The sequence below is a fragment of the Orientia tsutsugamushi genome (assembly GCF_900327275.1).
GTDB lineage: Bacteria > Pseudomonadota > Alphaproteobacteria > Rickettsiales > Rickettsiaceae > Orientia > Orientia tsutsugamushi.
In genome coordinates, this window is sequence record NZ_LS398548.1 from 1,153,427 (window position 1) to 1,384,112 (window position 230,686).

Sequence of the window (230,686 nt, forward strand, 5' to 3'; positions counted from 1 at the left end):
ATTAAGATACATAAAAATATATGGCTATTGTTAATAACTCAGCTAAGGACAACTTCCCATCTATGTTCCTTTGATTACTACTTGGTATTAATCTCTTTCTCTCCCACTCTTGGTATATCTTGCAAAAATTGTCTATTAAATAGTATACTGTTATAATACATTTTTTCATGTTGGGTTATTCCTTGTTTATTTAAATTTTTTTTATAACTCAACATTCTCTCTTTGTATACCTCTTATTCTCTACATTTCATATTTCCACTGATCCTAATCTGGCGTTATAAGCTTGTTTTTCGTAAGCCATGATTCATATAAATAACTGTATATCATACTTACTAAAACATAGTTTCAAAATAAACATAACAAAAAATATTAGCATAATATAAAATTTTAACTTATATTAAACGTTGTTTTCATAAATTTATTGGAGAAAAGTGTAATGGCTGGCAGCTTAAACAGAGTAACATTAATAGGAAATCTTGGTCATGATCCAGAAATTAGAAAAACAAATGACGGTAAAGAGATAGCAGCATTTAGCTTAGCAACAACAGAAACATGGCGTGATAAGCATAGTAATGAAAAGAAGGAGAAAACAGAGTGGCATCGTATAGTAGTATTTAATGATGGCATAGTCAATATTATCAAAAGTTATGTTAAAAAAGGTAGTAAAGTGCTTATTGAAGGTAGTTTACAAACTAGAAAATGGCAAGATTCATCTGGACAAGAAAAATATACCACTGAAATAATATTACAAAATTATAATGCGAGTTTAATTTTGCTTGATTCAAAATCTTCTAGTGATGCATCATCTCTTCATACTAAAACACCAAGTGATACGCTGTCTGTTCAAAACAAAACACATGCAAATTTAAGTCAATCACTAGATGATGATGATTTACCATTTTAGCTTATAGAATATTTCAAATGAACTTTTGAGTATACTAGTTATTAGTAATAAACGTAATAAGCATTAATAAAAATAATTATGAATTATTCTGTATTTGTGGCACGAAAAAAAAATCTAGAGTTAGTGTTAATAAACTTACTTATAAGTTTATTATTATCGAGTTATATCAATACAAGCTATAATGCTCGTGTAAATAGAGCAAACAAAGTTGTTCAAAATACAGAAATGAAACATGATATAATAAAAACTAATAAGTTCTTACTTACAGTTTTTCATAAAATCACAAACCCAAATACAAACTTTGTGTTTTATATTGAAGGTGATGGCTTGATATATTATAATAACAGTATATCTAATAATCCGACACCATTACTTCCGTTGGTAATAGAGCTTGCTACTATTGATCCGCGACCAAATGTGGTTTATATAGCCAGGCCTTGCCAATATACTCCTCTATCACTGCAGAAAAATTGCGTAAAAGAATATTGGACTAACAAAAGGTTTGCCAAAGAAATTGTCGATGCTATCAATGAGGCTATTGTAAAAATTAGTAATAATCAACTATGTGATATTATTGGTTACTCTGGTGGTGGAGGACTAGCAGTATTAGTTGCAGCAATTAACCCTAATGTCAGGACAATTACAACTATAGCTGGTAATCTTGATCATATTGCATTTAATAATTTTCATAATAATCCTCACATGACAGATTCTCTTAATCCTATTGACTATGCTGAACAAGTTAAGTACATACCACAGCTTCATTTATCTGGCATAAAAGACAAGATAGTACCCCCATTTATTGCTGATAAGTTTGTACAACACATAAACTTTGCAAAAGTAATTAAGTTTGAATCCATTAGTCATGATAAGGGGTGGAAATCAATTTGGCAAAAATTTTGCATACGTCATGAAGCATATATAGCTAAACCATTATAAAACAGTTATATTATATACTTTTTGAAAAGCGAATCTAAGTTACAGTGACACTTCATTCTGCTTGATTTAGCTTGAAACTATTTTTTCTCAATAAGATTTAAATCAGGAAAATAAGGCTGCAAATACTCTAATATGTCCATCTTTTTCTATTATAGTCTTTAAAATGCTGACTTTTATAAAAACTTGCATTATCTATCACAACCACAGAATTATTAGGTAATGTTGGAATTAAATACTGTTCTATCTAACAGCTAGAGCAGAAATTTATCTACTAATGCTCCTATAATATTAATTTTCTTTTATGGATGCTAACCATAAACGCAGTAATATCTTATGCCTTTGCATATCCGTGAGTTCTAGGTGTGTTATTAACAAAACTGCTCTCATTTGTAAAGACAATAACTTTTCCTTTATCTTTATACCTTTTTATCTTATTCTGGAATTCTAATCTCTTTGCTTTTTTTGTGTTTGGATATTTTATATGCAAATTTAGAATAAGAAACAGTTAGAAAGAGATAATATACAAGTGTTATAATGGTCAATGTTCATGTTATTAAGTATAGTATTATGAACTAATACTTGTAGAAATATGAGCAATAAATAAACTGTTATTAATTAGAATTATATTTAAATATTGCATAATTATAATTGCATATTATCTCTTGTAGACCTTTTGCATTATGGTTTTCATGCTTTCCCTTATCCTAATCTGGCGTTAATAATCTTGAGAAAGTTGAAGCAAAAAAACTCGAAAAAAGACTTGTATTATATGTTATAGAAGACGTGTTGATAAAAACTCTAAATTGCTAATTATTTTAAATAAGTCTCATGGTAATTTTTCGATGAAACACTTATTTTACGATCAGGCTCTATCGCTGGAATTAATAACCACTTTTCTTCTTTTGTAATTGCAACCATTATCACAATTATATTAGCTGCAGCAAGTAATATAGTTACAGAAAGTAAGAATTTATTATATTTAACCAGCTCTTGTATAGCATTTTGCTTAAAGAGATGATTCATTATTTGCCAACTTTTTTGCCTAAAAGCCTTGGATATCCTAATGGTGCTAGCAATAAACCTTTAGCTACTAAGAGATGCTTATAATAACACAGTAGTCTTAAACATTGAAGATATGTTAAGGACATTTAGGCCTTAAAGAATGGCCTTCTCAATGTTCAGTATAGTATAAAACTTGTAGTGTGATATAAGGCATCTATATGATTTAATAGCAATAGCACACAACACATCAAAGTGGAAAATTTTATATGTTGTATATTCATTATTATTTTGCACTATTTTTCAGATTTAATACTTCTTGTATTGATAAATCCGTATATTCAGCAATTATCTCAACTGAGAATTTAGATTTCAATAATTTTATTGTAAAATCTTTTTTTGCTTCAGCTTTACCTTTAACCTCATCAAACTTTATGAATTCAGCTTTAGCACGTTCGAGTTTATAATCTTCAACTGCTTTATTATCTCATATACGCTTTAACTCTTGTTCATAGGTTAGTAGTTCTTCTTCGCTCAAATTAAACTGATCTAATGGCATACTATCTCTTCGTTTATTTCATCTTTACTATTCTTAATCTTTATTAGTAATCTTCAATGCAGCAATAAATGCTGATTGAGGTATTTCGACGTTACCAATGTTTCTCATGCGTTTTTTCCCAGCTTTTTGCTTTTCAAGTAATTTTCGTTTTCTAGTAATGTCGCCACCATAGCACTTCGCCAATACGTCTTTTCTTAAAGCCCTAATAGTTTCTCGCGCAATTATTCTGCTACCAATAGCTGCTTGAATTGCAATTTGAAATAAGTGAGCTGGAATTAAATCTTTAAGCCTTTTGCATAATTCTCGTCCTCTAAATTCTGCTTTAGAACGGTGTACAATTGTTGACAAGGCATCAACAGGATTTCCATTAACTAATATACTAAGCTTGATTAAGTCGCTTTGTTTATAGCCATTCATCTGCCAATCAAAACTTGCATATCCCTTAGAGTAAGATTTTAGTTTGTCATAAAAATCAAATACTATTTCATTTAGAGGCAACAGATATACTAGTTTAGCTCTGCCATTTACATAAGTTAGATCTACTTGCACTCCACGTTTTTCAGTGCATAAACCAAGAATAGCTCCCAAATATTGATCAGGTATAAAAATAGTTGCTTCCACCCATGGCTCACTCATGCTTTTAATCTTTTGCATTTCAGGTAAATCTGCTGGATTATGTACATCAATCACCTTTCCAGTATTTAAGTATACTTTATACATAACACTTGGTGCAGTAGTAATCATATCAAGATCAAATTCACGCTCTAAACGTTCTTGAATAATTTCTAGATGTAGCAATCCTAAAAAGCCGCAACGAAATCCAAATCCAAGAGCGCCAGAGCTTTCCTGTTCAAATTCAAAGCTAGCATCATTTAATCTTAATTTTTGCAAGGAATCTTTTAAATGGTTAAATTGTGAAGCATCAGAAGGATATAATCCACAAAATACAACTGGCAAATTAGGTTTAAACCCTGGCAATATTTGAGCACATGGCTTTTTATCATCAGTTATTGTATCACCAACTCTGCAGTCAGCAACCTGCTTAATTGCTGCAGTAACAAACCCTATTTCACCAGTATATAGTACACCTGAAATTTGTTTTTTAGGAGAAAAAAAGCCAACATTCTCAACTGTATAAACTGCATTATTAGAACACATTCTAATTCGCATACCTTTTTCAATTTTTCCATCTACTACCCTAACTAGTATAACAACTCCAAGATAAGAGTCATACCAGCTATCAATTAATAATGCCTTCAGTTGAGATTGAGAATCACCATTAGGTGATGGTAATTTAGTTACTATTGCTTGCAAAACATCCTTGATACCTAAACCAATTTTAGCAGAAATCATTAAAGCATCACTTGCATCAATACCAATAACATCTTCAATTTGTTGCTGAACTTGTTGAGGATTTGCTGCCGGTAAATCAATTTTATTGAGAACAATCAAAATTTTATGATTATTGTCTACTGCTTGATATAAATTAGCTAAAGTTTGCGCTTCAACTCCTTGACTAGCATCTACTACTAACAATGAACTCTCACAAGCTGCCAAAGACCTACTAACCTCATATGCAAAATCCACATGCCCAGGTGTATCCATTAAATTAAGATGATATACACAACCATCATCAGCCTTATAAACCAGCCTTACAGTTTGTGCTTTAATAGTAATACCTCTTTCTTTTTCTATATCCATTGAATCAAGTACTTGTTGGCACATTTCTCGTGCTTCCAAAGCATTACAATACTCTATTAATCTATCAGCTAGAGTAGATTTACCATGATCAATATGAGCAATAATTGCAAAATTTCTAATATTAGATTGCTGTTGCATTTTTTTTAGTGATCTTAATTATTATCTGTTTTAAGTGATTTTAACCACTATAGCTATAATATCAATATACATTCATACCATGTAATAAAAAAATCTTTAATTCCATTCTACTTCTTAATATAATTGCCTGAAATATATTACAATTATATAAATGCGAATAGAACTTAAAGATTACATAAAAGAAACCAACAAAATTCTAGAGTTAATTAGGAGGTCGCTTTGACCCAGAAAGCTTAAAGTCTCAACTAGCTAAGTTAGAACATGATGTAGAGGACCATTCATTATGGAATAATTATCAACATGCATCTTTAGTCTTAAAGGAAAAAAAAACTATAGAGAATAAGTTAGCAACCTATAATAAAATTGCTTCAGCATTTGATGATTATGTTGAATTGAGCAACATTGCTATCAAAGAAAACGATATTGAGTTTATTCATAATATAGAACAAGAATGGAAAAAACTACAGGAAGAAGCTAAAAAGCTACAGGTTGAGTGCTTATTTACTAGTGATGTTGATGTTAATGATTGTTTTCTTGATATTAATGCTGGAGCTGGAGGTACTGAAAGTAACGACTGGGCCTCAATGATGTTAAGAATGTATCTAAGATTTGCTGAAAGCATGAATTTTAAAACAGAGGTTGTTTATTTATTAGATGGTGAGGAAGCAGGTGTTAAATCAGCATCAGTTAAAATCTGTGGACATAATGCTTACGGATGGTTTAAAACAGAATCAGGAGTACATCGTCTTGTTAGAAATTCTCCTTTTAATGCTCTTGGTAAAAGAATGACCAGTTTTGCTAGTGCGTGGGTATACCCGGTGATTAATGATAATATTCAAGTAGTTATTGAGGATAAAGATATTAGAATCGATACTTATAGAGCTTCTGGAGCAGGAGGACAACATGTTAATACGACTGATTCAGCGATACGTATCACTCACTTTCCTACTAAAATTGTTGTACAATGTCAAAATGATCGATCTCAACACAAAAATAAAGCCGAAGCTATGAGAATGTTAAAAGCAAAAATTTATGAGCTAGAACAAAAAAAACAAAATGAAATCATTAATAACCATAATGCTGCTAAAACAGATAATAGTTGGGGATATCACATCAGATCTTATGTTCTGCAGCCATATCAACTAGTTAAAGATCTACGTACTAACGTTGAAACATCTGATACAAAACGTGTATTAGATGGTGATTTGGAGAAATTTATTTATGCTAGCTTAATACACCAGAATATTACATTCTAATTATAGAAGAACTAACAAAAACAGGAATTCTCTTGAGAGAGTTAGAATGTGCTATGAAGCATAGATAAACTAGGTGTTCAGCATTGTGTAAATTACAGTAATGTAATAGCATATGAGTGGAGATGTTATACCATGTGATAGATCCTTAAAAAAAATCAACCACAATGGCATATACTTCCTGTTTAAAAAGAAATCTGTAATCCTTATCTTAGCTATTTTTAATGTAGCTCTTATATCGAACTATAGTTAATATAAATCTCACAACTCTTGGAAAACTTGTTACAATAAATTTAATTTTGTGTACTTTTTTGTTGCATGATTAACAATCATTATAATATTCAGTTTGATTAAGCATGTGTCCTATTACACATGTGGTAATATCAGTATTTACTGTAGTACTATCAGCTTCGTAATTACAGTCTTTACACGATTCCGTCAAAATTGGATTATTGCTAAGAGTTGAGTTACTAATAATATTTGATATTCCTGTATGATTAGCTTCGTTATCAAAAATAATAAAATAATTTCCTTTTTTATCTACATATGTATTACAAGCAAATAATCTAAAATCTTTTGTGCAAACCTTTAATTCAAACATGTTATGAGATAAGTGTTTTATACCAGATTGGTTGATATTCGATGAAACAAATTCTTTTTCTAAAGCATTACGATAATACATCTTTTTTACAGAATCTAATTTTAGGTCTTTGGAGATAGCGCAATAATATGTCTTTCCATTCCATGTACACTTCTTGACATCTGAATCAAAGGTACAATAAGTATGTTTTTTAGTATGGCAATGAATGTGCTGATGCTTATCATGCCTTGTAAACAAATCAGGGTGCTTTTTATATACTTGCATTAATTTTGTATAAAACTCATCTGGTGTATACCGTCTATCAAATCCTGTCTTTACACATGAATTATCTATACTTTTATCTACTTCACTTACTTCATCTGTGTCCACATTATCTAAAAAATCTACTGCATCTCCTGATTTTGTCTCTACATTTTGCTCCAACTCATTTTTGGTAGTTACTTGATTCTTCTTATGAGAAGATGTAGTAGCATGGTCATTTAATGATTCTTTTTTCAGTGATATACCTTGATTATTCTTACGTTTATCAGCTGTGTTATATTTTTTAAGATTATTTGCAACTATTACATCTGATGAAGGTTTGTTTTTTATAGAAGAGTTATTAAGAAGATTTGTTATATCATCTTGCATACTGGATAATGAGTGATATTTTGCTAAATCAGCGCAAATTTGTAGAATGTTATTACATTGCTGATTATTGTAAGTTCGTTGAATTTCATTACATTCAGGATCATTATTACAGGTATCAAAATGTTGCCAAAATTTTATCAGAACCCTTAGAACTGGTTCTGATAAAATTCTACCTGCAATCATTAATTTTTGCTGGTCAATTTCAGCCTTTATATTATATACATGTTGTACTTCATTACTGTAATCAAACTTACTATCAAAATTCAATCTGTATTCTAAGTATATAATTTCTTTTGGGAGTGATTCTGGTAACTTTTCTATATATTTTTCAGCATTGTTTTTATCACCTTTCAATATAAAAGTTGAAATTTTTTTATATAAAATAGCTGTATTCAGTGTATTATATACACCTGTAGAAAATTTTTGTAGTTTATCTGAAAATTTTAAATATCTAGCCCAATTTTCTTCATCATTTAGTATATTATATTTCAATACTGTTGATACAAAAGCATACTTATCTCTTTCAGAGGTTTTGTTAATTTTAAAAACAGCATCAATAGCTTTTTCGCAATGAAATACTTCATTCTCAAAGGTCCTGTTTATATGTAATACTGCAATGTTATACCAATCTTCTTTTGCCTCAAAATAAGACAATATAACTTTAGTAAGGCTTTCTGTTTTGTGAGCAGGTAATATAAAATAATTTAGAACATCTTCAAGGAAAGTTATAACATAATTTTTTTTATCATCTTCATTACTGGATTGTAGGTGTATTTCACAATCGTTAATGAAGTTATTAATATCATTTTTATTACAAGAGTGAACAATCTTAAAAAGTTTAGTTAAAAATATCTCGTAATCATTAGGGCAAGAAGTACAATGTTTGAATTTATCTTTTACTTCAGCTTCTTTAAAATTATGATATTGTATGTCACTTTTTTTTTTGCGTGGTGGTTTTTTTAGTTTAATATTAGGATTTAATATCTTTTCAGCTGCAATATTGCCTAATGTTTGAGCTGTTTTTATAGCTTTTTGTATAGACTCTTGTGTTACTTTACAGTTATTTAATAACAGAGTTATACCATGTCCAAAATTTAATGTAACAAGGTTATCAAAAGCCTCATCAACATCTATTTTGTTACTGTAATTTTTTATAATGAAGGAAATGAATTCATCATCTCTATTTTCGCAACTATCTATTATCATACACTTTATAATTTTGGGGTTTTCAGTAATCATATCATCTATTATTGATGAAAATTGTTCTTGTAGCCATTGTATAGCAAATTTATACTTACCGAACTCTGTAATAAAGCCCACAAATAATTCAGTAATACATTCTGTATTTATTTTAATATTTTGCGATTCTATAATTTTTAAAGTTTCGATATCTTCAGTTTTCAATGCGCAAGCGAAGATTGATTCTAATACAGCACCTTTATATAGAGATTTCTTAATTTTATCGGAAAATGCAGCATTTATTTCAATTATTTGTTGTTCAGCAGCACTGTTATTTACTGTTTTTTCAGTTTTATTTTTAATATTAACAACTTTATTATGCTTTTTTTTCTTTGCTTTCATAAGCTTATTTCCTTATTAAATGTATAATATCGCATAATACTTAATTTATATTAATCTTTCAAGATGAAATGTGAATTTATATTAATATGCTTTTAATGAAGGATAGAAAATATATAGAAAAAAGATGCAGCATAACTCAAAATGATATAGTCATAGAATAACTAACCTAATGGCTTCAATAAAAAAATGCTTAAAAATAATACAGATAAAACTAGCAAAGAATTGGCAAGTTTATATCAGAAAGATTGCAAGTAGCATAATACTAAGAACGATCAAGAACTTTGGATCTAGCTATAAAAAAAGTTTTTATTATTCAAAAGAACAATATGTTAAGAAATGAATTCACAAAAACAATTAAGATAATACCAAAAGACAAGATAGCACTTATTGATGAGTCTGGAATGAAGATACTGCATACCGTAACTATGGAGGTAGCAGGCGCTATGGTAAAAAAGCTTATCAACATATACAAAGAGTAAGTATGATATAGCTAGGCCACTATAAAACAGTTATATGATATACTTTTTGAAAAGTATATCTAGATCATGGTGATAGCCAAACTATTGTAACTGTTTTATAGTAGTTTAGCTATAATTTCCGATAAGCTCAGATTACAACTCATTTTACCTTTGTATTTAGGATTTGAAGCATACATTTTTTTTATTCCTTTTTCAAAATACTTGCAAAAATCATTTATACCTAAATCATATCGAATGATTAGCTGCTAGAAACCTTGCTAGTTTAATCGCAGCATAAGTAAAAATTGCTGTTGCGCCTGCTCTTTTAATACATTGAATTGATTCTAATATTGCTTGATCAAAGTCCATGCAACCATTAAGAGCTGCATACTTTATCATAGAATATTCACCGCTAGTTTGATAAGCAAAAACTGGAATATTAAAATTATTTTTAACATTAGAAATTATATCTAAATATGTCATAGCAGGCTTAACTACTACCATATCTGCTCCTTCTTGAATATTAATTTCTACTGCTTTTAATGCTTCTCTAGTATTACGATAATCCATTTGATAAGTTTTTTTTGAGGATGGTCCAGAAGATAATTTTGCTCCTACTACATTACGAAATGGACCATAAAAATTTGATGCATATTTAACTGCATAAGATAAAATAATAGTATTACAATACCCTTTGCTATTTAAGGATCCTCGTATTGCCTTAACCCTACCATCCATCATATCGGATGGGGCAATTATATCAGCTCCAGCATCAGCTAACTTTAGTGATTGCTTGCATAACACTGCTAAAGTCCTATCATTATCTATATCAAAACAATCATCAGTTAGTAATCCGTCATGGCCATGTATAGTATAAGGATCCAGTGCAACATCAGCAATAATTCCTACTTTTCTAAAACGATTATTACTTTTTAATAATCTAATAGTTTGACAAATAAGGTTATTAGCATTACAAGCTTCTGCTGCATCATTACTTTTTTGTGCTGCAGAAATACTAGGAAACAATGCAACAGCTTTTATACCATAATCAATAGCTTCCTCAACTTTCTGCAAAGCTAAATCAGGTGAAACAATTTTAACGCTAGGCATAGTGTTAATTATTATTTCTTTATTCATACCATCAGTAATAAAAATCGGTAAAATTAAATCTGAAGACAAAATACTTGTCTCTGCAACTAAATCTCTTAGCCATTCATATTGTCTATTACGTCTTAATCTTACAAATTTGCAACTCAAGTAATCCATTAAAATAACATCCTTTTTAATAATTAATTAAATCATTCAATAATGCAAAGCAATATCTTAATCTTATTGCGTGGTTAAAACACTTTAAGTATACTGGAAAGTAAAACTTAACTCCTATGATAAGGTAAAGTATAATTATGAAATTATTTAAATTTAAGAATAAGTATTAAATGCTAGAACATTCTTCTCTAACTTCTCAAATCTCTATTATTTCAGCGTTTTTATCAGCAGATATAATCTGTAAAACAGTTATGGTTACGCTAATTATATCATCAATTTGGTCCTGGGCCATAATTTTTTATAAATACTATCATTTTAATAATATAAAAAAAGAAATAAATACATTTAATAAACTCCTGCAATCTAATCAACAAGTAGATGAGCTATATAGTAAAATCAACAAAAACAATGGTAATTCCATATCATCAATGTTAACAATAGTTTTGAATGAGTGCAAAAACGAACATAATGTAACTGCAGGTAATAACAGTAATTTGAAAGATAGACTTTTGTATACAATCGAGTTAACAAAAAATCAGATATCAGAGCAATTAGAAACCTACTTAATTGTTCTTGCGACAATTAGCTCCACAGCACCATTTATAGGGTTATTAGGCACTGTGTGGGGCATTATGCATAGCTTTCAAGCAATCGCAGCTACAAAAAATACCAGCATAGCAGTTGTAGCACCTGGTATAGCAGAAGCGTTACTTGCAACTGCTATCGGATTATTTGCAGCTATTCCAGCTGGAATATTTTATAATATATTAACTCATAAGTTATCATTGATAGAAAATAAATTAGAGAATTTTATTAGAAAATTTTATACTGTATTGTGTAAAACAATAGACAAAAAATAATCAATATGGACAACAATACAATAAATGCTATTAGCAATGTATTCGCTAAAAAGCGCTCTAAGAGAGCATTAATTAGCAATATAAATGTTACGCCTCTAGTAGATGTAATGTTAGTATTATTAATTGTATTTATGGTCACATCTCCAATGTTGACTTTAGGCGTTAATATTAATTTACCTAAAACTAGCGCAAGTCAACCATTATCAGAACAAAGCGAACCTTTAACTATTAGTATTGATAAAAGCAATAATATATATATATTTAAAACTAAAATCAGTAAAACACAATTAGTCAATAAGCTTAAAGCACTTACTAGAACTAAAGGAAAATTTAATACCAGAATTTTTATCAAAGCAGATCAAAATTTGCAGTATGGTGAAATAGCAAAACTACTTGCTGAAATTACAAGTGCAGGGTTTACAAAAGTAGCTTTAATTACAGATAACTGTAATGAACACAAGTAATAATTTTTATGTTTTCTTTCTTATATCATTTAGTTGCCACTTAATATTAAGTTATGTAGCAATATTTTTTACTTCACAACAACCTCAACTTCATAATAAAATAATCAGTCTTGAGCTTGTTCAAATGAATAAAGTAACCAATAAAACAACCAGCAATGCTCAAAAAGCAACCAATAACAAACAAACCACTTTTCAATTAAAACAAAACAATCTTCGCAAACCTAATATAAAGCATAATGCTAGAAATAATCTAACTAATTATAACTCAATTAGCAATAAGATAAAGCCTATTACTACTCCTGCTCCATCACCTACTTTACCTATAACTCCTAAAGTTACAGAGCCACCTTTAAAAATCGACTCTATCGAACAAAAAGCTAGTACTTCCAATGTTCCAGAAAAAATTGCTTCCGCTCCTCAAGCTACACCGAAAGTTATAGAGCCACCTTTACAAAGCTCACCTATCGAACATAAAACTAATGTTGCTACTACAACAGAAAGTAATGCTTCTACTACTCAGCTTATAATTCCTAAAGTTACAGAGCCGCCTTTACAAAGTAGTTCTATCGAACAAAAAGCTAGTACTTCCCATGTTCCAGAAAAAATTGCTTCCACTCCTCAAGCTATACCGAAAGTCATAGAGCCACCTTTACAAAACTCGCCTATAGAACATAAAACTAATGCTGCTACTACAACAGAAAGTAATGCTTCTACTACTCAGCATATAATTCCTAAAGTTATAGATCCACCTTTAAAAAGCAGTCATATCGAGGATAAAACTAGCGTTCCTCATACTACCGATACAAGTCATTCAATTACTCAAAAGAATAATCTTGCTACAAGCAATATCGCAGCTGAACAACAACATATAGCTAACAATCATGCTAGCAGACAAAATACTAATAATACTAATAATACTAATAATACTAATAGCACAAGTTATACAGACACAATTAAGTATCAAATTCAAGCGCATTGGAATCATACTATAGGATTTATACCAGGAATCAGTACAGTATTAATGGTAAACTTAACATTAGATGGCACAATTGAAAATATTACAGATATTAGTCATAACTGCCCTAATAATAATACTACAGTTTGCAATGTATTTATTCAAAATGTTAAACGAGCAATTTGGGCGGCAAGCCCATTTCAAAAGTTGCCAAAAGAAGAATACAATGCATGGCAACAACTTGTTCTTGAGTTTAATCCTGAAGATTAAGTATTTTCAATACTCTTGATATATTACTACATTGATATGTAATAGCAGGTTCTTTGCATACTAAAGAAGAAATTTTTTCCATTTTGATATTTCTATGTACTAAATTGTTCTTTAAGCAATTTATATTCTAGATCACTTTCAGCGTTAAAAAGTAATTTAACTTTCTGATCTTGAGCTTCTGTAATATTTACAGTAGTAACATTATAAATTTCTTGTAAATCAGCTGTAAAATACCCTGGCCTTGTTGTATAATCATGTATAGTAATATCGATACTGCTACGATTGTGTATTAATGCTCCATGCCATCCTTTTGGCCTAAACGGAGATATTGCAGTAATTGATAATAAATTTGCTGCCAATGGTAACACCATTCCTCCAGCTGCATAATTATATGCAGCGCTACCAACTGCTGTTGCTACTAATACACCGTCTCCAAATAAATTAAGTCGAAACACATTGTTAGTTTGAATATCTAGTTTAATTGCTTGAGAGCTATACCGTAAGATAGTACACTCATTAAAAGCAAAACAAATTTTTTCCTTAGTAGCATCGTTATAGGCCACTTTAGCTCGTAAAGGATGAATTGAAACTACTTTAGCAGAGCTAATTTGTTCTATTAAATCGTGCTTATTGTTATAGCTATTCATTAAAAAACCTAAATTTCCAACATTAATACCATAAAAGCCTACGTTTAGATGCAGAAAATTTTTTAAGGCATGTAAGAATACACCATCATCACCAATAACTATGATAGTATCAATACTATCACTGTAATTATCTTTATCACTTAATGGTAGAATACTATATTTTTGTTGTAATTCATTTGCTATCTGGGCAGACTTAGCTAAGTTAGAAGTAAAATATCTTATGTTTTTTACATTCATGAATGATGCTATTAAATTAAAGTTCTTCAACACTCCATTTAGCTCTTGGAACAAAATTACTACTAAATAAATTAGCGTTTAATCTTTCTATTCCTACCCAAGCTATCATTGCTGCATTATCAGTACACAAATTGCTAGGTGGAGCAACACCGCAATAGCCATATGTACTAGCTAAATTAAATATTTCTTGTCTCAGATATTGATTAGCTGCTACTCCTCCTGATATAACAAAATAATTCTTCCTATTAATTTTAAAATTATTGCTACAATAACTTTCAAACAATTTAATAGCATTAATACTACGGCACAGTAGAATCTGAACTACAGTGTATTGAAACGAAGCGCATATATCACAAATTACTTTTTCAGATAAAGATTCTATACTAAATATTAATTGCTTAACTGCTGTTTTTAATCCAGAAAATGATAGATCGCAGCCAGGTTTCTTTGTCATTGATAATGGTAAAGAATATTTGTGAGGATCACCTTTACTAGCTAATTTTTCAATGATTGGTCCTCCAGGATATCCAAGTTTTAATAGTCTAGCTGTTTTATCAAATGCTTCACCAACAGCATCATCAATAGTCTGTCCTAAAATCTTATATTTACCAACTCCCAATACTGCAATAAATTGGCAATGCCCTCCAGAAACAAGCAATAACAAATAAGGGAAACTAATGTCCTCGTTTAGCCGCACCGCTAGTATATGCCCTTCTAAATGGTTTACCGCAATGAAATCTTTGCCTAAAGCGCATGCAATTGCCTGCCCAAATACTGAGCCTACTATTATCCCCCCAATTAAGCCAGGCCCAGATGTAGCTGCAATTACATCAATATCTGTCAAATTAATTTTTGCTTGATTTAAAGTCTCTTTCATAGCATATTGCAAATTTTTCAGATGAGCCCTAGCTGCAATTTCAGGTACTACACCGCTATAAGGAAGATGTTCAGTATATTGAGAAATTACTACATTAGCAATTATCTCTCTATTACTATTAACTATAGCAATAGCTGTATCATCACAACTAGACTCAATACCAATAACATTCACAATAAACTTCTTATGTATGTTGATTATACAGTATTTCTATTTTTCAAGATTTCAGTTAGCTTTTCAATTATTTCTTCATATTTTACAGATTCCAAGATAGCTAACTCTCTTGCAAGTCTAGTTATTGCTGACTCATAAATTGTCCTTTCACTATAAGAGCGATCAACTTCAGCATTTTTATACAAGTCTCTAACTACTTCTGCAATAGAACAAAGATCTCCAGAATTAATCTTATTTTCATATTCTTGAGCACGGCGGCTCCACATCCTATTCCCTGGTTGAGATTGACTGCATAATATTTTATATATTTTATCAGTGTCAGTTTTATAACTAATCGCTCTTAACCCTGAAGCACTTTTACTATTTACTGGCACCTTTAAAGTCATTTTATCCATTGGAAAGGAAACAACATACACCCTTAACTCTTTTCCGCAAAATACTTGATTTTCAATACTAATTACCTCACCTACTCCATGAGATGGATAAACTACCTTATCTCCAATCTTAAATTGTTCCTGTTGTTGATGTTCCATACTTTCAGTATAATCTTTAAATTTTTTACATACCTTAAATTATAAACCTTGAAAGCTATAAAAAAACCTCATATAGCTTTTGAGTTACAACAAGTTAATAAAGTTTTTGTAAAACTAGCTTTAAACACAATTAAATATGCTACCAAGCGGTAATTATACCATATTTTATTTCTTACTTCAAGATACTTAATATACAAAAAATAAATACTATAATTCTTTTTACAAATGCTTATGAATTTTAGATAACAATTGTTGATGTTGTATAATTTCATCGCATGTAGGCTCTACAACTACTGTATTGTTAATGTTTGTAGCACAATTAGATATTATTATCTCTTTGTTATGTTTAGTATCATCAAGTAGAACTACCTGCATACCACGCATCATACGCCCATAAACTAAAGCAAGCAACTGAGCATCCTTTAAAGCTCCATGCAGAAGCCTATCTGAAGTATCAATACGAAATTTATAACATAGTGCGTCTAGATTCACCCTTTCTTTTGGAAAGCGCTTTCTGGCTAATGTTAAAGTATCTATTACACAAGTATTTGGAATAGCAGATTTACGAATTCTAAATAATTCAGAATTTAAGAACTGCATATCAAAATTTGCATTATGCATAATAAGCTGCGCTCCGTCAATAAATTGCAAAAACTCATCAACAATTTCTCGAAACTTAGGCTTATCAGAAAGAAAATCACGAGATAATCCATGTACTTTATATGCTTCTTTAGATATATCTCGCTCTGGATTTATATAGTAATGAAAAGTGTTGCGTATTTCTGTACAATCGCTATCTAACTCAACTGCACCTATTTCTATAATTCTATGTCCTTGCTTATGGTCAAGACCACTTGTTTCTGTATCTAATACTATCTTTCTTTGCATATTAACTACTGTTTATTGGTTTAAGTAGACTTATAATTTAAGTTTACTATTTGTGCAATACAAATATAACCATACTTAATCTTAGCTCAAGTTAAATATGCGCAGAACAATGAAAGGAGGAAGAATAAGAGTTACAGCGATAAATTAATATTAAAAAACAGAAAAATTATAAGAATAAAGAAGATATATATAAAGACAGACATACTACCATAAGAAACCATACAAACTGCTACACTTTCTATAGCAAAGACTTTTGTATAATAGAGAACTTTTTCAAATTATTCTGAATAAAAGAAGCACAAAAATACATGTTTAACTCTACACATCAGTATTAAATAAAGTAATGATTTTTATTTCAACTAGATTTTGTGCTACAATATTTTATATCAAACTTTGATTACGGTATGCTATTATATTACTGAAATCTACATAGTCTCTATTTCTATTTATGTAGTTAGATCTTCATTTTCAACTCTGCTCTTTCTATAGCAAGCTTATATACTCTTCATAGCACATTCAAGTAAAACTGCCTACACTGTTTGTTTACACTAAGCTAAAGAATTTTCTACTAAAAGTATGATATTGACAATACTAACATATTATATCACTAATTAATTATTAAGTTAGTTGTAGCTAAACAAATAAAGCTTTATACAAGCTAAGCACATTGATATAGTTAAGGTTTATTATGTGTCTTAATATTATTTATATACATACAATAACATGAGAAGGAGTAAGTTTTAAATGCCTGCATTGAATATAGACCTAATTTTAGTTGGATTATTCTTGATAGCTAATCTAGCTATCGGGTTATGGTATGGAAAAGAAGTAAAGTCTGTTAGAGATTATGCACTCGGCGGACAAAATTTTAGTACAGCATCACTTGCCTCAACTCTTATAGCTACCTTTATTGGTGGTAGTACTTTTAGCTTAGGATTATATGAGATATATGCACTTGGGATACTTGCAGTACTTCCTATTATTGGGCAAATACTAGGGTTACTTTGTTATCCTTATATCTTAATTCCAAGAATGCAGGAATTTTTTGGTAAGGTATCTGTAGCTGATGTAATGGGTGATCTATATGGTAAGCATATTAGAATCATAGGAGCTGCCTGTGTTATCATCAGGTCTGCAACAGGGATTGCTATGCAAATTAAAGTTTTTTCTACAATATTTAATCATTTTTTAGGAATAGATAGTGTATATGCAACCGTAATTAGCAGTATGGTAGTTATTATATATTCAGCATTTGGAGGCATTAGAGCTGTAGTATTTACTGATATTTTTCAGTCTTTAGCATTTGGAGCATTTATTCCAACTTTAGCAATACTGATTTGGGGAATGTTAGGTAGTTGGGAATCTATAGCAAATACTTTAACTACAAATCCTATATTTGATCCTAAAATATTGCTAGACTATCATAATATCAATACATTACAATATTATGGAATATTTTTTTATTGTTTTTTACCAGATACAAATCCAGCTATGTTTCATAGAATTTTAATTTCTCGTAATACAGTACAAGCATCTAAAGCTTTTAAAATTATGATCCCAATGCATTTGCTATTTTGCGTGTTTGTTGGATTTATAGGATTAATACTGCTATCATCACATCAAAACATAGAAACTAATAATTTAGTACCGTATATAATAGATAGCTATGCATATCCTGGATTTAAGGGATTAGTAGTAATTGGAATATCTGCAATGATTATGTCAACAGCAGACTCATATATTAATTCTGCCTCAGTTGTCTTTGTAAACGATTTGTGTAAACCCTTAGGATTATTTCAAACTAATGCAAAATTAGAGATTATAGCAGTTAGAATATTTTCCATATTTATTGGTATATTGGGATTATGTATGGCTCTTTCGCAAAAAAATTTGATAGGTATATTATTATTTGGAGCTAGTTTTTATAGCCCAATAATAGGAATACCAGTAATGTTTACAATTTTAGGATTTAGAACTACTACTAGAGTTATAGTATCAGGTATGATTGCTGGAATCTCAACTACATTTATTTGGAACAAATTTTTTAATGCAGCATTACCAATAGGTGATTTAATGCCAGCAACTATAGCAAATTTTGTTGTAATGATGATAATGCACTACTGTCTTAGGGAGCCAGGAGGGTGGGTTGGGCCTAGTGATCGCAGGCCACTAAATGTTCTTAAAGAAAAACGCAAGCAACAGATTAATTCTATTTCAAGCTTCTTTAAGTCTTTATATCATAGTTTTAGCTGGGATAATATTTGTGCTTACTGTAATAATGAAACATTTCGTGGGAAGCACTATTATATTGAGTACTCCGTTATTACAGCTGTATCGTTAATGGTTATGTCATTATGTGGACAAGTAGAGCATAATGTAGCTTCAGCTTGGTTGATTACAAAAGTGTCAGTTATACTTTCAGGGTTAGTGATGACTACAGCTTTGCTATATAATAATAAATGGAATGCAGATTTTCGAACTAAATATTTAGGGCTGATTTGGCATATTACGATATTTTATACTTTAGTATTTAGCAATACTCTATTAACTATGATTGGTGGTTCATCTCCAATATTACTAATGTGTTTTATATCTAACTTAGTTGTAGCAGGAATATTATTACAATGGCATACAGCTTTGTTTATGATATTGTTAGGTGTACCAGTTGGGGCAAGAGTATTTAACATATTAGCTAGTTGGCGAGGTTACTTAGCTGATTATAATGAAGTTGATAATAATTTAGGGATGTATGTCATATGGGCATTAGCATTATTGGGCGCTATACTATTGTTCATTAGATTAAGACAAAATCAATTTGTAGATAACACTAGATCTATGCTAGAGCTAAAAAATGATGTTGATGTTCTTAATCTGCGTTTAAATACTAAAAGCCAAAAAATGGAAATACTTCTTAATACTGAAAAACATATACTTAATAATTTAAGTCATGAAATAAAGTCACCATTATCAGTCGTCCGCACTACTATTAATTTACTAAGCAAATTTTTACCAAAATACTATAAGGACACTGAGATGATTCTCAAAGAAAAAGAAAGAGTATTAACTATGGTGACATTAGCAAATTCTGGTATCGAGAGATTAGTAGCATATAGCAATAATTTGTTTGATTTATCAAAATTTGCACAAGGGCAGATGATATTTGATATAGAGCTTAATAACTTTCAATTAATGCTAAAAGAAATAATTGCTGAGTGCAACAAAGTAAATGTAGCTGAAAAACATATAATTAGTTTAAACTATGTTCCTCAAGCTGAGACAATGTTTGAATTTGATCATACTAGAATTAAAACTGTGATGCTGAATCTTATTTCAAATGCGATTCAATATTCTCAGTCTGGTTTGATTCTAATTACAGTAAAGCCATATAGATCTGGAGTAGAAGTATCAATTGAAGATGAAGGAGTTGGAATACCAGAAAATGAGCTAGAAGCAATCTTTGTACCATTTGAGGAAAGTAGCAGAACTAAATCTAAGGCTTGTGGCCGTGGGTTAGGGTTAACACTTGCTAGAGAAATTATATTAGCACATCATGGTGAAATTTGGGCAGAAAATCGACCTAATAATAGAGGAAGCAAATTTACTTTTAGATTACCATTACGACAGCCAGAAGGCGGCTTCAATAAAGCTGTTTATAGTAAAAGTGAGGTTTTTGGTAAAATATATAAAGACAGAATAGCTAAATTATTAAAAGGATTTGGTTATGAATGCAACTCCATTAATTCTCTCAAGGAGCTTGAGAATCATATTAGAGTTAATAAAAGCATTTTAATAGTTGATGATGATCAAAATGTTTTGGATGCAATATCTTTAGATATATATGCTGAACAATATACTCCAGAACCAGTTAATAATGCTTTTGAAGCTGTTAAGTTGATTAAGGAAAATCCATTACAGTACTCTTTGGTATTACTTGATATGGTGATGCCTGAAAAAACCGGAGAGCAAGTTGTGCAGGAAATTTATACAGTAACAAAAATGTATGGTATTCCTATTATTATTATTTCAGGTTATAGCCAAACCTATGAAACTAAAAACCTGCTTTATTCTATGGGAGTAGTAGCCTTCATTGAAAAACCTTATACCTATAATGAGCTTCGTAATGTTATCAACCACTACCTTAAGCAAACAATTATTCCCCTTCCTTATTCTTATCTCCCTTAGATTACATTCATCTTTTATGTTAGCTATTAGAGTTCAGATAGGCTTTTTGAAAAGTATATATTACATCAATTCTACAAAGTTAGCAATTTGTCATAATAAACGTACTTCCAGCAATAGAGTTTTTAACAGATTTTCTAAAATTGGTAAGAGTAGTTATGGCTGGTTCTTAGGCTTTAAGCTTCATCTTATAATCAATAAGATGTGCTATAGGTAAAAATGCAAAGGTAGATCAAATATAAGGAAGAAGAAAAGTTAATTTTTATTAACTGTTACACTTTATAGAACCTACTATTAACTTGTGTTAACTTTTATTAATATTTTTAATCAAGCTTCAACTTTAACTATAAATATAATACAATATTTGTCAATATAACAAAAAAATTAAAGCAAAAGGTTGACAGAAAATTTAGGAAATTGGTAGCCAGTTTTTAATCTAGAGGTTAATCTAATGGTCGAAAAATATATGCAACCTGAGATTAAAAAGTGATTTTTAAGTTATATGTATTATGAACAAATTAGTATAAAAAATTTGCTATCAAATAAACAGTATAATAGACCTCTTTCGAAACTGGTTAAAGTAGTTCAAAATTATTGCTGACAAATATCGAAATAGATGTAAAAGATTCGGCCTTAGATTTAATTTGATCTTTGGCATTTATAATTTTGAACTACTTTAACCAGTTTCGAAAGAGATCTATTATAGAGAAATCTCATGCTACAATTGCGGCTGAAGGTGATTATGCAAAATCAAAAATTATGTTGGGCATTATCGAGGCCGTTGAAGTATATGGGTTTGAGCATTGATGAATGGGTAGTAGTGCTAGCTGGAGTAGCTCCAGGAATTGTACTAGTAAACAGCAGGCATGCTAAATTAGGCCTAGCATTTATGGTTGGAGGAATTGCTCTATGTTATTGCTTTAAGAAATTTAAGAAGGTATCAGAGAATTTTTTGCTAAAAAGTTTTTTAGTAGCTAAAGGTTTATTGCCAGCTCCATTAGGATATTCAAGATTGCTGGGCAAAAAAGTTGGCAAATAATGAATCATCTCTTTAAGCAAAATGCTATACAAGAGCTGGTTAAATATAATAAATTCTTACTTTCTGTAACTATATTGCTAGCTGCAGCTAATATAATTGCGATAATGGCTGCAATTACCAAAGAAGAAAAGTGGTTATTAATTCCAGCAATGGAGCCTGATCGTAAAATGACGGTTTCATCAAAAAATTACCATGAAACCTATTTAAAGAAATGGGCAATTTTTATGATGAAAGGCTTGTTGACTACTTCTCCAAATGAGGTAGAAAGGCAAATAGCTGACATGAAGCTGGAGCTAGCAATGCTTTTGATAAGCTAGCTAATTTTGCTATAAAACGAGCTGATTCCATGAGCCCAGTCATTGTTGTTGCCTCAGGTAGAGTCATAGATGTTGTATTTAAAAAAGGTTTTGACTTACGTGAGCACAAGAAGAAGCCACATAAATTAACTTATTCACAATCAACTAACAATGAAAAAGTTAATTTGCATAATAAATTTGACCAATCACAAAGGTTAGAGGAGCATTTATAATAGACCTCTTTCGAAACTGCTTAAGGTAGATCAAAATTATAAATGCCAGAGATAAAATTAAATCTAAGACCGAATCTTTTACGTCTATTTCGATATTTATCAGCAATAATTTTGAACTACTTTAACCAGTTTCGAAAGAGGTATAATTATGTTTTAATGTAGGTATATAATAGCTAAACCAGTATAAAACAGTTATGTTATATACTTTTTGAAAAGCGTGTCTAAGTTACAGTGATATTTCATTCTCCTTAATTTAGCTTGAAACTATTTTTTTCAATAGAATTTAAATCAGGAGAATAAGGAGGTAAATACTCTAATATATGTTTATCTTTTTCTATCATGATTTTTAAATGAGGACTTTTATGAAAACTTTGTATTATTGATCACAACTACAGAATTATTAGGTAATTTCTGAATTAAATCATGTTCTATGCAACAGTTTAAAATAGCAGTATTAACATTGCATTCAAAATTGATACGGTTGCAGAGATTTATCTACTAATGCTCTTGCAGCTAAGTCACTATAAAACAGTTATATGATTTACTTTTCAAAAGTATATCTAGCTCATAGTGATAGCCAAACTATTATAACTGTTTTATAGTAGTTTAGTTATATAAAATTAGTTCTCTTTGACTGATGCAAATCATAAACGCAGTAACATCTTAGTTATATTATAAATAAATACTACTTTCTATACTTTTTTAGCTATTGCTATATATTAAATTAATTAAGCATAAAATTAATAACTTTGAAAATAACATAACCTAACTTAATAATTAGTTTATGCAAATACTATACAATCATTTAGAGGCAATATTATGACAAAGTGGATTTATCGATTTTCAAGTACGTCTCCAAACTTACCTCATATTAATTCAGTATACCAATCCTGTAATATAATGAAAGATAATCTGCAAAATCTACTTGGTAACAAAGGTGTAACACTTGCTCAGATGTTTAGTCAAAAGCTACCTATACCGCATGGTTTTATTATATCAACTAAATTATATCGTTACTATCTGCAAAATAATGATTCTCTACCAAGTGATTTCATATCTGATTTAAAATCATCTATTCTAGATTTAGAACATCAAACTGGAAAAAATTTTGGTGATTATAATAATCCGCTATTAGTTGCAGTAAGGTCTAGTGCTGCAGTATCTATGCCTGGAATTATGAACACTATACTTAATCTAGGTATAAATGATATTATAGTTGAAGGGTTAAGTACTGTAACATGTAATAGAATTTTTGCATTAGATACTTACATGCGCTTTATTCAAACTTATGGACAAGTAGTTATGGGAGTATCACCTGCAGAATTTGAACTTGCTTTAAATCAGTTTAAAACATTAAATAATATTACTAGTCAAGAACAGCTAACTTCAGAACATTTACATAATCTAATTACAATTTTTAAGCAAATTATTCATAAAGAAACTAAACAAGAATTTCCACAAGATGTTAATATTCAATTACACCAAGCTATTCAAGCAGTATTAAAATCATGGATGAACCACCATGCTATTACATATAGAAAACTTAACAATATTTCAGGTAATATTGGAACTGCTATTATTGTACAGGCTATGGTTTTTGGTAATATGGGTAGTGATTCAGCAACAGGAGTAGTGTTTACTAGAAACCCCTTAACAGGTGATAATAAACTATATGGCGAATTTTTAATTAATGCTCAAGGAGATAACGTTGTATCTGGAGTTAGTATATCTCATTCCATATCAAGTGATAATAAGGATCAAAAATGCACCTTAAAGTATGCTATGCCTAAGATGTATGAAGAGTTATTACAGCATTGCAAACAATTGGAACAGCATTACTGTAATATTCAAGATATTGAATTTACTATAGAAAAGCAGAAATTATATATATTACAGACAAGATCTGCAAAATGCACAGCATTAGCAACTATTAAGGCACTAGTAGATATGGTTGCCTCTGGGTTAATAACCAAAAAAGAGGCGATAGCTAAAATCAATCCAATGTCACTCAATCAACTACTACACTCATATATTGATGAAAGTGAGAATTATAAAGTAATAACTCAAGGACTTCCATCTACACCAGGAGCTGTAACTGGAGTAATTGCATTATCAGTAGCTGCTGCTGAAAAATTATCTAATCAACATCATAAAGTGATTTTTATATGTTCAAATATTAGTCCTGAAGACATTAAAGCTATGCATATATCTTCTGGTATTTTAACTAGTGGTGGAAATACAACTTCTCATGCAGCAATTCTTAGCAGAGCATTAGGAAAGCCACATATTTGTGCTGCTAAAGATGTTATAATTGACCAACAGAACGGACTGATAAAAATAGGCGATATTAGTTTGTATCAAGGCAGTAAAATTACCATAGATGGTAACAGTGGTAAAGTATTTGTAGGAGACGTAAGATTACTACAGCCAGAGTTTTCTAAGGAATGTCAATTATTTATGGAGTGGGCTGATGAAATAAAAACAGTTGAGGTAAAGGCTAATGCAGATACTAGCGATGATGTAAAATTAGCACTGCGACTTGGGGCAACATCTATCGGTCTTTGCCGTACTGAGCATATGCTTCTTGAGGACAACAAAATTAGCTTAGTTCAGGAGACAATTATTGCTGATAATGATAAATGTAGATTGAATGCGCTTGAAAAATTGTTTTTGTTGCATAAAGCTGATTTTAAAGAGCTATTTGCTGCTACAATGCAAATCCCAATTAATATCAGGCTACTTGACGCACCATTACATGAATTTTTACCTACAACATTTACAACTGCATACAATAGAATCATAGATAATCTAAACATTTCTCAAGAAACGTTTAATGCAAGAGTTAACACGTTAAAGGAAGTCAATCCTATGTTGGGTCATAGAGGTTGTAGAATCGGTATAAGTTTTCCTGAAATTTATGAAATGCAGGTTCGAGCAATATTTGAAGCTGCAGCTGAAATATTACTTGAGTTAAAAGTTATGCCTAAAATTGAAGTTACTATACCATTAATTAGCCATAAAAAAGAGTTACAATTGTTAAAGCAAATAATTTATAAAATAGTAGAAAAAGTAGAACAGCAAAAATTACTTAAATATAGATGTAAGTTTGATTATACAATAGGAACTATGATTGAATTGCCTAGAGCCGCTCTTCAGGCATATGAACTGGCTCAGGAAGTGGATTTTTTCTGTTTTGGTACTAACGATTTAACGCAAACTACATATGGTATTTCAAGAGATGATTCTACATCTTTTATTAATCAATATATTGAAAATGATATTTTTGCAGCTGATCCTTTTGCAACTTTAGATTGCGAAGCTGTAGGTGAATTAATTCAAATAGCCATTGAACGTGGCAGAACTGCTAAAAAACATCTGAAAATAGGAATTTGTGGTGAACATGCTGCTGATTTAAATTCAGTAGAATTTTTTCATAAAGTTAAAGTAGATTCAATATCATGTTCGCCATATAAAATTCCAATTGCTAGATTAGCAGCAGCACAAGCAGCATTAAAAAATAATTAACTACGAGTTAGATATAAGAAATAATGTAAAATCTAGATAGAATAAATATTATAGCTCTTTTTATGCTTATAGCTTAATTCGAGAAGGTAGTTGCAATTGTAAATGTAAAAAGATAGAATCAAAAAAGTCCTTCTTAAAAAAGAAACAGAAATTTTGTTATGTTTAAAAACATAAGCAAGCAATGCAGAGAAGACATTAACCAAGTTTCGAAAGAGGTCTAATATATTTTTTCATGTTGGGTTATTTCTTTTTTATTTAAATTTTCTTTTTAACTCAACATTCTCTCCTTGTATACATTTTATTCACTACCTTGCATATCTTCCCTTATTCTGATCTGGCGTTATTAGAGTATAGTTAGAATAAGAATTGCAGTAATAGTATACAGAAGCGTGATAGAAGGAATAAAAAAAGAGAGTTACAAAAAAAGATAGGAGTGAGTATAAAGATCTCAAAAACAAATAAGGAATAAGTAATATAGCTTACATCTCTATATGACCTATTTTTTATATTGAACTCTGGTTAGTATAGTTACTGCTATGTAAAATAGTGGAGTACTTAATATAGTAAATAATAATTTAAAAGTATAGCTGTTAAATATTAAATTAAATGCTATCTGAATAGGTAGAATTTTAAATATACATAAAAATCCTACAACAATACACGTATCAATAAACAAAGAAATTGCAGTACTGATATTATTTCTGACTAATAAATATTTTCCCTTAGTCAGTGATTTCAATCCTAGATATATGTTTATATCAACAATTTGCGATGTATAACTAGCTAATAACGAACCAACAAAAGCTATATGATACATACTAAACATTTGATTAAAAAGATTATTATCAATTTTAGACCAGCTAGTTGCATTAAGTAAACTGAAAACCTTAATGATCACAGCAACTAATATATTCATTAATATTGCAATCCTAATGCAGTATCTTGCATGATTTTTTCCATAAAATTCAGCTATTATATCTGTAATTAGAAAGTTTATAGGATACAATATAGCTCCTACAGAAAGTTCAAAAATACGCAACCCGAAAAACGGCAAATAAACAAATTTTTGATAAACCATATTGTTAGTTATAACTAATACAGAAAATAGAACACATAATGCTATGTATAATTTATTCTGATCAGTTAATATTAATATATTCTTTTGATGCATTACTCTATAAATACTAGATTAGGATGATGAAAAGTATGAAAATTATAGCATAAAAGGTATATAAAGGGAAAATGTTGAATTACAAAAAAAATTTAAATAAAAATAAAATAACCCAACATGAAAAAATGTATTATAACAGTATACTATTTAATAGATAATTTTTGCAAGATATATCAAGAGTGGGAAAGAAAGAGATTAATATCAAGTAGTAATCAAAGGAACAAAGATGGAAAATTATCCTTAGCTGAGTTATTAAGAGCAGAAAAGGATATAATCATAAAAGTCTGCAAAGGTAATATTTCGTTATAACTTTTAATACATTACATAAAATACAACTTAATTCAGAACTATGTATTTAACATTTGCTGATCTAATATTTTTAGCAAATATGCCTGGTGTAATATCCATTCTTAATAACTGATTATTCTTTATAAGCTTTCTGTATTACATTTTTCATACTTTCCCTTATCCTAATCTGGCGTTACTATCCTTATTAATAAGCTGCTGTACTTTTTCAATATCACAATCTTTAATAGCGATATATAAAGCATATTTAGTCTTAGATTTAGATATCATATATTTAATCGCTTCATTCTTAATTATTTACTATATTAACTAGCATTAAGTCTGCAATTGTTAATACTGCTATTTTTAACTGTTAGAATAGAATAGGATTTAATTCAGAAATTATCTAATAATTCTATGGTTGTGATAGACAATGCAAGTTTTCATAAACGTCCTCATTTAAAACTATAATAGAAAAAGATAGACATATATTTAGAGTATTTACCTCAATGATTTAAATCTTATTGAAAAAATGGTTTCAAGCTAAATCAGGAAGAATCAAATATCACTGTGACGTAGACACATTTTAATAATATAACATAACTATTTTATACTATTTTAGCTATATAACCTCACATTGCACATTAATAATATTTATTGTAAATAAAAAATCATAATGTTATAATTAATAAGCTAATAAGCTATGGCAATAAGTTTTATTAAGAATAGAGGTAGTGGACCCGGGGGCAGTACTCGGCACCTCCACCAAGCTATGGAGTGGTTGTATCTTATGGGGGTGACAAAGTTTCGACACACCTAATAAAATAATAAATTTTGCTCGATATGATTCCGTCGTTTTAAGCAGTATTTATAAAAATTGTTTAAATGGGTCAAAAAAAGAAATGCAAATGATAACAAAAAGCATTCTACAGACGGTGATCTCCAAGGGCTTGCATTAGCAGCTTAAGGAAATCAGTGTACTGAGCGGTAATTTAGGGCTTACCGGGCAACAGAAAAGCCCTAATTAGTCTACTTAAAACACAAAAATATACTATTTCTTGTAATGTTAGCTAATCCATTAAGCCAGTTTTTGATTAAACCTATTATACCTCTAGAAGCGCTAGGTTATAATATCAGCATTACTAACTCAGCAGTAGCTATGATATTTGTTAGCATATCTGCTGGTTTGTTGTTGATTACAGCATTTGTTAATAGTAAACTTGTTCCTTCAAGATGGCAAGCTTTTGGAGAAATATTATATGAGTCAAACATAAAACTAGTACATAGCATTATAGGTCCACAAGGGAAAAAATTTTTTCCTTTGATACTTACATTGTTTCTTTTTATTAGTCTTGGCAACATTCTTGGAATGGTACCACATGCCTTTACATTTACTAGCCATATAATAGTTACATTCAGTTTAGCAATGATAGTATTTACTACTACTTTAGTTTATGGCATCTATAGACACAAGTTAGGATTTTTTTCGTTATTTTTACCAAAAAATATACCTCTTTGGTTAGCACCGATAATGGTCATAATTGAATTATGTGTTTTCATTTCTAAACCAATTAGTTTGTCTCTACGACTAACTGCAAATATGGTAGCAGGACATATATTACTAAAAATTATTGCTTGGTCTATTGTTAGTTTAACTTGGCTTTTTAAGCCATTACCTATAGCTTTAGTTGTTGTACTCATTGGATTTGAATTGTTTATTTCTATCCTACAAGCATATATTTTTACAATTTTATCTTGTGTCTATTTAAGAGATGTAGTAAATTTACATTGAAAATATAGTATGTAATACTATATTTAAATAACAAAATTATACAGGAGATTAATGCATGGACCCTATATCTTTTAAGTACATAGCTATAGCTTTCATGGCATTTGGCATGGCTGGAGCAGCATTAGGAGTTGCAAGCATATTTAATGCACTGATGAATTCTATAGCACGTAACCCTTCAGCTATTGAAGATTTACAGAAAGCTGCTTTAATTGGAGCTGGACTAGCTGAAGCTATGGGTTTGTTTTCATTTATTTTGGCAATATTATTAATGTTTACTTAAAAAGTATATGCCTCAATTAGATTATATCTTTTTTCCTACACAGCTATTTTGGTTAGTTATTACTTTTACTTTTTTATTATTAATGGTCAACTTTATAATTGTACCTTTGGCTGAAAGAATCTTTAGCAAAAGAAATGATCACATTTCTTCATACATCAAAAAAGCTGAGCAAACTAATATTCAAATACAACAAATTAATGAAGAAATTAGACGCATTGCTCATATATCTGAACTTGAAGCTGAAGAAATTATAAACCAGGCAAAGAAATCTACTGAAGAAATTTATAATCAAAGATTGATGAAACATTCTCAAAAAATTGATCAAAAAGTTACAGATTGTATTGCTGAAATTGAAAAAATGACAATAAATTTTCAAAATAGTTATAAAGAGCAAGTAATTAAATATTCACAAGATCTCATTAAAAAACTTACAAATCATGAAGCTAATATTGATCACTTGCATAAGTATTATAATAAATTAAATAAAAATAAAACAATTAATTAAGAGAGTATAAAAGTGCTACTTTGTTTTATTCTATTTATTATCATTTGCTATAGGCCTTTTAAGAACTTTTTAATAAATACTTTAGACTGTAAAATCAAAAATATAAGAAGCAAAATAGACCAATCAATCTCTATCAGTAATAATGCTGAAGAAATGCTTATTGAAGCTAAAAAAAAGTTAATAGAAGCAAAACATAGAAAAATAACTACAGTTACCCAAGCGCAAAAGATAGCTAATAACATTACTGAATCAAGACTAAACGAGTTAGAGATAAGAATCAAAGAATATGAATTGCAGGCTCATGAGAGAATTGAATACGAGAAATATAAAGCTAAAGAAAGAATATTTAGCCATTTTTTTGATTTTTCTAGTAATATTGCTTTAAAGTATATTAATAATACACTACAAAATCCTACAACAAATATGATAACAAGCATGATTGATAATAAGTATAAAAATCAAAATGCCAACCACTAAAAAATTAATATTCTTATCTAAATTAGATACTATAACTTATGCAAAATGAGTGATATTAATATAAAATTTATATGAGGAAAAAAAGCTTTTAAAATCAAAGTCAAAACCTATAGTTTAAATTAACAACTATTACAGCTATAATAGTAACTTATAGCATAAATCTTATTTCTTAGAGTTAGTTAAATATCTTTAAATGCTGAATATATATGACATAAATGGGTTATGTTTCTACATCTATGCCTATAATCTTAAAGTCTACGTATTTTGCAAGATATATCAAGAGTGCAAAAGAAAGAGATTAATACCAAGTAATAATCAAAGAAACAGAGATGGATAGTTATCCTTAGCTGAGTTATTAACAATAGTGATATATTTTTATTTATCTTCATGCAAGGATTTTAAAAATTATTATCTATATTACGCACGTTATAAGTATAAAGGATACTTTTGTTTACCAAGTTATAGTAGAATAATACAACTATGGCCTAGAATGTTGCTACCACTCACTAGCTGTATAATGCATTGTCTAGGAGATGAGACAGGTATATTATATGGTACTATTGCAGCAATCAGAGTAATTATCGATTCTATAAAGTTAGCAATTTATCATAACAAATATATTTCCAGCAATAGAGTTTGTAATAAAATTTCTAAAATTTGCAAGAGTAGTTATTGCTTGTTCTTATGCTTTAAGCTACATCTTGTAATTAATAATAAAGTTCAAACAAAAAAATTTAATAATGATGCTGAATGATTGAACAAATTAGTAACATACTTAAAAAGCAGAAAGGCTAATGGTCATGTTTATGAAGAAGAAAAGTTAGTTGTTAGTAACTTCTATATTTTATAGAACTTACTACTAACTTGTGTTAACTTTTATTAGACTTCTTTCGAAACTAGAGAATGATGTAGAATAGTGTTATAAAGATCTGATTTAAGGTAATAATAAAATTCGATCAGATTAAAGAGTTAAAGGATGAAAAATTTCGTCGATTAACAGGAGTAAGGAAGGGAACATTTTCAAAGATGGTGGATATTTTGAGGAAAGCTGATGATCTTAAGAAATCAAAAGGTGTGCGTAAAAATAAGCTTGATTTGGAGGAACAGTTGCTGATGGGCTTAGAATACCTTAGAGAATACCGCACTTATTTCCATATAGGCCAGAACTATGGGATTAGTGAAAGTTCAGCATATAAAGATGTAAAATGGGTAGAAGGCACCCTAGTAAAACACCAAAACTTTGCTCTTCCAGGTCGTAAAGCTATACTGAAGAGTGATATGAATTATGAAGTAGTCTTGATTGATGCTACTGAGAGTCCTATAGAAAGACATAAAAAAAATAAAAATTCTATTATTCATGAAAGAAGAAAAGGCATACACTAAAAACTCAAATAGTGGTAGACAAGAAACCCCACCAAGTAATATGTACAGATTTTTCTAACGGTAAAAAACATGACTTTAGATTATTTAAGGAATCCAAAATCCTTATCCATCCTAAGGTTCAAGCGATTACTGATACAGGATATCAAGGTATACAAAAAATTCACAATAATTCTGAATTACCGAAGAAGAAAAGCAAGAAAAATCCTTCAACTAAAAATGATAAAAAGAATAATCTTAGGTTAGCACGAGAAAAAGTTGTGAATGAAACCGTTATCGGTATGCTAAAACAGTTCAAAATTATTGCTGATAAATATCGAAATAGAAGTAAAAGATTCGGTCTTAGATTTAATTTGATCTTTGGCATTTATAATTTTGAACTACCTTAACTAGTTTCGAAAGATGTCTATTATAAAAAAGTTGAAGCAAAAGGTAGAAAATAAATAGACTAAAAATTTAGGAAATTGAGTACTAATTTTTAATTCAGATGTTAAACTGATAATTGAACTTAAAGAGGCTTGAGCTGTATGATGCCAAAGCATCATGTGTAGTTCTTATAAAACGTAGAAGTAGCAACATTTTCTTTGTTACAAGACACAGTTAAAAACTCATAATGTCTTTTTTGCGTAAGCTATGCTATTAAATCTAAGCTGATATCAAGTAGCGTTGTTACTCTTTTATTAAAATCTCTCTTTTGCCACTATGATTTGGAGGGCTAACAACTCCTTCTCGTTCCATTTTTTCAACTATTAATGCTGCTCTATTATACCCTATTCGTAAACATCTTTGAATATAACTTGTAGAAACTCTCTTATCTGTTTTGACAATCTGTACAGCTTGCTTATATAAACTTTCATCATCTGTTGATTCATCACCATTTGATGAAAAAGAAGTAATATTTATGTTATCATCTGATATCTCAGTAATATTATCAATATACTGTGGAGTTGCTTGAGCTCTTAAAAATTTAGCAACTTGTTCAACTTCACTATCATCTACAAAAGGAGCATGCACTCTTTTGATAGTAGTTCCATTACCCATATATAACATATCACCCATACCTAGTAACTGCTCAGCTCCCATTTCTCCTAAAATAGTTCTACTATCAATTTTTGATGTTACCTTAAAACTAATTCTACTTGGGAAATTTGCCTTTATTACTCCTGTAATAACATCCACCGAAGGCCGCTGAGTTGCCATAATAATATGAATTCCAGCAGCTCTTGCCATTTGTGCTAGCCTTTGTATTGATGATTCAATGTCTTTACCAGCTACTATCATTAAATCAGCCATTTCATCCACTATAATAACTATAAATGGCAACTTTTCTAATGGAATAGGTATTGATTCATATATAGGTTGCCCTGTTTCATGATCAAAACCAGTATGTAAAGTTTTAGCCAATGTTTGCTTTTTAGCAATTGCTTCCTCAATTCTGCTATTATAACCAGCAATATTTCTAACTCCCAAAGTAGACATTAATCTATATCTGTTTTCCATTTCTCTAACTCCCCATTTTAAAGCAATAATTGCTTTGCTAGGATCAGTTACTACAGGTGTAAGTAAATGAGGGATGCCTTCATACACTGATAACTCAAGCATTTTAGGATCAATCATAATAAATTTACACTCATTAGGAGTAAGACGATAGAGCAATGAAATAATCATAGCATTAATTGCTACTGATTTTCCAGAACCAGTTGTTCCAGCTACTAGTAAATGAGGCATTTTAGCTAAATCGATTATTTCTGGCTCCCCACTTAAATCTTTACCAAGGATAATTGGCAGAGATTTATCAGATTTTTGATATTCAGCTGACTCTATCAATTCTCTAATACTAAAAAACATTCTATGTAAATTAGGTAATTCAATTCCTAAAACATTTTTACCTGGAATGACTGATATTCTAGTAGACAAGGCACTTAAAGACCTAGCTATATCATCAGATAAACCAATAACACGTGAAGATTTAGTTCCAGCTGCTGGTTCAAATTCATATAATGTAACAACTGGTCCTTGATTAATGTTAAAAATATGCCCTTTAATTCCAAAATCATTCAATATTTTTAACAACTGTTTGGAATTATAAATCAACTTTTCTTCACTTTCTGGTGCTACATTACGGTTATCATATTGTCCTAGTAGATCAACTTCAGGCAAAACAATAGTTTGGTCAGTATTGCTCTTATGATTTATAGCAACATCATTATTTTTATTCCAACTAAAATTACTATCAGAGAACGGAGAAACACTAGGCATCACAGCGTTATCATCACCATCTTCTTCATCTTTTATTAGCAAATCATTATCATTATTGCATACAACCAACTGATGCTGCTGTAGCTGCACATCTGAATTATTATTACGAGTCAAATATTTTAAACTTATCAGTCCAACAAAAAAATTTTTTATATAAATAAAAGCATGTGTAGTGAGTGAGCGTATTAATGGTATAATATTTGATAATGGATAGTCTATAATAAACGATAGATTGACTATTAGAATTGCTATCATAATGCTGTTAATTCCTATAATAGTGCTATGGTTAAAGATTTTGACTAAATCATAGATACTGCTGCCGATAATTCCCTTATACTGAAAATCTAGGCTCTCAATATTACTTATAAAATAAGAACACTCCAATATTATTATTATGGCAGATAAAATCTTGAGTTTTAAATATCTTATTTCTTGCTGAAAATAATATTTCCTTCCTAATGCAAACAAAAATATTGGAAAAAAAAATGCTGTTGAGCCTAAAATAGCTATCAGCATTCTAGTAAAATTAGCTCCAGCATGCCCTAACAAGTTGTTTGGTGTAACATCAGTCGCGATATTAAATCCAGGATCATTACTATCATATGACAATAATACCAAGAAAATTAAGAAGGAAGTAATAAAGCAAAGCGCAGACTTGAATCTGCTATCCTCCAATATTATTTTCAAGATATTAAACATTACAATCTTCTCTTAAATCAATATCATTATAGGTAATATAAGAAACTTTAGATGTAATAACAGCTAGAAAGCAAACTCGATGCTACTTAACTATCTTTTTTCTTATTGTAACTTTGTTTTTTTATCATTATAAAATATTTCTTTATAGAAGGTAAGTTATAATCTCCATGATATGTTTCTCCTTGCTCTACAATTTTTTGTAGATAAAAATTCATTTGGTCTACCTTAGATTTATCAATATCACTGTTAGTATTACTAATTAAATTTAAAGTATGATTATTATAATCCTCATCTTCTTTATTATCTAAGTCAAGGCTAGATAATATCTCATGATACGCACGTTGCAACAGCAACTTTAATGAATAAATTTGTTTAAGTAAATACTTTATATCATGAGGCTTTGCAACCAATATTGCAATTATAACAACAACAATAATCTCACCAAAAGATAATCCCATTTTATGCCAAAATTAATATATTAAAATTTAACTTATACAAATTTTTTATGTTTATATTTAGGATTTTTAGTGTCATGACCACAAATTTTAGTCATATAATTGTGATAATCTTGATAATTACCTTCAAACCAAGTTGCATTACTGGATTGGTCAAATGCAATAATATGAGTTGCAATTCTATCTAAAAACCACCTATCATGTGTTACTACTATAACACAGCCAGCAAAGTCCAAAATAGCTTCTTCCAGCGCCCTTAAAGTTTCAACATCTAAATCATTAGATGGTTCGTCAAGAAGAATAACATTAGCACCCCATCTGAGTAATTTAGCCAGATGTACTCTATTACGTTCTCCACCAGATAACTGACCTACTTTTTTTTGTTGATCACTACCTCGAAAGTTAAACGCAGCACAATATGCTCTACTTTTAACAATTATATTACCAAGCTGCATTTCATCTAAACCGCCTGAAATCTCCTCCCATACTGTTTTGCTATCATCTAGGTGATCTCTAGATTGATCAACATAACCTAACTTAACTGTTGAACCTATTTTAATAGTTCCACTATCAGCTGTATCCTTACCAACAATCATATTTAATAAAGTTGATTTACCAGCCCCGTTTGATCCTATTATACCAACAATCGCTCCTGGCGGGATTTTAAAGCTAAAATCTTGTAGTAAGACTCTAGAATTAAAACTTTTAGATATATTATTTCCTTCAATAACTAAATCTCCAAGGCGTGGTCCATTTGGAATAATAATTTGCGCAGGGCCAACTTTTTTTTCATTTTGTTGATTAACTAGATCATTATAGGCTGTAATTCTAGCTTTGCTTTTAGATTGTCTAGCTTTAGGAGATTGATTTATCCACTCTAATTCTTTTTTAAGATACTTCCTTATATTGCTTTCTTCTTTTTCCTCAATAGCAAGTTTTTTTTCTTTAAGATCAAGCCATTGAGAATAATTGGATTGCCATGGCACACAAACTCCTCGATCTATTTCTAATATCCACTGCGCTACATTATCAAGAAAGTACCGATCATGAGTAATAGATACAACTGTGCCTTTATATGCTTTTAAATAGTTTTCAAGCCATGAAACTGATTCAGCATCAAGATGGTTAGTTGGCTCATCGAGTAATAATATATCAGGCTTTTCCAACAACAACTTACATAATGCTACCCTACGCTTTTCTCCACCAGAAATTTGATCGATTTTAGCATCTTTACTAGGACATCTTAACGCTTCCATAGCAATATCAATTTCACGATCCAAATTCCATGCATCAATAGCATCAATCTTTTCTTGTAATTCAGCTTGTTTTGCTAGCAAATCTGACATTTCATCATCTGTCATCTCTTCAGCAAATTTAGAGCTAATACTAGTAAATTGATTCAATAGATCTGTTTTTTCTTTTAAACCATCTGAAATATTTTCTCCAACATTTTTATTTAAATCTAACGGTGGTTCTTGAGCTAAATAGCCAATTTTAACTCCATTAGCCGCCCAAGCTTCACCATCAAATTCCTTATCAAGTCCTGCCATAATTTTTAACAGTGTAGACTTTCCAGCACCATTTGGACCTATTATACCAATCTTTGCACCAGGAATAAATGACAGCCAGGTTTCTTTTAAAATTGGCTTTCCATTAATTACCTTACTTAATCCTTTCATTACATAAACATACTGATAGGACATTATTACCTTTTATTTATTTAAATTCTTATAATTATGTTATCGCTATATTATAACTAAAAATAATCATATTGCTATAAATGGCAATATGATTATTTTTAGTTAAATTTTATGTTTCTCTAGGAAGATTGGTTTAAACATTCTCAAAGAGAAAAACCTTGTGCACCTGAACCTCCTCCTTTAGAGTTTTTTTCTTTATCAGAATGTGATGACTGCCGAAAATGATCAACTTTTGCAGCGAATGATTGTTGTTGCGATAGTTGCACAGATAGTGCAGCAGTACTATACTTATCAACAGCTTCTTCTACTAAGTTTTGTAGCTCATTAACAGCTGCTTTAGCTATACTTTTCACTTCTTCAGTAATTTCCTGCTTTACTTCTTCACCAAGAGTATTAAGCTTCTGCATATCTACAGTTCTAATAGCCTTTTGCGCAATTTCACTTAATTTATTCTTCAACTCAGACAATGCACTTTGAGCTGTTGCACTGGTTTCAGACATATACTCAGCCATCTTGTCTTGATTTAATAACTCATTATAATTTTCACACGCAGCTGTTGCAGCTTCTTCCATGCTGCTATGTTGTTCTAATTTGCTAGATACTAGATCATATAGAGCCTTTATGCACTTAAAGCAAGCAGAAACTACAGCTGAAACTATAGCAGCAACCAATACAGCCTTAGCAGATCCTCCTGGAGCAGCTAATACTTCTGGATGTTTTCGGCAAAATTTCTGACATTTTCCCAAGCAATGCACAGCTATTCCACCAACTGTGATTGCAGTATCTACTAAGCATCTTACTTGAGTAGATTCTCCTGTATTCCAAATACCATCTATATTATCATACCCATCTTTCATTGACTTGCATATATCTTGTAACAGTTCTTTGCTATCCTCAAGTAAATTATTTTTCATTAAACCTTCTACAGTTTGAATACCTTGCCCTAAAACTTGGCTTATGTTTTGCAAAAAAAGATTTTTCATATTATTTATCTTATTAACTTTAATAAACTTATAGAGACATAATATGTTATATTTTATTAAAGACAAATGAATTCAATGATACTATAGTATAAACTGCAACAATTTTTACGTTATATGTATATTTAAAACACACTTAATAAGTAACTCTGCGTGATTCATCCCATATTTTGCAGAAGTTATGCAAAATATCATATTTGATGAAAAGTATATAATCCAATTAACCTACTTAAAATTTACAAATTTTGATTGTATCAAAATCATTAAACGCACTCTATGAACCGTATATGATACTGTTGTTGAAATTACAGAATTGAATGATACTACGCATATCAAGTATCAAACCTTGGGCAGATTGGAGTAATATAGCTAAGCCACTATAAAACAGTTATGTTATATATTTTTCAAAAATGGTGTTCAAGTTACAGTAATATTTCATTCTGCTTGATTTAGCTTGAAACAATTTTTTCTCAATAGGATTTAAATCAGTAGAATAAGAAGGTAAATACTCTAATATATGCCCATCTTTTTCTATCCTAGTTTTTAAATGAGGACGTTTATGAAAACTTGCATTGTTGATCATAACTACAGAATCATTAGGTAATTTTTGAATTAAATCATGTTCTATCCAACAGTTAAAACGTCAATTTAGGATAATGAGTCAGGAGAAGAAGAAGAGATAAGATAAGGATTAAGTTTAAAGATAGAATAACTAGCAAGAGAAGCAATTATATGAACAAAGAAATTAAGAGGAGAACGGTGTCTAGTATGCTCTAAAAGCATATGTTTTTTTAGTACATTAAAGACAGACTCAATTAAAGAACGTTTATTTAATAACCGATTATCTTGTATGTCCAATAAATATGTTTTCATATCTTTACGAAGATTAATAAATAAACGTAGACCATTGGAGAACAGTTGATGAAATAACTCTTTAGATATGTAAGCTTTATCACTAAACAATTTACCAGATAAGCCTTTAGAAAAAACTGAAAATACAGATAGGTCGCTTTTATTGCTTTTAGTAATTTTAACTGACATTATTTCGCCTTTATTATTGATTATAAGATGAAGCTTAAAGCATAAGAACCAGCCATAACTACTCTTACCAATTTTAGAAATTTTGTTAAAAACTCTATTGCTGAAAATGTGTTTGTTATGACAAATTGCTAACTTTGTAGAATCGATATAATATATACCAGTCTCTTCTCCTTTCAGATAATGCATTAATACAGCTAGCGGTAGTAACATTCTAGGCCACAGTTGTATTATTCTACTATAGCTTGGTAAACAAAAGTATCTTTTATACTTATGACTCAAGTAATATAGATAATAATTTTTACAATCCTTTCATGAAGACAAATAAAAATATATCGCTATTGTTAATAACTCACTAAGGGCAACTTCCAATCTCTGTTCCTTTGATTACTACTTGGTATTAATCTCTTTCTCTCCCACTCTTGATATATCTTGCAAAAATTGTCTATTAAATAGTATACTGTTATAATACATTTTTTCATGTTGGGTTATTCCTTGTTTATTTAAATTTTTTTTTTATAACTCAACATTCTCTCTTTGTATACCTCTTATTCTCTACATTTCATATTTCCACTTATCCTAATCTGGCGTTTATAACGCACTTAATATAGATAATAATTTTTAAAATCTTAGCTGTGTCTCACTCTTCTCTGATATTCTCATTATATCAAACTTGTGTTATATATCGCTCTCATAATAAGATAATTTTCCTTGTATAGTAGGTTCTTCTTGAGCTTCCAAACCAGCATTCAAAGTATTACATACTTGAATGTTATCAACAGCTGGAGTGATATTATCATTAGAGTCATTGCTAACTTGCTTAGTTGCTTCTTTCATATGAGATTTATCAAGGCAAGGCATTTCTGATTCAACATCAGCATCACTTTTATTTGTAGTATTGCTGCTTCTATACTTTTTTTTAATCAAAAATGTTACTACTCCTAATGTTAATGTTAAAATAATTACAGTTGGTATACTTATCTTCCATAAATCACTATTATCTGTATTGTTGATTTGTTCAGCATCGTTATCTAGTACTCTGCCATCAATACAAACTTTGATTTCACCTGGGTTACATATATTTTCAAAAAAAATAGGTATATCTTTTTTAAATTGAATCCATAACTTTGAACTATATTCTATAATTTCACCTAGAAAGCTTGTTGCATTACTGCAGTCCAGTTCATTATAACTTCTTTTACATTCTCGATAAGAGTAAAAAGTTTTTTCTATGCTAATTTCTTTTGTAGTGCTAGTAAACACGCTATGACAAATGTTATTCATAGCTCTACCTTTATAAAAAATTTCATCAGTTTCTACGCAAAATTTCTGCTTTTCTATATTAGCTTCTGTAATATTTAAAAAGTCTTCCATAAAATAATTACCTTCTTTTATAATTAATGTATTTTATAAACTATAAACTTGTTGCAAGTATTACGATAAAATTAATGGTTAGTAAATTATTTTTTAAGTTATAGACATAATGACTAAAAAAAATTAATATCTTTGCAACAGTTCTTGATTTTTAAACACTGAATTTATAATAAGAAAAAGTTATAAAGAGATAATATAATCATTTGCAATGAGGTTTAAGCATATCAAGAAGCGATAATATTTGTATCTCGTGTTCTGGCCAACAAAGCAAATGTTGCTGTTTTCTTTGTCACATAAAGTAGAGTTGAATGAAAACGCAGTAGTTTAGTTATCTTCGTTTCCATCACCGACCACATCAAACTTAATGTATGGATTTCAAGTATTACACTTTCCTGATAACTTCATATCATTGCCTATAGCCTATCTGAAGTTATTGCTTTCAAAGATCTATAATATCGAATTTGGTAATCATTATATAATTCTATCTTCCCATATAACTTTCTTCTACTCCGCATTTTCCAGCAGAAGCCTTTTATTTGCTACATTTAATAATTTTCATTATCCTAAACTGGAGTTTTTAAGTATCTCAGTTAGTCTTTTCCAATTTATCTTACGTTTTCTTCCAATTCTATTAAACCAGTTATATTGCCAGTGTAATTTGGTTGATAAATGAACTTACTCGTCTTTCGTTATCGGATATACCATGATAGTTGATTCATCACCTAATAACTCTAATGACTTATGATAATATCTGTGTTTTGTCTTGCTAATTTAACTAACCACGCAAATATTTTCTCAGTTCTTTCAGTTTTTCGGTAAAACGATCTCTCCTTGTGCTATATTTTAGTCTCAATGTTGCGTCAAATCTTGATTTGCACCAATAGCAAGTCAATCCAAGAAAATTATAGCTTATAATCTTCTTGCCTTGTTTGGCTAAATTTGCAGCATGGTCTCTACCAGATTTTATCATTTGTAATTTAGTTCGTTGATATTTAGCACAACTTATTTAACCTTTTAGTCAAAACATCATAAAACCTTTTCACATCTGCTTTCATTTCAAAGACAAATACCATATCGTCGCAATACCTCACCGTTCCTGTTTGTAACATTAGGTTTTCTTTTTTACTGATTTTTGCAAACCAGCTATCTATAACATAATGCAGAGATACATTAGCCAAGATTAATGAAACAATTGAGCCTTGACGACAACCTTCTTTTTGTTAGTAACTATAGTACCATTTTCTATTATTGGTGTTCTATTCATATAGTTTAGCATACTTTTTATATCAAACTCTGATTTATTAGAGCCAACTTGAATTTATTAAGTTAGCTATTTGTTTACTTTTCCTGTTACCTTATCATATTTTACAATTCTCTTAATTGACTTTAGCAATTTTTACAGTTATACATTTAATATAAAACTTTAAACATAGATTAAGGGTTATTAAATATATGATATCAGATAAAATACGACAAGAAGCTTTTTGGTATGTGGAAGCAGGTAATAAGGAGGCTCTTCTAGAATTAACATCTTTGCATCCTGAATTAGTTGATATAAGATCTAAAGCAAATAATGATACACTACTCATAAGAGCGTTTAAGTATCTCAGAGAGGACATCATCCAAGCTCTATTGATTCGTGGAGCTGATATCAGTGCTAAAAATAAGAGTGGTATGCCTGCTACAATGTGGATTTATGCTACTGAACGTACTGATTTAACTACTGAGGAGTACGATAATACTGCATTACGTATATCAAAAAAATATCTTTCTCTAGAAAATGCTGAATCTTATTCAGATGAATACACTAATTTGCTACTTAACAGCACTAAAGCTAAGTTTCCAGTACATTGTAATAATGATGGATATGATCATACTACTATACTAACAAAAATTATACAGAGAAATTTAGTACAGTCTGCAGAATGGTTTATTAAAAACTTTCAACTTAATCAAAATGAGACAGCAGAAAGCCTTATAGCAGGTACCATCAGAATGTCTAGCGGTAACTTAACTAGTACTGAAGTAAGAAATGTAGAATTTTTACTAGAAAAACATTTGAATCTAATAGATGAAAACTCAAAGTGTGCTAATAATTTAGCAGAGATGCTTTTTCAAAAAAAATTCTATAAAGAATATTATCACCTTGATATGACTCATACTGAATTTCACAGGTTGCAAAGTGGTCAATCTATTGGACATTATGGAAGTAGGGTTTACCATGATATTCATGTATTAGTTGCAAAGATATTAATAAAATTTGGAATTGATTTACAAAAATATGAATCATACGTTAAAAATTTAGCATCTGTACATGATAGCCTTATTCCATTATTGTGCCGGCAAATCAATCCAGAAGATTATAAATCATACTTTGAAGGCCTACCTAATAATGTTAAGGAGCTATTGAAGTCGGAGCTTCCTGCTGAAGAGAATTCAGAACCTTATGATGTATTAGAAGTATTAGATAGCGATGATGAGTCAGACTATAATATTACAATAGATCCAGATGATGTATTTATTAATCACAGAATATATAGAAAAATACAAGATGCATTCATATTGGAATCTACTAAGAAAAAAATATTACAGCTTACTAAAGTTAGTAGTATTCTTTCTGCAATAAAACATGCTAAAGATTACGCAGATTTTCATATTTCATATGAAAATTTACCTATTACAATAGATGTAGTATTAAATAGAATCGATTATCTAAGAAAAAAAGATAATGTTCAAGAATTTGATAAACAGGAAATTGAAGCTTTATCAAACTTTATTAGTAATAAAATTATCTTATCTGTTACAACTGATGAAGAAGCTATAGATGTATGCAATAGCTTCATAGAATATTTTATGAATAAATGTAACAGCATAACACGTTTTGAAGAGTTTTTGAATGAAAATATGCTAGAAGATAAAGCTAATAAGGCTCTTAAATCTATACTCTATCAAACAACAGAAGATAGTTTTAAAACAAATGTTTCTAGCTTAGCAACTAAAATTGTAGAACTAACAGATGGAGTAGTGCTTCCATTGGACATTGATTTTTTAAGTTTAAATAATACTAATTCAAAAATAGTAAATATTGATTATGAAAAACAAAGCTTAATTAAAAATAACCTAAAATTGTTCAGTTATACGAATACATATCGCATTCCTAATGATGATAAATTACAAGAATTATCATCAGAGTATCGGAGTCCTAATATTACTGAGTATTACAAAAATCATCCAGAGGCATTTGAGCCAATGTCAATGTTGTTAGATATCGCTCATGATGAAGACAAGTTATCTAAGAAAGAGAAAGGATTTAGTAATGCATATGCAAATATAAAATCACAAACGGAAGAAATGTCAAGGTTGTTAGATATTGTCATTTATGGTGAAGACAAAAAAGCTAAAGAGGAGAGTTTAAATAAATTAAAGCAAGTAATGTCAGAATTAATAGAATTAAAACATGTAAATCTAGTTATTCATGATTCTGTTAATTTATGTATGAAATTAAAAAAATGTTTAAATATTACTCCGCTTGAGCTATTACTTAAAGAATATCAAGATAAGTATGCTTTATTATCTGAAGAGTATGACAATGTGATAAATTTTTGTAATGAGGAAGGCATTATCGGTAATGTAGAAATGGAGCTAAATAGTGTAGATTTATAAAAGACTTGTACAATAACTTGGCTTATAGTTTTATAAGAGGTATATTAAATTTATTAAATACAAAGTTTGATATAAGAAAGGTGTTGAAATATATGAAAGATAAGGATTATAGGATTTTTTGCTTTTATGGATAGTGTTAAACATTATTTTTTCTTGATAATGTGCTTTCTATTAAGTATAAAATCTTTACTAGAGTTAGCATAACAGTTATGCTTTTTTCTTTTTTGAATCTAGTAGTTTTTAATATGGATTTTTTATTCTTATCTTTTTTCTATTTTTTATATCGAACTCTGATTAATTATAGTTAGTAATTAGAAGTTCATTAACGAGACTTTGTTGTTCATTGATTGAGTATGTAACTCCAATATGAATGATAAAAAAAGTCTTTGTATAAATCTTTAATACAGGTGAAGATTTAATAATAAAAAGAGCGTATAAGGCATTAGATCAGTTTAATTGAAGCGAAGACGAACTAAAACCTATGAACAAGAGTTAAAGTGTATATGTGATAATAAAGCAGTTGAAGATTATAAACTCGAACGAGCTAAAGCTGAAGGCATAAAACTCGGTGAGGCTAAAGGGAAAGCCGAAGCAAAAAAAGAAAAGATTTTGCAATAAAATTACTGAAATCTGAATTATCAGTTGAGGTAATTGCTGAATATATGGATAAGAGATTGTATAAAAAATCAAAACAAATAAACTGTTTTATTGATGTTAGAGTTTTATTAAATCAGAAAACAAATTTAAATTTGAAATTGTTTTAATTTTGTATGCAATATTTCATTGATAAGCTCAGGATTTGCATTACCAGCAGTTTTCTTCATTACTTGGCCAACAAAAAATCCAAATAATCTGTCTTTACCATTTCTATAGGATACAACAGACTGATAATTATCCTTAAGTACATCATCAATAATATCAGCAATTTGATTAGGATCTGAAATTTGCTGTATATTTTTTTCTTGCATAATTATTTTTGGACTTTTTCCACTATCAAACATTTCTTTTAAGACTGTTTTTGCAATTTTGCTAGATATTGCTTTGGAACTAATCAACTGTATTAATTCAGAAAAGTGATTAGCAGTAATTTTACATTCGTTAATAGTAATACCATCTTTATTCATTAAGCCAAATAACTCACTTAATATCCAGTTAGCAGTTAATACAGGATTTGCAGTTTTAATAACTTCTTCAAAAAAGCAGGAAATATCCTTATCAGCTGCTAAAACTTGAGCATTATAATCACTAAGCTTGATTTCATTAACATATCTTGTAATTTTAGCATCTGGTAATTCGGGTAAACTACTAGCAATATTGTCAATTAATGACTGATCTAATATTATTGGAGGTAGGTCTGGATCAGGAAAATATCTATAATCTGTAGCATTTTCTTTAGATCTCATTGGAAATGTTTTGCCTAGTGTAGCATCAAATAGAAGACTTTCCTGTTTAATTGTGCCACCAGATTCTAATATGTTGACCTGCCTTTGACCTTCAAATTCTAGTGCTCTAACAATTGATTTAATTGAATTAAGGTTCTTAATTTCACATTTAGTTCCTAATTCACTATTTGGCTTTCTTACTGATATATTAGCATCACATCTTAGAGAACCTTTTTCCATGTCACCATTACAACTATCTAAATATCTCAATATTGCTCTAAGTTTTTTGATATATTCAGCTGCTTGCATAGGAGAAGAAATATCAGGCTCAGAAACTATCTCCATTAATGCTATACCACTTCGGTTAAGATCTATATAGCTATAAGTGTCCGATTGATCGTGGGTACTTTTTCCTGTATCTTGTTCTATATGCAACCTATTAATCTGAATGCGCTTAATATTACCATTTTCATCTAATATTTCTATCCAACCGCCTTGAGCAATTGGATGATAAAATTGCGAAATTTGATAACCTGCTGGTAAATCAGCATAAAAGTAGTTTTTACGGTCAAAAATAGATAATTTATTTATTTTCGCATTAATTCCTAGAGCAGTTTTTATAGCTTGATGCACACAAAATTCATTTAATACTGGTAAAGATCCTGGCATAGCTGCATCTAACAATTCGACCTGTGAGTTTGGAGAACTTCCAAATTCAGTTGAAGCGCTAGAAAATAACTTAGCATTGGATTTTATTTGGGCATGAATTTCAAGTCCTATAACATATTCCCATTTTTCAGTTTTGCCTTCTATAAATGTCATATTTAAAAACCTTTTGGAATAAATTTGAGATTGAGTGCTTTTTCAATAGCTGATGATATTTTAATAATATTATACTCATCTAAGCGAGAACCAATAACTTGCATACCTAATGGCAACTTGTTAGCTGAAAACCCAGCTGGTATTGAAATGCATGGCAACCCAGCTAAACTTGCTGGTATTGTCAATATATCATTTAAATACATAGTAACTGGATCATCTTGATTAGAATTAAGTGGAAAAGCTGCAGTAGGTGCAGATGGAATTAATATACAATCTACCTTATTAAAACTGTTTGTGAAGTCATTCACTATTAATCGTCTTACTTGTTGAGCTTTAATGTAATACGAATTGATATTTGTTGATGCAAGTGCATATGTACCCATCATAATTCTTCTTTTAACTTCAGCTCCAAATCCTTCTGATCTAGAAAGTTCATAAATTTCATTAATATTTGAATCTTTTCCCTCTACTCTTAACCCATATCTTACTCCATCGTATCTTGCTAAATTTGATGAAGCTTCAGCAGAAGACAGAACATAATATACTGGTAATGCATAATTAATATATGGCAAGCTAATAGATACAATTTCTACACCATGATCTTTTAACAAATTTATAGTGTTTTGCCACATTGTGATAATTTCACTACTTAAGCTCCTATTTTCCATTAAATCATAAGGTATACCTATTTTCATACCTTTAATAGGTTGATTAACAGCTGATCTTAGGTTAGGAACTTCTACATTTAAACTTGTTGAATCCTTTTCATCATAGCCCATCATGGTTTCTAGCATAATTGCTGCATCTTCAACTGTGCGAGTAATTATTCCAGCTTGATCTAGTGAGCATGAAAATGCAATCATACCCCATCTTGAGCATCGTCCATAACTCGGCTTTATACCAACAGTTCCAGTATAAGACGCTGGTTGCCTAACAGATCCTCCAGTATCACTACCTAATGCTGCCATTGCCATAAATGCTGAAACGGCAGCTGAAGATCCACCCGAAGAGCCACCAGGAGTCAAATCTACATCATCATTTTCAGCCTTCCAGGGATTAATTACATTGCCAAAATAACTATTAATGTTTGCTGATCCCATAGCAAACTCATCCATATTACCTTTTCCTAGCATAATGCCGCCAGCATTAATGATTTTACTATATACAGTAGCATCATAAACAGGAGTAAAGTTTTGTAGCATCTTTGATGCAGCAGTAGTTAATATTCCTTTAGTACAGAAAAGATCCTTAATAGAAACAGGAATACCTTCAATTGGCCTAGATTGATTAGTTTGAATTAAAAAATCAGATTTTTTAGCTGCCTGTAAAGCAAGTTCTGGTATCTCAGTAATATAAGCATTAATATACCTATACTTATCCATTTGGTTGATATGCGCAGTTACTAGATCAGTAGCAGTAAACTCTTTATTTTTTAGCCCGCTAACTGCTTGAGAAATTGTTAATTTTACTAGATTGTTCATTATTCTATTATCTTTGGTACAACAAAATATTTTGTGTTTTTAGCTATAGTTGCTGATGACTGTGGTACGTTAGATAATAACTGATCCACTGTAATATTCTGCTCAACTTGATCTTTTCGCATTCTGTTATTTTCTTCAAAATGCCTCATAGGTGGAACAGCCGTACAATCAATTTTTTCCAGCTTATTCATCATTTCCACTATACTGGATAGTTGCTTAACCATATGATTTAGTTCTTGTTCATTAAACCTCAACTTGCAGTAATTAGCAATTGATTGAACTTCATTTATAGATATCATAACTCACTAATTATACTATGGAATAATGGTAATATATCTAAACAATTCAGCTAAGTCAATGTTAGTAATTACGCGTTATTTGCTAATTTTTTTGTTGATATAATTTATGGATATTGACCATAATTATTGGGCTCTTATTAACTTCTTGTTTAATAATACGCCTTATACAGCTTTTTGTAACTTCTTCAATTTTATCTCGTTTAATTGATTTTTTAGAACTGTTATTAATTGATAATATTTGCTGAAGCTCTTGCTTGATTAATGTAGCAATAGAGTAATCAGGATCATGTTCATTTTTAGGATTAGGATCTAGAAGGCCAGGAAATGATAATATTGGCTCAATAGCTAAAATATTTCTATTGTTAAAAATCAAAGTAGCAATAACAATGCCATTTTCTTGCATTCTTCTACGCTTATAAAAAATATCAGAATTTGCTGAAAGTATATAATTACCATCTATTGCTAGATATTGCACTTTTATTTTTCCCAAAATTTTATGTGAGTCTGAGTTAATTTGTAGAATGGAACCATTTTCGAGTTCAACAACATTCTTAATTCCACAACTTTTGGCTAAATTAGCATGTTCATGTATATGTATTGGCTCGCCATGTACTGGTATACATATTTTAGGTCGCGTTAGCTTATACATAGCTTTCAGTTCTTCAATTGCAGGGTGCCCTGATACATGTACAAAATTATCTTTTTCAGTAATAACTTTAACTTGTGCTCTAGTTAACTGATTAAATAGTTTGTATATTCTTTTTTCATTACCAGGAATAATTTTTGATGAAAAGATAACTGTATCTTTAGCCTGTAGTTTAATATGTTGGTGACTTCCAGTTACTATCTTATTAACTGCTGCTAACGGCTCTCCTTGGCACCCTGTTGAGATAATCATTAATTTTTCACGTGGATATTTACTAAATTCTTTGATATCTAATAATTGCTCGTTCACATCATTCAGATAGCCACTATCTTGTGCAGCACGCATCATCCGTAGCAAACTTTTTCCTGCAAATATAACTTTACGGCCAGCATGCTTAGCAGCAACAATTAATGACTGCAATCTAGCTAAATTTGAAGCAAATGTTGTAGTAATTATTAATCCTGATGCACTGCCAATAATATCAATTAAACTTTTTTGCAGATTACCTTCTGATCCTGAAAAACCACTATAAAATACATTAGTAGAGTCGCATACTAGAGCTGTTATCCCTTCATCTCCGTATTTTTGCAGTAAAACTTTATCAGATTCTTTGCCAATAATAGGGTCATCATCGAATTTCCAGTCTCCAGTATGTAAAATAGTGCCAGCATCAGTTCTAATCATTAATGCTTGCATTTCTGGTGCGGAATGAGTTAGAGTTAACATCTCAATTGCAAATGGCCCAATATTAAATCTATGACCAGGAGTAATCTTATTAATAGTAACTTGACAAGTTGGATCATACTCTTTTAATCTGAGTGACAAAAAATTAGCTGTAAAGTTAGTAGTATAGATAGGACAATCCAGATCTTGAAGAAGATACTGAACTCCTCCTAAGTGATCTTCATGAGCATGTGTTAGTATCAACCCAGCTAATTTTTTTCCGCTAGCTTTGATGAAGCTTAGGTCTGTTATTAACATGTTAGCTCCAGGTGTAAAATCACTAGGAAAGCCTGCACCACAATCTACCATTATAAATTCTCCTTGGTAATGATAGATATTGACATTCATACCTATTTCGTTGCATCCACCAATTGGAATAAACACTAATTTATCTGTTTGAATTAATGAATTTATTGATTCATTATTACTTTGATCTAGATTATTTGACATTATAGAATTGAGTTTATTGAACTAAAAATAGGTAGTAATAATTTTTTTGTTAAGAACATTTTTGATTATAGCATTGAGAACAAATATTATTATCTAAAAATAATATATTATTAATATTCACTATATAATTACTATTCTTCTTCAACATTATTTAAGCTATAATTATTATCGTTAGACTTAAATTCTGCAAATATATATCCTCTCCCCCATACTGTCTCAATGAAGTTAATACCATTAGAAGCTTTTTCAAGTTTTCGACGCAGCTTGCATATAAATACATCAATAATTTTAATTTCTGGTTCATCTATACCACTATAAAGATGACTTAGGAACATTTCTTTAGTTAAAACAGTACCTTTCTTAATCGCTAAAAGCTCAAGGATTTTATATTCTTTATTAGTTAAATGTATAGGCATATTCTTTTGCTTATCCTTGTTATACATAGAAACAGACCTTGTATCAAGATTTATTGATAAATGCCCAACTCTAATTACCGCTTCTGAATGCCCTTTTGATCGACGTATAATAGCTTTTACTCTAGCAGATAGCTCATCAGAATCAAAAGGTTTAGTTATATAATCATCTGCACCAAATGATAAGCCCTTAATTTTATTATCAATTGTTGACAAACCAGATAAAATCAAAACAGGAGTTTGGATTTTTTGAGATCTTAAGCTTAGTAGAACCTCATATCCACTTATATCTGGTAACATTAAATCTAATATGATAAGAGAATAATCATATAATTTTGAGATCTCAATTCCATCTTTACCTAAATGAGCTTTATCAGCAATGATACCTTCATTAGCTAAAGATAGCTCAATAGATGATGCTTGTGCTGGATCATCTTCAATTAGTAGAACACGCATTTATTTTGCCTCATGAGTGTTATTGTAACATAATTCTAAAGATTAATTTTAACGTATAATCTCATGAACTTATCATAAAATCAAGTTATTTCTTTATAAGATAATCAAGAATTGCAGTTTAAATCAAAAAAACTACACCAAATTGTAAAATGTATTAATATTTACAAAGTACGACTTAAACTCTTAGCTATATTGAAGTTATGTTCTAGTTATTAAATTGAGAATTAATACTCAGTTTATACCATACTTACGCTGTATATGCTCTGATTTTTTTTAAGCATGAATACTTGCATTGATAAAAAACATAAACTCAACTATAGTTAAAATGAGGGGCATGAGTGAGATAATAACATTTAATAAATAAGATTTATATATTTTTTAAGCAAAAAACATTATCTATTGTACCGTTTATGCTATTTCTTACCTATTATAAAAAGCTTTAGTTGCAAATATTATGAATTTCACAGTTATATCAACAAACACCACTTTATAATCAACATCACTCTTCAATTAGCTCTTTACATTTAGGAAGAGTAAAACCTCTTTATTAAAATTCTGGAAACAATATAAAGATAGCAATAGAAAGCATGAAAAGTATAAATTATAGATTTTTTTCACTTATGTACATGTCTTCTTTGCTAAAAGCCTTTCCATTAACTAAAAAAATCTTTGCTACAGCTAAAAATTTTTATCATCAAAACTGAAAAACTCTAATGTTATTGCTAGAACAAATAAAGTAAATAATCAGACAAAGGTAGTGACTAAAATTTAACTTATTACACTAATTTTAAAGAAAATTAAGGTAATAGAATTGTCTTTAAAGGAGGTAATCCAGCCGCAGGTTCCCCTACGGCTACCTTGTTACGACTTTACCCCAGTCACCAGTTCTACCGTGGTTAGCTGCCTCTTACGTTAGCTCACCAACTTCAGGTACCACTGACTCCCATGGTGCGACGGGCAGTGTGTACAAGGCCCGAGAACGTATTCACCGCGGCATGCTGATCCGCGATTACTAGCGATTCCGACTTCATGCACTCGAGTTGCAGAGTGCAATCCGAACTGAGATACCTTTTAATGATTAGCTCCACGTCACCGTATCGCATCACTCTGTAGGTACCATTGTAGCACGCGTGTAGCCCAACTCATAAGGGCCATGATGACTTGACCTCATCCCCACCTTCCTCCGGCTTAGCACCGGCAGTTTTCCTATAGTTCCCGGCATTACCCGCTGGCAAATAAGAATAAGGGTTGCGCTCGTTGCGGGACTTAACCCAACATCTCACGACACGAGCTGACGACAGCCATGCAACACCTGTGTGTAGTCCAGCCAAACTGAAGAAAAATGTCTCCATTTTTCGCGACTACCATGTCAAGAGTTGGTAAGGTTTTTCGCGGATCATCGAATTAAACCGCATGCTCCACCGCTTGTGCGGGCCCCCGTCAATTCCTTTGAGTTTTAATCTTGCGACCGTACTCCCCAGGCGGAGTGCTTAATGCGTTAGCTACGAAACTGAAAGAAAAATCCCCCAATATCTAGCACTCATCGTTTACAGCGTGGACTACCAGGGTATCTAATCCTGTTTGCTCCCCACGCTTTCGCGCCTCAGCGTCAGTAATGGCCCAGATGACAGCTTTCGCCACTGGTGTTCCTTCTAATATCTAAGAATTTTACCTCTACACTAGAAATTCCATCATCCTCTACCATACTCTAGCCTAACAGTTTTAGAAGCAGTTCCAGGGTTAAGCCCCGGGATTTCACTCCTAACTTATTAAACCGCCTACGCGCCCTTTACGCCCAGTAATTCCGAACAACGCTAGCCCCCTCCGTCTTACCGCGGCTGCTGGCACGGAGTTAGCCGGGGCTTTTTCTGTAGGTACTGTCATTATCATCCCTACTAAAAGAGCTTTACAACCCTAAGGCCTTCATCACTCACGCGGCATTGCTGGATCAGGCTTTCGCCCATTGTCCAATATTCCCCACTGCTGCCCCCCGTAGGAGTCTGGGCCGTGTCTCAGTCCCAGTGTGGCTGTTCGTCCTCTCAGACCAGCTACAGATCACAGGCTTGGTAAGCCATTACCTTACCAACTACCTAATCTGCCGCGGGCTCATCCATCAGCGATAAATCTTTCCTCCTTGTAGAGGGCATACGGTATTAGCACTTATTTCTAAATGTTATTCCGTACTGATGGGCAGATTCCCACGTGTTACTCACCCGTTTGCCACTAATTAATGCTAAGCAAGCTCAGCATTAATTCGTTCGACTTGCATGTGTTAGGCATGCCGCCAGCGTTCGTTCTGAGCCAGGATCAAACTCTTAAGTTTGATACTTAAAGTTTAATCTGTCTCAACTTATTTATTATGTTTTGACGAGACATGAACTTAATTTCGCACTTTTTGCGAAAAATGTACTTGTCACTACCTTTGTCTAATTATTTACTTACAAAACAGCTATACTTTTTTCTAAAATTAATAGATTCAAAAGTATGTAGTTTAATTAAGCTTATTAATATGCTATACTCTTTAGATTGTCAACTACTATCTTTTAAATCATAATTTTAATTTTGCCACCAAAATTAAAATTATTGAAACTACTATAATAATGTAAACATAGCAATGATAAATTATTCAATATGCAGAAAGACTTTATAGAAACCAAAGTTTGATATAAGAGAATATGCTTTACTATTAGGAAGAGTAATAATTAGAGGAATAGTGCAAACCTAAAAAGTAAAAAATAAGCATAAAGGAATTGTTATAACTACCACATTTTTAATAAGAATATATGTTTAACACTATAATATGTATTAAGATCGATAACAATTGTCTTCCTACATCTTAGCCTATTCCTTATATCAAACTCAGGATATAAACCAGAGTTTGATATAAGGAAAAATGTTGGAATATATTTGAAATAAGGATTACAAGAATAGATTAATAGAAATATATGATAGAAGTAATAGAAAAAATATATGAGAAAGTATAAAGATCTCAAGAATAAAAAAGGAAAAGTTAATATGATTTCTCTGGTAGAGATTTTCTGGATAACAGATAATTTTTGCAAGTATTTTGAAGAAGGAATAAAAAAATATGTAATATCAAACCCTCCAACAAATATAAAAGGAGTTGTAATATGATCCTATCGGAAATCATTACGATAATGGTAACATGCAAATTAAAGATTTTTATTTATAATTGTATGTATCAAGATTATAAAAAGGAGTTTTCAAAGATAGTAAGCTATAACAGATTTATAGAGTTAATGCCTATGGTACTATTTTACAATCCATGTCAGAACAAGAAACAGAAAAAATATTACTTGGTATAATACATTGACTCAACAAAGCTTCCTGTATGTGATAATTTGAGAATTTATAAACATAAAACATTTCAAAGTATAGTACAAATTTGTAAGAGTTCTACAGGATGGTTTTTGAATAGGCCTCTTTTGAAACTGGTTAACGTAGTTCAAAATTATAAATGCCAGAGATCAAATTAAATCTAAGACCGAATCTTTTACGTCTATTTCGACATTTATCAGCAATAATTTTGAACTACGTTAACCAGTTTCGAAAGAGATCTATTTTAATATTTAAGACTAATGTGTTATTATAAGTCTTTCAGAGTGTTAAATTTCGAGTATAGCTACTAAATTGCTATATTTACGCGGTATAAAAACGTGGTTTTTGAAAGCAAAAACCGCTTGAACCACCTGCTATATCTGATATTTTTAAAGGTTAGAAATGGCGGAAAAATTGCGTAATTTTGCAAGCAATAATTGCAAAATTGCTAATAATAACAGTAGCAATAATGCAATAATATTTTATAACTTTATTGAAAATATCATTCCGCGTTCAAAAAGCAGATGAATAGTGCAACAGGACAATTCAAACAATGAGAATACAAAAGAAGAAGATTTAGAGCTAAATGACAAACCAAAAAGGCTGAATCTGCTGTTAGGTCTAATAGCAAGTTATCAGAATTAGCGAGTATTATTCGCTGAAAGCCAGTAATTGCCTTAACTTTTCTTTTATAAGCATCACACAATAATGCTTGTGTCGTATTTTTTATCTGAAAGTGGAAAAACGAAAGAATCTATAACTTTTACAGAAAATCGTGAGTCAGGAGAAGAGGTTTTTGGAGCAGAACAAGCTGTAGACTTGAGAGCAAAATGGACAGAGGAAATACTTAGTGAAGTCAAAACATTACAAGATAGATTAGAAAGTGTAATAGAGAGCAGATATTTAGAAACTACTACAAAAATTAATAATTTTAACCAAAAATTTGAGATATTTGAGAATCAGCATAAGCAAGGTCTATAATAATGATAGCAATGGGTTTAGTGCTGATGTTAATATCATATTTCAAATTCAAGCCATGATGACAAAACAAAGTAAGCTCCTGTAGTAGTAAAATCATTTGTAAATCTTAGGAGAGCTGGAGCTGAACCAAAAAAGAATGTTGAGCACTATGTTACTAGCGATAGTTCTGCTAGAGCTGCGCTGCTTACTGGAGTCGTCGTAGGTACAGTGGCTAACAGCCCTTCATCACAAGAACCAATCGTTCTGCAGCTAGTAGATACAGCTATTCTTTATAATGAATATAAAACTGATCAAATCAAAAAAGTGATTTTAATTGGATCTTTGTATGATAAAAATAAGTAAAATTGCAATAAAATAAAAGTTATAGCAATAGCACAAAAGAAAGCTAGCATATATTAAGCCTAAGGCTAATAGCGTGTGTTGTAGATAAGTAACTAGCTTTTTTAAACTGGACAGTATTCTTAGGCTAAAAAGCCTGTATTTACAAAGCTGGTTTTGAGGTATTAAGTTTAACATAAAATTTTGTGACTATAAATAGTATAATTGTAGGAATTAACGTTTTTAAAGAGATATTTGACTTAGCTGTGTTAACTAATAATAAAGCTCAAACAAGAAAATTTAATAATAATTCTGAATAGTTTAACAAATTAGTCACATGGTTAAAAAGCAGAGAAACTGGACATGTTTGTATGAAAGGTTTTGCAATGGGTAAACTTAGTCATACAAAAATAGATAAAGCAAACAACTGATAGCATATTTCTGCGAGGTACTGAAACCAGAAACTTAGTATCACTGCCAGTTCATATTTAAGAACTGCAGCAGCTAGTTAATCACATGAATGTTTTGAACATAAAACCTAAGAAACAAGCAGATTAGAAGAAACATCTAAAGCAATTGCTGATAACATTCACATTCATATTGAATTCCTTGAAAAACAAATTAGAGAAATGGTAATATTAAAAATAACAAAGATCTTCTTAATAAAGCTGCATTACTTACATCAATGCCATGTGTATGAGCAAAAACACAAGCTATAGTTCTTGCTTTTTTAGCAAATATTGAGAAATTTAGTTCTGCTAAACAAGTTGTAGCTTTTATAGGTCTTAATCCTAAAACATATGCATTTAAAGCATACTAGATACTGTTCTCTAATTAATTATTTCTTGGTTTATATAATTACTTCTCTTTCTTACGTTGATAGCAACTCACTTTTTTATAAAATTTGTTTTAGACTTCTATAAATCTTTACTTCTTAACAAAGGGCATATTATAGAAACTATTAATGGTCAGTTAAAACATCTTTTCTATATTGATTATACTCATCATAGATCTGTGATCTGTTATGAATTTTCACACTATAGTCATTTACAATGAGGTTTGAGAATAGCGAAAAGCGATAATAGATTCATAAAATTTACAAAATTGAGTAATTTGATTTCTAATACACAGCTTCATATTAGCCCAAAATTTTTCTATCGGATTTAAATCTAGAGAATAAGGTAGCAGAAAAATAACTTTACAACCAACAGATTATATTAACTATTTTATTGCTTTTTTCTATGCTCAAACCTCATTTTGGATAACTATAATGTCTTCTCTACATTTTTTGAAACATAAAAAATTTCTATTTCTTTTTCAAATGTATCTCTTTTTACTTCTTTTCAACTTTTATATCGTCGAAGTTTTTCAAAAAATTTAAAGAAAAAGATTTGGTGTACTTCAACCATTAACAATTGATAAACATTGATGATTGTATCAGGATTATTGCAGAAAGTGTCGATTCTGATTTGTTTTTTGCATTATAAAGTAATTATTTTGATATTTTTGTTGAGGTTATGTTTTTTAAATTGGAAAATTAAAAACAAATATGGTAAAATGATAAGATAAAAAACTAAAAATCAGCACGCGCAATAAAATTGCATGCATAAATGTTGTGAGAAGTTTAAAGACAAGTCATTGCTTGTAAATAACAAAAAGTTAATTGATCTGGGCTTATGATTAATTGAATCACTGCCTTATATAATTTGAAGCTTAAAGAATTGGTTTCTAAAGAAGTCTATATTACAAGTTAAAGTAACCTATTGTAGATGGAACAATATAAGGTTATCTATAAATTGTAATTTTTGTTAATGATAATTGATTTGGTGTACTGGTTTTAAGTTTCAGTTTTGCTAATTTAGCAATTCTTGATTGAATGGTTAATGATATGCGATTGGTTCAACAACAAAGTGATTTTCTAGAAAAAATGCGAGCTGCTAGCAAGATTGCAGCATCTACTTTAGAAATGATTGAAAAATATGTTCAGCCAGGAGTAACGAGTAATCTGTTAAATAAAATTTGCCACGATTACATTATATCGCATGGAGCAGTTCCAGCTCCTTTAGGATATAAAGGGTTTCCAAAATCAATATGTACATCAGTTAATCATGTAATCTGTCATGGTATACCTAATGATAAATTGTTGAAAAATGGAGACATACTAAATATTGATATATCTTTAAGTAAAGATGGCGTTTTTGCGGATACTTGTAAAATGTATTTTGTAGGTCAGCCATCAGTAATGGCAAAAAGGATAGTTCAATGTGCACAAGAATGTTTATATTATGGTATCAATCAGGTAAAGGCCAATGCAAGTATAAGAAATATTGGTAGAGTTATTCAGAATAATGCTAAAAAATATGGTTACTCCGTGGTAAGAGATTTTTGTGGACATGGTATTGGCAAAATGTTACATCAGGATCCACAAATTTTGCATTATGATGATGCAAGTTGTGAAGATCAATATATGAAAGTAGGTATGACGTTTACTATTGAACCTATGATTAATGTTGGTAAACCTTATGCAACAATTTTATCTGATGGCTGGACTGCAGTTACTAAAGATCGTTCTTTATCAGCACAATATGAACATACATTATTAGTAGCAGATGCTGGAGTTGAAATTTTGACTTTACGCAGTGATGAAGATCTTAGTTATATTAATAGTTTTACAAAAATATGACTTTATTTAACTAGTAAACATAGTATTAACCTATTATTATACTTAGACTAGATATATTACATTGATTCTACAAAGTTAGCAATTTGTTATAATAAACGTATTTTTAGTAATTGAGTAATTTGATTTCTAATCCACATCTTCATATTAGCTCAAAACTTTTCTATCAGATTTAAATCTGGAGAATAAGGAAGCAAAAAAATAACTTTATAACCCACAGATTCTATTAATTTTTATCGCTTTTTTTTATGCTCAAATCTCATTGTATAGCACGAACGTAGGAAATAGGAACATAATATGCTAATATGAAAAGAGTATAAAAAAAATAGATAAATAATGGCAAGAAGATACAGTTATGATTTAAGAATGAAGATATTCAAAGCGGTAGATAATGGAGTATGAATTGTTAAAGCATGTAAAATATTCAATATAAGTCGTAATGCGATATATAGATGGAAACATCTTAAAAGGGAAACAGAAGATATTAAAGCAAAACCTTATGGCCCAGCCAAAGGTTATAATGAAAAAATAGATCTCAAAGAATTTGAGGAGTTAATTATCAATCATCATGATAAAACAGCTAAAGAATTAAGTATTATACTAGGTAATAGATTACAAAGAACTAGAATAAATTATTATAGAAAACTACTAGGGTACATTTAATTGTTTAAGACTACTGTGCTGTTATAAGCCTTTCAGAGTGTTAAATTTTGAGTATAGCTACTAAATCGCTATATTTACGCGGTATAAAAACGTGGTTTTCGATAGCGAAAATTGCCTGAACCACCTGCTATATCTGACATTTTTGGAGGTTAGAAATGGCGCAAAATTTGCGTAATTTTGCAAGCAATAATTGCAAAATTGCTAATAATAACAGTAGCAATAATGCAACTGTCTTTTATCGTTTTATTGGAAATTTTGTTCCAGCAGAATGGAAAGATCTGATTGGAGATAATGCTAAAGCTTTAAGCAAAACATCTAAACAGCTTTTATCATTGATGGTATATAGACTACAAATCTATTACAACAAAGATATAGATGAATTACAGGAAAGTTATTACTTTTTTGAAAAGGAGTTAAACCTTCGTTACCGCAGAGTTAGGCAATGCTTGGTTGAATTAAGAAATGCAGGTTTTATTAAAGTTGAAAATAGAACAATAATTAAAGGCAATCTCAAGTTACGTAATGTTCTTTGTGTAAAACTTCTAAAAAATTTTCAGCGTTTCACTGAAAAAGAAAAAAAAGAAGAAAAAATTGTCCTTCTGCAACAAAAAAATTTTCACATCAATTTGCAAGAATTTGCAGGTGAACCTGCAAAAAATTGCAGCTACATATATAGATATAATAATAATAAAAAAAATAATAATAGATCTAGATCTACTGAAGATAAGTTAATAGAGAATGATCAAAATAAAAATGAAGATCAACAGCAAAATTTGAAGTTTAAATATACGGAATCTGATGATTTTATAGAAATTGAGTTAGTAGGAAATGAAAAAAAAGATCAACAGCAACAACAGAATTTGAATTTCTATGAGCTTAGTGATTTTAGCAATAAAAAGCCATCAAACAAGGATTATGAGCAAAATAGTGAGTTAGCAACTCCAGCTATTACTAAAGATTCAGAGGTTGAAAAGAATGAATGCTATCCCAAAAGAAAAAGACTAGCAGATTATTATCCACTAACACCAGAAGATGCAGTTATACTACAACGTATGTCTAGTAGAAGCTTCAACATATACTTCATAAATCAATTACTGTTGAAGTTATCAAATAAATATCCAAACCGTCATTTTGCAAATAAGACAGCAGTGCTAAACTATATGGCAAAAGCGTTAGCAAATGAATTACTAACTACTGAGCAGGCTAATAGCGGAAATTTTGGATTTAATGATGTAGGAAGATTTAAAGAACAGTATCTAGCAAACATTGAATCTAGTACAGATCGTAGTATGAAGGCTCAGTTGAAGCGTAAAATAGCTGGAGTCTTTGAAGCAGATATGGCTTATCAAATTTTGACATCTTGTGATTTTGGAGCAGCGGTTAAAAACAAATATTACATCAAGTTGATTAAGAATATTACACTGTCAGATCATATTAAATTCAAGATACTACAGGAGGTACAAGCTGTGTATGGCAACGATATTGAGCAGTTACAAGTTATACCATTTGACGAATCAAAACAAGTTACCAATAGCATAACTGAGTATCAAAAAACAACAGTTTTACAGCAACAAATAAGTGATGAAGATCACCTTTCAGAACTTAGTAAAGAGCTAGGCTCCAACTCAGTTTGGTACAAAGTACGAGAATCTTTAGTTACATGTTATGGTCAAGCTATCGATAAATCATGGTTTAGCAAATTAGAAGTTATAAATGAAGATAGTGTTAACAAAAAAATATTCATCAAAGCAAAAACAGAATTTGAAGATAGTTACATCAGAGAGAACTATCTGAAAGATCTTGAGTCCTCTTTTAAAGCTCAAGGATTTTCTTTCGAGTTAGTTAAGTTTAGTAATTTTAATAAAATTTAAAGGGTGATATGGAAAAAGATCTTGCAAAGATTGCTCCAAGTAATATTCAGGCAGAGCAAATGATACTTGTGGCAATTCTGATTAACAATCGTGCGCTATATAACATTAACGAATTTTTACTGCCGGAACATTTTTATGAACCATTACATGGCAAAATATACAAGTCAATTAATCTCATTATTAGTAAAGGAATTAGTGCTACTGTAATTTCGCTCAAAAATATGCTAGGCAATGAACTCGCATTTGAGAAAATAGGTGGAGTGGATTATCTAGCTAAACTTACAACTTTAGCATTAAGTATAGTTAATGTTAATGAGTACGGCAAAATAGTATATGACCTTGCGCTGCGGCGTTATTTAATTGAAATTGGAGAAAAAATAGTAACAAATGCATATTCTTCTACTTTAGCAGATTTAGCTATAACTCAGATCGAAACTGCTGAATCTCAATTATATGATCTAGGTGCAAGAGGAACTTTAAGTAAAGGATTTACAAAATTACAAACTTCAATTGAAGAATCATGGACATCAATTTCATCTGCTATTAAAAATAAAAACTCTATTAACGGTATTAGTAGTGGACTACTTGACCTTGATTCAAAGCTTGGAGGATTTAAAAATTCTGACCTAATAATATTAGCTGGCAGGCCATCAATGGGTAAAACTGCTTTAGGAGTTAACTTAGCAATAAATGCTTGTAAATATTTTCTTACTCAAAAAAATACTAAAGATAATGTAGTGCCATCAGTTGGATTCTTTTCTTTAGAAATGTCATCTCAGCAAATCTCAACTCGAATTCTTTCTATAGAATCCGAAATTAATAGCTCTGCATTATTTAACGGTAAAATAGGTGAACAAGATATTGATAAGTTAAAGACTGTACAAAATGAAATACAAAAGTGGAATTTTTTTATAGATGATGCTCCTGCAATCTCGATATCTGCAATTAGATCTCGAGCTCGTAGACTTAAACGTACACATAATTTAGCAATATTATTTGTTGATTATTTACAGCTAATAAAAATTGATAACAGAGTGAGTCAGTATAATCGAGTGCAGGAGATTTCTGAAATTACTCAGAGCTTAAAAGCTCTTGCTAAAGAGCTCAATATTTCAATAATTGCGTTATCTCAATTATCTAGAGCTGTAGAACAAAGGTCAGATAAAAAGCCTATTCTCTCAGATCTAAGAGAATCAGGCTCAATTGAACAGGACGCCGATATTGTAATGCTTATATATCGTGACGAATATTACTTGTCTAGATCAGAACCGAATCCAGGTACTCCAGAATACACAGAATGGGTTACAAAACAAAATAAATGTTATAACACTGCTGAAATAATTGTTGCTAAACACCGTAATGGGCCAGTTGGTACAGTGAAGTTGTACTATAATAGTAGGTATTCTAAATTTGGCAATATTGTTAAAAACTCTCAGCAATGTTAATAAACGCTAGATTATGCATAAGATGAAAAAATGCTTATTCAAAAAAAATTACAGCAAAATTTTACTCATTAACACCAGAGATATGTAACTCAAGATTGGTTTTTGGCATCGTGATAACTGAATTCAAAAAATTTATAATTTAATTTGCCTCTTTTCCAGTTTTTATCTGGGATTGGAGTATACAAAAAGTTTAAATTATGGTATAATTTATTAATAACCATTTGGAGGTGGCCAATGATAGATTTTTATAGTGAGAGCTTAATAAATAAGCTGTTCAGAACCAACATAAGATTTAACACCAAAATTGATCTTGATAAAGTTGAAAGAGCAATAAAATATGCTAAAAAATATCATGGTCAGCAAAAGAGAGATACTGGAGAACTCTACTACACACATCCATTGAAAGTAGCGTACATGGTATCAGACTACAGCTCTGAAACAGATACAATTATTACTGCAATACTACATGATACACTTGAAGACACAAAACTAACTAAAGAAAGAATAAGGTACGAATTTGGCGCTAATATTGCAGAACAGGTTTCAGACCTTACCAGAGTTAGGGATAATAAGAAAATCAGTGCTATGGAAATGATACAAATATTACGCAGCCAAAATAAAACAGAACTATTACTGATCAAGCTTTTTGATAGATTCCATAATATTACAACTATATTCATCAAACCTCCTCACAAAAGGCAAGAAATAATATTTGAAACTCAGCAAGAATTTATAGCTCTTGCTGAATACCTTAAACTACCAGAGATCGGAGAACGCTTAAGCGAATATTGTAAACTTCATGCTAGCTAATGAGTAAATAATTGAGAATGAAAGGATTAAATATATGATATTAAAATCTAAGACTAAGTATACCTTACATAGCGCTATTCAAGATGGTGATATTAAAAAAGTGAAGCAGCTTATTAATAAGGATATTACACTTGTCAATTCAAAATATAAAGATGGCACTACTGCTTTATCTGTTGCTTTGAAATATAAGAATCTACCTATTGCTAAGATTTTGTTGAACAATGAAGCTAACGTAAACGCACAAGATAATGATGGGCACACTGCTTTACATCTTGTTGTTGAAACAATTCAAGTATATTATGAATTTTTCGAAAAATATCCTACCTATTGCAATGATCATATAGCATTACTGCTAAAATATAATGCTGATGTAAATATCGAGAATAATCAAGGTAATACACCTTTATCCGATGCTGCTAAATGCAAATGTGTAGAACCTTTAGCAATTATGCTAAAACATAATTCTACTGGTATTAATAAAAAATATGATGAAGGAGAAACGCTACTACATATTGCTGTTCGTAATAAAATCATAGATATTATACAGCTTTTGATTGATTATGGAGCAGATATTGATGCAAAAGATGATAACGGCATGACTACTATAGATTATGCTGCTAAAAGCGGTAATGCAGATGTATTCAACTTTCTAATGGAACAATCAGTCCCATGGTATTAGGTTTCAACAGATAGCTAATATGTTAATATTAAAAAGAGAAGTTAATATGAATGTTTTGAAATTACTTTTACAACGGTGTTATGCTGTTATATTAGCATTCGTTGTATTATCTTCACCATCGATATGTACAGCGAATAATAATGTAAACTTCAATGCTTTCAAAGATAGTATTGATACTTCACAACAATTCTATATAAAATTTTCAACTGGTATTGCTACTAGCTACGATACATTAGAAGCTGGAATTGGTTATAGATTAGATCGGCACAGAATGGATGTAAGATTAGGATTTATGTGTCATCACAACTGTAGAGATAACTTTATTCAAGGAAATTATTATTACAATATAATTGAAGGTAACAAAGCATCAATTTTTGTTACAGGTGGCCTAGTATCAGCTTTCAATAGTGATAGCGGTACTGGTATAGACTTAGGAGTTGGTACAACAATAAACTTATCAAGAGATATATATTTAGACATTGAATGTAGCACAATTGCTAACTATAGACCACTTCCTATTCATATACGATTTGGATTGCGGGTTCACATTTAATAACTAGCAAGTTTTATAGTTAGTAATGATTAGCTCATTAACAGGATTGCGTTGTTCATTGATTGAGTATACAACTGTAACGGTATTGATATTAAAATCTTTGTATAAGTCTCTAATAAAGGCAGTATTATTATTTGAGATCATAATCTTAACACCTTTATTTGTTAATTCTTTGACAAAATCCCGTAATCTAATTTGATCTTTTTCATCAAATGGAAGTCTAGTATAGAACCGTTCTCCAGATTTATGATAAGGAGGATCAAAATAAACAAAATCATTTTGTTGAGGCTCTATAAATGAAAAATCTGTAGCATAAATTGATACACCATGTAGAAGGCGGCTGCATTGATTTATTCTAGATGCAATATGGAGTTTAATGTAGCATTCACCAGAAAATGTTTGAGCAGATTGTCCATTTTTGTAGACTCTATAAATTCCCCTAAAAGAATATTTATTAAGATATATAAATTTTGCGGTAATTTCATTCGGATTATTACTATATTTGTTTTTAACTTTATAATAATAATCCTTCGAATGATGTTTGTGATATAAACTCAGTAATCTATTGACCTCATTAGGATTATTTTTAACAGCATTATAGCTAGTAATTAAATCAAGATTGATGTCAGACAAAAAACATTGTTTAAAAAGATGCCTAACTTGAAAAAATAAAGCACCTCCACCAAGAAATGGTTCATAGTAATTATAGTGTGGACCTTGAGGAAGATGTTCTATTAATTTATTAACAATTCTTCGTTTACTACCAATCCAATGAAGGAAAGGCTTAGACTTATTAGCAACAGCTACTGACACATGAAGTTTAATTAATTTATGTTAGTTGAATCTCTATTGAGATTATACCAGAAAACAGCTTGTAGTGCTAGTAATAATAACGCTTACAAGGCTCTTTATGCATCCTTTTTGAATAAGATTTATTATAACCATAAGCAAGGAATGTGATAATTTCGCATCAACATTAGATTATTATGCAAAAATTTAGCCTGTAAATTAAAAGATTTTAATAGACTGGTAAAAAATATAATGCTACTCTATACCTTATATTATCTAGGTTTCAGAACTTTGATAATACTAAGCTGAAGATTAAATAGAATAAAGAGTTGAACTTTTTACTTTAATCTTCAGAAACCATTTTTTACATAAAAACAGTAGGGGAATTCTATGTCTCTTGGAAACGAAGGTCAACAGAAAAATAAAAGTATATTTAATAAAAATATACAGTCAAAACTGTTACTAAGACATCTAGCAGCTGGTGATAAAGAGCTTTTAAAACTTACACATCAAATTAAAACACTAAACTTAAATATAATAGATGTATTCAAACAGCTCAAAAGTGAGTCAGAAGATGTTAGAACACTTCAGTCCGAAATAATAGAAAATAAAAAATCAACATTAAGGGAAGCCATATGTCATATACCAATCAGCTTAGCTAACAGTTAGCTAAGCTTGCTATTTTAAATTTCTAAAAAAACAAAGTTAATAAACTTAACCATAGGAGAATAATATGGAAAATAACAATATATATTTGATTCAATATATTAGGCATATAGTAAATAACTGCAATAAAACAAAGCAGAATATAGTAGAACTAGTAGGATATAAGCAAGATGCAATAGCAAAAATAACAGATACGTTAGGCTCACTTGATGAACTAATAAATCATCTAAATGATAAAATTTGTGTATTTAGAAAAAACATAGAATCAAAGAATGTAGAACTAGAAAATTTTAGCCTACAAACCTTTGTAACGGATGCTGTTGCTAGACTAAAAGCAATTGCTGAAGATGATAGAATAGATCTAAAAAGCAATTTTCAGGCTAATATAAAAGACAGTATTATTGGAGATAGTTTACGAATAAGAGCTGTACTAAGCCAGTTAGCTGAAAGTGCTATTATACATGGCACTAAATGTACAACGATTAATATTTGTGTTCATTTATTACCTTCTAAAGATGGAAAAACAGATTCAAAAGATAAAATATTACAATTTTTAGTACAAAGCACAGGCCCTAGCATTCAGAAAGAAAAATTGCAAAAGATGAATTCTGAACTAAGCAATTCGAATTTAACAAAACATCAAGAGCTAGGACAAGGGTTGGTGTTTATAAAACAGCTTACACATCAAATGAAAGGAAATCTCAAAATAGATCAAGGAAGTAACTACATATCTTCTTCGTTTGAAGTGCCAATTCAATTATATACCTAAATTAGGATGCAACTATGCAAACGGAAGCCATATGTGATATACCAGTCAGCTTAGCTAATTGTTAGCTAAGCTTGCTATTTTAAATTTCTAAAAAAACAAAGTTAATAAACTTCACCATAGGAGAATAATGTGGAAAATAACAATAATGATCTAAATGATAAAATTTGTGTATTTAGAAAAACCATAAAATCAACGAATGTAGAACTAGCAAAATTTAGCCTACGAAAAATGCTAAATGGTACTATTGCAGCAATCAGATTAATTGCTGAAGATGAAAATATAGAGCTAAGGGAAAAAATAGGAAATGACATATACGATATTATTACTGGAGATAGGTTTCGAATAAGAGCTGTACTCACTCAGTTAGTTGGTAGTGCTATTATGCATAGTACAAATAGCAAAGTTAGAGTTAGCATTGATTTTTTGCCTCCTAAAAATGAACAATCGAATTCAAAAGATAGAATATTGCAATTTGTAGTGCATAGCATAGGAGCTGGCATTTCAAAAAACAAATTACAAGAGATGAACTCTGAATTAAAAAATCCACACTTAATTAAGCATCAAGCATTAGATTCAGGGTTAGAATTTATCAAACATCTTACATATGAAATGAAAGGAAGCATTAAGATAGACAGTAAAGAAGGGCATTATACAAAGTTTTTAGTTAGCATTCCAATACAAATTAGTAATTTAAATTCACAACATTAGTCAAATGGAGAATATTATGAAAAATAAAAAAAAGAATATCAATAAAACAAAAGACATTTCTCAAGATGTCTGGACAATTCATCTACCACCTATTTCAGCCAAATTAGTATCTACAGCTAAGGAAAGAAATATTTATCTTCGTACCGAAAATATGAATGAAGATAAATATATTGGAATGAAAATAAAGCTACAACAAGCGGAAGATTATCTAGAGGAAGCTGAATCAATGAAGCAATATTGTATAGATTTGATTCAAAAAATTAAATATATGTTTGATCTTGCTACTGCTAAAATCAGACATCTAGCAGATGATCTACTATGTGGGCAAAATGATTTCAAAGAAGATGAATATAAAACTACTAGCTTAACAAGAATACTTAATTGTGTTGCTAACCTACAAGAGTGCTGTAACAGTATGGTTTACTCACTTAGAGACCAAATTGAGCTTCAAAACGTACATTTAAAAAAATTTAGCATACAAAAACTATTGAAGGATACAATTAGTTCGCTGAAAGAAATTGCTGAAGATAGAGAAATATCGCTCAGTTACAATGTTCAGGACAACATAAATGACATTGTTATTGGAGATAGTTGTCTATTGCAAACTATACTTAGTCAATTAATAAGTGGAGCTATTAGAGTTAATAAAAGCTGTCAGGTTGATGTTATAGTTAGGTTATTTACTTCGCCGTATCGAAAGGTAAATGAAAAAGACAGAATATTAAGATTCATAGTACGTGATAACGGAAAAGGTATTTCACAAGAAAAACTACAAGAAATAAATGCAAAATTTACTGATTTGCATTCAATTAGAGTATCCAGAAATATTAGACTCGAGTCTAGGATTTACAAATTACATTGTTAACAAACTAAGTGGAAAATTAGAGATAAAGAGCGAGGCAAATAAGTGCACAGCTATTACTTGCGATATACCAGTACAACTTTTTAATTAAAACATATGGAAGCATTTTATGAGTCATACTATAAAATCTGGAGATTTTGGTATTCAAGCAAAAGTAAATAGTAGTATTAGAGCACTGAAGCCATTCACAGAAAATAAAGGAATAAATCTTAGCTGCAACTTTAAAAATGATATAAAAGATTTAATCATTGTAAATAGTACTCAAATACAGAAAGTACTAACACTATTAATTTGCAATGCTACTAATAGTAAATGCAGCGAAATTAGTGTTGAAGTTGATTTGCTACCTTCTACAAATCAAAAGACAAATTATAGAATATTACAATTAATTGTTCGTAATAACGGAATTGGAATTTCCGCTGAGAAAGTGAAAAAGATAAATAATGAGCTCAGAAACTTACATATCAAAAGCTATGCAGTACTAGAATCTGAATTACTACTCGTTAAACCGTTTATACATGAAATGACTGGAAAAATTAAACTAGAAAGTAAGCAAGATCAGTATACAGCTTTCACGTGTAGTATACCTATCGAAGTTCGCTGAGAAACTGAAAATTAGAATTATTAATGGGGATGGAGGAAATAATGTTGGCATTTTTAAATTGTGAACATATCAATAAACTACTTGATAAGCTGGACTTGATTAATCATAGTGTTGATAAACGCATTAATCTTGATAAAGTTAAAAAAGCTATATTTTATGTAAAAAAATATCATGGCAATCAAAAGCGAGATACAGGAGAACCTTATTATATGCATCCATTAGAAGTAGCGCTCATGGTTGCAGACTACAGCTTTAAAACGGATACGATTATTACAGCAATACTACATGATACCATCGAAGACACAACACTAACTAAAGAAAAGATAGCAATGGAATTTAATGATAACATTGCCGAGCAAGTTCTAGCTCTTACAAGAAACATAGGTGGTAAGAAAACCAGTTCCATGAAAATGATTCAAACATTAGTGAATCAAGATAAAGTAGAGCTATTACTAATCAAACTATTGGACCGATTGGATAATATTAAAACTATATTCATAAAGCCAGCCAAAAGAAGACAAGAAATCATACTAGAAACGCAGCAAGAATTTATACCTCTTGCTGAATATCTTAAATTACCAGAAATTGCTATAGAGCTAAATAAATACTGTGAGCGTTATGCTACCTAATAAACTAACGTTTAATAGGTGGTTAATGTAGTGAATTGCAGAAATTAAAATTTAATAAGATAATGTTCATGTAAGTTATTTTGTTGTATAATTTAAAAAGAGCACAAAATAATATGAAAAACATATGGATGTATCAAGATTTTTAGACCCAAAGAATGATATAGCATTTAAAAAGATATTTGGATCAGAAAAAAACAAGGACATACTAATACATTTTCTGAACGATATATTATTGTTTGAAGGGAATAAAAAAATAACAGAAGTAAAGTTTTTAGGAACGATATTAGATGCAGACATAGCATCCAAAAAAGAATCAATAGTAGATGTTTTGTGTAAAGATAAAAACGGAACACAATATATAATAGAAATGCAAGTAGATCCTACACAAGGATTTGAAAAAAGAGCCCAGTATTATGCCGCAAAAGCATATGGTAGGCAACCAAATAGAGGAAAGGAAGGAAAATACTCAGACCTAAAGGAAGTTATATTTATAGCTATAGCAGATTATAAATTGTTTCCAAATAAAGAAGACTATATATCAAGGCATGTAATATTGGATAAAAAGACATATGAGCATGATCTAAAGGACTTTTCATTTACCTTTATAGAATTACCAAAATTTAAAAAAAAGAGAGTGGAAGAGTTGAATAATATAACAGAGAAGTGGTGCTATTTTTTTAAACATGCAAAAGAAACAACATTAGATGGATATAGTAAAATAATAGGTGAAGATTTAATAATAAAAAAAGCGTATGAGGCATTAGATCAGTTTAATTGGAGCGAAGACGAACTAATAACCTATGAACAAGAGTTAAAGCGTATATGGGATAATAAAGCAGTAGAAGATTATAAACTCGAACGCGCTAAAGCTGAAGGTAAAGCTGAAGGCATAAAGCTCGGTGAGATTAAAGGTAAAGCTGAAGGTAAAGCTGAAGGTAAAGCTGAAGCAAAAAAAGATTTTGCAATAAAATTATTGAAATCTGAATTATCAGTTGAGACAATTGCTGAATATACGGATTTATCAATACAAGAAGTATTAAATTTAAAAAATAGTGTAAAATAATAATGAATATACAACACAAAATCTTACTTTTGATGTGTTGTATGCTACTTCTATTAGATGCTTTATATCACACTACAAGTTCTATACTATACTGAACATTGAGAAGGCCATTCTTTAAGGCCTCAATGTCCTTAACATGACCGCACCATTCTTGACGAAAACTATTCCATTTTAAGCCATGAAGGCGAATGTGGCGCTTAGTGTTTTCGTCTGGTTCAGAGGAAAATTTTAAAATCACAGCAGCTTTATTTTGCTGTTCTTTATCAAAAATATCTTTACCTATTGTAGTCCAATGATCCTGAACATTTGGATGTTGTGTTAAAGTTTCTTTTAGTGAAACAATTGCACCAAATAACGTATTTGCTGATAAGTGATCAAGCTTAGCTTTAGCAACTAATCCACCCATTTCGATAAGACGTCGAGTACGCATTTTACGTTCTTTAATTTTAAGGTTAACCTCATCCATGATTAGCCTAGCCTTTTTTTGCTGAAGAGTAATTTTTTGCTGCATAAGATTTGCCATGTTAGTAACTCAGAAAGATAAAAAAATCAGGCAAGAATATATCAAAATACAATTCCAGTAAAGAAAAAAAACCGCGCCTACCAAACCAACATCAAATAATTATAGTCAAAAAAACGTGAATTCAAGGTTAGAAGCTTCATTGAAAAATAAGCTTACTACGCAATATGCAATCGATAAAGATTGCTGCTAAAAAATGAGTACTCATTAACCGATTGAATGTTAAAAAAAAAGAAGTTTGTGCTAGCAAAATCAAAAAAACCATGCTAACTTAAAACTCAGGTGAGAATTGGTATTGAGATGGCGATACAGTTTACAAGGATTGAATTTTTAAGTAGAAGTAAAGGAGGTGATAGTTGTCGTAAGGCAGCGTATAATGCAAGAACTATTGTTGAAAACGAGAAGACAGGTATAAAGTATAACTTCTCTCGTAAGAAAGATAACGTATATCATACAGTGCTGATACCGGATTATGTAAAACAAGAATTCAAGAATATTCAAACATTAATGAATGAGGTAGAACGAACAGCAAAAAAAGACAACAGCCAGTTGTTGAAGGATATAGTAATAGCATTGCCAGACGATGAGGAGCTAAATTTAGAGCATAGAATAGAACTAACTCATCAAATAGTTGATGAAATGGAATGGGTGCAAAAAGGTATTGGAGTACAGATAGACATTCATAAGCCTCAAATAGGAGATAAAAACTGGCATGCACATATATTGCTCACTATGAGAAGATTTAGAAAAGATGGAACTGGTTTAGGAGATAGAGCAGTAGATTTAAACCCAAAAATCATAACAGTTAATGGCAAAAAGGTTGTTATTAAAGATCACAAGATGATTCATGAAATAGCAAAAGAAGAAACTAATGCATATTTCGCTGAATTAGGCTTGCCATATAGAGTTGACGAGACAAGCGAAGTGCCTGGAAAGCATATTGGACCTCGTAGAATTAGGAATTTAATTAATGAAGTATTAAATGAAAATGAGTTACGTAAAGAGGCTCATTTGAAGATTATTAATGATGCTGACGTAATAACAGATTCTATAACACATTACAAATCTATTTTTACTAAGCAGGATGTTGAAAAAGCAGTAAAAGATATACCAGATCCAACAGCAAGAGAACAGTTAGTTCAGAAAGTGCTTAGTTCAAATAGAATACTAGAGTTATACCATGATGATGGTGAAAGTAGCAAATATTTTACGACAATTGAGGTTCGAAATGAGGAGACGAGAATAATCAGAATAGCTAATAAAATCAATAATCAGGTTTATTACAACGATATTTACAATCTTAAAAGTGATATCGAAGGTCTAGCAAATGTTAGTGAAGAACAGAAACAAGCTCTAAGGCATATTTTGCTTAGCACTAGTGGAGTTAGAGTCTTAAGAGGAAGAGCTGGTACAGGAAAATCTTATGTTTTAGCAAAAGCGCATAAGCTCGCAACAAATCGTGGACAAAAAGTTATTGGTCTTGCTCCTACTCATAAGGCAGTATCAGAGCTGAGGAGCAAAGGTTATACAGAGGTCTATACAGTAAAAGGATTTTTATATAATCGAAAAAAAATTTTTATGAAAGGCAGCTTAATAGTAGTAGATGAAGCTGGAATGGTAGGTACTAAAGCTTATGCAGAGCTGTTTAGAGTAGTTAGAAACAATAATTGTCAACTGATACTTGCTGGAGATGAAAAGCAGTTAGCTTCAATAGAAAGAGGCGGAATGTTTGAGATGCTGAGTAATATTTTTGGTTCACATGTTTTAGTAAATATTCGAAGACAAAGTGAAAACTGGAGCAGAGAAGCAGCAACAAAGTTTGCTGAGAGTAATATTTTAAGCGGTATAACCTTACTGAGACAAAATAAATGTGTTAAGTTTGATAATACATTACAGGATTCAATTAGTAAGTTGATTTATGATTGGAGTCTAAGCAAGTTTAAGCTACATGAAAAATTGGTAATTACAGTACGTAATAAAGATGTCGACATTCTTAATTCAAGTATTAGATCTTTGTTAAAAGCAAATGGTACGCTACAAGGCACAGAATATAGGCGTTCAATATTGGAGAAAGAACGGACAAAGACAACTGTTTTTAGTAAAGTTTTTAGTAAAGTTGAAAACTGGTTTAAGTCTATAATCAATGATATCAATGATAGATCTCATGTGAATGAAGAATATTATCATTTTACCGTTAAACCAGAGCAAGAAGCTAAAGTAGAAAAAGTCCAGCAAGAGAATAGCATAAAGCAATATCCATTCAAAGATATTTCTACTCCATTGTTTATGCAAATCAAAGAACAAAGACAGTATGATTATGATGTAACCATTCTGTCAGCAGAAGGAAAAACGATATCAAGTTTTCAGGAAGCTGGCATTGATAGCAGAATGGTATATAGCTCAAATGTAAATAATTTAAAGTATTATCAGCCATTTCAAGGAGAAAAGATTCTTATAGCTGCAAATAATGATAAACAAAATAAAGAATATGTAAGCACTATAAACGAGGCTGTAAAAGTACTGACAAGCAAAGGAGCAATTACTAGCATCGTAATTCATTCAGAAGGTGAAGATTTTAACGACATGCTAAAAAATAAAGGAGCCGTAGCTGTTAAGGAGCTTATGATACCTGAAATCATGAAGTTAATTAATACTCAGAACGTAAAAACAGAGTCTGAACAAGTGGTGAAAACTAACATAGCTCCAAAAATTGGAGTTAGACGGTAGTGCTGAAGATTTGAAATTGAATGTAAGCTATTCATTCACAGGGCGAATTACAAAATGAGCTATACATAACAGCTCACAGTGATGTTTGTAATTTGCATTATGCACTGCTAAGATAATAATGACTATATATGTTCTTCATAATAATGGTGTAGGAATAGAAAGTTCTAACATAAGCATGATAGGGAATGCAGAGCAAGTACGGCTGTACTACAATGTGCAAGCTACAAAAAATGTTGCTAACCTAATAGAGCAGCTTAGCACAGCTAAGACAGACTCTATCAATTCAAAAGAGGAGAATAATGATGTTCAAGCAAATGAAGTAAGGCAATATCAATCTGCTCAAAACTATAGAAAAAACGATTATTATTCAAATAGCGAGGAAGACCTACAAAAATTGAGGGATGCAATAGCTTATAGAGCTGACACTATAGCTCGTGATATTCTTGGAGATCCAAATCAGCGCCTATCTAGACACGGACGATTACGTTGGGGAGACACTGGCAAAATACAAGTAACCACCGAGGACAAGTACGCTGGAAAATGGTATGACTTTAGTACAGGACAAAAGGGTGATTTATTATCCCTGGCTCAAAGAGAAAGAGGATACAGCTTTTTTGAGGCAAAGGAATATTTGAAAAGTATGGTTGGAATGTCTAATATTAGTCAACGGTATCAGAGACCGCCTAAGACTGACGATTCTCAACAATACACTCAACAATCTGAAAGTGTTAAAATCGCAAAAGTTCAAAACTTGTATGAACTATCAAGTAAGATACATGGTTATGATATAGATAAGAACCCACATGCAGAAGTAGTAAAAAAGTATCTTGAAAATCGTGGTATTACTTTTGACAAAAGCACTGCAAGTTCAGACTTAAAAGCAAGTATACTGTTTGATACTCAAACGAGAGAAAATTATCCAGCATTTACAGCATTTGCAAGAAATTCAAAAGGAGAAATTACCGGAGTACAGGCCGTATATCTAAATTCGGCAGGAGATAAGGCGAATATTTCAATTAACAGAAGATCTTTCGGTAAAATCAGAGGATCGTTCATAACAATCGCAAAGCGAAATGCGAATGACCCTAATATAACAATTATAGCAGAAGGCGCTGAAACAGCATTGAGCTTGCAGCAATCAGGCATTAAAGGTAATATCATTGCTAGTGCAGGAATTTCGAATTTGAGAAATTATTCACCATTTCCTGGTGAAAAAATCATCATTGCAGCAGATAATGATAGCAAAAATCCTATAACTAATAATACTGTAATTAAAGCTGCAAAAACGTTAGAAATGAAGGGAGCGATAACTTGTATAGTCAAACCACCAGAAAATGGTGATTTTAATAATCTGTTGCAAAGTTGTGGAGAGCAGTCAATTAGAGACATTATAGAACCTGAAATTACTAAACTGACTAAGGCAGTTGAAACAACCAAACTTACTCAAACAGAAAATAATAGTATAGCAAAACAAAATGATATTACGAATGTTAAAGAATTGTATAATAAATCGTCATCTCTATACTACTTTAAACAAGAAGAGGAAGCTAAGGTGGAAGCAATAGTAGTTAATAAATATTCAGAAAACCATACAGGAATTTATAGTTCAAAAATCTTTAATAATTCATAATTTAAGGGCAAATATGGTTTTTGATGAAGAGACTCAAAAATCCTGGCCTGCACTCACTATTTTTGTTAAAAATGACAAAGATGAAATTACTGGAGCTAAGATATTAGCTCTGAATTCAAAAACATGTAATAAAGCTGATGTAGCTGAAAAATCTGTTGGTACAATTAGTGGGTCATTTGCTGAAATTGCTCAACAGAATTCAAAATACTCACCTGTAACAATCATTACAAAGGATATTGAAACAGCGTTAACCATTCAACAAGCTGGAGTTGAAGGAAAAATCTTATGTGCAATTGAAGCCGAAAATTTGCAAAACTATAATCCTAGCCCAAAAGAAAAGATCATTCTAGCAGTTAAAAATGACGTAAATACTGAAAAAGCTGAAAAAGTTCTGGAGGATAAGGGAGCAGTAGTCTGCACAGTCAAAAATGACTTCAATAATGTATTAAAAACTCAAGGATTATATGCTGTTAGAAATATTATCAGCCCTGAAATAAGAAAACTTAATGAAAAAATTGAATCAATACAAACTAATATACAACCAGGATTATGTCTGAAACACTAGGCAGAGTATGACACAGCATTTTTTATTTAAAAAACTATAGAGTAAAAAAATATGACAAAAAAATTAAAGCATGATTCATTGGCAAAGACAATCATGAGTGATCCAGTGGCTGCACAAGAATTTCTAGAGTATTATTTACCAATGAATTTCAAGAGTTTAATAGATTTATCACAAATAAAAGTAGAGCAAGAGAGTTATATAGAAGAATCGTTAAAGAAAAAATACAGCGATATCGTCTATAGAGTTGCCACCAAAAAACATGGCAATGCTTTTATTTATATATTAATTGAAGCTCAATCAACCGTCGATTATTGGACAGCTCTGCGGTTATGGAGATACACATTGTTATTGTGCGAAAGGCATAAGAAAGAAAAAGCTAAATTACCATTAGTGTATAATTTAGTGATCTACAACGGCAAAAAAGTCTACAACGCACCTAGGAATTTGTGGAATTTATTTACAGATTCAATGATAGCTAAGCAATTAATGACTTCTGACTATCAATTAGTCGATTTGCAAAGTATGTCGAATGATGAAATTGTTAGGAAAAAGCATATCGGAATGCTCGAATATATGCTAAAGCACATTCATCAACGAGATATGTTAAAGCTTTGGGAAGAGTTTCTAATAAAGTTCAAACATGTTTTAATACTTGACAAAGAAAAAGGCTATATTTACCTACGATCATTTTTATGGTATACTGATACTAAATTACTAGAGAGTCAGCAACCAGAATTAGAGCAGGTTCTGGCTAAGTATTTATCTGAAGAAGAAAAAGGTAATATTATGAGAACTATTGCTGCAAAATATATTGATGAAGGCAGAGCTGAAGGCAGAGCTGAAGCTGCACAAGAGCTTGCAATGAACTTATTAAAAGCTGGCTTTTCAGTTGAATTTATTTCTGAAAATACTGGATTGTCAAAAGAAGAAGTGATTAATTTAAAAAATAACATAGAGTATTAATTTTTCGAATTAATACTCTACTAACTTAAGTTTTTTGAGCAATTTATATTCACAAACAAAAGCTGTATTTAAGTTTTGTAGCTGCATAGTTAGTTTTGTGATGGGAAAGTTACCGGCAAGCTTTACATAACATGTAAGGTCTGGTAGGTTCATAATTTCAGATGGCATAACTAAAATCTTTTTACGCTCAACATTATTCATATTTACTCCATCTCGCATAGTATTTGATCCATATGACAAGTTTTCTTGAGTTTCAATAATTTCTTGCTCACCTAGTGTTAATGCTGATTTATAAGCCGTAGCCTGATCACTAACTCGAAAAATAAATTTACTATTAAACAAATCCAGCATAGAAGCACATTCAGCAGCTCCATATATTGCTTCTAATTGATGAATGTTCTGCAATCCAGCAACAAAGCAGCCTCCATACTTTCTACTTTCAGCTAAAGCAACTGGTAAAGACGAAACTTTTTGTAGAGCTGGCAATTCATCGAGTATAAACCACATGTTTTTGTTATCATGATTAGGATTTCTACACATCAAAGCCTTGATAGCTATGCTTATCCATGCTGAAATAAGTGGGCATAAAGTAGCTCTTTGATTTGGGTTAGCTGTGATAAATAGCCAGCTAGTTTCATCAGAATTACTAAACCATTCTTTTATGCTAAAACTACCTCCAGGCTTTAAATATTGTAGCGAAGTAATATTCTTTCCAAGCGTAGATTGAATTCCTGCAGAAGTCTCGAGCGCGCTTTCGCTTATAATACCTGATACGGCAGTGCTTCTAAAAGCTTTTGCAAATTGTCTATTATCAGAGTAAATGATTGTATGAATTAGTTTTATGATATCTTTATCATCCTTATATAGCTTCAATGCTTCAGACAAGACTAATTCAGCATTTTTAGCAAAAAAGTCATCAAGTTTAGGAGTATAATTACTAAAACTACTCGCTATATCATGAAAATCAGCTGCTTCAAAACAATCATTCCAAGGCAACCATTGCTCACTATTTTTTTCCAAAGGATTAAGCAGTTTATCACATTTAGGGTCAAAAAATCTATCAGTAAAAGCTCCAGTTGTATCTACAATTATTGCTCGATCTTTGTGTAATCGAATTTGTGGTAGCAGTTCGTTAAGCATATTAGTTTTACCAGTACCTGTTGTTCCAGTAATCAGAATGTGTAGCCTTTCACTATTCTTTACTAATGGCAAGCCTCCAAAACGGATTTTCGAGGCCTTTTTAGCGCTTTTTAGCATTTTGGCTAAGCATTTGTATCCTACAAAATCAGCACCTCTAATTTTGGCCTTAATAATCGTTCTTTTACCTTGAGCTGTAAAGAAAACAATTGAGATTATCACACCAATAGCAAAAACAATTAAGCTTTCTAATAATGCTGAATTGATTAGGAATTCCCATAATTGCTGTATTTTAAATCCATGTTGGCTTGTATAAAATTCATGCAAAAAGTCTTGAGCATTGAGGTGCATCCATTTTTTAAACCTTAAACTATAAAACTTAATGCCTATTTGATCGATATCATAAAAGTGCTCACCAATTGCTAGCTTAAGCTGCACATATCTTTCAATTACAAAATAATACAAGCTGCTCAGAAAAACTTTTTGATATAATCGACATATAATCCAGAATATTGATAATCCTAATCCAATTATAAAAACGTTGGTACTACCTTGCCCAAACATTCTTAACTTATGGGCAAATAACTGCGATCCCCTGGTGAAATTTCCTTGATTCTGAAAATTCATCAATTAAGAGTATTTTTTCAATATCTGTAGTTTTTGCTCATAGTCTTTTGCAATAGTAGAATTGTTCAATTCTGTTAACTTTTTAATTGTTAGTTCATATTCTTCTATAAGATTAGGCATATATTTAATAGCTAAGTTAAAATTCTCCTTAGCCCTTGAGTATTGTCCTAAACTTACTAATGAAATTCCTTTTTCAAGATAATTTTCAGCAAAATTAGGGTTATACTTAATAGCAGTATCAAAATTTTCTACAGCTTCTTGATGGTTTCCTAATTTCTCAAGAATCATTCCTTTATTATAATAAATATCTGCATAATTTGGATCATATTTAATTGCTATGTTACAGCTTTCTATTGCTTCTGAATATCTCTTCAATAAGCTTAATATATAACCCTTATTACAGTATGTTTTCAAATAACTAGGATCGTATTTTATAGCTAAATCAAAATGCTCTATTGCTTTCTGAAGCTGCCCTAAAAATGCTAAAGCTAAACCTTTATTATGATATGCTTCTGCATAATTTGGTCTGTATTTAATAGCTATATCATAGTTTTGAATAGCTTCTTGAATGTATCCTAACTTCAGCAAAGCTATGCCTTTGTTATAATAAGCTTCTGGATTATTAGGTTCATATTTAATAGCTATATCATAATTTTCTATTGCATCTTCATACTGTCCTAATCTAGCTAAAGAAGCTCCTTTATTATTATAAGCAGTTACATAGTTAGGTTTATATTTAATAGCAAGATCACAAAGTATTATAGCTTCTTCGTTTTTTCCTAATTTTCTATAAGATACAGCTTTATTATTATATGCTTCTGCAAAATGAGGTTTGTGCTTAATAGCTAAATCATAATTTTCTACAGCTTCTAGTGCCTTTCCAAGATCAGCTAAAGCTATTCCTTTACTATTATATGCTGACGCATAACTTGGATCATGCTTAATAGCAATATCAAAATTTTCTATTGCTTCATGATATTTTTTTAGCCTTAAAAAAGAACTTCCAATATTGGAATATTCTTTAGCTAAAACATTTTTGTCTTTAATGCTATTTTGTTGAACTAGCTTGCTTTCTTCTGCAGGAATAGCTGTATTTAAAAGCATTAGTGGTAAAATTATTGTTATAGCTAATTTATATATATTTTTCATAAATCCAACATACTTTTAACTTTTATCTTTTTTCGTTATTCCAAGATTTTCCAAGGCTTGATTACCAGCCATTAAAACCGTTGAATCAGTAGTATCAGAAAACTTTTTCTGTATTTTTTGAGCCTCAGTTTTAATATTATCAGGAATTTTATCAAGAGTCTTTACTTTTTCGTTATCACTAAAAGTTTGTTCTATATTTTGTACATGCACTACATTGCTGTTATTATGAATGTTACTAGCCTCAGCTTGAAATTGTTCAACATTCTTCTCAAAAGTATTTTGTAGATCTTTTTTAGTCGAAAAGTTACCATCATTAATATGATCATTCAAATCTTTAGGTATTTCATTAGGTACTTTATTGTTGATTTGAGCTACCTCAAAAGCAATTTTTTCTGCTTCAGCTGAGTGATCTTTAGCCCATCTTGCAGCTTGCTCCTTGCTTGTTATTTCAGGATTTTGAGCAATAATTTCATTTAATACAAGTTCATTGATGTTACGATCAATAGTGATAGAGTTTTGAGATACATAATTCATGCTGTAACTAAGTTGCTCCATTTCTTGTTTAGTTTTAGCTATTTCTTGCCCAACAGATTGTTGCTCAGAAAGGTTATCACTAAGATTTTTACTTAATGACTTCACCTCACTATTTGTACTACTAAATTTTCCTTCTTGAACTGCGCTTTGAATTTTTGATAATGCTTCACTATGTGATTGTTGTTGATTTGCTGATTTTCCTTGGGTTTCTTCTTCAGTATCTCCTCCTGAAACTCTAACTTGGGCAAAAACTGCCCCAACACCAGCACTAGTACTAGTACCACTACTTTTACTGTGGCTACTACCTGTATGCTGACTAAAGGATTCACTATCGGAACTTACCTTTTGCAGAGCTTGGTATTCACTCTCAGTTATGCCTATAGAACGAATTTCATCGTGAGTTAACTTTTCAGCTATTTCCATGGCCATGGAGTTTCCTGTTGAAATAAGATCGGACTCTCTTTTTGTCAGTGAATTAAGCTTGCTCTGTGAACGCACAAACTGGTTTTGATATCCAGTTTGTAGCAGTGCAGAAGAGCGGAAGTTATTTCCCAATAAATCTACGTTTTCATTTATAATTTGTCGACCATCGGCTGTTCTAAAAACTTTGTAGCTACCATAATTGATAATACTATCAGTCATATGTAATGAAGGAGCTAGGTTTTGTTGAGAAATAGTTCTATTGCCTATGCTGTAATTATCCATACTCAAGTTATTGTCGACTATATTACTTCCTAAGCTGCTAGCAACTTGTATAGGAGAGAACTGGCTGGCTAAGTTAGCTGTAGCATGAGCGCAAGCTTTTATCACTGACCAAGAAAGCATTGGTATTGATGATGCAAGCATTTGAAACGTCGCATAGCTATATAAAATCATCTCTGCAAAGCTTCCTTGCGATAGCATATTCAGACCATAATCACTACCGAAAGCTCCAGATTTACTGGATAAGCTGATCATTCCTAGACAATGGATTATTGTAAAAAATACTGGCCAGCTGCTGACCCATATTATTAATAGAATCCATGTTTTGAGTATGTTGTAACCACCAGGCAGTAAGCCCATTGGAAATACAATAAAGATCATTGAAACTACTAATGCAAAAAAAACAGATTGTAAAATAGGCATCATGTGAGCAGCCATTTCCCCAGCGACTAGATACGAAAATGATTGTTGAAAGAGCCCTCTGATTGCATGCATACTCACCAGATTAGGATAAATTCGTGATAATGAAAACTTCTCACGCCAGTCATCATATGACTCACGATTAGCATTAAGTAGCATAGCTTGCTTCATCCATTCATGAATGTCTTGTTGCTCTCTCTGTAAATATTTTAGTGTGTCGCCAGTCATGACTTTTAGTCTTTGACTTAACATGCTTGACTGATCAGATTGAACTCCAATCGCTGCTGCGAACTTTGTTAGAAGCCCTTCATTTAATTCTTTATGAATTGCTGCTTTAATCAATGGAGTAGCTTGTCTGCATGTCTTGAAACTAATACCTAAATTACTAGGCTCACGATAATAAATACCGAAATTATTAGGTATATTCTGCTCGATAAATCCTATAATGTCATTAGTTTGTTGAGCAGCTGCTTTTTTGCCTAGAATATTACCTATGATGTAAGGCTTCATAAAGCATTGTCTAAGAAATTCCTTAGTATTAGTTAAAGTTACTGGATCATGTATTTGCACATCTCGAATCTTAGCTACAGCCTTAGCTCCAAACATAATACCAGTTTTTCTGCTTGATAGTCCTTCATAAGCCGGTAAAAGATGATTTTCCAACATTTTGGACACAAAGTAACTCGTTTGCGATGAAAGAGAAGCAAACATTGCAATACCTATCGGAATATTATCAACTTTTACTGGTGCACTCATTGATACCTCATCCTTGAGCCAAACAGTAGCTTTGGGGGCAAATAACAGCGTAAAAATAAATATCGATGGAAAGAACCACTCCATAGCAAAGATGCCGATATTTCCTCTAAAAATAGCCCTAGTAGCAGCCCATATGCCACCAATAGTCAAGGCTAAGTGGCCTACTGGAGTGAAGTATTCGCTATTTGAAGCAAAGACTCTGCCTATGCCGTTAAACACATGCCACAATAAGTCTCCACCACCAAATGTGTATATTACGTAACCCATTAACTTTTCTCCTTCGCTATTAAATGCTGCTCTATTAATCTAGCCCTTTTATCTATTCGACTTGCATCGGTTTGTAGGCTAGTCCATTTTTCATTTGCAAAAAGTTGAACTCGATTCAATTCCTTCAAATATCTTTCTAAATGTTCATTCGAAACTTGCTTAGCACCTAGTGAAGTAACGGCTCTACGTATTTCGGTGATTACTTCCTTCAAATGCTGAACTAATGTATAGCTAGCTATTAATTCTGATGAGCTATCTAAAATTGTGACTCCAGAAATATATTCTAATATGATATAATCATAAATTGGAAATATATCTCCAATCGAAGATAAAAAGGCTATTTCAGAGTCAATGAATTCAGAATTATTCTCAAAGTTAATTTTTAGATTCTTCAATTGTTGTTTAGCTTTACCTGCATAAGATTTCTCTGGTAATATTGTGATATTTCGTTGCAAGCGTTGAATGCAAGCAACTGAGACTATCACAGCTGTAAATCGAGGCTGATTCTCCGCCTTTTAAATGACTAATCCAACTTTTTTCGTCCTGAGCTAAGGAGTCATAAAAGTGTACATTATTGTTTGTAACCACGATAGTGCCAGTCATAGACATGATTGAATCATGCATATTTGATAGTATTCCAACCTTTGCTGCTGCTTTAGTGAAGATGTTATAATCATTCTAGCATTAACTCTGAATCCTTATTTTGCGCTTGTCGCAGAGCTTGTTTTTGGGCTAAATCATTACGACATTTTTTACCAGCTGCAAAATAATCAAACCCGCTTTGTGACTGTATATCACGGCAAACAGCTTCTCTCATAGCCCAGTTCTTTGGTAAAGCTGTAGCAAATAATGCTTTTGTTAATTCGCAATCTCCTTTGGCAAATTGATTCATCTCCATTGCTAGATTACGTAAGTCTTTGAGAGCGTTCTCAATCTGTGGAGCAAATGTTTTTAATCCTAATGAAAATGCATAAACTTTAGCTTGAGAACCAATATTCTTCATTAGTTGAACTAATTCTTCTCCAGAAATAACAGAGAAGCTACCAAGATAGGCGTCAATACCGCTACAGCTCATGTTTAAAGATGGTGGAGTTATAGCAAATGGCTGAAATGATGTTTGGCTTGTTCTGGCAGACAATCCACCAGCTGCATAATATCCAGCCGCTTGATTCTGATATGATCCAGATCTAGTAACATTAACACTCATTCCTTGAAATACATTTTCGATATTCCAAGCTAGTGATACTGGAGCTTGTAGCAATAATAGTATTGTAATAGCATAAACTCTGATTTTGATGCTCATCTAGTCTCCAATTTATGATAATATCTATCGATTGCTAGAATATTGTCGATAATTTTATTCTCAGAGATTATGCCTCTAGCTACTGAATATATTTTTTTACCATCGCTAGCTACTAGATATAATACAGGTACAATATGCTTAGGATTTAGTTTATTAAGCAACTCATTATTCTTACTGACAGCTAGCAACTGAAATGCATATTTATTAGCAAAGCCCTGAACAATAGGAATAAAGGCCTTACAGAGCAAGCAATCTTCTTTAACTTGTAAAATTAATTCACAGTTTTTAGCAATATTTTTGAGCTTGAAATCATTTTTCTGCTCTGATTTTTCTTGATACAGCTTTCTATGTAAGCTATTAGATGGCTCATGAGCATTAATCAGTTGATAATCAAGTAGAGTAGCCAGTTGCCACATAGTAGCAAACTTATGCGCCTTCTCCATGATTTGCTTATGTAATCTTTGTGCTGTAATCACATTTTCGAGCGTTGGATTATCAAGCGCTATACGCTGAGCTCGATTAAATTGCTCCTTTAATTCCTCGATTCTATGATCATGAGTCCCGTGTATCAGCTTAGAATTAGTAGCAGATTCATCGAGCTCATGACCATGTTTATCATTGTACCATAGAAATCCTGTTGGCAAAGAGTTAGCAGTAGCTAATTCTATCGACAAGTAATTAAGTAGCCCCATAATTAGCATTATTGCTAATGGATTCATTATTGCATTATTTTTATATCTATCTAAAATGAAGTTTAGTAAAAGAATCGAAGTATAATATAGCTAAAAGTTGTTTGAATTCTTTAACTATAAACTATGGCTAGTATTAGGTTATTTGAGATAGTTCATTAATTAGGTACATCTCCTATAACCGTAGGATCATTAGCTGCTTCATTATCATTGTTAGCTTCGTCATTTATCTCTTTTTGGAATAGTCCTAAGGTATAATCATCCAAGTAGCTGAGTATCTTATCAGTCACAAGATAAGGTAATTTACATGATACATTTTTATCATTCTTATCCTCTTGATGTATGAATTTCTGTGCAGCACATACTAGATGATTTCTCCATAATATGTTTTTCTCTGTCAGATATTTTACAATACTAAGCTGTCTGAATCCAGATTTAAGAGATGAAGCTAGGCCTAAAACAGTATCACTATTTGCATCCTTTAAACTGAAATCAATATAATTATTCTCACATAATACATTTATCAAACCTGTTGAGTAACATGGGATAACTACTTTATCCATGCCTGATCTTACAAAACATGTAGGTGAATAGTGCCATGCAATAGCTACATGTAAAGGAGTTCGACCATAATTATCTTGCGCATTTGAATTAGCTCCTGCATTCAATAGAAGCTTTGCTGCATCTACAAATCTTTTGACAGTACTATTACAACCACTACAGTATTCTTCTGTGTGTTCTTCAAGACTAGCATAAACTTTTGTAGCGCAATACTTAGTAACTAAATGTAAAGGAGTTTGACCATCATTATTTTGTGAATTAATAATATCAACAGCATTATCTTGTGCTAGAAGATGCTTTATACTCTCTATATTACCCTCTGCAGCAGAACGACATAATTTACGCAATAAATCATTATTATTCATTAGTTTTTCACCCTAAAAATATATGTGATTATTATATCTTAAAATAAATATATAAAGCAACACTCAATAAGATCTGTTTTGTTGCATACGATGAACTTTATCTTTGATTCCTGCAATAATGTCTTTGTTCATGCTGTTTTGAGCCTTAGTGAGTATATCACCAAATAGTTCGTCCATATTGATTTTAGTGAAATCAACTTTTTGTAATTCCTTAACAGTAAGGCCTCTACACTTTGGACATTCAGGTGTTCCAAAGTCTATTTTTAGCTGTTTTCTTGCTTCTTCCTGAAAAATTCTTGCAAGTTTCGACTGAAAGCAGCAATAAGTAGACTTTCTAGCTAAGCAAATACCTAATATCGGAATTCTTGAAGAACAGTAGGTTCCAATATAGTAGCAGTAACCTTTTTTTCTATATAGAGCTAATTCTTGTTCCTTAGATTTGCATTGTGATAAGCCTATATCACGCCCCCAGCCAGTCATTGAAGAGCAGCAATTCAAAAAACTAAATACATCTTTTTTGCATTTGCGATGTTTACCTGAAAATACAGAAACGGGATTTGTTTTAATGTCTTTGCTCATCTGATTTAGCATAGCTAGATGAGCTACTTTAGCTATATCCCTGTTTGGTATAATAGTTGGAGTATTGCAATTGCCTCCTAAACAAAAGATTGAGTTATTACGCAATGATGAGTGTAGCATTGTTTGCTTCTCAGTTGAACAGCTATAATCGTGCTGCCAGAGTAAACAAATATTTGCTACTGATTTTTGGCAAGTGCTGTTTTTTAATTCGCAATTTTGAATTTTAAGGTGTTTGCAACCATCTTTTGGATCGCTAGTACATGAAAAAACAATCTTTTGTTTCCAATATGGACGATTGACTTTAAACTTGTCAAAAAATACTCTATCACCACCATCATAGTTGATTCTATTGACATCATAGCATTCGTTACTTTCTGTTAATTGCTCAAGTTCAGGGTTTAAAACTTTCCAATATTCTGCTACTTTCCTTAGTTCTTGAGTCTTATCTCTGTAGTCATAGTGAAGTATACATATTTTTTCATTTACTTCTAATAACAAATTTCTACCAACATGGTGTATAGATGCACCAAGCCTATTAGCAATAGCCCATTTCATTTGTTTTACAATTGCTTCGGGATCATCTGCTAGGCAGTATACTTGCGCATCTAATTCATCATCATAGACATCGCTACGACTATTAATCCAATTACTATGATTCTCCTTTATTTCTTCTGTTGCAAATTCCATTTGCCGGCTTTGCCATGGAAGCCATACATTTTCTAATCTGCACTCAACGTTTAATTCTCGAATAAGTTCAATATTGAACTTACTGCCTTCAGTACAACTTTGAATGATTTCAGTATTAGTTGTACTTGTCTGAGTTACGAAGTTACTGCTATCAAGGGCACTTAAAGGATCAGATTCAATTCTCATTGAATTAGCTATCATATAATTTTGATCGTTGATATTATGTTGAGTTAAGGCATTGTTTTTACTGTTTTCAGCTTGAAATAACATTGCCCCACTTTCTGTACTAAGCTGATTACGGCCATGATAGGTTAAATCCTCATCATTATTAGGATAATTGACATTACTACCTTGATGAAATAATTCTTGTGTATTTGAAGAATTTCCAAGATTTACATTATAGTTGCTAGCTTCATTATAACTGCTTTGCATTGAAGCTAAACAACAATTGATGTTCAATATTATCAAAACTAGTACTATAAGTTGCTTCATGGAGTATTCTCATTCATAATTTCTAATGCTATTGCTAAAGGAATGTGCCCAGTTAATTTCTTGGTTAATCCTCTTTTTTCATCATCTATTACTATCACAGGTACAACATCAATTTTATATTGTTCAAACAAGCTAGGATCTATATTGAAGCTAATACCAAGCTCCATAGTTTTATTCTTTGTTTGTGTAAATGAGTTATTAATTAACCCACGCATAACTAATCGAGCTCCAGCCTTTTGAGAATCAGCAAAATAGCTTTTTAAAGCCTCATCACTCATTGAAAATGAGACAAAAATAAAAGTTTTTTGCTTGTCCAAAAAAAAAGCATTAGCATTATTAACAAATAATAAAACCATCAACATCATTACTCGTATAACCATATTCCTCTCCAAGCTTTATAAATCAAAGCAAACAGCAATCTCTTTTTCGCCAAATCAAGTAACCGAAATCTTCACCATTAACTGGAAATTCTCTACCAGCTTGCCATATAGCTTCTGTTTGACCTATGCTCTTGCAGGATTTTGTTTCTGGAATTGGATAAGTCATTTGTAGTCGATACTGACTTTTCTTGATAATAGGCATTGGATACTTACCACATAGGCCTTTATAACCATAATATCCCCATAACATCAGTTGCCTATGCATCTTAGCCATAAACTTACTTACCATTAATACAGATGTTCCAACTCCACCATTATGCGCTGCAGCTGTTCCAGTGAAAGGGTAAAGCATTCCTTGACATCCAGCACACCAAAAAGCATAATCGCTTGCTAATAAACCAGCGCTACAACTGATGCAATCAGCTATACATGCTTGATAAGCAGCTACATTTTGAAACAACAACGTTTCTGGATTTAAAATCGCAGATTTTGCATCGTCACTCCATAATGGATCAAACTCTGTTAAATATGCTATATCGACTGCAGCCATTTCCAGACAAATAAAATCAAGCAAAATTTCCAGCCAGTAAATCACGGGATAGACATACCAATGAATGTGGTAAAAAGCACTTCCTTCAGCCTCATCTTTCATGCCTTTTTGAGTAGCAGTTCCAAATGACAAACCTCCAAGACTTACCATACACATTGGTGACTTTGTAACGTCTACAAGGCGTACTGGCTCCCAAAATCCTACCGGAATACCAGGTATAGGCACTGGAATCCCTGGCTTAGGACAAAGACATATAAGTCTACCAGAAGCATTAGTATCAGGCATTGAACTGCTTACTACCTTAAATCCAGCTATAGTAATTGGAAACAAGCACTTCCAACATACATCTGTTATAGGATTTACAAATCTTCCAACACACCCAGCAGCTGCATAACAGTTATTAGCTGTTATAGACATTACTATCGCTAACAAAATTACCAGTTCCTTCACTCACTTTGCTTGCATTGATGAAATTTTACGAAGAAGTTTTGGATATCTATTTCCTGGAATTAAATATAAAGTTTCACCACCTGGATTTACTATCTCTTGTATTTCACCTCGTAGCGTATTATTAACTATTTTAACTAGATCTTGTTCTAATTGCTGTAATTTCCAACTTTTCATATAAAACCTTCTTTTAAGTTGAATCTAATAGTATATTGAGTTATACTGCTTACAGCATATTATGTAACTTCCAACGTGCGTTATATGCTTTTAATAGGTGCTTACTTCGCTAATTTTAAGCACAGTGTTTTCTTGCTCTATTATGGCTGGCACAGCTTGTATTTTAAACTTCATACTCAAAAAACCCAATTGATCGAAGAATACGTGCCGGCCTAATAGATTGCTAAGTTCAATAGGATTTCCATTAACTAACACTATCTTTCCTGGTCTTGATTTTGCCCAAGCGACCTGATCTTCATCATCTCCATCAATTAATATTAGTGGTTCACCCCAATTTATTATCTCTAAAGGATTTATTTTAGTTCCTCTCCTTACTATTATTATACCATTTTTTGTCTTAATGTCATCCTTTTGAACATAGGTAGAATCATATATTCGCGTTTTATTTTCAGTAGCTTTACTCAAATTTTTTACTGGAACTGGTCTCATGATTTTTTGCCTAACTTTTTCCTGAAATTCCAGCTGCATTTGATTCAACAAACCACTTTTTGATGCAGCATTAAGTTTAGCCATAATCACCTCCAGTAATGATTCCTCAATGATTGGAAAAACATGCCCTCTAGTCCCATAATCCTTAATCTCAACACCTATATCAGCATTTAATAAATTGGCTCTTATATCGCTTACTTGATAAGCAACGGCAAATAAAGCAAAGAATGTACCTATACTAATTACTGCTCCGTGCTTCATGGAATTATTTTCCGTTCTCTTATCACATAATTAATTGCCTCACTGACATTCATCCCTTTAGCCATGTGATCTTCTATTGCTTGATAATCTCTAGCATTCGTTGAAGTTAACAGCAGAGTAAACGGATCAATCATTAATCTGCCTATAACACCTGAAACATTAGGGCTATAAATAGCTATTTCACTATAATACGGAGGATTTGAATGTACAGATTGCAGTAAATTCAGCTTCCAATCCTCATCAACAAACCCTGCAAGCTTATGGTTAGCTCTCATTGCCTTAAACGATTCAGAATTTTGCTTCAAAATTATCTTATGCGATGAGTTCTCAAACGCCTTTTCAGACGCAGAACCCTCTTGACGAAAGTAATCCGTGAGTTGCTGAGTTGCTAAAGCAATCGATCCATTATATTTTCGAGCTATTCGACCTGCTTCTTCAATAAACTCTCCTGAACGCTTTCCAGCTAATAGCTTCCAAGCTTCATCTATCATAATTAAAAATGGTCTACTTCTATCTCCCTTAACCATTGTTTGATTAATATGAACAATCATAATCTGTACAATCACAGCTAATAGCTCTGGTACAGAGCGTAGATGATCAGTTTCAATTACCACAATATCAGAGTTTAGAGATAATTGCGCCTTACCGCTAAAAAATCTTCCATGTTGACCATCTTTAGTAAAAGGAAAGAGCATATTTCCAAGCTCTTTAGCATATGATTCTTCTCTATTTGATAACCAGTCTGCAATATCCGTGATTTCAGCTTTAGCTCCCTTTTTTTGCCAGACTGATATCAAAGCCCTCTGTAGCATTGGTTGTTGTAAATCGCTTGTTCCATACTGTGGAGCAGCCATAGTAGCTAAAATGGATGGAAAGTTAGATAAAAAATCCGATCTAGCTTCTATAGACTTTGCGCTGTCATCCTCTGGCACCTCTGAAAATGGATTAATTGATACAGGATTTTTCATGTCGAATTCTATGTATCTACCACCTAGAATCAAGCATGTACGCTTAAACGATCTTCCGTAATCAAGAACAAAAACTTTACCACCAACTCCTAGAACAGATAGCATTAATTCTTGCATGAAAACAGATTTTCCAGAGCCTGGAACTCCAGCTATACAAAGGTTAAAGTTCTCATTTGGAGCTGCTGCATTCTTATTTAATGCAGGTAATAAAGCTCCACCAAAAGGAGACCAGTACATTATTTGACCTCGTCTTCCAGCTAGCAACATACCTGGAGAACTTAAATCACCTTTCCATTCACCGATTATTGGCAATAATACTTTGCTCTCTACAGAAACAGTTTTTATGCCTCTACCTAAGCTAGAAAGAGCTACTCCAACTCCTGATGTTTTATTTTGACCCAATATACCTTTTGGGCCTTGCTCAACTAACTGCATTGGTAGCGCAGCTAGTAACACGGCTACATGATCATATTTGCATGGTACAAAATACCATCCACTGCGTCTTAACATCGAACAAAAGGCCGATGCAGATTGCTTAGCCTTTTTTGTTTTATCAAACATAATAACGTTGAAGTGAATATTAACAACTCTATCACCACTCTGTAGAGCAGCTACTACATCAGCTAAATCAGCAGTTTCTTGTTGTATGTCATGAAAAAAATTTGCCCATTCCTGCATTAATATTTCTTTCTAGTGCCTCTCTTTTGGTTATAGCAGCAGTTCTTTCCATAGCTTGATTTGGTAAAATTTGCAGACCAAAATGAATCAGGAAATTTGATTTTATATATTCATCACGACGCATTTCATTACCTAAAAACAGATCCATAGCAGATAATTTCCACTCTGCAGGCCTATTTCTTGCTTCTAGACTGATAAATATTTGATCATCATTTACATTTACACAATCATCATTCTCAAATAACGAGAAATCTCCACTTAGAATTTGTTCAGACAATATTTCATACTGGTTAATATTTGAATGTTCTTCTTCAGGCCAGCCAAATATTACTCTCAGAAACTTTAATAATTGCTGTGCATTCACATTTTCAGTGCTTAATCCAATTGACCTAAACGTATCTTTTAAAGCATCTCGTCTGCGAATCATATCATCGATATTTGCATTTAAATTAGGTATAGTAACTGAAATCAACAATACTACATCCTTTACAGAGCCTGACTTTTGAGCTTGATCACGTAAAAATTCTGTTCTTTTATTAGCTAACTCAATAAATATCTCTCCTTTACGATATGACTGCCAGTTGCTTAAAAAATTCTCTATATTATTACTACCAATCATCAAGACTTGCAGGCTACTTTCACCAGGTAAATTTTCATCGCTTTTCAGAAATTCAGCAATTTCATTTTGAGCAGAAACACTAGCTCCAACTAATGGCCATGCAAGCAATACAAAACCTATTGAACCACGATTAAAGAATAGCTGAGTCTCATCATCATATGATTCATAGACAAAGTGTTTAGAAAATCTTTCTCGATCAAAATCCTTATGTATGCTTGCGTTCACCTTGACTCTGTTTTAATTTAAATAAATTAATAAGATATTTTTTTGGTTTTTTCGGCGACTTGTTAACAACAGCTACGCTTTGAATAGCTTTAGCTTGCCTGTAGCATAGAATACAACGTCTTTTTGATTTAGTTTTGGATGTTTCAACTTTCTCAAGATTATCAATATCAAAAGCGCCTTGAGCAACCATATTCTTTATTTCGTATAAAGACTTACATTTTAGCCCTTTAGGAATTTTACAATCAAAAGTACTTTCGAAAAAGAAACTGGTTAGGCTCATACAGCACAATAGCAATAATAAAAACTTCATTATAAATAATACTCCTCTAACTTTTGTGATTGATCGAATTTATTATGCAAATTAACTTTTTCATTGTTAGTTGATTGTGAATAAGTTGAATTATGTGGCTTCTTCTTGTGCTCACGTAAGTCAAAACCTTTTTTAAATACAACATCGATGACTCTACCTGAGGCAACAACAATGACTGGGCTCATAGAATCAGCTCGTTTTATAGCAAAATCAGCTAGCTTATCAAAAGCATTGCTAGCTCCAGCGTAAGCTCCAGACTGAAGCGCATCTCCAATCTGAAACTCTTGTTGTTGGCCTCCAGTTACTAAGTTTAAAGTTGGTAGCATATCAGGTTTAATAGCCTTAGATTGCAGAAACTTAGCTATACTGCTAAATACTCCATTTAATGCAGCCATGCTTGCTATGTTAGACGATTTATCCACCACGATTCCTTTAATTCCAGAACGTCCGTCTTCGCCTATCAACCAGCCTTCCACCTTTTTTTCGATAATATCTCCTTGGTTATTGACTACTGAAAGAGTTTCGATGCGACATTTAGCTCTCTCTGAGGACATCTCTCCGTTACAGGATCCAATTAAAATTGCATTTTTGATTTGATCAGTTTTATATTTATTATAAAGAATTGCTGTATCAAGCAACTGCAGAACAATTGGTTCTGGTGATGAAGAGCTGTTTGTTCCAGTACCTACAACGACTCCAGTAAGTAGCACAGCTCTAGCAGAACTACCGCTAGTAACATAGTTCTCAGCATTTTTTTTTGGCTCAAATCTAGCTCTCCTAAGATTTACATAAGGCTTTACTACTACAGGAGCTTGCTCTGTTTTGTTATCATGTGGTGAATTTAAAATATGATGATTAAGATCAGAACTAAATTCATCACTATCATTATTATATAGACTCTGCTTAGGCTGATTCTCCAATATCTCAAGTTTTTGGTTAAAATTATTAATTTGGGCTGTAATTTCTAAATATCTGCTGTCTATTACACTGTCAAATCTATCTTTTAATGTTTTGACTTCATTAAGTATTTCTTCTGTCCATTTTGCTCTTAAATCTACAGCTTGTTCTATTCCAGAAATCGCTTCTCTTGACTCACGATTTTCAATAAAAATTATAGATTCTTTCGTTTTACCACTTTCAGATAAAAAATATGAAACAACCATTATTGTGATGCTTATAAAAGTTAAGGCAATTACTGGCTTTCTACGAATGATATTTGTTAATTCTGATAACTTGCTATTAGACCTAACACCAGATTCAGCCTTTAGTTTATCATTTAGCTCTAAATCTTCTTCTTTTGTATTATTATTGTCTGAATTGTCCTGTTCCACTATTCCTCCGCTTTTTGAATGTTAATGTTTCTACCTTATCAATTAATTTTCATACCACTGGCAATCCAATCTAGGTAAAAGCCTAAAATAACACCAATTGCTACCATTACTCCTGCAAGCTTTATATTACCTCTTGCTACAGCCCAAATCGATGATAAAATAGTTGCGCTTGATATACCTATTGTTTTTAGTTTTCCACTAAAAAGTCCGTCTATTTTATTAAGCTGCCCTTCAAGAGTATCAGCTAATGCTGGCTCAAAAGAAAAAACACAAGCAGTAATTATAATTAACAGTCCTACAACTACATTATTCCACTGTATTCCAAATGTATGTTTTAGCATATTTAGTTGAGATTTTTGATATATGAACATTGTTATTGCTTATTAGTAAATTTTGCATTATTCTCTTAGTGCTAGTGAATTCCACGTTGAATAAAATTTTACTTTGGAGTGAGTTTCGGCAACCCTTACAGAACTTTAAGGCTTTGAAGTAAAAACTAGCATTTTAAGCCAGTTTTATTTTTCCTTAGTATTTCTACTTTGTTTTTTAGAAGGTTTTGCTGTTAATTCTTTTGTATTAACATCATTACTGAACAAATTGGTGAAGACACATTTGAGCCTTTAACAAATTGCATATGAACATTGTTATTGCTTATTAGTAAATTTTGCATTATTCTCCTAATGCTAGTTAATTCCATACCAGTGAAATTTTACTTTGAAGCGGTTTTAATTAATAATCTTTGTAGAACTTTAAGTCTTTGAAGTAAAAACTAGCACTTTAAGCCAGTTTTATTTTTTTCTTAGTATTTCTACTTTGTTTTTTAGAAAGTTTCGCTGTTAATTCTTTTGTATTAAGGTCATTACTGAACAAATTGGTATTGTTTTGTTTTGAATTATCCTTTTCCTCTATTTTTGTAGCAGCATTAACAAGCATTACAGGGTTTGGAGTTTTTGGAGTAAAAGTTGACATTAAATCTTGAATTGTTTTATATTTTCCTATTACCATTAAATAAACTTTGTTTTCTTCTGCTCGTGGAGCAATAAACAAACATCCAGACTCATGAACTATACCTTCAACTGTGTTTTGAGGGTACATAAGAATATCATTAATTTTTTCATCTTTAAGATTAATTCTTGTTGGCCCACTATCAGAAATCTCAAGCTTAAGCAGCTCATCAGCTTCTAACTCATATTCTACCGCATATATATTATTAACGTTGACTAAAGCAATAAGCCCTATGATAAATCTCAAAATTCTAATACTCATTTTTTTATTCCATTCTCTTTAACACCAGTCAATAACAAAAGGTAATTAGGAGTTCGCTTGTAAGTCAAAAGGTAAGTCTTATCGACAGCTATATGTTTACTATCGCTAAACCAATAACGAAGCGTTCCACTAATTAATACTCCATCCTTTATCACTTCAATCTTTTTTGGAAAAAAGACTGAAGATACATTTGAGCCTTTAACAAATTGCAAGTGATCATGAAAAAATTTATTTAAAGATTCAGTATTACTGAATACCACTTTCATGTCTGCTATTTGTCTTTCTACCTCATTTGGAGAAGTGGTAAATAAGAGTTCCATCACATAAATTGCCCATTCCTTTAAATAGGTTTCATGGTAATTTTTTGATGAAACCGTCATTTTACGATCAGGCTCCAGTGCTGGAATTAACAACCACTTTTCTTCTTTGGTAATTGCAGCCATTATCGCAATTATATTAGCTGCAGCTAGCAATATAGTTACTGAAAGTAAGCATTTATTATATTTAACCAGCTCTTGTATAGCATTTTGCTTAAAGAGATGATTCATTATTTGCCAACTTTTTTGCCCAGCAGTCTTGAATATCCTAATGGAGCTGGCAATAAACCTTTAGCTACTAAAAAACTTTTTAGCAAAAAATTCTCCGATACCTTCTTAAATTTCTTAAAGCAATAACATAGAGCAATTCCTCCAACCATAAATGCTAGGCCTAATTTAGCATGCCTGCTGTTTAGTAGTACAATTCCTGGAGCTACTCCAGCTAGCACTACTCCCCATTCATCAATGCTCAAACCCATATACTTCAATGGCCTCGATAATGCCCAACATAATTTTTGATTTTGCATAATCACCTTTAGCCCCAATTGTAGCATGAGATTTCTCATTCTACTACTATAATAGACCTCTTTCGAAACTGGTTAACGTAGTTCAAAATTATAAATGCCAGAGATCAAATTAAATCTAAAACCGAATCTTTTACGTCTATTTGGATATTTATTAGCAATAATTTTGAACTACGTTAACCAGTTTCGAAAGAGGTCTAATGTTTAAATTAGCTAAACATCTTCAAACACAGATTTTACCTGCAATAATTAGTTTACATACATGCATGTGCGACATGAAGTCGCACTATTCTTACCACGACGTTTATTTTAGTTAGATAGTATTATAAATATTATAACTTCTAGCACATTCACTAATTATTTGTGTAGCCTTAGACATATACTCTCGTACTAACTCCATACAAGGTATATTATAATGCATTGTTGAGTTTGGATTAATATGATTCAATGCTATACCAATTGTCCTCTGACTTGCGCCTGCATCCCCCATACAACTTGCTAACGTCCTTCTTAGATCGTGTATTCTGAAATTTTTTATGCCAGCCTTTTTACAAATTATCTTCCATGCTTCATATGGCTTTCTAAGTGTCCACTTTTGCTACTATCGCTTTGTAGCACCAATTTACTTTTAGATGTTAATTTCCTTGCTTGCAATATTTCCATTGCCTCATCTGTTAATGATATATTTTGCGCCTTTCCGTTCTTAGTTTTTTGGTATATGCCATATTTTTCTTTCAAAATCTATATTGTCCCATTCCATCTCTAACGCATTACTTTTTCTAGCTGCAGTATATAACGCTAGTAATGCAAAATCTCTTATCAACGGAGTTGTTTCTCTGCATAATACTTCTAAAAATCTCCCCATTTCATCGTAACTTAGACGTCTCTCTCTTGCTTGCAGTTTATGCTGCTCTATTCCTATAGTAGGATTGTTTTCTATTAATCCCCATTTTTTTGCCTTATTAAACATAGTGCGTAATGTTACTAGAAATAGATTTGCTGTAGCATATTTTTCCTCTTTGCTGATATCATTGAATATTTGTTGAATATCACTCATTCGAATCTGGCTTATCTTTTTTCCATATAATGATTGTGCATAAGTATGTACTCTGTCAGTATACTCTTCCCAGTTTATAGTATATATTTTGGCATACTCTTCAATATACCTATAACACAGCTCTTTGAATGTAATATCGTTAGCTTTTCTTTCTCTTTCTTTTATACGATTCTCATTTTCTTCTATCTGTTGTTGACGTTTTACTGCTCTTGGATCTATTCCGTTCGCCATTAATGTCTTTAATTCTCTTGCTATTTTTCTAGCTTCTTTAATAGATAAATATGGAAATTCCCCTATCGTTATTTTTAAACTCTGGTTTTTAAATTTTTGTTCTAAAACCCATGTTTTTCTTACTCTTCCTCTACGGACTACCCATGAGATTTTCAGTTTAAGTCCTATTATATCTGGATCGTGGATAATTGATAATTTTTCTCCCTCAGAAATGTTAATTTTATTTAATACCTGCTTTATAAACTTTGATGATATTGAATGCATAATCACCCCACATAATATTAATGTTGATATTATTAATATATATTACGTTTTATTAAACATCCGATATAAATTATGCTTTTTTTGATATCAAATTTTTTATACTAATTTGTTCATAATACATATAACTTGAAAATCGCTTATCAATCCCAGGTTGTATATATTTTTTGATCATTAGATTAACCTCTAGATTGAAAACTGACCACCAATTTCCTAAATTTTCTGTCAACCTTTTGTCAACCTTTTGCTTTAATTTTTTTGTTATATTGACAAATATTGCAAATATGTTTATAGTTAAGGTTGAAGCTTGATTAAAAATATTAATAAAAGTTAACACAAGTTAATAGTAGGTTCTATAAAGTGTAAAAGTTAATAAAAATTAACTTTTCTTCATCCTTATACTTGCTCTGCCTTTGCACCTTTACCTATAGAATATCTTAATTGTTAATAACATCTTCACCGTCAATTTTGTAGTTATGCTTCCATGCATGAATTCTTATATCATCATCTTGCCTTATACATTTTTGATTAGATATAATGTAACCATTAGCTAAAGCAAATTCCAATGGATCTTGAGTATTAATGTTTACCTTATTATTTATACACCAAATTACAGCATCTTGGCCATCTATTTTATATCCAGAACTTACTATCGAAAATAGTAATTCAATTCCATTTATGTAACTTATATTGTTTTGTTGGGCCCATATTACTGGGTTTATATTTTCAATTTTAAAATTTTTTTTAATAGCATATTTAACTGGATGATGCCCATGAATCTTATAATCATTTTGTACAGCCCATTTAAACGGATCTGTTCCTTTGATTTGAAATTGATTTTGAAAAATGAAATCTACTATATCACCTTTATTACTAATATCTATAATATTATCAATACCATAACCTTCTTTTTTTAAATCCGGTATATCGGCTTGTAAAACAAAGTCGATATCTGATAAAAAGGTTTCAAGAATTCTGTATTGTTCTGATATACCTGCAACATACGTACCTACAATATCACTTTTATCTATAGTATAATTATAAGTGATACAGTCTGGCCTAAGTTCTTTTAAGTATTTTTCAAACTGGCTTTGTATACTTTTAGAGTTAAAGCTTTTAAACGCATTAATTTTATCAGCTAATATGTTGTAAATTTCTCCTTCAGATGTCTGCAGTATTTGTCTAATAGCTGCTGTAAATTTATTAATGTCGAAAACTTGGTTGGTAGCTTTTTGTAACATTTTTGCAGTAGTCAGTATCTCTCTTTCATTTCTACATTTGATTGCTGACAGACCATGATCAATTTTAACAATATTATTTTCTACAATACCAATATTACCACACCTTCCATACCAATTATGGCTGCTGCAGCATACTCTTCAAGACCGTTTAAAAGTTGCTTTTTTTCTAATTGTTTTGTTTCTTTTTTATTGAACTCTTCTAAAGTTAAAAGACTTGGAATATATTCAACTAATATGCAAACATCTTCACCATCTTCTGCCAATTCTATGGTTGTAGAGTTACCATTTAACCATTTTTTATATAATGGCGCCATAATATACTCTGTTAGTAATTTATTGCTGGATTGTTTAATAATAAATTTTTTTCCATCTGAAATCCTTTGTGCTAACTTACCTGTGCTACCAAGGTTTTTAATTTTAATAAACTGATTTATAGAAATAGTAGATTTTTCAGTCTCACTCTGCATCATTTTTTATATCCTCATTCATAAAAAAATTTCAACCAAAGGTCATAATTACTTATAATATGAGTAATTATTTAAAAAATGCAAAAAATATTTCTATGATATATGCACATATAGTCATTTACAATAGACCTCTTTCGAAACTGGTTAAGGTAGTTCAAAATTATTGCTAACAAATATTGAAATAGACGTAAACGATTCGGTCTTAGATTTAATTTGATATCTGGCATTTATAATTTTGAACTACCTTAACCAGTTTCGAAAGAGGTCTATTATAATATTCTATAATTTGTCTTTTGATTTGTAGAAGGTAGCAAATCAACTTCAACACTAATTTCGCTGCATTTACTATTAGTAGCATTGCAAATTAATAGTGTTAGTACTTTCTGTATTTGAGTACTATTTACAATGATTAAATCTTTTATATCATTTTTAAAGTTGCAGCTAAGATTTATTCCTTTATTTTCTGTGAATGGCTTCAGTGCTCTAATACTACTATTTACTTTTGCTTGAATACCAAAATCTCCAGATTTTATAGTATGACTCATAAAATGCTTCCATATGTTTTAATTAAAAAGTTGTACTGGCATATCGCAAGTAATAGCTGTGCACTTATTTGCCTCGCTCTTTATCTCTAATTTTCCACTTAGTTTGTTAACAATGTAATTTGTAAATCCTAGACTCGAGTCTAATATTTCTGGATCTCTAATTGAATGCAAATCAGTAAATTTTGCATTTATTTCTTGTAGTTTTTCTTGTGAAATACCTTTTCCGTTATCACGTACTATGAATCTTAATATTCTGTCTTTTTCATTTACCTTTCGATACGGCGAAGTAAATAACCTAACTATAACATCAACCTGACAGCTTTTATTAACTCTAATAGCTCCACTTATTAATTGACTAAGTATAGTTTGCAATAGACAACTATCTCCAATAACAATATCATTTATATTGTCCTGAACATTGTAACTGAGCGATATTTCTCTATCTTCAGCAATTTCTTTCAGCGAACTAATTGTATCCTTCAATAGTTTTTGTATGCTAAATTTTTTTAAATGTACGTTTTGAAGCTCAATTTGGCCTCTAAGTGAGTAAACTATTCTGTTACAGTAGTCTTGTAGGTTAGCAACACAATTAACTATTCTTGCTAAGCTAGTAGTTTTATATTCCTCTTCTTTGAAATCATTTTGCCCACATAGTAGATCATCTGCTAGATGTCTGATTTTAGCAGTAGCAAGATCAAACATCTATTTAATTTTTTGAATCAAATCTATACAATATTTCTTCATTGACTCAGCTTCCTCTAGATAATCTTCCGCTTGTTGTAGCTTTATTTTCATTTTAATATAGTTATCTGCATTCATATTTTCGGTACAAAGATAAATATTTCTTTCCTTAGCTGTAGATACTAACTTAATTGAAATAGGTGGCAGATGAATTGTCCAAACATCTTGAGAAATGTCTTTTGTTGTATTGATATTCTTTTTTTTATTTTTCATAATATTCTCCATTTGACTAATGTTGTGAATTTAAATTACTAATTTGTATCGGAATGCTGACTAAAAACTTTGTATAATGCCCTTCTTTACTGTCTATCTTAATGCTTCCTTTCATTTCATATGTAAGATGTTTGATAAATTCTAACCCTGAATCTAATGCTTGATGCTTAATTAAGTGTGGATTTTTTAATTCAGAGTTCATCTCTTGTAATTTGTTTTTTGAAATGCCAGCTCCTACGCTATGCACTACAAATTTCAATATTCTATCTTTTGAATTCGATTGTTCATTTTTAGGAGGCAAAAAATCAATGCTAACTCTAACTTTGCTATTTGTACTATGCATAATAGCACTACCAACTAACTGAGTGAGTACAGCTCTTATTCGAAACCTATCTCCAGTAATAATATCGTATATGTCATTTCCTATTTTTTCCCTTAGCTCTATCTTTTTATCTTCATCAATTACTCTGATTGCTGCAATAGTACCATTTAGCATTGTTCGTAGGCTAAATTTTGCTAGTTCTAAATTCGTTGATTCTATGGTTTTTCTAAATACACAAATTGTATCATTCGGATGATCTATTAGTTTATCAAGTAAGCTTAATGTATCTGTTATTTTTGCTACTGCATCTTGCTTATATTCTACTAGTTCTACTATATTCCGCTTTGTTTTATTGCAGTTATTTACTATATGCCTAATATATTGAATCAAATATATATTGTTATTTTCCATATTATTCTCCTATGGTTAAGTTTATTAACTTTGTTTTTTTAGAAATTTAAAATAGCAAGCTTAGCTAACTGTTAGCTAAGCTGATTGGTATATGACATATGGCTTCCCTTAATGTTGATTTTTTATTTTCTGTTATTTCGGACTGAAGTGTTCTAACTTCTTCTAGCTCACTTTTGAGCTGTTTGAATACATACCGTTACAGTCGTATACTCAATCAATGAACAACGCAATCCTGTTAATGAGCTAATCATTACTAACTATAAAACTTGCTAGTTGTTAAATGTGAACCCGCCATCCAACACTTATATGAATAGGAAGTGGTCTATAGTTAGCTATTGTGCTACATTCAATATCTAAATATGTATCTTTTAATAAGTTTATTGTTGCACCAACTCCTAAGTCTACTCCAATATCACTATAAGACTTTAGAACTGATACTAGGCCACCTGTAACAACAATTGATGCTTTGTTACCTTCAATTATATTGTAATAATAATTTCCTTGAATAAAGTTATCTCTACAGTTGTGATAACACATAAATCCTAATCTTACATCCATCCATTCTGTGCCGATCTAATCTATAACCAATTCCAGCTTCTAATGTATCGTAGTTAGTAGCAATACCAGTTGAAAATTTTATATAGAATTGTGAAGTATCAATACTATCTTTGAAAGCATTGAAGTTTACATTATTATTCGCTGTACATATCGATGGTGAAGATAATACAACGAATGCTAATATAACAGCATAACACGGTTGTAAAAGTGATTTCAAAACATTCATATTAACTTCTCTTTATTAGCGTTATAGTTGTAATATTATGGAATCTATCAAAAAGCTTGATCAGTAATAGTTCTGTACACAGCATAGACAGAAATACATGGTTAAAGAAACTTGAACGTATAAAGTTGCTATCATCGAAAAATATCGAAATAGACGTAAAAGATTCGGTTTTAGATTTAATTTGATCTCTGGCATTTATAATTTTGAACTACCTTAACCACTTTCGAAAGAAGTCTAATATAAGGAACTCGATAGCAAGAAAGCGATAGGAATAGATAGTATAACCAAAGAGGATTATGGTAAGAAGTTGAAAGAAAATCCGCTCTTGCTTCTTACTAGAATTCGCAAAGGTCAATATCAAGCTAAATCTGCACGAATAACGAAAATTCCAAAAAAAGATTGAGGCAAAAAAGACCTTTGGTAATATCATACTTTGAAGATAAGATAATCGAGTCTGCAGTAAGCAAGACACTAAACTCTGTGTTTGAGCCAATATTCTTAAAGTATTCATATGGATTTCATCCTAAATTAAATGCACACGATGCTTTAAGGGAGTTAAATAGACTTACGTATAACTTCAATAAAGTGGCTATAGTAGAGATTGATATAACAAAGTGTTTCAATACAATTAAGCATTGCGAGTTGATGGAATTTCTAAGAAAGAAAATATCTGACAAGAAATTTCTAAAACTAATTACAAAACTGGTTGAAACACCAATCATAGAAAATGGTACTATAGTTACTAACAAAGAAGGTTGTTGTCAAGGCTCAATAGTTTCACCAATGTTATAGATAGTTGGTTTGCAAAAATCAGCAAAGAAAATTTAATTGGACAAACAGGAATGGTGAAGTATTGCGACGATATGGTATTTGTCTTTGAAATGGAAGCAGATGTATGATGTTTTGCCTAAAAGGTTAAATAATTATGGGCTAAATATCAATGAAGCTAAATCACAAATGATTAAATCTGGTAGAGACAATGCTGCAAATTTAGCCAAACAAGGCAAGAAGATTGCAAGTTATAATTTTCTTGTCCTTATTTTCCATATTTAAATCTGATAGAAAAGTTTTGGGCTAATATGAAGAGGTGTATTAGACATCAAATTACTCAATTTGGTGGTAAATCTTATGATGCTATTGTCGATTTTTTCTATGCTCAAACCTCATTGTAAATAACTATATATCAAATTTTACTGAGGTAGCATTACAACTTTTTCCTCGATTAACACATTTCATTACTTTATCTCGAAAGTCTTGGCTATATGATTTTGGCATTTCCTTTTTAGAATATTATATGCAAACTTCATTGTAAATGACTATATAACTGGTTTAATAGAATGGGAGGAAAACGTAAGGTAAATTGGAAAAAACTAACCGAGATACTTAAAAACGCCAATTTAGGATAAGAAACAATTAGAAATATGTAATATACAAGTGTTATAATGGTGAATGTTCAGGTTATTACGCATAGTATTATGAAAGAATATTTGTAGAAATATGATCAATGAATAAACTGTTATTAATTGAAACTACAGATAATATATAATTATACATTATCTCCTGTATGCTTCTTATTCTCTACCTTTCATATTTTTCCTTATCCAAAATTGGCGTTAAAAGAGTAAATTTTCCTAAAAATGGAAAGATTATCTCAATGTTCTAAACAACAAATAAGGCATAATGCTTATCTTATTTTTTCGGGAAGCCGGATGCGGTAATTCTGCAAATCCTGTTCTGGGCTGAGGGACCTAATTGAGCGATTGGTTAGGTCTACTCACACAATTATACTTTATATATTTCTTAATTTTTGAGTTAAATTTTAGTCTACCTTATACTAAAATATCTTATAAAATTCTTGCTTTAATATAGCTTTATAGTAATCTAGATCTATCTTTTGATCAAGTAATTCACTAATTGAAGTTACAATAGTCTCACGGTCTCCACACGGAATTATTCCTTTAAACTTTTTTAAATCTGGACATACATTAATAGCTACTCCGTGATAAGTGATCCACTTATGTATTCGCACTCCTATTGATGCTATTTTTTTTCTACCAAACTCACTATCTATCCAAACCCCAATAGTATCTTGAACAGTTATACCTGTAATATTAAAGAACTTTAGAGAATTAATAACAAGAGAAGCAAGATTGTTTACATAATTTCTAATATCTTTTACCCTTCCGTTAGCTGCTAAATTGATAACAGGATATATTATAATTTGCCCAGGACCATGATAAGTAAACTTTCCTCCTCGATCAGTATGATGTACTGGAATATCATAGCAATTTAATAATTCATCATTCTTAGCGCTAATTCCAGAAGTATAAACATCTTGATGCTCAAGAATAAATACAGCTTCTGAAGCAGTACCGTTTAGTATTCCTGTTAATCTTGATTTCATCATTTTATAAGCTTCGCCATATTCGATAGGATAATGAATTTCTATCCACTCTACCATAAGAAAAACTTTGTTAAGAAAAAATAATAATATAAAATACGCATAACTATTATCAAAAACAATTAAATTTATTTAAAAAAACGTGATTAGACTATATTCACAAAGGAATAAAAAAATAGGTGTGTTTGGATTATCTCGTACCGGTTTAGCAGTTTGTAAATCTCTAGCTGGACTTGCTGATTTAATTGTTTACGATGATTCACCTGACAGTCGGAATTCTTTCTACAAACATAATATTAGTTCAAAAAATTACAAGATGATCAACATTGATCAACCAGAATGGCAAGTATGTGACTTTATTATACTAAGCCCTGGTATACCATATTATACCACACCTCATCCTATTATAAAGCATGCGCAAAAGTATAACATACCAATTAAATCAGACATAGATCTTCTATATAATGAATATCCTAATCGTAAATACATTGGTATTACTGGAACAAATGGCAAAAGTACAACCTCTACTCTTATTCATCATATTTTAACATTTACAAATGGTAAATTTGATCTTGGAGGTAATATAGGTAAAGCTGTTTTATCTTTAAGAGATAATGTAGAAGGATATGTCTTAGAGCTTTCGTCATTTCAACTAGATTTAATAACTGATCTAAAGCTAGATGTTGCAGTATTATTAAACATCACTGCTGATCATATAGATCGTTATCATTCATTTGACCAATATATACTATCTAAGCAAAAGATACTTTCTCTTGTCACAAAAAATGGTTATGCTTTAATTAATAAAGACTGTTCTATTATTTCTAACGCCAATTACAATACATTATATGCAAGCAAGTTTAGAAATACTACGTGTAGCTTAGAATTAATAAAGAAAGCTATAAACACTGATGAATTAAATAAATCTATTGCAGATGAAAGTATAAATTGTCAATCTCAGCCTACATTAGTGAAATTTTCATCTCACCTACCTCAACATATAAATTTAACTTCTTTACTATTAGGTAAGCATAATAATCAAAATATTGCTGCTGCTTTTTATGCATGTAAAATTTTAGGTAGAAATGAATATGATATTACTAGCGCTATAAATCAATTTCAACCTTTACCTCATCGTATGCAATATATAGGAAAAAAAAACAACATACATATTTATAATGATAGTAAGGCAACAAATGCAGATGCTGCTAGTAAAGCATTATTAAGCTTATCAAATATCTATTGGATAGCTGGAGGAGTTGCTAAAGAAGGAGGAGTTAATTCAATAGTAAATACTCTATATGAAGTTAAAAAAGCATATTTATATGGGCAATCTAGATATGCTCTTGCAGAAACATTAAAAGGAGTAGTTGCTTTTTCAATTAATAACACCATGGAGGAAGCATTTAATCAAGCGATAATAGATGCTGAATCTGATCAAAGTGGGCTGGATAAAAATATATTATTTGCTCCTGCTTGTGCTTCATTTGATCAGTTTAAGAACTTTGAAGATAGGGGTAATCAATTTATAAAAATATCTCAAAAATTTATAACAGAATAAAAATATATGAACTATAATTCGACTGAAAAGTTTAGAATATTATGGCGCTGGTGGAAAAGTATAGATCAATACACAGTATTTTTATTATGTATTTTATCTGCTTTAAGCCTAATGCTAGTAACAACATCTGGCGCTGCAGTAGCAAATAGAATAGGAGTGCCACAGTCGTATTTTGCTAGCAAGCATATATTTTATGTTGTACTAGCAGTAGGTACAACATTTGTTGTATCGTTTCTCAATAAAACTACAATAAAGCGTTTAGCTATTTTAGGATTTATTCTAAATATTATATTATTAATATTTATTAAATTTTATGGTAATCCTATTAAGGGAGCTAAAAGGTGGATTAATATTGGAGGAATATCATTGCAACCTTCTGAATTTATAAAACCATTTTTTTTAGTGATTACTGGATGGCTTCTTTCAGCTATTCAAAGCAATGAAATTCGCTTTATTGTTACTATTATCTTATATTTAATAGTAGCATTACTGCTAATTACTCAGCCTGATTTTGGTATGTTAATAACAATTTCGGTTGCATTTGGAATACAATTATTTATAGCAGGTATACCGTTACTATGGCTCTTGATTTTGGTATGTATATCAATTGCCGGAACAGCAGGAGCATATTCATTATTACCGCATGTCAAGAGAAGAATTAATAGTTTTTTGGATCCAGCCAATAGCGAAAATTACCAAGTCATGAAGTCTTTACAAGCATTTAAAAATGGAGGACTATATGGCAAAGGGCCAGGAGAAGGTTTAGTCAAGCACATGTTACCTGATTCTCATACTGACTTTATTTTTGCTGTTGCTGGTGAAGAGTTAGGAGCTATAGTTTGTTTAATAATTGTAGCAATTTTTACTTTTATTGTTATATATGGATTTGTCAAATTACTATTTGAAGAAGATAATTATACAATTTTTGTATCCTCAGGTATACTTTCACAGTTTGGATTTCAGGCTATAGTTAATATGTGTGTTAGTACTAACCTGCTTCCAACTAAAGGCATGACTTTACCATTTATTAGTTACGGTGGATCTTCTAGTGTTGCAGTAGCGATAGGAGTTGGAATATTACTTGCTCTTACAAGGCATAAAACTGATCTTAGTAAATATAAACTCAAGATATAAAATATGAAAACAATATTTTTAGTTGGAGGTGGAACAGGTGGGCACTTATTTCCTGCAATTGCATTAGGAGAAGAGCTACAGGAGCGTGGTTATAATGTATACTTAATTACAGATGCTAGGTGTGCAAAATATCTCATAAATTCCAATTATAGTTTTAAAATCCATATTATGAATATGGTATCCATCTCTAATACAGGGATTAAAAAACTTTATGCTTATATAAGAATATTAGCTGCTTGTATAACTGGATTTAAATTATTCTACTCAAATTCTCCAAGCCTCATAGTAGCTTTTGGAGGATATACTATTGCTCCCATTATTATAAATGGAATATTATTTAAAATTCCATTTATTCTACATGAGCAAAACAGTGTTTTAGGCCTAGCTAATAGGCTTTTTTTAAGATATGCTAAAGCTATAACTGTAACGTTTGCTAATACTCTCAATTTGAATAATCGCTATAAACATAAAGTAATAGTTACAGGAACTCCTGTGCGAAAAGCTTTAAGATTTACGCCAAAACGTAATTTTAACTCTAAAAATTTTCAGCTGTTAGTAATTGGAGGTAGTCAAGGAACCAAAATCTTTTCTACTCTTGTGCCTAATGCAATCAAATTACTAGTCAATTGCGATCATGACTTTAAAATTACTATTGTTCATCAAGCTGTAGCAAAGGATATTAATTACGTTAAAGCAATGTATACTGAACTAAATGTAGAGCATGAAGTGAGTGATTTTTTTTACAATATTGCTGACAAGTACAAAAATTCTCATTTAGCAATTTGCAGAGCTGGAGCATCTACTATATCTGAAATAATATCTTTATGTCAACCTGCAATATTAGTACCATATCCTATCTCTGCACAAAATCATCAGCTTTTTAATGCAAAAGCTATTGCAGATAATAAAGCTGGTTGGTGTATAGAACAAAGCACTATCACACCTCGTATTTTATTTGAAAAAATATTCACATTAATGCAATCACCAACATTATTAGCTTCTACTGAATTGAAACTGAGAGAGATGAAAATTAATGCTGAGAACCTACTAGCTAATGTGGTAGATAAATTTATAGTAACTTAGGTAAAATTAGATATAACTGAACCACTATAAAACAGCTACATTATATACTTTTTGAAAGGTATATCTAAGTCATAGTGATAGCCAAACTGTTATAACTGTTTTATAGTAGTTTAGCTATATATTAAAAGAAGCGTATAAATTGTTAAAATCAAGATTTGCTTTGGTGGTAGTATCATGCAGCCAGAGGCTAGGTAAATGGCATAGTTAACATAAGTAAACTACTGATGAATGTTGTTAGTAATAAAAAGCAAAGGATACTGTAAGGCTTTGTTCAAAAGAGAAATGATCTGATTATTTGCCTTAGAACCTGACAATACGTAGACTATATGATCACATGCGGACAGGTAGAACATAACCAATTTATGTTATATAGATAGAACACAGTAAGCCTGTATCTTTTCCAATATGGAAGGTGAGATGTAAGGTAAGCTGATGAAGGTGTAAGCAGATGAAAACAGAAAAAAATGCTCCACACGAAAGTTGGAGTTTTCTGTCATGGTCTTTTATGATGAGAGAATTTGATAAAACTTTGCAATGAGAAAAGCAAATAATGGTTATAAATTTTACAGCTAGTGCATCTACTGATAACAAAATACATTGGCACAGTATAAACTTGAAGAAATGTAATAAAGTTGTTAAAAATCATCGAACTCGTATCGTAAATGCAATACAGGAAAGCAGATGGAATAAAGCAGAAGCTTTGCAATGTTTGCTTACACATATTAAACCTGTTCAACAGAAATTGGGCTTAAAGAGGCTTGAGTAATGTGATGCCAAAGCATCACGTACTAGTTGTATATCCAGAGGAGCTAATATGTACAGTGTGAGGTAACCCTACTAGATGAAGAGTTAGAAATCTATAGTTAGGATAGCAGCATGGAGAGAAATTGAGATGTTGGAACATATCGACAAACTTATCAAAAGGATAAGAGCAAATTATCAAGCTGCAACGAAAGCAAATACATGGATGGCTCTGAAAGTTATAAGTCCAAAATGCTGAGCTAGCGACAATATAGCGAAAGCAGAATGCTTAACTGAAAACTATAACTGATACAGTTGAACACTATAGCTGAGTGGTAGTGGCGGCATGATAATAAGTACATATTAAGTAATTGGAGAAGTACTCTCGTTCCAGAAAGAAAGATTCTAGAGCAATGTAGATTCTATAACTAGTAAACTATGAAATAAATTGAACATGAGAGGATGACATAGTGGTATGTCTTAGCAATGAAGTAGTGTAATGCCTGTGGAGCAAACGTACCATACTGATAACATTATTTCAACAACAATGGAGGTAATGACGAATGATAAAAATATCTATAGAATTACAAGGCATGAGAAGGAAAATATAGTCATCTACAATGATGTTTGAGCATAGAAAGAAGAGATAAAATAGTTAATATAATCTGTTGGTTATAAAGTTATTTTTCTGCTATTTTATTCTCTAGATTTAAATTCGATAGAAAAGTTTTGAGCTAATATGAAGAGGTGGATTAGAAATCAAATTACTCAATTTTATGAATCTATTATCGCTTTTTTCTATGCTTGAACCCCATTGAAAATGACTATATATCTTATCAACCAAATATTACGAGCTGCTGGATAAATTACTTTAGGGTTGGTAACTCTAGCAGTTGTTTTGGATATGTAAGCGACTTGATAGAGAAGAAAGTAGGATATCATCTAATGCAATTACGTGAATTGAGAAGGCTTATGCTGAAAAAGGTGTCGTAGAAGAGAATTATATGAGAAGATTGGATTATATAATAGACCTCTTTCGAAACTGGTTAAGGTAGATCAAAATTATAAATGCCAAAGATCAAATTAAATCTAAGACCGAATCTTTTACGTCTATTTCGATATTTGTCAGCAATAATTTTGAACCGTTTTAGCATACCAATAACGTTTTCACTCACAACTCTTTCTCCTGCTAATCTACAATTATTCTTTTTATCATTTTTAGTTAAAGGATTTTTCTTGCTTTTTTTCTTTGGTAATTCAGAATTATTGTGAATTTTTTGTATACCTTGATATATCCTGTATCAGTAATCACTTTAACCTTAGGATTGATAAGAATTTTGGATTCCTTAAATAATCTAAAGTCATGTTTTTTACAGTTAGAAAAATCTGTACATATTACTTGGTGCGTTTTTTCTACCACTATTTGAGTTTTTAGTGTATGCCTTTTCTTCTTTCCTGAATAATAGAATTTTTGTTTTTTTTAGGTCTTTCTATAGGACTCTCAGTAGCATCAATCAAAACTACTTCATAATTCATATCGCTCTTCATTAGAGCTTTACGACCTGGAAGAGCAAAGTTTGGATGTTTAACTAGGGTATCTTCTACCCATTTAACAGCTTTATATGCTGAACTTTCACTAATCTCATAGTTCTTGCATATATGGAAATAAGTAAGGTATTCTCTAAGGTGTTATTTTAAGACCATCAGCAACTGTTCCTCCAAATTGAGCTTATTTTTACTCCCACCTTTTGATTTCTTAAGACAATCAGCTTTCCTTAAAATATCCACCATCTTTGAAAATGTTCACTTCCTTACTCCTGTTAATCGACGAAATTTTTCATCCTATAACTCTTTAATCTGATCGAATTTCATTATTACCTCAAATCAGATCTTTATAACACTATTCTACATCATTCTCTAGTTTCGAAAGAAGTCTAATGATTACCAAATTCGATATTATAGATCTTTGAAAGCAATAACTTACAACATGCTATAGACAATGTCAGGAAAGCGCATATAGGTAATCTATACGTTAAGTTTAACATGGCGTGTAATGGATATGTTGATAACTAAACTACTACGCCTTCACTCGACTATACTTATGTAACAAAGATATTGCAACACTTCCTTGTTACTAGATTGCGGAACTAGCAGTTGAAATTAGATGATGATGTAGCTCAGCTACTATTGGTTCAACATCTATTTTATTCAATATAATAGATATTCTAGCTTCTAAGGCTAATATTCCTAAAATTTGCACTTCAAACTTGCTAAGAACCATGGTAATTTGCTGAAATATTGATGGGTTATATTTTATTGCGTATCCTACTACTGATACTGATGCTACATTATTAATTTGGTAGCTATTAATGATACATTGGTTTTGTAATTCATCAAATGCTTTTTTTGATGCAGCTAAATCAGATAATGGTATGATTATACTAACCTTATTTAATTGGTAGTTAGTAATTTGCTCTATTGAGACTGAATATTTAAGCATATGATTTATAACAAGAAAAAATTGTTTGTTATCATTGATGTATATAGTTACTAAAATTATATCTTTATTATACGTAATACCTGTAATTTGAGGTTGTTCCATTGTTGTAATCTCTTGAATTGTTGTTCCTTGACCTTTGCTAAATGCATGTATTACTTTAATAGGAACATTATAGCGCATACCCATTTGTACTGCTCGATGATGAATTACTCTTGCTCCAAGCGAAGCTAATTCCAGCATTTCTGTATAAGCGATTTTATCATGCTTGCAGGCTTGTGGTATTAGTTCTGGATCAGCTGAAAATATTCCGTCAACGGTAGTATATATATCACATCTTTTTGCTTGCAATGCTGCTGCAATAGCCACAGCTGTAATATCAGATCCTCCGCGTCCTAAAGTTGTAATTCTATTATGATTCGTGATACCTTGAAATCCAGAAATAACTGGTACTATACCTTGTAATAGCATATCATGAATTAAGTTAGTATTAATATCGATAATTATTGCTTTAGAATGATAATTATTAGTTTTAATAGGTATTTGCCATGAGTGTAATGATCTAGACTTAATTGATTTTTGTTGTAAAGCTAATGCAAATAGTGAGGCTGTCATAATCTCTCCACTACTTAAAGCACTATCATACTCTGCTAATGTTTCAGGAGTATATAATTCACTGTTTAAATTGTAACAAAATGAAATTAATTTTTTAGTAATGCCAGCCATAGCTGAAACTACTACTATAACCTTATTGCTAGCATCAATTTCACGCTGTACTTTTGTTACTAAGTTAGCAATTTTGGCAGTATCAGCTACACATGCTCCACCAAATTTTTGTACAATAATATTCATATAAATTAATAGTCAGCGTATATCTTTTTTTATGTGTCAAAAAATTTTAAAAAAATTATTATTTACTGTAGTATTAATTTATGTTTTTAGCCCAAACTACATTACTCAATTAAGTTAGTTCAGCTGTTATTATAGCTAAAATAGTTGAATTATATTACAGAGAAGAAAAAAATAATATGTTAAGATAATATAAATTATGGTATTAATATATCATTATTAGTACTATAATTCAAATTACTTATTAACTATATTTATAAAAAATAAACTTTTGTAAATATATTTATTCATGATCATATACCCCCCATAAAATTTTCCGATCTATCCAGCCAATATAATTTTTGCAATGTAACTTACACATTAAAGCTGTGCATTTTTTTAATTCACACCTTATTTTAGGCTCAAGATATGCAATAATTCTACTTTCATAATTAGATGACTTATAAAGATTCTGTATTTTATTACTGTTAATAACTACTGTTCTTTTTTGAGATAAAACACTGGAGTGAATCCATCCAAAGTCACCTGTTATATCGCGCACATAGTACCATTGGTCAAATTTATCAACTATTTCTAATGGCTCATCTTTTTTAGTAAATATCCACTTAATTGGATATTTGATATTTGGGCCTGTTCTCATGTTGATTTCATTAGCTTTGGTTGAAACAAACCTTGGAATTTTAGTATTTTTGTTATCTGATAACGCAGCATTGATAAATACAGTAACCATAATTATAAATGTTATAATAAAGCTGTAAATTCTACTCGTTTTCATCATCATTATCTAGGGTTTGGCTTTGCTTTGTAGCTACGTAATTACCTGAACGAAATTGGTTTTTAATTCTATTAACTTCGTAATCGCTAATGCCTATTACTTTTAAGACTTCGCTACCTAATTGTAATCCAACCTCATAATCTGATGGAACAATAACTGTTGCTCCACATTCATAGAATTCATTAGAGCGCTGCAAATCTTTTGCTTTTACAATTATAGCAATATGTGAAAAATTATTTGATATAGCTTTTAGAGTTTTTTTGATTGTAATTTCATTACTTAAAGACAAAATAACTGCTGATGCACGCTCTATTCCTAGCGCTTTTAATGTGTCAACTTGAGAAATATCTCCCTGAACAATAGGAAAACTACTATGATTATCTTCTTTTACAGCTTGTTCATTAATATCAATTGCAATATAACGTATATTTTCTGCTTCTAGAACATTTGCTACCATTCTACCTACACGGCCAAATCCTGCTATAATAATATGATTAGTTAAATCTCTAGCTCCTTGTTCAATAATTTGAAGTGGATTATACTCCTCCTTTTTACCATTGCCAAGCAGGTCAGCAATTTTTGCTCCTGCTACAGATAATAATGGAGTTAAAGCCATAGTACAAGTTACAACTAATAATAAAGTTTTACCAATTGAGTTTTCAATAATTCCCTCCTTCATTGCTTCATTAAACAAAATAAAAGCAAACTCACTACCTTGAGATAGCAGTAATCCTGTATGTAATGCAATACTCTTATTAAAGTTAAATAGAATACACAAGCCAGTAACAATAGTTGCCTTAATTAGAATCAATCCTATTGAGCAAACCAAGATTGTTTGCAGATTTTGAATAATTTCATTAACATTGATATGCATTCCTACAGACATGAAGAATAAGCCAAGTAATAATCCCTTAAATGGATATATGCTTTCTTCTGCTTGTAATCTAAATTCAGTTTCAGCCACTAATATACCTGAGACAAATGCTCCTAGTGCAAGCGATAAGCCCTGATGACTTGTTCCCCAAGCAGCAGATAATACAATAAGTAGAGTTGTAGCTATGAATAATTCATTTGTACTTCCAGGTGGTTTATCAATAGAAATTACTTTGAATAAAGGCCTTAAGAACAGTTGACCAGTAATAAATATGACTATTAGTGCTATTATAGCCTTAATCAGAGCAATGCCCATAGCTTGAGCAATAGATATGTCTGTTTTATTAGATAGCATTGGTAGTATAACAAGCAATGGTACCACAGCGAAATCTTGCATTAGTAATACTGATAATGCAACTCTACCAACTTGACTGGATTGGCTACGACTTTCTTCAATTACCTGAAGAACGATAGCAGTAGAAGACAGAGCTAACACCGTTCCAATAATAATTGATACATCAACATTATCATAATATAACATGACACAACCACCGATTATTACACTAGTGATGATTACTTGTAACGATCCTAAGCCAAAGACATACCTTCTCATAGCTTTTAATCTTTCAATTGATAATTCTAACCCAATTGCAAATAATAGAAAAACCACTCCAAATTCAGCAATAGCACTAGTATATTGAACGTTGACAATTTTAAGGCCATGATCACCAATTAGAGCTCCAGCTACCAAATATCCAAGTACAGGACTAAGCTTTAGTTTTTTAAAAACTATTACAATACAAATTGCAGTAGCAAGTAGTATAACGATATTTGGTAAAAAGTCATAAGATTCCATTCTACTCTTCTAAAACTTAATTAGTTAGATTTTAAGAACGTAATATATATCTGGAGTTACTTTACATTCTATTGCAATAAACTATTATACATTATACTTAAAATAATTCTAAATTAAGCAATTACTGTGTTTAATAATGTTTTATTACTCAACCTGTTAATATAACCTCAGTATGCATCAAAATTATTATAAACAAACTCTACGTTCCAAATATAAGAATATACGAATCTTGGCAAATAAACAATTAAAAAGTTGTTATCAACAAAGCCATCAAATATTGTTAAAAGCTGTATATATTCTTACTTCATTACTTCCTACTAATTCTGTAATTGGTATTTATTATCCATTTAAAGGCGAAGTTAATGTATTAGATTTGTTAATGATAATGCCTAACTATAAATTTGCTCTACCAGCTCTTATTGACAAACAAATGTTATATAGCTACTATTATATAGGTTGCCCAATCAAAAAACAAGAACATGAAATATATACTCCAGTTGGTACTGATATAGTGCTGCCATCTGCATTATTAGTTCCAGGTTTGGTGTTTGATGTTGCTGGTTATAGAATTGGCTTTGGTAAAGGATATTATGATCAATACATATCGCAAGCCAGAAGTATTAATAGCAATAACATAGCAATTGGAGTATGTTTTGATATACAGCTAAGAAACTTCGTACCTAGGGAGTTGCATGATCAAAAAATGGACTATATTATAACAAATAAAACATTAATTGTAACATGAATATAATAGATATAATTTCTCTTGTAATCTTTATTAGCGCAATTACCTTAGGGTTTTATAAAGGTGGGTTAAAATTGATTATTGGATCAATTTTTTTTGTGAGTTCAATATTTTTAACTGTACTTTTAACTCCTACATTGCAGGATATAATTATTGAATATACTCATAGTTTGCTTTATGCAACTATTATAAGTAGTATTTTATCTTATGTTATGTCGTTGATATTATGTACAGTGTTAAGTAACCAGGTTATTAGGCTTATTAATCCAATTACTGATGGATTATTGGATAAATTTTTTGGTATGTTGTTAGGCGGAATGCAAAGCATATTACTTTGTGTCTTTTTATACTCTATATTAGCTATTATGTCTACACGAAGTTATATTGATGCATCAAATCATAAAGAAGTAAAACAAAAAATAAAACAACATCTTCCAATATGGCTGCATAATTCAGATTTCTTTACTTTATCTGGGAGTTTAGCAATAGATTTAATTGATGTTATTCCTGAAAAACAATTTAATGATATATTAAAATCAATTAATACGTCACATAAAAATAATAAAAAGCATGACTTAGTTCATAATAGCAATGGCAGTATTGAGCAATAAACTAACTAAGTATAGCTGAACAATGAATAGTGCAGTGTTGTTTTTTGTTATACAAGCCATAGCTATACAAAGGTTAAAGTTCTCGTTTGGAGCTACTCCATGCTTATTTAATATAGGTAATAAAGCTCCACCAAAAGGTGACCAATACATTATTTGTCGTCATCTGCCAGCTAGTAACATACCTGGAGAGCTTAAATCACCTTTCCATTAATAATATTTATTCTTGCATTAATATTTCTTTCCATAGTTTCTCTTTTAGTTATAGCTATAGTTCTTTCAATAGCTTGATTTGATAAAATTTACAGACCAAAATGAATCAGGAAATTTGATTTTATATATTCATCACTACGCATTTCATTGCCTAAAAACAGATCCATAGCAGATAATTTCGACTCTGCAGGTCTTTTGCGAGCTTCTAGACTGATAAATATTTGATCATCATTTACATTTACAAAATCATCATTTTCAAATAACGAAAAATCTCCACTTAGAATTTGTTCAGACAATATTTCATACTCGTTAATATTCAAATGTTCTTCTTCAGGCCAGCCAAATATTACTCTCAGAAACTTTAATAATTGCTGTGCATCAACATTTTCAGTGCTTAATCCAATCGACCTAAACGTATCTTTTAAAGCATCTCTTCTGCGAATCATATCATCGATATTTGCATTTACATTAGGTATAGTCACTGAAATCAACAATACTACATCCTTTATAGAGCCTGATTTTTGAGCTTGATTACGCAAAAACTCTGTTCTTTTATTTGCTAACTCAATAAATATCTCTCCTTTACGATACGACTGCCAGTTGCTTAAAAAATGTTCGATATTATTACTACCAAGCATCAAGACTTGAAGGCTACTTTCAGCTGGTAAATTTTCATCACTTTTCAGAAATTTAGCAATTTCATTTTGAGCCAAAACACTAGCTTCAGCCAATCGGCATGCAAGCAATACAAAGCCTATTGAACCACGATTAAAGAATAGCTGAGTCTCATCATCATATGATTCATAGACAAAATGTTTAGAGAATCTTTTTCGCGATCAAAATACTTATGTATGCCTGCGTTTACCTTGGCTCTGTTTGGATTTAAATAAATTAATAAGATATTAGACTTCTTTCGAAAGTAGACAATGATGTAGAATGGTGTTATAAATATCTGATTTGAAGTAATAATAGACCTCTTTCGAAACTGGTTAAGGTAGTTCAAAATTATAAATGCCAGAGATCAAATTAAATCTAAGACCGAATCTTTTACGTCTATTTCGATATTTATCAGCAATAATTTTGAACTACCTTAACCAGTTTCGAAAGAGGTCTAATGAAATTCGAACAAATTAAAAAGTTAGAGGATGAAAAATTTCGTCGATTAACAGAAGTAAGGAAAGGGATATTTTCAAAGATAGTGGATATTTCGAGAAAAGCTGATGGTCTTAAGAAATCAAAAAGTGGGCGTAAAAATAAGCTTAATTTAGAGGAACAGTTGCTGATGGGCTTAGAATACCTTAGAGAATACCGTACTTATTTCCATATAAGTCAGAACTATGGGATTAGTGAAAGTTCAGCATATAAAGCTGTAAAATGGGTAGAAGACACCCTAGTTAAACATCCAAACTTTGCTCTTCCAGGTCGTAAAGCTCTAATGAAGAGCGATACGAATTATGAAGTAGTCTTGATTGATGCTACTGAGAGTCCTATAGAAAGACCTAAAAAAAACAAAAATTCTATTATTCAGGAAAGAAAAAAAGGCATACACTAAAAACTCAAATAGTGGTAGATAAGAAAACGCGCCAAGTAATATGTACAGATTTTTCTAACGGTAAAAAACATGACTTTAGATTATTTAAGAAATCCAAAATTCTTATCAATCCTAAGGTTAAAGTGATTACTGATACAGGATATCAAGGTATACAAAAAATTCACAATAATTCTGAATTACCAAAGAAAAAAAGCAAGAAAAATCCTTTAACTAAAAATGATAAAAAGAATAATCGTAGGTTAGCAGGAGAAAGAGTTGTCAATGAAAACGTTATTGGTATGTTAAAACGGTTCAAAATTATTGCTGACAAATATCGAAATAGACGTAAAAGATTCTCTCTTAGATTTAATTTGATCTCTGGCATTTATAATTTTGAACTACTTTAACCAGTTTCGAAAGAGATCTATTACAACCTAAACAGGTATTTATAATGAATAGCAAAATAGTAGATATTATGGTAATATCTTGATAAATCTTTTTGGAGAAGGAAGCATGTCTAAAAGAAAAAACGAAAATCAGATTTTTAGTACAAGTAATGACAATCTATATAAGAAAAGGAAGTATGATGAAAAAGAGAACTCCATAACAAAGGATACTAATCTACAAAAGAAAAGAAAGTATGGTGAAGATGAGAATTCAGTAACAAATGATGACAATATACAAAGTCTCAGTTCTCATAAAAAACAACGTACACAACAAAGTAATTTACTAGATGAGAATATATTTAAAGATTGGTTTATGGTACCACTCAAACACATCGCTTCAACCAATATCATTACTCGCTTATGGATAAATCAAAGTACTATAAATCAGATAAGCAATTTATTTAATCATTCTGCTGATATATTACGCGACTGGCGTAAACTGAAAAATAGTATAAATGATAAAATACTAATGTTGCAGTTGCCTGAATCTATAACTCAACAATTGGTAAGTATCAATAAATTCATAGGAACAGAGCTATATAAGTGGATAAAATATCATGATAACGATGTCCTTTACAATGACAAATCTGAGTATTTAGCAATAAATTATATCTGTAATATAGAATGGACTCCAAGAGGAACAATTAACTATCTACAAACAGCTAGGAATATTTTAGCAAGAGATGATAATGGTTTGAGTAATGATCAAAAATATCGACTTGCTTGTAATTATTGTTTAGAGGATAGTATTACAAATTATGCTCAAAAAGTTAATCTAGCAAGTTATTTACAAACCATTAGTATTTATAGCCAGCCTATGGTTTATTTTTGGACTTCTCATACGTACTCTACTAATATTGATAGTACAACTGCTGATGTAAAGACAATTGATGCATTAGTGAGTGATTATAATAATCGCAATAGAACCAACATAGACACAAATACGTATATATTCAATATTCTTATTGAGGATAACTGTCATAAAGCCATGAATTGTGTGCCAATAGAGTATATTTGGAATAGATTTAGTTATGAAGAGCAATTAAAAAAGATAACATTAGCAATAAACAAAATAAATAATCGAGAGTTTAGGTCTTTATTATTATCTCAACTTGATTATGAACAGCAGAAAAAAATTTTTCAGAATAGTTATTTTTTAAGTATTACGCTAATGAGGTTTTTGAATGATTTATTATTGAGTGATTACTTCTTACCTATAGCATATAATGCATTAAATATTATGCCAGAGAAATCATTCTTTTACTTAATAGAGGCAGTAGCTGATAGAATTGGTCCAAGCTTGTATTCAAAAACTTATGACGATAATTATTATAAATTTATATTCAAGGAATTATGGCAATTTGCTCCAAAGCGGTTAAAGGAATATGTACTTGAATGCAATGATACATATATAATACAAAATTTTATTGTATTTAAGTTATTTTTGAATGATGAGATTAATAATGATATAGATATAGCAAAGTTAGTATTAGCTGACGCAAATGCTACGCACAAATATAATATAATGTTTTGCGGCTCACTGCAATGTGGAGTTAAGAAATGCAGTGATTTAATTATCAAGAACCAATGGAATTTTTTAGATACATTTATTAAGCTGCTTATATCGTCTACAGAAGATATAAACACGCTTAAACAAGAACTTATAAAAGATCATGGATATCAGATAACAATACATTTTTATCAAAATCAAGAATATGATAAAGCTGAACATTTTCTCAAGTGGTGTCTAGAATCAGATAAAAAAATAAAAACTTTCAAAAAAGAATTAGCAAGCAAGGAATTTTCTTGCAAAATATTAGAGTCGATTGTTACAAGCAACAAATCTGATTTTATAGAGATAGAACACTATTTTCAGTGGTGTGCTGCAAATAATTTAAAAATAATTAATGAGTTAAAGGAATCAATTCCACAAAAATGGTTTCAGGAAGTAATTTTTAAATTAATAGAACAAGATCAGTATGAATTATTAGACCAAATTTTAAATTGGTGTTTTTCAAATGATCAAGAAAAAATTAATAATTGTAAAAATAGTTTCTATACAACAAAGGGAAGCAATTCATATTATTGTTTTAGCTATTTAATTTATAGGTTAATAGAGAAAGATGATTCATTTCAATTATTAGATAAATTTGTTAAGTGGTGTTTTACTGATATACAAAAAATAAATCAGTTTAAAAAATGGATACTTTGTCCTCAAGATGATATCTACAGTGTGTGTATATATCAATTGCAAAAATATAAATTTGAATTAGCTGACAAAAGTGTCAGCTGGGCTGCGCTTTCTCATGAAGAAATTGCTTTATTTAAAAATAAGTTACTTGGTTCTGAAGACATAAAATATATTGTAACTTATTACCTGGCAGAACCAGATAAATTACAATTGCTTATTAAATGGTTTAGTCCATCAATATACGCAATAACAAATTTTAAAGAGATAATCTCTAACAAGTCTTATTATAGTTATTGTAGTGAATCATTAGATAGATATTTGCAAGAATGTGAGAATATAGATCATAGCATAAAAAATGATGTTAAAGATATTGTAGAAAACTTACTACTTAATGTGGAAAACATTACTTCTAATGATCAGTCAGCAGTGAATGCTATAGGAGAATTAGCTCTTAACATTTAGATTTAGTGTAATAGTAATATAAAATTAAAATATATAAAAAATGGGCAATAAATCAGAGTTAATTGAGATTTTTTTGAATGACTATAACAACTTTGAAAAGTCGTTAACTAAAACATTTGATAAAATTCCTATAGCAAGAAATACTAATAACAAGGATTTTTGGATGTTCCTTTTTATTGGTTCTGCATTAACTATTCTAAATAGCGAGTTAAGACAAAATGTAAAATCTATTTGCTATAGCATTACTAATAACAACATCTTGAGATTAGCATTTAACTTCAACAATAAAATTATATTACGATCTATATCTATTGGATTTAATGATGAAGTTCATGGAGAACATCAATTTTCAAGGAAAGATCTTGATCAAATAAAAACTCTTTTTTCATATGACAAAATCATAAGCCTAAAAAGTACTTGCTCAAAACATATTCATATCAAAATTATTCGTGGCAAAACTATCAAAAAACCCAAAATAAGTGTTATATGCACAGACAATATTGAAGAAACAAGAAAAGATAATGCTAGCAGCAAGTTTATTAATGTTAATCCTTTAGATATGAAAGGAAAAACATTAGATATGTGTTTAAAGCTGATTTCTCAGCCAACAGATAGTAATAATGATGATGATAATGACGATGAACAAGATTATACAGAAAATGTAGAGCAGCTATTTAATTGCTTTAAAGATTTATATAAGCAAGGCCAATGGATCTTTGGTACTTCAGAATCACGTTATCATGGGTTTGTTTACGGAGCATTAGTATTAAACTTCAGACAAAAATATTCAATGGATGTATATGTCGAACAAAGCGCAGGCAGAGGATATCTAGATTTGTATTTGCTATGTAAACATTATAATCATAATCAGATAGCTAATGCTGATGCTATTAAAATAATATCTGAATTTAAAAATGGGAATAATAAATACCCTTCTGTTGCAGATGCAATAAAACAGGTAGAGGATAGGTGTTATGCACAACTTATTGGTAGAACTCAATCGAATAAGACTATAATAGTAGGAGCTGATTTTGGAGATATAACTAAGCAAGTACAGGCAAAATTTATGCTGCTTGATAAATTGCCTGAGCGAGATTTTATAACTTTCATAGCTGATTCACAGACAAAACTGTCTAAAGCTAATATAAAAGAAGAAATAAGGTGGATATTTAAATCAACACGTGCAGAGGAATCATTAGCTAAAATATTATTAGGAGAGTTATTATCAAGCAAAGTACAAAAAAAGTTTGCAGTTTTTCTTAATAAAATTGATAATGATGAAACCAAGGCTAGTATATTTATTCTTAAGCAATTTAATAACAATATAATATTATCTACTATTGAGAAAGATGACAAGCCGCTACAGAAATATTGCAGACTAGGTAGTACTAGATTACAGAGCAAGCACAATAAAGAGGTTAACGTAACAGATGAAGTAGAATATGCAGTACGATATATTCAAAAACAGTATAAAATTAATTCTGGCACAAAAATTACCATAATAGTTAATAGAAAAGGACAAAACTACGAGACTTACTTAGAAAGTGTAGATATAACAAATTTAAACTCTAATCCTTCTGATACTGATGTTGGCTATAATATAAAAGACTATATAACACAACCATATAATATTAAGCACAGTATTGATGTATGCAAGCTGATACTAGAATTACGACCAGATATACAAGATGATAAGTTGGAAGAACTTGCTAAGCTTCAATGCGAGCTCTGCGAATTTCAAGCATTTATCACAGAGGAACGCGACTTTCAGGCTATATTACATGGATTATTCTCATTCAAGAAGTTTGAAGAAAATACAACTTTAAGGGCAATATCAGAAGTAACATTTGGCACAGGCAAAGCGGATTTAGTATTAGCATCTAACCATAGTATACTTTATTTTGAGTTAGCTTTATTAAAGGAACATAACGTTGATACTTTGCTAAATAAAAAAAAACAGCAACTTGATAAATACCTGGTAAATGCTAAAGTTATTACTAATGATAAGAATGCTAACGGAGTAGTACTAATTTTTGATAGCAAAACAGGTAAGTTATATAACAGGTATCATACTGCGCCAGTTGAGCATTCTTCAGATGAAGGAGGGAAAACACCTATATATAATCAAATAGAAACGCTAGAACCGCGGCTTTTGTCACCAATAGATCAAAATAGCCCTACTAAAGCTAAAAAATCAAAAAACTCTCATAATGAAGAAGATTCTAATATAAATATAATAAAAAAAAGCAAAATGAAGTCAGTTGACAATTTTGGCAGCACTAATGATTCTAATAGACAAAAAAACGTATCTCAAAACTACAACATAAATAACTTTGATGACATTGAAGGAAACAGAGATAAAATTTATATAGGTAGTGAAAACTCCATAGAAGACAAAAAAAATACTGAAGTTGATAAAAATGCTCAACTGCTTGCATTTGTACAAGATGGGTGGCATGGACAAGAAGATTTAAATTACAATAATCAATCAGCTTCTATTCTTAGTAAGACAATAGGGTTAGATAATATACCTGAGTAAGCCTTTAAAAGCAAGATTAGGATAAGGTATAGTAAGAGAAAGAATAGGAGATAAGATTAGGATTAAGTTGTAGATAGAATAAGTTGCAAGAGAAGCAATTACAAGAGAAGCAATTATATGAACAAAGAAATTAATAAGAGAACTGTACATAGTATGATCTAAATGCATATGTTTTTTCAGTAAACCTCTTTCGAAACTGGTTAAGGTAGTTCAAAATTATAAATGCCAGAGATCAAATTAAATCTAAGGCCAGATCTTTTACGTCTATTTCGATATTTATCAGCAATAATTTTGAACTACCTTAACCAGTTTCGAAAGAGATCTAGTACATTAAAGACAGACTCAATTAAAGAACGTTTATTTAATAACCGCTTATCTTGTATATCCAATAAATATGTTTTCATATCTTTACGAAGATTAGTAAATAAACGTAGACCATTAGTCAGCAGTTGATGAAATAACTCCTTAATATGTAGGCTTTATCACTAAACAGTTTACTAGATAAGCCTTTAGGAAAAAACCGAAGATACAGATATGTCGCTTTTATTGCCTTTAGTAATTTTAACTGACATTATTTCGCCTTTATTATTGATTATAAGATGAAGCTTAAAGTCTAAGAACAAGCCATAACTACTTTTACCAATTTTAGAAATTTTGTTAAAAACTCTATTGCTGGAGGTACGTTTATTATGACAAATTGTTAACTTTGTAGCATCGATGTAATATATACCAGTTTCTTCTCCTTTCAGATAATGCATTAATATTGCTAATGGTAGCAACATTCTAGGCCACAGTTGTATTATTCTATTATAGCTTGGTAAACAAAAGTATCCTTTATACTTATGACTCAAGTAATATAGATGATAATTTTTACAATCCTTGCATTGAGATACATAAAAATATATCGCTATTGTTAATAACTAAGCTAAGGACAACTTCCCATCTCTGTTCCTTTGATTACTACTTGGTATTAATCTCTTTCTCTCACACTCTTGATATATCTTGCAAAAATTGTCTATTAAATAGTATAACTGTTATAATACATTTTTTCATGTTGGGTTATTCATTGTTTATTTAAATTTTTTTTATAACTCAACATTCTCTCTTTGTATACCTTTTATTCTCTACATTTCATATTTCCACTTATCCTAATCTGGCGTTTTAAATCTACTGTTTTTGCCTTCTATTCGTTTAGTTAAATCTTTATTTTCAATAATTCTTGCCTTGCCTTATATTGATTACTTTCTCTAAGCACTTCTATTTTCTATAGCAATCAATTAGTACGATCAGATTATCAACCATTTTACATACTCTGTGTAGTCCAATTACTTGGCTTACTCACATACTTTGCTCTTTCTGAGACATGTTACTTACTTCATTTAGGTAAACATTGCTTAAAACTCCAGAATAAGATAAGATAAAGTATGAAAGTCATAGAATAAAAGATATACAAAAAGATAATGTTAAGTTACAAAGAAAATTTAAATAAACAAGGAATAACCCAGCATGAAAAAATGTATTATAACAGTATACTATTTAATAGATAATTTTTGCAAGATATATCAAGAGTAGAAAAAAGAAATTAATATTAAGTAGTAACCCAAGAAACAAAGATAGAAAGTTATCCTTAGCTAAGTTATTAACAATACTGATATATTTTTATTTGTCTCAATGCAAGGATTTTAAAAATTATTATTCTATCATAGTTTTTAAATGAGGACTTTTATGAAAATTTGCATTATCTATCACAAATACAGAATTATTCGGTAATTTTATGAATTAAATACTGTTCTATCACACAGTTAAAAATAGTAGTATTAACATTACAGTCAAAAACTGATACGGTTAGCAGAAATTTATCTACTAATGCTCCTATAACATTAGTTCTATTTGATAGATGCAAATTATGAACACAGTAACATCTCATGTATCTTGCTGCATATACGTGAGTTCTAGGAGTGTACTATGAACAAAACTGCTTTCATCTGTGAAGACGACAACTTTTTCTTTGTTTTTATACCTTTTTATCTTATTCTGAAATTTGAATCTTTCTTCTTTTTTTTCCTTCGAATGTTTTATAGCTTTTTTTATATGTAATATTTAATCTCTTTAATGCTTTTTGTATACCTGACTTACTTACTCCTAGCCGTTCAGCCCTTTCATATTGATATGCATCACTATATTGTGATACATCTTCTTTTAGTTTATCAATAGAGATTTTTGTTGTAGCTCTGTTTCTGTTTTTTAACGGCAATATGTTTTTACTCCATACAAATACTGTATTTTTTCCTATCCCAAAACGTTTTGATACTTTTTCAAAACTAATTTTCTCTCTTTCCTTTATGTTCAGCACTTTTTTCCGAAAATCTATAGAATATGTCATACTAATTATTTTTTCATTACATCTTACTTATTATAACTGTTTTATAGTGTTTAGCTATATAAATATTAAAAGAACTATCTTTCTATTTACTACTATATTTTTAAACTATTATTTTTTAAAAAACCAAATGCTAATGAGTTAATACGAGCATATTTTTACTTTTCTTGAGCTTCTGTAATATCATTTTTCTTATCTTTAGAATTAGCTGCTTTTTCAACTATGTCTGAAATTTCTGTAATAACGTTTTCTATTCTAATTATATGTTCATCATTAATAACAGCAATAATACATGGAGTTCCATCAAATATTTCAAACTTACTAATATTTACAGTATTAAGCATTAGCTGCTGAGCTAATATTTCATCTTTAAAACAATTAAGAAACTGATCTGCGGTAATACCTCCAATTTTTCCTATATCCTTCAGCCAATTCATGTAATTTTTGTTAAACACCCATTTATCTTGCTGCTCTAATAATGTAGTATGAAACTTATTCCACATTAATGTCCCACCGCATCTAGATAGCATTGCTCCATCTAAATCTTGTTTTGCAGTTATAAACTCACGTGTAATGTAAGCTATTTTATTGGTATCTATGAATTTATGCTTAATTGTAGGAAAAATCTTTTCATGGTAGCGAGCACAATGATAACAAGCATATGAAAAATATTCAAAAATCTTAATACTAGAGTCTTTATTTCCTAGTACAATATCATACTTATTGATTTTTAATACTGAATTAATGGTTTCTTTCGAATTATTAGTAGAAATATTATTATCTTCATTAATATTGTTGTCTTGATCTTCAGAAGTAGTAGCCAGTTGGACATTATTATTGCCTATTTGTTGAGAGTTATCATGCTGATTAATATCATTAGTAGAACTTATACTACGTTCTACTAAATTGTCAGACTTGCTAAATACATGATATATAGCCATTAAACAGATTGCAGCTAATATATAGAAATTTTTGTGTAAGTATTTCATATTATAGTATTTATATTTATATGAGTTAGCTATAGTGATTCTTGTAATCTATTACAGTTTACCATTCATACTTCATATCTCTAAAAAACTATATACTACTTAAAGTATACATTGCACATGTTATAACATAATTCACTATAATATGTGAATCAATTTTTATATTGCTTTCTGTTATTTTTTACAAGTATAGATTTAAAAAGAACAACGAAAGTTTAAAATCTGTAAATGTATTCTTGCACTGAAGTTTTGATATGAAGAAAAGATAAGGTATAACATACTTTACTTAAAACTGTGCTAAAGTAGAATATCAAAAAGCAATAACTCTGCAAGAAAATATGACAAAAAAAGATATAATGCAATTATACTCTAAAACCTGATAAAACTTAATTGTGTTAAGATTATTATAATTTTGATCCTGGTTTGTTTTTTGCTTTGAAATAATTTTTTGATGTTTTGCAGAATGCATGTTAATAACAAATAATTTTGTTATAATTATGTAACAATAAAAATATTTTAAACCATCATTATCAAATTATAACGTATACTAAGTTCATCAATTATGAATCTAATTGCTAAAAATTAGCTCTCAATTTGTCAAATGTTAGTACATAACTTTTCGTTATGTTGTCGCAATGACCTTCAAGATATTATTGTCATATATAAAATTTTTGTAAAAATACGATATTGACAATAACTAAAAATATAGTATCACTATAATTATTTTATTTTTAAGGTGTTTATAGTTTAAATAGAGAAAGATATAAAGCAAGTGTATTATATTATTTGCAATTACAATATAAAATGAGGAAGTTTAAAATGCTAGCGTTAAATATAGACATAATTTTAGTTGGATTATTCTTAATATCTAATCTAGCTATAGGATTATGGTATGGAAAAGAAGTAAAATCTACTAAAGATTATGCTCTTGGTGGAAGAAATTTTAGTACAGCAACGCTTACTGCAACTCTTATAGCTACCTGGATTGGTGGCAGTACTTTTAGTTTCAGAGTGTACCAAATATATTCAGTTGGAATACTTTCATTATTGTCTATTATAGGGCAAACATTATGTTTACTTATTTTTGCTTATATCTTAACTCCAAGAATGCAGGAATTTTTTGGTAAGTTATCAGTTGCAGAAGTAATGGGTGATCTTTATGGTAAGTATATTAGAACTATTGTAGCTATTTGTTCAATTATTATATCATCAACAATGATTGCTATGCAAATCAAAGTTTTTTCTGCAGTATTTAATCATTTTTTAGGACTAGACAGTGTTTATGCTACTTTGCTTAGTAGTGCAGTAGTAATTATATATTCAGCATTTGGTGGGGTTAGGGCTGTAGTATTTACTGATATTTTTCAAGCTTTGGCTTTTGGAGTGTTTATTCCAACTTTAGCAATGCTAATTTGGGGTATGTTTGGTAGTTGGAATTCTATAGTAAATACCTTAACTACGAATCCTATGTTTAATCCTAAAATATTACTAGACTACCATAATAGTAATACACTAAAATATTATGGAGTGTTTTTCTATGATGTAATTCCTTGCTTTCTACCAGCTTCATTTCACAGAGTTTTAATAGCCCGTAATACAGAACAGGCAGCTAATGCTTTTAAAATTATGACTGTTATATATTTATTGTTTTGTTTTTTTGCTGGATGTATAGGATTAACGCTTCTGTCATCGAACCAGAATATAGAAGCTAGCAATTTAATACCATATATAATAGATAGCTATTCTTATGCTGGATTTAAGGGATTAGTAGTAATTGGAATATCTGCAATGATTATGTCAACAGCTGATTCATATATTAATTCTGCTTCTGTTATTTTTGTTAACGATTTATGTAAGCCTTTAGGTTTATTTCAAAACAATATTAAATTAGAACTTAAAGCAGTTAGAATATTTGCTGTAGTTATCGGAGTAGTAGGATTATATGTAGCACTATTACAAAAAAATTTGTTAGATATATTATTATTTGGAGCTAGTTTTTACATTCCAACGGTAGGAATACCATTATTATTTACAATTCTAGGTTTTAGAACTACTACTAGAGTAATATTAGCTGGAATGATTGCTGGAGTTTCAACTTCATTTATTTGGAATACATATTTTAATGCAGCAATTCCAATTGGTGACCTTATACCAGCAACTATAGCAAATTTTGTAGTAATGATGATAATGCATTACTCTCTTGGAGAGTTAGGTGGATGGGTTGGGTCTAGTAATTGCAAACAAACTGAATTAACAAAAACCTAGGCAACACTAGAGTTTGATATTTATATAAGAAATATGTCAAATATTACTAATCTTTGATCAAAGTTAGAAGTGTTAAGGTAAAACTAACAATTTTTCCATGATGAGTAATAAAACTATGTGTAGTTTTTATCCCCAAAACCAATCACATAGACTTCTTGCTCAATTTTTACTATATTTTGAAACGCTTTATAATTATAAATGCTTGAATTATCAAATATAGTCTAATTAGCAAAAGTGGCTACACTTTGTAAAATTTAAAAATAACACAGCATGGTTGAGAAAAATACTACATAATGTACCTGATTTCATCCTTACTAAAAAACATGAACTAGCATAGAGTAAAAATTTTTACTTTTTCTACAGATGCAAGTATGTTTAAAATAACAATCTTTGTATCAATTCATAAAACTTACCAATACAACAATATAAACTTTATGTGTTCATTTAAAAACAAAAAAATATTCTTACTTGATGGCTATCCATTCATTTTTAGAGGATATTTTGTTAATCAAGACCTTATATCCCATAATGGAACTCCAATTGGTGGAGTATATGGATTTACTACAATGATCATGAATATCATTAATGAATTTAATCCTGAATACATGGTTGTAGTGTTTGATACTGGAGTAGATAATTTTCGTCATAAAATTTATCCTGAGTATAAAAATCATAGGCCAGAATTACCTTCTGAGCTAAAAATACAATTTCCATTGGTTAGGGAGATTGTAAAATATCTAAATATTAGTGCAATTGAAATGGAAGGTGTGGAAGCAGATGATGTTATTGCTTCCTTGGCTAATAAATTTGGCAAGGCTTCAGATGAAATTATTATTGTTTCATCTGATAAGGACCTATTACAATTAGTTAATAATAAAGTTTACATATATGATCCAATAAAAAAGCAATATATAAGAGAAAAAGAAACTATAGAAAAGTTAGGAGTTCGACCTTCTCAAGTAAGGGATTTTTTGTCATTAACTGGTGATGTATCTGATAATATTCCAGGAATTCCTGGAATTGGCCCTAAGACTGCTATTAAACTGCTGGAACAGTTTGATAGCTTAAATAATATTTTGCATAATTATGCAAATATCGCTTCACCTAGACATAGAAAACTTATAGAAGAGCATCGTCAGCTAGCAGAATTATCATGGCAATTAGTTGGGCTAAAACAAGACTTAAATCTTAACTTGTCTGTTGAGAATCTACGCTGGTCTCCTCCAAATGCTGAACAAATACGCACACTAATTCATAAATTTGGATTTACATCGCTCATTACAAAAGCTTCTAAGCTTTTTAAGCTTGAATTAAGTCATCTTATTGCAAAGTATCCTCTTTCTAGGGCTAGCAATACTAGCAAAATAGAAATTACTAACTCTGAAATATTGCTACAGGTAAAAAGTAGAGCTCAAGAAAGTGGTTATCTTTCTGTTTTATTAGAGAAAGAAAAAAATGATTATATAAGTATAACATTTTCTTTAGATTTACATAAGTTATATTTTATTGACTTAGCAGCAATTACATCTAAAGAACAGAACTATGCAACAGCAACTAATCCATGGTGGAAATCATCAATCATTGAGCTTTTGCTTGATAGTTCCATTCAAAAAATTACTTATAATCTTAAGGAATTGTTAATATTTTTATTAAACTTTTTGCGCACTGAAATTACATCAGCTAGTTGTATAGATGATATAATGTTAATGCATTATATTTTATCAGCTGGCAAAAACGAGCTTCCTTTGAATGAAATTATACAAACCTATAATAAATCTTATTCAGAACAATATTCAGAACACAAAGTTTGCTGGCTAAAAAATACTTTCGATAATTTAATGTCAGAGTTGTTTAAGAATAAGCTATTGCATTGTTATTATGAAATAGATCTGCCAATATGCTATATATTACGTAATATAGAAAATAATGGAATTAAAATTAATGTACCTTTGCTAAAAGACTTGTCAGCTCAGTTAAAGCATAAAATTGATCTGCTTGAGCAGCAAATTTATCAAATTTGTGGTCAAGAATTTAACATCGCTTCTCCAAAACAATTGGGAGAAATATTATTTGACGTTTTAAAGCTACCTCATGCTAAAGTTTCTCAAAAAACTAAATCTTACTCTACAGATTCAGAAGTGCTAGAAAATTTAAGTCGTGCTGGAATTAAGATAGCAGATCTACTATTAAAATGGCGCCAATTAACAAAACTGTTAACTACATATATAGATACGTTACCAACTCAAATTAATAACAACACTTTCAGAGTACATACCACTTTGCTACAAACATCTACTACCACAAGTAGATTAAGCTCGCATTCACCTAATTTACAAAATATTCCAATAAGATCAGAATATGGATTGAAGGTAAGGTCAGCATTTGTAGCACCTCCAGGCTCTAAAATTTTATCTGCGGATTATTCTCAAATAGAATTACGCATACTTAGTTATTTTGCTAATATAGAACAGTTAAAGAATGTTTTTATTACGGGCGAGGACATTCACAGTAGTACTGCTGCTCAGATCTTTAAGATTAATGCTGATCAAGTAACAGAAGAGCATAGAAGAAAAGCTAAAGCAATAAATTTTGGTATAATTTACGGTATCAGTGCTTTTGGACTAGCAAAACAGTTAAATATTAGCAATACAGAAGCAGCACAATATATTAATCATTACTTTCAAGAATATCCAGCTATAAGACAATATATGGATGAAACAAAAAAATTTGCAGTTGAGCATGGTTATGTCAAGAACATGATAGGTAGAAGATGTTATATTCCATTAATCAATAGTTCTAATTTAACAACAAGAAATTTTGCTCAACGAGCTGCAATTAATGCTCCAATTCAAAGTACTGCTTCTGACATAGCAAAAATTGCTATGATTCAATATGAAAAACTCATATATTCTAAATACCCAGCAATAAAATTATTATTACAGGTTCATGATGAATTAGTTTTTGAATTACCTGAAGAGTTAGTAGATACTGCATGCAACTTAATAAAAAGCACCATGGAAAACATACCGTACTTCTCTTTTCCATTAAAAGTTGAGTTAAAAATTGGAGATAACTGGGGAGAGATGCAAAAGGTGAAATTTTAATAAACAGTTGGCAAAATTGAACATATTATTATATTAATACGCGAAAAATATTAGGAAAACATGTTATGCCACAGGCTATTGTAGCATTGGTAGGAAAGCCAAACGTTGGCAAATCTACTTTATTTAATCGCCTTAGTTTAAGGGAAAAATCTATAGTACATGACTTACCTGGCATAACTAGGGATCGTAAATATGCTAAAGCTAATTTATTCTCAGATTTAATTGTTGTAGATACTCCTGGATTAGAATTTGCTACTGCTGGTTCCCTAGAATTTAATATGATGCAACAAAGTTTAGTAGCAATTAACGAGGCACATATTATTTGTTTTGTAGTTGATGCAATCACTGGCATTTTGCCAATTGATGAAGAATGTGCAAACTTAATACGAAAACACAACAAACAATCTAGTACTATATTAGTAATTAATAAAACTGAGAAGCCTATTATATTAGATAAGAGTTATTATAAACTTGGATTTAGTGAATCAGTATGTATTTCAGCTAAACACGGTCAAGGTATATATGAGCTTGGAGATATAATTCAAAACATATTGTCATCAGATCAAAAAATACATTTCTTAACTACCACTAATACTAACTGTGAGTATAATCAGCAACGTCCAGAATTACAGTTAGCAATAGTAGGTAGACCTAATTGTGGCAAATCAACATTTATTAATGCTATTTTAAATGAGGAAAGAGTACTAACAGGGCCAGAGAGTGGGCTTACTCGTAATTCAGTTGAGGTAGATTGGGAATATTGTGGACAACTAATCAGATTAGTTGATACTGCTGGAGTAAGAAAAAAAAACGCTGTTACTCAATCATGCGAATTACTATCAGTAAATGATACTTTAAAAACCATTCGATTTGCCAATATTGTTGTTGTAATGATTGATGCTACACGAGGCCTAGAGCAACAAGATCTTAGCATCATTAGTTATGCAGTTAACGAGGGACGTGGCATAGTACTAGTAGTAAATAAGTGGGATTTAATTAAAAAGAAAAAAGAGTTTCAAAAAGAACTAAGTAGATTGATTGCTTATTCTGTATTTCAAATTAAAGGCATAAATCCAATTTATATATCGGCAAAAGAAAAGTTCAATCTTGAATCTGTATTACAGCAGTGCGTATTAACCTATGTCAGTTGGCAAAAAAGAGTTACAACTGGCACATTAAATCAGTGGTTAGCTAAAGCTATGAGCAATAGGCCTTTACCATTTCAAAGCCATGGCAAGAGAGTTAAAATTAAGTATTGTACTCAAACTAAAGCAAGGCCACCAACTATTAAATTATTTTGTAATAATATTGAGTCTATAGATGAATCATATAAAAGATATCTAATTAATAACTTTAAACTTAATTTCGATATTGCGGCAGGAGTACCAGTAAGGTTAAGTTTTGTTAAAGGGAAAAATCCTTACAGATAGATAGTGTTATGGCATTAAACAAATTACTGCTAATTAGAACTATAGAAGAAAATAAGCTATTGCAATCTAGGTTAGTAGGCAAGTTTACAGTGTGCAATTGCCCATTAATAAATTATGAAGTTATTAAGTTAGATTATAGCAAAATAAGTCAAGGACAAAACATTGTTATTACAAGCAAATTTGCTGCCAAGATTATTGCTGAAAATATGAATTCTAATGTAAATTGTTTCGTTGTTGGTCAAGTATCATCTCAAATTTTACAACAAAATAAGTTTATAAGAGTCGTAGGAGTATATAATACAGTAGAAAAATTGTTACTTAATATATCTGAAGTTAAAAATATAATATATTACTGTGGTAACTATATAACTCATGATCCTCCAAATCATTGGACAAAAAAAATAGTTTATCTAGTAAAATATGCTCAAGATCTTACAGATGAAGCTAAAATTAACTTATCTTTAAGTCAAATTAGTCATAGTTTGATATATTCATATAATGCAGGACTAAATTTGATTAAACTATTGAAAAAAAACAAATTACTCTGGACATTGCAGAACGTTAGAATAATATGTATAAGTTCAAAAGTTGGATCTTTATTCACAAGAATAGCGAAAAAAGTATCTTTTCCTACAACTCCGACTAGTAAGAATATGATTAAAATATTACTTAATCATAATCATACTATTTGAATTAATTCAAAATTCATTAATTGAGTACTATATACAATGAGCAAGAGGATATTAGTAAAAAATAACTGCAATGGATATTAAGTCTTATTTTGCTAGTAAAAAAGAATTAAATCCTAGCCAAATAGAGCTAGTATCTATTCTACAGAGCATTAGCGACCACTTTAATAGCAGAAAGATTATTAGATATTTTCGCCAATTACAGTATAATGGAACATATATTTATGGTAAAGTAGGAAGCGGAAAAACAATGCTTATGCAAGCTCTGAATCAATCGTTAGAAAAGTTAGGAGAAGTAGGGTATTTTCACTATCAGTTTTTAATGCATAGCTTACATAAAGTTGTAAGACAAAACACAAGCAACTATACTGATAATAGCAATAATTTAATGAAAACATTAGCATGTGAGTATTCTAGCAAATATCGAATTATTCTAATAGATGAATTTGAAATAACAGATATTGCTGAAGCACTATTGATCGGTAGTTTTATAAAATGGCTGTTTATTAAAAAAGTCTATATAGTATTAACTAGCAATATCGCTCCAGAACTTTTATATAATAACGGATTAAAGAGAGAATTATTTCTACCTTATATAGATACTATTAAGCAAAATATGCAAATATTTTATCTAAAGTCAGATCATGATTATAGAAAAGCTAAAGTACAGTCAAAAGAACAAAGAATACTTATTGGAATAGATGCAAATAAGCAACTGCAATTAATAATTGATAAGTTAATTAGGAACAAAGAATTATTGAATCATGATGTAAAAGTTTTGGGGCGTAATCTTAATGTAAATAATAATTATGGTAATATCCTAATTATAACTTTCGATGAGCTATGCTATCAAGAAAGATCATACAATGATTATATTGCTATGTGTCAGCATTTTGATGTTATCATTGTTAGAAATGTAACCATTATTGAAAGTGCTAATAATGATGTCATAATAAGATTTATTAATTTTATAGATAATGCTTATAGCATGAAAGTACTAATTTATATGAGCGTTAATACATCACTTGATCAAATATATATAGGGCATAATTATCAACAACCTTTTCAAAGAACATTATCTAGGCTATATGAAATGAATAGTAATGAATATTTATTTCATTCAAAATATCAAGAGGCATATGAGTAATACTACAATAGGAAAATTTATAACTTTTGAAGGAAATGAAGGAAGCGGCAAAACTACTCAAAGCAAACTACTTTATGAAAAATTATTAGATAATGGTATAAAAGCAGTATGGACTAGAGAAATTGGTGGAACTGATATTGCAGAGTTAATTCGTGATATAGTTTTATTTAAAGATATGTCTATTACCACAGAATTATTGTTAATAATGGCAGCTAGGTATGAACATATTGAAAAATTTATTAGGCCAAATTTAAATGAAGGAAAATGGGTAATATGTGATAGATTTATAGATTCTACTTTATGTTACCAATCTAAAAATAGTGAAGAACAGCAGCTAATACTTGAGCTACACCGTAAATTACTAGACAATTTTTTTCCAGATCTTACTTTAATAATTAATGTATCACCAAGTATTGCAATACAAAGAATAAAGATAAGAGAAATACATAAAAACACAAATCAACTTAATAAGTTTGATAGCAGAAGTCAACAGTTTCATCAAAAAATTACTGATGCATTTATTCAAGTTAGTAAATTATTCCCAGAACGTATAGTACAAATCAATGGTGAACCAATGATAGAAGATGTTAGTTCAAAAGTTATAAATATCATAAATAATAAAATGAAAGTTAATTTACTTAGGTAAATCAATTATTTTATGTATTTAGCATACTAGATATTTCTCTGCTATTAATTTTTAGTTTATATGGTTCTCTTGTATTAATTAATTTAGTGTTAAAATTGCTATGTACTTATCTAATATTCAAAAGTTAGATAACATATAATCATTTTTTATCAGTTATGGAAGAATTCAAATATTTAGTTTTTAAAAAGATGATTATTGCCATAATTGCTGATGGAGTTACTCCATTTATATGTTTTGCAGCTCTTATAGTCTCAGGTTGATACTGCTTAAGCTTTTCTCGTACTTCAATTGATAAACTAGGAATCTGGTCATAGTTCAAATCTTGAGGAATTTTATATGTTTCTTCTTGCTTAAAAAGCACAATGTCTTCTTTTTGGCGCTCTAAATATGCATGATATTTAGATTCATAAGTTAATAATAACAATAAATTGTTGTCATATTGATTCAACTCAGGATAGAGATCCTTTACTATATTAATACCAAAATTTGGAAGCCCAAGTAAGCTAAACGCAGTACGTGCGATACCATTTTGTGAAATTTGATAGCCACAATTTTGAAGTTGTTTAGGAGTAATGGTTAGCGACTTGATATAATCACGTAAAGTATTTAATTTAGATAATTTTTTCTGAAATACTTCCTGTCTTAACTGACTTACACAACCTATATCTATTGCTCTTGGAGTAAGACGCTGATCAGCATTGTCAGCTCTAATACTTAATCTATATTCTGATCTTGAAGTAAACATACGGTAAGGTTCATCTATTCCATTTGTTAAATCATCAATCATTACTCCAATATAAGCATCTGTTCTATCTAAGATAAATGGATCCTGCTTTTTTACTGCTAGTGCAGCATTTATTCCTGCCATGATGCCTTGCCCTGCTGCTTCCTCATAACCTGTAGTACCATTAATCTGTCCAGCTAAATATAGCCCATCTACAGATTTCACTTCTAGGGTACGCTTTAGTTGTCTAGGATCAACATAATCATATTCAATAGCGTAGCCATATGCTATTATTTTGCAATTTTCCAAACCCTCTATAGTTCTAATCATATTTTCTTGCACATCACTTGGTAAAGATGTTGATATTCCATTAGGATAGATAGTGTTACTGTTTAATCCTTCTGGTTCTAAAAAGATTTGATGACTCGCATTATGACTAAACCTTATAATTTTATCCTCTATTGATGGACAATATCTTGGGCCTGTTCCCTGAATTTGCCCACTATACATTGCAGAAAGATGTAAATTTTCCTTTATAATTTTATGTGTTATTTCATTAGTTCGAGTAATATAACACTTAATTTGCGGAACTAAGACCTTCTTAGTAATTTCAGAAAATGGAGTAGGAATTAAATCTCCTGGTTGTTCCTCTAATTTCGAGTAATCTATGGTTCTACTGTCAATTCTGGGAGGAGTACCAGTTTTTAATCTGCCTAGTCTCAATCCAAGTGCTGATAAAGTATTAGATAATCCATAAGATGCATTTTCTCCTAAGCGACCAGCTTTTATTTTCTCTTTACCACGGTGAATTACGCCAGATAAGAAAGTACCAGTAGTTAGTATAACCTTTTGACAATAAATTTCTTTTCCATTAACAATTACTGCAGTAACTTTATTAGCAATAACTTTAATATCCTCTACTGATGCAAATATTGTAGTTAAATTAGGATAATTCATTATTGTACTGTACATTGCAGATTTATATAGCGCACGATCTATTTGTGCCCTAGGCCCCCAAACAGCTGGTCCTTTAGTATGATTCAACATTTTATAGTGTATGCCAGCTTGATCTGCTATATACCCAATAAGGCCATCAAGAGCATCAACTTCTTTGACTATATGCCCCTTACCACGACCACCAATAGCTGGGTTACATGGCATTTCTCCAAGATTTTCAGGTTTAAGAGTAATTAATGCAACTTTAACCCCAATTCGTGCTGCTGCTGCAGCTGCTTCACAGCCAGCATGGCCACCACCAACTACTACAACATCAAATTTATTCATTCTTTCAACATTTTACTAAAAACTAACTAAGCTAGCTTATTATAGATTATATAACAATCAACTACCTAACATGCGGTAGTTAAACTAATAATATTATGTATATTGTTTTGTTAGAAGCAAATTAAAAATTTAAACCGAATATTTATAATTGGTTTTTTGAAATTATCAATTAACGGCTTTTACATTTTTGCTTTATTTATGTTGAGATTATATAATAATTTCTAAACATCAGACTTGCAAAATTTAATGTACAGATTTTAAACTATGAATCTCATCTCTTAGAGTGTATGCAAAATCTTGATTTATCAAAAAAGTAACCTTAGAATCCATAAACATCACTGTCTATTATGCATTATCTATTTTTTTAACTTTTCGTCCCAATGTATAATTTTTTGCAACTAATTATAATGCCCTATTATAGCTTAAAAATGGTAATATACTTTAGTTTTATAACACCTGCACATATTTTCAACATACAATGTCTACTTTAGATGATTCTATATCATAAATCAAAAAGATAGTTACATCAAAAAGATGAAATGAAATAATGTTTAAATACCTTTCTAATTAATCTATATTTATAATATTAAGCTTGATTGAGTTGTGAAATAGACCTAGCAAAAGAATTACCTGTATTTTCTATACTAAACACTGAATTGCAAAATTTATGAGAGGGCCTTCATCTACTGGTCTGTCTAAAATGAACCCCTTAGTTTTATAACCTGCTTCAGCGAAAATGCTAAACCTGTCATCTATGTTAAAAGTTAAATTTAATAACCCCATGATACCATTTTTAATTTCAGCATGCCTTGGAACTGGAGTTATTAACTCTGGTTGTCTCCATATTATTAAACTTCCACCTAAATCAACTTTGCTTATAGAGAAAAAGCGTGCAACGCTAAGTTCAAAGTAATAAGTATCATGTACTTTAGAAGGAGTTGAATCTTTTTTAATAAAATACCACGAATTTGAAGAATCACATACAGAATCATCTAAAGTATGATATACAGGATCATTTGATTTTAGCTCTTGCCCAAATCCAAATGCTATTTTTATAGGAGTATATTCAGTGTTAATATGCACTGTTATTCGTTTTTCTAGTACGTTATATGGAGTTAAGATAAGATTTACTGAAGGCATAAATCCAATTTGTCCCAAGCCATTTATCTGTCCTAGAGGTATCATAGGAACTTGTATGTTTTGACCAGATGCTATTGTATAAAAGGATGCGAATACCATTGGATTCATAAGATCTAAAAAACATAAAGAACGGATTTTATCCTGTATTGAAGTTTTTCCATAAATCTTTTCCATACCTAGTATATGACTTCTGATATCACCTGTTCCTAATTCATGAGCTTGTTCAAATATAACATCATGTAATACATACCAAAGCTGATTTCCAGCGCTAAAAATATAACTCCAAGCAGTAACTGGACTTAAAGGTTGTTTTGTTTGTAGCAATTGATTAATAATTCTAGACGCTAAGCAAGTATTAACTTGTACTCCTGCAAGAGTTATTGCATTGCGTTGTTGTGGATGGGAATTTGGTGAAAGATCATAATGAGTAGCAGCGCTAAATAATCTTAGTGTATATCCATCTACTGTACCACCAAATTCATATGCTCTGCGACCATGCCCTACAACCTCATGATTAAGCAATACTATATAAAAGCTAGGATAGCCTGCTATAATTCTGCCAATAATGCTATTACTCAAGCCATATTTATCATTTATTAACCCAAGAATATTAACTGCGCTTAAAGCATTATCAATACCATCAGTTGAGATAGTAACTGGAAATTTTCTATTTTGAATAATGCAATTATTAACTACTGTATAATTAGCATTAGCATAAATAGTAGTACTGCTTAGCAGTGTAAAAAGTAAAACAAAAAAAGTTGTTTTTTTATAGATTGGCATAGTAATGTTAGCTTTAAAATCAATTCTTCAATTTTAGATTGATTTTATGCTATCAAGATAGATAGTTTAAGCAATGAAAAAGTAAAAAATATTACAAGCTAATAGTATTATTCGTCAAATAAGTTGCTTATTCACAACTATAAATTGAATTTATGAGGTTTAGCTGTATACCAGTAACAGTTCGATATAATTGATATGTTAGAGATAGTTATAATAAGGGTTACAGCAATAGTTAAACACGAGTATATGATAAGAAATAGAAGAAAGAGAGTTGTAAAATACGATGTGAAGCTATGTATAGCTTAATTCTGAAAGGAAGTTATACATCGTAAAATGAAAAATCACTGCTCTTACTGCCTGGTTGTTACAATATATTAAAGACATGGATTCTATTAATAACTCTAGATTAGGATAATGGAAAGCATGAAATGCATAATGTAAAAGGTCTACAAGAGATAATGTGCAATTAGACCTCTTTCAAAACTGGTTAAGGTAGTTCAAAATTATTGCTGATAAACATCGAAATAGACGTAAAAGATTCGGTCTTAGATTTTATTTGATCTCTGGCATTTATAATTTTGATCTACCTTAACCAGTTTCGAAAAGAGATGATTCATCACTTGCCAACTTTTTTTCCAAATAGCCTTGGATATCCTAATGAAGCTGGCAGTAATCCTTTATCTACTAAAAAATTTTTTAGCTACAAATTCTCCGATATCTTCTTAAATTTCCTAAAACAACAACATAGAGCAATCCCTTCAACTATAAAAGCTAGGCCTAATTTAGTATACTTGCTGTTTAGTAGTACAATCCATGGAGCTACTCCAGCCAGCACTACTATCTATTCATCAATGCTCAAACCCATACACTTCATCGGCCCCGATAATGCCAAACATAATTTTGGATTTTGCATAATCACCTTCAGCATCAATTCTAGCATAAAAAATCTCATTCTACTCTGTGATTTTCAAAAATTCGCAAAATCTCTAATATAGCAGGCATTATTTCTCAGATAAGCTGTTTATTATCAGTCTTTCTTATTAGCAACCTAATGATGCTAAGATTTCAGGCATTATCTTGTCTAGTTCAATATTAGCATTATCACTTGTTAACATATTGGTTACAACTTTATTTGTAGCTGCTTTTACCTTATCTACACTAGTTCTAGTTATCTTGCGTCTTTCCTCCATTGGTATTTATTCCGTTAACAATATCCTTTTTTAACTTCATTACCTTCTTTCCTAGACCATGTTACAGTCAGATCCGGTATGATATTATCAAAAGTATGTTCCTTTCTTTTATATCTCTAAACTGAATTATTTTTTCTTCTTTGGTTGATACTTTTATTTTATTTAATGGTGCTTGTGTAAATTTAAAATTGAAGTAATTACATGATAACTTATTTTATAATTTGATTAAATTGTGAATCTATAGTATGCTTTTTATTTAAAAGCAAATAATTTTGTAACAATAAACATATTTTAAAGCAACATTATCAATTGCAGCTTACTCTAAGCTTATCAACTATAAATTCCAGTTGTTGAATTTAAAATCAGCACTCAATTAGCTAAATATCGTACACAAATTTGCGTTATATTTGCGCAATTTTCATCAAGATATTATTATCATTTAGTTAAATCTTCTTACCACTGAATGTATTGTCCTGATAGCTTTATCAAATTACTTCTTTGCATATATCAGTATGCTTATGTTGACAGAACAATATGTTAATCAGCTCTTGCTGTTAAACCAATCATATACATAACTTCACATCGCACAATCTTCATAAAAATTGAAAACATATTTATTATACACAGAAAGATAAGCTTTTATTAAATAAACATTGTTCTGCTATTATTAATTTCTTGTTTCATATAATATCTTCTGTTGTAAGTTATTCTATATCTAAACTTAATCCCAATCTTATATCCTATTCTTTTTCTTCTCTTTACTTATCCTAATCTTACGTTTCTATGAATTCATCAAATCAAAGAATTCACTATTAGATTTAGTGTTTTTAAGTTTATCAAGTAAAAATTCCATAGCATCTACAGCACCCATTTGATGAATGATTCTTCTAAGCATCCACATTTTTGATAATTCTGATTTACCAACTAACAGCTCCTCTTTTCTAGTGCCAGATTTATTAATGTCAATTGCTGGATAGATTCTTTTATCAGATATCTTTCTGTCTAATACAATTTCTGAGTTGCCAGTTCCTTTAAACTCCTCAAAAATCACTTCATCCATTCTAGAACCTGTATCAACTAATGCAGTTGCAATAATAGTTAAAGAGCCACCATTTTCGATATTACGAGCTGCTCCAAAAAAGCTTTTTGGTTTTTGTAAAGCATTTGAATCAACTCCACCAGTTAGTACCTTACCTGAAGATGGAACAACAGTATTGTATGCCCTAGCTAGTCTAGTAATTGAATCAAGTAATATTACTACATCTCTTTTATGCTCTACCAATCTTTTTGCTTTTTCAATTACAATTTCAGCTAGTTGAGTATGCCGTACTGCTGGTTCATCAAAAGTAGAACTTACAACTTCTCCTTTAACTGACCTAATCATATCGGTAACTTCTTCTGGCCTTTCTCCTATTAGCAATACTATTAGGTAAATTTCAGGATGATTAGTAGCAATAGAATGAGCAATGTTCTGCAATAAAATTGTTTTACCAGTACGAGGCGGAGCGACTATAAGAGCTCGTTGCCCTTTCCCCATAGGGGAAACTAGTTCCATAACTCTAGTACTAAGGTTTTTATAATCTAAATCAACTTCAAAAGAAATTTTTTCCTCTGGGTATAAAGCTACTAAATCATCAAAATGTAGCCGTTGAATAGATTTTTTAATATCTTCTCCATTAACTTTTAGTACTTTTAATAAAGCAAAGTAACGTTCTCCAGACTTAGGAGCTCTAATTTGTCCTTCAACAGTATCTCCAGTGCGTAATTCACAACGTTTAATCTGACTTAAAGATACATAAATATCGCCTGCTCCTGATAAATAATTTACTTCTGGTGATCGTAAAAAACCAAATCCTCCGTTTAAAATTTCAATTACTCCTTCTTCAATAACTGTACCGTTACGTTCTACAACCATTTTTAAAATAGCTGATATTAGTTCATTCTTAGTTAATGAACTAGCATTTTCAATTGCTAAACTTTCAGCATAACATTGCAAGGCTTCAGGAGATTTTTTCTTTAGTTCGTTCAAATGAACAGTTATTTCAACTGAAGAACCTGCAGCTTCGCTGTTAACTGAATTATTGTTAGATACATGCTTGGATGTTTTTTTTATTCTATGTTCTTTACTTTCAGCATAACATTGCAAGGCTTCAGGAGATTTTTTCTTTAGTTCGTTCAAATGAGCAGTTATTTCAACTGAAGAATCTGCAGCTTCGCTGTTGGCTGGATTATTATTAGATACAGGTTTTAATATGTTTTTTATTCTATGTTCTTTTTCTGTAGTCATAATATATTATTAAAGATTATATTGAGTTTGGTATAAATGCATTAGCTTTCTAGTATGAAATATTAATTAAACTGATAATAAATGTGTATAGTAAACTTAAAAGCAAAAATAAACATTTTGTATATGGATTTATTTATTAAATACAATGGCTTTAGCTATAGATCATAAATATTTTAAACAGAGTAGCACATGATACTTGTTAGGAACAGTTTTATAATTGCTACATATCACCAAGAAGGCAGCTTTACTACTACAGTGAATAGCAAAATTTGAAGATTTTGTCAAATAAATTCATACTTTAATACTCAAACAAAATTAATTTTAAAGCTATTTAACACAAGTTCGATATAAAGAGATATGTTATAGTATGTTGAAAATAAGTATTAGATAAAAAGCTGAACTTGAAGATATGGTAGAAGTAATAGAAAAAAGATAGTTGTAAAAAAGATATGATTAAGTATATCAAAACTACTATAGAACAATTATAATAATAAGGTGTTAAGATGTAATGAACAAGTAATTTAGTATGATATATTCTATAGATTTTTCAGAAAAATGTGCTAACAATAAATGAAAGATAGAAAATTAGTTTTAAAAAATATCAAAACGTTTTGGAATAAGAAAGAATACAGTATTTTTATGTAGTAAGAACATATTGAATTAAAAAACATAAACATATCTCCAAGAAAAATCTCTATTTAAAAACTAAAAGAAGATGTGTAATAATATATTGATTCTATCAATCAAATAGAACTAATGTTATAGTAGAATTAGTATATAAATATCTGCTAATTAGTTATTCACAAAAGTTTATCATCTCAAAAGTATTTATTCTAGTTCCTCTCTTTACTATTATTATATCATTTTTTTTGATGTCATACTTTTAAAGGTATGTTGGATTATGTATTAGAGTCTTATTTTCACAAGCTATCTTAAATTTTTTACTAGCGCTTGCCTCAAAATTTTATGTTTAACTTTTTCATAAAATTCTAGCTTCATTTGGTCTAACAATCCACTTTTTGATGCAGCATTAAGTTTAGCAATAATTACCTCCAGTAATAATCCAAATCTTATATCTTATTCTTTTCCTTCATTTTTCTTATCATAATCTGATTTTAATAATGATTAGTAGTAATAAACATTGGTATAATTACGAGATTTAACCATTATTTTGAAAAAATACATTGTAAGTAATACGTGGATAATATTGTGGATAACTATAGTAATTTATTGTAAGATTACTAATTTTAGACTATTTAAAATGTTATTATATTTTTTATCAACATGTGGATAGTTTATTTATATTATCTACATGTTGTTAATATATACATTTCAGCTTACTATAATTCTTGTATATTAAGAGATTTAGTTAAAAACTAACAAAATAAAAATGTGGATAAAAATGTGGATAAAAAATAATCCACTAAAAACTGCTTACATAAATAACTACCAAATAATATTTATATATTTAATATTGTTAATTTAGTCATGAGTAAAATTATACAAGCTTTTAATAGTTCTAATAGAAATTACACTCCAATATGGTTTATGAGACAAGCAGGTAGGTATCTACCAGAATATCAAATGTTGAGAAAAACAACAAATAGCTTTTTTGAATTATGTTACAATCCAATTAAAGCAGCAGAAATTACTTTACAACCAATAGCAAGATTTGACTTTGATGCAGCAATAATATTCTCAGATATTTTAGTACTTCCTGACTCTCTAGGAATAAATATTAGATTTATTAATAACTTAGGTCCAACAGCAGAAAAAATACCAAATCTACTAGACTTACAAAAATTAAAAATACAAAATACTAAAATTAGCAAAGTATACGAAGCAATAGATATAGTAAGAAAAAAATTAAATAAACAAAAATCTCTTATAGGATTCTGTGGAGGACCGTGGACAGTATTAACTTACATTTTAGGATATAACAGTAGAAAAACTCCAAAGTTTCATGAAATAAAATCTAATAATAAGCATGAACTTATTGTAGATTCTATCAACATTCTAACAAAGCATACAATAGATCACCTAGCAAATCAGATACTAGCAGGAGCTGATATAGTTCAAATATTTGATAGTTGGGCTGGAATTTTACCATATCAAGAGTTTTATGAATATGTGATTAAACCAACTTCTAATATAGTCAAAACATTGAAAGAAAAATTTCCTCATATAAAGATTATTGGATTTCCTAAAGGAGCAGGTAAATTATATCACAAATATACTAATGAAACTAATGTTGATGGAATAAGCTGTGATTATGATTTACAACTAGATGAAATGTTAAAATTACAAAAAAATGTTCTTGTACAAGGAAATCTTAATCCTAATACAATCTTATCAGAAAATAGCAAAATCATTGAAGAATCTGTAATAAAAATTATGGATACTTTATCAAACAATAGATTTATTTTTAATTTAGGTCATGGTATTCTACCAGAAACTCCAATAAAAAATGTTGAGTTAATAGTTAAACTAGTAAAAAACTACCATTCAAGTGAGTAACGAAAAAAAGATAGCAATAGTTCTACTAAACCTTGGAGGACCAGATAAAATTGAATCTGTTAAACAGTTTTTGTTTAATTTGTTTTACGATAAACATATAGTTCAACTTCCCAATCCATTTAGATTCTTAGTCGCTAAAATAATAGCATCAGTAAGAAACAAGTCTTCACAAAAAATTTATAATAAAATTGGAGGTAAATCTCCAATTTTATTTCAAACAACTTTACAAGCTGAAGCACTAAGAATTAAGCTAAAAAATAAGTTACTTCATCCATATAAGATTTTTATAGCTATGCGTTATTGGAATCCATTGATTCACGAAGTAGTTTCACAAATAAAAGAATATCAACCAAGCAAAGTTATATTGTTACCATTATATCCTCAGTTTTCTACTAGTACTACATTATCTGCAATAGAGGAATTTAAAAATAGTTTATTAAAGAATAAATTTAGTTGTTTAGTTAAAACTGTTTGTTGCTATCCAGTTAACAAAGGATTAGTAAATGGATACTCAAGTATAATAAAAAACTGCACTAATGATTTTTCTAATACTGTTTTGTTGTTTTCTGCACATGGACTACCAAAAAAATTTATTACTCAAGGAGATCCATATCAGTGGCAAATTGAAAATTCAGTAAAGTCAATTATTAAAAAACTAAATGTAAAAGGATTACATTGGAAAATATCTTACCAAAGTAAAATAGGACCATTAAAATGGCTAGAGCCTGATACGAAGTCTGAAATTATTTGTGCAGCTAAAAGTAAAAAAAATATTATAATTGTACCTATAAGTTTTGTATCTGAACATGTAGAAACTTTAGTTGAGCTTGATATAGATTACTCTAGTATTGCTAAACATTATGGAGTTAGTTATTGCAGAGCTGAAACTGTAGGCGTAAATGATTTATTCATAAATGGAATAGCAGATATAATACTAAAAGCTATTAATAGTAATGATGACGTTATTTCAGGAAATTGTGATAAAATATGCCCACAAAAATTTATACAGTGTATATATAAAAGATAGGTAACAAAATGCAAAACTATTATGATTATTTTAAATCTATACATATTATATCAGTAATTTTCTGGATGGCTGGAATGTTATATCTTCCTAGATTATATGTATATCATACTCAGGTTCAGACTGAATCGGAATCATATAATATGCTGTGTACAATGGAAAGAAGGCTTATATTTATTATGAGCTTATCAATGTTACTAGTATTTATTATGGGAGGAATTTTATTTTTTATCTATAATATTACAATTTATGACACATGGTTTCATGTTAAGATGTTGTCAGTGTTACTTCTTTCAACAATGCATGGAATGTTTATTAGATACCACAAGATGTTCGTTAACAAAAGCAATAAAAAATCGACAATGTTTTACAAAGTTATTAATGAGTTGGTAGCATTATTAATAGTTGTTGCTATCTTTATGGTTGTACTAAAACCATACTGGTGACTTTTTATTAATAGACCTCTTTCGAAACTGGTTAACGTAGTTCAAAATTATTGCTGATAAATATCAAAATAGAAGTAAAAGATTTGGTCTTAGATTTAATTTGATCTATGGCATTTATAATTTTGAACTACGTTAACCAGTTTCGAAAGAGGTTTAATGTAATTTGAGAATAGTTATATTATATATAGCTAAACCATTATAAAACAGTTATGGTATATTCTTTTGGAAAATAGTATCTACGTCACAGTAATATTTCATTCTGCTTGATAGTGAAAATTCAAAAATTTTTAACAACCATGATTATGTGAGTCAGCGAGTTTGTAAAGATTAATGATACAACTTGAGAAGTCTTTATAACTCTTACTTAATTAAGTAAGTATTCAAGGTACAAGTGCTAAAACATGATGCTTTGGAGATGGTATAATGATGGCTGAGTTAGTAATAGAGTATAGTAGAGATCGGTATAACAAAGTGTTTTAATACAATTAAGTATTGTGAGTTGATAGAATTTCTAAGAAATAGAATATCTGATAATAAATTTCTAAGACTAGTTATGAAACTGATTGATATAAATCATAGAAAATGGCACTATAGTTACTAACAAAGAAGGTTGTAGTCAATGCTCAATAGTTTTGCTAATCTTGGCTAATGTTTTTCTGCACTATGTTATAGATATCTGGTTTGCAAAAATTAGTAAAGAGAACTTAATTAAACAAACAGGAATGGTGAAGTATTGCGACGATATGGTATTTGTCTTTGAAAATGAAAGCAGATGCGAAAAGGTTTTATGATGTTTTGCCTAAAATGTTAAATAAGTATGGGCTAAATATCAACGAAGCTAAATTATAAATGATAAAATCTGGTAACGCCAGATTAGGATAAGTTGGAATATGAAATGTAGAGAATAAGAGGTATACAAAGAGAGAATGTTGAGTTATAAAAAAAAATTTAAATAAACAAGGAATAACACAACATGAAAAAATGTATTATAACAGTATACTATTTAATAGACAATTTTTGCAAGATATATCACGAGTTGGAGAGAAAGAGATTAATACCAAGTAGAGTAATCAAAGGAACAGAGATGTGAAGTTGTCCTTAGCTGAGTTATTAATAATAACGATATATTTTTACTTATCTCCATGCAAGGATTTTAAAAATTATTATCTATATTACTTGAGTTATAAGTATAAAGGATACTTTTGCTTACCAAGATATAGTAGAATAATACAACTGTGGCCTAGAATGTTGCTACCATTAGCAATATTAATGCATTGTCTCAAAGGAGATGAGACTGGTATATTACATACCTTTCATGTTTAAGATGATTTAACTAACAAGAAGAAATAAGTTAGATTAAGAGTTATTATGAGCTTTATACGCATTATAAAATCTGCTATGTAGTTTATTCTCATTTAAATTGATATATGGATTTAACTGTAGATGTATTAATATTACTTGTCAATATGATAATAATATCTTGATGGTAATTGCACAAATATAACAAAATATATGTATGATATTTAGCTAATTGGAATGCTGATTTTTAATCAAGCAACTTGAATTTGTAGTTGATAAGCTTAAAGTAACCTTCAATTGATAACGTTGCTTAAAAATATTTTTTATTTTTACAAAAGTATTTGCTATTAAATAAAAATCATACTACGAGTTATAAGTTTAAGCTAATTTTAAAAATTAATAAGTTATTATTTAATTACTTCAATTTTAAATTAATGAAGGGTGATAAATATGCCAGTAATATTACTTAACTTTACACAATCAGCATTAAATAAAATACAAGTACCAACCAAAGAAGAAAAAATAATCCAGTTTAGAGATACAAAAGAAAGAAACCTACTTTTGATAATATCATATACTGGATTTAGAAGATTTTATTTAGTAATAAACATTGGTGGCATATATTATAAGATAAAAATAGGAACTTCACCAGATCTGACTGTAAAAGAGGCTAGGAAGAAGATAATGAAGTTGAAAAAGGATATTGCTAACGGAATAAATCCAATGGATGAAAGACGGGAGATAAATAAAGAAAGGAGAGAAAAAAGAAATAAGAGACTTGGATTACAAACCGAACTAACATTCGGACAGGTGCATTGAAAATATGCTGAATATAGTAGGATTTATCATCCAAAAAGTTGGAAGAAAACCTATTTAACGGTAAAGAGTTATACAGTACCTTTCTACGATAAAGATATATCTAAAGTTACCGTAGAAGATATTCAGAAGCTTTTTGACGAAAAAACAGAAAAGAAATACTATGTAACAGCAAACGATATTCTTACGAAATTAAACCCTATATTTAATAAAGCTATAGAATGGGGATTAATAGATAAAAATCCTGTTCATGGAATAAAAAGGCACAGGCAAGAATCAAGATCTAGATATGTAACAAATGAAGAAATGAGAAGACTTATGGCCGTGCTAAAAGAAAAGGAAAATAGTCAATTAACAGAATCGCAAAAGCGAGCAGAACGATCAGGAAAAATTTTTACATTTATAAGTTTATTCACTGCAGCACGTAAAAGTAATGTATTAGGAATGAGATGGGACGAGATAAGCCTTAGCGAAAAAATATGGCATATACCAAAAACTAAGAGTAAAAGTGGAAAGACACTATATGTAGGATTAGCTGATGCATTAATAACAATATTGAAATACCTAAAGCAAGAAACAAATAGTGAATGGGTATTGCCAAGCCCAAGAGATAATAGCAAACACTGGTCAAGCGAGGCAATACAATGTGCATGGGATAAAATTCGCACAAAAGCTAGAATACCGAATGTAACAATACATGATCTTAGAAGAACGTTTGCAACTTGGTCGATAAATAATGGAGAAAAACTACAGACAATAGCTGAAATATTAGGGCATAGTCGTATTTCAACAACAGCTAAAATTTATACTAAAATTAGTATAGATAAGGTAAAAGCAGCTACAAATAAAGTTGTAAACAATATATTAACAAGTGATAATGCTAATACTGAACTAGACAAGATAATACCTGAAATCTTAGCATCATTAGGTCGCAAAGAAGAAAGACAGATAATAAACAGCTTATCTGAGAAATAAGGCTTGATATATTAGATAGATTTTGTAAATTTTTGAAAATCACAGTAGTAGAATGAAAAATCTCATGCTTTAATTGCGGCTGAAGGTAATTATGCAAAATCAAAAATTATGTTGGGCATTATCGAGGCCATTGAAGTATATGGGTTTGAGCATTGATGAATGGGGAGTAGTATTAGCTGGAGTAGCTCCAGGAATTGTACTACTAAACAGCAGGCATGCTAAATTAGGCCTAGCATTTATGGTTGGAGGAATTGCTCTATGTTATTGCTTTAAGAAATTTAAGAAGGTATCGGAGAATTTTTTGCTAAAAAGTTTTTTAGTAGCTAAAGGTTTATTGCCAGCTCCATTAGGATATTCAAGATTGCTGGGCAAAAAAGTTGGCAAATAATGAATCATCTCTTTAAGCAAAATGCTATACAAGAGCTGGTTAAATATAATAAATGCTTACTTTCAGTAACTATATTGCTAGCTGCAGCTAATATAATTGCGATAATGGCTGCAATTACCAAAGAAGAAAAGTGGTTGTTAATTCCAGCAATGGAGCCTGATCGTAAAATGACGTTTTCATCAAAAAATTACCATGAAACCTATTTAAAGGAATGGGCAATTTATGTGATGAAACTCTTAATTTACTACTTCTCCAAATGAGGTAGAAAGACAAATAGCAGACATGAAAGTGGTATTCAGTAATACTGAATCTTTAAAAATTTTTTTCAGAATCATTTGCAATTTGTTAAAGGCTCAAATGTGTCTTCACTCTTTTTTTCTAAAGAAGGTTGAAGTGATAAATGAATGGAGTATTAATTAGTGGAACGCTTCGTTATTGGTTTAGCGATAGTAAACATATAGCTGTCGATAAGACTTACCTTTTGACTTACAAGCGAACTCCTAATTACCTTTTGTTATTGACTGGTGTTAAAGAGAATGGAATAAAAAAATGAGTATTAGAATTTTGAGATTTATCATATGGTTTATTGCTTTGGTAAACGTTAATAATATATATGCAGTAGAATATGAGTTAGAAGCTGATGAGCTGCTTAAGCTTGAGATTTCTGATAGTGGGCCAACAAGAATTAATCTTAAAGATGAAAAAATTAATGATATTTTTATGTACCTTCAAAATGCAGCTACAGAGTCAAGGTGAACGCAAGCATACATAAGGATTTTGATCGAGAAAGATTTTCTAAACACTTTGTCTATGAATCATATGATGATGAGACTCAGCTATTCTTTAATCGTGGTTCAATAGGCTTTGTATTGCTTGTATGCCCATTGGCTGAAGCAAGTGTTTCAGCTCAAAATGAAATTGCTGAATTTCTGAAAAGCGATGAAAATTTACCTGCTGAAAGTAGCCTGCAAGTCTTGATGATTGGTAGTAATAATATAGAGAATTTTTTAAGCAACTGGCAGTCATATCGTAAAGGAGAGATATTTATTGAGTTAGCAAATAAAAGAACAGAATTTTTACGTGATCAAGCTCAAAAAGTAGGTTCTATAAAGGATGTAGTATTGTTAATTTCAGTTACTATACCTAATTTAAATGCAAATATAGATGATATGATTCGCAGACGAGATGCTTTAAAAGATACGTTTAGGTCAATTGGATTAAGCACTGAAAATGTGAATGCACAGCAATTATTAAAGTTTCTGAGAGTAATATTTGGCTGGCCTGAAGAAGAACATTCGAATATTAACCAGTATGAAATATTGTCTGAACAAATTCTAAGTGGAGATTTTTCGTTATTTGAGAATGATGATTGCGTAAATGTAAATGATGATCAAATATTTATCAGCCTAGAAGCTCGCAAAAGACCTGCAGAATGGAAATTATCTGCAAACAGCAGGAGTTGGAGTAGCTCTTTCTAGCTTAGGTAGAGGCATAAAAACTGTTTCTGTAGAGAGCAAAGTATTATTGCCAATAATCGGTGAATGGAAAGGTGATTTAAGCTCTCCAGGTATGTTACTAGCTGGCAGACGAGGTCAAATAATGTATTGGTCACCTTTTGGTGGAGCTTTATTACCTGCATTAAATAAGAATGCAGCAGCTCCAAATGAGAACTTTAACCTTTGTATAGCTGGAGTTCCAGGGTCTGAAAAATCTGTTTTTATGCAAGAATTAATGCTATCTGTTCTAGGAGTTGGTGGTAAGGTTTTTGTTCTTGATTACGGAAGATCATTTAAGCGCACATGCTTGATTCTAGGCGGTAGCTACATAGAATTTGACATGAAAAATCCTGTATCAATTAATCCATTTTCCGAAGTACCAGAAGATGATAGTGCAAAGTCTATAGAAGCTAGATCAGACTTTTTATCTAACTTTCCATCTATTTTAGCTACCATGGCTGCTCCACAGTATGGAACAAGCGATTTACAACAACCAATGCTACAGAGAGCTTTGACGCTTGCGCTACTCTCCCTCATATATAGCATGCGCTCCTCCAGCTTCAACTTCAGATTCAGCTACAGCTTCTGCTATGTCAGTGTGTTGAAGTTTTGTTAAATCATCATTATTTAAGTTCTCTAATATCATCAGCCTTACTTCTTGTGGCAAGTGGAACCAAGATGCCTGACAAGCATCCTGATTGGATTCAAATATCTCATCTATTGATTCAACTGCTCCTTGCAGCAGCTTGGTTCTTGCTTTCCCTTCTTCAATAGATTTTTCAATACAGGAAGAGTACATGAGAAATCTATTCTTACACTTTACAATATCAGAATTATTAGCACATCTTGCTAGTATATTCATGTCTTTTTTCAGTATAAATATATCAAAAAAAGACAAACCATTTTGGCTAACAGAGATAGACTTCATTTCTTCTATTTCTTTATGACATTGTTGTTCAAATTCCTTTAGCGGTTCTGATTCATTAATAAGCTCTTTATTTTGTAAAAAACCTGAGGAAGTAGTATCTACTAGGTTATCATGTTCTATCTTAACCATGTGAGTAATTAATAATCTCATCATTTCTAAATGCAGCTCTGGATTTTCAATATATTTAATCCAAGCTCTTTTAAAAGGAGTGTGATTAAACTGACCTTGTATAGTGATATTAGCTTCATGATTTAACAGAAGATTTGTTATAGGTATGAAGTTTTTTTCAACAGAGTAATGTAAAGCAGTATTGTTAGATTTATTTTGTAGATTTGGATTAGCATTATTATCTAATAAAAGCTTGACCATATGTGTGTTTCCACTGTGAGAAGCAAAATGTAACGCAGTATTGTTCCAGTGATTTTGTGTATTTACATCGATCCCGTGGTCTATCAAATATTTTACTACATCTATGTATCCTTTTTTAGCAGCATAAGGTAAAGGATGCTTATTTATAGAACTAAAGATATTCCTTGTAGTAGCATATAGCAAGCGGGCACGAAGCTGTAAATAATTATTCATATGTTTTCCCTGAAATCATATTATACTTTCAAAAGTTATTACATATTAAATGCAAATATTATTATACATTAAACGATTGTTTCAAAATGTAGCTACTTATCAAGCATGTATAGCTGATTGCATGAGTTGTAGCGCTGGTTTATTAGCAAGTGATTATGCTTTTTGGTGGGCCGAATGTCAAGGAATGCTTTACCCTTTTACTGGAACAGCTACTGCTCATAATGGTGGAGTTGGAACGTCTGTATTAATGGTAAGTAAGTTTATGGCTAAGATGCATAGGCAGCTGATGTTATGGGGATATTATGGTTATAAAGGCCTATGTGGTAAGTATCCTATGCCTATCATGAAGAAAAGCCAATATCGACTACAAATGACTTATCCAATTCCAGAAACAAAATCTTGCAAGAACATAGGTCAAACAGAAGCTACATGGCAAGCTGGTAGAGAATTTCCAGTTAATGGTGAAGATTTTGGTTACTTGATTTGGCGAAAAAGAGATTGTTGTTTGCTTTGATTTATAAAGCTTGGAGAGGAATATGGTTATACGAGTAATGATGTTGATGGTTTTATTATTTGTTAATAATGCTAATGCTTTTTTTTTGGACAAGCAAAAAACTTTTATTTTTGTCTCATTTTCAATGAGTGATGAGGCTTTAAAAAGCTATTTTGCTGAATCTCAAAAGTCTGGAGCTCGATTAGTTATGCGTGGGTTAATTAATAACTCATTTACACAAACAAAGAATAAAACTATGGAGCTTGATATTAGCTTCGATATAGATCCTAGCTTGTTTGAGAAATATAAGGTTGATGTTGTACCAGTGATAGTAATAGATGATGAAAAAAGAGGATTAACCAAGAAATTAACTGGCCATATTCCTTTAGCAACAGCATTAGAAATTATGAATGAGAATACTCCATGAAGCAACTTATAGTACTAGTTTTGATAATATTGAACATCAATTGTTGTTTAGCTTCAATGCAAAGCAGTTATAATGAAGCTAGCAACTATAATGTAAATCTTGGAAATTCTTCAAATACACAAGAATTATTTCATCAAGGTAGTAATGTCAATTATCCTAATAATGATGAGGATTTAACCTATCATGGCCGTAATCAGCTTGGTACAGAAAGTGGGGCAATGTTATTTCAAGCTGAAAACAGTAAAAACAATGCCTTAACTCAACATAATATCAACGATCAAAATTATATGATAGCTAATTCAATGAGAATTGAATCTGATCCTTTAAGTGCCCTTGATAGCAGTAACTTCATAACTCAGACAAGTACAACTAATACTGAAATCATTCAAAGTTGTACTGAAGGCAGTAAGTTCAATATTGAACTTATTCGAGAATTAAACGTTGAGTGCAAATTAGAGAATGTATGGCTTCCATGGCAAAGCCGGCAAATGGAATTTGCAACAGAAGAAATAAAGGAGAATCATAGTAATTGGCTTAAGAGTCGTAGCGATGTCTATGATGAATCAGGTGCGCAAATATACTGCCTAGTAGATGATCCCGAAGCAATTGAAAGACAAATGAAATGGGCTATTGCTAATAGGCTCGGTGTACCTACACAGCATATTGGTAGAAATTTTTTATTAGAAGTAAATGAAAAAATATGTATACTTCACTATGACTACAGAGATAAGACTCAAGAACTAAGGAAAGTAGCAGAATATTGGAAAGTTTTAAACCCTGAACTTGAGCAATTAACAGAAAGTAACGAATGCTATGAGGTCAATAGAATCAACTATGATGGTGGTGATAGAGTATTTTTTGACAAGTTTAAAGTCAATCGTCCATATTGGAAACAAAAGATTGTTTTTTCTTGTACTAGCGATCCAAAAGATGGTTGCAAACACCTTAAAATTCAAAATTGCGAATTAAAAAACAGCACTTGCAAAAAATCAGTAGCAAATATTTGTTTACTATGGCAGCACGATTATAGCTGTTCAACTGAGAAGCAAACAATGCTACGCTCATCATTGCGTAATAACTCGATCTTTTGTTTAGGAGGTAATTGCAACACTCCAACTATTATACCAAACAGGGATATAGCTAAAGTAGCTCATCTAGCGATGCTAAATCAGATGAGCAAAGACATTAAAACAAATCCCGTTTCTGTATTTTCAGGTAAACATCGAAAATGCAAAAAAGATGTATTTAGTTTTTTGAATTGCTGCTCTTCAATGACTGGCTGGGGGCGTGATATAGGCTTATCACAATGCAAATCTAAAGAACAAGAATTAGCTCTATATAGAAAAAAAGGTTACTGCTATTACATTGGAACCTACTGTTCTTCAAGAATTCCAATATTAGGTATTTGCTTAGCTAGAAAGTCTACTTATTGCTGCTTTCAGTCAAAACTTGCAAGAATTTTTCAGGAAGAAGCAAGAAAACAGCTAAAAATAGACTTTGGAACACCTGAATGTCCAAATTGTAGAGGCCTTACTGTTAAGGAATTACAAAAAGTTGATTTCACTAAAATCAATATGGATGAACTATTTGGCGATATACTCACTAAGGCTCAAAACAGCATGAACAAAGACATTATTGCAGGAATCAAAGATAAAGTTCATCGTATGCAACAAAGTCAGTCTAAATGAGCAGATTACTAATGGTTATGATATTAATTAGTCATTTATCCACTGTTGATGCTTCACCAACAGGATTTCTATGGTATAATGATAAACATGGTCATGAGCCTGATGACTCTACTTCTAAGTTGATAAATTTGGCCCATGATCATAGAATCGAGGAATTAAAGGAGCAATTTAATCGAGCTCAGCGTATAGCGCTTGATAATCCAACGCTCGAAAATGTAATTACAGCTCAAAGGCTACAGAAAAAAATCATGGAGAAGGCGCATAAGTTTGCTACTATGTGGCAACTAGCTACTCTACTTGATTATCAACTGATTAATGCTCATGAGCCATCTAATAGCTTACATAGAAAGCTGTATCAAGAAAAATCAGAGCAGAAAAACGACTTAAAACTCAAAAACATTGCTAAAAACTGGGGATTAATTTTGCAAGTTAAACAAGATTGCTTGCTATGTAAAGCCTTTATTCCTATTGTTCAGAGCTTTGCTAATAAATATGCATTTCAGTTGCTAGCTGTCAGTAAGAATAATGAGTTACTAAATAAATTAAATCCTAAGCATGTTGTGCCTGTATTATATCTAGTAGCTAGCGATGGTAAAAAAATATATGCAGTAGCTAGAAGCATAATCTCTGAAGATAAAATTATCGACAATATTCTAGCAATCGATAGATATTATCATAAATTGGAGACCGCATGAGCATTAGAATCAGAGTTTATGTCATTACAATGCTATTATTGCTACAAGCTCCAGTGTCACTGGCTTGGAATATCGAAAACGTATTTCAAGGAATGAGTGTTAATGTTACTAGATCTGGATCATATCAGAATCAAGCGGCTGGATATTATGCAGCTGGCGGATTATCTGCCAGAACAAGCCAAACATCATTTCAGCCATTTGCTATAACTCCACCATCTTTAAACATGAGCTGTAGCGGTATTGACGCCTATCTTGGTAGCTTCTCTGTTATTTCTGGAGAAGAATTAGTTCAACTAATGAAAAACATTGGTTCTCAAGCTAAAGTTTATGCATTTTCATTAGGATTAAAAACATTTGCTCCACAGATCGAAAATGCTCTTAAGGACTTGCGTAATCTAGCAATGGAGATGAATCAATTTGCCAAAGGAGATTGTGAATTAACAAAAGCATTATTTGCTACAGCTTTACCAAAGAACTGGGCTATGAGAGAAGCTGTTTGCCGTGATATACAGTCACAAAGCGGGTTTGATTATTTTGCCGCTGGTAAAAAATGTCGTAATGATTTAGCTCAAAAACAAGCTCTACGACAAGCACAAAATAAGGATTCAGAGCTAATGCTTGATGATTATAACATCTTCACTAAAGCAGCAGCAAAGGTTGGAATACCATCAAATATGCATGATTCAATCATGTCTATGACTGGCACTATCGTGGTTACAAACAATAATGTACACTTTTATGACTCCTTAGCTCAGGACGAAAAAAGTTGGATTAGTCATTTAAAAGGCGGAGAATCAGCCTCGATTTACAGTTGTGATAATGTCAGTTGCTTGCATTCAAAGCTTGCAACGAAATATCACAATATTGCCAGAGAAATCTTATGCAGGTAAAGCTAAACAACAATTGACTAATCTAAAAATTAAATTTGATCATAATACTGAATTTAGTGACCCTGAAATAGCCTTTTTATCTTCGATTGGAGATATATTTCCGATTTATTTGGTGGTGGAGACTTATTGTGGCATGTGTTTAACGTCATAGGAAGAGTTTTTGCTTCAAATAGTGAATACTTCACTCCAGTAGGCCACTTAGCATTGACTATTGGTGGCATATGGGCTGCTACTAGGGCTATTTTTAGAGGAAATATCGGCATCTTTGCTATGGAATGGTTCTTTCCATCGATATTTATTTTTACGCTGTTATTTGCCCCCAAAGCTACTGTTTGGCTGAAGGATGAGGTATCAATGAATGCGCCAGTGAAGGTTGATAACATTCCTTGTATGATAAAAATAAGTGAAATTGCAATAAAATAAAAGATTATAGCAATAGCACAAAAGAAAGCTAGTATACAGTAGCGTTCCTAAGGCTAATAGCCTGTTCTATAGATAAGTAACTAGCTTTTTTAATTAAAAACCGGACGGTATTCTTAGGCAAAAAGCCTGTATTTACAAGGTTGGTTTTGAGATATTTAACATAAAATTTGGTGATTATGAATAGTATAATTGTAGGAATTGACGTTTCTAAAGAGACATTTGATGCAGCTGTGTTAATTAATAATAAAGTTCAAACAAGAAAATTTAATAATAATTCTGAAGGGTTTAACAAATTAGTAACATGGTTAAAAAGCAGAGGAACTGGACATGTTTGTATGGAAGCAACAGGTATCTACTGGAAAAATTTAGCTAAATATCTGTACGATTATGGTTATAAAGTAAGCGTAGTAAATCCTGCCCGTATTAAAGGTTTTGCAATGAGTAAACTTAGTCGTACAAAAACAGATAAAGCAGACAGTGTATTAATAGCAGATTTTTGCAAAGCAATGAAACCGGAAGCATGGTATCCACAGCCTCTTTATATTCAAGAACTACAGCAGCTAGTTAATCGCCTGAATGTTTTAATTAAGCATAAAACACAAGAAACAAATAGATTAGAAGGAGCTTCTAAAGCAATTGCTAATAATATTCAAATGCATATTGAATTTCTTGAAACACAAATTAAAGAAATTGAACAACTAATCAATGACCATATTAAAAATAACAAAGATCTTCATAATAAGGCTATGTTACTTGAGTCAATACCAGGCATAGGAGCAAAAACACAGGCTGTAGTTCTTGCTTTTTTAGCAGATATTGAGAAATTTAGTTCTGCTAAACAAGTTGTAGCTTTTGTAGGTCTTAATCCTAAGCATCGTCAATCTGGCAGTTCCGTGCGGGGGGCTAGTATAATCTCTAGAACTGGTAATTCAGATCTACGTAAGTCTTTTTATATGCCTGCTATGTCTGCCTTAAGACATAATTGTATTATCAAGCAATTTTCTCAACGTTTGTCTGATACTGGCAAACCCAAAATGCTTATCCTTATTGCCGCTATGCGTAAGTTATTACATATCATTTATGGTGTTTTAAAGCATAATTCTCCTTTTAATCCTAATGTTTTAATCAATCAGAAATAATAATTTTATAAAAACTTACATCTTTTTTATAAAATTATTATTTCTTTTCTTGATTCTTATCACGGTATCTATAGGTATAGCAATGTTTGCTTCTCTTTCATCGCAAACGAGTTACTTTGTATCAAAAATGTTGGAACAGCATCTTTTGCCAGCTTATGAAGGACTATCAAGCAGAAAAACTGGTATTATGTTTGGAGCTAAGGCTGTAGCTAAGATTCGAGATGTGCAAATACAGGATCCAATAACTTTAACTAATACGAAAGAATTCCTTAGACAATGCTTTATGAAGCCTTACATCATAGGTAATATCTTAGGCAAAAAAGCTGCTGCTCAACAAACTAATGATATCATAGGATTTATCGAGCAGAATATACCTAATAATTTCGGTATTTATTATCGCGAACCGAGTAATTTAGGTATTAGTTTCAAGACATGCAGACAAGCTACTCCATTAATTAAGGCAGCAATTCATAAAGAATTAAACGAAGGACTTCTAACAAAGTTCGCAGCAGCGATTGGAGTTCAATTTGATCAGTCAAACATGTTAAATCAAAGACTAAAAGTCATGACTGGAGATACACTAAAATATCTACAAAGAGAACAACAAGACATTCATGAATGGATGAAGCAAGCTATGCTACTTAATGCTAATCGTGAGTCATATGATGACTGGCATGAGAAGTTTTCATTATCACGATTTTATCCTAATCTGGCGTTATAAAGGATGTAGTATTGTTGATTTCAGTAACTATACCTAATTTAAATACAAATATCGATGATATGATTCGCAGACGAGATGTTTTAAAAGATACGTTTAGGTCAATTGGATTAAGTACTTAAAATGTGAATGCACAGCAATTATTAAAGTTTTTAAGAGTAATATTTGGCTGGCCTGAAGAAGAAGAACATTCAGAGATTAACCAGTATGAAATATTGTCTAAGCAAATTCTAAGTGGAGATTTTTCGTTATTTGAGAATGATGATTGTGTAAATGTAAATGATGATCAAATATTTATCAGCCTAGAAGCAAGAAAGAGGCCTGCAGAGTGGAAATTATATGCTATGGATCTGTTTTTAGGTAATGAAATGCGTCGTGATGAATATATAAAATCAAATTTCCTGATTCATTTTGGTCTGCAAATCTTACTAAATCAAGCGATGGAAAGGACTGCAGCCATAACTAAAAGAGAAGCGCTAGAAAGAAATATTAATGCAGGAATGGGTTTTTTTCTGATATACAGCAAGAAGCAGAAGATTTAGCAGGCCTAGTAGATGCTTTACAGAGTGGTGATAGAGTTGTTAATATTCACTTCAATGTTATTATGTTTGATAAAATAAAGAAAGCTAAGCAATCTGCATCAGCGTTTTGCTCTATGAAAAATTTTTTCATCTTTTTTTAAGTAGATGCGAAATTATCACATTGTATCTCTAGCTACAAAAATATCCTTCAAAAAAGATTTATAAAAAAGCTCCGCAACAGTTATTATTACTGGCTTTAAGGCTTATTTTCTGCTATAATCCATAGTAGAGATTAAACTAAATCAAAATTCTTGTGTCAATAGCAATTTCTAATGAACCAAAGCCTTTTCTCAAGTGGGTTAGAGGCAAAAAAAGAATTGTTAATAAATTAATAGAGCATCTTCCTTCATGGCCATACTATAATTACTATGAACCATTCCTTGGAGGTGGGGCTTTATTTTTTCAAATTAGGCATCTGTTTAAACAATGTTTTTTGTCTGATATTAATCTCGACTTAATTACTAGTTATCATGCTGTTAAAAAGAATCCAAATGAAGTCAATAGATTACTAAATCTATATCACAAAAACTATTCTGAAAATCACTACTATAAAATAAGAGACAATTATTATAGTAATGATCCTAATGATAGCACGGCAAATCTATTTTAGATTTATCAATAAATACTATCTTATCTTTAAGTTTAAGAAAATATTCTAGAAATAAAATCATTATGTAAAAGTGCTAATACTACCTCTATAGCAATTAAGCCTACAATAATCATTTCTAACCTAGTTGAATGTAAGTAGTTTAATTCGTTTGATAGAATAGTATATAATTCATGAATCATATCTAAGCGATGATTCATAATGTTTTGTCTTAATTGAATATCTTGAAACTCTACTGTCATAAGGTATAGTGGTTCATATCTAGGTCTGCGCCAAAAAAATTGTGGAGTATCCAATATATCGCTGTGTAAATTTATTGAATAACGCTCATTAAATAAAATACCTATTTGTTTTGATAATTCTTTTTTTGACAAAGATACACGCCCATTAGTAGCTAGTTCTTTTTGTAAAGGTGATGTTTTTTCTAACAGTTTTATAACTGATGACTCTAATATCTTCAATTTCACAGATTGTGCTAAAGCATGTGAAATAGATAGTTTGATTAGTACTGATTGATCATGTAGTATAATTTCATTTTCTTCTTCATCGATATAAGTTTTTTGAGCTTGGTAATCATAGCGGTAATATATTAAATCTGATACAAAATCTTGACTAAGTTCTTTATATTGAACCACAGAATCTACATCTATAATAAATTTTTGATCAATTTCTGTATCAACATTGTTTAACCAGTTCAATATACTGTGTTCATAGTTTTTATTTGTTCCCCAAATTACTACAGCTCCGAATGCGAAATAGAATACATCAACTAAATTATTAGTGAATTGTGTCTGAACATGTACTACATCATCAAAATACTTAGGCTCTAATCCAGCACTTACCAAGCTCTGTACAAGAGCTTGAATACTATAATTAGATGACTTGCAATAAGAAGAACATCTCATTAAAAAAATCTTATTGTTTTCAATTTTGGTTTAATAATGCATTGTGCTATAGCTTACCAAGCTATAAAAACCGCAACAATAAATATATCGCAGGTTAAGTATACATTTTTTAAGTTAAACAATCAAACTATAAACTCTATATTAATATAAGTTTGATATAACTATAGTCATTTACAATGAGGTTTGAGAATAGAAAGAATCAATAATAGATTTATAAAATTTACCAAATTGAGTAATTTGATTTCTAATCTACATAACCAACACAGATTCTATTAACTATTTTATCGCTTTTTTTCTATTCTCAAACCTCATTGTAGATAACTATAAATGCTCCTCCAGCTTTTGTTATTAGTCGAATTTATTATGCAAATTAACTTTTTCATGGCTAGTTGACTGTGAATAAGTTGAATTATGTAGCTTCTTTTTGCGCTCACGTAAGTCAAAACCTTTTTTAAATACAACATCGATGACTCTACCTGAGGCAACAACAATGACTGAACTCATGGAATCAGCCAGTTTTATAGCAAAATCATCTAACTTATCAAAAGCATTGTTAGCTCCAGAGCAAGCTCCAGACTGAAATACATCTCCAACACTTAACTCTGATTGACCTGACCTTGAGTCATTATATTTAACGTTGGAGCTGTTGTTATATCAGGTTTTATAGCCTTAGCTTGTAGAAACTTAGCTATACTGCTAAATACTCCATTTAATGCAGCCATTCTTACTACTTTAGACGATTTATCTACCACTATTCCTTTAATTCCAGAACGTCCATCTTAGCCTATTAACCAGCATTCCACCTGTTTCTCGATAATATCTCCTTGTTTATTGACTACTGAAAGAGTTTCGATGCGACATGTAGCTCTCTCTGAGAAAATCTCTCCGTTACAGGATCCAATTAAAATAGCCTTTTTGATTTGATCAGTTTTATATTTATCATAAAGAATTGCTGTATCAAGCAACTGCAGAACAATTGGTTCTGGTGATGAAGAGCTGTTTGTCCCTGTACCTACAACGACTCCAGTAAGTAGCACATCTCTAGCAGAACTACAGCTAGTAACATAGTTCTCAACATTTTTTTTGGGTCAGATTCAGCTCTCCTAAGATTTACAAATGATTTTACTACTACTACAGGAACTTGCTTTGTTTTGTTATCATGTGGTGAATTTGAAATATGATGATTAAGATCAGAACTGAAGTCTTCGCTATCATTATTATATAGACCTTGCTTAGGCTGATTTTTCAATATCTCAAGTTTTTGGTTAAAATTATTAATTTTTGTAGTAGTTTCTAAATATCTACTTTCTATTACACTTTCTAATCTATCTTTTAATGTTTTGACTTCACTAAGTATTTCATTTGTCTATTTTGCTCTCAAATCTACAGCTTGTTCTACTCCAGAAATCGCTTCTTTTGATTCACAATTTTCTGTAAAAGTTATAGATTCTTTCGTTTTACCACTTTCAGAAAAAAATACGAAACAAGCATTATTGTTATGCTTATGAAAGTTAAGGCAATTACTGGCTTTCGGCGAATAATACTCGCTAATTCTGATAACTTGCTATTAGACCTAACAGATTCAGTTTTTGCTTTGTCATTTAGCTCTAAATCTTCTTCTCCTGACTCCTTATCCTAATCTGGCGTTTAAACACTTGTTTTTATATTTTTGTTCTAAACAAAGTGTTACTCTTCCACTAGATGATTTTCTTGCTCGAAAGGCCCTTTACAACTTCATCACTATAGATTAGTACTGTTTTTACCTCTAGAGTTTTAATTTTACTTAGTGCTAGATTTGTAAACTTTAATGATATTGATGCCATAAATTGCCGCATATATTAATGTTTATATTATTAATATATATATTACAATTACTTAAACAGATGATCTATATTATGCTTTTTTTGATAGCAAATTTTTTATACTAATTTGTTCATAATACATATAACTTGAAAATTACTTATCAAGCCCAGGTTGCATATGTTTTTCGACCATCAGATTAACCTTTAGATTGAATACTGCCTCCCAATTCCATAATTTTTTTTCAACCTATTGCTTTAATTTTTTTGTTATACTGACAAATATTGCAAATATATTTACAGTTAAAGTTGAAGATTAATTATAAATATTAATAAAAGTTGACATAAGTTAATAGTAGGTTCTATAAAGTGCAGAAGTTAATAAAAATCAGCTTTTTTTCTTCCTTATATTTGATATGTCTTTGCAACTTTATCAGTAGATTCAGTAGGTAAAGAATTTTTCTTTCCTTATCTTCATTGCCTTTGCAGCTGTTATGCTTACAATAAATTCAAGTATCTAGTGTAATAGCTCAAAATTAGTTACTATATTTTGAATAAAAAGGAAAGTTGTTAATATCAAAATAGCACCTATTTGATGTGTTAAAGCAGCTAATATTGGGACATGATAAACCAAAGTTATAATGCCAGTAGTAACCTGAACTAAAACTAAACATGCTGCTACCATCCCCATTCCTCTTAGAGCGTGTTTATTAAGAATAATTAGCCAAATAGCATAACATATTATTAAGCCGCTAATTAGTATGCCAAACCACCTATGTATAAATTGCATCAACACTTGATTATCAAACATAGTAAAATCTATAGACTGATTTAATATTTCAATTGGAATTAAACTATCACCCATATTAGGAAACTCATTGTATATTAATCCTGCATCAAGTCCAGCAACTAAAGCTCCAAACATAATCTGAGTATAAAGTAAAAAAATAATTATCTTGTTAAGGACTATTAATTTTGTTTTTAAGTTAATAACATTAATACTTGTACTATTACAGTTATTAGCTTTGCTGGTTGCTAACATATAGCATTTAAATGGTTGTATAATAATTAATAACTCAGCTATTAATTGATGATAAATAACAACTGCTAATAACAAATGCCCTGCTAGTCGGCAGTGATTAATATACGGCGTATCTTTTAACCCACTCTTTACCATATACCATCCCATAAAACCTTGTATTATCACTAAACAAGTAATCAGAAGTAACCTGTAACATTGCAATTTAGTTAAAGATTTTAAATAATAAAAGATTAAAAATGGTATAATGATTATTATTCCAGTTATTCTTCCCAATAATCGATGAATATATTCGATAAAAAAGATATATTTAAACTCAGAAATAGTTATCTGATTATTAATTAAATTAAATTCTGGTGAAGCTGTATATTTATTAAACTCATTGTTCCAATCTTCTGAAGATATAGGAGGTATAATTCCTGATACCGGATTCCATTCTACAATAGATAAACCAGCATTAGTCAATCTAGTTATTCCTCCTACTACAATCATAAGTAATAATAGCAATGTTGATACTATTAACCAGATTGACATTATTTGAGTATGTGGCTTATCCATTTAGTATCTAAATATAATTAATATGCCTTTATCAGCAATTTTAAAATCATTAATTGACTACTAAGCATGTAAACCTAACATACTATAAAAAATCAAAGAAGCAAGTTAGCATAAGCCTTTCATGTATAAGAATTATTAAGACAGTCTTTTTTCCACCATATTTTCACTCACAAAAAAACATCTTTTTAAAAGCTAAATATGCTCTGCACTACTGTTATGTCTGATATTTTTTGAGATAAAAATGCTACCAAGATTCCAACATTTTGCAAGCAATAATTGCAAATAATGATAGTAGTGATAATGCAACAATCTTTTATTATTCTGTTGGAAATTTTCCTCTAGCAAAATTGTGATGGCTAACTAATGTTGATGAAAAAGCTGAAAAGCAGTAGCTAGCACTAATAGTTCGCTAGCTACAATACATAGCTATACTATTATAAAACAGTTATAATAGTATAGCTATCACGATGGCTTAGGTATGGTATTCAAAAAGTATATCATATAACTGTTTTATAGTGGCTTAGTTATAATTTTTCTCTCTTGCCTTTATCGTTAGCACTGTTTTCCAAAAATCTATAGAATTAGAAATTCTATTAAAAACTCTATTGCTGGAAATACGTTTGTTATGACAAATTCCTAACTTTGTAGAATCGATATAATATGTATAGCATAAAAAAACAATAAAATTTAATAATAATTACCACAGCTGCATCAAATATCTCTTTAGAAACATCAATTCCTACAATTATACCATTCATAATCACCAAATTTTATGTTAAACTTAATATCTCAAAACCAACCTTGCAAATGCAGGCTTTTTAGCCTAAGAATACCGCCCAGTTAGTTATTCAAAAAAGCTAGTTACTTATCTGTAGCACGTACTATTAGCCTTAGGCTCACTACTGTATACTAGCTTTCTTTTGTGCTATTGCTATAATCTTTTATTTTATTGCAATTTCACTTATTTTCATCATACAAGATACTATAAACGTCAATTTAGGATAAGGAGTCAGGAGAAGAAGAAGAGATAAGATGGTGATTAAGTTTAGAGATAGAATAACTAGCAAGAGAAGCAATTATATGAACAAAGAAATTAAGATGAGAACGGTGTCTAGTATGCTCTAAAAGCATATGTTTTTTTAGTACATTAAAGACAGACTCAATTAAAGAACGTTTATTTAATAATCGATTATCTTGTATGTCTAATAAATATGTTTTCATAATTACTTGAGTTATAAGTATAAAGGATACTTTTGCTTACCAAGATATAGTAGAATAATACAACTGTGGCCTAGAATGTTGCTACTATTAGCAATATTAATGCATTGTCTCAAAGGAGATGAGACTGGTATATATTACATCGATTCTACAAAGTTAGCAATTTGTCATAATAAACGTACCTTCAGCAATAGAGTTTTTAACAAAATTTCTAAAATTTGTGAGAGTAGTTATGGCTTGTTCTTAGGCTTTAAGCTACATCTTGTAATAATAAAGGCGAAATAATGTCATTTAAAATTACTAAAGGCAATAAAAGCTACATATCTGTAGCTTCAGTTTTTTCTAAAGGCTTATCTGGTAAATTGTTTGGTGATAAAGCTTACATATCTAAAGAGTTATTTCATCAACTCTTCTCCAATGGTCTACGTTTATTTACTAATCTTCTTAAAGATATGCAAACATATTTATTGGACACAGATGATAAGCGGTTATTAAATAAACGTTCTTTAATTGAATCTGTCTTTAATGTACTAAAAAAACATATGCTTTTAGAGCATACTAGACACCGTTCTCATCTTAATTTCTTTGTTCATATAATTGCTTCTCTTGCTAGTTATTCTATCTCTAAACTTAATCCCCATCTTATCTCTTCTTCTTCTCCTGACTCCTTATCCTAAATTGACGTTTAGAAGGTCATTCTTTCTTTAAGGCCTCAATGTCCTTAACATAACTGCCCCATTCTTGTCGAAAGCTATTCCATTTTAAGCCATGAAGACGACGAATGTAGCACTTGGTATCTTTGTCTATAGTCATTTACAATGAGGTTTGAGCATAAAAAAAGCGACAATAGCATCATAAGATTTACTAACAGGATATTTTATACGCAAACTTCATTAGACTTCTTTCGAAACTAGAGAATGATGTAGAATGGTGTTATAAAAATCTAATTTGAAGTAATAATGAAATTAGATCAGATTAAAGAGTTAAAGGATGAAAAATTTCGTCGATTAACAGGAGTAAGGAAGAGGACATTTTCAAAGATGGTGGATATTTTGAGGAAAGCTGATGGTCTTAAGAAATCAAAAGGTGGACGTAAAAATAAGCTCAATTTGGAGGAACAGTTGCTGATGGTGTTAGAATACCTTAGAGAATACCGTACTTATTTCCATATAGGTCAGAACTATGGAATTAGTGAAAGTTCAGCATATAAAGCTGTAAAATGGGTAGAAGACACCCTAGTTAAACACGCAAACTTTGCTCTTCCAGGTCGTAAAGCTATAATGAAGAGTGATATGAATTATGAAGTAGTCTTGATTGATGCTACTGAGACTCCTATAGAAAGACCTAAAAAAAACAAAAATTCTATTATTCAGGAAAGAAGAAAAGGCATACACTAAAAACTCAAATAGTGGTAGATAAGAAAACGCGCCAAGTAATATGTACAGATTTTTCTAACGGTAAAAAACATGACTTTAGATTATTTAAGAAATCCAAAATTCTTATCCATCCTAAGGTAAAAGTGATTACTGATACAGGATATCAAGGCATACAAAAAATTCACAATAATTCTGAATTACCAAAGAAAAAAAGCAAGAAAAATCCTTTAACTAAAAATGATAAAAAGAATAATCATAGGTTAGCAGGAGCAAGAGTTGTGAATGAAAACGTTATTGGTATGCTAAAACGCTTCAAAATTATTGCTGACAAATATCGAAATAGACGTAAAAGATTCTCTCTTAGATTTAATTTGATCTCTGGCATTTATAATTTTGAACTACTTTAACCAGTTTCGAAATAGGTCTAATGAAAAAGTAATTAGTATGACATATTCTATAGGTTTTCTGAAAAAATGTGCTGAACATATAAGGAAAGAGCGAAAATTAGTTTTGAATCAGTATCAAAACGTTTTGTGATAGGAAAGAATACAGTGTTTGTATTGCATTAAAACATATTGCGTTAAAAAACAGAAACAGAGCTTTAACAAAAATCTTTATTGATAAACTAAAAGAAGACGTGAGACAAGATAGTAACGCATATCAATATGAAAGAGCTGAACGACTATGAGTAAGTAAGTTAGGTATACAAAAAGCTTAAAGAGATTAAATATTACATATAAGAAAAACTTTAAAACATCTAAAGTCAAAAAAGAAGAGAGATTAAAATTTCAGAATAAGATAAAACGATACAAAGACAAAGAAAAAATTATTTTCTTGATGGATAAGAGAGGTTTTGTTCATAGTACAATTAGAACTCACAGATATGTAGCAAAAGGCATGAGATGTTACTGATGTTATGATTCATCAGTCAAAGAGAACTAATGTTAAGCAGCACTAGTAGATAAATTTCTGCTAACTGTATCAATTTTTGACTGCAATGTTAATCCGCTATTTTAAACTAGACCTCTTTCGAAACTGGTTAAGGTAGTTCAAAATTATTGCTGATAAATATCGAAATAGACGTAAAAGATTCGGTCTTAGATTTAATTTGATCTCTGGCATTTATAATTTTGATACGTTAACCAGTTTCGAAAGAGGTCTATTGTAAATGACTATAGTTCAGAGGAAAATTTTAAAATCACAGCTGCTTTATTTTGCTGTTCTTTATCAAAAATATCTTTACCAATTGTAGTTCAATGATCTTGAACATTTGGATGTTGTGTTAGAGTTTCTTTTAGTGAAATAATCGCACCAAATAAAGTATTTGTTGGTAAGTGATCAAGCTTAGCCTTAGCAACTAATCCACCCATTTCAATAAGACGTCGAGTACGCATTTTACGTTCTTTAATTTTGAGGTTAACCTCATCCATAATTAGCTTAGCCTTTTTTTTGTTGGAGAGTAATTTTTTGCTGCATAAGATTTGCTATATTAGTAATTCATAAAGATAAAAAAAAATCAGGCAAGAATATATCAAAATAAAATTCCAGTATCAAATTTGGTAATCATTATATAATCCTGTATTCTCATATAACTTTCTTCTACTCCACATAGAAGACTTTAGTAAGAAATAGTTGTGGCAAAAAATGATATAGTCATTTACAATGAAGTTTGCGTATAAAATATTCTGTTGGTAAATCTTATGATGCTATTGTTGCTTTTTTTATGCTCAAACATCATTGTAAATGACTATACATAAGCATAAAAGTCCTATAATTCTTGTTTTTCCTATGTTTTAGCATGTTTTATATCAAGCTTAAGTTAATGCATGTTGTTGTTTTGGTAACTTTACGACTAAGTTCTAAACAACTTAAGATAAAATAGCCGTAAGAATTTGTAAAGTTTAGCTGTGTATAAAAATTGCCATTTTCTTTACTATTATTTACGTTATTCAGCTACTTATATGTAACTAATTTACTCAGCAAATGCAGCTTTATCTAAAAGATGATTTTTATATTTTTGAAGATCAATATTTTTTCTAGCTACTCCAGTTTTCATTGCTGTACTAGCTACTAATGGTGGAATAGCATAAAGTAGCCTTGGGTCAAATGGTGAAGGAAGAATGTAATCGAATCCATATTCCATTTTTCGCCCTAAATGAGCTTTAGTTACTAAATCTGGTACTGGATGAGTAGCAAGTGCTGCTATTTCCTTAGCTGCAGCTATCTTCATTGAGTTATTTATTGTTGTTGCCATAACATCTAATGCTCCTCTAAAAATATAAGGAAACACTATTACATTATTTATTTGGTTACTAAAATCAGATCTTCCTGTAGCAACAATAGCATTTGGACGTACAAACTTAACTTCAGCAGGCATAATTTCAGGATCTGGATTAGCTAAAGCAAAGATAATTGGTTTATCAGCCATAGTAGCTAACATTTCTTGAGTTAAAGCTCCTTTAACTGATAACCCTAAAAATAAATCTGCACCAATTATTGCTTCTTTGAGAGTTCTATACTTAGTATCGATAGCATGAGCTTCTTTCCACACATTCATGCCTTTAGTTCGTCCTTTATAAATTACGCCCTGGCTATCGCATAATATTATATTTTCTATACCTATAGACTTTAATAATTCTGCACAAGCAATACCAGCAGCTCCAGCTCCATTAATGATAACTTTTAAATTTCTTAAATTCTGACGTCCTGTAAGATCAGCAGCATTAATAACTCCTGCTGTAACTGCAACAGCAGTACCATGTTGGTCATCATGAAATACAGGAATATCTATAAGTTCTTGTAGCTTGTTTTCTATAATAAAGCATTCAGGAGCCTTAATATCTTCTAAATTAATGCCACCCCAATTATATTTAAGATATTGAATAAGCTTAATAATTTCATAAGGGTCTTCAGTATCTATCTCAAGATCTATAGCGTCAATATCAGCAAATTTTTTAAATAATGCTGCCTTACCTTCCATAACAGGTTTAGCAGCAGCAGCTCCTAAATTGCCTAGTCCTAGAACTGCTGTGCCATTTGAAATTACTGCAACTGTGTTACCTCGAGAGGTGTAGTCATAAATTGTATTAATATTATCAACAATCTTTAGACATGGAGCAGATACACCAGGAGAATAAGCTAGCGCTAAGTCATGTTGAGTTGCAAGTGGCTTGGTAGTTATCATAGCTATTTTACCTGGTAGGTTATCTTTTTTATGATATTCAAGACTTAACTTCGAGATTAATGAATCATTTTTAGATAAGTTATTAGTCATAAAGATTATCCTATTAATTTTAAGCAAAGATATACATAATAATTGATAAAGACAATAAGGAAAATATTGTAGTAAAAGTAATGATTGTTGCCATTGAATCCGGGTCTCCATGTAGTTGTTGAGAAAGCAAGTATGATGTACTAGCTGGTGGTAAACAACTAAATAGTATTCCAACTACTCTTAAATCACCTGTAATACCAGCAATAAAAAAGAGTATTATGGTAATTAAAGGTAAAATAATCAACTTTGTAAGAAGTGCTATAAAAACTTGATGTATGTGTTTAGTATTAAGATTAAATTGCAACCTAGCTCCAACACTCATTACTCCAATTGCAAGCGCGGAGTTTGATAATATATCAATAGTGTTTTTAATACCAACATTGAGTACTATATTAAAATAATTAAAAGTTAATCCTATTAAACTTGCAATAATTAGTGGATTAGCTACAAAATTTTTTATTGCACTGGAAAAATTTGGTTTAATGTTATTGCCAGGATTATTGGTATAGATGCTAAAAATTAATACTGAAAGCACATTGGTGTAGATAACCATATAAACTGAAACAATTGCTACAATAGCCATTTTCTTGCTTCCAAAAAGACCATTGCTTAATGCAAGAAAGATATAATTATTAAACCTAATTGATCCCTGAAATAGAGATGTAAAAACCATCTTGCATCCTTGAGTTCTTCTTCTGTATATTATCAACATAATAGAGACTATACCAATAGATAACATTAATAGAAGAATTAATCTAAGCAAATCATGTGAACTAGTTTCTATTGCAGATGTATGATTGAATAATACTAGTGGAAACAATAAAAAATAAGATAATTTTTCTAATCCACGCCAAAACTCTTCTGAGCTAATCCAAGTTCTCTTAATAATAATGCCAAGCATTGTGATAATGAATATAGGCAGTATGCTTACAAATATATTATTCATTATTTAGTGCTTATTAATTAGTATATTTTACTTTAGTATAGTACTATTCTATGTAAGTGTATTTAAGGTAAAACCTAAAAACTAGTTGCTAGTTAATATTTAGTTTTGGTAAATAAAATAAATAATTAAAGTAATGAAATAGTGAGAATACATTAATTCATCAAAAAATTCTTTACTTAATTTTTTCTTTCTACTACTCTCACATTTTTCTAGACAGAATTGATAAATTCATGTCTAGTTTTTTTAGAAGAATATACATTATATTTACATAATATTGCAATTGTGTAAATAATTTTATTGAGTAAAATTATGGTAAGGTTGATTTTTTTTATTGCAGTTTTAGTATTAATGCTTACAGGAGCTACTAAGTCCAAGACTGTTAATATAACTAATAGCTTTAAGGATATTAAAGCCACAGGGTTTATTAAGGAAAAGCGTCTTCCAATATACAATTATAAATATATTCGTAAAGCTCAACAAAATGTTAGCCAAAATAACATTGATGATGATAGCGATCAAGAAGATGAAGAATTAACTAATGCAGCTGCAATTAATAGGCAAATGTATAGACAAATGCTGGAAATGGAACAGCAACAGTCAAGAGCAAATAGAAAAACAAAATTAGGAAAATCAGCCTGTTATTCTTCTAAACTATCTAAAGTTTCTAAAATACTACCAAACAGAATTATTCCTACTAGATTATTAGACAAAAATCAAACAGCTCAAGTATTACAAGAGAAAGAAGTAAAAACTAGTAATATCAATGTAGATTGTAGTAATCTTCAAAATAAAATAGATGAACTTGAGAAGGAGTTAAAGTTAGTTAAAATACAAGTTAAAGATCCTGTTGCAGCAACCTCACATGCTCAAGCAAATAATGTACAAACAGATTCTACTGAGAATGAGTAGCACTTCAATTGAACAGCGTTTTTTTGATTTGTAGATTTATAATATTATTTAAAATTGAAGATAATGACAGATAAAAATTATGCTGAACTTAAGGTTGAAGATCAAATAATTTTACTTCCCATTAAAAAATCTACTATGGGTATGAATGTAATAGATATCACCAAATTATATACTGAGAGTAATTATTGTACTTATGATCCTGGTTTTATATCAACTGCTTCATGCAAAGCATCAATAACTTATATAGATGATAACCAAGGTATATTAATGCATCGTAGATATGATATTAGAGACTTAGCTACTAGTTGCAGTTTTTTAGAGGTATGTTATTTATTACTAAATGGTTCATTGCCTACTCAAAAACAAAACGAAAATTTTGCTAAAGAGGTGAGTGATCATACTATACTAACTAAACAACTTTGTAATTTGTTAATAACGCTAATTTAGGATAAGTGATTAGAAGAGAAAGAAGAAAGAGATAAGATAGGGATTAAGTTTGGAGATGGAATAACTAGCAAGAGAAGCAATTATATGAACAAAGAAGTTAATATGAGAGCGATGTCGAGTATGCTCTAAATGCATGTGTTTTTTTAGTACATTAAAGACAGACTCAATTAAGGAACGTTTATTTAATAAAAGCTTATCATCTATGTCCAATAAATATGTTTTCATATCTTTACGAAGATTAGTAAATAAACGTAGACCATTGGAGAAGAGTTGATGAAATAACTCTTCAGATATGTAAGCTTTATCACCAAACAATTTACCAGATAAGCCTTTAGAAAAAAACGAAGATACAGATAGGTCGCTTTTATTGCTTTTAGTAATTTTAACTGACATTATTTCGCCTTTATTATTGATTATAAGATGTACTATAGGAAAAATTGGTCTTCTAAGGCAGATAGTATAAGTATGAAGATTTATATAGGTTTGGCATAATGATTTTTGTCAACCTTTTGAACAAAAATTTGATGGTAATTTGTAAAAAAATTATTTTCTAAAACACCTACTATAGCTGTATTTTTGGAGATGAAAAATGCGACCTGTAGTATTCGATTTTTTAACTAATAGTTGTAATATTATTAAAAAAAATAGTAACAATAATGACACAATATTTTATAACTTTATTGGAAATATCATTCCACCAGAATGGAGAAAGCTAACTGGAGATAATGGAAAAGCATTAAGTAAAACATCTAAACAGCTTTTATCATTCATAGTATTTAGACTACATATCTATTACAACAAAGATATAGATGAATTACAGGAAAGTTATCAGCTTTATGAAGATAAGCTGAATGTTGGTCAAAGAAGAGTTAGGCAATGCTTAGTAGAATTAAGAGATGCAGGTTTTATTGAAATTGAAAATAGGACAATCATTAAAGACAATGTGAAGTTACGTAATGTCCCTTGCATAAAAATTCTGAAAAATTTTCAGCACTATAGTGAAAAAGGGAAAGAAGAAAATATAGCCTTACCAGAAAAAAAATTTCGTCCCAACATGAAAGAAATTTCAGGTCAACCTGAAACTTTTTTCAGGGACATATATAGATATATAAAAAAATCTAAAATATCTAGATCTACTGAAGGTGAGTTAGTAGAGAATAAAAAAAATGAAAATGAAGAACAAAATTTTCAAAATGTTGATGATTTTGAAAATGATATACGAACTTCAACTAAAAATTGTAATCAAGACATTAAATCACTAATAACAAAGATTCTCAAGTCTTCGAATGGTAAAAAAGAATGGTTCAAAAAGTACAGGCTAAAAGAGTTTTACCCACTAACACCAGAAGATGCAGTTGCACTGCAACACAAGTCTGATAAAGGTTTTTAACATATACTTTATCAACAAATTGCTATTAAAGCTAGCAGGTCGATATTCGAATTATCATTTTGGCTGTAAAGCATCAGTTCTAAACTATATAGCAAAAGTGTTAGCGAATGAATTACGAACTACTGATCAGGCAAATAGAGACAACTGTGGATTTGATAACGAATTTAATAAGGAAAAATATCTTACTCAAATTGAAACAAGCGCAAATCTTAGTAAGGAAAGTCAGTTGAAGCATAAAATTGCTGGTTCTTTTGAAGCAGCTATGGCTTATCAAATTTTGACTTCTTGTAGTTTTGGGCCAGCGGTTCGAACTAGGTTTTTTGTTAAGTTGCTTAAAAATATCACACTAACAGAATGTGATGAATCAAAGATATTACAAGCTGTACAAGATGTATATGGATACGAAATTCAAGAATTGCAAGTTACACCATTTGAGCAACCTACAACTGTTTCACAGAAACAAATCAATGAAGAAGAGTATCTCTTGAATCTCAGTAAACAACTGGGCTCTAACTCAACTTGGTACAAAGTACGAGAATCTTTGATTAAAAGTTATGGTCAAACTATTGATAAAAAATACTTTAGCGAATTGAACATTATAAATGAAGATAATGTTAGTAAAAAAATATTCATTAAAGCTAAAACAGGATTTGCTGATAGTTAAATCACAAGCAACCATATGGAAAATCTTGCGCACGCTTTTAAAGCTCAGGGATTTTCTTTCGAGTTAGTTAAGTTTAGTAATTTTAATAAAATTTAAAGAGTGATATGGAAAAAGATCTTGCAAAGATTGCTCCAAATAATATTCAAGCAGAGCAAATGATACTTGGAGCAATTCTGATTAACAATCGTGCGCTATATAACATTAACGAATTTTTACTGCCAGAACATTTTTATGAACCATTACATGGCAAAATATACAAGTCAATTAATCTCATTATTAGTAAAGGAATTAGCGCTACTGTAATTTCGCTCAAAAATATGCTAGGCAATGAACTCACATTTGATGAAATAGGTGGAGTAGATTATCTAGCTAAACTTACAACGTTAGCATTAAGTATAGTTAATGTTAATGAGTACGGCAAAATAGTATATGATCTTGCGCTGAGGTGTTATTTAATTGAAATTGGAGAAAAAATAGTAACAAATGCGTATTCTTCTACTTTAGCAGATTTAGCTATAAGTCAGATCGAAACTGCTGAATCTCAATTATATGATCTAGGTTCAAGGGGAACTTTAAGTAAAGGATTTACAAAATTACAAACTTCAATTGAAGAATCATGGACATCAATTTCATCTGCTATTAAAAATAAAAACTCTATTAACGGTATTAGTAGTGGACTACTTGACCTTGATTCAAAGCTTGGAGGATTTAAAAATTCTGACCTAATAATATTAGCTGGCAGACCATCAATGGGTAAAACTGCTTTAGGAGTTAACTTAGCAATAAATGCTTGTAAATATTTTCTTACTAAAAAAAATACTAAAGATAATGTAGTGCCATCAGTTGGATTCTTTTCTTTAGAAATGTCATCTCAGCAAATCTCTACTCGAATTCTTTCTATAGAATCAGAAATTAATAGCTCTGCATTATTTAACGGTAAAATAGGTGAACAAGATGTTGATAAGTTAAAGACTGTACAAGACGAAATACAAAAGTGGAATTTTTTTATAGATGATGCTCCAGCAATCTCGATATCTGCAATTAGATCTCGAGCTCGTAGACTTAAACGTACTCATAATTTAGCAATATTATTTATTGATTATTTACAGCTAATAAAAATTGATTCCAGAGGAAGTCAGTATAATCGAGTACAGGAGATTTCTGAAATTACTCAGAGCTTAAAAGCTCTTGCTAAAGAGCTCAATATTTCAATCATTGCGTTATCTCAATTGTCTAGAGCTGTAGAACAAAGGTCAGATAAAAAGCCTATTCTTTCAGATCTAAGAGAATCAGGCTCAATTGAACAGGACGCCGATATTGTAATGCTTATATATCGTGACGAATATTACTTGTCTAGATCAGAACCAGATCGAGGTACTCCAGAATACACAGAATGGGTTACAAAACAAAATAAATGTTATAACACTGCTGAAATAATTGTTGCTAAACACCGTAATGGGCCAGTTGGTACAGTGAAGTTGTACTATAATAGTAGGTATTCTAAATTTGGCAATATTGTTAAAAACTCTCAGCAATGTTAATAAACGCTAGATTATGCATAAGATGAAAAAATGCTTATTCAAAAAAAATTACAGCAAAATTTTACTCATTAACACCAGAGATATGTAACTCAAGATTGGTTTTTGGCATCGTGATAACTGAATTCAAAAAATTTATAATTTAATTTGCCTCTTTTCCAGTTTTTATCTGGGATTGGAGTATACAAAAAGTTTAAATTATGGTATAATTTATTAATAACCATTTGGAGGTGGCCAATGATAGATTTTTATAGTGAGAGCTTAATAAATAAGCTGTTTGAAACCAACATAAGATTTAACACCAAAATTGATCTTGATAGAGTTGAAAAAGCAATACTTTACGCTAAAAAATATCATTGCCAGCAAAAGAGAGATACAGAACTCTACTACACACATCCATTGAAAGTAGCTCACATGGTATCAGACCACAGCTTTGAAACAGATACAATTATTACTGCAATACTACATGATACACTTGAAGACACAAAAGTAACTAAAGAAAGAATAAGGTACGAATTTGGTGCTAATATTGCAGAACATGTTTCAGATCTCACAAGGGTTAGGAATAATAAGAAAATCAGTGCTATGGAAATGATACAAATATTACGCAGCCAAAATAAAACAGAACTATTACTGATCAAGCTTTTTGATAGATTCCATAATATTACAACTATATTCATCAAACCTCCTCACAAAAGGCAAGAAATAATATTTGAAACTCAGCAAGAATTTATAGCTCTTGCTGAATACCTTAAACTACCAGAGATCGGAGAACGCTTAAGCGAATATTGTAAACTTCATGCTAGCTAATGAGTAAATAATTGAGAATGAAAGGATTAAATATATGATATTAAAATCTAAGACTAAGTATACCTTACATAGCGCTATTCAAGATGGTGATATTAAAAAAGTGAAGCAGCTTATTAATAAGGATATTACACTTGTCAATTCAAAATATAAAGATGGCACTACTGCTTTATCTGTTGCTTTGAAATATAAGAATCTACCTATTGCTAAGATTTTGTTGAACAATGAAGCTAACGTAAACGCACAAGATAATGATGGGCACACTGCTTTACATCTTGTTGTTGAAACAATTCAAGTATATTATGAATTTTTCGAAAAATATCCTACCTATTGCAATGATCATATAGCATTACTGCTAAAATATAATGCTGATGTAAATATCGAGAATAATCAAGGTAATACACCTTTATCCGATGCTGCTAAATGCAAATGTGTAGAACCTTTAGCAATTATGCTAAAACATAATTCTACTGGTATTAATAAGAAATATGATGAAGGAGAAACACTACTACATATTGCTGTTCGTAATAAAATCATAGATATTATACAGCTTTTGATTGATTATGGAGCAGATATTGATGCAAAAGATGATAACGGCATGACTACTATAGATTATGCTGCTAAAAGCGGTAATGCAGATATATTCAACTTTCTAACGGAACAATGGGTCCCATGGTATTAGGTTTCAACAGATAGCTAATATGTTAATGCTAATAAAGAGAAGTTAATATGAATGTTTTGAAATCAATTTTACAACCGTGTTATGCTGTTATATTAGCATTCGTTGTATTACCTTCACCATCAATATGTACAGCAAGTAATAATGTAAACTTCAATGCTTTCAAAGATAGTATTGATACTTCACAATTCTATATAAAATTTTCAACTGGTATTGCTACTAACCACGATACATTAGAAGCTGGAATTGGTTATAGATTAGATCGGCACAGAATGGATGTAAGATTAGGATTTATGTGTCATCACAACTGTAGAGATAACTTTATTCAAGGAAATTATTATTACAATATAATTGAAGGTAACAAAGCATCAATTTTTGTTACAGGTGGCCTAGTATCAGTTTTCAATGGTGATAGCGGTACTGGTATAGACTTAGGAGTTGGTACAACAATAAACTTAGCAAGAGATACATATTTAGACATTGAATGTAGCACAATAGCTAACTATACACCACTTCCTATTTATATACGATTTGGATTGCGGGTTCACATTTAATAACTAGCAAGTTTTATAGTTAGTAATGATTAGCTCATTAACAGGATTGCGTTGTTCATTGATTGAGTATACAACTGTAACGGTATTGATATTAAAATCTTTGTATAAGTCTCTAATAAAGGCAGTATTATTATTTGAGATCATAATCTTAACACCTTTATTTGTTAATTCTTTGACAAAATCCCGTAATCTAATTTGATCTTTTTCATCAAATGGAAGTCTAGTATAGAACCGTTCTCCAGATTTATGATAAGGAGGATCAAAATAAACAAAGTCATTTTGTTGAGGCTCTATAAATGAAAAATCTGTAGCATAAATTGATACACCATGTAGAAGGCTGCTGCATTGGTTTATTCTAGATGCAATATGGAGTTTAATGTAGCATTCACCAGAAAATGTTTGAGCAGATTGTCCATTTTTGTAGACTCTATAAATTCCTCTAAAAGAATATTTATTAAGATATATAAATTTTGCGGTAATTTCATTCGGATTATTACTATATTTGTTTTTAACTTTATAATAATAATCCTTCGAATGATGTTTGTGATATAAACTCAGTAATCTATTGACCTCATTAGGATTATTTTTAACAGCATTATAGCTAGTAATTAAATCAAGATTGATGTCAGACAAAAAACATTGTTTAAAAAGATGCCTAACTTGAAAAAATAAAGCACCTCCACCAAGAAATGGTTCATAGTAATTATAGTGTGGACCTTGAGGAAGATGTTCTATTAATTTATTAACAATTCTTCGTTTACTACCAATCCAATGAAGGAAAGGCTTAGACTTATTAGCAACAGCTACTGACACATGAAGTTTAATTAATTTATGTTAGTTGAATCTCTATTGAGATTATACCAGAAAACAGCTTGTAGTGCTAGTAATAATAACGCTTACAAGGCTCTTTATGCATCCTTTTTGAATAAGATTTATTATAACTATAAGCAAGGAATGTGATAATTTCGCATCAACATTAGATTATTATGCAAAAATTTAGCCTGTAAATTAAAAGATTTTAATAGACTGGTAAAAAATATAATGCTACTCTATACCTTATATTATCTAGGTTTCAGAACTTTGATAATACTAAGCTGAAGATTAAATAGAATAAAGAGTTGAACTTTTTACTTTAATCTTCAGAAACCATTTTTTACATAAAAACAGTAGGGGAATTCTATGTCTCTTGGAAACGAAGGTCAACAGAAAAATAAAAGTATATTTAATAAAAATATACAGTCAAAACTGTTACTAAGACATCTAGCAGCTGGTGATAAAGAGCTTTTAAAACTTACACATCAAATTAAAACACTAAACTTAAATATAATAGATGTATTCAAACAGCTCAAAAGTGAGTCAGAAGATGTTAGAACACTTCAGTCCGAAATAATAGAAAATAAAAAATCAACATTAAGGGAAGCCATATGTCATATACCAATCAGCTTAGCTAACAGTTAGCTAAGCTTGCTATTTTAAATTTCTAAAAAAACAAAGTTAATAAACTTAACCATAGGAGAATAATATGGAAAATAACAATATATATTTGATTCAATATATTAGGCATATAGTAAATAACTGCAATAAAACAAAGCAGAATATAGTAGAACTAGTAGGATATAAGCAAGATGCAATAGCAAAAATAACAGATACGTTAGGCTCACTTGATGAACTAATAAATCATCTAAATGATAAAATTTGTGTATTTAGAAAAAACATAGAATCAAAGAATGTAGAACTAGAAAATTTTAGCCTACAAACCTTTGTAACGGATGCTGTTGCTAGACTAAAAGCAATTGCTGAAGATGATAGAATAGATCTAAAAAGCAATTTTCAGGCTAATATAAAAGACAGTATTATTGGAGATAGTTTACGAATAAGAGCTGTACTAAGCCAGTTAGCTGAAAGTGCTATTATACATGGCACTAAATGTACAACGATTAATATTTGTGTTCATTTATTACCTTCTAAAGATGGAAAAACAGATTCAAAAGATAAAATATTACAATTTTTAGTACAAAGCACAGGCCCTAGCATTCAGAAAGAAAAATTGCAAAAGATGAATTCTGAACTAAGCAATTCGAATTTAACAAAACATCAAGAGCTAGGACAAGGGTTGGTGTTTATAAAACAGCTTACACATCAAATGAAAGGAAATCTCAAAATAGATCAAGGAAGTAACTACATATCTTCTTCGTTTGAAGTGCCAATTCAATTATATACCTAAATTAGGATGCAACTATGCAAACGGAAGCCATATGTGATATACCAGTCAGCTTAGCTAATTGTTAGCTAAGCTTGCTATTTTAAATTTCTAAAAAAACAAAGTTAATAAACTTCACCATAGGAGAATAATGTGGAAAATAACAATAATGATCTAAATGATAAAATTTGTGTATTTAGAAAAACCATAAAATCAACGAATGTAGAACTAGCAAAATTTAGCCTACGAAAAATGCTAAATGGTACTATTGCAGCAATCAGATTAATTGCTGAAGATGAAAATATAGAGCTAAGGGAAAAAATAGGAAATGACATATACGATATTATTACTGGAGATAGGTTTCGAATAAGAGCTGTACTCACTCAGTTAGTTGGTAGTGCTATTATGCATAGTACAAATAGCAAAGTTAGAGTTAGCATTGATTTTTTGCCTCCTAAAAATGAACAATCGAATTCAAAAGATAGAATATTGAAATTTGTAGTGCATAGCGTAGGAGCTGGCATTTCAAAAAACAAATTACAAGAGATGAACTCTGAATTAAAAAAACCACACTTAATTAAGCATCAAGCATTAGATTCAGGGTTAGAACTTATCAAACATCTTACATATGAAATGAAAGGAAGCATTAAGATAGAGAGTAAAGAAGGGCATTATACAAAGTTTTTAGTCAGCATTCCGATACAAACTAGTAATTTAAATTCGCAACATTAGTCAAATGGAGAATATTATGAAAAATAAAAAAAGAATATCAATACAACAAAAGACATTTCTCAAGATGTCTGGACAATCCATATACCGCCTATTCCAGCCAAGTTAGTATCTACAGCTAAGGAAAGAAATATTTATCTTTGTACCGAAAATATGAATGAAGATAAATATATTGGAATGAAAATAAAGCTACAACAAGCGGAAGATTATCTAGAGGAAGCTGAGTCAATGAAGCAATATTGTATAGATTTGATTCAAAAAATTAAATATACGTTTGATCTTACTACTGCTAAAATCCAAGATCTAGCAGATGATCTACTATGTTGGCAAAATGATTTCAAAGAAAAGGAATATAAAACTACTAGCTTAACAAGAATACTTAATTGTGTTGCTAACCTACAAGACTGCTGTAACAGTATAGTTTACTCACTTAGAGACCAAATTGAGCTTCAAAACGTACATTTAAAAAAATTTAGCATACAAAAACTATTGAAGGATACAATTAGTTCGCTGAAAGAAATTGCTGAAGATAGAGAAATATCGCTCAGTTACAATGTTCAGGACAACATAAATGACATTGTTATTGGAGATAGTTGTCTATTGCAAACTATACTTAGTCAATTAATAAGTGGAGCTATTAGAGTTAATAAAAGCTGTAAGGTTGATGTTATAGTTATGTTATTTATTGCACCGTATCGAAAGGAAAACGAAAAAGACAAAATATTAAGATTCATAGTACGTGATAACGGAAAAGGTATTTCACAAGACAAACTACAAGAAATAAATGCAAAATTTTCTGATTTAAATTCGGCATTAGAGTATCCAGAAATATTAAACTCGAGTCTAGAATTTGCAAATTACATTGTTAACAAACTAAGTGGCAAATTAGAGATAAAGAGCGAGGCAAATAAGTTTACAGCTATTACTTGCGATATACCAGTACAACTTTTTAATTAAAAGATATGGAAGCATTTTATGAGTCATACTATAAAATCTGGAGATTTTGGTATTCAAGCAAAAGTAAATAGTAGTATTAGAGCACTGAAGCCATTCACAGAAAATAAAGGAATAAATCTTAGCTGCAACTTTAAAAATGATATAAAAGATTTAATCATTGTAAATAGTTTTCAAATACAGGCAGTACTAATACTATTAATTGGCAATGCTACTAATAGTCAATGCAGAGAAATTAGCGTTGAAGTTGATTTGCTGCCTTCTGCAAATCAAAAGACAAATTATAGAATATTACAATTAATTGTTTTTGATAACGGAATTGGAATTTCAGATGAAAAAGTGAAAAAGATAAATAATGAGCTCAGAAACTTACATATCAAAAGCTATGCAGTACTAGAATCTGAATTACTACTCGTTAAACCGTTTATACATGAAATGACTGGAAAAATTAAACTAGAAAGTAAGCAAGATCAGTATACAGCTTTCACGTGTAGTATACCTATAGAAGTTCGTTGAGAAACTGAAAATTAGAATTATTAATGGAGATGGAGGAAATAATGTTAGCATTTTTAAATTGTGAACATATCAATAAACTACTTGATAAGCTGGACTTGATTAATCATAGTGTTGATAAACGCATTAATCTTGATAAAGTTAAAAAAGCTATATTTTATGTAAAAAAATATCATGGCAATCAAAAGCGAGATACAGGAGAACCTTATTATATGCATCCATTAGAAGTAGCGCTCATGGTTGCAGACTACAGCTTTAAAACGGATACGATTATTACAGCAATACTACATGATACCATCGAAGACACAACACTAACTAAAGAAAAGATAGCAATCGAATTTAATGATAACATTGCCGAGCAAGTTCTAGCTCTTACAAGAAACAGAGGTGGTAAGAAAACCAGTTCCATGAAAATGATTCAAACATTAGTGAATCAAGATAAAGTAGAGCTATTACTAATCAAACTATTGGACCGATTGGATAATATTAAAACTATATTCATAAAGCCAGCCAAAAGAAGACAAGAAATCATACTAGAAACGCAGCAAGAATTTATACCTCTTGCTGAATACCTTAAATTACCAGAGATTGCTATAAAGCTAAATAAATACTGTGAGCGTTATGCTACCTAATAAACTAAAGTTTAATAGGTGGTTAATGTAGTGAATTGCAGAAATTAAAATTCAATAAGAGAATGTTCATATAAGTTATTTTGTTGTATAATTTAAAAAGAATAGAAAATATGAAAAACATATGCATTTATCAAGATTTCTAGATCCAAAGAATGATGTAGCATTTAAAAAGATATTTGGATCAGAAAAAAACAAGGACATACTAATACATTTTCTGAACGATATATTGTTGTTTGAAGGAAATAGAAAAATAATAGAAGTAGAGTTTTTAGGAACGATATTAGATGCAGACATAGCATCCAAAAAAGAATCAATAGTAGATGTTTTGTGTAAAGATAAAAACGGTGCGCAATATATAATAGAAATGCAAGTAGATCCTACACAAGGATTTGAAAAAAGAGCACAGTATTATGCAGCAAAGGCATATGGCAGGCAGCCAAATAGAGGAAAGGAAGGAAAATACTCAGACCTAAAGGAAGTTATATTTATAGCTATAGCAGATTATAAATTGTTTCCAAACAAAGAAGACTATATATCAAGGCATGTAATATTGGATAAAAAGACATATGAGCATGATCTAAAGGACTTTTCATTTACCTTTATAGAATTACCAAAATTTAAAAAAAATAGAGTGGAAGAGTTAAATGATATAACAGAGAAGTGGTGCTATTTTTTTAAACATGCAAAAGAAACAACATTAGATGGGTATAATAAAATAATAGGTGAAGATTTAATAATAAAAAGAGCGTATGAGGCATTAGATCAGTTTAATTGGAGTGAAGACGAACTAATAACCTATGAACAAGAGTTAAAGCGTATATGGGATAATAAAGCAGTCGAAGATTATAAACTCGAACGCGCTAAAGCTGAAGGCATAAAGCTCGGTGAGGCTAAAGGTAAAGCTGAAGGTAAAGCTGAAGCAAAAAAAGATTTTGCAATAAAATTATTGAAATCTGAATTATCAGTTGAGACAATTGCTGAATATACGGATTTATCAATACAAGAAGTATTAAATTTAAAAAATAGTGTAAAATAATAAGAAATATACAACACGAAATCTTACTTTTGATGTGTTGTATGCTACTTCTATTAGATGCTTTATATCACACTACAAGTTCTATACTATACTAAACATTGAGAAGCCTATTCTTTGGCCTCAATGTCCTTAACATGGCCGCACCATTCTTGACTTATGAACATGCGACTCTGTACCTTGATTCTAAAAATTAATCAGTTATGATGCGGAGATTGCTTTTTTTAATTTTTTTTGCAAGTTCATTTGCTAACTGGTATGCGTACACATTATCAGGATCATATTTGATAGCCAGGTTATAACTTTCCATTGCTTCTTGATGTCGCCCCAATTCATTCAAAGCAATTCCTTTATTATTGTAAGTGTATGAAACATCTGGTTTATACTTAATAGCCAAATCAAAATTCTCTATTGCCTCTTGATATTGTTTAAGTGTACATAAAGCAGCTCCTTTACTATTGTAAGCGTCTGCATAATTTGGTCTATATCGAATAGCTTGATCATAATTTTCAATTGCTTCTAGTAGCTTTTCAAGATTTTTCAAAGCATTTCCTTTAGCATGATAAGCTAGTGCAAAATCTGGTTTATACTTAATAGCTATATCATAATTTTTAATTGCCTCTTGATGGTGCCCTAATTCATTCAAAGCAATTCCTTTATTAATATAAGCTTCTACCAAATCTGGTTTATACTTAATAGCTATATCATAATTTTTAATCGCCTCTTGATGGTGCCCTAATGCCTTCAAAGACTCTCCTTTATTAACATAAGCTTCTACCAAATCTGGTTTATACTTAATAGCTACATCATAATTTTTTATTGCCTCTTGATGGTGTCCAAGTTCGCATAAAGAAACTCCTCTATTAATATAAATACCTAGATTAGTTGAATCATATTGAATAGCTTGATCATAATTTTTAATTGCTTCCTGATATTGTCCTAATTCGTCTAAAGATATTCCTTTATTAACATAAGCCTCTGCATCATCTGGTCTGTATCGAATAGCAGTATCAAAATTCTTTATTGCTTCCTGATGTTGTCCTAATTCCTTTAAAACAATTCCTTTACTCATATAAAAGTCTGCATCATTTGGATTGTATTGAATAGCAGTATCAAAATTCTTTATTGCTTCTTGATATTGACCTAACTCTTGAAAAGTTATTCCTTTAGCATAATAAGCTTCTGCCAAATCTGGTTTATATCGAATAGTAGTATCAAAAATTTCAATTGCCTTTTGATATTGTCCCAATTCCTTTAAAGCAATTCCTTTATTAATATAAGCTTCTATACAATCTGGATTACACTTAATAGCTACATCATAATTTTTAATTGCTTTTTGATATTTTCCCAACTTAAGAAATGAATTTCCTTTATTAAAATATTTGTCTGCTAGCATATCTTTACCCTAAAATTAAATACTGTTATATGAGCAGATTATTTTGATGCAACAGATGTAACTGTATTAATAATACTGTCATATATTTTATATGATTTATAAAAATTCCCCTTTAAATTTTTGATTAGCTGTGATAATTGCTAAATCAAATGTGCTGTTACAAATTTTCTTTTTTACAGCCTTATTTTTAACACTATCATAAATTTCATCAAAATTCTTTATTTTTTTTATTATTACCATCAGTTATGTTATTCTAAAATTCTTACTCTATATTTTCTATCAGTACTAATATTGCTAGCTGTGCATATAGTTTGAACTATTATCTAAGATACAAGCTCAAGTTTATACTGAACATTGAGAAGGCCATTCTTTAAGGCCTCAATATCCTTAACATGGCCGCACCATTCTTGACGAAAACTGTTCCATTTTAAGCCATGAAGGCGAATGTAGCGCTTAGTGTTTTCGTCTGGTTCAGAGGCAAATTTTAAAATCACGGCAGCTTTATTTTGCTGTTCTTTATCAAAAATATCTTTACCTATTGTAGTCCAATGATCCTGAACATTTGGATGTTGTGTTAAAATTTCTTTTAGTGAAACAATAGCACCAAATAAAGTGTTTGCTGATAAGTGATCAAGCTTAGCTTTAGAGCAACTAATCCACCCATTTCGATAAGACGTCGAGTACGCATTTTACGTTCTTTAATTTTAAGGTTAACCTCATCCATGATTAGCCTAGCATTTTTTTGTTGAAGAGTAATTTTTTGCTGCATAAGATTTGCCATGTTAGTAATTCAGAAAGATAAAAAAATCAGGCAAGAATATATCAAAATACAATTCCAGTAAAGAAAAAAAACCGCGCCTACCAAACTAACATCAAATAATTATAGTCAAAAAAACGTGAATTCAAGGTTAGAAGCTTCATTAAAGAATAAGCTTAAGCGGGTAGGTAAGCGCAGAAGCGCTTTTCCTCCCAAAGAACCGTACAAGCGAATTACTCCGCATACGGCTCAAGCAATTTACAAACAGCTGCAATAAGTTGTCCGCGATTACTGTGTACTTGCCGATGGCAGTTTTCATGCAATAAGCACAAATTGTTAATATGGTCAGTGCCACCACATCTTATAGGTGTTATATGATGTACATGAACACTTTCACCATTATCTATTAAATCAAAACAAACAAGACATTTACCCTTTTGTCTACGCCAAAGAATCTGCCTAGATTTAAACAAATACTTAGGGCTATCAGCCTGACGTTTATGCCAATATTCTCTAAGTTTTGAATTATCAGGAGAAGATTTACCTTTAACAAGAATATGTCGTTTAATCGTTGTCCATTGTAATTTCCATAGATATAGATCTTTATTCATAAAGACCCAATTATCATTTCTGCCTTTAATGCGACCCCAATACTTTTTCTTAAGCCATTTCCAAGATTTTTTAGGATGTTTTCTACATACGAATCTTGCTTGCTAAATCCACATCCAACAGTCTAAATTGGAAAAAATTTTCTTGGACACAACTTTGTTGAAATAACTGCACCATCCAAATATTTTAGAATTTAGATTATCAATTATTCTATCAATATTCCATGAGAGACTTTTTTTCCATTCTATTGACATTCGTTTTTTAAACGATTTTATAGAGTCTTTAGACGGTTTAACTAGTAGAGCTACACCTCTTCTTGTACTATTGGTTTTATATTGTCGAATATTAAATCCAAGGAAATCAAAACCTTCATTAATATGAAGTATCCTGGTTTTTTCTTTAGACAATTCTAAGCCTCTAATACTTAACCAATCATTAATAATACTTTTGGCTCTGATACATGAGCTTTCTGACTTAGCACAAATTACAAAATCATCAGCGTATCTCACTAAAGCATATTCGGATTTAGAATGAAGATGATCACATTTATTATAAATAATATTAAGTATATCACTCATTCCATGAAGAGTTATGTTTAAAAGTAATGGAGAAATTAATCCACCTTGTGGAGTACCAGCTGTTGTTTTGATAATTTGATAATCCTGCATTACACCAGATTTAAGCCATGCTTGAATCCAATTACGAGCAGGGAAATTTCCTATAATTTTCAAAAGAAAATTATGATCAATATTATCAAATGCACCTTTGATGTCAGCATCTAATATCCAATTCCTAGTAGTGCCAGGACGAACAATACTAGATATTCTCTGTATTGCATCGTGAGCGCTACGTCCAGGTCTAAAGCCATAGCTGCAACCTTCAAACTTAGCTTCCCAATATGGTTCAAGTGCTGATTTTACAACAGCCTGTCTACACCTATCCAAAATAGTTGGCAAGCCTAAAGGTCTAGATTCGCCATTACTTTTTGGTATGTATACACGCTTAATCGGTTTTACAGATGATAGATTATTATCTGCTAACTTTTCCATCAACAGACTCCTTTCTTTATCTGTCTTAACAACTATTTTATCAATTCCAGGACTTTTTCGTCCTTTGTTGATTTGAGTAACACGTCTTATAGCAAGTAACCTATTTGCTCTTGATTTTAACATCAATCTTTGTAAGTTACGTACTAACTTCATATTACCATTTGCAGATGCCCTATAAATACGTCTACGAAGATTATTAACCTTTTGTATAATTTCTTTCCAGTCTATTGAATGCCAATAGATTTTCTTGAAATTATCTTTAGTCTCAATTGTTACATTTGCGTTTAGCATCCAACTTTTCCAATTAATTCATAATCTTGTTTACCTATTTAGGGTAAATCACCAGTCTTAAGTTAGCATCATTTCTGATTAGCATATAAATGCCTATACACTCAGTTATTAATTTCTGTAGTCTTTCGACTTAGTGTCATTTGCTTTCTAAGACCTCTCTTACCTACTATCAGTTGCCTAATAATAGGCTTACCATGTTTCACTCATCAGAGAGACGTTAAGTTGGTTATCTTCTTTATACCGAGGAGCTGGCATTTTTAAAGAAGGCTGCGTATTCCTTCTTACAGCTAAGCTTTTCAGCTTTATCCTTATAACAGAATTTATCTGGAGTATCTGCTTCTGCATTGACGATATTTTCCATACGAAGATTCACTTTCGTTTAACCAATTTTAACTTTACCTTGCCCCTATTTCCCATCCAGATTAGTACTTTAGTTAGGCTTTCTATCGCGCTTAGTACAAGACCGTTACCAATCTCGCACCGCAATAGCGGTAACTAAGGTTTAAATGCAACCTTGCTACATTTCTGTAGTCTCTGTTTGAGCGACCTCATGTCGCACTACGCAATATGCAATCTATAAAGATTGCTGCTAAAAAATGAGTACTCATTAACCGATTGAATGTTAAAAAAAAAGAAGTTTGTGCTAGCAAAATCAAAAAAACCATGCTAACTTAAAACTCAGGTAAGAATTGGTATTGAGATGGCTATACAGTTTACAAGGATTGAATTTTTAAGTAGAAGTACAGGAGGTGATAGTTGTCGTAAGGCAGCGTATAATGCAAGAACTATTGTTGAAAACGAGAAGACAGGTATAAAGTATAACTTCTCTCGTAAGAAAGATAACGTATATCATACAGTGCTGATACCGGATTATGTAAAACAAGAATTCAAGAATATTCAAACATTAATGAATGAGGTAGAACGAACCGCAAAAAACAGAAACAGCCAGTTGTTGAAGGATATAGTAATAGCATTGCCAGACGAGAAGGAGCTAAATTTAGAGCATAGAATAGAACTAACTCATCGAATAGTTGATGCAATGGAATGGGTGCAAAAAGGTATTGGAGTACAGATAGACATTCATAAGCCTCAAACAGGAGATAAAAACTGGCATGTACATATATTGCTTACTATGAGAAGATTTAGAAAAGATGGAACTGGTTTAGGAGCTAGAGCAGTAGATTTAAACCCAAAAATCATAACATTTAATGGCAAAAAGGTTGTTATTAAAGATCCCGAGATGATTCATGAAAGAGTAAAAGAAATAATTAATGCATTTTTCGCTAAATTAGGCTTACCATATAGAGTTAAGGATACCAGTAAAGTGCCGGGAAAGCATATTGGACCTCGTAGAATTAGGAATTTAATTAATGAAGTAGTAAATGAAAATGAGTTACGTAAAGAGGCTCATTTGAAGATTATTAATGATGCTGACGTAATAACAGATTCTATAACACATTACAAATCTATTTTTACTAAGCAGGATGTTGAAAAAGCAGTAAAAGATATACCAGATCCAACAGCAAGAGAACAGTTAGTTCAGCAAGTGCTTAGTTCAAATAGAATACTAGAGTTATACCATGATGATGGTGAAAGTAGCAAATATTTTACGACAATTGAGGTTCGAAATGAGGAGACGAGAATAATCAGAATAGCTAATAAAATCAATAATCAGGTTTATTACAACGATATTTACAATCTTAAAAGTGATATCGAAGGTCTAGCAAATGTTAGTGAAGAACAGAAACAAGCTCTAAGGCATATTTTGCTTAGCACTAGTGGAGTTAGAGTCTTGAGAGGAAGAGCTGGTACAGGAAAATCTTATGTTTTAATAAAAGCGCATGAGCTCGCAACAAATCGTGGACAAAAAGTTATTGGTCTTGCTCCTACTCATAAGGCAGTATCAGAGCTGAGGAGCAAAGGTTATACAGAGGTCTATACAGTAAAAGGATTTTTATATAATCGAAAAAAAATTTTTATGCAAGACAGCTTAATAGTAGTAGATGAAGCTGGAATGGTAGGTACTAAAGCTTATGCAGAGCTGTTTAGAGTAGTTAGAAACAATAATTGTCAACTGATACTTGCTGGAGATGAAAAACAGCTAGCTTCAATAGAAAGAGGCGGAATGTTTGAGATGCTGAGTAATATTTTTGGTTCACATGTTTTAGTAAATATTCGAAGACAAAGTGAAAACTGGAGCAAAGAAGCAGCAATGGAGTTTGCTGAGAGTAATATTTTAAGCGGTATAACCTTACTGAGGCAAAATAACTGCGTTAGGTTTGATAATACGTTGCAGGACTCAATGAGTAAGTTAATATACAACTGGAGTCTAAGCAAATTTAAACCACATGAAAAATTGGTAATTACAGTACGTAATAAAGATGTCGACATTCTTAATTCAAGTATTAGGTCTTTGTTAAAAGCAAATGGTACGCTAAAAGGCACAGAATATGAGCGTTCTATTGATGGAAGGAAAAAGTCATATATGGCAGGAGATAGAATCGTATTTCAAAAAAGCTATAAGGATTTACAAATACAAAATAGTGAATTTGCAACTTTAACTTCGGTTAGTAAAAATAAATTTATAGCTAAGACAGATGCAGGAAAAGAGGTGAGTTTTGACCCAAGCAAAATACAATTTAAACATGGCTATGCAAGTACTGTTTATAAGGTCCAGGGAGCTTCTATAAAAGATGTATACGTTTTGCATAACGGAGTAAGTAATATAAGCAGCTCATACGTAGCTATGACAAGGCATATAGAGAACTTGCAGCTATATTGCAATAAGAAAGCTACTGCAAGCATTAACAGTTTAATAAATCAGCTCAGCAGACCAAATGAGAAATCAGCTAGCATAACTCTGAAAACTGCTCATGATTTTGAGAAAGAACGGACAAAGACAACTGTTTTTAGTAAAGTTTTTAGTAAAGTTGAAAACTGGTTTAAGTCTATAATCAATGATATCAATGATAGATCTCATGTGAATGAAGAATATTATCATTTTACCGTTAAACCAGAGCAAGAAGCTAAAGTAGAAAAAGTCCAGCAAGAGAATAGCATAAAGCAATGCACCACCAAAGATATTTCTACTCCATTGTTTATGCAAATCAAAGAACAAAGACAATATGATTATGATGTAACCATTCTGTCAGCAGAAGGAAAAACGATATCAAGTTTTCAGGAAGCTGGCATTGATAGCAGAATGGTATATAGCTCAAATGTAAATAATTTGAAGTACTATCAACCATTTCAAGGAGAAAAGATTCTTATAGCTGCAAATAATTATAAACAGAATAAAGAATATGTAAGCACTATAAACGAGGCTGCAAAAGTACTGACAAGCAAAGGAGCAATCACTAGCATCGTAGTTCCTTCAGAAGGTGAAGATTTTAACGAAATGCTAAAAAATAAAGGAGCCACAGCTGTTAAGGAGCTTATGATACCTGAAATCATGAAGTTAATTAATACTCAGAACGTAAAAACAGAGTCTGAACAAGTGGTGAAAACTAACATAGCTCCAAAAATTGGAGTTAGACGGTAGTGCTGAAGATTTGAAATTGAATGTAAGCTATTCATTCATAGAGCAAATTACAAAATGAGCTATACATAACAGCTCACAGTGATGTTTGTAATTTGCATTATGCCCTGCTAAGATAATAATGACTATATATGTTCTTCATAATAATGGTGTATGCATAGAAAGTTCTAACATAAGCATGATAGGGAATGCAGAGCAAATACGGTTGTACTACAATGTGCAAGCTACAAAAAATGTTGCTAACCTAATAGAGCAGCTTAGCACAGCTAAGACAGACTCTATCAATTCAAAAGAGGAGAATAATGATGTTCAAGCAAATGAAGTAAGGCAATATCAATCTGCTCAAAACTATAGAAAAAACGATTATTATTCAAATAGCAAGGAAGAACTACAAAAATTGAGGGATGCAATAGCTTATAGAGCTGACACTATAGCTCGTGATATTCTTGGAGATCCAAATAACCGCCTATCTAAACACGGAAGATTACGTTGGGAAGACACTGGCAAAATACAAGTAACCACCGAGGGCAAGTACGCTGGACAATGGTATGACTTCAGCACAGGACAAGGTAGTAATTTATTATCTCTGCTTCAAAGAGAAAGAGGAGGCAGCTTTTTTGAGGCAAAGGAATATTTGAAAAGTATGGTTGGAATGTCTAATATTAGTCAACGGTATCAGAGACCGCCTAAGACTGACGATTCTCAACAATACACTCAACAATCTGAAAGTGTTAAAATCGCAAAAGTTCAAAACTTGTATGAACTATCAAGCAGAATACATGGTTATGAGATAGATACGAGCCCAAGCGCAGAAGTTGAAATAGTAAAAAAGTATCTTGAAAATCGTGGTATTACTTTTGACAAAAGCACCGCAAGTTCAGACTTAAAAGCAAGTATACTGTTTGATACTCAAACGAGAGAAAATTATCCAGCATTGACAGCATTTGCAAGAAATTCAAAAGGAGAAATTACAGGAGTACAGGCCGTATATCTAAATTCGGCAGGAGATAAGGCGAATATTTCAATTAACAGAAGATCTTTCGGTAAAATCAGCGGATCGTTCATAACAATCGCAAAGCGAAATGCGAATGACCCTAATATAACAATTATAGCAGAAGGCGCTGAAACAGCATTGAGCTTGCAGCAAGCAGGAATTAAAGGTAATATCATTGCTAGTGCAGAAATTTCGAATTTGACAAATTATTCACCATTTCCTGGTGAAAAAATCATCATTGCAGCAGATAATGATAGCAAAAATTCTCTAACTAATAATACTGTAATTAAAGCTGCAAAAATATTAGAAATGAAGGAAGCAATAACTTGTATAGTTAAACCACCAGAAAATGGTGATTTTAATAATCTGCTGCAAAGTTGTGGAGACCAGTCAATTAGAGACATTATAGAACCTGAAATTACTAAACTGACTAAGGCAGTTGAAACAACCAAACTTACTCAAACAGAAAATAATAGTATAGCAAAACAAAATGATATTACGAATGTTAAAGAATTGTATAATAAATCGTCATCTCTATACTACTTTAAACAAGAAGAGGAAGCTAAGGTGGAAACGATAGTTGTGAATAAATATTCAGAAAACCATACAGGAATTTATAGTTCAAAAATCTTTAATAATTCATAATTTAAGGGCAAATATGGTTTTTGATGAAGAGACTCAAAAATCCTGGCCTGCACTCACTATTTTTGTTAAAAATGACAAAGATGAAATTACTGGAGCTAAGATATTAGCTCTGAATTCAAAAACATGTAATAAAGCTGATGTAGCTGAAAAATCTGTTGGTACAATTAGTGGGTCATTTGCTGAAATTGCTCAACAGAATTCAAAATACTCACCTGTAACAATCATTACAAAGGATATTGAAACAGCGTTAACCATTAGGCAAGCTGGAGTCGAAGGAAAAATCTTATGTGCAATTGAAGCCGAAAATTTGCAAAACTATAATCCTGGCCCAAAAGAAAAGATCATTCTAGCAGTTAAAAATGACGTAAATACTGAAAAAGCTGAAAAAGTTCTGGAGGATAAGGAAGCAGTAGTCTGTACAGTCAAAAATGACTTCAATAATGTATTAAAAACTCAAGGATTATATGCTGTTAGAAATATTATCAGCCCTGAAATAAGAAAACTTAATGAAAAAATTGAATCAATACAAACTAATATACAACCAGGATTATGTCCGAAACACTAGGCAGAGTATGACACAGCATTTTTTATTTAAAAAACTATAGAGTGAAAAAATATGACAAAACAATTAAAGCATGATTCATTGGCAAAGACAATCATGAGCGATCCAGTTGCTGCACAAGAATTTCTAGAGTATTATTTACCAAGCGATTTCAAGAGTTTAATAGATTTATCACAAATAAAAGTAGAGCAAGAGAGTTATATAGAAGAATCGTTAAAGAAAAAATACAGTGATATCGTCTATAAAGTTGCAACCAAAAAACATGGCAATGCTTTTATTTATATATTAATTGAAGCTCAATCAACCGTCGATTATTGGACAGCTCTGCGGTTATGGAGATACACATTGTTATTGTGCGAAAGGCATAAGAAAGAAAAAACTAAATTACCATTAGTGTATAATTTAGTGATCTACAACGGCAAAGAAGTCTACAACGCACCTAGGAATTTGTGGGATTTATTTACCGATTCAATGATAGCTAAGCAATTAATGACCTCTGACTATCAATTAGTCGATTTACAAAGTATGTCGAATGATGAAATTGTTAGGAAAAAGCATATCGGAATGCTCGAATATATGCTAAAGCACATTCATCAACGAGATATGTTAAAGCTTTGGGAAGAGTTTCTAATAAAGTTCAAACATGTTTTAATACTTGATAAAGAAAAAGGCTATATTAACCTAAGATCATTTTTATGGTATACTGATACTAAATTACTAGAGAGTCAGCAACCAGAATTAGAGCAGGTTCTGGCTAAGTATTTATCTGAAGAAGAAAAAGGTAATATTATGAGAACTATTGCTGCAAAATATATTGATGAAGGCAGAGCTGAAGGTGTAAAGCTTGGTGAGACTAAAGGCAGAGCTGAAGGCAGAGCTGAAGGTATAAAGCTTGGTGAGACTAAAGGCAGAGCTGAAGGCAGAGCTGAAGCCGCACAAGGGCTTGCAAGAAACTTATTAAAAGCTGGCTTTTCAGTTGAATTTATTTCTGAAAATACTGGATTGTCAAAAGAAGAAGTGATTAATTTAAAAAATAACATAGAGTATTAATTTTTCGAATTAATACTCTACTAACTTAAGTTTTTTGAGCAATTTATATTCACAAACAAAAGCTGTATTTAAGTTTTGTAGCTGCATAGTTAGTTTTGTGATGGGAAAGTTACCGGCAAGCTTTACATAACATGTAAGGTCTGGTAGGTTCATAATTTCAGATGGCATAACTAAAATCTTTTTACGCTCAACATTATTCATATTTACCCCATCTCGCATAGTATTTGATCCATATGACAAGTTCTCTTGAGTTTCAATTATCTCTTGCTCACCTAGTGTTAATGCTGATTTATAGGCTGTAACCTGATCGCTAACTCGAAAAATAAATTTACTATTAAACAAATCCAGCATAGAATCACATTCAGCAGCCCCATATATTGCTTCTAATTGATGAATGTTCTGCAATCCAGCAACAAAGCAGCCTCCATACTTTCTACTTTCAGCTAAAGCAACTGGTAAAGACGAAACTTTTTGTAGAGCTGGAAGTTCATCAAGTATAAACCACATGTTTTTGTTATCATGATTAGGATTTCTACACATCAAAGCCTTGATAGCTATGCTTATCCAGGCTGAAATAAGTGGGCATAAAGTAGCTCTTTGATTTGGGTTAGCTGTGATAAATAGCCAGCTAGTTTCATTTGAATTACTAAACCATTCTTTTATGCTAAAACTACCTCCAGGCTTTAAATATTGTAGCGAAGTAATATTCTTTCCAAGCGTAGACTGAATTCCTGCAGAAGTTTCGAGCGCGCTTTCACTTATAATACCTGATACAGCAGTGTTTCTAAAAGCTTTTGCAAATTGTCTATTATCAGAGTAAATGATTGTATGAATTAGTTTTATGATATCTTTATCATCCTTATATAGCTTCAACGCTTCAGACAAGACTAATTCAGCATTTTTAGCAAAAAAGTCATCAAGTTTAGGAGTATAATTACTAAAACTACTAGCTATATCATGAAAATCAGCTGCTTCAAAACAATCATTCCAAGGCAACCATTGTTCACTATTTTTTTCTAAAGGATTAAGCAGTTTATCACATTTAGGATCAAAAAATCTATCAGTAAAAGCTCCAGTTGTGTCTACAATGATTGCTCGATCTTTGTGTAATCGAATTTGTGGCAGCAGTTCATTAAGCATATTAGTTTTACCAGTACCTGTTGTTCCAGTAATAAGAATATGTAGTCTTTCACTATTCTTTACTAATGGCAAGCCTCCAAAACGGATTTTCGAGGCCTTTTTAGCGCTTTTTAGCATTTTAGATAGGGCATTTGCACTCTACAAAATCAGCACCTCTAATTTTGGCCTTAATAATCGTGTTTTTGCCTTGAGCAGTAAAGAAAACAATTGAGATTATCACACCAATAGTAAAAACAATTAATCCTTCTAACAATGCTGAATTGATTAAGAATTCCCATAATTGCTGTATTTTAAATCCATGTTTGCCTGTATAAAACTCATGCAAAAAGTCTTGAGCATTGAGGTGCATCCATTTTTTAAACCTTAAACTATAAAACTTAATGCCTATTTGATCGATATCATAAAAATGCTCACCAATTGCTAGCTTAAGCTGCACATATCTTTCAATTGCAAAATAATACAAGCTGCTCAGAAAAACTTTTTGATATAATCGACATATAATCCAGAATATCGATAATCCTAATCCAATTATAAAAACGTTGGTACTACCTTGCCCAAACATTCTTAACTTATGGGCAAATAACTGCGAGCCCCTGGTGAAATTTCCTTGATTCTGAAAATTCATCTATCTCAAGAGTATTTTTTCAATATCTGTAGTTTTTGCTCATACTCTTTTACTCCAGTAAAATTCTTCAATTCTGTTAACCTTTTTAACATTGTTTCATGTTCTGCAATGATATTTAGTATTAAATCACCACACCCCACCTCCAGCACTAGTACTAGTACTACTACTTTTACTGTGGCTAGTACCTGTATACTCAGTAGTAGCAATGCTACTAGAACCAACCTTCTGCAGAGCTTGGTATTCACTCTCAGTTAGACCTATATACAGAGCTTCATCATGAGTTATCCTGTCGGCTATTTCCATGGTAATGGAGTTTCCTGTTGAAATAAGATTGGACTCTTTTTTTGTCAGTGAATCAAGATTGCTCTGTGAACGCACAAACTGGTTTTGATATCCAGATTGTAGCAGTGCAGAAGAGCGGTAGTTATCTAATAATAAATCTACGTTTTTATTTATAATTTGTCGACCATCATCCGTTGTAGTGACTTTTATACTACCATCATTGATAATAGCAGCCATATGTAATGAAGGAGCTAGGTTTTGTTGAGAAATAGTTCTATTGCCTATGCTGTAATTATCCATACTCAAGTTATTGTCGACTATATTACTTCCTAAGCTGCTAGCAACTTGTATAGGAGAGAACTGGCTGGCTAAGTTAGCTGTAGCATGAGCGCAAGCTTTTATCACTGACCAAGAAAGCATTGGTATTGATGATGCAAGCATTTGAAACGTCGCATAGCTATATAAAATCATCTCTGCAAAGCTTCCTTGCGATAGCATATTCAGACCATAATCACTACCGAAAGCTCCAGATTTACTGGATAAGCTGATCATTCCTAGACAATGGATTATTGTAAAAAATACTGGCCAGCTGCTGACCCATATTATTAATAGAATCCATGTTTTGAGTATGTTGTAACCACCAGGCAGTAAGCCCATTGGAAATACAATAAAGATCATTGAAACTACTAATGCAAAAAAAACAGATTGTAAAATAGGCATCATGTGAGCAGCCATTTCCCCAGCGACTAGATACGAAAATGATTTTTGAAATAGCCCTCTGATTGCATGCATACTCACCAGATTAGGATAAATTCGTGATAATGAAAACTTCTCACGCCAGTCATCATATGACTCACGATTAGCATTAAGTAGCATAGCTTGCTTCATCCATTCATGAATGTCTTGTTGCTCTCTCTGTAAATATTTTAGTGTGTCGCCAGTCATGACTTTTAGTCTTTGACTTAACATGCTTGACTGATCAGATTGAACTCCAATCGCTGCTGCGAACTTTGTTAGAAGCCCTTCATTTAATTCTTTATGAATTGCTGCTTTAATCAATGGAGTAGCTTGTCTGCATGTCTTGAAACTAATACCTAAATTACTAGGCTCACGATAATAAATACCGAAATTATTAGGTATATTCTGCTCGATAAATCCTATAATGTCATTAGTTTGTTGAGCAGCTGCTTTTTTGCCTAGAATATTACCTATGATGTAAGGCTTCATAAAGCATTGTCTAAGAAATTCCTTAGTATTAGTTAAAGTTACTGGATCATGTATTTGCACATCTCGAATCTTAGCTACAGCCTTAGCTCCAAACATAATACCAGTTTTTCTGCTTGATAGTCCTTCATAAGCCGGTAAAAGATGATTTTCCAACATTTTGGACACAAAGTAACTCGTTTGCGATGAAAGAGAAGCAAACATTGCAATACCTATCGGAATATTATCAACTTTTACTGGTGCACTCATTGATACCTCATCCTTGAGCCAAACAGTAGCTTTGGGGGCAAATAACAGCGTAAAAATAAATATCGATGGAAAGAACCACTCCATAGCAAAGATGCCGATATTTCCTCTAAAAATAGCCCTAGTAGCAGCCCATATGCCACCAATAGTCAAGGCTAAGTGTCCTACTGGAGTGAAGTATTCGCTATTTGAAGCAAAGACTCTGCCTATGCCGTTAAACACATGCCATAACAGATCTCCACCACCAAATGTGTATATTACGTAATCCATTAACTTTTCTCCTTCGCTATTAAATGCTGCTCTATTAATCTAGCCCTTTTATCTATTCGACTTGCATCTGTTTGTAGGCTAGTCCATTTCTCATTTGCAAAAAGTTGTACCCGATTCAATTCCTTCAAATATCTTTCTAAATGTTCATTCGAAACTTGCTTAGCACCTAGTGAAGTAACGGCTCTACGTATTTCGGTGATTACTTCCTTCAAATGCTGAACTAATGTATAGCTAGCTATTAATTCTGATGAGCTATCTAAAATTGTGACTCCAGAAATATATTCTAATATGATATAATCATAAATCGGAAATATATCTCCAATCGAAGATAAAAAGGCTATTTCATGGTTACTAAATTCAGTATTATGATCAAACTTATTTTTTAGATTAGTAAATTGTTGTTTAGCTTTACCTGCATAAGACTGCTCTGGTGATATTGTGATATTTCGTCGCAAGCGTTGAATGCAAGCAACTGACATTATCACAACTGTAAATCGAGGCTGATTCTCCGCCTTTTAAATGACTAATCCAACTTTTTTCATCCTGAGCTAATGAGTCATAAAAGTGTACATTATTGTTTGTAACCACGATAGTGCCAGTCATAGACATGATTGAATCATGCATATTTGATGGTATTCCAACCTTTGCTGCTGCTTTAGTGAAGATGTTATAATCATCAAGCATTAACTCTGAATCCTTGTTTTGTGCTTGTCGTAGAGCTTGTTTTTGATCTAAATAATTACGACATTTTTTACCAGCGGCAAAATAATCAAACCCGCTTTGTGACTGTATATCACGGCAAACAGCTTCTCTCATAGCCCAGTTCTTTGGTAAAGCTGTAGCAAATAATGCTTTTGTTAATTCACAATCTCCTTTGGCAAATTGATTCATCTCCATTGCTAGATTACGCAAGTCCTTAAGAGCATTTTCGATCTGTGGAGCAAATGTTTTTAATCCTAATGAAAATGCATAAACTTTAGCTTGAGAACCAATGTTTTTCATTAGTTGAACTAATTCTTCTCCAGAAATAACAGAGAAGCTACCAAGATAGGCGTCAATACCGCTACAGCTCATGTTTAAAGATGGTGGAGTTATAGCAAATGGCTGAAATGATGTTTGGCTTGTTCTGGCAGATAATCCGCCAGCTGCATAATATCCAGCCGCTTGATTCTGATATGATCCAGATCTAGTAACATTAACACTCATTCCTTGAAATACGTTTTCGATATTCCAAGCCAGTGACACTGGAGCTTGTAGCGAAAATAATGCTGCAATAACATAAACTCTAATTCTGATGCTCATCTAGTCTCCAATTTATGATAATATCTATCTATTGCTAGAATATTGTCGATAATTTTATTCTCAGAGATTATGCTTCTAGCTACTGCATATATTTTTTTACCATCGCTAGCTACTAGATATAACACAGGTACAATATGCTTAGGGTTTAGTTTATTTAGCAACTCATTATTCTTACTGACAGCTAGCAACTGAAATGCATATTTATTAGCAAAGCCCTGAACAATAGAGGCATAAAGGCCTTACAGAGCAAGCAATCTTCTTTAACTTGCGATTGCTAGAATATTGTCGATAATTTTATCTTCAGAGATTATGCTTCTAGCTACTGAATATATTTTTTTACCATCGCTAGCTACTAGATATAACACAGGTACAATATGCTTAGGGTTTAGTTTATTTAGCAACTCATTATTCTTACTGACAGCTAGCAACTGAAATGCATATTTATTAGCAAAGCCCTGAACAATAGAGGAATAAAGGCCTTACAGAGCAAGCAATCTTGTTTAACTTGCAGAATCAAGCCCCAGTTTTTAGCAATGTTTTTGAGTTTTAAGTCGTTTTTCTGCTCTGATTTTTCTTGATACAGCTTTCTATGTAAGCTATTAGATGGCTCATGATCATTAATCAGTTGATAATCAAGTAGAGTAGCTAGTTGCCACATAGTAGCAAACTTATGCGCCTTCTCCATGATTTGCTTCTGCAATCTTTGAGCTGTAATCACATTTTCGAGCGTTGGATTATCAAGCGCTATACGCTGAGCTCGATTAAATTGCTCCTTCAATTCCTCGATTCTATGATCATGAGCTCTCCGCATCAACTTAGAAGTAGAGTCATCAAGCTCATGACCATGTTTATCATTATACCATAAAAACCCTGTAGGCAAAGAGTTAGCAGTAGCTAATTCTACCGATAAGTAATTAAGTAGCCCTATAATTAGCATTATTGCTAATGGATTCATTATTGCATTATTTTTATATCTATCTAAAATGAAGTTTAGTCAAAGAAGAGAAGCATGACACAATCAAAGATTGCTGAAATGCTTCAACTATAAACCTTGGCAAACCTTACATTATTTATGATACAATACAATAACTATTAGTCATACTCTCACCCGTAACTAGTTCATCATTCATATCTTCGTCGTTAGCATGTTGAAATGGTTCTAACTGTTGCAATGGTTCTAAATCATTACTCTCTTGAAATGGTTCTAAATTACGATTCTTTCCTATTAATCCTTCTTTAACTTCTTGGCTAACACAGAACAACTTGTCACAATCATCATCCGATTTTTTCATGACTATTTTTTCACATTCTTCATTAAACTGTTGTAATGTTTCTAAATCATTATTCTTTCCCATTAATGCTTCTTTAAGTGCTGCGTTAACCAAGTACAATTTTATAGAATTATGCTTTTTTAACGTTTCTATGATTCTTTTTTCACATTCTTCGTTAAACTGTTGAAATGCTCCAAAATCATCATCATCCAATGTGTCTAATATCTGCTCAGTTGGTAACTCACGCCACTTTTCCAAAAATTTATCAGCATCGGTTTTTGCTGAATCGGGTTTTAATTTTAATATCTGCTTCTTATTTTCCGCTATTATTACCAGCGAGTTATTTGCAGCCTTTATTTGTTCTGCCCTCCATAATAGCCTTTTCTCTTGCAAGTGCTCTGCGATTTTGTGCTGATCATGTTCAATAGCTAAAGCTAAATCTAAAACTGTATAACTATCGTTATTCTTTAAAATAAAATTAACATTATTATTCTTACATAAACTTTTTATCAAATCTATTGATCGGCATAAAAAACTATCTAAATTATCCATCATTAGATGTGTTATATCTAACAATCCAGAGTAGCTTAAAAGAGCTAAATGTAAGGCAGTGTTACCATCATTATTTTGTATGTTTGTATCTATTCCTCTATTCAACAGCATTTCCGCTACATCTATAAAGCACTTGTCATCATAATCAACATATATAAGCTTGGAAGCATGTACATCATGTGGTAATATGGTGAATCTATGCTTTGCAACTAAATGTAAGGCAGTGTTACCATCATTATCTTGTAAATTTAAATTTATCATGTTAGGATATCTATCTAACCAAAACTGTACCATGTATTTGTGGCCATTTTTAGCAGCAGAATGTACTACAGTATTTTTACCTGTTATATTAATATCGGCATTATTATTCAATAACAACTCTACTACATCTATGTTCCCACATGCAGAAGCATAATGTAAAGCAGTGTAACCATCATTATCCATCAAATTAACATTAGCTCCATTATCAAGTAGAAGCTGTAATTTCAGGGTGTCGCTTTCATAATGGACAATAAAAGGGACGCTACCATCATCTGATAAATAGACCTCAAATGAATTTGGCGCAACTATCTTAGTAGCAAGATGCAAAGGAGTGGATCCATATTGGTTTTTGATATTGACATCAGCGCCCTTTTTTAACAGAAGTATTGCTATATCTCTGTTCTGAGTAACTGCTGCATGCAAAGCAGATCCAGTCGGACCAAGTACCTCATTAACAAATACTGTATTGATAATGTTACAAGCATTATCTTGTGCTAGAATACGCTCTACATTCTCTACATTCCTAACACTGACTGCGTAATATAAGTCACGTGCTAAATCATCGTTATTCATTTATTTTTCACCCTAAAAATATATGTAGTTATTATATCTTAAAATAAAAATATAAATAAAGCAATACTTAATAATGTTGCATTTGTTGCATACGATGAACTTTATCTTTGATGCCTGCAATAATGTCTTTGTTCATGCTGTTTTGAGCCTTAGTGAGTATATCGCCAAATAGTTCATCCATATTGATTTTAGTGAAATCAACTTTTTGTAATTCCTTAACAGTAAGGCCTCTACAATTTAGACATTCAGGTGTACCAAAGTCTATTTTTAGCTGTTTTCTTGCTTCTTCCTGAAAAATTCTTGCAAGTTTTGACTGAAAGCAGCAATAAGTAGACTTTCTAGCTAAGCAAATACCTAATATCGGAATTCTTGAAGAACAGTAGGTCCCAATATAGTAGCAGTAACCTTTTTTTCTATATAGAGCTAATTCTTGTTCCTTAGATTTGCATTATGATAAGCCTATATCACGCCCCCAGCCAGTCATTGAAGAGCAGCAATTCAAAAAACTAAATACATCTTTTTTGCATTTGCGATGTTTTCCTGAAAATACAGAAACGGGATTTGTTTTAATGTCCTTGCTCATCTGATTTAGCATCGCTAGATGAGCTACTTTAGCTATATCCCTGTTTGGTATAATAGTCGGAGTGTTGCAATTACCTCCTAAACAAAAGATCGAGTTATTACGCAACGATGAGTGTAGCATTGTTTGCTTCTCAGTTGAACAGCTATAATCGTGCTGCCATAGTAAACAAATATTTGCTACTGATTTTTGGCAAGTGCTGTTTTTTAATTCGCAATTTTGAATTTTAAGGTGTTTGCAACCATCTTTTGGATCGCTAGTACATGAAAAAACAATCTTTTGTTTCCAATATGGACGATTGACTTTAAACTTGTCAAAAAATACTCTATCACCACCATCATAGTTGATTCTATTGACCTCATAGCATTCGTTACTTTCTGTTAATTGCTCAAGTTCAGGGTTTAAAACTTGCCAATATTCTGCTACTTCCCTTAGTTCTTGAGTCTTATCTCTGTAGTCATAGTGAAGTATACATATTTCATTTATTTCATTTAATAAAAAATTTCTACCAATATTGTGTATAGATGCACCAAGCCTATTAGCAATAGCCCATTTCATTTGTTTTACAATTGCTTCGGGATCATCTGCTAGGCAGTATATTTGCGCATCTAATTCATCATCATAGACATCGCTACGACTATTAAGCCAATTACTATGATTCTCCTTTATTTCTTCTGTTGCAAATTCCATTTGCCGGCTTTGCCATGGAAGCCATACATTCTCTAATTTGCACTCAACGTTTAATTCTCGAATAAGTTCAATATTGAACTTACTGCCTTCAGTACAACTTTGAATGATTTCAGTATTAGTTGTACTTGTCTGAGTTACGAAATTACTGCTATCAAGGGCACTTAAAGGATCAGATTCAATTCTCATTGAATTAGCTATCATATAATTTTGATCGTTGATATTATGTTGAGTTAAGGCATTGTTTTTACTGTTTTCAGCTTGAAATAACATTGCTCCACTTTCTGTACCAAGCTGATTACGGCCATGGTAGGTTAAATCCTCATCATTATTAGGATAATTAACATTACTACCTTGATGAAATAATTCTTGTGTATTTGAAGAATTTCCAAGATTTACATTATAGTTGCTAGCTTCATTATAACTGCTTTGCATTGAAGCTAAACAACAATTGATGTTCAATATTATCAAAACTAGTACTATAAGTTGCTTCATGGAGTATTCTCATTCATAATTTCTAATGCTGTTGCTAAAGGAATATGGCCAGTTAATTTCTTGGTTAATCCTCTTTTTTCATCATCTATTACTATCACTGGTACAACATCAACCTTATATTTCTCAAACAAGCTAGGATCTATATCGAAGCTAATATCAAGCTCCATAGTTTTATTCTTTGTTTGTGTAAATGAGTTATTAATTAACCCACGCATAACTAATTGAGCTCCGACCTTTTGAGACTCAGCAAAATAGCTTTTTAAAGCCTCATCACTCATTGAAAATGAGACAAAAATAAAAGTTTTTTGCTTGTCCAAAAAAAAAGCATTAGCATTATTAACAAATAATAAAACCATCAACATCATTACTCGTATAACCATATTCCTCTCCAAGCTTTATAAATCAAAGCAAACAACAATCTCTTTTTCGCCAAATCAAGTAACCAAAATCTTCACCATTAACTGGAAATTCTCTGCCGGCTTGCCATGTAGCTTCTGTTTGACCTATGCTCTTGCAGGATTTTGTTTCTGGAATTGGATAAGTCATTTGTAGTCGATACTGACTTTTCTTGATAATAGGCATTGGATACTTACCACATAGGCCTTTATAACCATAATATCCCCATAACATCAGTTGCCTATGCATCTTAGCCATAAACTTACTTACCATTAATACAGATGTTCCAACTCCACCATTATGCGCTGCAGCTGTTCCAGTGAAAGGGTAAAGCATTCCTTGACATCCAGCACACCAAAAAGCATAATCGCTTGCTAATAAACCAGCGCTACAACTGATGCAATCAGCTATACATGCTTGATAAGCAGCTACATTTTGAAACAACAACGTTTCTGGATTTAAAATCGCAGATTTTGCATCGTCACTCCATAATGGATCAAACTCTGTTAAATATGCTATATCGACTGCAGCCATTTCCAGACAAATAAAATCAAGCAAAATTTCCAGCCAGTAAATCACGGGATAGACATACCAATGAATGTGGTAAAAAGCACTTCCTTCAGCCTCATCTTTCATGCCTTTTTGAGTAGCAGTTCCAAATGACAAACCTCCAAGACTTACCATACACATTGGTGACTTTGTAACGTCTACAAGGCGTACTGGCTCCCAAAATCCTACCGGAATACCAGGTATAGGCACTGGAATCCCTGGCTTAGGACAAAGACATATAAGTCTACCAGAAGCATTAGTATCAGGCATTGAACTGCTTACTACCTTAAATCCAGCTATAGTAATTGGAAACAAGCACTTCCAACATACATCTGTTATAGGATTTACAAATCTTCCAACACACCCAGCAGCTGCATAACAGTTATTAGCTGTTATAGACATTACTATCGCTAACAAAATTACCAGTTCCTTCACTCACTTTGCTTGCATTGATGAAATTTTACGAAGAAGTTTTGGATATCTATTTCCTGGAATTAAATATAAAGTTTCACCACCTGGATTTACTATCTCTTGTATTTCACCTCGTAGCGTATTATTAACTATTTTAACTAGATCTTGTTCTAATTGCTGTAATTTCCAACTTTTCATATAAAACCTTCTTTTAAGTTGAATCTAATAGTATATTGAGTTATACTGCTTACAGCATATTATGTAACTTCCAACGTGCGTTATATGCTTTTAATAGGTGCTTACTTCGCTAATTTTAAGCACAGTGTTTTCTTGCTCTATTATGGCTGGCACAGCTTGTATTTTAAACTTCATACTCAAAAAACCCAATTGATCGAAGAATACGTGCCGGCCTAATAGATTGCTAAGTTCAATAGGATTTCCATTAACTAACACTATCTTTCCTGGTCTTGATTTTGCCCAAGCGACCTGATCTTCATCATCTCCATCAATTAATATTAGTGGTTCACCCCAATTTATTATCTCTAAAGGATTTATTTTAGTTCCTCTCCTTACTATTATTATACCATTTTTTGTCTTAATGTCATCCTTTTGAACATAGGTAGAATCATATATTCGCGTTTTATTTTCAGTAGCTTTACTCAAATTTTTTACTGGAACTGGTCTCATGATTTTTTGCCTAACTTTTTCCTGAAATTCAAGCTGCATTTGATTCAACAAACCACTTTTTGATGCAGCATTAAGTTTAGCCATAATCACCTCCAGTAATGATTCCTCAATGATTGGAAAAACATGCCCTCTAGTTCCATAATCCTTAATCTCAACACCTATATCAGCATTTAATAAATTGGCCCTTATATCGCTTACTTGATAAGCAACAGCGAATAAAGCAAAGAGTGTGCCTATACCAATTACTACTCCTTGCTTCATGGAATTATTTTCCGCTCTCTTATCACATAATTAATTGCCTCACTGACATTCATACCTTTAGCCATGTGATCTTCTATTGCTTGATAATCTCTAGCATTCGTCGAAGTTAACAGCAGAGTAAATGGATCAATCATTAATCTGCCTACAACACCTGAAACATTAGGGCTGTAAATAGCTATTTCACTATAATACGGAGGATTTGAATGTACAGATTGCAGTAAATTTAGCTTCCAATCCTCATCAACAAAGCCTGCAAGCTTAGGATTAGCTCGCATTGCCTTAAATGATTCAGAATTTTGCTTTAAGATTATCTTATGTGATGAATTCTCAAATGCTTTTTCAGACGCAGAACCCTCTTGACGAAAGTAATCCGTGAGTTGCTGAGTTGCTAAAGCAATCGATCCATTATATTTTCGAGCTATTCGACCTGCTTCTTCAATAAACTCTCCTGAACGCTTTCCAGCTAATAGCTTCCAAGCTTCATCTATCATAATTAAAAATGGTCTACTTCTATCTCCCTTAACCATTGTTTGATTAATATGAACAATCATAATCTGTACAATCACAGCTAATAGCTCTGGTACAGAGCGTAGATGATCAGTTTCAATTACCACAATATCAGAGTTTAGAGATAATTGCGCCTTACCGCTAAAAAATCTTCCATGTTGACCATCTTTAGTAAAAGGAAAGAGCATATTTCCAAGCTCTTTAGCATATGATTCTTCTCTATTTGATAACCAGTCTGCAATATCGGTAATTTCAGCTTTAGCTCCCTTATTTTGCCAGACTGATATCAAAGCTCTCTGCAACATCGGTTGTTGCAAATCACTTGTTCCATACTGTGGAGCTGCCATAGTAGCTAAAATAGATGGAAAGTTAGATAAAAAGTCTGATCTAGCCTCTATAGACTTTGCACTGTCATCCTCTGGCACCTCTGAAAATGGATTAATTGATACAGGATTTTTCATGTCAAATTCTATGTATCTACCGCCTAGAATCAAGCATGTACGCTTAAATGATCTTCCATAATCAAGAACAAAAACTTTACCACCAACTCCTAGAACCGATAGCATTAATTCTTGCATAAAAACGGATTTTCCAGAGCCTGGAACTCCAGCTATACAAAGGTTAAAGTTCTCATTTGGAGCTACTCCATGCTTATTTAATGCAGGTAATAAAGCTCCACCAAAAGGTGACCAATACATTATTTGACCTCGTCTGCCAGCTAGTAACATACCTGGAGAACTTAAATCACCTTTCCATTCACCAATGATTGGTAATAATACTTTGCTCTCTACAGAAACAGTTTTTATGCCTCGACCTAAGCTAGAAAGCGCTACTCCAACTCCTGATGTTTTATTTTGACCCAATACACCTTTTGGGCCTTGTTCAACTAATTGCATTGGTAGGGCAGCTAGTAACACAGCTACATGATCATATTTACATGGAACAAAATACCATCCACTGCGTCTTAACATCGAACAAAAGGCTGATGCAGATTGCTTAGCCTTTTTTGTTTTATCAAACATAATAACGTTGAAGTGAATATTAACTACTCTATCACCACTCTGCAGAGCAGCCACTACACCGGCTAAATCAGCAGCTTCTTGTTGTATATCAGGAAAAAATTTACTCATTCCTGCATTAATATTTCTTTCTAGCGCTTCTCTTTTAGTTATGGCTGCAGTCCTTTCCATCGCTTGATTTGGTAAAATTTGCAGACCAAAATGAATCAGGAAATTTGATTTTATATATTCATCACGACGCATTTCATTGCCTAAAAACAGATCCATGGCAGATAATTTCCATTCTGCAGGTCTTTTGCGAGCTTCTAGGCTGATAAATATTTGATCATCATTTACATTTATACAATCATCATTCTCAAATAACGAGAAATCTCCACTTAAAATTTGTTCAGACAATATTTCATACTGGTTAATATTTGAATGTTCTTCTTCAGGCCAGCCAAATATTACTCTCAGGAACTTTAATAATTGCTGCGCATTCACATTTTCAGTGCTTAATCCAATTGACCTAAACGTATCTTTTAAAGCATCTCGTCTGCGAATCATATCATCGATATTTGCATTTAAATTAGGTATAGTAACTGAAATTAACAATACTATATCCTTTATAGAACCTACTTTTTGAGCTTGATCACGTAAAAATTCTGTTCTTTTATTTGCTAACTCAATAAATATCTCTCCTTTACGATATGACTGCCAGTTGCTTAAAAAATTCTCTATATTATTACTACCAAGCATCAAGACTTGCAGGCTACTTTCAGCAGGTAAATTTTCATCGCTTTTCAGAAATTCAGCAATTTCATTTTGAGCAGAAACACTAGCTCCAACTAATGGCCATGCAAGCAATACAAAACCTATTGAACCACGATTAAAGAATAGCTGAGTCTCATCATCATATGATTCATAGACAAAGTGTTTAGAAAATCTTTCTCGATCAAAATCCTTATGTATGCTTGCGTTCACCTTGACTCTGTTTTGATTTAAATAAATTAATAAGATATTTTTTTGGTTTTTTCGGCGACTTGTTAACAACATCTAGGCCTTGAACTGCTTTAGCTTGCCTGTAGCATAGAATACAACGTCTTTTTGATTTAGTTTTTGATGTTTCAACTTTCTCAAGATTATCAATATCAAAAGCGCCTTGAGCAACCATATTCTTTATTTCATATAAAGACTTACATTTTAGCCCTTTAGGAATTTTACAATCAAAAGTACTTCTGTAAAAGAAGCTGGTTAAGCTCATACAGCCCAATAGCAATAATAAAAACTTCATTATAAATGCTCCTCTAACTTTTGTGATTGATCGAATTTATTATGCAAATTAACTTTTTCATTGTTAGTTGATTGTGAATAAGTTAAATTATGTGGCTTCTTCTTGGGCTCACATAAGTCAAAACCTTTTTTAAATACAACATCGATGACTCTACCTGACGCAATAAGAACGACTGGGCTCATAGAATCAGCTCGTTTTATAGCAAAATCAGCTAGCTTATCAAAAGCATTGCTAGCTCCAGCGTAAGCTCCAGACTGAAGCGCATCTCCAATCTGAAACTCTTGTTGTTGGCCTCCAGCTACTAGGTTTAAAGTTGGTAGCATATCAGGTTTAATAGCCTTAGATTGCAGAAACTTAGCTATACTGCTAAATACTCCATTTAATGCAGCCATGCCTGCTATGTTAGACGATTTATCCACCACGATTCCTTTAATTCCAGAACGTCCGTCTTCGCCTATCAACCAGCCTTCCACCTTTTTTTCGATAATATCTCCTTGGTTATTGACTACTGAAAGAGTTTCGATGCGACATTTAGCTCTCTCTGAGGACATCTCTCCGTTACAGGATCCAATTAAAATTGCCTTTTTGATTTGATCAGTTTTATATTTATCATAAAGAATTGCTGTATCAAGCAACTGCAGAACAATTGGTTCTGGTGATGAAGAGCTGTTTGTTCCTGTGCCTACAACGACTCCAGTAAGTAGCACAGCTCTAGCAGAACTACCGCTAGTAACATAGTTCTCAACATTTTTTTTTTGCTCAGATTCAGCTCTCCTAAGATTGACAAATGATTGTACAGGAGCTTGCTCTGTTTTGTTATCATGTGGTGAATTTGAAATATGATGATTAAGATCAGAACTAAATTCATCACTATCATTATTATATAGACTCTGCTTAGGCTGATTCTCCAATATCTCAAGTTTTTGGTTAAAATTATTAATTTGGGCTGTAATTTCTAAATATCTGCTGTCTATTACACTTTCAAATCTATCTTTTAATGTTTTGACTTCATTAAGTATTTCTTCTGTCCATTTTGCTCTCAAATCTACAGCTTGTTCTATTCCAGAAATCGCTTCTCTTGACTCACGATTTTCAATAAAAATTATAGATTCTTTCGTTTTACCACTTTCAGATAAAAAATATGAAACAACCATTATTGTGATGCTTATAAAAGTTAAGGCAATTACTGGCTTTCTACGAATGATATTTGTTAATTCTGATAACTTGCTATTAGGCCTAACAGATTCAGCCTTTGGTTTATCATTTAGCTCTAAATCTTCTTCTTTTGTATTATTATTGTCTGAATTGTCCTGTTCCACTATTCCTCCGCTTTTTGAATGTTAATGTTTCTACCTTATCAATTAATTTTCATACCACTGGCAATCCAATCTAGGTAAAAGCCTAAAATAACACCAATTGCTACCATTACTCCTGCAAGCTTTATATTCCCTCGTGCTACAGCCCAAATCGATGATAAAATAGTTGCGCTTGATATACCTATTGTTTTTAGCTTTCCACTAAAAAGTCCGTCTATTTTATTAAGCTGTCCTTCAAGAGTATCAGCTAATGCTGGCTCAAAAGAAAAAACACAAGCAGTAATTATAATAATTAACAGCCCTACAACTACATTATTCCACTGTATTCCAAATGTAGGGTTTAGCATATTTAGTCGAGTTTTTTGATATATGAACATTGTTATTGCTTATTAGTAAATTTTGCATTATTCTCCTAGTGCTAGTGAATTCCACGTTGAATAAAATTTTACTTTGAAGAGAGTTTCAGATACCCTACCAGAACTTTAAGGCTTTGAAGTAAAAACTAGCATTTTAAGCCAGTTTTATTTTTCCTTAGTATTTCTACTTTGTTTTTTAGAAGGTTTTGCTGTTAATTCTTTTGTATTAACATCATTACTGAACAAATTGGTGAAGACACATTTGAGCCTTTAACAAATTGCATATGAACATTGTTATTGCTTATTAGTAAATTTTGCATTATTCTCCTAATGCTAGTTAATTCCATACCAGTGAAATTTTACTTTGAAGCGGTTTTAATTAATAATCTTTGTAGAACTTTAAGTCTTTGAAGTAAAAACTAGCACTTTAAGCCAGTTTTATTTTTTTCTTAGTATTTCTACTTTGTTTTTTAGAAGGTTTCGCTGTTAATTCTTTTGTATTAAGGTCATTACTGAACAAATTGTTATTGTTTTGTTTTGAATTATCCTTTTCCTCTATTTTTGTAGCAGCATTAACAAGCATTATAGGGCTTGGAGTTTTTGGAGTAAAAGTTAACATTAAATCCTGAATTGTTTTGTATTCTCCTATTACTGTTAAATAAACCTTGTTTCCTTCTTCTCGTGGAACAATAAACAAAAATCCAGACTCATGAACTACAACTTCAGCTGCATTTTGAGGATACATAAAAATATCATTAATTTTTTCATCTTTAAGATTAATTCTTGTTGGCCCACTATCAGAAATCTCAAGCTTTAGTAAATTGTCAGCTTCTAACTCATATTCTACTGCATATATATTATTAACGTTTACCAAAGCAATAAACCATATGATAAATCTCAAAAATCTAATACTCATTTTTTTATTCCATTCTCTTTAACACCAGTCAACAATAAAAGGTAATTAGGAGTTTGCTTGTAAGTCAAAAGGTAAGTCTTATCGACAGCTATATCTTTACTATCGCTAAACCAATAACGAAGCGTTCCACTAATTAATACTCCATCCTTTATCACTTCAATCTTTTTTGGAAAAAAGACTGAAGATACATTTGAGCCTTTAACAAATTGCAAATGATCATGAAAAAATTTATTTAAAGATTCAGTATTACTAGATGCCACTTTCATGTCTGCTATTTGTCTTTCTACCTCATTTGGAGAAGTAGTAAATAAGAGTTTCGTCACATAAATTGCCCATTCCTTTAAATAGGTTTCATGGTAATTTTTTGATGAAACCATCATTTTACGATCAGGCTCCATTGCTGGAATTAATAACCACTTTTCTTCTTTGGTAATTGCAGCCATTATCGCAATTATATTAGCTGCAGCTAGCAATATAGTTACTGAAAGTAAGCATTTATTATATTTAACCAGCTCTTGTATAGCATTTTGCTTAAAGAGATGATTCATTATTTGCCAACTTTTTTGCCCAGCAATCTTGAATATCCTAATGGAGCTGGCAATAAACCTTTAGCTACTAAAAAACTTTTTAGCAAAAAATTCTCCGATACCTTCTTAAATTTCTTAAAGCAATAACATAGAGCAATTCCTCCAACCATAAATGCTAGGCCTAATTTAGCATGCCTGCTGTTTAGTAGTACAATTCCTGGAGCTACTCCAGCTAGCACTACTCCCCATTCATCAATGCTCAAACCCATATACTTCAATGGCCTCGATAATGCCCAACATAATTTTTGATTTTGCATAATCACCTTTAGCCCCAATTGTAGCATGAGATTTCTCATTCTACTACTATAATGTTTAAATTAGCTAAATATCTTCAAACATAGATTTTACCTGCAATAATTAGTTTACATACATGCATGCATGTGCGACATGAAGTCGCACTATTCTTACCACAACGTTTATATCAGTCAGATAGTATTATAAATATTATAATTTTCAGCACATTCCCTAATTATTTTTGTAGCCTTAGACATATACTGTCGCACTAACTCCATACAAGCTATAGTATAATGCATTGTTGAGTTTGAATTCATATGATTCAATGCTGCACGAATTATATAATGACCTGCACCTATATCTGACAGACAACTTGCAAACGTCCTTCTTAGATCGTGTATCTTGAAATTTTTTATGCAAGCCTTTTTACAAATCCTATTCCATGCTTCATATGGCTGTTCTAAGTGTCCGCTTTTGCTATTATCACTTGGTAGCACCCATTTACTTGTAGATGTTAATTTCCTTGCTTGCAATATTTTTATCATCTCATTTGTTAATGGTATATTTTGCGCCTTTCCGTTCTTAGTTTTTGGTATATGCCATATTTTTCTTACAAAATCTATATTGTCCCATTCCATCTCCAACACATTACTTTTTCTAGCTCCAGTATATAACCCTAATAATGCAAAATCTCTTATCAACGTATTTTTTTCTCCACATAATACTTGTAAAAATCTACCAATTTCATCGTAACTTAGACGTCTTTCTCTTGCTTGCAGTTTATGCAGCTCTATCCCTAGAGTAGGATTGTTTTCTATTAATCCCCATTTTTTTGCCTTATTAAATATAGTGCGTAAGGTTGCTAGCAATGCATTTGCTGTGGCATATTTTCCCTCTTTGCTGATATCATTGAATATTTGTTCAATATCATTACTTTTAATATCACTTATCTTTTTTAAAATAACAGTTTCCCATAATTATGTATTCTTGCAGTATCTTTCTGCAAGTTTATAGTATATATTTTGGTATACTCTTCAATATACTTATAACACAGCTCTTTGAATGTAATCTCTTGTCTTTCTTTTATACGATTCTCATTTTCTTCTATCTGTTGTTAACATTTTACTTCTCTTGAATCTATTCCGTTCGCCATTAATGTCTTTAATTCTATTGCTTTTTTTGTAGCTTCTTTAATAGATACATATGGAAATTCTCCTATCCTTATTTTTAAACTCTGGTTTTTAAATTTTTGTTCTAAAACCCATGTTTTTCTTACTCTTCCTCCACAGACTGTACATGAGATTTTCAGTTTAAGTCCTCTTATATATGGATGGTGGATAATTTCTGATTTTTCTCCCTCAGGAATTTTAATTTTATTTAATGACCGCTTTGTAAACTTTGATGATGATGATATTGAAGGCATAATTACCCCACATAATATTAATGTTGATATTATTAATATATATTACGTTTTATTGAACATCTGATATAAATTATGCTTTTTTTGATATCAAATTTTTTATACTAATTTGTTCATAATACATATAACTTGAAAATCACTTATCAATCCCAGGTTGTATATATTTTTTGATCATTAGATTAACCTCTAGATTGAAAACTGATCACCAATTTCCTAAATTTTCTGTCAACCTTTTGTCAACCTTTTGCTTTAATTTTTTTGTTATATTGACAAATATTGCAAATATGTTTATAGTTAAGGTTGAAGCTTGATTAAAAATATTAATAAAAATTAACACAAGTTAATAGTAGGTTCTATAAAGTGTAGAAGTTAATAAAAATTAACTTTTCTTCTTCCTTATATTTGATCTACCTTTGCATTTTTACCTATAGCACATCTTATTGATTATAAGATGAAGCTTAAAGAGTAAGAACAAAACATAACTACTTTTACCAATTTTAGAAATTTTGTTAAAAACTCTATTGCTGGATGTACGTTTATTATGACAAATTGCTAACTTTGTAGAATCGATGTAATATATACCAATCTCTTCTCCTTTCAGATAATGCGTTAATACGACTAAAGGCAATAAAAGCGATCTATCTGTAGCTTCAGTTATTTCTAAAGGCTTATCTGGTAAATTGTTTGGTGATAAAGCTTACATATCTAAAGAGTTATTTCATCAACTCTTCTCCAATGGTCTACGTTTATTTACTAATCTTCGTAAAGATATGAAAACATATTTATTGGACATAGATGATAAGCTTTTATTAAATAAACGTTCCTTAATTGAGTCTGTCTTTAATGTACTAAAAAAACACATGCATTTAGAGCATACTCGACATCGCTCTCATATTAACTTCTTTGTTCATATAATTGCTTCTCTTGCTAGTTATTCCATCTCCAAACTTAATCCCTATCTTATCTCTTCTTCTTTCTCTTCTAATCACTTATCCTAAATTAGCGTTATTATGCTAAGGGAATTTCTTTATACGAACTTGGACAACATCAAGAAGCAATAGACCTCTTTCAAAACTGGTTAATGTAGTTCAAAATTATAAATGCCAGATATCAAATTAAATCTAAGACCGAATCTTTATTTGTCAGCAATAATTTTGAACCGTTTTAGCATACCAATAACGTTTTCATTCACAACTCTTGCTCCTGCTAATCTACAATTATTCTTTTTATCATTTTTAGTTAAAGGATTTTTCTTGCTTTTTTTCTTTAGTAATTCAGAATTATTGTGAATTTTTTGTATACCTTGATATCCTGTATCAGTAATCGCTTTAACCTTAGGATGAATAAGAATTTTGGATTCCTTAAATAATCTAAAGTCATGTTTTTAACCGTTAGAAAAATCTGTACATATTACTTGATGCGTTTTCTTGTCTGCCACTATTTGAGTTTTTAGTGTATGCCTTTTCTTCTTTCCTGAATAATAGAATTTTTGTTTTTTTTATGTCTTTCTATAGGAGTCTCAGTAGCATCAATCAAGACCACTTCATAATTCATATCACTCTTCATTATAGCTTTACGACCTGTAAGAGCAAAGTTTAGGTGTTTAACTAGGGTGTCTTCTACCCATTTTACAGCTTTATATGCTGAACTTTCACTAATCCCATAGTTCTGGCATATATGGAAATAAGTGCGGTATTCTCTAAGGTATTCTAAGACCATCAGCAACTGTTCATCCAAATTGAGCTATTTTTACCCACACATTTTGATTTCTTAAGACAATCAGCTTGCCTAAAAATATCCACCATCTTTGAGAATGTTCCCTTCCTTACCACTGTTAATCAACGAAATTTTTCATCCTTTAACTCTTTAATCTGATCGAATTTCATTATTACCTCAAATCAGATCTTTATAACACTATTCTACATCATTGTCTACTTTCGAAAGAAGTCTAATGATTGCAGTGTTCCTTCATTATACAAGTTAAGTCCTTGGTTTGAAAATTTTTATATACTTATTTAATTCAAGTGTTAAAATGCTTTAAGCTCATTTTTATAAGTAAGGTTTAATCTAAAAACTTAGTGATATTTTTGATAAGATTTATTAAGGTAATGTTTCATGAATCATAAATTCATTTCAGCTGTTAAAGCATTAAAATGGTATAGCTACATGTGTATTGATGATAACATAATTTATGATGGTACAGCATCTTTGGATCAATGTAATTCTATTAGTATTAGCAAAGCTAAAACATTAATAGCTCAAAATTCAGCTGGATTTAATAATAATCAAAACACACATTTAGCTGTATTATCAGATTCAAGGCAACTTGCAGATAGTGTGCATACATTAGAAGATTTAAAATCATCAGTCACTTCTTTTGATGGCTGCTTGCTCAAAAAAACAGCATTAAATACAGTATTTGGAGATGGTATTCCATCAGCTCCAATTATGCTTATAGGTGAAGCTCCAGGGCAAAATGAAGATAAACACGGTATTCCTTTTTGTGGCGAAAGTGGTAAGTTACTTGATAATATGTTACAATCCATTAATTTATCACGCACTAAAAATGTATATATTACTAATACAGTGTTTTGGCGTCCACCAGCTAATCGCAGACCTACATCTGATGAGTTGGTAATTTGCAGGCCATTTGTTGAAAAACACATTGCTATAATCAATCCCAAGCTGATAATATTGGTTGGAAGTACTGCAGCAACAAGCATGTTAGGAGATCATGTTAAAATTTCCAAAATCAGACAAGAATATTTTTTATACAAAAACTGTTATCTAACTTTCTCGATTCCTATTACTGCTATTTTTCACCCAGCATATATGTTAAGACAGCCTTTACAAAAAAAAGCTTGCTGGTTTGATTTGCTAAAAATACAACAATTCATATTACAAAAATATATTACAATATAAACTGTATGTATCTAATAGTAATTGATACGCACTACGAAGTATATATGAGCTAGCTGTTGAAAGAAAAGAACAAAGTTGGAAATTACTACCTATCACATATCTGCCTACCTATGCTTTGTCTATTACATTACTGCAATATACTCAAGGCTCTATACTTGGTATGTTTTAGGCTTGTATTTTTCCATCTCTGTTCTTTTCAATAGCTAGCTCACTTATACCATTTGTATGATGCATGCAAAATCTACCTTATAGCAGGCTTTACTTTTTAGCTAAGCTATTTTATTCTCAATCTTTCTTCTTCGCAACCTAATGATACTAAGATTTTCGATATGATTTTATTTGGATGAACATTTGAATCATCTATAGTCAACGTCTTATTTACAACTCTATTTGTATACACTGTTACTGTATTCACACTAGTTCGTGCATAAACTTCCGTTGATTTAATACTACTATTCCAGCTTTTTTACAAATTATTGTGTACTGCTGAATGTGATAAGTGTTTGCTATTGTCTATTAGGCTTAGCAATACCAATTTACATTGAGTGTTGCTTTAAGTATTCAAATATCGTTTTTCCACTTTTACTCTTAGTTTTTGGTATACGCTATATTTTTTCCAAAAAGCTTATTTCTTTCCATCACATTCTTGATATATTACCTTTACATGCTGCAGTTAATAAAGCTGCCAATGCAAGAATTTTTCTGCCAGTTCTGATCGCTTTCACGATTCTGTTATATGGCTAAGCCACTATAAAACAGTTATATTATATACTTTTTGAAAAGCATATCTAGTTTATAGTGATAGCTAAACTATTACAACTGTTTTATAATAGTTTAGCTATATGAGACTGTAAAAAGTAGGTTCATTTGTAGCTTACTTTAAGTTTATCAACTATAAATTTAAGTTACTTGTTTTAAAGAAAAAATAATTTTATAAAAAAAATGCAGGTTTTTATATATTTTTTCTGATATGCAATTAAAACATTAGCATCAACTGAAGAATTATTCTTCAAAACACAATAAATAATATATAATTCGAGAATTTATAAGCATAAAACATTTCAAAATATAGTACGAATTGGTAAGAGTTCTACAGAATTGTTTTTGAATGTGAGCTTTTATTCTAACTCATGATAATATTGATGATAGAACAGTAGTAGAACATTTGGTACGAAACTTAAAGGATGGCTATTTAATGATCGCAGATTTATTAGTAAAAGATTTGCTGTATCACTTGCTAATCATGGTTTAGAGCTAATCATAAAAATTAGATCCAACATGAAAGAAAAAGTAATTCATCATATAAAAACTTTGCTTCTTAACAAAAGACATATTATAGAAACTATTAATAATCAGTTAAAATATCTTTTCCATATTAATCGTACTCGCCATAGGTGTTATGAATTTTCAAACTAATCTCCTTTCTGTACATTGCTTGCTTATCTTTTTAAAACTAATAAAATTTCTGTTTCTTTTTCAAGTTTAAATCATCTTTCTATTTCTTTACTAGCCTATGAATATATCAAACTCGTGTTGGTTTATAGTAATATTTTTTAAACTTATAGCAGAAACAATAGCTTCTTATATCTAAATTCTTAGTTACACTATTTAAAAAAGTTACTATTATTAATATTCAATAAAAATATTTTTATCCTATAAATTTAATATAACTTTAATTTTTATGTCAACAGTAAAAAAAATAGGTTTTTGGTCAGTTTTATCAATTGTAATAAGCAGCCAAGTTGGCTCTGGTGTATTTCTTTTACCAAGCACTTTAGCACCATTTGGTTATATTGGAATTCTAAGCTTGTTGTTAACTGGCTTATGTGCAACACTTTTAGCACTGATTTTTGCGAACTTATGCAGACAATTCCCTAAGACAGGAGGACCACATGCTTTTGTTTATAAAGCTTTCGGAATAAAAGCAGCATTTTTTACTGCCTGGACTTACTGGATAATATCTTGGATTAGTTCTGTAGCACTTGTATTGACTGCAGTTAGCTATATCAGTTACATATTTGATTGCTACAACATATATATTACCATAACATTAAAAGTCGCAATAACAATTATATCAATGCTATTAAACCTTAATGGATTATATGCTTCTAGATGGTTAGATTTTGCGCTTACCTTACTTAAAATACCTTCCTTAGTAATTTTACCGCTTATTTGTATACCTTCAATTAATTATAGCTATTTTTTCATTAACGAAAATTATACCATACACTCCTATCTACAAGCTTTACAAGCAGCGGCTTTTATAACATTTTGGGGATTTATTGGAGTTGAAACAGCTACAGCACCAGCTGAAGCTGTTATAAATCCAACTAAAACTATTCCGCGAGCAATTATTATTGGTACTAGTTGTGTCATAGCAATGTATTTACTATCGAATATAGCAATATTAGGAACAGTTCCAAATAATATTTTGAAAGTATCTACAGCACCATTTGCTGAAGCTGCAAATATTATTCTTGGAGGTCATTGGAATAAAATTATCGCATTTACAGCAATAATAATCTGTCTAAGTACTCTAAATGCTTGGATTTTAACTAGTGGTCAAATAGCTTTAGGAGCTGCTAATGATCAATTATTTCCTCAACTTTTTTTAAAAACAAATCAACAAGGAGCTCCAATATGGGGAATCATTATTTCATCATTAGGAATGGTAGTATTAATACTTTGTACTATAAATTCAAATTTAGCTGAACAAATAAATTTCGTGATTAACATATCTGTTGTTGCATTCTTATGGATTTATGCTATTTGCACTATTAGCTATTTAAAAATTCTATCTATTTCAAATCATAAACAAATTAACTATAGCAGCATTATTATTAGTGTTATTGCTTTAACATTTTGTATATGGATTATGCTAGGATCAGGCTGGTATATGTTATTATCATCTTTATTTTTTATTACTACTGGTATACCAGTTTACCTATATATAACCCGAGTTTGATACGAGTAGAATTTCAAACTATAAACAGAGCAAGTATTACAACTGTTAGTTAAACATTAAAAAATAAAAATGTACATAAAAAAACAAATAAAACTATTATTATCTAGCTAACAAAGACTTTCTATGTAATAGAAAACTTTATCAAGTGTTTATAAATTAAGCTATACTACAATGTAATTATTGCAAATAAACAATAGTAAATTTTACCATTGTATTATAAAAATTAATCATCTTGTAGATGAGTAACAGTTACATAATCTGGTTAATACTTATTCCTATTGCTATTTTTCTTATATCAAACTAAGATTAAAAAATTATATCTTTGTTAGTAGTGCTAATCTATTGTTCAACATTATTATTAAAAATACTACCTCCAGTATTGTCAACATTAGCACTCATTTGCTCAAAAATTTGCTCTGGAGTAGCTTCAGATTGTTCAAAAAACATAGAATCTGTATTAGCTTCAGCATAGTTTCGAGCATAATCAAGATCTTGTCCACTTGCTATAGCATCAGCAAAAAGTTCAGCATAGTATCTAGCGTACTCTGGTTTTTTACCACTACTTAGACAATCAGCGTAAGCTTCAGCATAGTTGTGAGCATGACATTCTCCCTTTTGATGATTTTCAATAGACAAACTAAAACCTTCAATATATTTTTGAGCAAAATCTTTGGCAGAATGTTCAGTTATACCGTGAGCTATATGCTTAACAACAATAGAAGCATAGATACTTGCATAACTATGGTTTAGTCCAAATTTCATGCTTTCGTTATAAGCTCTAGAATAATCATCATCATGATCAAATAATATATTACTATTTTGTTGCTCAAAATCTGGAATAAGACTATCAATATTAGCACTCATTTGCTCCAAAATATGCTCTTGAGTAGCTTCAGATTCTTCAAAAAATATAAAATCTGCATTAGCATCAGCGTAGTTTCGAGCATAATCATGATCTTTTCCACTTGCTATAGCATCAGCAAAAAGTTCAGCATAGTTTCTAGCATACTCTGGTTTTTTACCACTACTTAGACAATCAGCGTAAGCTTCAGCATAGTTGTGAGCATGACATTCTCCCTTTTGATGATTTTCAATAGACGAACTAAAACCTTCAATATAGCTTTGAGCAAAAATTTTAGCAGAATATTCCGTTATTCCATGAGCCATATGCTTGCTAACAATAGAAGCATAGATACTTGCATAACTATGGTTTAGTCCAAATTGCATGCCTTCGTTATAAGCTCTAGAATAATCATCATCAGGATCAGATAATATATTACTACTTTGTTGCTCAAAATCTGGAATAATACTATTAATATATTCTTCTTCTGCCATGTAAATATTAGGACTTATATCTGCTGTAGTGCTAGAAGAAGATCCACAATCTTGACTTATAACATCCGTAACTAACTTAAGCACTTCTTCTGAATCTGATGAAGATATAGCAGCAGATTCCATCATCTCAATATTAGTAGTACTATACTCTTTCGTTGAAGTACTTGGCAATTCTTGTATATTATCATCTTGTTGTTCAAGCTGATTAGTAGTATCAGTATCTTCTTCTGTTTGTTGTGTAGTATCATCATATGATAATGATGACAAAAATTCTTTGAAGATAGCCTGAGTCTTAGAGCCACTTTTAGCAAATTTTGCAATATTCTGAAAAAATTGTTTCTTACCGATCTTATTTTTTTGCTGATCTGATAATATTTCTAATACCTCTTGAACAGTCTCTGTTATCTTAGCTCTAGCACTACTTAAAATAGTACAAAAATTAGAAAATTTGATTTCATATTTCTGCAGTAACATAAGTGCTTTTTTATCTAATATCTGTAATAGCTTTTCTAAAGCTTGTGGGCCAGCTGCACCAGCTCCATTTAAGATGTGACTAATATTAGAAAATTGAATTCCAAGCTTAGTTAGTTCTTGTATTCTAGAACTTTCTAATACCTTTAATAGCTTTTCTAAAGCTTGTGGGCCAGCTGCACCAGCTCCATTTAATATGCCACTAATATTAGAAAATTGAATTCCAAGCTTAGTTAGTTCTTGTATTCTAGAACTTTCTAATACCTTTAATAGCTTTTCTAAAGCTTGTGGGCCAGCTGCACCAGCTCCATTTAATATGCCACTAATATTAGAAAATTGAATTCCAAGCTTAGTTAGTTCTTGTATTCTAGGGCCTTCTAATACCTTTAATAGCTTTTCTAAAGCTTGTGAGCCAGCTGCACCAGCTCCAGCTAAGATGCTACTAATATTAGAAAATTGAATTCCAAGCTTAGTTAGTTCTTGTATTCTAGGGCCTTCTAATACCTTTAATAGCTTTTCTAAAGCTTGTGAGCCAGCTGCACCAGCTCTAGCTAAGATGCTACTAATATTAGAAAATTGAATTCCAAGCTTAGTTAGTTCTTGTATTCTAGGGCCTTCTAATACCTTTAATAGCTTTTCTAAAGCTTGTGGGCCAGCTGCACCAGCTCCAGCTAAGATGCTACTAATATTAGAAAATTGAATTCCAAGCTTAGTTAGTTCTTGTATTCTAGGGCCTTCTAATACCTTTAATAGCTTTTCTAGAGCTTGTGGGCCAGCTGCACCAGCTCCATTTAAAATGCTACTAATATTAGAAAATCGAATTCCAAGCTTAGTTAGTTCTTGTATTCTAGGGCCTTCTAATACCTTTAATAGCTTTTCTAAAGCATCGCTAGTATTATGGGGCATTCCACGTAAGATAACAGTAATACTAGAAAATTGACACTTACAGCATTCTAATATTTTTGTTAACTGAGTTGATATTGTATAAGTGCCATCTGGTCTTAGGATGCATAATGTATCTAATATTTTTTCTAAACTATTTGGTAGATTACTAGGTAACTCATCTCTTAAAATACTGACAATGCTAGAAAAAGGGATACCATATTTCTTTAGGCATTTTACTCTAGAATCTGTTAATTTAGGTAATAGCAGTGCTAATATTTTTACTGTTGCTGTTGTATGATTATGTAAGAGACTAGAAATGTTAGATGCTGAAATAGTACCATGTTGTATCAGTATTTTAACATACTCTATACTTGTATAGATATTACCTGTTTTAGCAAATAGAAGCGTAAAATCTGGTTCAAAATAACGATGACTTTTAAGAATATTGTGAATATACTTCTTAACTGCTGGAAGTTTTTCCAGCATATCTTTTACTTCGGCATTATGATTAAGATATTCTTCTAGATTACACGTATTAGTTAGTATTTTAGGCTGTTTAGGTCTCAAGTGATTAATCGTTTGTAAGTTTATTTAAGATTTTTCAAAATAAGTACAAATCATTAAAAACTTTAGTTATATAGCTTACACTGTTAATGTAGTTACACTTTGATAAAAGGAAAAAATGAAATACGTAAAGAGCAGACTTATCTCACACTTTGTGAAATGAAAAATATCATTTCACAAAGTGTGACTACCTTAACAATGTAAGCTATAAATATAAAAATTGGATTAACTGCAAATTTTTTATTCTCTTGAATAATGCTAATTTTTATTTCATTTTTAATGAAAAGTTCAGCATTAACATATAGGATATAGAAATATAGTCAACTTTAAGTTGTACTTTGTTGTCATATATAGTCATTTACAATATAGTATGAGCATAGTATTCTGAAATGAAAATGCCAAAATCATATATCCAAAGACTTTCGAGAGAAAGTAATGAAATGTGTTATTCAAGGAAAAAGTTGTAATGCTGCCTCAGTAAAATTTGATATAGCGGCAAACACAGTAAGAAATTGGTATAAAAGATATCAATTAGAAGGTTATTATAAAGAAAAATCTCATTTTGGCAAAAAGGGGAAAATAGATAAGATAGAAAAAATATATTTCGCTAAATCCAAATCTAACTCTGGCACAAGCAGGAAAACATTTTGGAATTTCAATAATGGTAGAGAGTTATTACATGAAAAAATTTGGCTATACTGTACCAACTGGTCCATTACAGTGTTCAGCAACAATTATTTCAGCAGTGTTATGAGATCTATCTCGTCTAGCTTTCCATTCTATTCTGTGTGTTCTGCAGTACCAGGATCTGGTTCTGATCTGGATAAATAATACTCTTCTCTATATATAGCCATTTATAATGAAGTTTGCGTATAAAATATCATGTTAGTAAATCTTATGATGTTATTGTCGCTTTTTCTATACTCAAACTTCATTGAAAATGACTATATATTTGCAGATTTATCAGTAGACAAGGTTTTACTCTTACTACTTGTAGTATTGATACTAGAATAGTAGCAAAATATTTAGTACGTGAAAGTAAATGGTGATATTTGCTGATAGTTGATTTATTAGAAAAAAAACTTGCTGTATCACTTGCTAAGTAAAGCTTAGAGCTAATCACAAAAATTAGGTTCAACAAGAAAGAAAAAGTAATTCATCCTATAAAATATCTACTTCTTAATAGAAAGCATATTATAGAAACTATTAATAATTAGTTAAAAAATCTTTTCCATATTGATTATAATCACCATAGGTCTGTGTTATGTATTTTCAAACTAATATCATTGCTTTATTTCTTGCTTATGTTTTTAAGCATAACAAAATTTTTGTTTCTTTTTTTTAGTTTGAATCATCTTTCGCTTTCTTTATATCAGCTCTTATTTCTTAGTTATATCCAACTTAGGTTCAATAATAACGTTTTTCCTTAGATAATGTTACTAGGAGTAGGTAAAGTCTGCTCGTAACGAGATATAAAAGGGACTAGTACCAAAAAGTGTAAAAAATAATATGTAGCAGCTAATCTACTTACTGTCAAATAAGGTTCTTCAGCTGGCTTGCCACCAACATAACCTAAAACTAAACAGTCAATAATAAATAGCCAAAAAGCAATACGATATATAGGTCTATAATTGCAGCTTCTCACTTTTGATTGGTCTAACCATGGCAAGAAAAACAGTAATAAAATAGACGAAAACATTAATGTAATTCCTCCAAGTTTTGAAGGAACAGCTCTTAGAATTGCATAAAATGGTAAAAAATACCACTCAGGAACAATATGATGTGGAGTTAATAATGGATCAGCTGGAATATAATTATCAGGATGACCTAAATAATTAGGCTGATAAAAAATAAAAGCAGCAAAAATTAAAAAGTAAATTCCAAAACCAAAAAAATCCTTTACAGTATAGTAAGGGTGAAAAGGTATAGTATCTTTTTTAGATTTAATGTCAATTCCAGTAGGATTATTAGAACCATGAACATGAAGCGCTATTAAATGTAACCCTACCAAAGCAGTAATAACAAACGGTAGTAGATAATGCAAAGCAAAAAAGCGATTTAAGGTTGGATTAGCTACTGAAAATCCTCCCCATAACCAAGTAACAATGCTCTTACCTATTAATGGAATTGCTGAAAAAAGATTAGTAATTACTGTTGCTCCCCAATAACTCATTTGCCCCCAAGGTAAAACATATCCCATAAAAGCAGTAGCCATCATGCATAAAAAAATCACAATGCCAATGTGCCATAATAATTCTCTAGGGGCCTTATATGAGCCGTAATATAAACCACGAGCTATATGAATATATACTACAGCAAAAAACATTGATGCTCCTACTGCATGCATATAGCGTATTAACCAACCATAATTTACATTTCGCATGATATTTTCTACACTATCAAAGGCATGGTCAACATGAGGAGTATAATGCATAGCTAAGAAAATCCCGCTAATAATCTGTATTACTAGGGCAATACCAGCAATAGATCCAAGATTCCAAAAGTAATTAAGATTTTTTGGAACTTGATAAGAGGCTAAATGCTTAAAAAATGAAAATATTGGTAATCTATAATTAATCCATTCTATTATTGAATTTTTCGGCCTTTTACTACTATGCTCCATTTATTTTATTTCCTCTAGCTTTGTATATTTTGAAATAATACTAACTTACTTTAACTGATACTTACTAAGTAACTTTTGTATATCATTTTATTTTCTTAGAAAGAGTTGACTTTCATAAGTATAAACTTAGAAAACAACAGTTAACCAATTTTAATTTTTTTATCAGTAATAAATTGATAAGGAGGGATTTCTAAATTTTTAGGAGCAGGTCCTTTTCTTATTCGGCCAGAAGTATCATAATGTGACCCATGGCATGGACAAAACCATCCATTATACTCTCCACTACGATCTGTAGGAATACATCCAAGATGCGTACATATTCCTATTACAACTAACCATTGATCGTATCCAGACTTTACTCTAGTATTATCTTCTTCTGGATCAATTAACTCAGACAAATTAACTGCTCTTGCTTCTTTTATTTCCTCATCAGTTCTATGCTTAATAAATACCGGCTTACCTTGCCAGCTTATTGTCATAGCTTGTCCGCACTGAATTTTATCAATATCCACTTCAACAGATGATAAAGCTGAAACATTTGCTGCTGGATTTAATGAATCAATAAACGGCCATAAACTGCTAACTGCTCCAATACTAGCCATGCTGGTAGCTGTAAGTACCATAAAATCTCTTCTAGTTACTTTTGTATTTGAGTCATCATTACTTGTTGATAAATTTAGATCTGAACTCAAAGTTTGATTTAGAGATACATTATTTAGCTTTTGTGTTTGCCTTGTACTACGTTTATCAATATTGGCCTCTGCAATAGATTTTGCAGCTTCAATATTCTTATCAATATTACTCATCTTAATAGTTAGTAACGTTAATAACAACCTATTGTTATGATATTACTCCATTGCTAGAAAAAATCAATAACTTATCAGTTTAGCAAAATTATTATCTAATTCTATTGTTTATTAACTTGTTTGATTAAATATTTCTATTCTTGCTTTTAAGTCAGCTTTTTTTTGAGATAATTCATCTTTTTGTGTTTGTAACATAGTAATTTTAGTATGTAATAATTTTTTTTCTTGTATTAATTTTTGTTGCTGTATTGATATCTGCTTTAGCCGTAACTCTATTCTATTCTTTTCAGCAAAATCATTATTATTTTCTATAATTCCTTTTAATGTTTCTTCTAAGACCTTAGTTTCATGCTTATTTTGCTGAAATTCTTTTTCTACTGCAGTTTCTTTCTCTTTAATTTTCTGCTCCTGATCTAATAATTCTCCTTCTTGATACTCTAACTCATTGCTTTCATAGCTCAATCCTTCTGCTAACTTTTCATCCAATGATCCTTTTAGTTGATGAAGTCTCTTAACAAATTCATGATCAATACTAGAACGCATATTACTACGAATATATGGAATTAAACTATTAATTCTCATTTTAGTTTCCATCATTTCTGTGTTTAGCTTTGTTTGTTTTTGTAGTATAACTTGTCGCTTTGCTTGTAATAATATTTCTTGTCGTGCTAACACTTGTGAATCAGTAGATAATGCAGTACTTGTAATTTTGTTTGATTGAGCCCGATATGCTTTACATTCATTCTTGAATGTTTCACGCTCTTCTCTTAATGTCTGAGCTCTGCTACTCTGTACATTAATAGTAGCAAGTAATTCTGAACAAGAATCATTATAATTTCGTTGATCTTTTTTTTTAATGATTTCTTGATACCTTTCTACTTGTTCAAGATCGTTATTTATTTCCTGAGCATCTCCTTCTTCAAGAATTTGATCATGTTCTGTAGATTCATATTTAGGATGATCTCCAATACACTTCCATAGCTCAGACCATTGACCATTAGCAAGATGCGAAGTGCAATGTTTAGCAATTGCTTTAGCCTCTCCTAATTCATAATTCATTATTTGAGTAAAAACCAATAATTTTTCTTGTACTACCTTATTTGTAAAAATCAGATATATTACTATTATGCTAGTTGTATAGATAGCTAGAGTCCACTTTTTGATAAAAATGTAAGGTACCAATGCCATTGGATTTTTAAAAATTCGACCAACATATCTAAATATTGGCTCTGTAAAATAGTAAAACCACATTAGTATTATTTAATTAAATTAATTAATTTCATATTTCTAGCAGTTAAAATATCATATCATTTTATATTTTAGCATGTTAAACTTAACCTTTTTTCAACTTAACTAAAATAGTTTGAGTATTCTATAAATTAATCTCTTGCTCTATTAAGATTCTTACTGAATATTATAAATATTCTTGATAAGATACTCTCCTAATAGTACAGAAATTGATAAGAATAACAACGTAATTCCTACTAGAATGGGTAAAAAATTTTCAATATTGTTAGAATATTCAATAATTAAGCCAGTAATAATGAGCCCAGGAATAATTAATGGTATAATAATTACTGAAATCAGATAGGAGTTAACATAAAAATATGATTGAATAATTGATGTTAAGGTAGTGATGCTAGAAATTTGAAGAAATAATAATAAACTTGAAAGAAGTTTTGCAATTTGATCACAAGTTAAATTATACAATATTGCTATTATTGGTATAGTTAAAATAAATGGTATAATTACTACAGTAAATAAACCTATTATTTTTGCGACAGTAATATGATAAGCATTTTCAACAATCAATAAGTTGTCTAAGCTACCGTCTTCTAAATCTTTTTTAATCCCAAAAACTGAAAGATTAAATATTGCTAAGATATATACTATTAGTGTTAGTAATGTGCCAAAAGTTGAAAGATTTTGCGGAGTTGTAATCATTGACAGTGCTAAAATTGCCGTTATAGCATGAATAAATATGTATTGTGGCATAGTATAAACTTTATGGTAGATATATATTTCATGCTTTAATAAAAGTAATAGTCTATTCATTTTTTATACTGCTCTAAATT

186 protein-coding genes, 1 rRNA gene, 1 other RNA gene and 61 pseudogenes (2 of these 249 cut by a window edge) are annotated in these 230,686 nt (G+C 30.8%); 120 read left to right on the forward strand and 129 right to left on the reverse strand.

Annotation, left to right across the window (positions count from 1 at the left end):
* A pseudogene (locus DK405_RS06075) lies at nt 1-169 on the reverse strand (IS982 family transposase); it reaches 729 nt to the left of the window's first position.
* 267 nt (nt 170-436) lie between these two features.
* Between DK405_RS06075 and ssb the strand changes: the two are divergent.
* Entirely contained in the window at nt 437-904 is a 468-nt protein-coding gene (gene ssb / locus DK405_RS06080; RefSeq protein WP_045912555.1) for a single-stranded DNA-binding protein, read from the forward strand.
* Nucleotides 905-1,231: 327 nt separating this feature from the next.
* The gene (locus tag DK405_RS06085; RefSeq protein WP_231967658.1) at nt 1,232-1,843 is read left to right on the forward strand and encodes an alpha/beta fold hydrolase; all 612 of its coding nucleotides are present in this window, start codon (nt 1,232-1,234) and stop codon (nt 1,841-1,843) included.
* A gap of 813 nt (nt 1,844-2,656) precedes the next feature.
* On the opposite strand, the pseudogene DK405_RS06100 reads toward DK405_RS06085, so the two are convergent.
* The 3 genes and pseudogenes from DK405_RS06100 to lepA all read right to left on the reverse strand — a co-directional run.
* Nucleotides 2,657-2,866, reverse strand: a pseudogene (locus tag DK405_RS06100) (TraE/TraK family type IV conjugative transfer system protein); the annotation flags it as partial.
* A 262-nt stretch (nt 2,867-3,128) separates the two neighbouring features.
* Nucleotides 3,129-3,395 (reverse strand): annotated as a pseudogene (locus DK405_RS14125) (Rpn family recombination-promoting nuclease/putative transposase); the annotation flags it as partial.
* A gap of 39 nt (nt 3,396-3,434) precedes the next feature.
* Entirely contained in the window at nt 3,435-5,240 is a 1,806-nt protein-coding gene (gene lepA, locus DK405_RS06110; protein WP_045912557.1) for a translation elongation factor 4, read from the reverse strand.
* A 151-nt stretch (nt 5,241-5,391) separates the two neighbouring features.
* Here lepA and prfB point away from each other — a divergent pair.
* A protein-coding gene (gene prfB / locus DK405_RS06115; protein WP_108883785.1) for a peptide chain release factor 2 occupies nt 5,392-6,496 on the forward strand; the annotation gives its coding sequence in 2 pieces (ribosomal slippage) (nt 5,392-5,460 and nt 5,462-6,496; 1,104 coding nt in all).
* A gap of 319 nt (nt 6,497-6,815) precedes the next feature.
* Here prfB and DK405_RS06120 read toward each other — a convergent pair.
* Both DK405_RS06120 and hemB read right to left on the reverse strand, forming a co-directional pair.
* Nucleotides 6,816-9,305 (reverse strand): hypothetical protein, encoded by a 2,490-nt coding sequence (locus DK405_RS06120; protein ID WP_045912558.1) that lies wholly within the window; start codon nt 9,303-9,305, stop codon nt 6,816-6,818.
* 704 nt (nt 9,306-10,009) lie between these two features.
* Nucleotides 10,010-11,029 (reverse strand): porphobilinogen synthase, encoded by a 1,020-nt coding sequence (gene hemB / locus DK405_RS06125; RefSeq protein ID WP_045912560.1) that lies wholly within the window; start codon nt 11,027-11,029, stop codon nt 10,010-10,012.
* 170 nt (nt 11,030-11,199) lie between these two features.
* Here hemB and tolQ point away from each other — a divergent pair, with 170 nt between their 5' ends.
* The 3 genes from tolQ to DK405_RS06140 all read left to right on the forward strand — a co-directional run bounded on the left by tolQ (nt 11,200) and on the right by DK405_RS06140 (nt 13,578).
* Nucleotides 11,200-11,889 (forward strand): protein TolQ, encoded by a 690-nt coding sequence (gene tolQ / locus DK405_RS06130; protein WP_045912561.1) that lies wholly within the window; start codon nt 11,200-11,202, stop codon nt 11,887-11,889.
* A gap of 5 nt (nt 11,890-11,894) precedes the next feature.
* On the forward strand, nt 11,895-12,353 hold the full coding sequence (tolR, locus tag DK405_RS06135; protein ID WP_011944822.1) for a protein TolR: 459 nt from the start codon (nt 11,895-11,897) through the stop codon (nt 12,351-12,353).
* A gap of 124 nt (nt 12,354-12,477) precedes the next feature.
* Nucleotides 12,478-13,578: a hypothetical protein gene (locus DK405_RS06140; RefSeq protein ID WP_231967660.1), complete on the forward strand. Its 1,101-nt coding sequence runs from the start codon at nt 12,478-12,480 to the stop codon at nt 13,576-13,578.
* Nucleotides 13,579-13,670: 92 nt separating this feature from the next.
* Here DK405_RS06140 and DK405_RS06145 read toward each other — a convergent pair whose 3' ends face one another.
* The 4 genes from DK405_RS06145 to dnaQ all read right to left on the reverse strand — a co-directional run bounded on the left by DK405_RS06145 (nt 13,671) and on the right by dnaQ (nt 16,934).
* A complete protein-coding gene (locus DK405_RS06145) occupies nt 13,671-14,462 on the reverse strand; it encodes an NAD kinase (protein WP_045912563.1) in 792 nt (263 codons plus the stop codon).
* 16 nt (nt 14,463-14,478) lie between these two features.
* Complete coding sequence (tsaD, locus tag DK405_RS06150) at nt 14,479-15,513, reverse strand: tRNA (adenosine(37)-N6)-threonylcarbamoyltransferase complex transferase subunit TsaD (RefSeq protein WP_080946455.1); 1,035 nt, start codon at nt 15,511-15,513, stop codon at nt 14,479-14,481.
* A gap of 23 nt (nt 15,514-15,536) precedes the next feature.
* Nucleotides 15,537-16,046 carry a CarD family transcriptional regulator gene (locus tag DK405_RS06155; RefSeq protein WP_045912565.1) on the reverse strand — a complete coding sequence of 170 codons (510 nt, stop codon included), beginning with the start codon at nt 16,044-16,046 and terminating at the stop codon, nt 15,537-15,539.
* Between the two features lie 219 nt (nt 16,047-16,265).
* Nucleotides 16,266-16,934, reverse strand: a complete 669-nt coding sequence (gene dnaQ, locus DK405_RS06160; RefSeq protein WP_045912566.1) for a DNA polymerase III subunit epsilon — start codon at nt 16,932-16,934, stop codon at nt 16,266-16,268.
* Between the two features lie 744 nt (nt 16,935-17,678).
* Between dnaQ and DK405_RS06165 the strand changes: the two genes are divergently transcribed.
* The 6 genes and pseudogenes from DK405_RS06165 to DK405_RS06195 all read left to right on the forward strand — a co-directional run bounded on the left by DK405_RS06165 (nt 17,679) and on the right by DK405_RS06195 (nt 22,681).
* A complete protein-coding gene (locus tag DK405_RS06165; protein WP_064612806.1) occupies nt 17,679-21,116 on the forward strand; it encodes a hybrid sensor histidine kinase/response regulator in 3,438 nt (1,145 codons plus the stop codon).
* Nucleotides 21,117-21,168: 52 nt separating this feature from the next.
* Nucleotides 21,169-21,312 (forward strand): annotated as a pseudogene (locus DK405_RS06170) (transposase); the annotation flags it as partial.
* A 385-nt stretch (nt 21,313-21,697) separates the two neighbouring features.
* A pseudogene (locus DK405_RS06180) lies at nt 21,698-21,793 on the forward strand (IS5/IS1182 family transposase); the annotation flags it as partial.
* 35 nt (nt 21,794-21,828) lie between these two features.
* The gene (locus DK405_RS06185) at nt 21,829-22,152 is read left to right on the forward strand and encodes a hypothetical protein (RefSeq protein ID WP_064612805.1); all 324 of its coding nucleotides are present in this window, start codon (nt 21,829-21,831) and stop codon (nt 22,150-22,152) included.
* A pseudogene (locus tag DK405_RS06190) lies at nt 22,152-22,442 on the forward strand (TraE/TraK family type IV conjugative transfer system protein); the annotation flags it as partial. The gene DK405_RS06185 and the pseudogene DK405_RS06190, both read left to right, overlap by 1 nt.
* Before the next feature lie 56 nt (nt 22,443-22,498).
* Entirely contained in the window at nt 22,499-22,681 is a 183-nt protein-coding gene (locus DK405_RS06195) for a conjugal transfer protein TraB (RefSeq protein WP_080946490.1), read from the forward strand.
* Nucleotides 22,682-22,701: 20 nt separating this feature from the next.
* On the opposite strand, the pseudogene DK405_RS06200 reads toward DK405_RS06195, so the two are convergent.
* A pseudogene (locus DK405_RS06200) lies at nt 22,702-22,797 on the reverse strand (IS5/IS1182 family transposase); the annotation flags it as partial.
* Nucleotides 22,798-22,929: 132 nt separating this feature from the next.
* A complete protein-coding gene (locus DK405_RS14130; RefSeq protein ID WP_458693001.1) occupies nt 22,930-23,061 on the reverse strand; it encodes a transposase in 132 nt (43 codons plus the stop codon).
* Between the two features lie 520 nt (nt 23,062-23,581).
* Between DK405_RS14130 and ppdK the strand changes: the two genes are divergently transcribed.
* Nucleotides 23,582-26,206, forward strand: a complete 2,625-nt coding sequence (gene ppdK / locus DK405_RS06210; protein WP_045912890.1) for a pyruvate, phosphate dikinase — start codon at nt 23,582-23,584, stop codon at nt 26,204-26,206.
* Nucleotides 26,207-26,702: 496 nt separating this feature from the next.
* Here ppdK and DK405_RS06215 read toward each other — a convergent pair whose 3' ends face one another.
* A complete protein-coding gene (locus DK405_RS06215) occupies nt 26,703-27,377 on the reverse strand; it encodes a queuosine precursor transporter (protein ID WP_045912684.1) in 675 nt (224 codons plus the stop codon).
* A 117-nt stretch (nt 27,378-27,494) separates the two neighbouring features.
* Here DK405_RS06215 and DK405_RS16135 point away from each other — a divergent pair.
* The 8 genes and pseudogenes from DK405_RS16135 to DK405_RS06255 all read left to right on the forward strand — a co-directional run.
* Nucleotides 27,495-27,668: pseudogene (locus tag DK405_RS16135) on the forward strand (IS982 family transposase); the annotation flags it as partial.
* 647 nt (nt 27,669-28,315) lie between these two features.
* Nucleotides 28,316-28,687: a transfer-messenger RNA gene (gene ssrA, locus DK405_RS06225) on the forward strand.
* Between the two features lie 38 nt (nt 28,688-28,725).
* Nucleotides 28,726-29,454, forward strand: a complete 729-nt coding sequence (locus DK405_RS06230) for a F0F1 ATP synthase subunit A (RefSeq protein ID WP_045912686.1) — start codon at nt 28,726-28,728, stop codon at nt 29,452-29,454.
* 55 nt (nt 29,455-29,509) lie between these two features.
* Nucleotides 29,510-29,734, forward strand: a complete 225-nt coding sequence (locus DK405_RS06235; protein WP_011944645.1) for a F0F1 ATP synthase subunit C — start codon at nt 29,510-29,512, stop codon at nt 29,732-29,734.
* 7 nt (nt 29,735-29,741) lie between these two features.
* On the forward strand, nt 29,742-30,239 hold the full coding sequence (locus DK405_RS06240; RefSeq protein WP_045912687.1) for a F0F1 ATP synthase subunit B family protein: 498 nt from the start codon (nt 29,742-29,744) through the stop codon (nt 30,237-30,239).
* A gap of 12 nt (nt 30,240-30,251) precedes the next feature.
* Entirely contained in the window at nt 30,252-30,716 is a 465-nt protein-coding gene (locus DK405_RS06245) for a F0F1 ATP synthase subunit B family protein (protein ID WP_045912688.1), read from the forward strand.
* 232 nt (nt 30,717-30,948) lie between these two features.
* A pseudogene (locus DK405_RS06250) lies at nt 30,949-31,434 on the forward strand (transposase); the annotation flags it as partial.
* A gap of 227 nt (nt 31,435-31,661) precedes the next feature.
* A pseudogene (locus DK405_RS06255) lies at nt 31,662-32,485 on the forward strand (IS5 family transposase).
* A gap of 280 nt (nt 32,486-32,765) precedes the next feature.
* Here DK405_RS06255 and DK405_RS06260 read toward each other — a convergent pair.
* The 9 genes and pseudogenes from DK405_RS06260 to DK405_RS15435 form a co-directional block, all read right to left on the reverse strand.
* Nucleotides 32,766-34,283: pseudogene (locus DK405_RS06260) on the reverse strand (DNA translocase FtsK); the annotation flags it as partial.
* A 285-nt stretch (nt 34,284-34,568) separates the two neighbouring features.
* Nucleotides 34,569-35,054: pseudogene (locus DK405_RS15750) on the reverse strand (DNA translocase FtsK 4TM domain-containing protein); the annotation flags it as partial.
* Between the two features lie 86 nt (nt 35,055-35,140).
* On the reverse strand, nt 35,141-35,512 hold the full coding sequence (locus tag DK405_RS06265) for a DUF2672 domain-containing protein (RefSeq protein ID WP_045912693.1): 372 nt from the start codon (nt 35,510-35,512) through the stop codon (nt 35,141-35,143).
* 32 nt (nt 35,513-35,544) lie between these two features.
* Nucleotides 35,545-37,212: an energy-dependent translational throttle protein EttA gene (gene ettA, locus DK405_RS06270; protein WP_045912694.1), complete on the reverse strand. Its 1,668-nt coding sequence runs from the start codon at nt 37,210-37,212 to the stop codon at nt 35,545-35,547.
* Between the two features lie 140 nt (nt 37,213-37,352).
* Nucleotides 37,353-38,192: a hypothetical protein gene (locus DK405_RS06275; protein ID WP_045912695.1), complete on the reverse strand. Its 840-nt coding sequence runs from the start codon at nt 38,190-38,192 to the stop codon at nt 37,353-37,355.
* A 385-nt stretch (nt 38,193-38,577) separates the two neighbouring features.
* Nucleotides 38,578-38,817, reverse strand: a complete 240-nt coding sequence (locus DK405_RS06280) for a transposase (RefSeq protein ID WP_080946473.1) — start codon at nt 38,815-38,817, stop codon at nt 38,578-38,580.
* 20 nt (nt 38,818-38,837) lie between these two features.
* A pseudogene (locus tag DK405_RS06285) lies at nt 38,838-39,709 on the reverse strand (IS982 family transposase).
* 196 nt (nt 39,710-39,905) lie between these two features.
* Nucleotides 39,906-40,601: a hypothetical protein gene (locus tag DK405_RS06290; RefSeq protein WP_045912513.1), complete on the reverse strand. Its 696-nt coding sequence runs from the start codon at nt 40,599-40,601 to the stop codon at nt 39,906-39,908.
* Between the two features lie 992 nt (nt 40,602-41,593).
* Nucleotides 41,594-41,779: an RNA-dependent RNA polymerase family protein gene (locus DK405_RS15435; protein WP_331828120.1), complete on the reverse strand. Its 186-nt coding sequence runs from the start codon at nt 41,777-41,779 to the stop codon at nt 41,594-41,596.
* 274 nt (nt 41,780-42,053) lie between these two features.
* On the opposite strand from DK405_RS15435, the gene DK405_RS06300 reads away from it, so the two are divergent.
* The gene (locus DK405_RS06300; protein WP_045912512.1) at nt 42,054-44,264 is read left to right on the forward strand and encodes a hypothetical protein; all 2,211 of its coding nucleotides are present in this window, start codon (nt 42,054-42,056) and stop codon (nt 44,262-44,264) included.
* A gap of 406 nt (nt 44,265-44,670) precedes the next feature.
* A pseudogene (locus DK405_RS06310) lies at nt 44,671-45,028 on the forward strand (hypothetical protein); the annotation flags it as partial.
* Here DK405_RS06310 and gatB read toward each other — a convergent pair.
* From gatB to DK405_RS06340, 6 genes are all read right to left on the reverse strand, one after another.
* Nucleotides 45,008-46,468 carry an Asp-tRNA(Asn)/Glu-tRNA(Gln) amidotransferase subunit GatB gene (gatB, locus tag DK405_RS06315; RefSeq protein WP_045912511.1) on the reverse strand — a complete coding sequence of 487 codons (1,461 nt, stop codon included), beginning with the start codon at nt 46,466-46,468 and terminating at the stop codon, nt 45,008-45,010. The pseudogene DK405_RS06310 and the gene gatB overlap by 21 nt on opposite strands.
* Nucleotides 46,469-46,470: 2 nt before the next feature.
* A complete protein-coding gene (gatA, locus tag DK405_RS06320; protein WP_045912510.1) occupies nt 46,471-47,949 on the reverse strand; it encodes an Asp-tRNA(Asn)/Glu-tRNA(Gln) amidotransferase subunit GatA in 1,479 nt (492 codons plus the stop codon).
* Entirely contained in the window at nt 47,949-48,248 is a 300-nt protein-coding gene (gene gatC / locus DK405_RS06325) for an Asp-tRNA(Asn)/Glu-tRNA(Gln) amidotransferase subunit GatC (protein WP_045912509.1), read from the reverse strand. Before gatC ends, gatA begins: the two co-directional genes overlap by 1 nt.
* A gap of 82 nt (nt 48,249-48,330) precedes the next feature.
* Entirely contained in the window at nt 48,331-50,067 is a 1,737-nt protein-coding gene (locus tag DK405_RS06330) for a ribonuclease J (protein ID WP_045912508.1), read from the reverse strand.
* A gap of 131 nt (nt 50,068-50,198) precedes the next feature.
* The gene (ctrA, locus tag DK405_RS06335; RefSeq protein WP_012461055.1) at nt 50,199-50,936 is read right to left on the reverse strand and encodes a response regulator transcription factor CtrA; all 738 of its coding nucleotides are present in this window, start codon (nt 50,934-50,936) and stop codon (nt 50,199-50,201) included.
* A gap of 819 nt (nt 50,937-51,755) precedes the next feature.
* Nucleotides 51,756-53,259 (reverse strand): 16S ribosomal RNA (locus DK405_RS06340).
* A 1,006-nt stretch (nt 53,260-54,265) separates the two neighbouring features.
* Here DK405_RS06340 and DK405_RS15755 point away from each other — a divergent pair.
* Complete coding sequence (locus DK405_RS15755; protein WP_080503906.1) at nt 54,266-54,433, forward strand: transposase; 168 nt, start codon at nt 54,266-54,268, stop codon at nt 54,431-54,433.
* Here the strand turns inward: DK405_RS15755 and DK405_RS06350 are convergent.
* Nucleotides 54,393-54,488, reverse strand: a pseudogene (locus DK405_RS06350) (IS5/IS1182 family transposase); the annotation flags it as partial. The gene DK405_RS15755 and the pseudogene DK405_RS06350 overlap by 41 nt on opposite strands.
* A gap of 189 nt (nt 54,489-54,677) precedes the next feature.
* On the opposite strand from DK405_RS06350, the gene DK405_RS15055 reads away from it, so the two are divergent.
* The 12 genes and pseudogenes from DK405_RS15055 to DK405_RS06410 all read left to right on the forward strand — a co-directional run bounded on the left by DK405_RS15055 (nt 54,678) and on the right by DK405_RS06410 (nt 64,275).
* Nucleotides 54,678-54,803: a hypothetical protein gene (locus tag DK405_RS15055; RefSeq protein ID WP_269459344.1), complete on the forward strand. Its 126-nt coding sequence runs from the start codon at nt 54,678-54,680 to the stop codon at nt 54,801-54,803.
* A 180-nt stretch (nt 54,804-54,983) separates the two neighbouring features.
* Nucleotides 54,984-55,256 (forward strand): hypothetical protein, encoded by a 273-nt coding sequence (locus DK405_RS14135; protein ID WP_045912507.1) that lies wholly within the window; start codon nt 54,984-54,986, stop codon nt 55,254-55,256.
* Nucleotides 55,257-55,463: 207 nt separating this feature from the next.
* On the forward strand, nt 55,464-55,598 hold the full coding sequence (locus tag DK405_RS15060) for a hypothetical protein (protein WP_269459345.1): 135 nt from the start codon (nt 55,464-55,466) through the stop codon (nt 55,596-55,598).
* Between the two features lie 182 nt (nt 55,599-55,780).
* A pseudogene (locus tag DK405_RS06360) lies at nt 55,781-56,370 on the forward strand (transposase); the annotation flags it as partial.
* 80 nt (nt 56,371-56,450) lie between these two features.
* The gene (locus DK405_RS15760) at nt 56,451-56,630 is read left to right on the forward strand and encodes a transposase (protein ID WP_108883788.1); all 180 of its coding nucleotides are present in this window, start codon (nt 56,451-56,453) and stop codon (nt 56,628-56,630) included.
* An 820-nt stretch (nt 56,631-57,450) separates the two neighbouring features.
* Nucleotides 57,451-58,257, forward strand: coding sequence for a type I methionyl aminopeptidase (map, locus tag DK405_RS06375; protein ID WP_410522037.1), 807 nt, complete (start codon nt 57,451-57,453; stop codon nt 58,255-58,257).
* A gap of 333 nt (nt 58,258-58,590) precedes the next feature.
* Nucleotides 58,591-58,911 (forward strand): annotated as a pseudogene (locus DK405_RS06385) (IS630 transposase-related protein); the annotation flags it as partial.
* A gap of 161 nt (nt 58,912-59,072) precedes the next feature.
* Nucleotides 59,073-60,788: a DnaA N-terminal domain-containing protein gene (locus DK405_RS06390; RefSeq protein WP_064612801.1), complete on the forward strand. Its 1,716-nt coding sequence runs from the start codon at nt 59,073-59,075 to the stop codon at nt 60,786-60,788.
* An 8-nt stretch (nt 60,789-60,796) separates the two neighbouring features.
* Nucleotides 60,797-62,233 carry a replicative DNA helicase gene (locus DK405_RS06395; RefSeq protein ID WP_109510622.1) on the forward strand — a complete coding sequence of 479 codons (1,437 nt, stop codon included), beginning with the start codon at nt 60,797-60,799 and terminating at the stop codon, nt 62,231-62,233.
* A 234-nt stretch (nt 62,234-62,467) separates the two neighbouring features.
* Entirely contained in the window at nt 62,468-63,043 is a 576-nt protein-coding gene (locus tag DK405_RS06400) for an HD domain-containing protein (RefSeq protein ID WP_064613076.1), read from the forward strand.
* A gap of 34 nt (nt 63,044-63,077) precedes the next feature.
* Nucleotides 63,078-63,722 carry an ankyrin repeat domain-containing protein gene (locus DK405_RS06405; protein WP_064612961.1) on the forward strand — a complete coding sequence of 215 codons (645 nt, stop codon included), beginning with the start codon at nt 63,078-63,080 and terminating at the stop codon, nt 63,720-63,722.
* Between the two features lie 46 nt (nt 63,723-63,768).
* Nucleotides 63,769-64,275 (forward strand): hypothetical protein, encoded by a 507-nt coding sequence (locus tag DK405_RS06410; protein ID WP_064612963.1) that lies wholly within the window; start codon nt 63,769-63,771, stop codon nt 64,273-64,275.
* A 3-nt stretch (nt 64,276-64,278) separates the two neighbouring features.
* On the opposite strand, the gene DK405_RS06415 is transcribed toward DK405_RS06410, so the two are convergent.
* Nucleotides 64,279-65,088: a DNA adenine methylase gene (locus DK405_RS06415; protein ID WP_064612960.1), complete on the reverse strand. Its 810-nt coding sequence runs from the start codon at nt 65,086-65,088 to the stop codon at nt 64,279-64,281.
* Between the two features lie 366 nt (nt 65,089-65,454).
* On the opposite strand from DK405_RS06415, the gene DK405_RS06420 reads away from it, so the two are divergent.
* The 7 genes from DK405_RS06420 (at nt 65,455) to DK405_RS06455 (ending at nt 70,365) form a co-directional block, all read left to right on the forward strand.
* Nucleotides 65,455-65,733: a hypothetical protein gene (locus DK405_RS06420; RefSeq protein WP_045915527.1), complete on the forward strand. Its 279-nt coding sequence runs from the start codon at nt 65,455-65,457 to the stop codon at nt 65,731-65,733.
* Between the two features lie 64 nt (nt 65,734-65,797).
* Nucleotides 65,798-66,499 carry a sensor histidine kinase gene (locus DK405_RS06425; RefSeq protein WP_064613070.1) on the forward strand — a complete coding sequence of 234 codons (702 nt, stop codon included), beginning with the start codon at nt 65,798-65,800 and terminating at the stop codon, nt 66,497-66,499.
* 129 nt (nt 66,500-66,628) lie between these two features.
* The gene (locus DK405_RS06430) at nt 66,629-67,207 is read left to right on the forward strand and encodes a sensor histidine kinase (protein WP_231967599.1); all 579 of its coding nucleotides are present in this window, start codon (nt 66,629-66,631) and stop codon (nt 67,205-67,207) included.
* Nucleotides 67,208-67,223: 16 nt separating this feature from the next.
* The gene (locus DK405_RS14140) at nt 67,224-68,072 is read left to right on the forward strand and encodes an ATP-binding protein (RefSeq protein WP_231967662.1); all 849 of its coding nucleotides are present in this window, start codon (nt 67,224-67,226) and stop codon (nt 68,070-68,072) included.
* A gap of 106 nt (nt 68,073-68,178) precedes the next feature.
* Nucleotides 68,179-68,673 carry an ATP-binding protein gene (locus tag DK405_RS06445; protein WP_064613270.1) on the forward strand — a complete coding sequence of 165 codons (495 nt, stop codon included), beginning with the start codon at nt 68,179-68,181 and terminating at the stop codon, nt 68,671-68,673.
* A gap of 41 nt (nt 68,674-68,714) precedes the next feature.
* Nucleotides 68,715-69,302, forward strand: coding sequence for an HD domain-containing protein (locus DK405_RS06450; RefSeq protein ID WP_064613268.1), 588 nt, complete (start codon nt 68,715-68,717; stop codon nt 69,300-69,302).
* A 124-nt stretch (nt 69,303-69,426) separates the two neighbouring features.
* Nucleotides 69,427-70,365 carry an Rpn family recombination-promoting nuclease/putative transposase gene (locus DK405_RS06455; protein ID WP_064613266.1) on the forward strand — a complete coding sequence of 313 codons (939 nt, stop codon included), beginning with the start codon at nt 69,427-69,429 and terminating at the stop codon, nt 70,363-70,365.
* A 67-nt stretch (nt 70,366-70,432) separates the two neighbouring features.
* Here DK405_RS06455 and DK405_RS06460 read toward each other — a convergent pair whose 3' ends face one another.
* Nucleotides 70,433-70,888: a conjugal transfer protein TraD gene (locus tag DK405_RS06460; RefSeq protein ID WP_109510623.1), complete on the reverse strand. Its 456-nt coding sequence runs from the start codon at nt 70,886-70,888 to the stop codon at nt 70,433-70,435.
* A 297-nt stretch (nt 70,889-71,185) separates the two neighbouring features.
* Here DK405_RS06460 and DK405_RS16140 point away from each other — a divergent pair.
* The 5 genes and pseudogenes from DK405_RS16140 to DK405_RS06475 form a co-directional block, all read left to right on the forward strand.
* Nucleotides 71,186-72,706, forward strand: a pseudogene (locus DK405_RS16140) (AAA family ATPase); the annotation flags it as partial.
* A 243-nt stretch (nt 72,707-72,949) separates the two neighbouring features.
* Nucleotides 72,950-73,612: pseudogene (locus tag DK405_RS16145) on the forward strand (conjugal transfer protein TraA); the annotation flags it as partial.
* Between the two features lie 118 nt (nt 73,613-73,730).
* Nucleotides 73,731-75,242, forward strand: coding sequence for a toprim domain-containing protein (locus DK405_RS15765; protein WP_410522025.1), 1,512 nt, complete (start codon nt 73,731-73,733; stop codon nt 75,240-75,242).
* A 13-nt stretch (nt 75,243-75,255) separates the two neighbouring features.
* A complete protein-coding gene (locus DK405_RS15770) occupies nt 75,256-75,807 on the forward strand; it encodes a hypothetical protein (RefSeq protein WP_410522038.1) in 552 nt (183 codons plus the stop codon).
* Between the two features lie 51 nt (nt 75,808-75,858).
* Nucleotides 75,859-76,770 (forward strand): Rpn family recombination-promoting nuclease/putative transposase, encoded by a 912-nt coding sequence (locus DK405_RS06475; protein WP_064612864.1) that lies wholly within the window; start codon nt 75,859-75,861, stop codon nt 76,768-76,770.
* 9 nt (nt 76,771-76,779) lie between these two features.
* On the opposite strand, the gene DK405_RS06480 is transcribed toward DK405_RS06475, so the two are convergent.
* The 26 genes and pseudogenes from DK405_RS06480 to DK405_RS06590 all read right to left on the reverse strand — a co-directional run bounded on the left by DK405_RS06480 (nt 76,780) and on the right by DK405_RS06590 (nt 98,840).
* Nucleotides 76,780-78,534, reverse strand: a complete 1,755-nt coding sequence (locus DK405_RS06480; protein WP_109510625.1) for a type IV secretion system DNA-binding domain-containing protein — start codon at nt 78,532-78,534, stop codon at nt 76,780-76,782.
* Nucleotides 78,535-78,537: 3 nt separating this feature from the next.
* On the reverse strand, nt 78,538-79,683 hold the full coding sequence (locus DK405_RS06485; protein ID WP_064612995.1) for a tetratricopeptide repeat protein: 1,146 nt from the start codon (nt 79,681-79,683) through the stop codon (nt 78,538-78,540).
* Nucleotides 79,684-79,698: 15 nt separating this feature from the next.
* Nucleotides 79,699-82,362 (reverse strand): conjugal transfer protein TraG N-terminal domain-containing protein, encoded by a 2,664-nt coding sequence (locus tag DK405_RS06490; RefSeq protein ID WP_109510626.1) that lies wholly within the window; start codon nt 82,360-82,362, stop codon nt 79,699-79,701.
* Nucleotides 82,362-82,817, reverse strand: coding sequence for a conjugal transfer protein TraH (locus DK405_RS15440; RefSeq protein ID WP_331828118.1), 456 nt, complete (start codon nt 82,815-82,817; stop codon nt 82,362-82,364). Before DK405_RS15440 ends, DK405_RS06490 begins: the two co-directional genes overlap by 1 nt.
* Complete coding sequence (locus DK405_RS15445; protein WP_331828117.1) at nt 82,771-82,986, reverse strand: hypothetical protein; 216 nt, start codon at nt 82,984-82,986, stop codon at nt 82,771-82,773. The genes DK405_RS15440 and DK405_RS15445 overlap by 47 nt, the downstream gene beginning before the upstream one ends.
* A gap of 49 nt (nt 82,987-83,035) precedes the next feature.
* Nucleotides 83,036-83,665 carry a conjugal transfer protein TraH gene (locus DK405_RS15450; RefSeq protein ID WP_331828121.1) on the reverse strand — a complete coding sequence of 210 codons (630 nt, stop codon included), beginning with the start codon at nt 83,663-83,665 and terminating at the stop codon, nt 83,036-83,038.
* Nucleotides 83,662-84,366, reverse strand: a complete 705-nt coding sequence (locus tag DK405_RS06500) for a conjugal transfer protein TraF (protein WP_410522056.1) — start codon at nt 84,364-84,366, stop codon at nt 83,662-83,664. The genes DK405_RS15450 and DK405_RS06500 overlap by 4 nt, the downstream gene beginning before the upstream one ends.
* A gap of 146 nt (nt 84,367-84,512) precedes the next feature.
* Nucleotides 84,513-85,280, reverse strand: a complete 768-nt coding sequence (locus DK405_RS06505) for an ankyrin repeat domain-containing protein (protein WP_045913007.1) — start codon at nt 85,278-85,280, stop codon at nt 84,513-84,515.
* 63 nt (nt 85,281-85,343) lie between these two features.
* Nucleotides 85,344-87,038 carry a conjugal transfer protein TraN gene (gene traN, locus DK405_RS06510; protein WP_064612692.1) on the reverse strand — a complete coding sequence of 565 codons (1,695 nt, stop codon included), beginning with the start codon at nt 87,036-87,038 and terminating at the stop codon, nt 85,344-85,346.
* Nucleotides 87,035-87,418: a type-F conjugative transfer system pilin assembly protein TrbC gene (trbC, locus tag DK405_RS06515; RefSeq protein ID WP_064612690.1), complete on the reverse strand. Its 384-nt coding sequence runs from the start codon at nt 87,416-87,418 to the stop codon at nt 87,035-87,037. The genes traN (DK405_RS06510) and trbC (DK405_RS06515) overlap by 4 nt, the downstream gene beginning before the upstream one ends.
* A 22-nt stretch (nt 87,419-87,440) precedes the next feature.
* Nucleotides 87,441-88,418 carry a conjugal transfer pilus assembly protein TraU gene (gene traU, locus DK405_RS06520; RefSeq protein WP_174197559.1) on the reverse strand — a complete coding sequence of 326 codons (978 nt, stop codon included), beginning with the start codon at nt 88,416-88,418 and terminating at the stop codon, nt 87,441-87,443.
* Entirely contained in the window at nt 88,419-88,592 is a 174-nt protein-coding gene (locus DK405_RS13065) for a hypothetical protein (protein WP_174190469.1), read from the reverse strand.
* A 90-nt stretch (nt 88,593-88,682) separates the two neighbouring features.
* The gene (gene traW / locus DK405_RS06525) at nt 88,683-89,342 is read right to left on the reverse strand and encodes a type-F conjugative transfer system protein TraW (RefSeq protein WP_109510545.1); all 660 of its coding nucleotides are present in this window, start codon (nt 89,340-89,342) and stop codon (nt 88,683-88,685) included.
* Nucleotides 89,339-91,832: pseudogene (locus DK405_RS06530) on the reverse strand (TraC family protein). The gene traW (DK405_RS06525) and the pseudogene DK405_RS06530 overlap by 4 nt, the downstream one beginning before the upstream one ends.
* Nucleotides 91,813-92,142, reverse strand: coding sequence for a hypothetical protein (locus tag DK405_RS06535; protein WP_064612672.1), 330 nt, complete (start codon nt 92,140-92,142; stop codon nt 91,813-91,815). The pseudogene DK405_RS06530 and the gene DK405_RS06535 overlap by 20 nt, the downstream one beginning before the upstream one ends.
* Nucleotides 92,142-93,473 (reverse strand): TraB/VirB10 family protein, encoded by a 1,332-nt coding sequence (locus tag DK405_RS06540; RefSeq protein WP_081420570.1) that lies wholly within the window; start codon nt 93,471-93,473, stop codon nt 92,142-92,144. Before DK405_RS06540 ends, DK405_RS06535 begins: the two co-directional genes overlap by 1 nt.
* Nucleotides 93,474-93,511: 38 nt before the next feature.
* A complete protein-coding gene (locus DK405_RS06545; protein WP_064612670.1) occupies nt 93,512-93,844 on the reverse strand; it encodes a hypothetical protein in 333 nt (110 codons plus the stop codon).
* Nucleotides 93,845-94,250: 406 nt separating this feature from the next.
* Nucleotides 94,251-94,739: a hypothetical protein gene (locus DK405_RS06550; protein ID WP_064612667.1), complete on the reverse strand. Its 489-nt coding sequence runs from the start codon at nt 94,737-94,739 to the stop codon at nt 94,251-94,253.
* Nucleotides 94,736-95,287 carry a TraE/TraK family type IV conjugative transfer system protein gene (locus DK405_RS06555; protein ID WP_109510627.1) on the reverse strand — a complete coding sequence of 184 codons (552 nt, stop codon included), beginning with the start codon at nt 95,285-95,287 and terminating at the stop codon, nt 94,736-94,738. Before DK405_RS06555 ends, DK405_RS06550 begins: the two co-directional genes overlap by 4 nt.
* On the reverse strand, nt 95,287-95,622 hold the full coding sequence (locus tag DK405_RS06560) for a hypothetical protein (protein ID WP_045918854.1): 336 nt from the start codon (nt 95,620-95,622) through the stop codon (nt 95,287-95,289). Before DK405_RS06560 ends, DK405_RS06555 begins: the two co-directional genes overlap by 1 nt.
* 33 nt (nt 95,623-95,655) lie before the next feature.
* A pseudogene (locus tag DK405_RS06565) lies at nt 95,656-95,751 on the reverse strand (IS5/IS1182 family transposase); the annotation flags it as partial.
* A 142-nt stretch (nt 95,752-95,893) separates the two neighbouring features.
* Nucleotides 95,894-96,139, reverse strand: coding sequence for a tyrosine-type recombinase/integrase (locus DK405_RS14145; protein ID WP_231967053.1), 246 nt, complete (start codon nt 96,137-96,139; stop codon nt 95,894-95,896).
* Nucleotides 96,136-96,318, reverse strand: a complete 183-nt coding sequence (locus DK405_RS14150) for a hypothetical protein (protein ID WP_231967663.1) — start codon at nt 96,316-96,318, stop codon at nt 96,136-96,138. The genes DK405_RS14145 and DK405_RS14150 overlap by 4 nt, the downstream gene beginning before the upstream one ends.
* Nucleotides 96,284-97,132 (reverse strand): tyrosine-type recombinase/integrase, encoded by an 849-nt coding sequence (locus tag DK405_RS06575; RefSeq protein ID WP_109510628.1) that lies wholly within the window; start codon nt 97,130-97,132, stop codon nt 96,284-96,286. Before DK405_RS06575 ends, DK405_RS14150 begins: the two co-directional genes overlap by 35 nt.
* A 434-nt stretch (nt 97,133-97,566) precedes the next feature.
* The gene (locus DK405_RS06585; RefSeq protein ID WP_045913046.1) at nt 97,567-98,370 is read right to left on the reverse strand and encodes a hypothetical protein; all 804 of its coding nucleotides are present in this window, start codon (nt 98,368-98,370) and stop codon (nt 97,567-97,569) included.
* 80 nt (nt 98,371-98,450) lie between these two features.
* Nucleotides 98,451-98,840: a hypothetical protein gene (locus tag DK405_RS06590; RefSeq protein WP_045913047.1), complete on the reverse strand. Its 390-nt coding sequence runs from the start codon at nt 98,838-98,840 to the stop codon at nt 98,451-98,453.
* Nucleotides 98,841-98,990: 150 nt separating this feature from the next.
* On the opposite strand from DK405_RS06590, the pseudogene DK405_RS06595 reads away from it, so the two are divergent.
* Nucleotides 98,991-99,086, forward strand: a pseudogene (locus DK405_RS06595) (IS5/IS1182 family transposase); the annotation flags it as partial.
* A gap of 20 nt (nt 99,087-99,106) precedes the next feature.
* On the opposite strand, the gene DK405_RS06600 reads toward DK405_RS06595, so the two are convergent.
* From DK405_RS06600 to DK405_RS06615, 4 genes are read right to left on the reverse strand one after another with little or no spacing between them, the layout of a single operon-like run.
* On the reverse strand, nt 99,107-99,382 hold the full coding sequence (locus DK405_RS06600; RefSeq protein WP_045913048.1) for a hypothetical protein: 276 nt from the start codon (nt 99,380-99,382) through the stop codon (nt 99,107-99,109).
* Between the two features lie 18 nt (nt 99,383-99,400).
* Nucleotides 99,401-100,084 (reverse strand): sensor histidine kinase, encoded by a 684-nt coding sequence (locus DK405_RS06605; RefSeq protein WP_231967620.1) that lies wholly within the window; start codon nt 100,082-100,084, stop codon nt 99,401-99,403.
* The gene (locus DK405_RS14155; RefSeq protein WP_064612919.1) at nt 100,085-100,336 is read right to left on the reverse strand and encodes a hypothetical protein; all 252 of its coding nucleotides are present in this window, start codon (nt 100,334-100,336) and stop codon (nt 100,085-100,087) included.
* 16 nt (nt 100,337-100,352) lie between these two features.
* Complete coding sequence (locus DK405_RS06615; RefSeq protein ID WP_231967665.1) at nt 100,353-101,069, reverse strand: sensor histidine kinase; 717 nt, start codon at nt 101,067-101,069, stop codon at nt 100,353-100,355.
* 186 nt (nt 101,070-101,255) lie between these two features.
* Here DK405_RS06615 and DK405_RS16150 point away from each other — a divergent pair.
* Nucleotides 101,256-101,342: pseudogene (locus tag DK405_RS16150) on the forward strand (DNA adenine methylase); the annotation flags it as partial.
* A gap of 3 nt (nt 101,343-101,345) precedes the next feature.
* Here DK405_RS16150 and DK405_RS14160 read toward each other — a convergent pair.
* Nucleotides 101,346-101,853: pseudogene (locus DK405_RS14160) on the reverse strand (hypothetical protein).
* Nucleotides 101,854-101,983: 130 nt separating this feature from the next.
* Between DK405_RS14160 and DK405_RS15775 the strand changes: the two are divergent.
* From DK405_RS15775 to DK405_RS14175, 4 genes and pseudogenes are all read left to right on the forward strand, one after another.
* A pseudogene (locus DK405_RS15775) lies at nt 101,984-102,070 on the forward strand (IS5/IS1182 family transposase); the annotation flags it as partial.
* A 200-nt stretch (nt 102,071-102,270) separates the two neighbouring features.
* Nucleotides 102,271-102,645, forward strand: coding sequence for a reverse transcriptase/maturase family protein (locus DK405_RS14165; RefSeq protein WP_064612840.1), 375 nt, complete (start codon nt 102,271-102,273; stop codon nt 102,643-102,645).
* On the forward strand, nt 102,612-102,752 hold the full coding sequence (locus DK405_RS14170) for a hypothetical protein (RefSeq protein ID WP_231965362.1): 141 nt from the start codon (nt 102,612-102,614) through the stop codon (nt 102,750-102,752). The genes DK405_RS14165 and DK405_RS14170 overlap by 34 nt, the downstream gene beginning before the upstream one ends.
* The gene (locus tag DK405_RS14175; RefSeq protein ID WP_231967927.1) at nt 102,745-102,906 is read left to right on the forward strand and encodes a reverse transcriptase; all 162 of its coding nucleotides are present in this window, start codon (nt 102,745-102,747) and stop codon (nt 102,904-102,906) included. Before DK405_RS14170 ends, DK405_RS14175 begins: the two co-directional genes overlap by 8 nt.
* A gap of 781 nt (nt 102,907-103,687) precedes the next feature.
* Here DK405_RS14175 and lipB read toward each other — a convergent pair.
* Nucleotides 103,688-104,314, reverse strand: a complete 627-nt coding sequence (gene lipB, locus DK405_RS06640; RefSeq protein WP_045912279.1) for a lipoyl(octanoyl) transferase LipB — start codon at nt 104,312-104,314, stop codon at nt 103,688-103,690.
* A gap of 82 nt (nt 104,315-104,396) precedes the next feature.
* On the opposite strand from lipB, the gene murD reads away from it, so the two are divergent.
* From murD to DK405_RS06660, 4 genes are all read left to right on the forward strand, one after another.
* Entirely contained in the window at nt 104,397-105,815 is a 1,419-nt protein-coding gene (gene murD, locus DK405_RS06645; protein WP_045912280.1) for a UDP-N-acetylmuramoyl-L-alanine--D-glutamate ligase, read from the forward strand.
* 6 nt (nt 105,816-105,821) lie between these two features.
* A complete protein-coding gene (locus DK405_RS06650) occupies nt 105,822-106,949 on the forward strand; it encodes an FtsW/RodA/SpoVE family cell cycle protein (RefSeq protein WP_045912281.1) in 1,128 nt (375 codons plus the stop codon).
* A gap of 3 nt (nt 106,950-106,952) precedes the next feature.
* Entirely contained in the window at nt 106,953-108,032 is a 1,080-nt protein-coding gene (murG, locus tag DK405_RS06655; protein WP_045912282.1) for an undecaprenyldiphospho-muramoylpentapeptide beta-N-acetylglucosaminyltransferase, read from the forward strand.
* Between the two features lie 550 nt (nt 108,033-108,582).
* A complete protein-coding gene (locus DK405_RS06660) occupies nt 108,583-108,798 on the forward strand; it encodes a reverse transcriptase N-terminal domain-containing protein (RefSeq protein ID WP_045912283.1) in 216 nt (71 codons plus the stop codon).
* Between the two features lie 1,021 nt (nt 108,799-109,819).
* On the opposite strand, the pseudogene DK405_RS06675 reads toward DK405_RS06660, so the two are convergent.
* From DK405_RS06675 to DK405_RS06690, 4 genes and pseudogenes are all read right to left on the reverse strand, one after another.
* Nucleotides 109,820-110,645: pseudogene (locus DK405_RS06675) on the reverse strand (IS5 family transposase).
* A gap of 262 nt (nt 110,646-110,907) precedes the next feature.
* On the reverse strand, nt 110,908-112,122 hold the full coding sequence (locus DK405_RS06680; protein ID WP_045912284.1) for an aspartate kinase: 1,215 nt from the start codon (nt 112,120-112,122) through the stop codon (nt 110,908-110,910).
* 280 nt (nt 112,123-112,402) lie between these two features.
* Nucleotides 112,403-112,900, reverse strand: coding sequence for an SH3 domain-containing protein (locus DK405_RS06685; RefSeq protein ID WP_045912285.1), 498 nt, complete (start codon nt 112,898-112,900; stop codon nt 112,403-112,405).
* Entirely contained in the window at nt 112,881-114,623 is a 1,743-nt protein-coding gene (locus tag DK405_RS06690) for a cation:proton antiporter domain-containing protein (protein ID WP_045912286.1), read from the reverse strand. The genes DK405_RS06685 and DK405_RS06690 overlap by 20 nt, the downstream gene beginning before the upstream one ends.
* Nucleotides 114,624-114,795: 172 nt before the next feature.
* Between DK405_RS06690 and DK405_RS06695 the strand changes: the two genes are divergently transcribed.
* Together DK405_RS06695 and DK405_RS06700 are read left to right on the forward strand one after the other, a co-directional pair.
* Nucleotides 114,796-115,368 carry a 5-formyltetrahydrofolate cyclo-ligase gene (locus tag DK405_RS06695; protein WP_012461313.1) on the forward strand — a complete coding sequence of 191 codons (573 nt, stop codon included), beginning with the start codon at nt 114,796-114,798 and terminating at the stop codon, nt 115,366-115,368.
* A complete protein-coding gene (locus tag DK405_RS06700; RefSeq protein ID WP_045912287.1) occupies nt 115,365-115,979 on the forward strand; it encodes a CvpA family protein in 615 nt (204 codons plus the stop codon). The genes DK405_RS06695 and DK405_RS06700 overlap by 4 nt, the downstream gene beginning before the upstream one ends.
* Here the strand turns inward: DK405_RS06700 and DK405_RS06705 are convergent.
* Nucleotides 115,947-117,090, reverse strand: a pseudogene (locus DK405_RS06705) (TraC family protein); the annotation flags it as partial. The gene DK405_RS06700 and the pseudogene DK405_RS06705 overlap by 33 nt on opposite strands.
* An 88-nt stretch (nt 117,091-117,178) precedes the next feature.
* Nucleotides 117,179-117,274 (reverse strand): annotated as a pseudogene (locus DK405_RS06710) (IS5/IS1182 family transposase); the annotation flags it as partial.
* A gap of 29 nt (nt 117,275-117,303) precedes the next feature.
* On the opposite strand from DK405_RS06710, the gene DK405_RS06715 reads away from it, so the two are divergent.
* From DK405_RS06715 to DK405_RS06725, 3 genes are all read left to right on the forward strand, one after another.
* Nucleotides 117,304-118,127 (forward strand): IS5 family transposase gene (locus tag DK405_RS06715; RefSeq protein WP_109510629.1). Its coding sequence is split into 2 segments (ribosomal slippage): nt 117,304-117,691 and nt 117,691-118,127, totalling 825 coding nucleotides; the frame shifts between segments, so codons are not numbered across the junction.
* 106 nt (nt 118,128-118,233) lie between these two features.
* Nucleotides 118,234-120,819, forward strand: coding sequence for a hypothetical protein (locus tag DK405_RS06720; protein ID WP_045912853.1), 2,586 nt, complete (start codon nt 118,234-118,236; stop codon nt 120,817-120,819).
* Between the two features lie 40 nt (nt 120,820-120,859).
* A complete protein-coding gene (locus DK405_RS06725) occupies nt 120,860-123,358 on the forward strand; it encodes a hypothetical protein (RefSeq protein ID WP_045912852.1) in 2,499 nt (832 codons plus the stop codon).
* 16 nt (nt 123,359-123,374) lie between these two features.
* Here the strand turns inward: DK405_RS06725 and DK405_RS16155 are convergent.
* From DK405_RS16155 to DK405_RS15780, 3 pseudogenes are all read right to left on the reverse strand, one after another.
* Nucleotides 123,375-123,538, reverse strand: a pseudogene (locus DK405_RS16155) (IS982 family transposase); the annotation flags it as partial.
* A 20-nt stretch (nt 123,539-123,558) separates the two neighbouring features.
* A pseudogene (locus DK405_RS06735) lies at nt 123,559-123,654 on the reverse strand (IS5/IS1182 family transposase); the annotation flags it as partial.
* 27 nt (nt 123,655-123,681) lie between these two features.
* Nucleotides 123,682-124,411 (reverse strand): annotated as a pseudogene (locus DK405_RS15780) (IS982 family transposase); the annotation flags it as partial.
* 453 nt (nt 124,412-124,864) lie between these two features.
* Here DK405_RS15780 and DK405_RS16160 point away from each other — a divergent pair.
* Nucleotides 124,865-125,054: pseudogene (locus tag DK405_RS16160) on the forward strand (IS982 family transposase); the annotation flags it as partial.
* Between the two features lie 333 nt (nt 125,055-125,387).
* Here DK405_RS16160 and DK405_RS06755 read toward each other — a convergent pair.
* Together DK405_RS06755 and DK405_RS06760 are read right to left on the reverse strand one after the other, a co-directional pair.
* Complete coding sequence (locus tag DK405_RS06755; RefSeq protein ID WP_045912476.1) at nt 125,388-125,741, reverse strand: IS630 transposase-related protein; 354 nt, start codon at nt 125,739-125,741, stop codon at nt 125,388-125,390.
* Nucleotides 125,742-125,896: 155 nt separating this feature from the next.
* Nucleotides 125,897-126,679 (reverse strand): thioredoxin domain-containing protein, encoded by a 783-nt coding sequence (locus DK405_RS06760; RefSeq protein ID WP_231967669.1) that lies wholly within the window; start codon nt 126,677-126,679, stop codon nt 125,897-125,899.
* An 864-nt stretch (nt 126,680-127,543) separates the two neighbouring features.
* Between DK405_RS06760 and DK405_RS06765 the strand changes: the two are divergent.
* From DK405_RS06765 to tmk, 6 genes and pseudogenes are all read left to right on the forward strand, one after another.
* A pseudogene (locus DK405_RS06765) lies at nt 127,544-128,983 on the forward strand (sodium:solute symporter family protein); the annotation flags it as partial.
* 377 nt (nt 128,984-129,360) lie between these two features.
* Nucleotides 129,361-132,093, forward strand: coding sequence for a DNA polymerase I (gene polA, locus DK405_RS06770; RefSeq protein WP_231967672.1), 2,733 nt, complete (start codon nt 129,361-129,363; stop codon nt 132,091-132,093).
* A gap of 65 nt (nt 132,094-132,158) precedes the next feature.
* Nucleotides 132,159-133,523: a ribosome biogenesis GTPase Der gene (gene der / locus DK405_RS06775; RefSeq protein ID WP_045912478.1), complete on the forward strand. Its 1,365-nt coding sequence runs from the start codon at nt 132,159-132,161 to the stop codon at nt 133,521-133,523.
* An 8-nt stretch (nt 133,524-133,531) separates the two neighbouring features.
* Nucleotides 133,532-134,215 (forward strand): uroporphyrinogen-III synthase, encoded by a 684-nt coding sequence (locus DK405_RS06780; RefSeq protein WP_045912479.1) that lies wholly within the window; start codon nt 133,532-133,534, stop codon nt 134,213-134,215.
* Nucleotides 134,216-134,285: 70 nt separating this feature from the next.
* Nucleotides 134,286-135,359 (forward strand): cell division protein ZapE, encoded by a 1,074-nt coding sequence (gene zapE / locus DK405_RS06785; RefSeq protein ID WP_045912480.1) that lies wholly within the window; start codon nt 134,286-134,288, stop codon nt 135,357-135,359.
* Nucleotides 135,352-136,005, forward strand: a complete 654-nt coding sequence (tmk, locus tag DK405_RS06790) for a dTMP kinase (protein ID WP_045912481.1) — start codon at nt 135,352-135,354, stop codon at nt 136,003-136,005. Before zapE ends, tmk begins: the two co-directional genes overlap by 8 nt.
* 139 nt (nt 136,006-136,144) lie before the next feature.
* Here tmk and mnmG read toward each other — a convergent pair whose 3' ends face one another.
* Nucleotides 136,145-138,013 (reverse strand): tRNA uridine-5-carboxymethylaminomethyl(34) synthesis enzyme MnmG, encoded by a 1,869-nt coding sequence (gene mnmG / locus DK405_RS06795; protein WP_045912482.1) that lies wholly within the window; start codon nt 138,011-138,013, stop codon nt 136,145-136,147.
* 639 nt (nt 138,014-138,652) lie between these two features.
* On the reverse strand, nt 138,653-139,936 hold the full coding sequence (locus DK405_RS06800; protein WP_045912483.1) for a hypothetical protein: 1,284 nt from the start codon (nt 139,934-139,936) through the stop codon (nt 138,653-138,655).
* 496 nt (nt 139,937-140,432) lie between these two features.
* On the opposite strand from DK405_RS06800, the pseudogene DK405_RS06805 reads away from it, so the two are divergent.
* A pseudogene (locus DK405_RS06805) lies at nt 140,433-140,528 on the forward strand (IS5/IS1182 family transposase); the annotation flags it as partial.
* Between the two features lie 24 nt (nt 140,529-140,552).
* Here the strand turns inward: DK405_RS06805 and DK405_RS06810 are convergent.
* Nucleotides 140,553-140,888 (reverse strand): annotated as a pseudogene (locus tag DK405_RS06810) (hypothetical protein).
* Nucleotides 140,889-141,792: 904 nt separating this feature from the next.
* On the opposite strand from DK405_RS06810, the pseudogene DK405_RS16165 reads away from it, so the two are divergent.
* A pseudogene (locus tag DK405_RS16165) lies at nt 141,793-141,897 on the forward strand (IS982 family transposase); the annotation flags it as partial.
* 10 nt (nt 141,898-141,907) lie between these two features.
* Here the strand turns inward: DK405_RS16165 and rho are convergent.
* A complete protein-coding gene (gene rho, locus DK405_RS06825) occupies nt 141,908-143,413 on the reverse strand; it encodes a transcription termination factor Rho (RefSeq protein ID WP_109510630.1) in 1,506 nt (501 codons plus the stop codon).
* Between the two features lie 1,488 nt (nt 143,414-144,901).
* Between rho and hemE the strand changes: the two genes are divergently transcribed.
* The 11 genes and pseudogenes from hemE (at nt 144,902) to DK405_RS15455 (ending at nt 152,990) form a co-directional block, all read left to right on the forward strand.
* On the forward strand, nt 144,902-145,930 hold the full coding sequence (gene hemE / locus DK405_RS06830) for a uroporphyrinogen decarboxylase (RefSeq protein WP_045912484.1): 1,029 nt from the start codon (nt 144,902-144,904) through the stop codon (nt 145,928-145,930).
* The gene (gene hemH, locus DK405_RS06835) at nt 145,923-146,957 is read left to right on the forward strand and encodes a ferrochelatase (protein WP_045912485.1); all 1,035 of its coding nucleotides are present in this window, start codon (nt 145,923-145,925) and stop codon (nt 146,955-146,957) included. The genes hemE and hemH overlap by 8 nt, the downstream gene beginning before the upstream one ends.
* Before the next feature lie 8 nt (nt 146,958-146,965).
* On the forward strand, nt 146,966-147,400 hold the full coding sequence (locus DK405_RS06840) for a CopD family protein (protein ID WP_012461171.1): 435 nt from the start codon (nt 146,966-146,968) through the stop codon (nt 147,398-147,400).
* Nucleotides 147,401-147,440: 40 nt separating this feature from the next.
* Nucleotides 147,441-147,536 (forward strand): annotated as a pseudogene (locus tag DK405_RS06845) (IS5/IS1182 family transposase); the annotation flags it as partial.
* Nucleotides 147,537-148,373: 837 nt separating this feature from the next.
* Nucleotides 148,374-148,708: pseudogene (locus DK405_RS16170) on the forward strand (IS982 family transposase); the annotation flags it as partial.
* Between the two features lie 441 nt (nt 148,709-149,149).
* Nucleotides 149,150-149,518 carry an Arm DNA-binding domain-containing protein gene (locus tag DK405_RS06860; RefSeq protein ID WP_064612837.1) on the forward strand — a complete coding sequence of 123 codons (369 nt, stop codon included), beginning with the start codon at nt 149,150-149,152 and terminating at the stop codon, nt 149,516-149,518.
* Nucleotides 149,519-149,821: 303 nt separating this feature from the next.
* Entirely contained in the window at nt 149,822-150,490 is a 669-nt protein-coding gene (locus DK405_RS06865) for a tyrosine-type recombinase/integrase (RefSeq protein WP_081420617.1), read from the forward strand.
* Between the two features lie 91 nt (nt 150,491-150,581).
* A complete protein-coding gene (locus DK405_RS06870; RefSeq protein WP_045915450.1) occupies nt 150,582-150,878 on the forward strand; it encodes a hypothetical protein in 297 nt (98 codons plus the stop codon).
* Nucleotides 150,878-151,431, forward strand: a pseudogene (locus DK405_RS06875) (TraE/TraK family type IV conjugative transfer system protein). The gene DK405_RS06870 and the pseudogene DK405_RS06875 overlap by 1 nt, the downstream one beginning before the upstream one ends.
* Nucleotides 151,428-151,619: pseudogene (locus tag DK405_RS06880) on the forward strand (hypothetical protein); the annotation flags it as partial. The pseudogenes DK405_RS06875 and DK405_RS06880, both read left to right, overlap by 4 nt.
* 11 nt (nt 151,620-151,630) lie before the next feature.
* Nucleotides 151,631-152,990, forward strand: a pseudogene (locus DK405_RS15455) (TraC family protein).
* Here DK405_RS15455 and DK405_RS06890 read toward each other — a convergent pair.
* Nucleotides 152,898-153,884, reverse strand: a complete 987-nt coding sequence (locus DK405_RS06890; RefSeq protein ID WP_045912963.1) for an ankyrin repeat domain-containing protein — start codon at nt 153,882-153,884, stop codon at nt 152,898-152,900. The pseudogene DK405_RS15455 and the gene DK405_RS06890 overlap by 93 nt on opposite strands.
* A 76-nt stretch (nt 153,885-153,960) precedes the next feature.
* On the opposite strand from DK405_RS06890, the pseudogene DK405_RS06895 reads away from it, so the two are divergent.
* The 10 genes and pseudogenes from DK405_RS06895 to DK405_RS06940 form a co-directional block, all read left to right on the forward strand.
* Nucleotides 153,961-154,398, forward strand: a pseudogene (locus DK405_RS06895) (TraU family protein); the annotation flags it as partial.
* Nucleotides 154,399-154,420: 22 nt separating this feature from the next.
* Nucleotides 154,421-154,804, forward strand: a complete 384-nt coding sequence (trbC, locus tag DK405_RS06900; RefSeq protein ID WP_045912829.1) for a type-F conjugative transfer system pilin assembly protein TrbC — start codon at nt 154,421-154,423, stop codon at nt 154,802-154,804.
* Entirely contained in the window at nt 154,801-156,492 is a 1,692-nt protein-coding gene (gene traN / locus DK405_RS06905; protein ID WP_064612752.1) for a conjugal transfer protein TraN, read from the forward strand. Before trbC (DK405_RS06900) ends, traN (DK405_RS06905) begins: the two co-directional genes overlap by 4 nt.
* Complete coding sequence (locus tag DK405_RS06910) at nt 156,489-157,187, forward strand: conjugal transfer protein TraF (RefSeq protein WP_064612751.1); 699 nt, start codon at nt 156,489-156,491, stop codon at nt 157,185-157,187. Before traN (DK405_RS06905) ends, DK405_RS06910 begins: the two co-directional genes overlap by 4 nt.
* Nucleotides 157,184-158,219: pseudogene (locus DK405_RS06915) on the forward strand (conjugal transfer protein TraH); the annotation flags it as partial. The gene DK405_RS06910 and the pseudogene DK405_RS06915, both read left to right, overlap by 4 nt.
* On the forward strand, nt 158,213-158,500 hold the full coding sequence (locus tag DK405_RS06920; RefSeq protein WP_045912847.1) for a hypothetical protein: 288 nt from the start codon (nt 158,213-158,215) through the stop codon (nt 158,498-158,500). The pseudogene DK405_RS06915 and the gene DK405_RS06920, both read left to right, overlap by 7 nt.
* Before the next feature lie 170 nt (nt 158,501-158,670).
* Nucleotides 158,671-159,639: an IS110-like element ISOt5 family transposase gene (locus DK405_RS06925; protein WP_081420588.1), complete on the forward strand. Its 969-nt coding sequence runs from the start codon at nt 158,671-158,673 to the stop codon at nt 159,637-159,639.
* A gap of 82 nt (nt 159,640-159,721) precedes the next feature.
* Nucleotides 159,722-160,351: pseudogene (locus DK405_RS06930) on the forward strand (conjugal transfer protein TraG N-terminal domain-containing protein); the annotation flags it as partial.
* Nucleotides 160,351-161,015 (forward strand): annotated as a pseudogene (locus DK405_RS13070) (TraC family protein); the annotation flags it as partial. The pseudogenes DK405_RS06930 and DK405_RS13070, both read left to right, overlap by 1 nt.
* A 176-nt stretch (nt 161,016-161,191) precedes the next feature.
* Nucleotides 161,192-161,536 (forward strand): annotated as a pseudogene (locus DK405_RS06940) (DNA adenine methylase); the annotation flags it as partial.
* 44 nt (nt 161,537-161,580) lie between these two features.
* On the opposite strand, the gene DK405_RS06945 reads toward DK405_RS06940, so the two are convergent.
* The 8 genes and pseudogenes from DK405_RS06945 to DK405_RS06975 all read right to left on the reverse strand — a co-directional run.
* A complete protein-coding gene (locus DK405_RS06945) occupies nt 161,581-162,450 on the reverse strand; it encodes an RMD1 family protein (protein WP_011945086.1) in 870 nt (289 codons plus the stop codon).
* Between the two features lie 596 nt (nt 162,451-163,046).
* Nucleotides 163,047-163,202 carry a conjugal transfer protein TraB gene (locus DK405_RS13075; protein ID WP_174197578.1) on the reverse strand — a complete coding sequence of 52 codons (156 nt, stop codon included), beginning with the start codon at nt 163,200-163,202 and terminating at the stop codon, nt 163,047-163,049.
* Nucleotides 163,203-163,229: 27 nt separating this feature from the next.
* On the reverse strand, nt 163,230-163,487 hold the full coding sequence (locus DK405_RS06955; RefSeq protein ID WP_052691723.1) for a TraB/TrbI/VirB10 family type IV secretion system protein: 258 nt from the start codon (nt 163,485-163,487) through the stop codon (nt 163,230-163,232).
* Nucleotides 163,463-163,699 carry a hypothetical protein gene (locus tag DK405_RS13330; RefSeq protein WP_045912824.1) on the reverse strand — a complete coding sequence of 79 codons (237 nt, stop codon included), beginning with the start codon at nt 163,697-163,699 and terminating at the stop codon, nt 163,463-163,465. Before DK405_RS13330 ends, DK405_RS06955 begins: the two co-directional genes overlap by 25 nt.
* Before the next feature lie 1,067 nt (nt 163,700-164,766).
* Nucleotides 164,767-165,846: a COX15/CtaA family protein gene (locus tag DK405_RS06965; protein WP_045912823.1), complete on the reverse strand. Its 1,080-nt coding sequence runs from the start codon at nt 165,844-165,846 to the stop codon at nt 164,767-164,769.
* Between the two features lie 583 nt (nt 165,847-166,429).
* A pseudogene (locus DK405_RS15785) lies at nt 166,430-166,507 on the reverse strand (transposase); the annotation flags it as partial.
* Nucleotides 166,470-166,604 (reverse strand): hypothetical protein, encoded by a 135-nt coding sequence (locus DK405_RS16175; protein ID WP_258230625.1) that lies wholly within the window; start codon nt 166,602-166,604, stop codon nt 166,470-166,472. The pseudogene DK405_RS15785 and the gene DK405_RS16175, both read right to left, overlap by 38 nt.
* Before the next feature lie 238 nt (nt 166,605-166,842).
* Nucleotides 166,843-167,067, reverse strand: a pseudogene (locus DK405_RS06975) (transposase); the annotation flags it as partial.
* 3 nt (nt 167,068-167,070) lie between these two features.
* Here DK405_RS06975 and DK405_RS06980 point away from each other — a divergent pair.
* Nucleotides 167,071-167,741 (forward strand): annotated as a pseudogene (locus DK405_RS06980) (IS982 family transposase); the annotation flags it as partial.
* 16 nt (nt 167,742-167,757) lie between these two features.
* Here DK405_RS06980 and DK405_RS14205 read toward each other — a convergent pair.
* Nucleotides 167,758-167,868, reverse strand: a pseudogene (locus DK405_RS14205) (conjugal transfer protein TraD); the annotation flags it as partial.
* A 155-nt stretch (nt 167,869-168,023) separates the two neighbouring features.
* On the opposite strand from DK405_RS14205, the gene DK405_RS06985 reads away from it, so the two are divergent.
* Nucleotides 168,024-168,847 (forward strand): IS5 family transposase gene (locus DK405_RS06985; protein WP_109510633.1). Its coding sequence is split into 2 segments (ribosomal slippage): nt 168,024-168,411 and nt 168,411-168,847, totalling 825 coding nucleotides; the frame shifts between segments, so codons are not numbered across the junction.
* A gap of 771 nt (nt 168,848-169,618) precedes the next feature.
* On the opposite strand, the pseudogene DK405_RS06995 reads toward DK405_RS06985, so the two are convergent.
* From DK405_RS06995 to DK405_RS07005, 3 genes and pseudogenes are all read right to left on the reverse strand, one after another.
* A pseudogene (locus tag DK405_RS06995) lies at nt 169,619-169,928 on the reverse strand (conjugal transfer protein TraD); the annotation flags it as partial.
* 511 nt (nt 169,929-170,439) lie between these two features.
* Nucleotides 170,440-171,714, reverse strand: a pseudogene (locus tag DK405_RS07000) (malic enzyme-like NAD(P)-binding protein); the annotation flags it as partial.
* A 19-nt stretch (nt 171,715-171,733) separates the two neighbouring features.
* Nucleotides 171,734-172,660, reverse strand: coding sequence for an AEC family transporter (locus DK405_RS07005; protein ID WP_045912904.1), 927 nt, complete (start codon nt 172,658-172,660; stop codon nt 171,734-171,736).
* Between the two features lie 297 nt (nt 172,661-172,957).
* Here DK405_RS07005 and DK405_RS07010 point away from each other — a divergent pair, with 297 nt between their 5' ends.
* Both DK405_RS07010 and DK405_RS07015 read left to right on the forward strand, forming a co-directional pair.
* Nucleotides 172,958-173,569, forward strand: a complete 612-nt coding sequence (locus DK405_RS07010; protein ID WP_231967677.1) for a hypothetical protein — start codon at nt 172,958-172,960, stop codon at nt 173,567-173,569.
* 63 nt (nt 173,570-173,632) lie between these two features.
* Nucleotides 173,633-174,016, forward strand: a complete 384-nt coding sequence (locus DK405_RS07015) for a citrate/2-methylcitrate synthase (protein WP_045912906.1) — start codon at nt 173,633-173,635, stop codon at nt 174,014-174,016.
* On the opposite strand, the pseudogene DK405_RS07020 reads toward DK405_RS07015, so the two are convergent.
* Nucleotides 174,013-174,442, reverse strand: a pseudogene (locus DK405_RS07020) (transposase); the annotation flags it as partial. The gene DK405_RS07015 and the pseudogene DK405_RS07020 overlap by 4 nt on opposite strands.
* 163 nt (nt 174,443-174,605) lie before the next feature.
* On the opposite strand from DK405_RS07020, the gene DK405_RS07030 reads away from it, so the two are divergent.
* From DK405_RS07030 to DK405_RS07055, 6 genes are all read left to right on the forward strand, one after another.
* Nucleotides 174,606-175,406, forward strand: a complete 801-nt coding sequence (locus DK405_RS07030) for a hypothetical protein (RefSeq protein ID WP_231967680.1) — start codon at nt 174,606-174,608, stop codon at nt 175,404-175,406.
* A 19-nt stretch (nt 175,407-175,425) separates the two neighbouring features.
* Nucleotides 175,426-176,070: a hypothetical protein gene (locus tag DK405_RS14210; protein WP_231967682.1), complete on the forward strand. Its 645-nt coding sequence runs from the start codon at nt 175,426-175,428 to the stop codon at nt 176,068-176,070.
* Nucleotides 176,071-176,174: 104 nt separating this feature from the next.
* A complete protein-coding gene (locus tag DK405_RS07040; RefSeq protein ID WP_064612748.1) occupies nt 176,175-177,611 on the forward strand; it encodes a replicative DNA helicase in 1,437 nt (478 codons plus the stop codon).
* A 234-nt stretch (nt 177,612-177,845) separates the two neighbouring features.
* Complete coding sequence (locus DK405_RS07045) at nt 177,846-178,418, forward strand: HD domain-containing protein (RefSeq protein WP_064612747.1); 573 nt, start codon at nt 177,846-177,848, stop codon at nt 178,416-178,418.
* 34 nt (nt 178,419-178,452) lie between these two features.
* Nucleotides 178,453-179,097, forward strand: coding sequence for an ankyrin repeat domain-containing protein (locus DK405_RS07050; protein ID WP_064612746.1), 645 nt, complete (start codon nt 178,453-178,455; stop codon nt 179,095-179,097).
* A gap of 47 nt (nt 179,098-179,144) precedes the next feature.
* Nucleotides 179,145-179,648 carry a hypothetical protein gene (locus DK405_RS07055; RefSeq protein ID WP_064612745.1) on the forward strand — a complete coding sequence of 168 codons (504 nt, stop codon included), beginning with the start codon at nt 179,145-179,147 and terminating at the stop codon, nt 179,646-179,648.
* Nucleotides 179,649-179,651: 3 nt separating this feature from the next.
* Here DK405_RS07055 and DK405_RS07060 read toward each other — a convergent pair whose 3' ends face one another.
* Nucleotides 179,652-180,461 carry a DNA adenine methylase gene (locus tag DK405_RS07060; RefSeq protein ID WP_045913603.1) on the reverse strand — a complete coding sequence of 270 codons (810 nt, stop codon included), beginning with the start codon at nt 180,459-180,461 and terminating at the stop codon, nt 179,652-179,654.
* A gap of 366 nt (nt 180,462-180,827) precedes the next feature.
* Here DK405_RS07060 and DK405_RS07065 point away from each other — a divergent pair, with 366 nt between their 5' ends.
* The 7 genes from DK405_RS07065 (at nt 180,828) to DK405_RS07100 (ending at nt 185,712) form a co-directional block, all read left to right on the forward strand.
* Nucleotides 180,828-181,106 (forward strand): hypothetical protein, encoded by a 279-nt coding sequence (locus DK405_RS07065; RefSeq protein ID WP_045915527.1) that lies wholly within the window; start codon nt 180,828-180,830, stop codon nt 181,104-181,106.
* 64 nt (nt 181,107-181,170) lie between these two features.
* Nucleotides 181,171-181,872: a sensor histidine kinase gene (locus DK405_RS07070; protein ID WP_064613070.1), complete on the forward strand. Its 702-nt coding sequence runs from the start codon at nt 181,171-181,173 to the stop codon at nt 181,870-181,872.
* A gap of 129 nt (nt 181,873-182,001) precedes the next feature.
* Nucleotides 182,002-182,580 carry a sensor histidine kinase gene (locus tag DK405_RS07075; protein WP_064612799.1) on the forward strand — a complete coding sequence of 193 codons (579 nt, stop codon included), beginning with the start codon at nt 182,002-182,004 and terminating at the stop codon, nt 182,578-182,580.
* A 150-nt stretch (nt 182,581-182,730) separates the two neighbouring features.
* Nucleotides 182,731-183,534, forward strand: coding sequence for a sensor histidine kinase (locus tag DK405_RS14215; RefSeq protein ID WP_231967689.1), 804 nt, complete (start codon nt 182,731-182,733; stop codon nt 183,532-183,534).
* 18 nt (nt 183,535-183,552) lie between these two features.
* Nucleotides 183,553-184,047 carry an ATP-binding protein gene (locus tag DK405_RS07090; RefSeq protein ID WP_064612797.1) on the forward strand — a complete coding sequence of 165 codons (495 nt, stop codon included), beginning with the start codon at nt 183,553-183,555 and terminating at the stop codon, nt 184,045-184,047.
* A gap of 41 nt (nt 184,048-184,088) precedes the next feature.
* Nucleotides 184,089-184,676 (forward strand): HD domain-containing protein, encoded by a 588-nt coding sequence (locus DK405_RS07095; RefSeq protein ID WP_064612772.1) that lies wholly within the window; start codon nt 184,089-184,091, stop codon nt 184,674-184,676.
* A 121-nt stretch (nt 184,677-184,797) separates the two neighbouring features.
* Nucleotides 184,798-185,712: an Rpn family recombination-promoting nuclease/putative transposase gene (locus DK405_RS07100; RefSeq protein ID WP_109510634.1), complete on the forward strand. Its 915-nt coding sequence runs from the start codon at nt 184,798-184,800 to the stop codon at nt 185,710-185,712.
* A 190-nt stretch (nt 185,713-185,902) separates the two neighbouring features.
* Here DK405_RS07100 and DK405_RS07105 read toward each other — a convergent pair whose 3' ends face one another.
* The 6 genes and pseudogenes from DK405_RS07105 to DK405_RS15070 form a co-directional block, all read right to left on the reverse strand.
* Nucleotides 185,903-187,105, reverse strand: a complete 1,203-nt coding sequence (locus DK405_RS07105; RefSeq protein ID WP_064613090.1) for a tetratricopeptide repeat protein — start codon at nt 187,103-187,105, stop codon at nt 185,903-185,905.
* A gap of 96 nt (nt 187,106-187,201) precedes the next feature.
* Complete coding sequence (locus tag DK405_RS12795; protein ID WP_162562879.1) at nt 187,202-187,345, reverse strand: hypothetical protein; 144 nt, start codon at nt 187,343-187,345, stop codon at nt 187,202-187,204.
* Between the two features lie 83 nt (nt 187,346-187,428).
* Nucleotides 187,429-187,886, reverse strand: a pseudogene (locus DK405_RS07110) (conjugal transfer protein TraD).
* A gap of 209 nt (nt 187,887-188,095) precedes the next feature.
* The gene (locus DK405_RS13335; RefSeq protein WP_052691740.1) at nt 188,096-188,473 is read right to left on the reverse strand and encodes an HNH endonuclease; all 378 of its coding nucleotides are present in this window, start codon (nt 188,471-188,473) and stop codon (nt 188,096-188,098) included.
* 102 nt (nt 188,474-188,575) lie between these two features.
* Nucleotides 188,576-189,811, reverse strand: coding sequence for a group II intron reverse transcriptase/maturase (gene ltrA / locus DK405_RS07115; RefSeq protein ID WP_197709769.1), 1,236 nt, complete (start codon nt 189,809-189,811; stop codon nt 188,576-188,578).
* A gap of 235 nt (nt 189,812-190,046) precedes the next feature.
* Nucleotides 190,047-190,172: a hypothetical protein gene (locus DK405_RS15070; RefSeq protein ID WP_269459331.1), complete on the reverse strand. Its 126-nt coding sequence runs from the start codon at nt 190,170-190,172 to the stop codon at nt 190,047-190,049.
* A gap of 339 nt (nt 190,173-190,511) precedes the next feature.
* Here DK405_RS15070 and DK405_RS16180 point away from each other — a divergent pair.
* The 5 genes and pseudogenes from DK405_RS16180 to DK405_RS07130 form a co-directional block, all read left to right on the forward strand.
* Nucleotides 190,512-192,032 (forward strand): annotated as a pseudogene (locus DK405_RS16180) (AAA family ATPase); the annotation flags it as partial.
* A 483-nt stretch (nt 192,033-192,515) separates the two neighbouring features.
* Nucleotides 192,516-193,352 carry a conjugal transfer protein TraA gene (locus DK405_RS16185; protein WP_458692999.1) on the forward strand — a complete coding sequence of 279 codons (837 nt, stop codon included), beginning with the start codon at nt 192,516-192,518 and terminating at the stop codon, nt 193,350-193,352.
* A gap of 118 nt (nt 193,353-193,470) precedes the next feature.
* Nucleotides 193,471-194,988, forward strand: coding sequence for a toprim domain-containing protein (locus tag DK405_RS15790; RefSeq protein WP_410522039.1), 1,518 nt, complete (start codon nt 193,471-193,473; stop codon nt 194,986-194,988).
* 13 nt (nt 194,989-195,001) lie between these two features.
* Nucleotides 195,002-195,553 (forward strand): hypothetical protein, encoded by a 552-nt coding sequence (locus tag DK405_RS15795; protein ID WP_064612769.1) that lies wholly within the window; start codon nt 195,002-195,004, stop codon nt 195,551-195,553.
* 51 nt (nt 195,554-195,604) lie between these two features.
* Nucleotides 195,605-196,600, forward strand: a complete 996-nt coding sequence (locus tag DK405_RS07130) for an Rpn family recombination-promoting nuclease/putative transposase (protein WP_109510636.1) — start codon at nt 195,605-195,607, stop codon at nt 196,598-196,600.
* Between the two features lie 9 nt (nt 196,601-196,609).
* Here DK405_RS07130 and DK405_RS07135 read toward each other — a convergent pair.
* The 23 genes and pseudogenes from DK405_RS07135 to DK405_RS07235 all read right to left on the reverse strand — a co-directional run bounded on the left by DK405_RS07135 (nt 196,610) and on the right by DK405_RS07235 (nt 216,668).
* Nucleotides 196,610-198,365 (reverse strand): annotated as a pseudogene (locus tag DK405_RS07135) (type IV secretion system DNA-binding domain-containing protein).
* A 5-nt stretch (nt 198,366-198,370) separates the two neighbouring features.
* The gene (locus DK405_RS15075) at nt 198,371-198,505 is read right to left on the reverse strand and encodes a hypothetical protein (RefSeq protein ID WP_269459330.1); all 135 of its coding nucleotides are present in this window, start codon (nt 198,503-198,505) and stop codon (nt 198,371-198,373) included.
* Nucleotides 198,492-200,387 carry a conjugal transfer protein TraG N-terminal domain-containing protein gene (locus DK405_RS07145; RefSeq protein ID WP_231967691.1) on the reverse strand — a complete coding sequence of 632 codons (1,896 nt, stop codon included), beginning with the start codon at nt 200,385-200,387 and terminating at the stop codon, nt 198,492-198,494. The genes DK405_RS15075 and DK405_RS07145 overlap by 14 nt, the downstream gene beginning before the upstream one ends.
* Complete coding sequence (locus tag DK405_RS15460; protein ID WP_331828114.1) at nt 200,387-200,842, reverse strand: conjugal transfer protein TraH; 456 nt, start codon at nt 200,840-200,842, stop codon at nt 200,387-200,389. The genes DK405_RS07145 and DK405_RS15460 overlap by 1 nt, the downstream gene beginning before the upstream one ends.
* Nucleotides 200,796-201,689 (reverse strand): conjugal transfer protein TraH, encoded by an 894-nt coding sequence (locus DK405_RS07150; protein WP_331828122.1) that lies wholly within the window; start codon nt 201,687-201,689, stop codon nt 200,796-200,798. The genes DK405_RS15460 and DK405_RS07150 overlap by 47 nt, the downstream gene beginning before the upstream one ends.
* Entirely contained in the window at nt 201,686-201,877 is a 192-nt protein-coding gene (traF, locus tag DK405_RS07155; protein WP_052691745.1) for a conjugal transfer protein TraF, read from the reverse strand. The genes DK405_RS07150 and traF overlap by 4 nt, the downstream gene beginning before the upstream one ends.
* Nucleotides 201,878-201,949: 72 nt before the next feature.
* Nucleotides 201,950-202,626: pseudogene (locus DK405_RS07160) on the reverse strand (conjugal transfer protein TraF).
* A gap of 133 nt (nt 202,627-202,759) precedes the next feature.
* Nucleotides 202,760-204,346, reverse strand: coding sequence for an ankyrin repeat domain-containing protein (locus tag DK405_RS07165; protein WP_052691746.1), 1,587 nt, complete (start codon nt 204,344-204,346; stop codon nt 202,760-202,762).
* Between the two features lie 67 nt (nt 204,347-204,413).
* Nucleotides 204,414-206,108 (reverse strand): annotated as a pseudogene (traN, locus tag DK405_RS07170) (conjugal transfer protein TraN).
* Complete coding sequence (gene trbC / locus DK405_RS07175; protein ID WP_064612696.1) at nt 206,105-206,488, reverse strand: type-F conjugative transfer system pilin assembly protein TrbC; 384 nt, start codon at nt 206,486-206,488, stop codon at nt 206,105-206,107. Before trbC (DK405_RS07175) ends, traN (DK405_RS07170) begins: the two are co-directional and overlap by 4 nt.
* 22 nt (nt 206,489-206,510) lie before the next feature.
* Nucleotides 206,511-207,488 carry a conjugal transfer pilus assembly protein TraU gene (traU, locus tag DK405_RS07180; protein ID WP_174197580.1) on the reverse strand — a complete coding sequence of 326 codons (978 nt, stop codon included), beginning with the start codon at nt 207,486-207,488 and terminating at the stop codon, nt 206,511-206,513.
* Nucleotides 207,489-207,662, reverse strand: a complete 174-nt coding sequence (locus DK405_RS13080) for a hypothetical protein (RefSeq protein WP_174190469.1) — start codon at nt 207,660-207,662, stop codon at nt 207,489-207,491.
* Between the two features lie 90 nt (nt 207,663-207,752).
* The gene (traW, locus tag DK405_RS07185; protein ID WP_109510639.1) at nt 207,753-208,412 is read right to left on the reverse strand and encodes a type-F conjugative transfer system protein TraW; all 660 of its coding nucleotides are present in this window, start codon (nt 208,410-208,412) and stop codon (nt 207,753-207,755) included.
* Nucleotides 208,409-210,901 carry a TraC family protein gene (locus tag DK405_RS07190; RefSeq protein ID WP_109510640.1) on the reverse strand — a complete coding sequence of 831 codons (2,493 nt, stop codon included), beginning with the start codon at nt 210,899-210,901 and terminating at the stop codon, nt 208,409-208,411. Before DK405_RS07190 ends, traW (DK405_RS07185) begins: the two co-directional genes overlap by 4 nt.
* Complete coding sequence (locus DK405_RS07195) at nt 210,882-211,211, reverse strand: hypothetical protein (protein WP_064612735.1); 330 nt, start codon at nt 211,209-211,211, stop codon at nt 210,882-210,884. The genes DK405_RS07190 and DK405_RS07195 overlap by 20 nt, the downstream gene beginning before the upstream one ends.
* Entirely contained in the window at nt 211,211-212,530 is a 1,320-nt protein-coding gene (locus DK405_RS07200; RefSeq protein ID WP_109510641.1) for a TraB/VirB10 family protein, read from the reverse strand. Before DK405_RS07200 ends, DK405_RS07195 begins: the two co-directional genes overlap by 1 nt.
* Before the next feature lie 38 nt (nt 212,531-212,568).
* Nucleotides 212,569-212,904, reverse strand: a complete 336-nt coding sequence (locus tag DK405_RS07205) for a hypothetical protein (protein ID WP_109510642.1) — start codon at nt 212,902-212,904, stop codon at nt 212,569-212,571.
* Nucleotides 212,905-213,310: 406 nt separating this feature from the next.
* Complete coding sequence (locus DK405_RS07210) at nt 213,311-213,799, reverse strand: hypothetical protein (protein ID WP_064613303.1); 489 nt, start codon at nt 213,797-213,799, stop codon at nt 213,311-213,313.
* Nucleotides 213,796-214,347, reverse strand: a complete 552-nt coding sequence (locus DK405_RS07215; protein ID WP_045912835.1) for a TraE/TraK family type IV conjugative transfer system protein — start codon at nt 214,345-214,347, stop codon at nt 213,796-213,798. Before DK405_RS07215 ends, DK405_RS07210 begins: the two co-directional genes overlap by 4 nt.
* Complete coding sequence (locus DK405_RS07220) at nt 214,347-214,682, reverse strand: hypothetical protein (protein ID WP_045918854.1); 336 nt, start codon at nt 214,680-214,682, stop codon at nt 214,347-214,349. Before DK405_RS07220 ends, DK405_RS07215 begins: the two co-directional genes overlap by 1 nt.
* Nucleotides 214,683-214,811: 129 nt before the next feature.
* Nucleotides 214,812-215,489, reverse strand: coding sequence for a tyrosine-type recombinase/integrase (locus DK405_RS13085; protein WP_231967693.1), 678 nt, complete (start codon nt 215,487-215,489; stop codon nt 214,812-214,814).
* Nucleotides 215,490-215,734: 245 nt separating this feature from the next.
* Nucleotides 215,735-216,043: an Arm DNA-binding domain-containing protein gene (locus DK405_RS13090; RefSeq protein WP_064612844.1), complete on the reverse strand. Its 309-nt coding sequence runs from the start codon at nt 216,041-216,043 to the stop codon at nt 215,735-215,737.
* Between the two features lie 418 nt (nt 216,044-216,461).
* Nucleotides 216,462-216,668, reverse strand: a complete 207-nt coding sequence (locus DK405_RS07235; RefSeq protein WP_410522040.1) for a transposase — start codon at nt 216,666-216,668, stop codon at nt 216,462-216,464.
* Between DK405_RS07235 and DK405_RS07240 the strand changes: the two are divergent.
* A pseudogene (locus DK405_RS07240) lies at nt 216,649-217,038 on the forward strand (transposase); the annotation flags it as partial. The gene DK405_RS07235 and the pseudogene DK405_RS07240 overlap by 20 nt on opposite strands.
* 137 nt (nt 217,039-217,175) lie before the next feature.
* On the opposite strand, the pseudogene DK405_RS07245 reads toward DK405_RS07240, so the two are convergent.
* Nucleotides 217,176-217,872 (reverse strand): annotated as a pseudogene (locus DK405_RS07245) (IS5 family transposase).
* A 283-nt stretch (nt 217,873-218,155) separates the two neighbouring features.
* On the opposite strand from DK405_RS07245, the gene DK405_RS07250 reads away from it, so the two are divergent.
* The 3 genes and pseudogenes from DK405_RS07250 (at nt 218,156) to DK405_RS07265 (ending at nt 221,927) form a co-directional block, all read left to right on the forward strand.
* Entirely contained in the window at nt 218,156-218,962 is an 807-nt protein-coding gene (locus DK405_RS07250) for a uracil-DNA glycosylase (RefSeq protein WP_045912581.1), read from the forward strand.
* Between the two features lie 1,170 nt (nt 218,963-220,132).
* Nucleotides 220,133-220,378 (forward strand): annotated as a pseudogene (locus DK405_RS15800) (transposase); the annotation flags it as partial.
* Nucleotides 220,379-220,643: 265 nt separating this feature from the next.
* Complete coding sequence (locus DK405_RS07265) at nt 220,644-221,927, forward strand: amino acid permease (RefSeq protein WP_045912582.1); 1,284 nt, start codon at nt 220,644-220,646, stop codon at nt 221,925-221,927.
* Nucleotides 221,928-222,266: 339 nt separating this feature from the next.
* Here the strand turns inward: DK405_RS07265 and DK405_RS07270 are convergent, their stop codons facing one another.
* Nucleotides 222,267-225,185 (reverse strand): hypothetical protein, encoded by a 2,919-nt coding sequence (locus DK405_RS07270; RefSeq protein ID WP_052691703.1) that lies wholly within the window; start codon nt 225,183-225,185, stop codon nt 222,267-222,269.
* Between the two features lie 432 nt (nt 225,186-225,617).
* On the opposite strand from DK405_RS07270, the gene DK405_RS07275 reads away from it, so the two are divergent.
* Nucleotides 225,618-226,013, forward strand: a complete 396-nt coding sequence (locus DK405_RS07275) for a helix-turn-helix domain-containing protein (protein WP_045912583.1) — start codon at nt 225,618-225,620, stop codon at nt 226,011-226,013.
* 595 nt (nt 226,014-226,608) lie between these two features.
* On the opposite strand, the gene DK405_RS07285 is transcribed toward DK405_RS07275, so the two are convergent.
* From DK405_RS07285 to ccmA, 5 genes are all read right to left on the reverse strand, one after another.
* Nucleotides 226,609-227,805, reverse strand: a complete 1,197-nt coding sequence (locus tag DK405_RS07285) for a cytochrome b (protein ID WP_045912584.1) — start codon at nt 227,803-227,805, stop codon at nt 226,609-226,611.
* A gap of 140 nt (nt 227,806-227,945) precedes the next feature.
* Entirely contained in the window at nt 227,946-228,611 is a 666-nt protein-coding gene (gene petA, locus DK405_RS07290; protein WP_108839724.1) for a ubiquinol-cytochrome c reductase iron-sulfur subunit, read from the reverse strand.
* A 111-nt stretch (nt 228,612-228,722) separates the two neighbouring features.
* A complete protein-coding gene (locus DK405_RS07295) occupies nt 228,723-229,862 on the reverse strand; it encodes a DUF2670 domain-containing protein (protein ID WP_045912585.1) in 1,140 nt (379 codons plus the stop codon).
* A gap of 153 nt (nt 229,863-230,015) precedes the next feature.
* On the reverse strand, nt 230,016-230,666 hold the full coding sequence (locus tag DK405_RS07300) for a heme exporter protein CcmB (RefSeq protein ID WP_045912586.1): 651 nt from the start codon (nt 230,664-230,666) through the stop codon (nt 230,016-230,018).
* A protein-coding gene (gene ccmA / locus DK405_RS07305) for a heme ABC exporter ATP-binding protein CcmA (RefSeq protein ID WP_045912587.1) crosses the window boundary here: on the reverse strand, nt 230,663-230,686 show its final stretch. The gene runs 582 nt beyond the window's last position; 24 of the gene's 606 nt are visible here — the last part of the coding sequence; its start codon lies beyond the right edge, outside the window — the gene reads right to left on this strand; the stop codon is at nt 230,663-230,665. Before ccmA ends, DK405_RS07300 begins: the two co-directional genes overlap by 4 nt.

Excerpts from the sequence above, each read along its gene's own strand:
- ssb (WP_045912555.1), top strand. The coding sequence starts at position 437 with ATGGCTGGCAGCTTAAACAGAGTAACATTAATAGGAAATCTTGGTCAT.
- lepA (WP_045912557.1), bottom strand. The coding sequence starts at position 5,240 with ATGCAACAGCAATCTAATATTAGAAATTTTGCAATTATTGCTCATATT.
- DK405_RS06120 (WP_045912558.1), bottom strand. The coding sequence starts at position 9,305 with ATGAAAGCAAAGAAAAAAAAGCATAATAAAGTTGTTAATATTAAAAAT.
- hemB (WP_045912560.1), bottom strand. The coding sequence starts at position 11,029 with ATGGATTACTTGAGTTGCAAATTTGTAAGATTAAGACGTAATAGACAA.
- tolQ (WP_045912561.1), top strand. The coding sequence starts at position 11,200 with ATGCTAGAACATTCTTCTCTAACTTCTCAAATCTCTATTATTTCAGCG.
- tolR (WP_011944822.1), top strand. The coding sequence starts at position 11,895 with ATGGACAACAATACAATAAATGCTATTAGCAATGTATTCGCTAAAAAG.
- DK405_RS06140 (WP_231967660.1), top strand. The coding sequence starts at position 12,478 with ATGAATAAAGTAACCAATAAAACAACCAGCAATGCTCAAAAAGCAACC.
- DK405_RS06145 (WP_045912563.1), bottom strand. The coding sequence starts at position 14,462 with ATGAATGTAAAAAACATAAGATATTTTACTTCTAACTTAGCTAAGTCT.
- DK405_RS06155 (WP_045912565.1), bottom strand. The coding sequence starts at position 16,046 with ATGGAACATCAACAACAGGAACAATTTAAGATTGGAGATAAGGTAGTT.
- dnaQ (WP_045912566.1), bottom strand. The coding sequence starts at position 16,934 with ATGCAAAGAAAGATAGTATTAGATACAGAAACAAGTGGTCTTGACCAT.
- DK405_RS06165 (WP_064612806.1), top strand. The coding sequence starts at position 17,679 with ATGCCTGCATTGAATATAGACCTAATTTTAGTTGGATTATTCTTGATA.
- DK405_RS06185 (WP_064612805.1), top strand. The coding sequence starts at position 21,829 with ATGCTACAATTGCGGCTGAAGGTGATTATGCAAAATCAAAAATTATGT.
- DK405_RS06195 (WP_080946490.1), top strand. The coding sequence starts at position 22,499 with ATGAGCCCAGTCATTGTTGTTGCCTCAGGTAGAGTCATAGATGTTGTA.
- ppdK (WP_045912890.1), top strand. The coding sequence starts at position 23,582 with ATGAAAGATAATCTGCAAAATCTACTTGGTAACAAAGGTGTAACACTT.
- DK405_RS06215 (WP_045912684.1), bottom strand. The coding sequence starts at position 27,377 with ATGCATCAAAAGAATATATTAATATTAACTGATCAGAATAAATTATAC.
- DK405_RS06230 (WP_045912686.1), top strand. The coding sequence starts at position 28,726 with ATGTTAGCTAATCCATTAAGCCAGTTTTTGATTAAACCTATTATACCT.
- DK405_RS06235 (WP_011944645.1), top strand. The coding sequence starts at position 29,510 with ATGGACCCTATATCTTTTAAGTACATAGCTATAGCTTTCATGGCATTT.
- DK405_RS06240 (WP_045912687.1), top strand. The coding sequence starts at position 29,742 with ATGCCTCAATTAGATTATATCTTTTTTCCTACACAGCTATTTTGGTTA.
- DK405_RS06265 (WP_045912693.1), bottom strand. The coding sequence starts at position 35,512 with ATGGGATTATCTTTTGGTGAGATTATTGTTGTTGTTATAATTGCAATA.
- ettA (WP_045912694.1), bottom strand. The coding sequence starts at position 37,212 with ATGTCCTATCAGTATGTTTATGTAATGAAAGGATTAAGTAAGGTAATT.
- DK405_RS06275 (WP_045912695.1), bottom strand. The coding sequence starts at position 38,192 with ATGAAAAATCTTTTTTTGCAAAACATAAGCCAAGTTTTAGGGCAAGGT.
- DK405_RS06290 (WP_045912513.1), bottom strand. The coding sequence starts at position 40,601 with ATGGAAGACTTTTTAAATATTACAGAAGCTAATATAGAAAAGCAGAAA.
- DK405_RS06300 (WP_045912512.1), top strand. The coding sequence starts at position 42,054 with ATGATATCAGATAAAATACGACAAGAAGCTTTTTGGTATGTGGAAGCA.
- gatB (WP_045912511.1), bottom strand. The coding sequence starts at position 46,468 with ATGACATTTATAGAAGGCAAAACTGAAAAATGGGAATATGTTATAGGA.
- gatA (WP_045912510.1), bottom strand. The coding sequence starts at position 47,949 with ATGAACAATCTAGTAAAATTAACAATTTCTCAAGCAGTTAGCGGGCTA.
- gatC (WP_045912509.1), bottom strand. The coding sequence starts at position 48,248 with ATGATATCTATAAATGAAGTTCAATCAATTGCTAATTACTGCAAGTTG.
- DK405_RS06330 (WP_045912508.1), bottom strand. The coding sequence starts at position 50,067 with ATGTCAAATAATCTAGATCAAAGTAATAATGAATCAATAAATTCATTA.
- ctrA (WP_012461055.1), bottom strand. The coding sequence starts at position 50,936 with ATGCGTGTTCTACTAATTGAAGATGATCCAGCACAAGCATCATCTATT.
- DK405_RS15055 (WP_269459344.1), top strand. The coding sequence starts at position 54,678 with ATGGCGGAAAAATTGCGTAATTTTGCAAGCAATAATTGCAAAATTGCT.
- DK405_RS14135 (WP_045912507.1), top strand. The coding sequence starts at position 54,984 with ATGCTTGTGTCGTATTTTTTATCTGAAAGTGGAAAAACGAAAGAATCT.
- map (WP_410522037.1), top strand. The coding sequence starts at position 57,451 with ATGGTTAATGATATGCGATTGGTTCAACAACAAAGTGATTTTCTAGAA.
- DK405_RS06390 (WP_064612801.1), top strand. The coding sequence starts at position 59,073 with ATGGCGCAAAATTTGCGTAATTTTGCAAGCAATAATTGCAAAATTGCT.
- DK405_RS06395 (WP_109510622.1), top strand. The coding sequence starts at position 60,797 with ATGGAAAAAGATCTTGCAAAGATTGCTCCAAGTAATATTCAGGCAGAG.
- DK405_RS06400 (WP_064613076.1), top strand. The coding sequence starts at position 62,468 with ATGATAGATTTTTATAGTGAGAGCTTAATAAATAAGCTGTTCAGAACC.
- DK405_RS06405 (WP_064612961.1), top strand. The coding sequence starts at position 63,078 with ATGATATTAAAATCTAAGACTAAGTATACCTTACATAGCGCTATTCAA.
- DK405_RS06410 (WP_064612963.1), top strand. The coding sequence starts at position 63,769 with ATGAATGTTTTGAAATTACTTTTACAACGGTGTTATGCTGTTATATTA.
- DK405_RS06420 (WP_045915527.1), top strand. The coding sequence starts at position 65,455 with ATGTCTCTTGGAAACGAAGGTCAACAGAAAAATAAAAGTATATTTAAT.
- DK405_RS06425 (WP_064613070.1), top strand. The coding sequence starts at position 65,798 with ATGGAAAATAACAATATATATTTGATTCAATATATTAGGCATATAGTA.
- DK405_RS14140 (WP_231967662.1), top strand. The coding sequence starts at position 67,224 with ATGAAAAATAAAAAAAAGAATATCAATAAAACAAAAGACATTTCTCAA.
- DK405_RS06445 (WP_064613270.1), top strand. The coding sequence starts at position 68,179 with ATGAGTCATACTATAAAATCTGGAGATTTTGGTATTCAAGCAAAAGTA.
- DK405_RS06450 (WP_064613268.1), top strand. The coding sequence starts at position 68,715 with ATGTTGGCATTTTTAAATTGTGAACATATCAATAAACTACTTGATAAG.
- DK405_RS06455 (WP_064613266.1), top strand. The coding sequence starts at position 69,427 with ATGGATGTATCAAGATTTTTAGACCCAAAGAATGATATAGCATTTAAA.
- DK405_RS06460 (WP_109510623.1), bottom strand. The coding sequence starts at position 70,888 with ATGGCAAATCTTATGCAGCAAAAAATTACTCTTCAGCAAAAAAAGGCT.
- DK405_RS15765 (WP_410522025.1), top strand. The coding sequence starts at position 73,731 with ATGACTATATATGTTCTTCATAATAATGGTGTAGGAATAGAAAGTTCT.
- DK405_RS15770 (WP_410522038.1), top strand. The coding sequence starts at position 75,256 with ATGGTTTTTGATGAAGAGACTCAAAAATCCTGGCCTGCACTCACTATT.
- DK405_RS06475 (WP_064612864.1), top strand. The coding sequence starts at position 75,859 with ATGACAAAAAAATTAAAGCATGATTCATTGGCAAAGACAATCATGAGT.
- DK405_RS06480 (WP_109510625.1), bottom strand. The coding sequence starts at position 78,534 with ATGAATTTTCAGAATCAAGGAAATTTCACCAGGGGATCGCAGTTATTT.
- DK405_RS06485 (WP_064612995.1), bottom strand. The coding sequence starts at position 79,683 with ATGAAAAATATATATAAATTAGCTATAACAATAATTTTACCACTAATG.
- DK405_RS06490 (WP_109510626.1), bottom strand. The coding sequence starts at position 82,362 with ATGGGTTACGTAATATACACATTTGGTGGTGGAGACTTATTGTGGCAT.
- DK405_RS15445 (WP_331828117.1), bottom strand. The coding sequence starts at position 82,986 with ATGCATGATTCAATCATGTCTATGACTGGCACTATCGTGGTTACAAAC.
- DK405_RS15450 (WP_331828121.1), bottom strand. The coding sequence starts at position 83,665 with ATGAGCATCAAAATCAGAGTTTATGCTATTACAATACTATTATTGCTA.
- DK405_RS06500 (WP_410522056.1), bottom strand. The coding sequence starts at position 84,366 with ATGCTAATTATGGGGCTACTTAATTACTTGTCGATAGAATTAGCTACT.
- DK405_RS06505 (WP_045913007.1), bottom strand. The coding sequence starts at position 85,280 with ATGAATAATAATGATTTATTGCGTAAATTATGTCGTTCTGCTGCAGAG.
- traN (WP_064612692.1), bottom strand. The coding sequence starts at position 87,038 with ATGAAGCAACTTATAGTACTAGTTTTGATAATATTGAACATCAATTGT.
- trbC (WP_064612690.1), bottom strand. The coding sequence starts at position 87,418 with ATGGTTATACGAGTAATGATGTTGATGGTTTTATTATTTGTTAATAAT.
- DK405_RS13065 (WP_174190469.1), bottom strand. The coding sequence starts at position 88,592 with ATGAAAAGTTGGAAATTACAGCAATTAGAACAAGATCTAGTTAAAATA.
- traW (WP_109510545.1), bottom strand. The coding sequence starts at position 89,342 with ATGAAGCACGGAGCAGTAATTAGTATAGGTACATTCTTTGCTTTATTT.
- DK405_RS06535 (WP_064612672.1), bottom strand. The coding sequence starts at position 92,142 with ATGAAGTTTTTATTATTGCTATTGTGCTGTATGAGCCTAACCAGTTTC.
- DK405_RS06545 (WP_064612670.1), bottom strand. The coding sequence starts at position 93,844 with ATGTTCATATATCAAAAATCTCAACTAAATATGCTAAAACATACATTT.
- DK405_RS06550 (WP_064612667.1), bottom strand. The coding sequence starts at position 94,739 with ATGAGTATTAGAATTTTGAGATTTATCATAGGGCTTATTGCTTTAGTC.
- DK405_RS06555 (WP_109510627.1), bottom strand. The coding sequence starts at position 95,287 with ATGAATCATCTCTTTAAGCAAAATGCTATACAAGAGCTGGTTAAATAT.
- DK405_RS06560 (WP_045918854.1), bottom strand. The coding sequence starts at position 95,622 with ATGAGAAATCTCATGCTACAATTGGGGCTAAAGGTGATTATGCAAAAT.
- DK405_RS06575 (WP_109510628.1), bottom strand. The coding sequence starts at position 97,132 with ATGCATTCAATATCATCAAAGTTTATAAAGCAGGTATTAAATAAAATT.
- DK405_RS06585 (WP_045913046.1), bottom strand. The coding sequence starts at position 98,370 with ATGTTACAAAAAGCTACCAACCAAGTTTTCGACATTAATAAATTTACA.
- DK405_RS06590 (WP_045913047.1), bottom strand. The coding sequence starts at position 98,840 with ATGATGCAGAGTGAGACTGAAAAATCTACTATTTCTATAAATCAGTTT.
- DK405_RS06600 (WP_045913048.1), bottom strand. The coding sequence starts at position 99,382 with ATGAGTCATACTATAAAATCTGGAGATTTTGGTATTCAAGCAAAAGTA.
- DK405_RS06605 (WP_231967620.1), bottom strand. The coding sequence starts at position 100,084 with ATGTTTGATCTTGCTACTGCTAAAATCAGACATCTAGCAGATGATCTA.
- DK405_RS14155 (WP_064612919.1), bottom strand. The coding sequence starts at position 100,336 with ATGAAAAATAAAAAAAAGAATATCAATACAACAAAAGACATTTCTCAA.
- DK405_RS06615 (WP_231967665.1), bottom strand. The coding sequence starts at position 101,069 with ATGGAAAATAACAATATATATTTGATTCAATATATTAGGCATATAGTA.
- DK405_RS14175 (WP_231967927.1), top strand. The coding sequence starts at position 102,745 with ATGTATGATGTTTTGCCTAAAAGGTTAAATAATTATGGGCTAAATATC.
- lipB (WP_045912279.1), bottom strand. The coding sequence starts at position 104,314 with ATGGTAGAGTGGATAGAAATTCATTATCCTATCGAATATGGCGAAGCT.
- DK405_RS06650 (WP_045912281.1), top strand. The coding sequence starts at position 105,822 with ATGAACTATAATTCGACTGAAAAGTTTAGAATATTATGGCGCTGGTGG.
- murG (WP_045912282.1), top strand. The coding sequence starts at position 106,953 with ATGAAAACAATATTTTTAGTTGGAGGTGGAACAGGTGGGCACTTATTT.
- DK405_RS06660 (WP_045912283.1), top strand. The coding sequence starts at position 108,583 with ATGGTTATAAATTTTACAGCTAGTGCATCTACTGATAACAAAATACAT.
- DK405_RS06680 (WP_045912284.1), bottom strand. The coding sequence starts at position 112,122 with ATGAATATTATTGTACAAAAATTTGGTGGAGCATGTGTAGCTGATACT.
- DK405_RS06685 (WP_045912285.1), bottom strand. The coding sequence starts at position 112,900 with ATGATGATGAAAACGAGTAGAATTTACAGCTTTATTATAACATTTATA.
- DK405_RS06690 (WP_045912286.1), bottom strand. The coding sequence starts at position 114,623 with ATGGAATCTTATGACTTTTTACCAAATATCGTTATACTACTTGCTACT.
- DK405_RS06695 (WP_012461313.1), top strand. The coding sequence starts at position 114,796 with ATGCATCAAAATTATTATAAACAAACTCTACGTTCCAAATATAAGAAT.
- DK405_RS06700 (WP_045912287.1), top strand. The coding sequence starts at position 115,365 with ATGAATATAATAGATATAATTTCTCTTGTAATCTTTATTAGCGCAATT.
- DK405_RS06720 (WP_045912853.1), top strand. The coding sequence starts at position 118,234 with ATGTCTAAAAGAAAAAACGAAAATCAGATTTTTAGTACAAGTAATGAC.
- DK405_RS06725 (WP_045912852.1), top strand. The coding sequence starts at position 120,860 with ATGGGCAATAAATCAGAGTTAATTGAGATTTTTTTGAATGACTATAAC.
- DK405_RS06755 (WP_045912476.1), bottom strand. The coding sequence starts at position 125,741 with ATGACATATTCTATAGATTTTCGGAAAAAAGTGCTGAACATAAAGGAA.
- DK405_RS06760 (WP_231967669.1), bottom strand. The coding sequence starts at position 126,679 with ATGGCTATATATCATGTATTTAGCAAGTCTGACAATTTAGTAGAACGT.
- polA (WP_231967672.1), top strand. The coding sequence starts at position 129,361 with ATGTTTAAAATAACAATCTTTGTATCAATTCATAAAACTTACCAATAC.
- der (WP_045912478.1), top strand. The coding sequence starts at position 132,159 with ATGCCACAGGCTATTGTAGCATTGGTAGGAAAGCCAAACGTTGGCAAA.
- DK405_RS06780 (WP_045912479.1), top strand. The coding sequence starts at position 133,532 with ATGGCATTAAACAAATTACTGCTAATTAGAACTATAGAAGAAAATAAG.
- zapE (WP_045912480.1), top strand. The coding sequence starts at position 134,286 with ATGGATATTAAGTCTTATTTTGCTAGTAAAAAAGAATTAAATCCTAGC.
- tmk (WP_045912481.1), top strand. The coding sequence starts at position 135,352 with ATGAGTAATACTACAATAGGAAAATTTATAACTTTTGAAGGAAATGAA.
- mnmG (WP_045912482.1), bottom strand. The coding sequence starts at position 138,013 with ATGAATAAATTTGATGTTGTAGTAGTTGGTGGTGGCCATGCTGGCTGT.
- DK405_RS06800 (WP_045912483.1), bottom strand. The coding sequence starts at position 139,936 with ATGCCAATCTATAAAAAAACAACTTTTTTTGTTTTACTTTTTACACTG.
- rho (WP_109510630.1), bottom strand. The coding sequence starts at position 143,413 with ATGACTACAGAAAAAGAACATAGAATAAAAAACATATTAAAACCTGTA.
- hemE (WP_045912484.1), top strand. The coding sequence starts at position 144,902 with ATGAGTAAAATTATACAAGCTTTTAATAGTTCTAATAGAAATTACACT.
- DK405_RS06840 (WP_012461171.1), top strand. The coding sequence starts at position 146,966 with ATGCAAAACTATTATGATTATTTTAAATCTATACATATTATATCAGTA.
- DK405_RS06860 (WP_064612837.1), top strand. The coding sequence starts at position 149,150 with ATGCCAGTAATATTACTTAACTTTACACAATCAGCATTAAATAAAATA.
- DK405_RS06865 (WP_081420617.1), top strand. The coding sequence starts at position 149,822 with ATGAGAAGACTTATGGCCGTGCTAAAAGAAAAGGAAAATAGTCAATTA.
- DK405_RS06870 (WP_045915450.1), top strand. The coding sequence starts at position 150,582 with ATGCAAAATCAAAAATTATGTTGGGCATTATCGAGGCCATTGAAGTAT.
- DK405_RS06890 (WP_045912963.1), bottom strand. The coding sequence starts at position 153,884 with ATGAATAATTATTTACAGCTTCGTGCCCGCTTGCTATATGCTACTACA.
- trbC (WP_045912829.1), top strand. The coding sequence starts at position 154,421 with ATGGTTATACGAGTAATGATGTTGATGGTTTTATTATTTGTTAATAAT.
- traN (WP_064612752.1), top strand. The coding sequence starts at position 154,801 with ATGAAGCAACTTATAGTACTAGTTTTGATAATATTGAACATCAATTGT.
- DK405_RS06910 (WP_064612751.1), top strand. The coding sequence starts at position 156,489 with ATGAGCAGATTACTAATGGTTATGATATTAATTAGTCATTTATCCACT.
- DK405_RS06945 (WP_011945086.1), bottom strand. The coding sequence starts at position 162,450 with ATGAGATGTTCTTCTTATTGCAAGTCATCTAATTATAGTATTCAAGCT.
- DK405_RS06965 (WP_045912823.1), bottom strand. The coding sequence starts at position 165,846 with ATGGATAAGCCACATACTCAAATAATGTCAATCTGGTTAATAGTATCA.
- DK405_RS16175 (WP_258230625.1), bottom strand. The coding sequence starts at position 166,604 with ATGAATGGTATAATTGTAGGAATTGATGTTTCTAAAGAGATATTTGAT.
- DK405_RS07005 (WP_045912904.1), bottom strand. The coding sequence starts at position 172,660 with ATGAATAATATATTTGTAAGCATACTGCCTATATTCATTATCACAATG.
- DK405_RS07015 (WP_045912906.1), top strand. The coding sequence starts at position 173,633 with ATGACAGATAAAAATTATGCTGAACTTAAGGTTGAAGATCAAATAATT.
- DK405_RS07030 (WP_231967680.1), top strand. The coding sequence starts at position 174,606 with ATGCGACCTGTAGTATTCGATTTTTTAACTAATAGTTGTAATATTATT.
- DK405_RS07040 (WP_064612748.1), top strand. The coding sequence starts at position 176,175 with ATGGAAAAAGATCTTGCAAAGATTGCTCCAAATAATATTCAAGCAGAG.
- DK405_RS07045 (WP_064612747.1), top strand. The coding sequence starts at position 177,846 with ATGATAGATTTTTATAGTGAGAGCTTAATAAATAAGCTGTTTGAAACC.
- DK405_RS07050 (WP_064612746.1), top strand. The coding sequence starts at position 178,453 with ATGATATTAAAATCTAAGACTAAGTATACCTTACATAGCGCTATTCAA.
- DK405_RS07055 (WP_064612745.1), top strand. The coding sequence starts at position 179,145 with ATGAATGTTTTGAAATCAATTTTACAACCGTGTTATGCTGTTATATTA.
- DK405_RS07065 (WP_045915527.1), top strand. The coding sequence starts at position 180,828 with ATGTCTCTTGGAAACGAAGGTCAACAGAAAAATAAAAGTATATTTAAT.
- DK405_RS07070 (WP_064613070.1), top strand. The coding sequence starts at position 181,171 with ATGGAAAATAACAATATATATTTGATTCAATATATTAGGCATATAGTA.
- DK405_RS14215 (WP_231967689.1), top strand. The coding sequence starts at position 182,731 with ATGAATGAAGATAAATATATTGGAATGAAAATAAAGCTACAACAAGCG.
- DK405_RS07090 (WP_064612797.1), top strand. The coding sequence starts at position 183,553 with ATGAGTCATACTATAAAATCTGGAGATTTTGGTATTCAAGCAAAAGTA.
- DK405_RS07095 (WP_064612772.1), top strand. The coding sequence starts at position 184,089 with ATGTTAGCATTTTTAAATTGTGAACATATCAATAAACTACTTGATAAG.
- DK405_RS07100 (WP_109510634.1), top strand. The coding sequence starts at position 184,798 with ATGCATTTATCAAGATTTCTAGATCCAAAGAATGATGTAGCATTTAAA.
- DK405_RS07105 (WP_064613090.1), bottom strand. The coding sequence starts at position 187,105 with ATGCTAGCAGACAAATATTTTAATAAAGGAAATTCATTTCTTAAGTTG.
- DK405_RS12795 (WP_162562879.1), bottom strand. The coding sequence starts at position 187,345 with ATGGTAATAATAAAAAAAATAAAGAATTTTGATGAAATTTATGATAGT.
- DK405_RS13335 (WP_052691740.1), bottom strand. The coding sequence starts at position 188,473 with ATGAATAAAGATCTATATCTATGGAAATTACAATGGACAACGATTAAA.
- ltrA (WP_197709769.1), bottom strand. The coding sequence starts at position 189,811 with ATGCTAAACGCAAATGTAACAATTGAGACTAAAGATAATTTCAAGAAA.
- DK405_RS15070 (WP_269459331.1), bottom strand. The coding sequence starts at position 190,172 with ATGGAAAATATCGTCAATGCAGAAGCAGATACTCCAGATAAATTCTGT.
- DK405_RS15790 (WP_410522039.1), top strand. The coding sequence starts at position 193,471 with ATGACTATATATGTTCTTCATAATAATGGTGTATGCATAGAAAGTTCT.
- DK405_RS15795 (WP_064612769.1), top strand. The coding sequence starts at position 195,002 with ATGGTTTTTGATGAAGAGACTCAAAAATCCTGGCCTGCACTCACTATT.
- DK405_RS07130 (WP_109510636.1), top strand. The coding sequence starts at position 195,605 with ATGACAAAACAATTAAAGCATGATTCATTGGCAAAGACAATCATGAGC.
- DK405_RS07145 (WP_231967691.1), bottom strand. The coding sequence starts at position 200,387 with ATGGATTACGTAATATACACATTTGGTGGTGGAGATCTGTTATGGCAT.
- DK405_RS07150 (WP_331828122.1), bottom strand. The coding sequence starts at position 201,689 with ATGAGCATCAGAATTAGAGTTTATGTTATTGCAGCATTATTTTCGCTA.
- DK405_RS07165 (WP_052691746.1), bottom strand. The coding sequence starts at position 204,346 with ATGAATAACGATGATTTAGCACGTGACTTATATTACGCAGTCAGTGTT.
- trbC (WP_064612696.1), bottom strand. The coding sequence starts at position 206,488 with ATGGTTATACGAGTAATGATGTTGATGGTTTTATTATTTGTTAATAAT.
- DK405_RS13080 (WP_174190469.1), bottom strand. The coding sequence starts at position 207,662 with ATGAAAAGTTGGAAATTACAGCAATTAGAACAAGATCTAGTTAAAATA.
- traW (WP_109510639.1), bottom strand. The coding sequence starts at position 208,412 with ATGAAGCAAGGAGTAGTAATTGGTATAGGCACACTCTTTGCTTTATTC.
- DK405_RS07195 (WP_064612735.1), bottom strand. The coding sequence starts at position 211,211 with ATGAAGTTTTTATTATTGCTATTGGGCTGTATGAGCTTAACCAGCTTC.
- DK405_RS07205 (WP_109510642.1), bottom strand. The coding sequence starts at position 212,904 with ATGTTCATATATCAAAAAACTCGACTAAATATGCTAAACCCTACATTT.
- DK405_RS07210 (WP_064613303.1), bottom strand. The coding sequence starts at position 213,799 with ATGAGTATTAGATTTTTGAGATTTATCATATGGTTTATTGCTTTGGTA.
- DK405_RS07215 (WP_045912835.1), bottom strand. The coding sequence starts at position 214,347 with ATGAATCATCTCTTTAAGCAAAATGCTATACAAGAGCTGGTTAAATAT.
- DK405_RS07220 (WP_045918854.1), bottom strand. The coding sequence starts at position 214,682 with ATGAGAAATCTCATGCTACAATTGGGGCTAAAGGTGATTATGCAAAAT.
- DK405_RS13090 (WP_064612844.1), bottom strand. The coding sequence starts at position 216,043 with ATGCCTTCAATATCATCATCATCAAAGTTTACAAAGCGGTCATTAAAT.
- DK405_RS07250 (WP_045912581.1), top strand. The coding sequence starts at position 218,156 with ATGAATCATAAATTCATTTCAGCTGTTAAAGCATTAAAATGGTATAGC.
- DK405_RS07265 (WP_045912582.1), top strand. The coding sequence starts at position 220,644 with ATGTCAACAGTAAAAAAAATAGGTTTTTGGTCAGTTTTATCAATTGTA.
- DK405_RS07275 (WP_045912583.1), top strand. The coding sequence starts at position 225,618 with ATGAAATGTGTTATTCAAGGAAAAAGTTGTAATGCTGCCTCAGTAAAA.
- DK405_RS07285 (WP_045912584.1), bottom strand. The coding sequence starts at position 227,805 with ATGGAGCATAGTAGTAAAAGGCCGAAAAATTCAATAATAGAATGGATT.
- petA (WP_108839724.1), bottom strand. The coding sequence starts at position 228,611 with ATGAGTAATATTGATAAGAATATTGAAGCTGCAAAATCTATTGCAGAG.
- DK405_RS07295 (WP_045912585.1), bottom strand. The coding sequence starts at position 229,862 with ATGTGGTTTTACTATTTTACAGAGCCAATATTTAGATATGTTGGTCGA.
- DK405_RS07300 (WP_045912586.1), bottom strand. The coding sequence starts at position 230,666 with ATGAATAGACTATTACTTTTATTAAAGCATGAAATATATATCTACCAT.